This window comes from Janthinobacterium tructae, assembly GCF_006517255.1.
GTDB classification, from domain to species: domain Bacteria; phylum Pseudomonadota; class Gammaproteobacteria; order Burkholderiales; family Burkholderiaceae_D; genus Janthinobacterium; species Janthinobacterium tructae.
On record NZ_CP041185.1, the window covers coordinates 1,939,753 to 2,170,438 of the forward strand.

The 230,686-nt window shown below is 63.3% G+C and carries 189 protein-coding genes, 7 tRNA genes and 1 pseudogene (2 of these 197 running past the window's edge); 77 read left to right on the forward strand and 120 right to left on the reverse strand.

Annotated elements, in window-relative coordinates; all coding sequences use genetic code 11:
* Window positions 1-906, reverse strand: partial view of an acylase gene (locus tag FJQ89_RS08485; RefSeq protein ID WP_141169863.1) — the start only. The gene continues 1,314 nt to the left of window position 1, outside the view; only the first 906 of its 2,220 coding nucleotides appear in the window; it begins with the start codon at window positions 904-906; its stop codon lies off the left edge, out of view.
* 15 nt (window positions 907-921) lie between these two features.
* Window positions 922-1,761, reverse strand: a complete 840-nt coding sequence (locus FJQ89_RS08490; RefSeq protein ID WP_141169864.1) for a hypothetical protein — start codon at window positions 1,759-1,761, stop codon at window positions 922-924.
* Window positions 1,762-1,873: 112 nt separating this feature from the next.
* Here FJQ89_RS08490 and FJQ89_RS08495 point away from each other — a divergent pair, with 112 nt between their 5' ends.
* From FJQ89_RS08495 to FJQ89_RS28595, 4 genes are all read left to right on the forward strand, one after another.
* A complete protein-coding gene (locus FJQ89_RS08495) occupies window positions 1,874-2,320 on the forward strand; it encodes a DUF2939 domain-containing protein (protein WP_141169865.1) in 447 nt (148 codons plus the stop codon).
* 125 nt (window positions 2,321-2,445) lie between these two features.
* Window positions 2,446-2,949 carry a DUF2939 domain-containing protein gene (locus FJQ89_RS08500; protein ID WP_168208407.1) on the forward strand — a complete coding sequence of 168 codons (504 nt, stop codon included), beginning with the start codon at window positions 2,446-2,448 and terminating at the stop codon, window positions 2,947-2,949.
* A gap of 85 nt (window positions 2,950-3,034) precedes the next feature.
* The gene (locus FJQ89_RS08505; protein ID WP_099763360.1) at window positions 3,035-3,247 is read left to right on the forward strand and encodes a hypothetical protein; all 213 of its coding nucleotides are present in this window, start codon (window positions 3,035-3,037) and stop codon (window positions 3,245-3,247) included.
* 465 nt (window positions 3,248-3,712) lie between these two features.
* Window positions 3,713-5,437, forward strand: a complete 1,725-nt coding sequence (locus FJQ89_RS28595; RefSeq protein ID WP_141169867.1) for a methyl-accepting chemotaxis protein — start codon at window positions 3,713-3,715, stop codon at window positions 5,435-5,437.
* A 216-nt stretch (window positions 5,438-5,653) separates the two neighbouring features.
* Here FJQ89_RS28595 and FJQ89_RS08515 read toward each other — a convergent pair whose 3' ends face one another.
* Window positions 5,654-7,024, reverse strand: coding sequence for an HD-GYP domain-containing protein (locus FJQ89_RS08515; RefSeq protein ID WP_141169868.1), 1,371 nt, complete (start codon window positions 7,022-7,024; stop codon window positions 5,654-5,656).
* A 51-nt stretch (window positions 7,025-7,075) separates the two neighbouring features.
* Here FJQ89_RS08515 and FJQ89_RS28000 point away from each other — a divergent pair, with 51 nt between their 5' ends.
* A complete protein-coding gene (locus tag FJQ89_RS28000; protein ID WP_168208408.1) occupies window positions 7,076-7,246 on the forward strand; it encodes a hypothetical protein in 171 nt (56 codons plus the stop codon).
* A 73-nt stretch (window positions 7,247-7,319) separates the two neighbouring features.
* On the opposite strand, the gene FJQ89_RS08520 is transcribed toward FJQ89_RS28000, so the two are convergent.
* Together FJQ89_RS08520 and FJQ89_RS08525 are read right to left on the reverse strand one after the other, a co-directional pair.
* Window positions 7,320-8,672 (reverse strand): hypothetical protein, encoded by a 1,353-nt coding sequence (locus FJQ89_RS08520; RefSeq protein WP_141169869.1) that lies wholly within the window; start codon window positions 8,670-8,672, stop codon window positions 7,320-7,322.
* Window positions 8,672-9,523, reverse strand: coding sequence for a hypothetical protein (locus FJQ89_RS08525; RefSeq protein WP_141169870.1), 852 nt, complete (start codon window positions 9,521-9,523; stop codon window positions 8,672-8,674). Before FJQ89_RS08525 ends, FJQ89_RS08520 begins: the two co-directional genes overlap by 1 nt.
* Window positions 9,524-9,750: 227 nt before the next feature.
* On the opposite strand from FJQ89_RS08525, the gene FJQ89_RS08530 reads away from it, so the two are divergent.
* The 3 genes from FJQ89_RS08530 (at window position 9,751) to FJQ89_RS08540 (ending at window position 18,097) form a co-directional block, all read left to right on the forward strand.
* Complete coding sequence (locus tag FJQ89_RS08530) at window positions 9,751-12,522, forward strand: S8 family peptidase (RefSeq protein ID WP_168208409.1); 2,772 nt, start codon at window positions 9,751-9,753, stop codon at window positions 12,520-12,522.
* Between the two features lie 87 nt (window positions 12,523-12,609).
* A tRNA-Leu gene (locus FJQ89_RS08535) sits at window positions 12,610-12,696 on the forward strand.
* Window positions 12,697-13,054: 358 nt separating this feature from the next.
* Window positions 13,055-18,097, forward strand: coding sequence for a diguanylate cyclase domain-containing protein (locus FJQ89_RS08540; RefSeq protein ID WP_141169872.1), 5,043 nt, complete (start codon window positions 13,055-13,057; stop codon window positions 18,095-18,097).
* 43 nt (window positions 18,098-18,140) lie between these two features.
* Here FJQ89_RS08540 and FJQ89_RS08545 read toward each other — a convergent pair whose 3' ends face one another.
* From FJQ89_RS08545 to FJQ89_RS08555, 3 genes are all read right to left on the reverse strand, one after another.
* Entirely contained in the window at window positions 18,141-19,640 is a 1,500-nt protein-coding gene (locus tag FJQ89_RS08545) for a nucleobase:cation symporter-2 family protein (RefSeq protein WP_243136479.1), read from the reverse strand.
* Between the two features lie 276 nt (window positions 19,641-19,916).
* Window positions 19,917-20,345 (reverse strand): hypothetical protein, encoded by a 429-nt coding sequence (locus FJQ89_RS08550; protein ID WP_071076698.1) that lies wholly within the window; start codon window positions 20,343-20,345, stop codon window positions 19,917-19,919.
* Window positions 20,346-20,426: 81 nt separating this feature from the next.
* The gene (locus tag FJQ89_RS08555; protein ID WP_141169873.1) at window positions 20,427-20,837 is read right to left on the reverse strand and encodes a FeoC-like transcriptional regulator; all 411 of its coding nucleotides are present in this window, start codon (window positions 20,835-20,837) and stop codon (window positions 20,427-20,429) included.
* A 149-nt stretch (window positions 20,838-20,986) separates the two neighbouring features.
* Between FJQ89_RS08555 and FJQ89_RS08560 the strand changes: the two genes are divergently transcribed.
* Window positions 20,987-21,709, forward strand: coding sequence for a S24 family peptidase (locus FJQ89_RS08560; protein ID WP_141169874.1), 723 nt, complete (start codon window positions 20,987-20,989; stop codon window positions 21,707-21,709).
* A gap of 44 nt (window positions 21,710-21,753) precedes the next feature.
* On the opposite strand, the gene FJQ89_RS08565 is transcribed toward FJQ89_RS08560, so the two are convergent.
* The 7 genes from FJQ89_RS08565 to FJQ89_RS08595 form a co-directional block, all read right to left on the reverse strand.
* Window positions 21,754-23,640 carry a propionate--CoA ligase gene (locus FJQ89_RS08565; RefSeq protein WP_141169875.1) on the reverse strand — a complete coding sequence of 629 codons (1,887 nt, stop codon included), beginning with the start codon at window positions 23,638-23,640 and terminating at the stop codon, window positions 21,754-21,756.
* Window positions 23,641-23,742: 102 nt separating this feature from the next.
* Entirely contained in the window at window positions 23,743-24,933 is a 1,191-nt protein-coding gene (gene prpF, locus FJQ89_RS08570; protein WP_141169876.1) for a 2-methylaconitate cis-trans isomerase PrpF, read from the reverse strand.
* Window positions 24,934-25,052: 119 nt separating this feature from the next.
* Window positions 25,053-27,647, reverse strand: coding sequence for a Fe/S-dependent 2-methylisocitrate dehydratase AcnD (acnD, locus tag FJQ89_RS08575; RefSeq protein WP_141172700.1), 2,595 nt, complete (start codon window positions 27,645-27,647; stop codon window positions 25,053-25,055).
* 11 nt (window positions 27,648-27,658) lie between these two features.
* Window positions 27,659-28,813 carry a bifunctional 2-methylcitrate synthase/citrate synthase gene (gene prpC / locus FJQ89_RS08580; protein ID WP_141169877.1) on the reverse strand — a complete coding sequence of 385 codons (1,155 nt, stop codon included), beginning with the start codon at window positions 28,811-28,813 and terminating at the stop codon, window positions 27,659-27,661.
* Window positions 28,814-28,888: 75 nt separating this feature from the next.
* Complete coding sequence (gene prpB, locus FJQ89_RS08585) at window positions 28,889-29,776, reverse strand: methylisocitrate lyase (protein WP_096236075.1); 888 nt, start codon at window positions 29,774-29,776, stop codon at window positions 28,889-28,891.
* A 342-nt stretch (window positions 29,777-30,118) separates the two neighbouring features.
* Window positions 30,119-30,367 (reverse strand): hypothetical protein, encoded by a 249-nt coding sequence (locus tag FJQ89_RS08590; protein WP_096236077.1) that lies wholly within the window; start codon window positions 30,365-30,367, stop codon window positions 30,119-30,121.
* 125 nt (window positions 30,368-30,492) lie between these two features.
* The gene (locus FJQ89_RS08595) at window positions 30,493-30,729 is read right to left on the reverse strand and encodes a hypothetical protein (protein WP_141169878.1); all 237 of its coding nucleotides are present in this window, start codon (window positions 30,727-30,729) and stop codon (window positions 30,493-30,495) included.
* A 165-nt stretch (window positions 30,730-30,894) separates the two neighbouring features.
* On the opposite strand from FJQ89_RS08595, the gene FJQ89_RS08600 reads away from it, so the two are divergent.
* From FJQ89_RS08600 to FJQ89_RS08615, 4 genes are all read left to right on the forward strand, one after another.
* A complete protein-coding gene (locus tag FJQ89_RS08600; protein ID WP_141169879.1) occupies window positions 30,895-31,752 on the forward strand; it encodes an MBL fold metallo-hydrolase in 858 nt (285 codons plus the stop codon).
* Window positions 31,753-31,896: 144 nt separating this feature from the next.
* A complete protein-coding gene (locus FJQ89_RS08605; RefSeq protein WP_141169880.1) occupies window positions 31,897-33,804 on the forward strand; it encodes a T6SS effector phospholipase Tle3 domain-containing protein in 1,908 nt (635 codons plus the stop codon).
* 357 nt (window positions 33,805-34,161) lie between these two features.
* A complete protein-coding gene (locus FJQ89_RS08610) occupies window positions 34,162-35,490 on the forward strand; it encodes a hypothetical protein (protein WP_243136480.1) in 1,329 nt (442 codons plus the stop codon).
* Between the two features lie 122 nt (window positions 35,491-35,612).
* Window positions 35,613-37,058 (forward strand): MFS transporter, encoded by a 1,446-nt coding sequence (locus FJQ89_RS08615; RefSeq protein ID WP_141169882.1) that lies wholly within the window; start codon window positions 35,613-35,615, stop codon window positions 37,056-37,058.
* A gap of 72 nt (window positions 37,059-37,130) precedes the next feature.
* Here the strand turns inward: FJQ89_RS08615 and FJQ89_RS08620 are convergent, their stop codons facing one another.
* Both FJQ89_RS08620 and FJQ89_RS08625 read right to left on the reverse strand, forming a co-directional pair.
* Window positions 37,131-38,036 carry a LysR family transcriptional regulator gene (locus FJQ89_RS08620; RefSeq protein WP_141169883.1) on the reverse strand — a complete coding sequence of 302 codons (906 nt, stop codon included), beginning with the start codon at window positions 38,034-38,036 and terminating at the stop codon, window positions 37,131-37,133.
* A 56-nt stretch (window positions 38,037-38,092) separates the two neighbouring features.
* Window positions 38,093-39,553, reverse strand: a complete 1,461-nt coding sequence (locus tag FJQ89_RS08625) for a M20/M25/M40 family metallo-hydrolase (RefSeq protein ID WP_141169884.1) — start codon at window positions 39,551-39,553, stop codon at window positions 38,093-38,095.
* Between the two features lie 173 nt (window positions 39,554-39,726).
* On the opposite strand from FJQ89_RS08625, the gene FJQ89_RS08630 reads away from it, so the two are divergent.
* The 3 genes from FJQ89_RS08630 (at window position 39,727) to FJQ89_RS08640 (ending at window position 41,929) form a co-directional block, all read left to right on the forward strand.
* Window positions 39,727-40,257 carry a GNAT family N-acetyltransferase gene (locus FJQ89_RS08630; RefSeq protein WP_141169885.1) on the forward strand — a complete coding sequence of 177 codons (531 nt, stop codon included), beginning with the start codon at window positions 39,727-39,729 and terminating at the stop codon, window positions 40,255-40,257.
* Between the two features lie 120 nt (window positions 40,258-40,377).
* On the forward strand, window positions 40,378-40,830 hold the full coding sequence (locus tag FJQ89_RS08635; RefSeq protein WP_141169886.1) for a glycine zipper 2TM domain-containing protein: 453 nt from the start codon (window positions 40,378-40,380) through the stop codon (window positions 40,828-40,830).
* 148 nt (window positions 40,831-40,978) lie between these two features.
* On the forward strand, window positions 40,979-41,929 hold the full coding sequence (locus FJQ89_RS08640) for a PP2C family protein-serine/threonine phosphatase (RefSeq protein ID WP_141169887.1): 951 nt from the start codon (window positions 40,979-40,981) through the stop codon (window positions 41,927-41,929).
* Here FJQ89_RS08640 and FJQ89_RS08645 read toward each other — a convergent pair.
* Entirely contained in the window at window positions 41,910-42,329 is a 420-nt protein-coding gene (locus FJQ89_RS08645; protein WP_141169888.1) for a DUF2177 family protein, read from the reverse strand. The two genes, FJQ89_RS08640 and FJQ89_RS08645, sit on opposite strands and share 20 nt — an antisense overlap.
* Before the next feature lie 335 nt (window positions 42,330-42,664).
* On the opposite strand from FJQ89_RS08645, the gene FJQ89_RS08650 reads away from it, so the two are divergent.
* The 5 genes from FJQ89_RS08650 to FJQ89_RS08670 all read left to right on the forward strand — a co-directional run bounded on the left by FJQ89_RS08650 (window position 42,665) and on the right by FJQ89_RS08670 (window position 49,447).
* On the forward strand, window positions 42,665-44,263 hold the full coding sequence (locus FJQ89_RS08650) for an FHA domain-containing protein (RefSeq protein WP_243136481.1): 1,599 nt from the start codon (window positions 42,665-42,667) through the stop codon (window positions 44,261-44,263).
* Window positions 44,264-44,663: 400 nt separating this feature from the next.
* Entirely contained in the window at window positions 44,664-45,257 is a 594-nt protein-coding gene (locus tag FJQ89_RS08655) for a metal-dependent hydrolase (protein ID WP_141169889.1), read from the forward strand.
* A gap of 115 nt (window positions 45,258-45,372) precedes the next feature.
* A complete protein-coding gene (locus tag FJQ89_RS08660) occupies window positions 45,373-45,891 on the forward strand; it encodes a sigma-70 family RNA polymerase sigma factor (RefSeq protein WP_243136482.1) in 519 nt (172 codons plus the stop codon).
* On the forward strand, window positions 45,891-46,859 hold the full coding sequence (locus FJQ89_RS08665) for a FecR domain-containing protein (RefSeq protein ID WP_168208410.1): 969 nt from the start codon (window positions 45,891-45,893) through the stop codon (window positions 46,857-46,859). Before FJQ89_RS08660 ends, FJQ89_RS08665 begins: the two co-directional genes overlap by 1 nt.
* A gap of 113 nt (window positions 46,860-46,972) precedes the next feature.
* Window positions 46,973-49,447, forward strand: coding sequence for a TonB-dependent siderophore receptor (locus tag FJQ89_RS08670; RefSeq protein ID WP_141169892.1), 2,475 nt, complete (start codon window positions 46,973-46,975; stop codon window positions 49,445-49,447).
* Between the two features lie 9 nt (window positions 49,448-49,456).
* Here the strand turns inward: FJQ89_RS08670 and FJQ89_RS08675 are convergent, their stop codons facing one another.
* From FJQ89_RS08675 to FJQ89_RS08695, 5 genes are all read right to left on the reverse strand, one after another.
* Window positions 49,457-50,344 (reverse strand): pirin family protein, encoded by an 888-nt coding sequence (locus FJQ89_RS08675; protein ID WP_141169893.1) that lies wholly within the window; start codon window positions 50,342-50,344, stop codon window positions 49,457-49,459.
* Window positions 50,341-50,739, reverse strand: coding sequence for an OsmC family protein (locus FJQ89_RS08680; protein ID WP_116744894.1), 399 nt, complete (start codon window positions 50,737-50,739; stop codon window positions 50,341-50,343). The genes FJQ89_RS08675 and FJQ89_RS08680 overlap by 4 nt, the downstream gene beginning before the upstream one ends.
* Window positions 50,740-50,817: 78 nt before the next feature.
* Window positions 50,818-51,564 (reverse strand): SIMPL domain-containing protein, encoded by a 747-nt coding sequence (locus tag FJQ89_RS08685; RefSeq protein ID WP_141169894.1) that lies wholly within the window; start codon window positions 51,562-51,564, stop codon window positions 50,818-50,820.
* Window positions 51,565-51,599: 35 nt separating this feature from the next.
* Complete coding sequence (locus FJQ89_RS08690; RefSeq protein WP_168208411.1) at window positions 51,600-53,924, reverse strand: SUMF1/EgtB/PvdO family nonheme iron enzyme; 2,325 nt, start codon at window positions 53,922-53,924, stop codon at window positions 51,600-51,602.
* Window positions 53,925-53,943: 19 nt separating this feature from the next.
* Window positions 53,944-56,259: a coiled-coil domain-containing protein gene (locus tag FJQ89_RS08695; protein ID WP_141169896.1), complete on the reverse strand. Its 2,316-nt coding sequence runs from the start codon at window positions 56,257-56,259 to the stop codon at window positions 53,944-53,946.
* A 366-nt stretch (window positions 56,260-56,625) separates the two neighbouring features.
* On the opposite strand from FJQ89_RS08695, the gene FJQ89_RS08700 reads away from it, so the two are divergent.
* The 3 genes from FJQ89_RS08700 to FJQ89_RS08710 all read left to right on the forward strand — a co-directional run bounded on the left by FJQ89_RS08700 (window position 56,626) and on the right by FJQ89_RS08710 (window position 58,893).
* A complete protein-coding gene (locus tag FJQ89_RS08700) occupies window positions 56,626-56,862 on the forward strand; it encodes a hypothetical protein (RefSeq protein ID WP_141169897.1) in 237 nt (78 codons plus the stop codon).
* Between the two features lie 187 nt (window positions 56,863-57,049).
* Window positions 57,050-57,748, forward strand: a complete 699-nt coding sequence (locus FJQ89_RS28650) for a YXWGXW repeat-containing protein (protein WP_341474482.1) — start codon at window positions 57,050-57,052, stop codon at window positions 57,746-57,748.
* Between the two features lie 116 nt (window positions 57,749-57,864).
* Window positions 57,865-58,893, forward strand: coding sequence for a transporter (locus FJQ89_RS08710; protein ID WP_205704588.1), 1,029 nt, complete (start codon window positions 57,865-57,867; stop codon window positions 58,891-58,893).
* Window positions 58,894-58,949: 56 nt separating this feature from the next.
* Here FJQ89_RS08710 and rnk read toward each other — a convergent pair whose 3' ends face one another.
* Window positions 58,950-59,357: a nucleoside diphosphate kinase regulator gene (gene rnk, locus FJQ89_RS08715; protein ID WP_167389686.1), complete on the reverse strand. Its 408-nt coding sequence runs from the start codon at window positions 59,355-59,357 to the stop codon at window positions 58,950-58,952.
* Between the two features lie 580 nt (window positions 59,358-59,937).
* Between rnk and FJQ89_RS08720 the strand changes: the two genes are divergently transcribed.
* Window positions 59,938-61,830, forward strand: a complete 1,893-nt coding sequence (locus FJQ89_RS08720) for a putative bifunctional diguanylate cyclase/phosphodiesterase (protein WP_141169898.1) — start codon at window positions 59,938-59,940, stop codon at window positions 61,828-61,830.
* A 139-nt stretch (window positions 61,831-61,969) separates the two neighbouring features.
* Here the strand turns inward: FJQ89_RS08720 and FJQ89_RS08725 are convergent, their stop codons facing one another.
* A complete protein-coding gene (locus tag FJQ89_RS08725; protein WP_423245194.1) occupies window positions 61,970-63,658 on the reverse strand; it encodes a peptide chain release factor 3 in 1,689 nt (562 codons plus the stop codon).
* A gap of 162 nt (window positions 63,659-63,820) precedes the next feature.
* Between FJQ89_RS08725 and FJQ89_RS08730 the strand changes: the two genes are divergently transcribed.
* Both FJQ89_RS08730 and FJQ89_RS08735 read left to right on the forward strand, forming a co-directional pair.
* Window positions 63,821-65,878, forward strand: coding sequence for a methyl-accepting chemotaxis protein (locus FJQ89_RS08730; RefSeq protein ID WP_141169899.1), 2,058 nt, complete (start codon window positions 63,821-63,823; stop codon window positions 65,876-65,878).
* A 226-nt stretch (window positions 65,879-66,104) separates the two neighbouring features.
* Window positions 66,105-66,914 carry a Crp/Fnr family transcriptional regulator gene (locus FJQ89_RS08735; protein ID WP_099763284.1) on the forward strand — a complete coding sequence of 270 codons (810 nt, stop codon included), beginning with the start codon at window positions 66,105-66,107 and terminating at the stop codon, window positions 66,912-66,914.
* A 73-nt stretch (window positions 66,915-66,987) separates the two neighbouring features.
* Here FJQ89_RS08735 and FJQ89_RS08740 read toward each other — a convergent pair whose 3' ends face one another.
* From FJQ89_RS08740 to FJQ89_RS08795, 12 genes are all read right to left on the reverse strand, one after another.
* Entirely contained in the window at window positions 66,988-68,403 is a 1,416-nt protein-coding gene (locus tag FJQ89_RS08740; protein ID WP_141169900.1) for a sensor histidine kinase, read from the reverse strand.
* Window positions 68,404-68,547: 144 nt separating this feature from the next.
* Window positions 68,548-69,180 (reverse strand): response regulator, encoded by a 633-nt coding sequence (locus FJQ89_RS08745; protein WP_034783185.1) that lies wholly within the window; start codon window positions 69,178-69,180, stop codon window positions 68,548-68,550.
* Window positions 69,181-69,381: 201 nt separating this feature from the next.
* On the reverse strand, window positions 69,382-69,786 hold the full coding sequence (locus FJQ89_RS08750) for a MerR family transcriptional regulator (protein ID WP_141169901.1): 405 nt from the start codon (window positions 69,784-69,786) through the stop codon (window positions 69,382-69,384).
* 10 nt (window positions 69,787-69,796) lie between these two features.
* The gene (locus FJQ89_RS08755; protein WP_010399205.1) at window positions 69,797-70,144 is read right to left on the reverse strand and encodes an integration host factor subunit alpha; all 348 of its coding nucleotides are present in this window, start codon (window positions 70,142-70,144) and stop codon (window positions 69,797-69,799) included.
* A 169-nt stretch (window positions 70,145-70,313) separates the two neighbouring features.
* Complete coding sequence (gene pheT, locus FJQ89_RS08760; RefSeq protein ID WP_141169902.1) at window positions 70,314-72,740, reverse strand: phenylalanine--tRNA ligase subunit beta; 2,427 nt, start codon at window positions 72,738-72,740, stop codon at window positions 70,314-70,316.
* Between the two features lie 193 nt (window positions 72,741-72,933).
* Window positions 72,934-73,950 carry a phenylalanine--tRNA ligase subunit alpha gene (gene pheS / locus FJQ89_RS08765; RefSeq protein WP_034751917.1) on the reverse strand — a complete coding sequence of 339 codons (1,017 nt, stop codon included), beginning with the start codon at window positions 73,948-73,950 and terminating at the stop codon, window positions 72,934-72,936.
* A 147-nt stretch (window positions 73,951-74,097) separates the two neighbouring features.
* Complete coding sequence (rplT, locus tag FJQ89_RS08770; protein ID WP_010399214.1) at window positions 74,098-74,457, reverse strand: 50S ribosomal protein L20; 360 nt, start codon at window positions 74,455-74,457, stop codon at window positions 74,098-74,100.
* A 26-nt stretch (window positions 74,458-74,483) separates the two neighbouring features.
* Window positions 74,484-74,681 (reverse strand): 50S ribosomal protein L35, encoded by a 198-nt coding sequence (gene rpmI, locus FJQ89_RS08775; protein ID WP_010399216.1) that lies wholly within the window; start codon window positions 74,679-74,681, stop codon window positions 74,484-74,486.
* Between the two features lie 227 nt (window positions 74,682-74,908).
* A complete protein-coding gene (infC, locus tag FJQ89_RS08780; protein ID WP_071076662.1) occupies window positions 74,909-75,379 on the reverse strand; it encodes a translation initiation factor IF-3 in 471 nt (156 codons plus the stop codon).
* A 102-nt stretch (window positions 75,380-75,481) separates the two neighbouring features.
* Window positions 75,482-77,389: a threonine--tRNA ligase gene (gene thrS / locus FJQ89_RS08785; protein WP_096238553.1), complete on the reverse strand. Its 1,908-nt coding sequence runs from the start codon at window positions 77,387-77,389 to the stop codon at window positions 75,482-75,484.
* A 210-nt stretch (window positions 77,390-77,599) separates the two neighbouring features.
* A tRNA-Val gene (locus FJQ89_RS08790) sits at window positions 77,600-77,676 on the reverse strand.
* A gap of 80 nt (window positions 77,677-77,756) precedes the next feature.
* Window positions 77,757-77,833 (reverse strand) — tRNA-Val (locus FJQ89_RS08795).
* 147 nt (window positions 77,834-77,980) lie between these two features.
* On the opposite strand from FJQ89_RS08795, the gene FJQ89_RS08800 reads away from it, so the two are divergent.
* Entirely contained in the window at window positions 77,981-78,445 is a 465-nt protein-coding gene (locus FJQ89_RS08800) for a hypothetical protein (RefSeq protein WP_141169903.1), read from the forward strand.
* Window positions 78,446-78,460: 15 nt separating this feature from the next.
* On the opposite strand, the gene FJQ89_RS08805 is transcribed toward FJQ89_RS08800, so the two are convergent.
* Window positions 78,461-79,573 (reverse strand): acyltransferase family protein, encoded by a 1,113-nt coding sequence (locus FJQ89_RS08805; RefSeq protein ID WP_168208412.1) that lies wholly within the window; start codon window positions 79,571-79,573, stop codon window positions 78,461-78,463.
* Between the two features lie 138 nt (window positions 79,574-79,711).
* On the opposite strand from FJQ89_RS08805, the gene FJQ89_RS08810 reads away from it, so the two are divergent.
* Window positions 79,712-80,674, forward strand: a complete 963-nt coding sequence (locus tag FJQ89_RS08810) for a M14 family metallopeptidase (RefSeq protein WP_141169904.1) — start codon at window positions 79,712-79,714, stop codon at window positions 80,672-80,674.
* Here the strand turns inward: FJQ89_RS08810 and FJQ89_RS08815 are convergent, their stop codons facing one another.
* On the reverse strand, window positions 80,675-81,004 hold the full coding sequence (locus FJQ89_RS08815; RefSeq protein WP_141172706.1) for an SMR family transporter: 330 nt from the start codon (window positions 81,002-81,004) through the stop codon (window positions 80,675-80,677). It lies immediately after the preceding gene.
* A 23-nt stretch (window positions 81,005-81,027) separates the two neighbouring features.
* Window positions 81,028-81,348, reverse strand: coding sequence for a quaternary ammonium compound efflux SMR transporter SugE (gene sugE / locus FJQ89_RS08820; protein WP_070217981.1), 321 nt, complete (start codon window positions 81,346-81,348; stop codon window positions 81,028-81,030).
* Between the two features lie 195 nt (window positions 81,349-81,543).
* Between sugE and FJQ89_RS08825 the strand changes: the two genes are divergently transcribed.
* The 3 genes from FJQ89_RS08825 (at window position 81,544) to FJQ89_RS08835 (ending at window position 83,483) form a co-directional block, all read left to right on the forward strand.
* On the forward strand, window positions 81,544-81,906 hold the full coding sequence (locus FJQ89_RS08825; RefSeq protein WP_423245195.1) for a DUF1304 domain-containing protein: 363 nt from the start codon (window positions 81,544-81,546) through the stop codon (window positions 81,904-81,906).
* Between the two features lie 159 nt (window positions 81,907-82,065).
* Window positions 82,066-82,362, forward strand: a complete 297-nt coding sequence (locus FJQ89_RS08830) for an ArsR/SmtB family transcription factor (protein ID WP_141169906.1) — start codon at window positions 82,066-82,068, stop codon at window positions 82,360-82,362.
* Between the two features lie 56 nt (window positions 82,363-82,418).
* Window positions 82,419-83,483, forward strand: coding sequence for an alkene reductase (locus tag FJQ89_RS08835; RefSeq protein WP_141169907.1), 1,065 nt, complete (start codon window positions 82,419-82,421; stop codon window positions 83,481-83,483).
* 49 nt (window positions 83,484-83,532) lie between these two features.
* Here FJQ89_RS08835 and FJQ89_RS08840 read toward each other — a convergent pair whose 3' ends face one another.
* On the reverse strand, window positions 83,533-83,754 hold the full coding sequence (locus FJQ89_RS08840; RefSeq protein ID WP_141169908.1) for a hypothetical protein: 222 nt from the start codon (window positions 83,752-83,754) through the stop codon (window positions 83,533-83,535).
* Window positions 83,755-84,004: 250 nt separating this feature from the next.
* Here FJQ89_RS08840 and FJQ89_RS08845 point away from each other — a divergent pair, with 250 nt between their 5' ends.
* Window positions 84,005-84,616 (forward strand): 1-acyl-sn-glycerol-3-phosphate acyltransferase, encoded by a 612-nt coding sequence (locus FJQ89_RS08845; RefSeq protein WP_141169909.1) that lies wholly within the window; start codon window positions 84,005-84,007, stop codon window positions 84,614-84,616.
* On the opposite strand, the gene FJQ89_RS08850 is transcribed toward FJQ89_RS08845, so the two are convergent.
* From FJQ89_RS08850 to tssK, 12 genes are all read right to left on the reverse strand, one after another.
* Window positions 84,613-85,173: a HupE/UreJ family protein gene (locus tag FJQ89_RS08850; RefSeq protein WP_243136484.1), complete on the reverse strand. Its 561-nt coding sequence runs from the start codon at window positions 85,171-85,173 to the stop codon at window positions 84,613-84,615. The two genes, FJQ89_RS08845 and FJQ89_RS08850, sit on opposite strands and share 4 nt — an antisense overlap.
* Entirely contained in the window at window positions 85,170-85,808 is a 639-nt protein-coding gene (gene ureG, locus FJQ89_RS08855; RefSeq protein ID WP_092714505.1) for an urease accessory protein UreG, read from the reverse strand. The genes FJQ89_RS08850 and ureG overlap by 4 nt, the downstream gene beginning before the upstream one ends.
* A gap of 22 nt (window positions 85,809-85,830) precedes the next feature.
* Window positions 85,831-86,511, reverse strand: coding sequence for an urease accessory protein UreF (locus FJQ89_RS08860; RefSeq protein WP_141172708.1), 681 nt, complete (start codon window positions 86,509-86,511; stop codon window positions 85,831-85,833).
* The gene (gene ureE / locus FJQ89_RS08865) at window positions 86,511-87,035 is read right to left on the reverse strand and encodes an urease accessory protein UreE (protein ID WP_141169910.1); all 525 of its coding nucleotides are present in this window, start codon (window positions 87,033-87,035) and stop codon (window positions 86,511-86,513) included. Before ureE ends, FJQ89_RS08860 begins: the two co-directional genes overlap by 1 nt.
* A gap of 13 nt (window positions 87,036-87,048) precedes the next feature.
* The gene (ureC, locus tag FJQ89_RS08870; RefSeq protein WP_141169911.1) at window positions 87,049-88,749 is read right to left on the reverse strand and encodes an urease subunit alpha; all 1,701 of its coding nucleotides are present in this window, start codon (window positions 88,747-88,749) and stop codon (window positions 87,049-87,051) included.
* 1 nt (window position 88,750) lies between these two features.
* On the reverse strand, window positions 88,751-89,080 hold the full coding sequence (locus FJQ89_RS08875; RefSeq protein ID WP_071076649.1) for an urease subunit beta: 330 nt from the start codon (window positions 89,078-89,080) through the stop codon (window positions 88,751-88,753).
* Window positions 89,081-89,110: 30 nt separating this feature from the next.
* Entirely contained in the window at window positions 89,111-89,413 is a 303-nt protein-coding gene (locus tag FJQ89_RS08880; RefSeq protein ID WP_034751936.1) for an urease subunit gamma, read from the reverse strand.
* A gap of 21 nt (window positions 89,414-89,434) precedes the next feature.
* The gene (locus tag FJQ89_RS08885; protein ID WP_243136485.1) at window positions 89,435-90,277 is read right to left on the reverse strand and encodes an urease accessory protein UreD; all 843 of its coding nucleotides are present in this window, start codon (window positions 90,275-90,277) and stop codon (window positions 89,435-89,437) included.
* A gap of 158 nt (window positions 90,278-90,435) precedes the next feature.
* Window positions 90,436-92,640, reverse strand: a complete 2,205-nt coding sequence (locus FJQ89_RS08890) for an EAL domain-containing response regulator (protein ID WP_141169912.1) — start codon at window positions 92,638-92,640, stop codon at window positions 90,436-90,438.
* A 175-nt stretch (window positions 92,641-92,815) separates the two neighbouring features.
* Entirely contained in the window at window positions 92,816-94,981 is a 2,166-nt protein-coding gene (locus FJQ89_RS08895; protein ID WP_141169913.1) for a sensor histidine kinase, read from the reverse strand.
* Window positions 94,978-98,043 (reverse strand): sensor histidine kinase, encoded by a 3,066-nt coding sequence (locus FJQ89_RS08900; RefSeq protein ID WP_141169914.1) that lies wholly within the window; start codon window positions 98,041-98,043, stop codon window positions 94,978-94,980. The genes FJQ89_RS08895 and FJQ89_RS08900 overlap by 4 nt, the downstream gene beginning before the upstream one ends.
* 161 nt (window positions 98,044-98,204) lie before the next feature.
* Complete coding sequence (gene tssK, locus FJQ89_RS08905) at window positions 98,205-99,611, reverse strand: type VI secretion system baseplate subunit TssK (protein WP_341474483.1); 1,407 nt, start codon at window positions 99,609-99,611, stop codon at window positions 98,205-98,207.
* Window positions 99,612-99,725: 114 nt separating this feature from the next.
* Between tssK and tssF the strand changes: the two genes are divergently transcribed.
* The 7 genes from tssF (at window position 99,726) to FJQ89_RS08940 (ending at window position 108,943) form a co-directional block, all read left to right on the forward strand.
* The gene (gene tssF / locus FJQ89_RS08910; RefSeq protein ID WP_141169915.1) at window positions 99,726-101,531 is read left to right on the forward strand and encodes a type VI secretion system baseplate subunit TssF; all 1,806 of its coding nucleotides are present in this window, start codon (window positions 99,726-99,728) and stop codon (window positions 101,529-101,531) included.
* Window positions 101,531-102,520 carry a type VI secretion system baseplate subunit TssG gene (gene tssG / locus FJQ89_RS08915; RefSeq protein WP_243136560.1) on the forward strand — a complete coding sequence of 330 codons (990 nt, stop codon included), beginning with the start codon at window positions 101,531-101,533 and terminating at the stop codon, window positions 102,518-102,520. Before tssF ends, tssG begins: the two co-directional genes overlap by 1 nt.
* Window positions 102,521-102,548: 28 nt before the next feature.
* Complete coding sequence (locus FJQ89_RS08920) at window positions 102,549-102,803, forward strand: PAAR domain-containing protein (protein WP_141169917.1); 255 nt, start codon at window positions 102,549-102,551, stop codon at window positions 102,801-102,803.
* 12 nt (window positions 102,804-102,815) lie between these two features.
* A complete protein-coding gene (locus FJQ89_RS08925) occupies window positions 102,816-105,410 on the forward strand; it encodes a type VI secretion system Vgr family protein (RefSeq protein WP_141169918.1) in 2,595 nt (864 codons plus the stop codon).
* Entirely contained in the window at window positions 105,407-107,260 is a 1,854-nt protein-coding gene (locus tag FJQ89_RS08930; RefSeq protein WP_141169919.1) for an esterase/lipase family protein, read from the forward strand. Before FJQ89_RS08925 ends, FJQ89_RS08930 begins: the two co-directional genes overlap by 4 nt.
* A 3-nt stretch (window positions 107,261-107,263) precedes the next feature.
* Complete coding sequence (locus FJQ89_RS28005; protein ID WP_243136486.1) at window positions 107,264-108,391, forward strand: T6SS immunity protein Tli4 family protein; 1,128 nt, start codon at window positions 107,264-107,266, stop codon at window positions 108,389-108,391.
* Between the two features lie 72 nt (window positions 108,392-108,463).
* On the forward strand, window positions 108,464-108,943 hold the full coding sequence (locus FJQ89_RS08940; protein ID WP_141169920.1) for a GNAT family N-acetyltransferase: 480 nt from the start codon (window positions 108,464-108,466) through the stop codon (window positions 108,941-108,943).
* Between the two features lie 4 nt (window positions 108,944-108,947).
* Here the strand turns inward: FJQ89_RS08940 and FJQ89_RS28010 are convergent, their stop codons facing one another.
* The 5 genes from FJQ89_RS28010 to FJQ89_RS08960 form a co-directional block, all read right to left on the reverse strand.
* On the reverse strand, window positions 108,948-109,121 hold the full coding sequence (locus tag FJQ89_RS28010; RefSeq protein WP_168208416.1) for a hypothetical protein: 174 nt from the start codon (window positions 109,119-109,121) through the stop codon (window positions 108,948-108,950).
* Window positions 109,118-109,399, reverse strand: coding sequence for a hypothetical protein (locus FJQ89_RS08945; protein WP_141169921.1), 282 nt, complete (start codon window positions 109,397-109,399; stop codon window positions 109,118-109,120). Before FJQ89_RS08945 ends, FJQ89_RS28010 begins: the two co-directional genes overlap by 4 nt.
* A gap of 1 nt (window position 109,400) precedes the next feature.
* Window positions 109,401-109,790, reverse strand: a complete 390-nt coding sequence (locus tag FJQ89_RS08950) for an Imm1 family immunity protein (RefSeq protein WP_141169922.1) — start codon at window positions 109,788-109,790, stop codon at window positions 109,401-109,403.
* Complete coding sequence (locus FJQ89_RS08955; protein WP_141169923.1) at window positions 109,787-111,427, reverse strand: SulP family inorganic anion transporter; 1,641 nt, start codon at window positions 111,425-111,427, stop codon at window positions 109,787-109,789. Before FJQ89_RS08955 ends, FJQ89_RS08950 begins: the two co-directional genes overlap by 4 nt.
* Before the next feature lie 66 nt (window positions 111,428-111,493).
* Window positions 111,494-112,063 (reverse strand): TetR/AcrR family transcriptional regulator, encoded by a 570-nt coding sequence (locus tag FJQ89_RS08960; RefSeq protein ID WP_141169924.1) that lies wholly within the window; start codon window positions 112,061-112,063, stop codon window positions 111,494-111,496.
* Between the two features lie 125 nt (window positions 112,064-112,188).
* On the opposite strand from FJQ89_RS08960, the gene FJQ89_RS08965 reads away from it, so the two are divergent.
* The 3 genes from FJQ89_RS08965 to FJQ89_RS08975 all read left to right on the forward strand — a co-directional run bounded on the left by FJQ89_RS08965 (window position 112,189) and on the right by FJQ89_RS08975 (window position 116,488).
* Window positions 112,189-113,175: an SDR family oxidoreductase gene (locus FJQ89_RS08965; protein ID WP_141169925.1), complete on the forward strand. Its 987-nt coding sequence runs from the start codon at window positions 112,189-112,191 to the stop codon at window positions 113,173-113,175.
* Between the two features lie 3 nt (window positions 113,176-113,178).
* A complete protein-coding gene (gene ku, locus FJQ89_RS08970) occupies window positions 113,179-114,054 on the forward strand; it encodes a non-homologous end joining protein Ku (protein ID WP_141169926.1) in 876 nt (291 codons plus the stop codon).
* A 121-nt stretch (window positions 114,055-114,175) separates the two neighbouring features.
* Window positions 114,176-116,488, forward strand: coding sequence for a PAS domain S-box protein (locus FJQ89_RS08975; protein ID WP_168208417.1), 2,313 nt, complete (start codon window positions 114,176-114,178; stop codon window positions 116,486-116,488).
* On the opposite strand, the gene ligD is transcribed toward FJQ89_RS08975, so the two are convergent.
* Window positions 116,472-118,961 (reverse strand): DNA ligase D, encoded by a 2,490-nt coding sequence (ligD, locus tag FJQ89_RS08980; RefSeq protein WP_141169927.1) that lies wholly within the window; start codon window positions 118,959-118,961, stop codon window positions 116,472-116,474. The genes FJQ89_RS08975 and ligD overlap by 17 nt on opposite strands.
* A gap of 212 nt (window positions 118,962-119,173) precedes the next feature.
* Here ligD and FJQ89_RS08985 point away from each other — a divergent pair, with 212 nt between their 5' ends.
* The 6 genes from FJQ89_RS08985 to FJQ89_RS09010 all read left to right on the forward strand — a co-directional run bounded on the left by FJQ89_RS08985 (window position 119,174) and on the right by FJQ89_RS09010 (window position 121,900).
* Window positions 119,174-119,491: a hypothetical protein gene (locus tag FJQ89_RS08985; RefSeq protein WP_141169928.1), complete on the forward strand. Its 318-nt coding sequence runs from the start codon at window positions 119,174-119,176 to the stop codon at window positions 119,489-119,491.
* Window positions 119,492-119,713: 222 nt separating this feature from the next.
* Window positions 119,714-120,061, forward strand: coding sequence for a hypothetical protein (locus FJQ89_RS08990; RefSeq protein ID WP_141169929.1), 348 nt, complete (start codon window positions 119,714-119,716; stop codon window positions 120,059-120,061).
* Window positions 120,062-120,102: 41 nt separating this feature from the next.
* Complete coding sequence (locus FJQ89_RS08995) at window positions 120,103-120,435, forward strand: hypothetical protein (RefSeq protein WP_141169930.1); 333 nt, start codon at window positions 120,103-120,105, stop codon at window positions 120,433-120,435.
* A gap of 210 nt (window positions 120,436-120,645) precedes the next feature.
* Window positions 120,646-121,119 (forward strand): serine hydrolase, encoded by a 474-nt coding sequence (locus FJQ89_RS09000; RefSeq protein WP_141169931.1) that lies wholly within the window; start codon window positions 120,646-120,648, stop codon window positions 121,117-121,119.
* A 115-nt stretch (window positions 121,120-121,234) separates the two neighbouring features.
* Window positions 121,235-121,594 carry a hypothetical protein gene (locus tag FJQ89_RS09005; protein WP_141169932.1) on the forward strand — a complete coding sequence of 120 codons (360 nt, stop codon included), beginning with the start codon at window positions 121,235-121,237 and terminating at the stop codon, window positions 121,592-121,594.
* 42 nt (window positions 121,595-121,636) lie between these two features.
* On the forward strand, window positions 121,637-121,900 hold the full coding sequence (locus tag FJQ89_RS09010; RefSeq protein WP_046684064.1) for a hypothetical protein: 264 nt from the start codon (window positions 121,637-121,639) through the stop codon (window positions 121,898-121,900).
* Window positions 121,901-121,967: 67 nt separating this feature from the next.
* Here the strand turns inward: FJQ89_RS09010 and FJQ89_RS09015 are convergent, their stop codons facing one another.
* From FJQ89_RS09015 to FJQ89_RS28015, 6 genes are all read right to left on the reverse strand, one after another.
* The gene (locus FJQ89_RS09015; protein ID WP_205704589.1) at window positions 121,968-122,525 is read right to left on the reverse strand and encodes a fasciclin domain-containing protein; all 558 of its coding nucleotides are present in this window, start codon (window positions 122,523-122,525) and stop codon (window positions 121,968-121,970) included.
* A gap of 228 nt (window positions 122,526-122,753) precedes the next feature.
* Window positions 122,754-124,196 (reverse strand): efflux transporter outer membrane subunit, encoded by a 1,443-nt coding sequence (locus tag FJQ89_RS09020; protein ID WP_243136561.1) that lies wholly within the window; start codon window positions 124,194-124,196, stop codon window positions 122,754-122,756.
* 44 nt (window positions 124,197-124,240) lie between these two features.
* Window positions 124,241-127,441, reverse strand: a complete 3,201-nt coding sequence (locus FJQ89_RS09025; RefSeq protein WP_141169934.1) for an efflux RND transporter permease subunit — start codon at window positions 127,439-127,441, stop codon at window positions 124,241-124,243.
* 2 nt (window positions 127,442-127,443) lie between these two features.
* Window positions 127,444-128,688 carry an efflux RND transporter periplasmic adaptor subunit gene (locus tag FJQ89_RS09030; RefSeq protein ID WP_141169935.1) on the reverse strand — a complete coding sequence of 415 codons (1,245 nt, stop codon included), beginning with the start codon at window positions 128,686-128,688 and terminating at the stop codon, window positions 127,444-127,446.
* A gap of 280 nt (window positions 128,689-128,968) precedes the next feature.
* Window positions 128,969-129,829, reverse strand: a complete 861-nt coding sequence (locus FJQ89_RS09035; protein ID WP_141169936.1) for an alpha/beta hydrolase — start codon at window positions 129,827-129,829, stop codon at window positions 128,969-128,971.
* Window positions 129,826-129,996, reverse strand: a complete 171-nt coding sequence (locus FJQ89_RS28015) for a hypothetical protein (RefSeq protein WP_168208418.1) — start codon at window positions 129,994-129,996, stop codon at window positions 129,826-129,828. Before FJQ89_RS28015 ends, FJQ89_RS09035 begins: the two co-directional genes overlap by 4 nt.
* Window positions 129,997-130,186: 190 nt before the next feature.
* Between FJQ89_RS28015 and FJQ89_RS09040 the strand changes: the two genes are divergently transcribed.
* The 3 genes from FJQ89_RS09040 to FJQ89_RS09050 are packed head-to-tail and all read left to right on the forward strand — an operon-like array spanning window position 130,187 to window position 132,566.
* Window positions 130,187-131,146, forward strand: a complete 960-nt coding sequence (locus FJQ89_RS09040; protein WP_141169937.1) for a LysR family transcriptional regulator — start codon at window positions 130,187-130,189, stop codon at window positions 131,144-131,146.
* Window positions 131,143-132,114, forward strand: coding sequence for a D-2-hydroxyacid dehydrogenase (locus FJQ89_RS09045; RefSeq protein ID WP_141169938.1), 972 nt, complete (start codon window positions 131,143-131,145; stop codon window positions 132,112-132,114). The genes FJQ89_RS09040 and FJQ89_RS09045 overlap by 4 nt, the downstream gene beginning before the upstream one ends.
* Window positions 132,111-132,566, forward strand: coding sequence for a hypothetical protein (locus FJQ89_RS09050; RefSeq protein WP_141169939.1), 456 nt, complete (start codon window positions 132,111-132,113; stop codon window positions 132,564-132,566). The genes FJQ89_RS09045 and FJQ89_RS09050 overlap by 4 nt, the downstream gene beginning before the upstream one ends.
* 3 nt (window positions 132,567-132,569) lie before the next feature.
* Here the strand turns inward: FJQ89_RS09050 and FJQ89_RS09055 are convergent, their stop codons facing one another.
* The 4 genes from FJQ89_RS09055 to FJQ89_RS09070 form a co-directional block, all read right to left on the reverse strand.
* Window positions 132,570-133,082: a DUF1993 family protein gene (locus FJQ89_RS09055; protein ID WP_243136487.1), complete on the reverse strand. Its 513-nt coding sequence runs from the start codon at window positions 133,080-133,082 to the stop codon at window positions 132,570-132,572.
* Entirely contained in the window at window positions 133,079-133,891 is an 813-nt protein-coding gene (locus FJQ89_RS09060; RefSeq protein ID WP_141169940.1) for a hypothetical protein, read from the reverse strand. Before FJQ89_RS09060 ends, FJQ89_RS09055 begins: the two co-directional genes overlap by 4 nt.
* A 100-nt stretch (window positions 133,892-133,991) precedes the next feature.
* Complete coding sequence (locus FJQ89_RS09065; RefSeq protein ID WP_141169941.1) at window positions 133,992-134,528, reverse strand: GNAT family N-acetyltransferase; 537 nt, start codon at window positions 134,526-134,528, stop codon at window positions 133,992-133,994.
* A 20-nt stretch (window positions 134,529-134,548) separates the two neighbouring features.
* Entirely contained in the window at window positions 134,549-135,112 is a 564-nt protein-coding gene (locus tag FJQ89_RS09070) for a GNAT family N-acetyltransferase (protein ID WP_141169942.1), read from the reverse strand.
* A 178-nt stretch (window positions 135,113-135,290) separates the two neighbouring features.
* Between FJQ89_RS09070 and FJQ89_RS09075 the strand changes: the two genes are divergently transcribed.
* The 4 genes from FJQ89_RS09075 to FJQ89_RS09090 all read left to right on the forward strand — a co-directional run bounded on the left by FJQ89_RS09075 (window position 135,291) and on the right by FJQ89_RS09090 (window position 138,242).
* Window positions 135,291-136,058, forward strand: a complete 768-nt coding sequence (locus FJQ89_RS09075; protein WP_168208419.1) for a CPBP family intramembrane glutamic endopeptidase — start codon at window positions 135,291-135,293, stop codon at window positions 136,056-136,058.
* A gap of 9 nt (window positions 136,059-136,067) precedes the next feature.
* Complete coding sequence (locus tag FJQ89_RS09080; RefSeq protein ID WP_141169944.1) at window positions 136,068-136,724, forward strand: hypothetical protein; 657 nt, start codon at window positions 136,068-136,070, stop codon at window positions 136,722-136,724.
* 10 nt (window positions 136,725-136,734) lie between these two features.
* Window positions 136,735-137,541 (forward strand): DUF6624 domain-containing protein, encoded by an 807-nt coding sequence (locus FJQ89_RS09085; RefSeq protein ID WP_141169945.1) that lies wholly within the window; start codon window positions 136,735-136,737, stop codon window positions 137,539-137,541.
* Between the two features lie 194 nt (window positions 137,542-137,735).
* The gene (locus FJQ89_RS09090) at window positions 137,736-138,242 is read left to right on the forward strand and encodes a P-loop nucleotide/nucleoside kinase family protein (protein ID WP_141169946.1); all 507 of its coding nucleotides are present in this window, start codon (window positions 137,736-137,738) and stop codon (window positions 138,240-138,242) included.
* Here the strand turns inward: FJQ89_RS09090 and FJQ89_RS09095 are convergent.
* Window positions 138,239-139,384 carry an alpha-hydroxy acid oxidase gene (locus tag FJQ89_RS09095; protein ID WP_141169947.1) on the reverse strand — a complete coding sequence of 382 codons (1,146 nt, stop codon included), beginning with the start codon at window positions 139,382-139,384 and terminating at the stop codon, window positions 138,239-138,241. The genes FJQ89_RS09090 and FJQ89_RS09095 overlap by 4 nt on opposite strands.
* Window positions 139,385-139,476: 92 nt before the next feature.
* Window positions 139,477-140,433, reverse strand: a complete 957-nt coding sequence (locus FJQ89_RS09100) for a phytanoyl-CoA dioxygenase family protein (protein ID WP_141169948.1) — start codon at window positions 140,431-140,433, stop codon at window positions 139,477-139,479.
* A 115-nt stretch (window positions 140,434-140,548) separates the two neighbouring features.
* Here FJQ89_RS09100 and FJQ89_RS09105 point away from each other — a divergent pair, with 115 nt between their 5' ends.
* Entirely contained in the window at window positions 140,549-141,421 is an 873-nt protein-coding gene (locus FJQ89_RS09105; RefSeq protein ID WP_141169949.1) for a helix-turn-helix domain-containing protein, read from the forward strand.
* A 55-nt stretch (window positions 141,422-141,476) separates the two neighbouring features.
* Here FJQ89_RS09105 and FJQ89_RS09110 read toward each other — a convergent pair.
* From FJQ89_RS09110 to FJQ89_RS09125, 4 genes are all read right to left on the reverse strand, one after another.
* Window positions 141,477-141,553: transfer RNA gene (locus tag FJQ89_RS09110), tRNA-Arg, on the reverse strand.
* Window positions 141,554-141,714: 161 nt separating this feature from the next.
* Window positions 141,715-141,791: transfer RNA gene (locus FJQ89_RS09115), tRNA-Arg, on the reverse strand.
* A gap of 78 nt (window positions 141,792-141,869) precedes the next feature.
* Window positions 141,870-141,946, reverse strand: a tRNA-Arg gene (locus FJQ89_RS09120).
* A gap of 82 nt (window positions 141,947-142,028) precedes the next feature.
* Window positions 142,029-142,105 (reverse strand) — tRNA-Arg (locus tag FJQ89_RS09125).
* 425 nt (window positions 142,106-142,530) lie between these two features.
* On the opposite strand from FJQ89_RS09125, the gene FJQ89_RS09130 reads away from it, so the two are divergent.
* A complete protein-coding gene (locus FJQ89_RS09130; protein WP_141169950.1) occupies window positions 142,531-145,008 on the forward strand; it encodes a hybrid sensor histidine kinase/response regulator in 2,478 nt (825 codons plus the stop codon).
* Between the two features lie 308 nt (window positions 145,009-145,316).
* Entirely contained in the window at window positions 145,317-146,300 is a 984-nt protein-coding gene (locus FJQ89_RS09135; RefSeq protein WP_141169951.1) for a GGDEF domain-containing response regulator, read from the forward strand.
* Between the two features lie 75 nt (window positions 146,301-146,375).
* Here FJQ89_RS09135 and FJQ89_RS09140 read toward each other — a convergent pair whose 3' ends face one another.
* Entirely contained in the window at window positions 146,376-146,771 is a 396-nt protein-coding gene (locus tag FJQ89_RS09140) for a hypothetical protein (RefSeq protein ID WP_141169952.1), read from the reverse strand.
* A 309-nt stretch (window positions 146,772-147,080) separates the two neighbouring features.
* Here FJQ89_RS09140 and FJQ89_RS09145 point away from each other — a divergent pair, with 309 nt between their 5' ends.
* Both FJQ89_RS09145 and FJQ89_RS09150 read left to right on the forward strand, forming a co-directional pair.
* Window positions 147,081-147,794, forward strand: coding sequence for a sensor histidine kinase (locus FJQ89_RS09145; protein WP_141169953.1), 714 nt, complete (start codon window positions 147,081-147,083; stop codon window positions 147,792-147,794).
* 38 nt (window positions 147,795-147,832) lie between these two features.
* The gene (locus FJQ89_RS09150) at window positions 147,833-148,348 is read left to right on the forward strand and encodes a DUF6265 family protein (protein ID WP_141169954.1); all 516 of its coding nucleotides are present in this window, start codon (window positions 147,833-147,835) and stop codon (window positions 148,346-148,348) included.
* 42 nt (window positions 148,349-148,390) lie between these two features.
* Here FJQ89_RS09150 and FJQ89_RS09155 read toward each other — a convergent pair whose 3' ends face one another.
* The 17 genes from FJQ89_RS09155 to FJQ89_RS09225 all read right to left on the reverse strand — a co-directional run bounded on the left by FJQ89_RS09155 (window position 148,391) and on the right by FJQ89_RS09225 (window position 164,692).
* Window positions 148,391-149,689, reverse strand: coding sequence for an NAD(P)/FAD-dependent oxidoreductase (locus FJQ89_RS09155; protein WP_141169955.1), 1,299 nt, complete (start codon window positions 149,687-149,689; stop codon window positions 148,391-148,393).
* A gap of 20 nt (window positions 149,690-149,709) precedes the next feature.
* Window positions 149,710-150,210 carry a hypothetical protein gene (locus FJQ89_RS09160; protein WP_141169956.1) on the reverse strand — a complete coding sequence of 167 codons (501 nt, stop codon included), beginning with the start codon at window positions 150,208-150,210 and terminating at the stop codon, window positions 149,710-149,712.
* 93 nt (window positions 150,211-150,303) lie between these two features.
* Window positions 150,304-150,690, reverse strand: a complete 387-nt coding sequence (locus FJQ89_RS28395; protein ID WP_243136488.1) for a hypothetical protein — start codon at window positions 150,688-150,690, stop codon at window positions 150,304-150,306.
* A complete protein-coding gene (locus tag FJQ89_RS28400; RefSeq protein ID WP_243136489.1) occupies window positions 150,639-151,070 on the reverse strand; it encodes a hypothetical protein in 432 nt (143 codons plus the stop codon). The genes FJQ89_RS28395 and FJQ89_RS28400 overlap by 52 nt, the downstream gene beginning before the upstream one ends.
* Window positions 151,071-151,153: 83 nt before the next feature.
* On the reverse strand, window positions 151,154-152,809 hold the full coding sequence (locus tag FJQ89_RS28600; RefSeq protein ID WP_141169957.1) for a methyl-accepting chemotaxis protein: 1,656 nt from the start codon (window positions 152,807-152,809) through the stop codon (window positions 151,154-151,156).
* 192 nt (window positions 152,810-153,001) lie between these two features.
* Entirely contained in the window at window positions 153,002-154,381 is a 1,380-nt protein-coding gene (locus FJQ89_RS09175) for a multicopper oxidase family protein (RefSeq protein ID WP_141169958.1), read from the reverse strand.
* Window positions 154,382-154,383: 2 nt separating this feature from the next.
* Complete coding sequence (locus tag FJQ89_RS09180; RefSeq protein ID WP_243136490.1) at window positions 154,384-155,751, reverse strand: TolC family protein; 1,368 nt, start codon at window positions 155,749-155,751, stop codon at window positions 154,384-154,386.
* Between the two features lies 1 nt (window position 155,752).
* Complete coding sequence (locus tag FJQ89_RS09185) at window positions 155,753-156,082, reverse strand: hypothetical protein (RefSeq protein ID WP_141169960.1); 330 nt, start codon at window positions 156,080-156,082, stop codon at window positions 155,753-155,755.
* Window positions 156,083-156,197: 115 nt separating this feature from the next.
* Window positions 156,198-156,617 carry a hypothetical protein gene (locus FJQ89_RS09190; protein WP_141169961.1) on the reverse strand — a complete coding sequence of 140 codons (420 nt, stop codon included), beginning with the start codon at window positions 156,615-156,617 and terminating at the stop codon, window positions 156,198-156,200.
* Between the two features lie 41 nt (window positions 156,618-156,658).
* Window positions 156,659-157,198 carry a hypothetical protein gene (locus tag FJQ89_RS28020; RefSeq protein WP_168208420.1) on the reverse strand — a complete coding sequence of 180 codons (540 nt, stop codon included), beginning with the start codon at window positions 157,196-157,198 and terminating at the stop codon, window positions 156,659-156,661.
* Window positions 157,198-157,341, reverse strand: coding sequence for a DUF2474 domain-containing protein (locus tag FJQ89_RS09195; RefSeq protein ID WP_141169962.1), 144 nt, complete (start codon window positions 157,339-157,341; stop codon window positions 157,198-157,200). Before FJQ89_RS09195 ends, FJQ89_RS28020 begins: the two co-directional genes overlap by 1 nt.
* Window positions 157,341-158,348 (reverse strand): cytochrome d ubiquinol oxidase subunit II, encoded by a 1,008-nt coding sequence (cydB, locus tag FJQ89_RS09200; RefSeq protein ID WP_141169963.1) that lies wholly within the window; start codon window positions 158,346-158,348, stop codon window positions 157,341-157,343. Before cydB ends, FJQ89_RS09195 begins: the two co-directional genes overlap by 1 nt.
* Window positions 158,338-159,753 carry a cytochrome ubiquinol oxidase subunit I gene (locus FJQ89_RS09205; protein WP_141169964.1) on the reverse strand — a complete coding sequence of 472 codons (1,416 nt, stop codon included), beginning with the start codon at window positions 159,751-159,753 and terminating at the stop codon, window positions 158,338-158,340. The genes cydB and FJQ89_RS09205 overlap by 11 nt, the downstream gene beginning before the upstream one ends.
* Before the next feature lie 154 nt (window positions 159,754-159,907).
* The gene (locus tag FJQ89_RS09210; RefSeq protein WP_141169965.1) at window positions 159,908-161,500 is read right to left on the reverse strand and encodes a sensor domain-containing diguanylate cyclase; all 1,593 of its coding nucleotides are present in this window, start codon (window positions 161,498-161,500) and stop codon (window positions 159,908-159,910) included.
* A gap of 126 nt (window positions 161,501-161,626) precedes the next feature.
* Window positions 161,627-162,184, reverse strand: coding sequence for an NADPH-dependent FMN reductase (locus FJQ89_RS09215; protein ID WP_141169966.1), 558 nt, complete (start codon window positions 162,182-162,184; stop codon window positions 161,627-161,629).
* An 86-nt stretch (window positions 162,185-162,270) separates the two neighbouring features.
* On the reverse strand, window positions 162,271-163,401 hold the full coding sequence (gene alr, locus FJQ89_RS09220) for an alanine racemase (protein WP_141169967.1): 1,131 nt from the start codon (window positions 163,399-163,401) through the stop codon (window positions 162,271-162,273).
* Between the two features lies 1 nt (window position 163,402).
* On the reverse strand, window positions 163,403-164,692 hold the full coding sequence (locus FJQ89_RS09225) for a D-amino acid dehydrogenase (RefSeq protein ID WP_141169968.1): 1,290 nt from the start codon (window positions 164,690-164,692) through the stop codon (window positions 163,403-163,405).
* Window positions 164,693-164,797: 105 nt separating this feature from the next.
* Here FJQ89_RS09225 and FJQ89_RS09230 point away from each other — a divergent pair, with 105 nt between their 5' ends.
* Window positions 164,798-165,298: an Lrp/AsnC ligand binding domain-containing protein gene (locus tag FJQ89_RS09230; RefSeq protein ID WP_034754979.1), complete on the forward strand. Its 501-nt coding sequence runs from the start codon at window positions 164,798-164,800 to the stop codon at window positions 165,296-165,298.
* A 147-nt stretch (window positions 165,299-165,445) separates the two neighbouring features.
* Window positions 165,446-165,793 (forward strand): hypothetical protein, encoded by a 348-nt coding sequence (locus FJQ89_RS09235; RefSeq protein ID WP_141169969.1) that lies wholly within the window; start codon window positions 165,446-165,448, stop codon window positions 165,791-165,793.
* On the opposite strand, the gene FJQ89_RS09240 is transcribed toward FJQ89_RS09235, so the two are convergent.
* Both FJQ89_RS09240 and FJQ89_RS09245 read right to left on the reverse strand, forming a co-directional pair.
* A complete protein-coding gene (locus tag FJQ89_RS09240; protein ID WP_141169970.1) occupies window positions 165,759-166,703 on the reverse strand; it encodes a DMT family transporter in 945 nt (314 codons plus the stop codon). The two genes, FJQ89_RS09235 and FJQ89_RS09240, sit on opposite strands and share 35 nt — an antisense overlap.
* 58 nt (window positions 166,704-166,761) lie before the next feature.
* Complete coding sequence (locus FJQ89_RS09245; RefSeq protein ID WP_141169971.1) at window positions 166,762-167,526, reverse strand: AraC family transcriptional regulator; 765 nt, start codon at window positions 167,524-167,526, stop codon at window positions 166,762-166,764.
* A gap of 114 nt (window positions 167,527-167,640) precedes the next feature.
* Between FJQ89_RS09245 and FJQ89_RS09250 the strand changes: the two genes are divergently transcribed.
* The 3 genes from FJQ89_RS09250 to FJQ89_RS09260 all read left to right on the forward strand — a co-directional run bounded on the left by FJQ89_RS09250 (window position 167,641) and on the right by FJQ89_RS09260 (window position 171,947).
* Window positions 167,641-168,501, forward strand: a complete 861-nt coding sequence (locus FJQ89_RS09250; protein ID WP_141169972.1) for a tetratricopeptide repeat protein — start codon at window positions 167,641-167,643, stop codon at window positions 168,499-168,501.
* 330 nt (window positions 168,502-168,831) lie between these two features.
* Window positions 168,832-170,553 (forward strand): methyl-accepting chemotaxis protein, encoded by a 1,722-nt coding sequence (locus FJQ89_RS09255; protein WP_168208421.1) that lies wholly within the window; start codon window positions 168,832-168,834, stop codon window positions 170,551-170,553.
* Between the two features lie 2 nt (window positions 170,554-170,555).
* The gene (locus tag FJQ89_RS09260) at window positions 170,556-171,947 is read left to right on the forward strand and encodes a chemotaxis protein CheW (RefSeq protein WP_141169973.1); all 1,392 of its coding nucleotides are present in this window, start codon (window positions 170,556-170,558) and stop codon (window positions 171,945-171,947) included.
* Window positions 171,948-171,949: 2 nt separating this feature from the next.
* On the opposite strand, the gene FJQ89_RS09265 is transcribed toward FJQ89_RS09260, so the two are convergent.
* Window positions 171,950-172,915, reverse strand: a complete 966-nt coding sequence (locus FJQ89_RS09265; protein WP_141172715.1) for a GlxA family transcriptional regulator — start codon at window positions 172,913-172,915, stop codon at window positions 171,950-171,952.
* A 142-nt stretch (window positions 172,916-173,057) separates the two neighbouring features.
* Between FJQ89_RS09265 and FJQ89_RS09270 the strand changes: the two genes are divergently transcribed.
* Window positions 173,058-173,690 (forward strand): cysteine hydrolase family protein, encoded by a 633-nt coding sequence (locus FJQ89_RS09270; RefSeq protein ID WP_141169974.1) that lies wholly within the window; start codon window positions 173,058-173,060, stop codon window positions 173,688-173,690.
* Window positions 173,691-173,744: 54 nt separating this feature from the next.
* Complete coding sequence (locus FJQ89_RS09275) at window positions 173,745-174,305, forward strand: YdcF family protein (protein ID WP_243136491.1); 561 nt, start codon at window positions 173,745-173,747, stop codon at window positions 174,303-174,305.
* A gap of 19 nt (window positions 174,306-174,324) precedes the next feature.
* On the opposite strand, the gene glpK is transcribed toward FJQ89_RS09275, so the two are convergent.
* The 8 genes from glpK to glpD all read right to left on the reverse strand — a co-directional run bounded on the left by glpK (window position 174,325) and on the right by glpD (window position 183,546).
* Window positions 174,325-175,818 (reverse strand): glycerol kinase GlpK, encoded by a 1,494-nt coding sequence (gene glpK / locus FJQ89_RS09280; RefSeq protein WP_141169975.1) that lies wholly within the window; start codon window positions 175,816-175,818, stop codon window positions 174,325-174,327.
* Window positions 175,819-175,894: 76 nt separating this feature from the next.
* Window positions 175,895-177,622 carry an ABC transporter substrate-binding protein gene (locus FJQ89_RS09285; protein ID WP_099763197.1) on the reverse strand — a complete coding sequence of 576 codons (1,728 nt, stop codon included), beginning with the start codon at window positions 177,620-177,622 and terminating at the stop codon, window positions 175,895-175,897.
* Between the two features lie 72 nt (window positions 177,623-177,694).
* The gene (locus FJQ89_RS09290) at window positions 177,695-177,970 is read right to left on the reverse strand and encodes a DUF2160 domain-containing protein (protein WP_071076998.1); all 276 of its coding nucleotides are present in this window, start codon (window positions 177,968-177,970) and stop codon (window positions 177,695-177,697) included.
* Between the two features lie 31 nt (window positions 177,971-178,001).
* On the reverse strand, window positions 178,002-178,808 hold the full coding sequence (locus FJQ89_RS09295; protein WP_096236286.1) for a carbohydrate ABC transporter permease: 807 nt from the start codon (window positions 178,806-178,808) through the stop codon (window positions 178,002-178,004).
* Complete coding sequence (locus tag FJQ89_RS09300; RefSeq protein ID WP_071076566.1) at window positions 178,805-179,689, reverse strand: carbohydrate ABC transporter permease; 885 nt, start codon at window positions 179,687-179,689, stop codon at window positions 178,805-178,807. The genes FJQ89_RS09295 and FJQ89_RS09300 overlap by 4 nt, the downstream gene beginning before the upstream one ends.
* Window positions 179,689-180,798 (reverse strand): ABC transporter ATP-binding protein, encoded by a 1,110-nt coding sequence (locus tag FJQ89_RS09305; RefSeq protein ID WP_141169976.1) that lies wholly within the window; start codon window positions 180,796-180,798, stop codon window positions 179,689-179,691. The genes FJQ89_RS09300 and FJQ89_RS09305 overlap by 1 nt, the downstream gene beginning before the upstream one ends.
* Before the next feature lies 1 nt (window position 180,799).
* Complete coding sequence (locus FJQ89_RS09310) at window positions 180,800-181,894, reverse strand: ABC transporter ATP-binding protein (RefSeq protein WP_141169977.1); 1,095 nt, start codon at window positions 181,892-181,894, stop codon at window positions 180,800-180,802.
* 74 nt (window positions 181,895-181,968) lie between these two features.
* Window positions 181,969-183,546 carry a glycerol-3-phosphate dehydrogenase gene (gene glpD, locus FJQ89_RS09315; protein ID WP_243136492.1) on the reverse strand — a complete coding sequence of 526 codons (1,578 nt, stop codon included), beginning with the start codon at window positions 183,544-183,546 and terminating at the stop codon, window positions 181,969-181,971.
* A gap of 194 nt (window positions 183,547-183,740) precedes the next feature.
* Between glpD and FJQ89_RS09320 the strand changes: the two genes are divergently transcribed.
* Complete coding sequence (locus FJQ89_RS09320) at window positions 183,741-184,502, forward strand: DeoR/GlpR family DNA-binding transcription regulator (RefSeq protein WP_141169978.1); 762 nt, start codon at window positions 183,741-183,743, stop codon at window positions 184,500-184,502.
* A gap of 61 nt (window positions 184,503-184,563) precedes the next feature.
* On the opposite strand, the gene FJQ89_RS09325 is transcribed toward FJQ89_RS09320, so the two are convergent.
* A complete protein-coding gene (locus FJQ89_RS09325; RefSeq protein WP_141169979.1) occupies window positions 184,564-185,568 on the reverse strand; it encodes a zinc-dependent alcohol dehydrogenase family protein in 1,005 nt (334 codons plus the stop codon).
* Window positions 185,569-185,692: 124 nt separating this feature from the next.
* Between FJQ89_RS09325 and FJQ89_RS09330 the strand changes: the two genes are divergently transcribed.
* From FJQ89_RS09330 to FJQ89_RS09340, 3 genes are all read left to right on the forward strand, one after another.
* The gene (locus FJQ89_RS09330; RefSeq protein WP_141169980.1) at window positions 185,693-186,574 is read left to right on the forward strand and encodes a LysR family transcriptional regulator; all 882 of its coding nucleotides are present in this window, start codon (window positions 185,693-185,695) and stop codon (window positions 186,572-186,574) included.
* Between the two features lie 321 nt (window positions 186,575-186,895).
* Window positions 186,896-187,399 (forward strand): MarR family winged helix-turn-helix transcriptional regulator, encoded by a 504-nt coding sequence (locus FJQ89_RS09335; protein WP_141169981.1) that lies wholly within the window; start codon window positions 186,896-186,898, stop codon window positions 187,397-187,399.
* Window positions 187,400-187,478: 79 nt separating this feature from the next.
* On the forward strand, window positions 187,479-188,396 hold the full coding sequence (locus FJQ89_RS09340) for a pyridoxal-phosphate dependent enzyme (protein ID WP_141169982.1): 918 nt from the start codon (window positions 187,479-187,481) through the stop codon (window positions 188,394-188,396).
* A 3-nt stretch (window positions 188,397-188,399) separates the two neighbouring features.
* Here FJQ89_RS09340 and FJQ89_RS09345 read toward each other — a convergent pair whose 3' ends face one another.
* The 7 genes from FJQ89_RS09345 to FJQ89_RS09375 all read right to left on the reverse strand — a co-directional run bounded on the left by FJQ89_RS09345 (window position 188,400) and on the right by FJQ89_RS09375 (window position 199,165).
* On the reverse strand, window positions 188,400-190,400 hold the full coding sequence (locus tag FJQ89_RS09345; protein WP_168208423.1) for a diguanylate cyclase domain-containing protein: 2,001 nt from the start codon (window positions 190,398-190,400) through the stop codon (window positions 188,400-188,402).
* Window positions 190,401-190,419: 19 nt separating this feature from the next.
* Window positions 190,420-190,950 (reverse strand): adenylyl-sulfate kinase, encoded by a 531-nt coding sequence (gene cysC / locus FJQ89_RS09350; RefSeq protein WP_141169984.1) that lies wholly within the window; start codon window positions 190,948-190,950, stop codon window positions 190,420-190,422.
* A gap of 62 nt (window positions 190,951-191,012) precedes the next feature.
* On the reverse strand, window positions 191,013-193,682 hold the full coding sequence (locus FJQ89_RS09355) for a nitrate reductase (protein WP_141169985.1): 2,670 nt from the start codon (window positions 193,680-193,682) through the stop codon (window positions 191,013-191,015).
* Window positions 193,683-193,693: 11 nt separating this feature from the next.
* Window positions 193,694-194,920 carry an NAD(P)/FAD-dependent oxidoreductase gene (locus FJQ89_RS09360; RefSeq protein WP_141169986.1) on the reverse strand — a complete coding sequence of 409 codons (1,227 nt, stop codon included), beginning with the start codon at window positions 194,918-194,920 and terminating at the stop codon, window positions 193,694-193,696.
* Window positions 194,917-195,270 (reverse strand): nitrite reductase small subunit NirD, encoded by a 354-nt coding sequence (nirD, locus tag FJQ89_RS09365; RefSeq protein ID WP_141172718.1) that lies wholly within the window; start codon window positions 195,268-195,270, stop codon window positions 194,917-194,919. The genes FJQ89_RS09360 and nirD overlap by 4 nt, the downstream gene beginning before the upstream one ends.
* Before the next feature lie 12 nt (window positions 195,271-195,282).
* Complete coding sequence (gene nirB, locus FJQ89_RS09370; protein WP_141169987.1) at window positions 195,283-197,847, reverse strand: nitrite reductase large subunit NirB; 2,565 nt, start codon at window positions 197,845-197,847, stop codon at window positions 195,283-195,285.
* A 10-nt stretch (window positions 197,848-197,857) separates the two neighbouring features.
* Window positions 197,858-199,165, reverse strand: a complete 1,308-nt coding sequence (locus tag FJQ89_RS09375) for an MFS transporter (RefSeq protein WP_141169988.1) — start codon at window positions 199,163-199,165, stop codon at window positions 197,858-197,860.
* 336 nt (window positions 199,166-199,501) lie between these two features.
* Between FJQ89_RS09375 and FJQ89_RS09380 the strand changes: the two genes are divergently transcribed.
* On the forward strand, window positions 199,502-201,190 hold the full coding sequence (locus tag FJQ89_RS09380) for a CehA/McbA family metallohydrolase (RefSeq protein WP_141169989.1): 1,689 nt from the start codon (window positions 199,502-199,504) through the stop codon (window positions 201,188-201,190).
* 222 nt (window positions 201,191-201,412) lie between these two features.
* Window positions 201,413-203,524 carry a prolyl oligopeptidase family serine peptidase gene (locus FJQ89_RS09385; protein ID WP_141169990.1) on the forward strand — a complete coding sequence of 704 codons (2,112 nt, stop codon included), beginning with the start codon at window positions 201,413-201,415 and terminating at the stop codon, window positions 203,522-203,524.
* Between the two features lie 144 nt (window positions 203,525-203,668).
* Here FJQ89_RS09385 and FJQ89_RS09390 read toward each other — a convergent pair whose 3' ends face one another.
* Window positions 203,669-204,292, reverse strand: a complete 624-nt coding sequence (locus FJQ89_RS09390) for a glutathione S-transferase family protein (protein ID WP_141169991.1) — start codon at window positions 204,290-204,292, stop codon at window positions 203,669-203,671.
* 253 nt (window positions 204,293-204,545) lie between these two features.
* On the opposite strand from FJQ89_RS09390, the gene FJQ89_RS09395 reads away from it, so the two are divergent.
* Window positions 204,546-207,251 (forward strand): M1 family metallopeptidase, encoded by a 2,706-nt coding sequence (locus tag FJQ89_RS09395; RefSeq protein WP_141169992.1) that lies wholly within the window; start codon window positions 204,546-204,548, stop codon window positions 207,249-207,251.
* Window positions 207,252-207,702: 451 nt separating this feature from the next.
* On the opposite strand, the gene FJQ89_RS09400 is transcribed toward FJQ89_RS09395, so the two are convergent.
* The 4 genes and pseudogenes from FJQ89_RS09400 to FJQ89_RS28720 all read right to left on the reverse strand — a co-directional run.
* On the reverse strand, window positions 207,703-208,773 hold the full coding sequence (locus FJQ89_RS09400; protein WP_168208424.1) for an OmpA family protein: 1,071 nt from the start codon (window positions 208,771-208,773) through the stop codon (window positions 207,703-207,705).
* A gap of 26 nt (window positions 208,774-208,799) precedes the next feature.
* Entirely contained in the window at window positions 208,800-212,105 is a 3,306-nt protein-coding gene (locus tag FJQ89_RS09405) for a hypothetical protein (RefSeq protein WP_141169994.1), read from the reverse strand.
* A gap of 52 nt (window positions 212,106-212,157) precedes the next feature.
* Window positions 212,158-216,612 (reverse strand): hypothetical protein, encoded by a 4,455-nt coding sequence (locus FJQ89_RS28715; RefSeq protein ID WP_423245211.1) that lies wholly within the window; start codon window positions 216,610-216,612, stop codon window positions 212,158-212,160.
* A gap of 528 nt (window positions 216,613-217,140) precedes the next feature.
* Window positions 217,141-223,869: pseudogene (locus tag FJQ89_RS28720) on the reverse strand (hypothetical protein); the annotation flags it as partial.
* A gap of 464 nt (window positions 223,870-224,333) precedes the next feature.
* Here FJQ89_RS28720 and FJQ89_RS09415 point away from each other — a divergent pair.
* Window positions 224,334-225,068, forward strand: coding sequence for a YceI family protein (locus tag FJQ89_RS09415; RefSeq protein WP_243136493.1), 735 nt, complete (start codon window positions 224,334-224,336; stop codon window positions 225,066-225,068).
* On the opposite strand, the gene FJQ89_RS09420 is transcribed toward FJQ89_RS09415, so the two are convergent.
* Window positions 225,031-225,660 (reverse strand): LysE family translocator, encoded by a 630-nt coding sequence (locus FJQ89_RS09420; protein ID WP_141172719.1) that lies wholly within the window; start codon window positions 225,658-225,660, stop codon window positions 225,031-225,033. The two genes, FJQ89_RS09415 and FJQ89_RS09420, sit on opposite strands and share 38 nt — an antisense overlap.
* Before the next feature lie 156 nt (window positions 225,661-225,816).
* Here FJQ89_RS09420 and FJQ89_RS09425 point away from each other — a divergent pair, with 156 nt between their 5' ends.
* Window positions 225,817-228,708 carry a hybrid sensor histidine kinase/response regulator gene (locus tag FJQ89_RS09425; RefSeq protein WP_243136494.1) on the forward strand — a complete coding sequence of 964 codons (2,892 nt, stop codon included), beginning with the start codon at window positions 225,817-225,819 and terminating at the stop codon, window positions 228,706-228,708.
* Here the strand turns inward: FJQ89_RS09425 and FJQ89_RS09430 are convergent.
* Both FJQ89_RS09430 and FJQ89_RS09435 read right to left on the reverse strand, forming a co-directional pair.
* The gene (locus tag FJQ89_RS09430; RefSeq protein WP_141169996.1) at window positions 228,693-229,604 is read right to left on the reverse strand and encodes an alpha/beta hydrolase; all 912 of its coding nucleotides are present in this window, start codon (window positions 229,602-229,604) and stop codon (window positions 228,693-228,695) included. The genes FJQ89_RS09425 and FJQ89_RS09430 overlap by 16 nt on opposite strands.
* Window positions 229,601-230,686, reverse strand: partial view of an NAD(P)-binding protein gene (locus FJQ89_RS09435; RefSeq protein ID WP_243136495.1) — the 3' end only. It continues 2,070 nt past the right edge of the window; the window shows 1,086 of its 3,156 coding nt (coding positions 2,071-3,156); the start codon falls outside the window, past its right edge; its stop codon occupies window positions 229,601-229,603. The genes FJQ89_RS09430 and FJQ89_RS09435 overlap by 4 nt, the downstream gene beginning before the upstream one ends.

A 230,686-nucleotide genomic window follows, 5' to 3' on the forward strand; every position in this document is an offset into this window, starting at 1 on the left:
GTCATAGCGGTAGAACCATGCGCCATCACGGTCGACGATGCTTTCCAGGTATTCGTCGATGACGTCGCCGCCGCCCGAAGTATGCATCCAGCCCAGGCGCTCATTGAAACCCTGGTAGACGAAGAACTGGCCCCAGGTGACGGCGCCGTACGCGTTCAGGCCTTCGCCGCTGGTCATCTGCACTTCGGGGCGGAAATAGAACGAGGTGTGCGGATTGATCATCAAGAGCGCGTGGCCATTTTTCGTGATCGCGGGCGCGATGGCGAAGCCGTTCGAACCGCTAGGCTCGGGTTCCAATCCGGACGCCAACCCGGTCTCGATGCTGGCCAGCGCCACGGCGGCCGGCCTGGCCTGCTGGCCGTAAAACGCTTCGAGCTGCGCCAGGTTGATCGATTCGATATCGCCGCCGATGCTGCCTTCGCTGAAACTCAAGGCCATCCACGGCTCGAAATGCGTGATGAGCCGCGGTTTCACCTGCGGGTGCGTGGCCAGGTAAAAATTGAGGCCATCGGCAAACGCATCCATCAACTTGCGCAGCCACGCTGGGCTGGCGCGGTACTGCGCCTGCAGCTCCAGCGGGTCGATGAAGAGCTTCATGCGCAGGTCGCGGTACAGCTCCCGTTCGCCCTCCACTTCCGCCAGCCGCCCCATGGCATTGATATAGTTCAATTCCACACGGGGAAAATCATCCTCGGCTTGCGCATACATCAGGCCAAAGACGGCATCCGCATCCGTCTTGCCCGTCACGTGGGGAATGCCCCAGGTGTCGCGCGCGATGCTGACGTTGGCGGCCTGCGCCTGCCAGCGGGCCATGTCAGCAACAGAAGCGGCGGGCGCCGCCAGCACCGGGGGAACTGCAACGGCGCTGCAGACGATGGCGGCAAACAGGGTGCGGCGAGCCAGCATGAACTACTCCAGTAATCAGGATGCGTCGATCAGCGTGGCGATGCGCTGGTTGAGTTCCACATTTTCCGCCTGCAATTGCGCCACTTTCTGCTTCAAACTGGCGATCTCGCCACGCAGGCGCTCCGCTTCGGACGGCGCCTGCGCCGCGTTTTCCGCCCACGGCTCGTTGCCCGTTTCCGGCGTGTCCTGCGACACGTGGGGCGCTTTCGGCTCGCGCGGCGTGCGCGTGGCGGCGCGCTGTTCGCGGATTTCCTTGGCCGCCTGGCGTAATAATTTCTTGCCACCGGCGACGGCCGCCACCTGCTCTTCCGGCGGCAGCGACGCCACGGTGGCCGCCGCATTGATGGAAATCGTGCCCGAGCGGACCGCTTCCACCAGCTCCGGCGCGGCCGCCTTCTGGATTTTTTCGATCTGGCTGATCTGGTTGCTGCTCAGGCGCGCCGCCTTGGCCACCTCTTCGCGCGTGCTCATGGGGGGTTTCGGCGCGTTTTCGCCTTCCGGCGCGTCAGCCGCGCTGACGGGCGCCGGGCTGCGCGCGGCGACGATTTCCTTCTTGCGCAAGGCCAGCACGCCGCGCTGGAAGTCCGACACGCTGCGGCGCGCCAGATGATTGTCGATCATCCACAGCATGACGTCGTCGAGCGAAGTAAAGCTGGTGTTCTGGATGGTCTTGAATTCGATGCCGTGCTGGCGGCAGATGGCGTAGCGGTTATGCCCGTCGATCAGCACGTCGTTCCACAGCACCAGCGCGTCGCGGCAGCCTTCGGCCAGCAGGCTGCGCTCGAGCGCCGCGTATTCGCTGGCGGTGAGCGGGTCGATATACGACTGCAGCACCTGATTGATAGTGATATTCATGGTTGTCCTCAATATTGCGGCGCGATGGTCCGCGCCGGCACGAATGCTACACCATCCACCGCCCCTGGCCGGGTAAAATCACGGCGGCACAGCTCATACAAAAACACGGACCATGAAAAGAAAGTACGCCACCGCGATCATTTTTAGCGTTGCCGCCATCGGCTTCACCTGGGTCAGCCCCTATATCGCCATGTACCGCATCAGCATCGCGGCGAAATCCGTGCGTCTGGAAAACCTCGCGCAGCAGGCCGACCTGCCCGCCATACGCGCCAGCGTGGCGCACCAGTTGCGGGTGGCCGGCGAAAAGGCCAATGACGAGGATTTCAAGGAAATGCTCGACACCATCGTCTCGCCGCCCGGCATCACGCTGCTGATACTGCACGGCAAGCAAGGGGAGGATGGCAAGCGCCACGACTTCGGCATGGCGTACCGCTCGTGGAACGAAGTGGTGCTGCAGCGCAGCGGCGCCGGCCCCGCCGCCAGCCAGTTTTTGCTGCGCCGGCATGGCATCTGGGACTGGAAGCTGACGGATATTACTTTGCCGCCGGAATTACTCTGACGAAACTTGATCTAAAACAACACTTACCTAAACCACCATATTGATTTTGGGAAATATTATGTAGAATGCTAGTACTTCAGGCGCACCGGGTCGCCAGGCATCCGAGAGATTGCACGATGAAAAGAATGTTGCTTCTCGCTCTAGTGGCACTGGTCGCGCTGGCCGGCGCCTTCTATGGCAGCCCGTATTTCACCATGAACAAGATCCGCGCGGCAACCATGGACGAGGATACCCAGGCCTTGGCGGCACAAATCGACCTGGCGCAGCTGCGCGGCAGCCTGGGGCAGCAACTGCATGCCCTGTTCTCGGCGCCGGAAGTGGCCGACGACATCAGCGCCGACGTCATCGACCCCTTGCTCGATACCATGCTGATGCCTGAAGGCATAGTCGCCTTGATGAGGCTCAATGACCGTTACGAAAAACCGATCGCCAAGGTCAGCGACATCAGCGGCCGCAAGCGCAATGCCAAGCCTGACTACAAGCTGCGCTACACCTCCTGGGACAGCGTCGTGGTGCAGCGTGCCCACAGCAAGAGCCATATCGGCGAGCTGACCCTGACGCGCGACGGCCTGTGGCGCTGGAAACTGGTGTCGGTGGCGCTGCCCAAGAATCTGCTGGCCGACGCGTAAGGCGCGGGCCCGGCGTATCGGCAAACAGCGGCTATCCGACACCGTACACTGCTATCATCGGGTTTTGATTTCCATCGGAGGCAGCATGTCAGACCTGGTACAACACGCACTGGCCCACGCGGGCAAACCGGCCACCACGCCCTGGGTGGTGACCCTGGTCAGCGGCGAAAAACTCACCGGCCCCATTTCCCCGCTCAGCGACGGCTGCTACGCCATCGGCCTGGGACAAATCAAGTACTTTTCCAGCGACAAGGTCGCCTGCCTGAATGTATCGGGCGCGGGCGCATTTCCCATCTAAATACCTTGGCAAGGGACATGACACAGGTCCGCTAGCCGGCCGAGGATGTTGCCTTGCTGACCTGCCCGCCAGCGCCAGCTTGCGCAGTTCGCTGTGGAAATGCCGCAACGCGCGCTGGCACAGGTTTTTTCACCAGCGCCCGCCCAATCCCGCCAGATCCTCCCTCCCAGATGCTTTCCCGTGCCCGCTCCGGCGGCGCCGGAACAAGCCTTGCTCGCCAAAAAGTTGTTTTTGGGCACGAAAATTTCATTGATTTACTGAAATTTCTATGTAAAAATGAATTTACTAAATAAACCAAATAATTTATCAAAATCATTTTTTAAGTTAGCCGGTCCTCACACCACGAATCCGTGTTCTGGATAGAGAAGCACTGCACAAGGCGCGGCCCATTACCCGACCATATATGGCTACCGGCACCACGCGTGCCCCCTTTCTAATTTCATAACGTATTCTGGGAGAGGCATCATGGATAAATTGACTGTTCGCAAGCAACTGACCCTGGCCTTCGGCCTGCTGGTCTTTCTCCTTATCGGTATCTCGATCCTGTCCATACGGAGTTTTTCCAACTCCAACGCCAGCTTTGAGCAGTATGTCACCGGCATCACAGCGCGCGCCAATACGGCGCACCGCGTGCGTAACGCGATCGACATGCGCGCCGTGGCGGCCAGGAACCTGGTACTGCTCACCAAGCCGGAAGAGCTGGACATCGAACACAAACACATCTTGCAGGCGCATGCCAATGTTGCCAAGAACATGCAGCACCTGCTGCAGCTGGCACAGCAGCCGGGGGTATCGGACGAGGTGCGCGTCATCATCAACAAGATCGACAACATCGAAAAACGCTATGCTCCCGTGGCGCTGGGCATTGTGGACCTGGCGCTGCAAAAGAAAACCGAACTAGCCATCATCAAGATGAACGAGGAATGCCGTCCGCTGCTGGCCGCCCTCGTCGCCGCCACCGATGAATATTTCACGCTGACGGACCAACGCTCCGCCCTCATCCTGGAGGAAGACGACGCGCAGTACCTTCTCAACCGGAACATCCTCATCGGCGCCAGCGTGCTGTCCATCGTGCTGGCGGCCCTGGCAGGCTGGCTCATCACGCGCCACTTGCTCAGGGCACTCGGTGCCGAACCGCGCCAGCTGTGCGACGCCGTCAGCCTGCTTGCCGGCGGCGACCTGACAGGAAAACTCAGTGTCGCGGCGAACGATAGCGTCAGCGTGTTGTCGGCGCTGCAACGCATGCAAGTGTCGCTGACCTCGGTAGTCTCCTCCGTGCGCCAGGATTCCGACACGGTGGCCCTGGCTGCCGAGGAAATTTCCACTGGCAATAACGATCTGTCCACACGCACGGAACAACAAGCCAGTTCACTGGAAGAAACGGCTTCCTCGATGGAAGAGCTCACCAGCACCGTGCGCAAGAATGCGGACAATGCCCGCGAAGCCAATGTGCTGGCGACAACCGCATCGGATGTCGCCAGCAAGGGTGGCGCCGTGGTCGGGCAAGTGATGGGCACCATGGACCTGATCAGCGAATCGTCGCGCAAGATTGTCGACATCATCAGCGTCATCGACGGCATTGCCTTCCAGACCAATATCCTGGCCCTGAATGCCGCCGTGGAAGCGGCGCGGGCCGGCGAACAGGGCCGCGGCTTCGCCGTCGTGGCGAGCGAGGTGCGCGGCCTGGCCCAGCGCAGCGCCAGCGCGGCCAAGGAAATCAAGACGCTGATCGACGATTCCGTCAGCCGCGTCGATGCCGGCTCCAGGCTGGCGGCGCAGGCGGGCACGACGATGTCCGAGGTAGTCGCCAGTGTCGCCCGCGTCAGCAATATCATCGCCGAGATCACGATGGCCAGCCAGGAACAGTCCGCCGGCATCGAACAGATCAATCAGGCGGTGGCGCAGATGGATGGCGTCACGCAACAAAATGCGGCGCTGGTGGAAGAAGCGGCGGCGGCGGCCGAATCTCTGCGCAACCAGGCCAGCAACCTGGTGCAAACCGTGAGTATCTTCAAGACGCAAGACCGCCAGGTGGTGGCACCGGCACGCACGACGGCTGCAGCACGCGCCAGCGCAAAACCGCTGCGCATGGTGCCAGCCAGCAACACCGTCAAGCGCCAGGCCGCGCCGGCAAAACCCCGTGCGGTGCAAGCGCAAGCCGTGACGGCCGGCGATTGGGAAGAGTTTTAAGCAGCTCACAGGCACAGGGGGAAGGCCGCGACTGGCACCTCCCCTGTCACGTTGCAATAACACGCCAGCATGATTTTTCGTCCAGCGAACTTGCGCCTGCCTGGACCTTACGCACTACCCTGGCCGACGGGATGCATGTGTCGGGCGAAGGCGCGTTTCCCATCTGCGTCATGCTGCGCAAGCCCGCGCTCACGCCGCCAGGCACTCGCTCCCCGGCTACGCGAGGTCGGGCAAGCGCTCCAGCGCCACTTTCAAGGCGGCAAAACACTGCGCGTCGATGGCTGTGCCCACGGTCTCGGCCATGATCTCGAGCGCTTTTGGAATGGGAATTGGCCCCCGATATGGCCGGTCGGCCGTGATGGCGTCGAAAATATCGGCCGTGGTGATGATGCGCGTTTCCAGGCTGATGTCGTCGGCCGTCAAGCCGCGCGGATAGCCCTTGCCATCGAGCCGCTCATGGTGCGCAGCTGCCACGACAGCCAGTTCGGCAAACGCATCAATGCGTGACAAAATCGTTTGTGTATAGTGTGCGTGCTGCTGCACGGCCAACCACTCATCCGCGTCGAGTTTGCCGGCCTTGTCCAGCACGCTATTGCTGACGCCAAGTTTCCCGACGTCGTGCAGCAAAGCACCCCGCTTGAGCCAGCGACGCCGCTCCGGCGTCACGCCCAAGGTTTCGGCGATCATGTCAGCATACAAGGCTACCCGGGCGCTGTGCCCGCTCGTGTACGGGCTTTTCGAATCGACCACCTGACCGAACGCGGCAGCGATGTCGTCGAGATAGTCCTCATCCACCGGCAGGGAACGGTTGGCCGGCTCCAGCGCCGCCACGGCGGCCGTCAGATCCTGCGACCGCAACATGGACCAGAAGGCGGCCGACTGCGCCACCCGTTCGAACGCCAGCACCAGTTGCGGGTCAAACCAGCTGCCCGCGCGCTGGCGCACCTCGGCCTGGGCGGCGCGCGCGCCATCGGCCGTATGAAACACGTCGATCACCTGTGCCAGCAGGGCAATGCGCGAAAACAGGGGAATCGCCTGCCCTGCCAGTTTGTCCGGCTTGCCCTGGCCATTGTAGTGTTCGTCGAGGCTGTAGATGCCCTGTGCCACGGATTCCGGAAAGCGCAGCAGGCGCGCAATGTCGGCGCCGCGCTGGCAGCGCGTGGCGATCAGCTCCTGCGCGATGTGCGCGCCGTCGCGCAAGATCGTCATCACGGCGCGGAAGCGCTCGGCCAGGCCCGCCTTCAGGCCCGTGTGCTTGAGGACGAATTTCAGCACTTGCGGCAGGCTGTCGCCCACCGTCTTGAAGCCTTGTTTGAAAGACAGATCATCCGTCAGGTAGAGCTCGCAGATGCGCGCGGCATTGCTGCTGCAGCCCAGGTCCTTGAGCAGCAGGGTGTAATACAGATTCCACAGGTCTTCATCCACCATGCCCAGTTCGCGTCCCACGTGCATGCCGATCCAGCAACAGCGGATGCAATGGCCTTCTGGCTGTCCCTCCGTGATGTCCAGGGCCTGGCTCAGGGCGGCGATCAGTTCGGAAAGCCGGATGCCGTCAACGGGCGGCGCACTTGCGGATAAGATTAACATGGCATAAATACAAATTTCCAATTTGCAATAAATTATATTCTACGCGAGATCTTGCCTGTAGATACCTTATGGCGACATCCTTGTCCATGCAACCTCGACGGCACGGCCACTTTGTTCCACGCCAACATCCTGAAACAGGGCACCAACGTCGAGTTCAACAACCTGACGGGTAGCGTCAACGAGCCGCGCACGTATGGGGTGCCGTTCAAGGCGACGTTTTGATGGGTAAGCGCTGGCGAAGACTAAGCAAGGAGGATGCCGTTCGGTGCAAGCCGACCGGCATCTTTGCACCGGTTCACGGGCAGGGGTCGCTCATAGCCAGGCAGGCTGTAAGTGACTTGGCAAAAGGCGTTATCAACGAGACCTTTGTTTGTTGAAGTAAGCGTTCGCGACATAGCAGCGCTTTGCGCCCAACTGTGTTCAAGCCCAGTAGCCGATAAAAATCCTGACTGTGAGCCACCGGAAAAATGAGGCTGGCAAACACGCCTAGGCTCTCCCGCCCCACCGAAGCGCCAAGCGCGCGCGCCGAACAATCGGCCATCGCCTCCGAACTGATCTTCAGCATGCCATGGGAAAGTTCATGCGCCAACAAAAAGAAAGTTTCATCGGTCAGGCATTGCGCCATCCCGTCTGCGGATTTTTCCGCCGCCGCCACCGTTGCTGCGACATCACCTGCGGTCAACGCCCTTTTGAGCAGTTCCGGTCTCACGTTTTTTTTCAGGTTTTCATTCAAACTCAGCCGATAATGCCGGTTAACTGCACAAAAAATCAATACGGCACGTGGCACGGTCGGAGAAATGTACAGCGTACGTGCATTGGCCTGCACCTCGGCATTGAACCAGCCTCTGGGGTCGTGCTGCATCGATGCCGCGACAGTGGCAGTGGTGACATTACGGTCGAACAGAACGGTGAACGGACTCGCGTCTGGTCGCGTCTGCAAGATCAATCGTTGCACCGCCTGCACATTGCTCTGTACCTGCCGTTGCAAGTAAGCAGCCAGGGGAATCTTGTCGTCATCAACATTGCCGAAGCGAAAAGCCTGGCCCAGCATGACAAAGTGCCTTTCACCCTCGGTGACCTGGAAAGGCAAATTCATTGCCGCGTCAGCCGCCTTGTCGGATGCCGATTTCTGGGCCTTGGAGTTGCTGTCGGAAGGTGGCGAAGCACCGGCCGTATTGATGCCAAGGACAGTCGGCACGCAGCCGGTGATCTGTATACGGACAACCGCATCCAGATACGCGGCAGCCTCGCGCTGGAGCTCGCCAAATGTACGCGCCACGCTCTGCGCCTGGCTATCGCTCAACCGGCTGCAGCCGTAGCTGGGGGCGATTTCATTGCCTGAACCGACGTCTTCGAGCAAGGCAAAGAACGCCGCGCCCAGCGCGCTGTGGTCTACCGCAGGCATTTGTACCAGCAACTGCGACGGCAGTATCGGTTCGCCATGCTGGGCCAGTGCGTTCACGCGCAGCAAAACAGTGCGTTTGCGCAAAGTAGCACCGAGCGCAGCTTCGATCTCGTCCAGCCTGCTCACCACGGCATCAATGCGCGTCAGCATGCTGTGCGTGTCGGATGGCCCGGGCTCCACCGAGCGGCATGAGCATAGCGCGCAAGCCAGCACCAGCGACAGGCAGCGCGCGTAGATGCTCATCAATGGCCCACACCAGTAATCAGAATCGGCTGGTCGACGTCGACGAGTTCCAGGCGCTGGATACCCCCGGCACCGGATGACGCGATGCGTAACTCTTTTGATTTGACGCAGACATTCAAGGGCTCGGGAAACCTGGCGCTCAACATATAGGCGGTATTGGACTGGTTGTCGCCGAAGCTCAGTTTGCCTTTGACCATATCGCGCACCGATGCCTCGGCACCAATCTTGCTGAGATCGTCACGCTTGATTTCGTAAGCGGCATTGTCGGCGCGCAGCGCCTCGCGCACCAGGTAATATCGAACGCCGGGTTCAATACGATAGTGCTTGGTATTGGAAAACCAGTTGATAGCCTCGGCTTCAGGCTGTCCTTCGACCACCATCAGCGTGGGCGCCTCGTATTTGCTGCTCACCCACAGCTTTTTGGCGGCGTTGGCGCTCACTTGCGCATCCCAACCGGTGGACTTGGTCAGGGTCGCCAACGTCGACATTAACAGGCCAACATTGAAACTCGTGCTGGCCGTATATTGTGGAAATCCCGCCGGATGCGGACCGCTTGGTTTGATGGTGTCCACCATGCCGATCTGGAACGACGTGCCGGCCTGGTCGACAGAAAAGATACTGCCAGCGGCCATCCAGGTGCTGGGCACTGGCAGGCACTGAAAGCCGGTTTTTGGCGGCGTGATGACGACTGGCTCGACTGTCTTCGGTTCCGTGTTGCAACCGGCCGACAATATCGAGAACAGCAGCAGTGTAGCGATGCCGTATTGCTGATGGGTTGGACGCATGATGAAAACCTCCCGGTGGTGGATGGACCGTGGTGCTCCGGCGGCAGCGCTGCCGGCTTGATCCATGGTCAGCTATCCATGAACACCGAGTGTGATAAATATCAATCAAACGCTGGCATGACGCGCGAAGATGGAGGCTCCGACCTGCAGGAGGCTATATGTGGACATGGTGCTTGATGATATCCGCTTGCCTGGCTTGCATGACAGCCCTGCCGGTGCAAGCCGCCCCAGACGTGCCGCCATCGTGGGCTTTGCATAACGAGGGGGGCCTGATCCCGGTGGATCTGGATCAGATGCAGAGCTACCGCATTCAAGCTGTCGCCGGGCAGGATATCGGCCTGCCCGGGCCGACGCCGGCGACGGCGCGCAAGATCGTCACCATAGCAATCTTCGATACAGGCCTTGATGCCAGTCATCCCGCCTTTGCCAAACTGCTTGCCCGAACTGACACAAGCACACCACGCCTGGCCGCGTCCGGTGAGAATGCTGGCTACCGCGATACCGATGGCAGCGGCACGCATCTGGCCGGCATTGTCGCATCGATCTCGCAAGACATTGTCATCATCCCAATGCAGGTATTGCAGCGCGCAAGCAACGCGCCAGTCAAACCCCATCTTATCGATGCCGTGTCGGAACGGATGGGCGTCGATGCTGTGAGCATGCAAGAATTGTCTCAGCGCGTGGCTGCTGCTATTCGCAGCCTTGCGGACAGGTCGGTGCAGCTAATGCTGCTACCCTTCGGCTGGCCACGCACCGCCGACACCGACCCGGTCGCGGCGGCAATCGCCGAGGCGCAGGCCCGTGGCGTCCTGCTCGTCGCGGCGGCGGGAAATGATGCATCGACCACGCTGCCCGTCCCCTGCCAGTTAAGCGGCGTCATTTGTGTCGCCGCCAGCCGGCCCGATGGCGCCATCGCCAGTTTTTCGAATATCGGCCCTGGCGTCGATATCGCAGCGCCAGGTGTCGAGATACCGGGGCCGATACCAGTTGGCCGCCGATCAATCCGGCAACCGGGATATGCCTACGACAACAGATCGGGCACCTCCCAGGCCGCAGCCATGGTCGCCGGCGCCGCAGCCCTCTTGCTGTCGCGAGGCATTCCAGCGGCAGACGTTTATCCGCGCTTGGTACTGGGCGCCCGGTCCATGCTGCCTGAAACCCGAGTCATCGAAGGGCCCGTCAACACCAGCGGTCATGCCGTCGACAGCCTGGATCCGCATGACATACCGCTGCGATACGGCCAGCTGGATATCGCTGCCGCCTTGGCGTTGCCCGCGCGGACCTTGATACTGCCGGCGAACAAAGAGGTCAAGGCTATCGCCTGGGACGGCGTCGCAAAGACCGTCGCGCTGGAGCTGGCACTGAAAAACGTCTGGGAATCGAGCCCTGCTGCGCACTTCGCGATCACTATCCGGCCCGCCGGTGACGATACGGTGCTTCCATCGGCCACCATCGACCGCGCATCCTTCAATGGTAACTGGCCGGCACAACAGGAAAAACGCTTCGCTATCCACTTACAGCTGCCCGACCCGGCGCGTAGCGACCGTCCCATTCCGTCCGACCTCGCCTACACGGTAACAGTCAGCATCAATGGCGTTGCACAGTCTCCATTCGACATCGGCGCCACACTATACCGCTCTGTCGGCAAGACGATGGGCGGGCCGCACATCACAAGCTATCCGATCAGCGGTAGCCTAAAAGCAGGCATGCACTTGCGCAGGGTCGAGCAATCCGACCTTGATCGCAGGCCACACGACTACCTGGCCATGGGGCCCGATCCGGTCAATCCGCACGCAATCCGGCTTGCCCTGGCCACATCGAACAATGAAAAATTAGCGCTATCCGCACCGACCAGTATTGCAATCAATGGTTTGCTGGAGCACTGCCACGTACAACAACACAGCAAGCTCGATATCGACTTCGACGGCAAAAGCGAATATATCCTCCTGCTCGCCGAGGACCGGCCTGCCAGCCCCGCCGAATTACCACGCGATCCGCAAGCCGCCCATTTGCTGATCTTTGACGAGCAGATGCGTCTGCTAGTCTATCAAAAGATTCAGGATGAGCGTTTTAGCAGGCCCACGCAAGTTCGCTGGATGAGACTGGGAAATGTCATGCGACCCGCGTGGAGTGGCGAGGGAAAACAGTTGGTTCGGGTGTACGCCCCCCGCGACCTGCAGGGCCAGCCCCATCGTAGCGAGACGGCCAAAGGCCCCATCAGCCGCAATTTGTATTACCTCGACAACGGCTTTCGCGTCGCGCATCTGCCGCTGGATGCAACACTGCTCTTGTTCCCATTTTATTTTGAGGAAACTTATACAGGGCAAGTACCGTTATTGTTTGTGGAAAGGAAAACGCCATGCACATCCGGTTTTTGTTTAGACGTGATGCAGCTGGCTATGCTCGAGGAGGGGCAACTCCAGCGCGACAAGCGCATGAACAATAGCGAGTTTGGCTTTTTCTCGGACATGTTGAGCGGCCCTTTGCTCGATCCCGCGCCAGGTGGCCACTTTGCCGGCGTGCATTGGTATGCCAGGGATGCGCACCACCTGTTGAGAGTCAGCTTTTTCAACCGGCGTGCGCGCCATTTCGGCCAACATATGATCGCTCCCACGCGCGCAGCACTCGATATCCCCATCGCCGTCACCGGAGCATTTCAATCAGAGCGGCAGTCCGCTGCCTTTGTCAACACGGTACACGAGCTGCAATACCATGATTTCAAAACCGGCCAAATCGCGACAAGCAGGCTCAACGCGTACTCATTCCTGGGAGAGCACCGCTATATACCACAACAATTTCCCATCGTCATACGCGATGTATCAAAACACACAGAAGGCCGCCCCGCCTTGCTGATCGCTGCAAGGCAAGGCGAATATAGCATCTCCCTGCCCGCCATGAAGCAAGCTGGAAAAGGCAATCACATCATCAGCCCGGCTCGCTGGCACTTGCGCAGCAGTGCCGACTGCAAGGCGTTGGAAGAGCCTGTCTTCCTGCCGGCACAGTCCGTCTATGCACTGGATTTTTTCTGTGGCGATAGGATATTGAGGATCGCCTTCGCCGACTGAGCCGCCCCACTTGTCGCCATGCCTTGCAACGCCCGCCTGCATAAGGTGGTGTAACGCCTATCTCTTGTGCTAGAATCTCGCCGCGCTGCCCGGATGGTGAAACTGGTAGACACTGGAGACTTAAAATCTCCCGCCTGTAAGGGCGTGCCGGTTCGATTCCGGCTCCGGGCACCAGCGCACATGCCACTTCCAGAGATAGTACTTACTACCCTTCTGACGCTCTCCCGTTCCGCAAAACTGTCTTTATTCCGCAAAAAATCTCCAGCCGCTATATTTCAGGTTTCACAAGTTGGCCCGGCGATGCCGCACCTAGCGTCCCGTCATGGTCGTCATTGTCACGTTATAGGCACCGTCATCGCGCTCGTTTCCCGCATCCTGACTCGCCTGCCCCCGCCGACATTTTTGCAACAACACCCTTCGCTCCTCTCGCTTCGCCGCGACTTCCTACTGATATAATACTTACAATCAAGTAATACCACGAAATGTGCGCCTCAAGGCTCCCGCAACCGTTTGTGTACCGCTAGCCCAGCCCATGAGCTCCCTTTTCGACCACGAGATCATCAAACAGCTGCACAGCGGTGGCCGCTCGCGGGTATATCGCGCCAGGGCCGCTGATGGCACTGCGCTGATCGTCAAGAAGCCCAATCAGCAGTTCCCCTCCTTTCAGCAACTGGCACAATTCAAGCGCGAGTATGCGATCGCGCGTCGCTGCCGCCATCCTGGCGTAGTGCATCCGCTGGCGCTGCAGTTGCACGGCGGGTGCTGGACGATGCTGCAGGAAGATAGCGGTGGCCTGGCGCTCGACCAGGTGTTGCGCGCGCAGCTGGCGGCGCGCAGGACGCCGGCGCAGCCTGCGTTGGCGCTGGACGATTTTTTCGACATCGCGCTGCAACTGTGCGCGGCGCTGGAAGCGGTCCATCGTCATGGCGTGATCCACAAGGACATCAATCCCTCCAATCTGGTGTGGAACGCCGATCGGCGTCTGCTGCAGCTGACCGATTTCGGCATCGCCTGTGAACTGCCGTACGAAAGCCATGGCATCGTCAATCTCCAGGCCCTGGAAGGCACGTTGCGTTACATGGCGCCGGAACAGACGGGGCGCATGAATCGGCGCGTCGACTGGCGTGCCGATTTCTATGCGCTCGGCGCCACCTTCTACGAACTGCTGGCCGGCCAGGCGCCGTTCGAGGCGGGCGACGCGATGGAACTCGTGCATTGCCACATTGCCCGCAGTCCCGACTGGTCGCACCCGGCACTCGCAAACTTGCCGGGCCAGCTGCTGCCGATCATCCAGCGCCTGCTGGAAAAAAATGCCGATCAGCGCTATCAGAGCTTGCAAGGCCTGCGCAGCGACCTCGAAGCATGCCGCGCGGACAAGCCGGCGCAGGCGCTCAAGCTGTCCGACCACAATGGCCGCTTCCTTGTGCCGCAGACGCTGCATGGGCGCGAGGATGCCATCGCCGTGCTGCTGGCGGCGTTTGAACGCAGTGCCGCAGGTCGCTGCGAGATGCTGCTGCTGGCCGGCCATTCAGGCATCGGCAAATCGGCGGTCGTCAACGAAGTGCAGAAACCGATCGTCGCCCGGCGCGGCTGTTTCCTGTCCGGCAAGTTTGACCAGCTCCAGCGCGACGTCCCGTATGCCTCGCTGATCCAGGCCTTCCAGGGGCTGGTGCGCCAGTTGCTGGGCCAGCCCGAAGCAACGCTGCGGCAATGGTCCGGAAAACTGCACGGCGCCCTGGGCGATGGCATCGGCGTGCTGGTCGAACTGATTCCCCAACTGGCGTTGATCGTCGGCCCCACCGACGCGGTGCCCGCGTCGGCGCCGGCTCAGGCCCAGCTGCGCCTGGACCGCCTGTTCCCCCGCTTCGTCGAAGTCTTCGCCTGCGCCGGGCATCCGCTGGTGCTGTTCCTGGACGACCTGCAATGGGCCGATGCGGCCACGCTGCGGATGATCGAGCTGCTCATGCTCTCCTGCGACCAGTGCTGCCTGCTGTTCATCGGTGCGTACCGCGACAACGAAGTGAGCGCCGCGCACCCCCTCATCGCGCTGCGCGACAAGCTGCTCGCACGCGAGGTGCGACTGTCCACGCTGTTTTTGCGCCCCCTGAACGAAGCGCAAGTTGCGCAAATGGTCGCGGCCACCGTGCGCGTGGCGGCGCCAGACTGCGCGCCACTGACCCGCATTTGCTACACCAAGACGGCCGGCAATCCATTTTTCCTCAACCAGTTCCTCGCTTCGCTCAATGAGACGGGCCACCTGCGCTACCGCGCAGCCGACGATTGCTGGGACTGGGACCTGCGCGCGATACAACAGGTCAAATATACCGACAACGTGGTCGAGGTGCTGCTGGAGAAAATCCACCGCCTGCCCACGGCAACGCAGCACCTGCTGCAACTGGCCGCCTCCAGCGGCAACCGCTTCACGCTCGACACGCTTGCGCTGGCAGTGGACCGCTCGCCCCGGCACACGCAGCAAGCCTTGTGGCCGGCGCTGCATGCAGGACTGGTCCAGCCGCTCGACGAACGCTATAAATACGTCAATGGCGACACCCGCGCCGGCCACAGCGGCGTCCATTACCGCTTCCTGCACGACCGGGTGCAGCAGGCAGCCTACCTGGTCGCCGATGCCTCTACCCGCGCGGCCAACCATCTTCGCATCGGCCGCCTGCTGCTGCAACATGCCACGCCGGGGCACCAGGACGAGACACTGTTCGAGATCGTCGAACAGCTCAACGCCGGCCGTGCGCTGCTCGACGATGCGAACGAGCGCGTGCAGCTGGCGGCGCTCAATCTGCAGGCTGGCGTCAAGGCACGACGCTCGGCCGCGTTCCAGGCCACGCTGGAGCACATGCGAATTGGTCTCGGCCTGCTGCCGGCAGAGGCGTGGAGCGTCCACGCCGACCTCTGGCTCGACCTGCAGCTGGGCGCGGCCGAAGCGGCTTACCTGTGCGGGCAGTTCGATGCCGCCGAGGCGATCTATCCGCTGGTGCGCGCCCGCACCTTGCACCCGCTGCTGCAGGTACGCTGCATTGCCATCCAGGCGCACCAGTATCAATTGCAGGGCCGCCTGCTCGACGCCATCGAAGTGCAGCGCGAAGGCCTGGCGCAGTTGAACATCGCCATTGCGCACGATGTCGCGCACATGAAGGCGCGCTTCGACGACATCCTCGCCGATATCGGGAGGCTGCATGGCACGCAGGCGCCCGACACCTTGCTGGCGGCCGGCGACATGTGCGCGCCGGACGCGGTGGCCGCGATGCAGATGATGCAGGGCCTGTGGATGGCCAGCTATTACGCCGGCCAGCAGGATCTCAGCGCGCTGATGGTGGTTTCGATGACGCGGCTGTCCATGCAACGGGGGAACAGCGATTTCAGCGCCGTCGCCTATGTCGGCTACGCGCTGATACTGGCGCTGTACGACGGCGACGTGGCGCGCGGCTACGACTTCGGCGCGATGGCGATGGCGCTGGCCAGGCGGCGTGCCAATCTGCAGACGCGCACACTCACGGGCCTGATGTTCGGTGCGCTGATCAGCCACTGGACGCAGCCCCTGCGCAGCTCCGACGCCCTGTACGAAGAAGCCTTTGGCTGGGCGCTGGAAATCGCCGATTTCGTGCAGGTCGGCGTGGTGGCGGCCGTGCGCGCCACCGAACGGATGATCCTCGGCGACTATCTGCCGCACCTGATGCACGACATCGAGCATGACCTGGCGCTGATGCGCGCCAACGGCCAGCAGGCGATGGCCGATTGCTGCGTCGCCGCCGCGGTCCAGCCGATCAAATGCCTGATGGGCCGCCTGCCCCGGCACGACAGCTACGATGATGCGACGTTCAGCGAGGCGCGCTTCCTCGAACAGTATGGCGATTCGCAGCTGTATCGCGCCTACTATTTGCAAGGCAAGATCCGCAACGCCTACCTGTTCGACGGCGCCGACGCCGAGCTGCTGGCCGGCCAGCTCGGCATCGTCACCCAGATCATGCGCGGCCAGGCCAAGGTTGCCGAGTCGAGCTTCTACGCCGCGCTGATATGGCTGCGTGCCTTGCGGCGCGACCCGGCGCGACCCGATGCGGGCGATGTGCTGAGCGTGATCGATGCACTGCAGGCGAGCCTCACCGAGTGGGCCAGGCTAGGCTCGGACAATAGCGCTGCCAAACATCTGCTGGTGATGGCCGAGATGGCACGCTACCGCGACGATCTGCAGCTGGCCACGCGCCATTACCGGCAGGCGATCGACGCCGCCGGCCTGGCAGGCTACGTCAACGTACAAGCGCTGGGCAATGAGCTGTGCGGCGAATACTGGTCCGAGCAGGGCCAGGCGCGCGTGGCCGGCGTCTTCATCCAGGACGCCATCGCGCACTACGGCCAGTGGGGCGCAGAGGGCAAGGTGACGCAACTGCGGGCGCGCCACGCTGCGCTGCTGTCACGGATGGATGGCCGCGCCACGCTATCGCATGTAGGCCCCGACACGCACGGCAGTTCCACGCTCGACCTGGTGTCGCTGCTGAAGGCGGCACAGATCCTGTCGAACGAAGTCGGCCTGCGCAATGTGCTGACACGGCTCATTTCCATCGTGTGCGAAAACGCCGGTGCGCAGGTAGCGCGCTTGCTGCTGCTGTCCGAAGGCAGCTACCAGCTGGAGGCCAATATAGATGGCGACGGCGTCACCGTCCTGCAAGCGCGGCGGCTCGACCTGAACGCCGCCAGCGACCCGCAGTTCCCGCTGTCGCTGCTGCGCTACGTGATCCGCACTGGCGCGGAGGTGATCGAAGACAGCATCACCGGCGTCTCGCGCTTTGCCGCCGACCCGTACGTGCAGTTGCGGCGGCCGCGTGCCGTCATGTGCCTGCCGATCCGGCACGGCGGCCAGATCGACGGCATCCTGTACTTCGAGAACCGGCTTGCAGAAGCCTCGTTTACGCAGGAGCGCGTCGCCTTCCTGCGCATGCTCGGTGTACAGGCGATGATTTCGATCTCCAGCGCCAGGCTGCATGACAGCCTGGAGCGGCGCGTTGCCGAACGCACGGAACAGCTGGAAGACGCCAACCGCAAGCTGGCAACCCTGTCCATCACCGACGGCCTGACGGGCCTGTCGAACCGGCGCCATTTCGACGACGTGCTGCGCACCGAATGTGCGCGCGCCACGCGCGTCGGCCAGCCGCTGGCCGTCGTCATGCTCGATGTCGACTACTTCAAGCGCTTCAACGACCGTCACGGCCACCAGGCCGGCGACGCATGCCTGATCCGGGTCGCGCAGGCGCTGGCGGCCAGCATGCGGCGCGCAGGCGACCTGACGGCGCGCTACGGCGGCGAAGAGTTTTCAATGGTGCTGCCGAACACAGGCGCAGACGAGGCGCGCCAGATCGGCGAAGCGCTGCGGCGCGCCATCGAAGAGCTGGCCATCCCCCATGCGAGTGCCGATGCAGCACAGGTGACGATCAGCGTCGGCATCGCGGTCCAGCCGCCACCGGGCGCCGCCGATCCCGACGCCCTGCTGCGCCTGGCCGACGCCGCGCTCTACCACGCCAAGGATGCGGGGCGCAATTGCGTGGTGCTCAAGGTGCTGCCGCCGTGTTGATACGCATGCGGCGCGCGCCATTTTCACGGCGCTTGGCAGCGACTCAATCGCTGCCGTGACTATTTTCGCGCGCCTGCTCCCTCGCTTTTTCGCTTGAGGCCAGGCCGTTGAAGAACAGATTGAGCAGCACGGCAACGATGGCGGCCAGCAGGATGCCGCTGTGCAGCAAGGGCGACAGGGCCTTCGGCATGTGCTGCGCATACTGCTCGGCCACCAGCGGCAGCATGCCAAAGCCGATAGCCAGGGCCACGATGAACAGGTTGTTGCGGTTGCTCTTGTAGTCGACGCCGGCCAGGATGCGGATGCCGGTGGCGGCCACCATGCCGAACATCACCAGCCCCGCCCCGCCCAGCACGAACGCCGGCACGGACTCGGCCGTTTGCGCGATCTTCGGGATCACGCCCATGACCAGCAGGATGATGCCGGCCGCTACGCAGACCCAGCGGCTGCGCACGCCCGTCACCCCCACCAGGCCCACGTTTTGCGAGAACGAAGTGTACGGGAAGGTATTGAAGATGCCGCCGATCAGGGTGCCCAGGCCATCGACGCGCAAGCCGCGGCTGATGTCGTCCTGGGTGATGCGCTTGCCCGTCATCTCTCCCAGCGCGAGGAACATGCCCAAGGACTCAATCATGACGACGATCATCACCAGGCTCATGGTCACGATGGCAACCACGTCGAAGGTCGGCATGCCGAACTGGAACGGCGTGACGATGGCAAACGCCTTGGCGCTGGCCACCTTGGCGAAATCGGCCCTGCCCAAGGCAAACGACAGGGCCGTGCCGGCGATGATGCCGATCAATACCGCGATATTCGACAGGAAACCGCGGCCATACTTGGCCACCAGCAAGATGACGGCCAGCACGAAGAAGGCGATGCCCATGTTATCCAGCGCGCCGTAGCCGGGGTTGGCAATCAGCGGCACGGGGCCAAGCGGCGCAGGCAAGCCGGCCGCCGTGGCGGCAGCGGCCATCTTGAGGAAGGCGGGATCGGCAATTTGCGCCATGGCGGGCGGCCCGCCCATGGCCCAGTTCACGCCCACGCGCATCAGCGACACGCCGATCACGGCGATGATGCTGCCGGTGACCACGGGCGGAAACAGGGCCAGCAGGCGGCTGATGAAGGGCGCGATCAGCATGGAAACGACGCCGGCGCCGATCACGGCGCCAAAGATGCCGGTGATGCCCAGGGCCGGGTTGTTTGCCATGGCCAGCATGGGACTGACGGCGGCAAAGGTCACTCCCATCATCACGGGCAGGCGGATGCCGAAGTACTTGCCTATCCCCAGGGACTGGATCAGGGTCACCAGACCGCAGCAGAACAGGTCGGCACTGATCAGTGCCGCCACCTGCTCGGGCGGCAGCTTGAGGGCGCGTCCGACGATCAGCGGCACGGCGATGGCACCCGCATACATGACGAGCACATGTTGCAAGCCCAGGGTGAACAGCTTGCCGGCTGGCAGGATTTCATCGACGGGCGATGGCGCTGCAGGCGTGCTGCCCGGAGCGCTGCGGTGGATGGATTTCAAGCGGGGAGAGGCCATTTACGCTCCATTTCCTGGGTTACCGCGGCCCGGATGGGCGCAGGTGAAAGGGAAAAGCAAGAGAGAAACGGGACGACAGGAACACACTGGCGGTGGATGAGGCATGCGAAGCTCCTTGAATGGGATGACCAAGGTATGCCATGCACGCTTCGTGCCAGGTGAAATTGTATACAGTTTGTGGCGACAAACCAGCATGAGGCGCATGGCGCCCTCCCCCTTCGCACCGATTTCAGGCGCGCCGCCATGAGCATGCACTAAAAGGGGACGCCAGCGCGGTCAGCGTCGCGTCCGCACCTCCTTGACGGCAGCGGCTGCATCGGCCGCCAGTTCACCGATATCCTTGTCGCGGCGCCGGTCGAACCAGCGCACGCTGGCACTCACCAGCCACCACGCCGGCAAACCGACGAGCGCCATCAGCGGTGCGGCAATGAACAGGAAGCCCGTGGCCGGATCACAGCCATACAGCGCCGCCACCGTTTGCGCGCTGTCAAACAAGCCGGGCCACCACGCCAGCACCGCCGACACCAGAACGGGACCGGCAAACGTGGCAATGATGATGCTGGAGCAAATACGGATGAGCGCCTCCTTGCAGTTGCGTGGCCACATGACCATGAAGCTGAGCAAGGTGGCAAAGAAGGCGGCCAGCAAGGGGACGCCCAGCAGCTTGATCCAGGCAGCCCCTGCGGCGGTGATATCGATATGCATGATGTACTTTCCGTTGCGGCAAAAAAAGCTGCGCTTGGCAGCTTGCTTGCTGTCATTCATTTGAGAAGGCGGCTTGCTGCCCTACCCTTGCGCCGGTCCGAACAACGCCGCCACCAGCGGATCGCGGCGCGCCGCACCGCGTGGCCAGCACGCCGTGCGGCGCACCTGCGGCGGCAGTTCGGCCCAGCCGTCGACCTCATCGTCCGGTTCGCCCAGCGCGTACAGTGCGGGTCGCTGGCGCCCCGGTTCCGTGCAATGGCGCTGCGCCAGGTGAATCTGTCCCATGCCGCACATGTGGCGCAAATAGCGGCTCATGGTGCCCGCATCGAGTCCCAGCAAGGCGGACAATTGTGCCGCGCTGGCCTGACCCTGCTCGCGTATGTATTGCGCGATGCGGGCGATATGCAGCTGCGACTTCCTGCTGCGTCCCTGTAACTGGCGCCCCTGGCGCGGCGCCACCCTGCTTTCCACCAACTGACTGCTGTTCAACATCTGCCTGACCTCCCGTGGTGTCGTCCATCGGCAGACGCTGTAGTGCGTTTGCGACAGGCAACGAGTGGACTTTATCAATCGCTAATGTTAAAGTCAAGCATTTGGTAATTTATCAAACGGTAAATTTCGGGTTTAATGTGGAGATGAATATGTATCAATACAGACGCGACCGCCTGCTGGCCCTGATCCGCGAGCACTACGACAACACGCGCAAGAAAATTTCCGACGTCAGCGGCTGGAGCGAGGCGCGCATCTCGCAAATCCTCTCGCCCAGCTACCGCGAGGGACGCGCCTTCAGCGAAAAAATCGCGCGCAAACTGGAAGCGGACCTGCAACTCGACAGCATGTACTTCGACCAGGGTGCCGCGCCCGACCAGGCGGCGCTGGTGGCGCGTGCCTTGGGCGCGCCAGGTGAGGTACAGCCGGTGGTGGTGCTCGATGGCGAAGATGCGCGCTTCTACCCGATCCGCAAGGTCAAACTGCGCCTGTCGGCAGGTATCACGGGCTTTGCCATCGAACCGGAAACGCACGACGGCAGCACCATCAGCGTGCCGCGCAGCTGGGTCGAGCGCAATGGCTACCACCCTGAAAAACTGGTGGCCATCAAGGTCAAGGGCGAGAGCATGGAGCCGGCCCTGTACGAGGACGACGTGGTGATCATCAATACGGCCGACAAGCGGCCGGCCGATGGCATTGTGTTTGCCATCAATTACGAAGGCGAACCGGTGGTCAAGCGCATGACGCGCGATATCGGCGAATGGTGGCTGACCTCGGACAACCCGGACCAGCGCAAATACCACCGCAAGCTGTGCCGTGGCAATGAATGCCTGATCGTGGGCAGGGTCGTGCGCAAGGAAAGCGACCGGATTTGAGAACAAAGTTTATCAATTGATAAACATTGTTCTCATGTTGGCGTTTACACCAATGCTGCCTGGATCTGCTGCAGCGATGCCGGATCGTCCATCGACGTCAGGTCGCCAGGGCTGCGCCCTTCGCAGATGGCCTGGATCGAGCGGCGCAGCAGCTTGCCCGAACGTGTCTTCGGCAACTGTGGCACGAACAGCACGCGCGCGGGCCGCGCCACGGCGCCCAGCTGGCGGTCTACCACGGCCATCACTTCGCGCTCCAGCGCCGCTTTCGCTTCAACGCTGTCGAAACCCTGCGGGTTTTTCAGAATCACGAAGGCCATCGCCACCTGGCCTTTGAGCTTGTCTTCCACGCCCACCACCGCCACTTCCGACACATTCGGATGGCTGGTGATGCTTTCCTCGATTTCGCGCGTGCCCAGGCGGTGGCCGGCCACATTGATCACGTCATCGGTGCGTCCCAGGATGAAGTAATAGCCGTCCGCGTCGCGCACGCCCCAGTCGAAGGTGGAATACACTTGCCGGCCGCTGAAGGTGGACCAGTAGGTGTCGACGAAACGCTCGTCGTCGCCGTACACCGTCTGCATGCAGCCGGGCGGCAGCGGGCCTTCCAGCACCAGCACGCCCTTCTCGTTGGCGCCGCACTCCTCGCCCGTCGCTTCATTGAGCAGCTTGACCTGGTAGCCGTACATGGCCATGCCGGGGCTGCCCAGGCGCGTCGGCGTATCGGCCACGCCTTTTGCCACAGACAAGATCGGCCAGCCCGTCTCCGTCTGCCAATAGTTGTCGATGATGTCCACTTTGAGTTCATCGGCGATCCATTGCGAGGTGGTTTCATCGAGCGGCTCGCCCGCCAGGTACAGCGCCTTCAGAGAAGACAGGTCGTACTTGCGCATCAGTTCCACCGGATGCTTGCGCAGCACGCGGATGGCCGTCGGCGCCGAGAACATGCGCGTGACCTTGTATTTTTCGACGATGCTCCACCAGATGCCCGCATCGGGACAGATCGGCAAACCCTCGTACAGGATGGTGGCCATGCCGGCGATCAGCGGGCCATACACGATGTAGGAATGGCCCACCACCCAGCCGATATCCGAGGTGGCAAAGAAGGTTTCGCCGGGCTTGCCGCAGAAGTTGTACTGCATCGACGACGCCAGCGCCACTGCATAGCCGCCCACGTCGCGCTGCACGCCCTTCGGTTTGCCCGTCGTGCCCGAGGTGTACAGCACGTACGACGGCTCGTTCGATTCGAGCCAGGTGACGGGCACCTGCGCGTCCAGGTGCTGCTCGCGCAGGGTCGCGTAATCGACGTCGCGGCCAGGCGTCAGCTGCATCGGCACCAGATGGCGGTCAACCAGCAGTACCTGCTGCGGCTTGTGCGCGGCGATGCGGATGGCTTCGTCGAGCAGCGGCTTGTAGGCGATTGCCTTGCCATTGCGCGAACCGGCATCGGCGGAGAACACCAGTTTTGGCTGCGCATCGTCGATGCGGCTGGCCAGGCTGTTGGCGGCAAAACCGCCAAACACCACGGAATGCACGGCGCCGATGCGCGCGCACGCCAGCATGGCAAAGGCCGCCTCGGCGATCATCGGCATGTAAATCAGGACACGGTCGCCCTTGACCACGCCCAGCGACTGCAGGATGGCGGCGCAGCGTTCCACTTCGCGCTGCAGCTCGCGAAAGCTGTAAGTGCGCTCGGTATTCGTTTCGGTGGAAATGGCGATCAGCGCGGCGGCATCGCCCTGGCTGTCCACCCAGCGGTCGACGGCGTTGTGGCACAAATTGGTAGTGCCGCCGACGAACCATTTGGCAAACGGCGGGCGGGAATAATCAAGCACTTGCGAAAACGGGGTATGCCAATCGATCTTTTCCGCTTCCTCGCGCCAAAAAGCGTCAGGCGTGTCGATCGAGCGTTGATAAAATGCTGCGAAATTCATGTCTCCTCCGGTAGGCGTGCAATCTGTGTCGGGCCTGGGCCAACTGGCCTGGGCGCCGCATTATGTGTACGATCTGTGTAGCATCTGCCTGCGTATCTCTGCCTAAAACGCGTCGCCTGGAATGCGCACGACACCTTCCATCAGCACGCGTGCGCTGCGGCTCATGATGGCTTTGGTGACGCTCCATGCGCCATCGACCAGCGCCGCTTCCGCGCCCACCATCAGGGTGCCGGACGGGTGGCCGAAACGCACGCTGGTTTTTTCGCCGCCGCCCGCCGCCAGATTCACCAGGGTGCCGGGAATGGCAGCAGCCGTGCCGATGGCGACAGCGGCCGTGCCCATCATGGCGTGGTGCAGCTTGCCCATCGACATGGCGCGCACCAGCAGGTCGATCTCGCCCGCTGCCACCTGCTTGCCGCTGGACGAGACATAGCTGGCCGGTTTGGCGACAAAAGCCACTTTCGGCGTGTGCTGGCGCTTCGCCGCTTCATCCAGGTGGGCAATGAGACCCATGCGCAGGGCGCCATGCGCGCGGATGGTCTCGAAACGGGCCAGCGCGGCCGGATCGCCATTGATGGCGTCCTGCAGTTCCGTGCCCGTGTAACCGATGGCCTGCGCATCGACAAAAATCGTCGGGATGCCGGCATTGATCATCGTGACTTTCAAGGTGCCGATGCCGGGCACGTCGAGCTCATCGACCAGGTTGCCAGTGGGGAACATAGCGCCACCGCCACCCTCTTCCTCCGCGGCCGGATCGAGGAATTCCAGTTTCACTTCGGCGGCCGGGAAGGTCACGCCATCGAGCTCGAAGTCGCCCGTTTCCTGCACCTCGCCATGCGTCACGGGGACGTGGGCGATGATGGTCTTGCCGATATTGGCTTGCCAGATGCGCACCGTGGCGACACCATTTTCAGGCACGCGCGCGGCGTCCACCAGGCCGCTGGCAATGGCGAACGAGCCGACTGCCGCCGACAGGTTGCCGCAATTGCCGCTCCAGTCGACAAACGGCTTGTCGATGGAAACCTGGCCGAACAGATAATCGACATCGTGCTCCGGCTTGCTACTTTTTGCCAGGATCACCGTCTTGCTGGTGCTCGAGGTGGCGCCGCCCATGCCGTCGATCTGCTTGCCGTACGGGTCCGGGCTGCCGATCACGCGCAGCAGCAGCGCATCGCGCGCCGCGCCCGGCACTTGCGCGCTGGCGGGCAAATCCTGCAGGCGGAAAAACACGCCCTTGCTGGTGCCGCCACGCATGTAGGTGGCGGAAATTTTGATTTGGGGGGTGTGGCTCATGTCACTCCTGGAAAGAGGTAGGTCGGATTAGCGGGGCAGCGCCACGCGTAATCCGACACATTGTTGGCGGGTTTTTCGCAAATATTGTCGGATTACGCTACGCTAATCCGACCTACCCGTCAGGCTGCCTTGGACGACTCGAGGAAATCCTGGGCGAAGCGCTGAAGCACGCCGCCCGCCTCGTAGATCGACACCTCTTCCGCCGTATCGAGGCGGCAGGTGACGGGCACTTCGAGCGTTTCGCCGTTCTTGCGGTGAACGAGCAGGGTCAAAGTGGAGCGCGGCGTGCGCTCGCCCACGACGTCGTAGGTTTCACTGCCATCGAGGCCCAGGGTCTTGCGGTTCACGCCAGGCAGGAACTCCAGCGGCAGCACGCCCATGCCCACCAGATTGGTGCGGTGGATGCGCTCGAAGCCTTCGGCCACGATGGCTTCCACGCCAGCCAGGCGCACGCCCTTGGCGGCCCAGTCGCGCGAGGAACCCTGGCCGTAGTCGGCGCCGGCGATGATGATCAGGGGCTGCTTGCGCTCCATGTACACCTCGATGGCTTCCCACATGCGCGAAATCGTGCCTTCCGGCTCGATGCGCGTGAGCGAACCGGCTTTGACTTTGCCATCCTCGATGACCATTTCGTTCTTCAGGGTCGGATTGGCAAACGTGGCGCGCTGCGCCGTCAGATGGTCGCCCCGGTGCGTGGCGTAGGAATTGAAGTCTTCCTCCGGCAAACCCATCTTCGCCAGATACTCGCCCGCCGCGCTATCGAGCATGATGGCGTTCGATGGCGACAAATGATCGGTCGTGATGTTGTCGCCCAGGACGGCCAGCGGACGCATGCCTTTCAATGGGCGTGCGCCAGCCAGCGCGCCTTCCCAGTATGGCGGACGGCGGATATACGTCGTCTGCGGACGCCAGTCGTACAGGGGGCTGACCTTGATGCCGTCGTCCACCTGCGCGGCAAACATCGGGATGTACACCTTGCGGAACTGCTCCGGCTTGACGCTGGAAGCGACGATGGCGTCGATTTCCTCGTCGGATGGCCAGATATCCTTCAACTGGATGGCCTTGCCGTCCGGGGCGATGCCCAGCACGTCCTTCTCGATATCGAAGCGGATGGTGCCGGCGATCGCGTAGGCCACCACCAGCGGCGGCGAGGCGAGGAAAGCCTGTTTCGCGTACGGGTGGATGCGCCCGTCGAAATTGCGGTTGCCCGACAGGACAGCCGTGGCGTACAGGTCGCGCGACACCACTTCTTCCTGGATGACAGGATCGAGCGCGCCCGACATGCCGTTGCACGAGGTGCAGGCAAACGCCACGACGCCGAAGCCCAATGTTTCAAGCTCGGTCATCAGGCCCGCTTCCTGCAGGTACAGCTCCACCGTTTTCGAGCCCGGTGCCAGCGACGATTTGACCCAAGGTTTACGGGTCAGGCCCAGGCGGTTCGCATTGCGCGCGATCAGGCCGGCGGCGATCATGTTGCGCGGATTGTTCGTGTTGGTGCAGCTGGTGATGGCGGCGATGATGACGGCGCCGTCCGGCATCTTGCCCGGCTCGTTTTCCACCACCCCGGAAATGCCGCGCGCGGCCAGTTCCGACGTCGGCACGCGGTTGTGCGGATTCGACGGCCCGGCGATATTGCGCACCACGGACGACAGATCGAACGTCAGCACGCGCTCGTACTCGGCGTCGACCAGGCTGTCGGCCCACAGGCCGGTCTCTTTGGCGTACAGCTCCACCAGCTTCACCAGTTCGTCGTCGCGGCCCGTCAGTTTCAGATACTTGATGGTTTGTGCGTCGATGTAGAACATCGCGGCCGTGGCGCCGAATTCCGGCGCCATGTTGGAAATCGTGGCGCGGTCGCCCAAGGTCAGGTGCGAAGCGCCTTCGCCAAAGAATTCCAGGTAGGACGAGACGACCTTCTGCTTGCGCAAAAATTCCGTCAGCGCCAGCACGGTATCGGTGGCCGTGATGCCCGGCTGTGGTTTACCCGTCAGCTTGACGCCGATGATGTCGGGCAGGCGCATCCACGAAGCGCGGCCCAGCATCACGCTTTCCGCTTCCAGGCCACCGACGCCGATGGCGATCACGCCCAGCGCGTCGACCATGGGCGTGTGCGAATCCGTGCCGACCAGGGTGTCGGGATAGGCCACGCCATTTTGTACCTGGATCACGGGCGACATGCGCTCGAGGTTAATCTGGTGCAGGATGCCGTTGCCTGGCGGGATCACGTCGACATTTTTAAAGGCTTTCTTGGTCCAGTCGATGAAGTCAAAGCGGTCTTCATTGCGGCGGTCTTCGATGGCGCGGTTCTTGGCGAAGGCGTCGGGATCGAAGCCGCCGCATTCGACGGCCAGCGAATGGTCGACCACCAGCTGCGTCGGGACGACGGGGTTGACCAGGGCCGGGTCGCCGCCCTGGGCCGCGATGGCGTCGCGCAGGCCGGCCAGGTCGACCAGGGCCGTCTGGCCCAGGATGTCATGGCAGACGACGCGCGCGGGGAACCATGGAAAGTCCAGGTCGCGGCGGCGCTCGATGAACTGGCTCAGCGACGCGTTCAGGGTGGCAGGGTCGCAGCGGCGCACGAGGTTTTCGGCCAGCACGCGCGAGGTATACGGCAAGGTGGCGTAGGCGCCTGGCTGGATCGCATCGACGGCGGCGCGCGTGTCGAAGTAGTCTAGCTGGGTGCCCGGCAAGGATTTGCGGTGCAGCGTATTCATATTGGTGCTCATTATTTGCGGTCCTTGATCGGCACGAATTCCAGGTCTTCCGGGCCCACGTAGTTGGCGCTCGGGCGGATGATCTTGTTGTCGATGCGCTGTTCGATGATGTGGGCGGCCCAGCCCGAGGTGCGCGAAATGACGAACAGCGGCGTAAACATCGCCGTCGGCACGCCCATCATGTGGTACGACACGGCCGAGAACCAGTCCAGGTTCGGGAACATGTTCTTGATTTCCCACATGACCGATTCCAGGCGCTCGGCGATGTCGAACATCTTGGTGGAACCGGCTTCCAACGACAGATTGCGCGCCACTTCCTTGATGACCACATTGCGCGGGTCGGAAATCGTGTAGACGGGGTGGCCGAAGCCGATCACCACTTCCTTGTTGGCCACGCGTTCGCGGATGTCGGCTTCCGCTTCATCGGCGTTGTCGTAGCGTTTTTGAATGTCCAGCGCCACTTCGTTCGCGCCGCCGTGTTTCGGGCCGCGCAGCGCGCCGATGGCGCCTGTGATGGCCGAATGGATGTCGGAACCCGTGCCGGCGATGACGCGGCTGGTGAAGGTCGACGCATTGAATTCGTGTTCCGCGTACAGGATCAAGGACGTGTGCATGGCTTTTTCCCACGACGCCGACGGTTTTTCGCCGTGCAGCAGGTGCAGGAAGTGGCCGCCGATCGAGTCGTCGTCCGTTTCCACTTCGATGCGCTTGCCGTTATGGCTGTAGTGGTACCAGTACAGCAGCATGGAGCCGAACGACGCCATCAGGCGGTCGGCGATGTCGCGCGCGCCAGGCGCGTTATGGTCGTCTTTTTCCGGCAGGGTGCAGCCCAGCACGGACACGCCCGTGCGCATCACGTCCATCGGGTGGGCGGCGGCCGGCAGCGCTTCCAGGGCCGACTTGACAGCCGACGGCAAGCCGCGCAGGGATTTCAGCTTGGCTTTGTAGCCTTTCAATTCGGCGGCGGTCGGCAGCTTGCCATGCACCAGCAGGTAGGCGATTTCCTCGAACTCGCAGCTGTCGGCCACGTCCAGGATGTCATAGCCGCGATAGTGCAAATCGTTGCCGGTCTTGCCGACCGAGCACAGCGCCGTGTTGCCGGCAGTAACGCCGGACAGGGCGACGGATTTTTTAGGCTTGAAAGTAGCGACTTGCGGTGCGGTCATAGTGTTCTCCAGAAGATGATTGTCAGTCCAGTGCGGCGGGCCTGGGCCTCCCAAGGCCCGCTCTTGTATAGGTGCTTACTTCTTTTGCGCGGCGAACAGCGCATCGAGCTTTTGCTCGAAGTCGTGATAATTGATCGATTCGTACAGCTCCATGCGCGTCTGCATGGTGTCGACGACATTTTTTTGCGTGCCGTCGCGGCGCAGGGCGCGGTAGACGTTGTCGGCCGCCTTGTTCATGGCGCGGAAAGCCGACAGCGGATACAGGGCCAGACCCACATGGGCGCTGCGCAATTCGTCCAGCGTGAACAGCGGCGTGGAACCGAATTCCGTGATGTTGGCCAGGATAGGCACATTGACGGCCTTGGCGAACGTGGCATACATGTCCAGGTCCGTGATGGCTTCCGGGAAGATCATGTCGGCGCCCGCTTCGACGCAGGCGACGGCGCGTTCCAGTGCCGCTTCCAGGCCATCGACGGCCAGCGCATCGGTGCGCGCCATGATGACAAAGTTCGGGTCCGTGCGCGCATCGACGGCCGCCTTGATGCGGTCGACCATTTCTTCCTTGCTGACGATTTCCTTGCCCGGACGGTGGCCGCAGCGCTTGGCGCCCACCTGGTCTTCGATATGCAGGCCGGCAGCGCCGAACTTGATCATCGATTTCACGGTGCGCGCCACGTTGAAGGCGGACGAACCGAAGCCCGTGTCGGCATCGACCAGCAGCGGCAAGTCGCACACGTCGGTGATGCGGCGGATATCGGTCAGCACGTCGTCCAGGCTGGAAATGCCCAGATCGGGCAAGCCCAGCGAGCCGGCCGCGACACCGCCGCCGGACAAATAAATGGCTTTATAACCGGCACGCTTGGCCAGCAAGGCGTGGTTGGCGTTGATGGCGCCGACGACTTGCAACGGGGATTCTTCCTGGACGGCCTTGCGGAATGCGGCACCTGCGGAGTATTGAGTCATGTGTTCACCTTATGGGATTCGGGTCGTCCCGAATGTTTCATGGACTTGCTATGAGCATCACTATTGCAAATGCCGTGCCAGGGCCGCGCGTCCACCCGGAAAGTACGCCGGTACGCAGTGCCATACGGGGGAAACGGCCATATATCGGCGTGGCGTGCAGTGTCACGCACGGGAACAGCGATGTCACGATTGAGATCAACGATGTTTCAAATATGTTTCAATCATTCCATTTGAAACATTGAAACATGAAACAGGCCAAACTGCCACCGGGCGGGACGCCGGGCGCGCACATAAAAAAACAGCCGGCGGGCGCCGGCTGCAGATTTGCTGGAAATGCAGGATTCAAGCCAGCCGCACCAGCGGGTTGGCGATGATGTTGTCGATCTGGCGCACGGCTTCTTCGCAGGCGGCGGCAATGGCGCCATCCTCGTCGTCGCGCACGAACTGCATGGTCGAGCCTTCAAATACTTCCAGGCCTTCCGCAGTGGCGCGTTCGATGTCGCAGCTGGCCGACCATTTGCCATCGGTGGTGGGCACGGCCAGGGGAACGATTTCCCAGCCTTTATAGTGAATTTTAGAACTGTTTTCCATGGGGTGCCTCCTTCGTGACTGACTCAATAGTGGAAATCGTAGCATGAAGCGCGACCGCTAGCGACGTGTTTCACGCGCCAGCGGGCGCGTCAGGCTGACTTTCAGGCTAAACGATTTACGCTGGCTCAAGGACGCAGCAGATTATCCACTTCCGTCCTGGCCACTTCCAGGCCAGCCGTGCAAGCCGTCTCGGGCGCCGCATAGCCGCCCAGGGTGCGGCTGCGCGTGATCGCTTGCGCCGCGCTCTCGCCCTCGCGCTGCAGGCGGTAGGTAAAATCCCATAAATCGTCGTTGTCCTTTTGCGGGGTCACCGAAATCGTAAAACCGCGGTATTGTTCGCTGCGTGCAGTGGTATCGTTCATGAACTCCTCCTTGTAGGATGAGGTTACCACGCTGCACGCGCCAGGGTGCGCACGACTGCCGCGCACTCCATATCTGTTTTTCGCATATCAAATGTCAATTCTCACCATTTTTTTAGCGCACTCTGGCGATATAATGCCCTTCCCTGTCCGTACTTTGCCGCCGCGATGACCCCACAAATCCAAGCTTTCTTCGACCCCGCCACCGCCACCGTCACGTATGTCGTGTACGAGGCCGATGGCCAGGACTGCGCCATCATCGATTCCGTGCTCGACTACGACCCGAAGGCGGGCCGCACCTCGACCACCTCGGCCGACAAGGTGATCGCCTTCGTGCGCGAACACGGCTTGCAGTGCCGCTGGCTGCTGGAAACCCACGCGCATGCCGATCACCTGTCCGCCGCGCCCTACCTGCAACAGCAGCTGGGCGGCGACGTGGCCATCGGCGCGGCCATCCAGACGGTGCAGCAGGCGTTCGCCGCCGTCTACCACCAGGATGACGCCAGGGCCGACGGCTCGCAGTTCGACCAGCTGTTCGCGCCCGACCAGGTGTTTCATATCGGAAAATTGGAAGTGCGCGCGCTGCACGTGCCCGGCCACACGCCGGCCGACCTGGCTTACCAGATCGGCGATGCCGTCTTCGTCGGCGACACCCTGTTCATGCCGGACGTGGGTTCGGCCCGCTGCGACTTCCCCGGCGGCTCCGCATCCCTGCTGTATCGCTCCGTGCAGCGCCTGCTGTCACTGCCGCCGCAAACGCGGCTGTTTATGTGCCACGACTACCCGCCCAACGGCCGCGCGCCGCGCTGGGAAGTGACGGTGGCGGAACAGCGCGCCAGCAACATCCACTTGCGCGACGGCATCACGGAAGCACAGTTCGTGGCCATGCGCACGGGCCGCGACGCCACGCTGGACATGCCGACCCTGATCCTGCCCGCCATCCAGGTCAACATCAACGCGGGCAAGCTGCCCGAGCCGGAAGACAATGGCGTGCGCTACCTCAAAATACCGCTGAACGCGATCTGATTGCCTCGGGCACACCCCGCCCCTCGCACCGCCTTTCTTGACACCACGCAAGTTCCAGCTCAGGCAATCCGCATACAGTGCAGATTGCCTGAGCTTGCTTGGGCGCAGCTGTTTTTGCTTTCCTGTCCTGGATGGAGCGCCCACATGTCACCCGACCCTACGCTCGATACCAATTGCATCCTGCTCGCCGAAGCGGAAGGCACGACCTTGTTCAGCCATGCGCTGCTCGAGGCCGTCACGCGCCTGCCCCGTCCCGGCATCATCATCTTTGTGCACGGCGTCAATTCCGACGGTGAATGGTATGAGCAGGCGGAACAAGGCCTGTGCGACGGCCTGAATGCGCGTCTGAAGCGCCGTGACGAGGACCTGGCAATCCCCGGCCCGGCTGCCGGGAAGATGCAGGCTGCCACATACACACCTGAATTGACGGATGACGGTTTCCTCAACCCCAAGCGCAATGCCACCACCTTCCTGCAGGCGGACGACGCCAATTCGCCCGTGATCCGCTTCCGCTGGGGCTACAAGGCCAACGGCGAGGAATTGCAGGCATTCGGCGACGGCATCTATCTCAACGAAAAGAATTACTGGGGCGGCGGGCCGTTCGCCAACGGCTGCAGCGCCCTGCCCGATCTGTGGGGCCAGGGCTTGTCGGAGGAACTGTTCCTGTGGATGCATATCCAGCACATGAACCCGACGAATGACCGGCAAGTGTATGCCTGCCCGCCGCGCCCGTACTTCGTGTTTGCCGCCTGGCGCCTGGCGCGTCTCGTACAATCGATCAGGGCGTGCCAGCACGACGCACCCGTCACCATCGTCTGCCATAGCCAGGGCAATATGGTGGCCATGGCGGCCGCCTTTCTCGGTGAAACGCTGGGAGCTTCCGCCGTGGCTGACTGTTACGTGCTGTGCAACCCGCCCTACAGTCTGCTCGATAGCAATTTCACGGAAAACTGGGTCAGCGGCCATCTGAAGGATGAGCATGGCAATACGGGCCGGCAAAAGTATGAAGCCCGTACCCAAACCTTGAAAGCGTTTTTCAACATCCTACGCAACCGTTCGGCCATGCAGCAGGATGCCGCCTTTGTCGACGAGTGCAGCGCCAATCGCAAGCCTGAACGCAAGGACAGCTACACGGCCGCGTTCGACCGCGCAGACTACGGCTTGCATGGCTCTACCTATGGCCGGGTCACCCTGTATTTCAATCCGCACGATCAGGTGATTTCGGCCACCCCCGTGCAGGGCATAGGCTGGCGCGGCATGTCGGCGCAGGAAATTGCCGATACGGGCGGCGAAGGCGTCTTCACGCAACGCGTGTTTGCGCAAAACCACCTTGTCGGCCAGGAAAATGAAAAGGACTACGATATCTGGCAGCGCAATGGCCAGCCCTTGACGCCGGACAGCCTTGATTTCTGGCACCCGCGTTCACTGGTCGCCGAGTACTCGATCGAAAAGGGTATGCGGGCCAGCAAAGGTATCGGGCGCAAGATACTGACCTTTTTGTTCGCGCCCATCGTCATCATTCTCGCCAAGACTGCCGGCACGCGCATCAACGCCCTGCCACCCAAGTCCTGGCGGCTGCCGATGAAGGCGCCCAAGCTGCCCGAGGCATTCCTGCCGCACTCGAAGCGCTTTGCCGACATCAGCGATCAGTTTGACGAAGGCTGCGATGCCCCGGCCGACTCCCTGCACAAGGACCGCGCCGCCGAAGCCGATGAGGCATATGCGCCTTACCGTCCTCAGGGCAAGGGCGATGCGCAAACCGAGGCGGCGCTGCGCTATGAACAGAACGGCATGCTGCGCATGCAGGCAAGGCGCGACGGCTTGGTCGAAAAAGGCAAGCCTGTGACGGCGGTGGACAAGCCGGAGGAGGCTAGCAAGGAATTCAATGCCTGGCGCAAGAACGAAATTCAGAACTACCTGACCGCCAACATCGACACCCACGCCACCGATCACTCAACCATCATGACCAATCCCGAGCATGCGCAAAGGCGTTGGCGTATGACGTGGCGGTGGGGGTGTGCACGATCAGGCAGGAGGCGTTGCGCAAATTAAGGGTTGCGGCGGATTGGAGGTTGTTAGAGCCTCTCAATGCCACCGATGATAGCGCCGAATTTTTTGAGTATTACGATAGCGGAGAATTCAAAAAAACATCTTTATACAAATGGGCTAACGCCAAAGACAGCCCTGCCAGAAAACCGAAAAGCATCGTTGACGAGCGCCAGAATGCAAGGCCTGCCAACCCTTCAAGCGACTTTGCGCTGAGGACTGACGGTGCGTAAATTCATTGCCACGCCGCGCCAACGACTGGTCTGGGCGCTCACCACATTTCTCTTCGTCATTTTCCTGGCACTTTGGTCCATCTGGCCGGGCTATGCCGGCCACCAGCACGCCCATTCACCTGGAGACCTCATGAAACAGTTCCTTGCGCTGCCCATGCTCGCTGCGTTCACCATGTTTGCGCTATTGACGGCATGCGCCGTGAAACCTGCGCAGAAAGAAGACGATCCCCCAATAAGCACGGCCCACGTTCCCTTCCGGGCACAAGTGGTGGGCCTGCAGTGGCTCAATCCCCTGCAGCGGCTCGACTATCCGACCGAGTGGCAGCTGCTATGGACGTTGGGGCTGGCCAAACCCAACAAGAATGACGATATGGTCAGGACGGATCCCAGGGGCTTCAGCACCTTGCAGGCCGTCGCCCCCATTGCCCATGATATCAATGGCAGGGAAACGTTCAAGGGTTACCACCATAAGTATTTACAAGAACTGATGAGCAATTTCCACGATATTTATTTTTCCAGCCCCACTTACTTCTACCACGTCTATCCCAAGGATCAAAAACAGAACTGGCGCGAACTGGCAGGCATCCGCGTCGAGTATGCCCTGCCTGAAGGTAAATTCGATCCGGCAGAAGTTCATCAGACAATAAAAGATGAAATTATCAGCAACTTCGACATCGGCAACCCCCACTTCCCCACCCTCTGGACCCGCGCCACGCCACCCGACGTGCGCATCACCCTGGGTGGTAACAATGCGGGCTTCGTCTCCCTGCAAGCCGCGCTGGCCTACCTGGAAGCGCATCCGCAGCAAACCGTGTGGGTCATGAACTGGGATGCGCCGAGCCGGCCAAAAACCATGCAGATCAATGAAAACCTGGTGCTGCTGGTGCTGGCCGGCCCCGACTACAAGACGGAGCGGGCGGCGCTGGCGTGGATAGGCTATCCGGCCACGAAAAACGTGGCGGACTTTGAACTGGCCAAGGACCAGCCGCCGCGCGCCGTGCAGGCGTGGCAGGCCGTATTTGCCGAAGCGGCGCGCCAGGGTGGCAAGACGGAAGAAGACATCGGCTACGTCATCCACGACGCCAACAGGACGTTGCCCAGCTCCTCCGACCGGCTGGGACAGCTGGCGCAGGCGCTGACCCTGGAAGTGCCGGACTTCGACTTCCTGCCGCAGACCTTCAACACGCCGGCGCTGCTGGGCGAAATGGGTGCCGGCACGGCGCTGACCAACGTGGCCCTGGGCATCGCCCATGCGAACCACGTCGGCAAGCCGGTGCTGGTGGCGGGCACCAGCGATCCTGCCAGCGTCATGGGCGTGCTGGTGTCGCCGCCGGCCACAGTGCGGCCCATCAGTCACGACAAACCGTGGTTCCGCGCGCGCGGCGAACACCATGCGTATTTGCCGTGGTGGGGCATCCGCCACGATGCGGCGGACGCTATGCAGGGTTATTCAGATTGAAGTCTGAAGGCACCGCTCCTCACATGGCGTCAAACGCAACAACATAATGCAAATGATGCGTCTTCCGCCATGCCAGATCCCTCAGTACCATGTGGTGACCCTATTCGAGGATCAGCCACGCCATGCAACCACCGACAAAACCCGTACCGCCCGACCAGCAAGCCACCGAGACCGGTAGCATCACCACACCCGTGCGCGGCGCGCTTGCCAGCCTGTCCCTGGCGATGCTGCTGCCGGCGCTGGGCACCAGCATCGCCAACGTGGGCTTGCCCGACATGGCCAGGGCCCTGCAGGCACCGTTCCAGGATGTGCAATGGATCGTGCTGGCGTATCTGCTGGCCATCACCGCCCTGATCGTCAGCGTGGGGCGGCTCGGCGACATGCTCGGCCGGCGCCGCCTGCTGCTGGCCGGTATCGCGCTGTTTGCCATTGCCTCCATCCTGTGCGCCCTGGCGCCCACCTTGTGGCTGCTGGTTGCCCCGCGCGCCCTGCAGGGCCTGGGCGCTTCCGTCATGATGGCGCTGACCATGGCCTTTGTCGGCAGCACCGTGCCCAAGACCAGGACGGGCAGCGCCATGGGCCTGCTCGGCACCATGTCGGCGGTGGGCACCACGCTCGGCCCCGCGCTGGGCGGCCTGCTGATCGCGCACTTCGGCTGGCAAGCCATTTTCCTCGTCAATGTGCCGCTGGCCGGCATGGCGCTGCTGTTGGCCTGGCGCTACCTGCCGGCGGACCAGCGCGGCGCACACGCCAAACGCCCCGTGTTCGACCACCGCGGCACCGTGCTGCTGGCGCTGACCCTGGGCGCGTATGCGCTGGCCATGACCCTGGGCCGCGGCCATTTCGGCGCGCGCAATGGGGCGCTGTTGCTGGCCGCCTGCGTCGGCGCCATCGTGTTCGTCCGGGTCGAACTGAAGGCGCCGGCGCCGCTGATACGCCTGACCATGCTGCGCGCACCCGTGCTCGGCGCCGGCTTGGCGACCAGCATGCTGGTCTCGACGGTCATGATGTCCACCCTGGTGGTCGGCCCCTTCTACCTGGCGCGCGGCCTCGGCCTGGGCGCCGCCGTCACCGGCATGGTGCTGGCGGCCGGGCCGCTGGTGGCGGCGTTCTGCGGCGTGCCGTCCGGCTGGCTCGTGGACCGCTACGGCGCACAGCGCATGGGCGGCGCGGGCCTGTGCGGCGCGGCCGGCGCCTGCCTGGCGCTGGCCCTGCTGCCAGCCAGCCTGGGTATTCCCGGCTATGTCGCCCCGATCATGCTGCTCACGGCCAGCTACGCGCTGTTCCAGGCCGCCAACAATACCGCCGTGATGGGCGATATCGTTCCCGATCAGCGCGGCGTTATCTCGGGCATGCTCAATCTGTCGCGCAATCTGGGCCTCGTCACGGGCGCCTCCGTGATGGGCGCCGTCTTCGCTGCCGGCGCCGGCGATATCACCGGCGCCCAGCCAGCCGCCATGATCGGCGGCATGCACGCCACCTTTGCCGTGGCCAGCGCGCTGATACTCGCCGCGCTGGCCATTTTCGTGCTCGGCCGCGCCCTGAGCAAGCCTGGAGAACGCGCATGATGCGCGCCGTGCAATCGCGCTCCCGCCTGTCCCACTGGTGCTGCCGGTCCTGGCCTGCCGCTGCCGGCGGCATCAGCCGACGTTGATCCGGGCCGCGCAGGCGTCGACCACGCAGCCGCGCAGCCAGCGGTGGGCCGGGTCGGCATCCATGCGCGGATGCCACATCAGCGACACGGTCAGATCGGGCATGCCTAGCGGCAGCGCAAAACTGAACATGCCGGCGCGCAGATTGCCCGTATGCCGTTCCGGCACGGTGGCGATCAGGTCGGAGCCGGCGGCCAGCGCCAGCGCCGCCGTAAAGCCACCGACGATGCTGGCGATCGTGCGCTGCAGTCCCAGGGCGGCCAGGGCGTCGTCCATCGGTCCCGTATCCTGGTCGCGCCGCGCCACCAGCACGTGCTGGCCGGCCGCATAACGCTCGGCGCTGATCTCGCCTTGCGCCAGCGCATGGCCGCTGCGCACCACGCCCACGAAACGGTCGCTGAACAGCCTGCGCGTGCGCACTTCCGGGCTGGTGAGACTGCCGATCACGCCCGTTTCCAGGTCGATGCTGCCCTCGCGCAGCTGCACGCTTTCCCGGTCGACCTTTTGCACGAAACGCAGACGCACGCCAGGCGCTTGGGCGCCGATATGCGCGAGCAGCGCCGGGCCGAAATTTTCCACAAAGCCGTCGCTCGCACGCAGCGTAAATGTTTGCGCCAGCTGGCGCGGATCCAGCTGCTCCGTCGGGCCCAGTACGGCCAGCACTTCGCCTAACAGGGGCCGCACTCTTGCGCGCAGCTCCAGCGCGCGCGGCGTGGGTACCAGTTCACGGCCGGCGCGCACCAGCAACGGATCGCCGGTCGTCTCGCGCAGGCGCGCCAGGGCGCGGCTCATGGCCGATGGACTCAGACGCAAGCGCCGCGCCGCGCGCGTGACGCTGCCTTCGGCCAGCAGAACATCGAGCGTGATTAACAGGTTCAGATCGGGTAGCGACATGGTTTTTACCTTGGCATGCGTTGCTGGCGCCGAGTTGCTGGCGCCAGCAACGGCGCTTACTCGCCCTGCTCCGGCGCGCGCCCGATCTCGCCGTCGATATTGGCCAGGAACCAGGCCAGCGACGACATCAGCGCCACGTTGCGCTTGAGGTTATCCGGGTCGACCTTGTCCAGGGTGTCGGCCGGAGTGTGGTGGTAATGGAAATAGCTGTGGCTGTCGACCAGCGGCTCGAAGCTGGGCACGCCGCCCGTTTCCAGGCGGTGCAAGTCGCCCGTGCCCAGCGCGTCGCGGCGCGTGAACGCGTGCGCGCCCATCGGCTGCAGGGCGGCCAGCAACGGCGCAAACAGTTTTTCCGCCTTCGGCCCCACGCTGGCCTTGATGCCGAACGGGCGGCCGGCGCCGCTGTCCATCTCGATGGCCGCATATTGTTTGCCGAGCGCCTGCTTGTGGGCCTCGAAATAGGCCTGGCCGCCACGGCCGCCATTTTCCTCGTTCATCCAGGCGATCACGCGGATGGTGCGGCGCGGACGGTAGTCGAGCTTTTTCAGGGTTTCCACCACGCCCATGGCCGCCACCACGCCGGCGCCGTCGTCGTGCGCGCCCGTCGCCAGGTCCCAGGAATCGAGGTGGCCCGAGACCACCACCACTTCGTCGGCCTTGTCCGTACCCGGCCAGTCGGCAATGACGTTGTAGCTGTCCGCCTCGGGCAGGTTTTGCGGCGTCAGGGTCAGGCGCATTTTCATCGGGCCGCGTGCGGCCAGGCGGCCGATCAGCAAGGCATCTTCCACGGTGACGGCGGCGGCGGGAATGCGTTTGTTGTCATCGAGGCCCGTGGCGCCCGCATGCGGGATGCGGAAGTTCGCGCCGCCCACCGAACGTACCAGCGCGGCGGCTGCGCCCAGGTCAGCCGCCGCCTTCGGACCATTGAAACGGAAGCGCGAACCCTGGCCGTAAGTCACACCGGCCAGACCACGCTCGGCCATCTCCTGGTCGAACGGCGTGTCGATCAGCACGATGGCGCCCTTCACTTGCGCCGCGCGCGCCTTGAGTTCCTCAAAGCTTTTGACGATGATGAGGGGCGCCGTCAGGCCGGCGGCCGGCGTGGCGCCCGAACCGCCCAGGGCGGTGAGCACCACGCGCTGCGATACGCCCTGCGGACGGCCCGCATAATCGACGATGTCCGCCGTTTCCACACCGCGCACCCAGTGCGGCACTTTCACGGGCTGCAAGGTGACGGTGGCGCCCAGCTGGCGCATGGTGTCGGCCACCTGCTGCACGGCGGCGGCCGCGCCGGCGGAACCGGACAGGCGCGGGCCGATCAGATCCGTCATGTCGGCCAGACGGGCATACGCCCAGTCGCTGTGCAGCGCCGTGTCGCGCACCTGCGCCAGCGCTTGCGGCGCATTGCCTGGCGCGGCGGCAAAGGCGCCGGCGCTGACGGCGCAGCCGAGGGCAATGGCAATGGCGATGAACAAAGCGGAACGGCGCAGTGGCGCGCCAGTCAGGATGCTATGCATGTAATGTCAATTCCAGTCAACAAGGTCGAAGCGGGTACGCCGTGGCCAGGGGCAAGGCGCGGCTTTCTACGATAGCGTATTTGTTCTGTCATTGCAGCAACTTTTACGGGATCGATTGCCTCTCCCCCCGGAGTCGATTACCATCAAGATCGTGATCGCTACCGGATACCGCCATGCTCAAGGGAACCCTCTGTACCGTCCGGCATTTGCAGGCCGCCGACCTGAATGCCTATATTTCCCTCGTCAACGACCTGCCCTCGCGCGGCGAGTTTTTCTCGATGCAATTCAAGTCGCCCGAGGCCATGCGGCGCGACTTCCTGCAATCGGGCTTTGTCACCGAAGACAGCGAATTGTTCCTCATCGAAGACAAAGCCCAGCACATCATCGGCACGATCACGCACTTCAAGAGCCGCACGCCGGCCTCGCGCGAGATCGGTTACCGCCTGTTCGACCGGCAGCGGGACGGGCGCGGCTATATCAGCGAAGCGACGCGCCTGGTGGTCGATTACCTGTTCAACGCCTATACGTATCATCGGCTGGAGCTGCTGATGGACCCGCTGAACATCGGCTCCGAGCGCATCGCGCAAAAGAACGGCTTTACCGAGGAAGGCTTGATGCGCCAGGCGTTTTTTATCAATGGCGCGATGTGCGATGTCAAAATGTACAGCCTGCTGCGGCCCGAATGGCAGGCGCGCCTGCGCTGACTTGTTACCATCGGGGCAGGAGTGTAAGAAGTTGTATTAGACGTGGAACAAGCTGGTGACAGCAGATATAGTCCAGTCCATGCAGATCATTGTGATCTCGCCGGAATGGAAGGAAATGCCATGTTGAACAAGAAACTCCTGGGTGCGGTAATGGTAGCTGCGGTGGCTGTGTCTTCGGCCGCGGTCGCCGGTGACCGCGACTTCAATACCGTTGCAGGCGCCGTTGTCGGAGCGGCCATTGGCAACAGCACCGGCGGGCGCAATGGCGCGATCGTTGGTGGCGTGCTTGGCGCCGCCGTCGGCAACAGCATCAGCACGAATGACCGCTATTATGACCGTGGCGGCTATCGCGGCGGCTACCGCGAAACCTATTACGCGCCTGCGCCGCAACCGGTGTACTATGCGCCGGCACCGCAGCCCGTGTATTACGCACCGCCACCACGCTATTACGGCCCACCGGCTGTCGTCTACGTGCAACCGGGCCGCGGCTACTACCGCGACCATGACCGCCGCGACTACTATGACCGCGGCCACGGCCACGGTCACGGTCACGGCTGGGGCCATCGCCGCTAAGCAGCACCCTGCACCCGCCCCCTCTACAACCTGCGCCAGCCTGCTGCCGCAGGTTTTTTTGTTAGATAAGCAAGGTATCGCCCCTGCACAATTTCGGCTAAGCTGTATCCTATGATCAACATTGCTGGAAGCATGGACTGCTCAACCGATGCATTTAATCAAAGACGCGCTTGACTTCGGCCCCTGGCTCGATGCCGCCGCCGGCAGCAGCGTGGGCGCCGGCTCCCTGCCACGGCGCGAAAACCAGGACAACTTCCTGCTGATCGATGCCAGCGGCCACGCCGTCTGCCTGTCGCGGCAGGCGCCATTCCACTGCCAGGTGCCAGGCTGGCCGCGCGGCCATGTGCGCGCAGCCGTGCTCGACGGCATGGGCGGCCACGGCCAGGGGCGCGAGGCGGCGGAAGCGGCCGTGCAAGGCTTGCTGGCCATGCCCGCCTGCCTCGACCCGGCCAGCCTGGCAGCCAGGCTCGACGCTCTGCATACGCGCTTGCAGGACGGTTTCGCCAGGAGCGCGCCCGCCCAGGCGCGACCGCCCGGCACCACGCTGACCTTGCTGGAAGTGCCACCCGGCGAAGCGCCGCTGCTGTATCACGTGGGCGATTCGCGCCTGTATGAACTTGCCGATGGCGTGGCCAGCGTCCTCACCGTCGACCACGTGCCGGCCACCGTGTACGCCATGCGCGGCGCGCTCGACGAAACGCACTGGCGCGCCGCCGTGCACGGCGAGCACCATCCGCAAATCTCACAGGCATTTATTTTAGGCAACGCCCTGAGTGACAGCTTGCAGCTCGACAAGCCCCTGCGCGGCCTCGATGCATCCACCTTGCCGCCCTTCCTGGCGCATCTGGGCGACCGCCGCGTGCTGCGCGTGCGCCCCGGCGCCCACTATGTGCTGGCCAGCGACGGCTTCTGGGCCTGTGACGCTCCGCTGGCGCTCACGGCCCGCTGGCCCGCCTTGTGTGCCGGCAAGAGTGCAGCCCAGGCCGTCAGCGCCCTGTTCGACGACTTCCTCTCGCATCCGCCAAAAGGCTTGCATAGCGACAACATTACCATGGTGGCGCTGCGCTTCGAGGCGGCGTTCAGCGCCCCAGGCGGCTAGCTGCCAGATAACCAGCCGTCGCCGAGATGGCCGACAACACGGCGCCCCAGGCCATGTCGATCGCCGTCAGGCCCAGCGGCCAGTCACGCAAGGTGGCATAGTTGCTCAAATCATAGGTGCCATAGGCAAGCAGTCCAAGCAGCGCGCCCAGTGCCGCCGCCGTGCGACCGCGCCGCGCGCGCAAGCCCGGCAAAATGGCAAAGACCAGCAGCCCCGCCACGTACAGCAGATAAAACAGCACGGCCGGCGCCCAGCGCGGGGACTCCGCCAGCAGCGGCCCCAGCGCCGCCGCGTACACAGGCTTCATCAGCACCGCCAGCCACAGGGCGTCGATGGCCAGGAAGACGCACAAGGTGGCGCCATAGGCAATGGCAAGCTGGAGCGGGCGTTGGGCGGGCATGGTCATCTCTCGATTCAAGCGTTAGGGGAACGGCCAGCATAATGCAAAACGCCCCAGGCTCGCATCGCGGGCGTCAAAATGCCCGCCCGGCGCGCCCGCGCATTAACGGGACGCGACCCCATGCAATATCAAAATAACATATCCAGAAAGACATAATATGTGTTTTTGAGCAATAGTTTCCATGACATATATGTCGGGGTGTGAGCAGGGACATGAATTTGGGCAAAAAGTGCGCATTCCGGGGCCGCGAAAGTTGCCAAGCAGGCGCAAAAGCGCGTAAGCTCTCATGTAGAACAGAGGGCGAAATGTCCCCGCTCGATTCGAGTCAGAATGTCATGAAAAAATGCAGCAACCCGGAGCACCCGCACTGTACGTTCTGGGTCTTGCCTGGGGATACAGTCTGTGCGGGCAACCACCCGCAAGCGACGACTGCTCCCAGCAGCTACGACCTGTTGACCGCACTGCGCAGCGCCCGTTCCGAGCCATCGGCAACGGCGCTTTCGCACGCCCCTGCGCATGATTCTGATACCCGTGATGCTGTGATTCGCGATGCGGCCATTCAAACGGTAAGCCGTTCCTCACCGGCTGCGGCCGCCCCGGCATTCACGCCAGCGCCCGTTGCGCCTGCAACGGTGCCGCCCGCCTACCAGCCGGTGCAAGCCCACCTGCACATCAGCGGCTTCGATCCGCGTGCGGCAGGCGGACGACAAACCCTGAAGATGGAATTGCGCGGCATGAGCGCTGCCTGCGCACCGCAGCTGACCTTGCGCCTGCGCTCGGAGCTGATCCCGCGCGGTGCCGTGCAACATGATTTTGTGCGCACCACGCGCGGCGACTGGCGCCCCGTGTTTGTCGAGTTCTCCTCGCGCAACAAGGAACACGGGCAATACCAGATCGAAGTGGAAGTGCGCAGCCATGTCGATGGCGCCGTGGCGCAGAAATGGGTGTGCACCTTCGTCATCCTGGTGCCGCGCCGCGACGCCACGCTGACGGAAATCCACCAGATCTTCCTCAGCACGCACAAGAATGTGCGCGTGATGGCGGACGACGCCTCGATCGCCCGCGTGACGGGCGGCGACGGCTGCAACCTCGACGTGACGGCGCGCAATGCCGGCATCGCCCACGTGGATTTATCTGCGCCGCAAGGCAAGATCGACATGGGTTTTACCACCATCGCCTGGGATGAGGAGTTGATCGAAGTCGACCTGCCCGCCGCCAGCCACTGCCATCCGCACCCGAGCCAGGCCGCCTGCCTCGTCAATGCGGCGCCGGAAGCGGGCGAACAGCGCCAGATCCGCCTGTTCGCGCTGGAAGAATGCATGCTGGGCCGCTTCGAGCTGGTGGACCCGGAAGCCGATGTGCTGCTCAGCCATTTCAGTCCCGATGGCCAGGACAACAATGGCCTGACGCGCCGCCTGTCGGGCCGCCACGCCATCATCCGGCGCAGCGGGCAAGGTTTTGAAATCGAGGATGTATCGCGCTATGGCGTGCTGCTCGACGGCGTGTGGCCCGGCAAGCACAAACCGGTCGCCCTGCGCCTGGGCATGCGCATCGAATTGTCTGCCAGCATCAAAGGCATCGTCGTGCTCAGCGTCACTGCCATCCTGGCGCACGGCGTGATCCTGCACCGCATCGACCACGGCGCCCGCGCCGAATGTTTTTACCTGCTGCTGCCGGACACCCAGCCCACGCCGGCCAGCCATCTGGCCACGCCGCAGGCCAGCTGCCTGCCCGTGCTATTCCACCGCAACGGCGGTTTCTGGCACCTCGATAGCGCCAGCGGCAAGGAAACCGCGCTGGCCCCCGCCACTGCGCTGGATAAACTCAGCGGCTTCGCGCGGCACAACCGCTTCGCCAGCGAACCGTATCCGGAATGCTGGATCATCCGCACCGAAGGCGCGGCGCTGTACGATAGCACCATGCAAACTGCGTAGTAATACTGTTGTAAATCTGCAGTTATCCGCAAGGCACTAGCGGGGTACCAGCACGAGAAAAATCATCGACAAGCCCAGAATAAACACCGCTTCCAGCGTAAACACGATGGCGGGAATCTGCAATTCGCGCGGGATTTTCATGGCGAAACCTCTTCAAAACGTGGGACTACTTTCAGCATAGCGCGCCCTGCGCCAATTACATTATCAGCCGCACAACACACTTGAACACCCGGCATGACTTGCCGAGTCTGCTAGCCAGGCCCTGCCGACACATAATTTAACAAATTATCGTCAGATATTCTGCAAATAGCACCCGTCCACGCCCTTGCATACTGTATATTCATCCAGTTAATATCCCCCTGTATTTCACACAACGCCCGCATGGCGTTTTACATTTCCTATGGCTTCCAACAAAGCGCATCATGCGACCGGTTGGGCTGCCGGCGTGATCGCCGCGGCCCTGGTCGCGCACGCTGGCGCCGGTGGCCCCTACCAAGTGCTGAGCATGCTCGCCTTTGTGATGGGCGCACTGGGCGGCACGGCGCCGGACTGGCTGGAAGTGGCCTGGTGGGCGCGCACGCACCGCCTGTGGATCACGCACCGCACCTGGACGCACTGGGGCCTGGCCTGGATCGCCCTGCTCGTCTACACGTATCTGCAATTGCCGCACCACCTGTGGGCGCCGCCCCTGTTCGGCTTTGCCGCAGGCGGCATCATGCATCTGCTGGCCGACTGGCCCAATCCATTGGGAGTGCCGTGGATTTTCCGCCGCCACTCGCTGCGCTGGTGGAAAAGCGGCCGCCACGACATCATCGTCATCCTCGCCGCCTGGCTGGCCGCCACCGTCGTGGCCGACCACGTGTTTTTCGATGGCATCCACCTGCGCCGCACCGTGCTGGCGTTTGACAGCCTGCTGCACTGGTCCGCTGGCGCACTCCAGACGGCCTGGGCGGATCTGCAACAGTGGCAAGAGCGCTGGCGCCTCGGGGGCTGACGCCAATTGACGCCGGCGGCATGGGAATGTGATAATGAGTATCATTCTCAAACAGCCCAGCCAGCCGGCACCCCGCGTTCCGTCAGCCCAGCTCATCCCTTGCCTGGAGAACGCAGTGAGCACCGTCAGTCCCACCCATGCCATTCCCCTGACCACCCTGTACAGCGAGCACCACGGCTGGCTGTATGGCTGGCTGCGCGGCAAGCTGGGCAACCGCGCCGAGGCGGCCGACCTGGCGCAAGACACGTTTTTACGCCTGCTGGGCAAGCGCGAGGTGACGCCGCTGGCGCCCCTGCGCGAGCCGCGCGGCTACCTGGCAACCATCGCGCGCGGCTTGCTGATCGACCGCTACCGGCGCCAGGCGCTGGAACACGCCTATCTGGAAGCGCTGGCGCAGCAAACGGAGCCGACAACGATCTGCGCCGAAACGCATGCCATCATCATCGAAACCCTGCTCGCAGTCGACCGTCTGCTCGACCGCCTGGGGGCGCGTACGCGGACCATCTTCCTGCTGGCGCAAATCGAAGAGCTCAGCTATGTGGACATCAGCCGGCGCCTCGGTGTCTCCCTGCCCACCGTCAAGAAGCACCTGGTGCGCGCCTACACGGAATGCCTGCTGCTGGCGGCCGGCTGATGTTTGGCGCCACCACCGCCCCTTCCACGCCCATCGCCCGCAAGGTGCTGGCCGCCGCCGCCCGCTGGCATGTGGATCTCCAGTGCGGCAGCGCCGACCCGGCCGCCGTGCAGGCATGGCGCGAAGCCAGCGCCGAGCATGAACGGGCCTGGCAGCTGCTGCAGCGCCTGGACGGCCAGCTTGCCACGCTGCCGGCAGCGCTGGCGATCCCTGCCCTGCAGGCGGCACAGCAGCGCCGGCGCGCCGCCGCCAAAATACTCGCCGCGCTGGTGGCGGCCGGTGGCGGCATCGCGCTGGGCCAGGCGGGCTTGCAATCGGGCCCATGGCAAGCCCTGACGGCGTCCTTGCGCACGGCGCCGGGCCAGCGCCGCCACGTGACCCTGGCCGATGGCGGGCGCATGGAGATGAATACGGATAGCGCCGTGGATATCGACTACAGCGCCGCGCGCCGCCGCATCCGCCTGCACCAGGGCGAAATCATGATCACGACGGCATCCGATGCCCGCCCCTTCCTGGTCGACACCCCGCACGGCGTGATCCGCGCGCTGGGCACGCGCTTCGGCGTGCGCTGCGATACGGACGGCAGCGTCGTCAGCGTCTTCGAACACGCTGTGGAAGTGCGCTGCGCGGCGCGCCCGGACGCCGTGCGGCGCCTGGAAGCGGGCCAGCAGCTGCATTTCTCCGCCACGGGCCTGGCAGCCGTGCTGGCCATGCCCGCGCACCAGGACAGCTGGCTGCGTGGCATGCTGGTGGCCGCCGACTGGCCCCTGCAGCAGCTGGTAGCGGAGCTGGCGCGCTACCGGCGCGGGCGCCTCGTCTGCGACACCAGGGTGGCCCGGCGCCCCGTCACGGGCACCTACCGCCTCGACGATATCGACGCCGTGCTGGAAAGCCTGTGCGCCTCGCACGGGCTGCAAGTGACGTACTTCACGCGCTACTGGGCCACGGTCTCGGCCCGGCCGGCATAATTATTTTCAGTTTTTTTGCGCCAGAGGTTGGTGTTTCGCTGCGCTGCTTCGGCTTCATGGATAAGTAGCCGATTCATCCTCCATTGACCATACCCTGAACAGAAAGACCGAGCATGCAGCTGACCACCCCCGTCCTCCATCCCGCCGCGCGCGCCATCCACCTGGCCATCCTCGCCATGGCGTGCGCCGCCCCCGCCGCCTTCCTCGCCGCGCCCGCGCTGGCGCAAGGCCAGGCCGCTGCCGCGTCGCAAAGCTACGCCATCAGCGCCGGCCCGCTGGCCACCGCCCTCAACGATTTTGCCGTGGCCGCCGGCGTCAGCCTGTCGACCGATCCCGCGCAGACGCGCGGCCTGCGCTCGCCCGGCGTACGCGGCAGCTTCAACGTGACCCAGGGCTTTGCCCAGGTGCTGGCCGGCAGCGGCCTGGAAGCGCTGCAGTTGCCGAACGGCGCCTACGTGCTGCGCCAGGCGGCGCCCTCCTCCGCCTCGGCGGCTGGAGTGGAAAAGACCATGGCGCCCGTGACGGTCAGCGCCAGCATGGAGCGCGATCCCACCAGCGAACACAGCAACTCGTATGCGGCGCGCGCCGTCACCATCGGCAAGGGCGTGCAAACCCTGCGCGAAATTCCGCTATCCGTCAGCGTCGTCACGCGCCAGAAAATGGACGACCAGAACCTCAACACCATCGATGCCGTGCTGGCCAATACCACCGGCATCACCATGTACGACAGCCCCATGGGCGGACGCTATGTGTATTCGCGCGGCTTCATGGTCGAGACGTACCAGTTCGATGGCGTCAACCGCGCCATGTACTACCCGCAGGCAAACAGCTTTACCAGCAATACGGCCATGCTGGACCGCGTGGAAATCGTGCGCGGCGCCACGGGCCTGCTGCAGGGCACGGGATCGCCGGGTGCGGCCATCAACATGGTGCGCAAACGCCCGCTGGCGGAAAAGCAGGTACAGCTGGCGCTCGGCGCGGGCCGCTGGAACGACGTGCGCGGCGAAGTCGACGTCACCTGCCCCTTGAACGACTCGGGCAGCATCCGCGGCCGCGCCGTGGCCTCCATGGAGCAGCGCGATTATTTCTATGACGTGGCCGACAGCCGCACCGACGTGCTGTACGGCGTGCTGGAATTCGACCTGGCGCCAGGCAGCAAGCTGACAACGGGCGCCAGCCATGAAAAACTGAAGTCAACGCCATTTTTCTCGGGCATGCCCCGCTACCGCGATGGCAGCGACCCGAAACTGCCCCGCGAGACCTTCCTCGGCGCCGACTGGAACCGCTGGAACAGCAAGCAAACGGCCGTCTTCGCCGAATTCGAACACCGCTTCGACGCCGACTGGTCGCTGAAAGCCAGCGCCAACTACACGCGCGAGCGGCATGACGTGAAATACATGTTCAGCCAGGGTGCACTCGATCCCGCCACCCTGGCCGGCATGATGATGTACGGCGGCGTGTTCGACTACGGCAGCACCAACAAGGGCATCGACCTGTCGCTCGATGGCAAATTCAACGCCTTCGGCCGCCGCCACGGTTTCAGCGCCGGTGTCAACACGAACCGCCTGGAAAGCGATAGCGATTTCAGCCTGGCCCTGCTGCAGAAGCCGAACAAGCCGCTGCAACCGAACCACGGCGTGGCCGAACCGAGCGACGCCTGGTTCCGTGAAAACAGCTATCGGGGCGATCCCAGTGTGACGAAGATGACGCAGACGGGTGCGTATGGCGTGGCGCGCTTCAGCGTCAGCGATCCGCTCACCGTGGTGGCCGGCGCGCGCGTGTCAAACTACAAATGGAGCAGCGTGTACCGCGACACGGGCGAGGTGTATATCGATCCGTACCGCGAAAACGGCGTCGTCACGCCATATGGCGGTGTGATTTACGCATTCGACCAGCGCTGGTCCGGCTACGCCAGCGTCTCCGACATCTTCCAGCCGCAGAACCAGCGCACGGCCGAAGGCGCCCTGCTCGACCCGCTCAAGGGGCGCAACCTGGAAGTGGGCGTGAAAGGTGAACTATTCGATGGCAAGGTGAATGCCTCGCTGGCGCTGTTCCGCATCGAGCAGCGCAACCGCGCGGAGCTCGACCTGGTCAACACCTGTACCAGCGGCACGGAGTGCTATTTCTCGGCGGGCAAGGTGCGCAGCGAAGGCGTCGACGCGGAAATCAGCGGCGAAGTGGCGCCGGGCTGGCAGCTGTTCGCCGGCTACACCCTGAACAATTTTAAATATCTGGAGCAGACCTCGAATGCCGGCGTGATGTTCGCCAGCACCTACTCGCCGCGTCACATGCTGCGCGCGTGGAGCGACTACCGCCTGCCCGGCGCCTTGCAGAAGTGGAGCGTGGGCGGCGGCGTGAACTTCCAGACGGAAAGCTCGCGCGTGACGCGCGACGTGACCGTGGCGCAAGGCGCGTATGCACTGTGGAGCGCGCGCGCCGCCTGGCAGATCGACCGCAACTGGACGGCGGCACTGTCCGTGACGAACCTGCTCGACAAGCGCTACTACCAGACGGTGGGCGCGCCGGCGTGGGGCAATTTCTATGGCGAGCCGCGCAAGGCCGCATTGACCCTGCGCGCGCGCTTCTAAACCAAGCGCCTAGGTTGCCGGGCGCAGCGGCGCCTTCGGCAACGGGATGAATTCCGTCTCGCCCGGCACTTGTCCCATGCGCTGGGCGCTCCAGTCGTCAGCCGCCTGCGACAAACGCTGCTTGCTCGACGAGACGAAATTCCAGAACAGGAAGCGGTGGCCGTCCAGCGGCTCGCCGCCGATCACCACGAACTGCACCGGGCCGCTGCCTGCCGTCACCACGGGCACGGCGCCCGCATCGAGCAAGGCCATGGTATGCGGCAGCAGCGCCACGCCATCGAGCAGCACGTCTCCGCTGATCGGATACACCGCCGCTTCCGGCGGCAAGTCCTCCAGGCGCAGCTCGCGCCCCGCCTGCAGCGCCACGTCCAGGTACAAGGTCTGCATGTAGGTGCGCACGGGCGAGGTCTGGCCAAACGCCGCGCCGATCAAGACCTTGACGACGGCGCCATCGAGCGCCACGACGGGAATCTCGGCCTGCGGCGTATGCGTGAAACTCGGTTCATCTTCCTCGTGCGCCTTGGGCAGCGCGGCCCACAGCTGCAAGCCGTGCGTACGGTGCGGCTGGCCCGCCAGGTCGTGCGGCGTGCGCTCGGAATGCACGATGCCGCGCCCGGCCGTCATCCAGTTGATGGCACCCGGCTCGATGCGCTGGTACGAGCCGATGCTGTCGCGGTGGTCGATCGCACCTTCGAACAGATAGGTCACGGTGGCCAGGCCGATATGCGGATGGGGACGCACGTCGTGGTTGGCATCGGGCGCCACGTCGATGGGGCCGAAATGGTCAAAGAAAATGAAGGGGCCGACGGCCTGTTTGACGGCGGACGGCAGCAAACGCCGCACGACGAAGCCGCCGCCCAGGTCCTTTTCGTGGCTTTTCAGGATGGCCGCGCTCATGCCAGCACCGTCGTCACTTCGGTGGTCACGGCCGTCATCAGTTTATGCAGCGGGCATTTGCCGGCCGCGGCCAGCAATTCCTGGCGCTGCGCGTCGCTCAAATCACCGCTCAGGTGCAGGGTCGCGGCCAGGCGGTACACGCCCTTGCGCTCTTCGCTGGCATCGCGCTCGGTCGACACTTCCACATGCTCCAGGGGGATGCCCTTATGCTTGGCGTACCAGACCACCGTGAGCGCCTTGCAAGCCGACAGGGCCGCGTCATACAAGTCGTGCGGCGAAGGACCGGCATCGCCGCCGCCTTCAGCCACCGAGGCGTCGGCGGAAATGATGTGATCGCGCACGTGCACGATGTGGCGCATGGGTTGCGACTGATCGCGGATGGCTTTGATGGTCATGGCGTTCCTTGGTGCGTTTGGAAAGCCACAATTTACACCGTTTGTCCGCTTTGCGCAGCCCGCTCCCCGGGCGCCAGGCTATTTGATACGAAACACGGCGTCCACCGTCTGCCCCATCTTCATGACGGTGACCATCAGCATGTCGTCGGGATTTTGCCGCTGGCGGCTGTTCGCGCGCTGGAAACGGTCGGACGGCACCAGGCCCACCGCATTACCCAGGTTTTTCAGCTGGTCCGAGGAGATGCCGGCCACGGCGCCCACGCGCTTGCCGAAGCCGCGCGCCATGGCGTCGGCCTTGCGCTGTGCATCCTTGACGGCTTCGCCCATCAATTCCTCTTCCAGGCGGATGCGTTCGGTGGCGCCGAAGGTGACGGCAAACGCATCGAGGTTGGGCATGGCCAGCAGCGGACGCATGACGGCGGGCCATTTCGACAAATCGGCCACATTGATATGCACGCTCGCCTTGATCAGGTACTGCGGGTTGGCCGGGTCCTGTTCCGCGCCCTTGCGGATTTCCTTGCGCACGTCGCGCACCTCGATGCCGGCAGCCGCCTCGGGCAAGCCCTGCTCCACCAGCAGCGCCTTGACTTCCGTAATACGCGTCTGCACGAGGAGCGTGGCCGCTTCGGGCGAGGGGTCGAAGACGCTGACGTCGAAATCGATCTCGCCCAGGTCGGGCAAGACAAAGCTGAACGCCGTCCCCGTCGCATGGATGAAGGGATAGGAGGGCAAGCCGCTGGCCAGGGCGGAGACGGGCAGGCAGGCGAACACGATGGACAGCAGGCGGCGTTTGAACACGGACACTCCGGCACGGTTAGGATGCATGAAGTATCCGCCAAGGTGACAGATTTAACAATAAATTAATCGAGCGTGCGCGCCACCCTGAAACCGACGATGTCGTTCGACAGCACGGTGGAAAAACCGTTGCGCAGGGCCGAGCGCAGATAGCGCGGGTGATACAGCCAGGAGCCGCCGCGCAGGATGCGCCGGCTGCTGTCGCTGCCCTCTTCCCACGCGCTGCCATCGGTAGGCGCGCCTGCGTAATTGTCGTGCACCACGTCCTGCACCCATTCCCACACATTGCCATGCATGTCGAACAGGCCCCAGGAATTCGGCGCGAAGCTGCCCAGCGGCGTGGTGCCGCCCCGGTACACGCCGCGCGGGCCGCCGTTGTAGACATACAGGCCGTCGTAGTTGGCTTGCTCGGTGCTGATCGTGTCGCCCACGTTGAAGGCCGTGCGCGTGCCGGCGCGGCAGGCGTATTCCCATTCCGCTTCGCTGGGCAGGCGATACTGCCGCCCGGTGCGCTCGCTGAGCCAGGCCAGGTACAGCTGTGCGTCATTCCAGCTCACGCCCACCACCGGGTGCTGCTCGTTCTGCACGAAGCCGGGATTGTCCCAGTCCGTCTCGGAACCGCCCGCCCAGCCGGTCGCCTTGACGAAAGCGCGCCATTCGCCCACGCTGACGGGGTGGCGCGCCAGCGCGAACGGGCGCTCGATGCCGACCCAGTGCTGCGGCGTTTCGCGTTCCAGCCATGCCTGCAGCGAGCCGGCCTGGATGGCAGCCTTGTGCTCCGCCTCGTGCGCGCCCATCTGGAAGCGGCCGCTGGGAATGAGCACCAGTTCCGGACCCTGCCCCGCGCCATCGAGGAAATCGTCGCGTAAGATGCCTTCGGCATTGGCCACCGGTTGCACATGTTGGGGTTCCGATTCCGCTTCGGGCGCCGGCGCGGATGCCGGCGCAGGAACCGACGCGGCGGCGGCGCGGCTGGCCTCGGCGCGACGCGCGCGTTCCTGCTCGGCGCGATAGGCCGCCTCCGCCTTGGCGACGATGGCCTTGCGCTGCAATTCCTGATGCTCCTGCAAGGCCGTGGCGGCATCGGCTTCGCGGCGCGCGCGCAACTGGCCGCGCAGCGCTTCCTTGCGCAGCTTGCGCGCCTCTTCCGCTTCGAAATGGCGCTGCGCCTCCTGTTCGCGGCGCAGTTTGTCCTGCCGCTGCTTTTCCAGTGCGGCGGCATGGATTTCGGCCTTGCGCCGCTGGTCCAGTTCTTCCTGGCGTATCCGGGCCCGCTTGATCTCTTCTTCGCGCGCCTGTTCGGCGGCCAGCGCCGCCTGCTTTTGCTGCTGCGCCGTGCGCGCCTGCTGCTGGCGCGCCTGTTCCGCCAGTTCTTCGGGCGACGGCCCGGCAGCACGCTCCATATTTTCCAGCAGGGCTTGCACCGATAGGGGCCGCAATTCCGCCGTCAGCGAAAAACCGTTCTGCAGCACTTGCCACTGTGCCGCATTGAGCGCCTGCGGTGGCGAGGGCAGATGGCTGGCGCTGCGCGCATCGTCGAAAGGCATGCGCCCTTCGAGCATCTGGTAAATCATCACCGCCACCGCATACACGTCCAGGCGCGGGCTGGGCTGGCGCTGGTTGGCGCCGGCCTCGGGCGCCCGGTAGCCGTGCGTGCCCGCGTTCGGCATGTCCAGCGCCAGGCTGCTGTCCGCATTGCGCACGCGCGTAGCGATGCCGTAATCGAGCAATTTGATATCGCCTTTCGCCGTCAGGAAGACATTGCCCGGCTTGATGTCGCGGTGCACCAGCTTGTGCTTTTCCCATGCATACGACAGGGCCTCGGCCACCGGCTGCAGCAATTGCTGCACCCTGGAGAGCGGCAGCGCGCCCTGGCGTCCCAGGTAGTGCTCGAGGTCTTCGCCATCGAGGCATTCCATGATGATGAAATAGCTGGCCGTGGCAGGATCCTGCGCCCACTCGTAGACGCGCACGATGTTTTCATGCGCCAGTTTTCTCGCCTGGGTCGCTTCCTCGATCAGCAGCTTGGCGTGCGTGGCGCTTTGCGTCAGCTGCGGCGGCAAGATCTTCAGCGCCACCATTTCGCTGCTGCCCAGCTCCGCGTGCGTGGCCAGGTCGGTGGCTTGCCACACCTGCCCCATGCCGCCCGTGCCGATCAGCCGTTCGAGCCGGTAGCGGCGGTTTTGCGGGCCGATTTCCTGGCCCGTCATGAAGCCCAGCTCCGTGCCCTGGCGCACCGGCAGCGGCACGGCCACAGGTGCAGCGCCGGGCGGCGCGTACTCGGCGTCGAGGATGGCGTTTTTGCGGCGTTCAAATTCCTGCTCGCTGAGCAGCCCGTCGTCATGGAGGGCGCGCAGTTCCCGCAGTTTGTCTCGTGCTTTTTGCATCATCTGGGGTGAAACGCTTCCATCAAGGCTGCACGGCGACGCCACAGGCGGCGCAGAATTTATCTTCCGGATGGCCCGCGCGCTGCGCATGGCCGTTCTTGCAGCGGGCCGGCGCGGCAGAGGCAGCGCCTGGCTGCAGCGCCTGCGCCACGGCCACGCCCAGCTGCGCCTGCGCCGACAAGCCGTGCGCGTGCGCCGCGTTCTGCAAGTTGATCAGGTCGAGCTGCTGGCGCCGTTCGCGTTCAGCCTGGCCTTCCAGGTAGCTGCGCTCCTGCGCCACGCTGTCCTGCGCCATGCGCATGGCGTCCAGCGGCGCGACGCTGTTTTCGGCCGCCGCCAGCGCCGCCAGCGCGTGAATCTGCTCGGCGCTCATGCCCGCCTGCAGCTGCGTTTTCAGCACTTGCGCCAGCGCGGCCGCGTTCTGCCCGGCGGCCATGGCCAGCTTGCCCGTGTCGCTCAAGCTGCCGATTTTCTCGATGCGGTCGATGTCGATGCGCGCCAGTTCGGCCGCATGCGCCTGCTGCGCCAGCAGGGCTTCGTATTCGCCCTTCCAGCGCGCGTAATCGCTTTCGCGCTGCTGCGCCATGGCCAGCAAGTCGCGCTGCCATTGCGCTTCCTGTTCCAGCTGGCGCAGCTGCTGGCGCTGTTCCTCGATGGCCAGCGCGTCGAGCTGCGCCAGCTGCGTTTGCTGCTGCAGCTGGCGCGCGTGCACGCCGTCGGCCTCGATGGTGCGCAACAGCTTTTCCTGCTGCGCGATGGCGTCTTCGCGCGCGCCGCCGCGCCGCAGCGCCGCGACTTTTTCCGCGATCTCCGCCGCCTGCACCTGCGCCGCTTCATCCTTGTGCGCCTCGGCGCGCAGCAATTCGCGCTGGCGCGCCAGCTGCATCTGATCTTCCCACTCCTGCACCCGCTCCGCTTCGCGCTTGCGCGCCGCATTCGCCAGCATCAGGCCCTGCCAGGCGGCCTGGTGCTGCTCCGCCTCCAGCTGCGCCTCGCGCTGGGCCGCATCCGCCTCCGCCTGGCGCAGGCGCGCCAGCTGGGTGCGGCGGCCCGTCTCGTCGTCGATCAGCAGCGCGCTTTCCACTTGCTGCGCGATCGACTGCAAGTGCACCTGGTGGGTAAAGCGCTGCTGCGCCATCTGGATCTGCTCGCGCCCATGCAGTTGCGACAGTTCCAGCTCGCTGCGCATCTTGATGGCGGCCAGCGCGCGCACGTGCTCCCAGTTGGCCGTTTCATCGGCGCGCTGTGCGCCCTTCTGCGCCAGTTCCTGTTCCAGCTCGCCCAGCGCCAGCGCGGCGCCGTGGTCGAGCGCCTGGCGCCGCGATTTCGCTTCCAGGATGCGGCCATACAGGTCGATCTGGCGCCCGCGCAGCGCCTGCAGGCGCTCCGCTTCCTGGTGGCCCAGCTCCGCTTTTTCCAGCGTCGCATCCTGCCGCAGTTCGGCGCGCCGGTGCGCATGGCGCGCCGCCAGTTCTTCGCGGCGGATGCGCTGCCACTCTTCCTCGTCATACAGCTGGTCGAGCTGCTTCATGCGTTCCAGGCTGTGCTGTTCCAGTTCCTGCGCCGGCAAGCCGCCCAGCCACAGGGTGCCGATGGCGGCGTCGGCGTTGCCGTCGCGCTTGTCATGGCGTAGCGCCAGCGTCTCCACGCGCGCCACGGCCAGGCCGGATGGCGCCAGGCGCTGCGTCAGCGCCGATTGCAGGCGTTCGTTCAATTCGGGCCGCAGATCCGCATTCGCGTCCATCTCGCGCAGCGCGCGGCTGCCGATGAATTCCAGCGCAATCTGGCGCACGGACGGCAGCAGCAAGGCGTGCAGGTGGGCGCGTGTGACGGCACCCGGCGCGCGCATGAACTGGCGCGCGAACGCATCGGGCTGGCCCAGCGCGATATCGATACGCAAGGACGCGGCGACGTTGAGCAGTTCCGTGCTGGCCAGGCCGGGCAGGTCGAATTCGAGATGCACGGCGTCGGCGCGCGCGATCAGCACTTCGGCCGGACGGGCCGGCAGCAGCGCGGGCAGGCGCGCAAAGAAGGCGGCGCTGTCATAGTCGCCAGCCGGTATCAAGGTGAAAGCGTCCGATTGCACGATCCAGGCGCGTGACTCGGCCGGCACCTGCAGGCGGCGCGCCGCGCTGCCGAACAGCGAGGACAGCTCGCGCACGCCGAAGAACAGGGCCAGTTGCCCATCAGCAAGATGCCATTGGTTGGCATGCAGCACCGCGTCGCTGTCGGGGGCGCCCAGCGACAGGCCGCATTGCGCGCAATAGCCGGCGGCAGCGCCGTTCTTGTGCTCGCAGCGCGGGCAGCGGGCGCCGCCAAAACCAAACAATTGGAACATATGTGACTCCTGATGAGAATGATTGTGTGCGCAAGTGTGCGCAACACCGCTGCCATGCCGATTCTAGCAGGACAGCTGGCGCGGCACCTGCCGCGCGCCGCGCGTGCACAACACAGCTCACAACAGGCGCACAACACTGTGCAGTGTTAAATAATGCCATGCGGCAAGTGCATTCATATGCACGGATACAGGGCGAATTAGGCCTCAATTCAAGCGGTCGCCCGCCAGCCCCGTGCACAGGCATTTCAGCGCCGTTTTTTTGCAGGCCATCCCGCCAAAACCACGGCTGGTCGCATCTGCATGGCGCGCTGGGGCGCGCTTGGCTACAGTGCATGCATACCCACCCGCCACCCGAAAGGAACCATCATGAAAACCTTGAAAAACATGGAAGCCATCTTCACCGTCGCCGTCGCCATCGCTTGCGGCGCCAGCTACGTCAGCTTCATGCAGCCATCGGCAACCAGGACCGCCGCTGTGGCGCAAGCGAGCACCATCCCCGTCGTGGTGGTCAGCGCCAAGCGCCTGACGGAACAGGAAAAGAAAATCTCGCTGATCGAGGAACGCCAAGCCTTGCTGGGCAACGCCACCGCCAGCACCCTGTGAGCCATCCATGCTGACCGTATGCCGCCTGGCGCAGCGTAAATAGCCACGCGCCAGGCCGCCATTTGTATCGGCCACGGATACACGGACACACAGCATTGTGTCAATTGTAATAAGTTGAATCAAAGGCGAAAAAACGCCAGCAAGCGCCTATAGTCCATTTCACGCAATCACCGAAATGGAGCACACCATGAAACCCATCGCACTCTACGCAGCAGCCATGCTTGCCATCAGCACCGCAGCCTTTTTGCCGGCGCAGGCGATGGCACAGAATCAACTCGGCGTGAGCATTGTCGTCGGCAACGCCCCGCCTCCACCACGCTTTGAAAGCGCCCCCGCGCCGCGCGCCGGCTATGTCTGGGCACCGGGCTACTGGAACTGGGATGGCCAGCGCCATGTCTGGACCGGCGGCGAATGGCTGCGCGAACGCGGCGGCAACCAGTACCGCCGCGCCGCCTGGATACAAGAGAACAACCGCTGGCGCCTGGATCGTGGCGGCTGGGTCGCCGCGCAAGTTCAGCCCGTACGCTATGACGACATCCGCATCGCCCCGCCGCCACCGCGCCGCGAAGCCATCCCGCGCGCTCGCCACGGCTACACCTGGGCGCCCGGCCACTGGGAATGGCGCAGCCAGCGCTACGCCTGGACGCCCGGCGTGTGGATCGCCGAACGCCCCGGCTATGCATATGCGCCACCCGCCTGGAACCAGCGCGATGGCCGCTGGCAGATGGAGCAAGGCCGCTGGTCGCCACGCGGACCGAACGGCGACCGCGACCGCGACGGTATCCCCAACCGCCATGACCGCGACAATGGCAACCGCCACGACCGCGACGGCGATGGCGTACCGAACCGCGACGACCGGCGTCCGGACAATCCGAACCGCAGCTAACACGCGGTTGTAGTCCCCGCCAAGGCCACCCATCGCGGTGGCCTTGTCATTTTCCCGACACATCCGTGTATTAAAATCGCGCGACGATCAATCACACTGCGCGAGAAAGATTCACGATGGCGATGGAAACTGCCGGTTTTACCTACGGCTCGGACACCTCGGGCCTGGTCTGGGGCTTCCTGTTTGGCCGCGAGGCGCAGCCGCTGGCGCTCGACTCGACGGCCGCACTGGCCTGGCTGGCCGATGGCGCAGCCAGGCCGGCACAGGAATTTGTCTGGCTGCATTTCAATTTATCGCATGCGGCCAGCGAAAAATGGCTGATGACGCATACGCAGCTGGCCGACGAATTCTATGAAACGCTGCACCAGGGTTCCCGCTCGACGCGTATCGAACAGGCGGAAAACACCCTGATCGCCGTGGTCAACGATGTGGTGCACAATTTCTCGTTCGAAGCGTCCGACATTTCCACCATGTGGGCCAGCGTGGCGCAAGACCTCGTCATCACGGCGCGCCGCGCGCCGCTGCAGTCGATCGAGCGCTTGCGCCAGGCCGTCATCAAGAACCATGAGCCGATCCGCTCGTCGGTGGAACTGCTGATCCATCTGCTGCGCGATCAGGCTGACGTGCTGGTCAACATCGTGCGCGATGCCGTGGCGCGGGTTGACGATATCGAAGACCACTTGCTGGCCGGGCGCCTGGTGCCCAAGCGCGAAGACCTGGGCGCCATGCGGCGCGTGCTGGTACGGCTGCAGCGCCTGCTGGCGCCGGAACCGGCAGCCCTGTTCCGCCTGCTGCAACGCCCGCCGGCGTGGGTGTCGGAGCTGGACAGCCTGGAACTGCGCCAGTCGACGGAAGAATTTTCCGTGGTGCTCAGCGATATGTCGTCCTTGCAGGAACGCATCAAGCTCCTGCAGGAAGAGATTGCCGCCAGGGTCAACGAGGAAAACAGCCGCAGCCTGTTCGTGCTGACCATCGTCACCGTACTGGCCTTGCCGATCAATATCATCGCAGGCATGCTGGGCATGAATGTGGGGGGAATTCCGCTGGCCCAGCACCCGCAGGGCTTCTGGATCATCGTTGCCATCATCGTCACGTTTACCGTCGTGGCGGGATGGCTGGTGGTGCGCGTGCAGAGAAACAGTTAAATCCGGTCCCGGCACGGCCTGGCAGGCGAACGGCAGGCGCCGTCCGCCATCAGCGCTTAACGGTGGTATTCGCCAGCCCGTTCAGGCTGATACACGATTTCCTCGATCTTCACCTTCACCACGCCACCAGGCATGGGCCAGGCGATGCTGTCGCCGACAGACAAGCCCAGCAGCGCGCTGCCGACAGGCGCCAGCACGGAAATACGGTCGGCCTGGCCGTCCACATCCTTTGGATACACGAGCGTCAGGCAGAATTCTTCCTTGTTTTCCACCGTGAAGCGCACGGTGGAATTCATCGTTACGACGGTGGGCGGTATTTCTTGCGGCTCGAGCACCTCGGCACGGCCCAGCTCATCGAGCAAGGCGGCCTTGTCCGGCGACAGGTTATTTCCCAAGGCATACAACAACGCTTCCAGTCGTTCCAGGTCTTGTGATGACAAAATAATTTTTGGTTTTTTTTCCAAGATATCCTCACTATTGATCATTAGGGCGACGTCCGGTTTTGCTGGCGGCAGTTTACTTGGCCGCAGCAGACAAAATAAACAGCATCAGAACGTCCATCATCAGCGGATTATGGACGAACTCGCGGAGCAAGGCCATAGCGTTCTCGCATTCTTCATTAAAATTTATTAAAATCAATGACTTGCACTGGCCGATACAGACAAAAAGTTAATCCCTGCCGCGACGGCTGCAGGCATTCAAGTTACTCTGCATGCCATTTTGTTTACCTGCAGCATGTTTTTAGGAAAAAAAACCCGCCGGTAAAAAAAGGATTAAAATTCAGATTACATTATTATTAGAAAGACACGCCCCGCCTTTTCCGCCTGACTTGTCGCCTTGCATGCGGCTACCGGCCTGCGGCATGGCTACTAAATTGCCGCGTGCCCTGTACTTTCACGCCGCAAAATGACAATATGTCGGCCTTAACAACGCGTTGAGAGTTCCGGCTCACTTCGGTTTTCATCAGACTGGAACGTAAAGTATGGCAGGGCGAGGCGGGATCACACGGGGCGGCAGCAAGCGGGGCCGGCAGGAGAATGCATCATGATGGTGCCATTGATGCTGCCCTCGGTGCAGTTGCGCGGTGACCGGATAGCCAGGCTGAACTTGCTGGCCGCAGCGGCCATGCTGGCCACGGCCAGCCTGCTGCTGATCCTCTTCCAGTTGTTTTCCCTCCAGGCATCGCTCCAGCGCGAGCTGCGCATCCAGGCCGACATGCTGGCGCCAGCCGCTGCCCAGGCCATGCGCCAGGATGATCGCCTTGCGGCGCAACAGGTGCTCGCTCCCCTCGCCGCCGCGCCGCATGTCCGGCAAGCACTGCTCTACAGTCCGTATGGCACGCCATTCGCCCGCTACGCGCGCAGCGCCAGCGATGCCGCGCCCGCGGCGCCGCGCAGCGGCCTGCAGATCGATTACCTGGACGGCAGCGCCGCCCTCCTGCAAAACCTGCCCGGTGGCGGCGCACTGTATCTGCGCGCCAGCCTGGCGCCGCTATTCGGCAGCCTGGCGCAATTTGCCGCCTTCACCCTGCTGGTCTGCCTGTGTGCATTCGGCCTGACGGTCCTGATGGTGCGCCGCACGCGCACCGCCGCCCAGCATGCGGAAAGCCATTTGCACTACCTGGCCCACGTCGACCCTGTCACGCAACTGCCGAACCGCCATGAATTCAACGGCGCCCTGGCCTACGCGCTGGCGCGCGCCGACCGCCAGGACAGCAGCGTGGGACTGCTGCTGCTGGACCTGGACAACTTCAAGGTGGTCAACGATACGCTAGGCCACCACTGCGGCGACCAGCTGCTCAAACTCGTCGCCGAGCGCCTGGTGGCGATCCTGCGCGGCACCGACATCATCTGCCGCATCGGCGGCGACGAATTCGTCGTCATCGTCGAACCGGCCGACGACGCTTCGGAAATGGCCAGCGTGGCGCGCAAGATCCTTGCCGTGCTGGCCGCGCCGTTCGCGCTGGAAGGCCACCAGCTGTATGTCAGCGCCAGCATCGGCGTGAGCCTGTATCCGTTCGATGCGCAGGACGTGGCCACCCTGACGCGCAATGCCGACACGGCCATGTACCACGCCAAGCACCAGGGCAAGAACCGCTATGCCGTGTTCAAGGCCGAAATGGAATTGCGTGCCCAGCGCCGCCTGCGCATGGAGGCGAACCTGCGCCGCGCCCTGCAAAACGAGGAACTGTATCTGCACTACCAGCCGCAGATCGACTTGCGCAGCGGGCGCATCGTCGGCGTCGAAGCGCTGGTACGCTGGAACTGCCGCGAGATGGGCCAGCTCAGCCCCAGCGAATTCATCCCCGTGGCCGAGGAAAGCGGCATCATCGTCGAGCTGGGACGCTGGGTGCTGCAAAGCGCCTGCCGCCAGGCGGCCAGCTGGTGCAAGGCCGGCCTGCTCGATTCGCTCGAACACGTGGCCGTCAACCTGTCGGCCTGCCAGGCGCGCGACCCGGGCCTGATGGACGATATCCGCGCCATCCTGCACGAGACGCAGCTGCCGCATGGCTTGCTGGAGCTGGAAATCACGGAAGGGGTCTTGATGGACAATATCCACGCCAACGTGGAACTGATGCGGCGCCTGCAGGACACGGGCATCCACCTGTCGATCGACGATTTCGGCACCGGCTATTCCTCCATGTCGTACCTGAAGCGCCTGCCGATCGATCAATTGAAAATCGACCGCAGCTTCGTGCACGACCTGCCCGGCGAAGGCGAAGCCATCGTCACGGCCATCATCGCCATGGCGCACAGCCTGCATCTGAAAGTGGTGGCCGAAGGCGTGGAAACGCTGCAGCAGGTGGAGTTTTTGAGAAAAGCCGGCTGCGACAACGTGCAGGGCTTTTTCTTCGCGCGCCCGATGACGGCGGCGCAGCTGACGGCATTGCTGCTGGAGCGGCGCGACTGGAGTACGCGCACCGTCATGCCGGCTTGAATTGCACCAACGATGGTGTCGGATTACGCGGCGTGCCGCCGCTAATCCGACCTACACCATGGACAGACAGGTCGGCGTAGGTCGGATTAGCGGGGCCGCCGAGGCGCGCAGCGCGTAATCCGACATCACCAGCGCTACATCAAGCCAGCTTGGCCGAATGTTCGCGCGTCGCGTGGAAGGTCAGCTTCGGCCAGCGCTCTTCCGTCAAACGCAGGTTCACGCCCGACGTGGCCAGATAAGCCATGTTGCCGGCCGCATCGTAGGCCACATTGTGGCCCAGCGCGTTTTCGAAGTCCTGCAGGATGCGCTTGTCGTCGCAGCTGACCCAGCGCGCGCTGCTGATGCTGGTGCCCTCGAACACGGCGTCGACGCCATATTCATTGAGCAAGCGGCTCGCCACCACTTCGAACTGCAGCACGCCGACGGCGCCCAGTACCAGTTCGCCGCCCTGCACCGGTTTGAAGACCTGCACCGCGCCCTCTTCGCCCAGCTGCTGCAAGCCCTTGTGCAACTGCTTGATTTTCAAGGGATTACGGATGCGCACGGAGCGGAAGAAGTCTGGCGCAAAGTACGGAATGCCGGTAAAGGTCAGCATCTCGCCTTCGGAAAAACTGTCGCCGATCTGCATGTTGCCGTGGTTCGGCAAGCCGATGATGTCGCCCGCGTACGCTTCTTCCACCTGTTCGCGCGAGGAAGCCATGAAGGTCACCACGTTCGACACCTTGATCTCGCGCCCCAGGCGCAAGTGCTTGACCTTCATGCCGCGCTCGAAACGTCCCGAGCACACGCGCAAAAAGGCAATGCGGTCGCGGTGCGCCGGATCCATGTTCGCCTGGATCTTGAAGACGAAGCCCGTAAACGGCTGCTCGGACGGCGCCACCGACCGTACGGTCGCGTCGCGCTCGCGCGGTGCCGGCGCCCAGTCGACCAGTGCCGAGAGAATCTCGCGCACGCCGAAGTTGTTGATCGCCGAACCGAAGAACACGGGCGTCTGCACGCCGGAGAGGAATTCTTCCAGGTTGAACGGGTTCGACGCGCCGTGCACCAGCTCCACTTCCATGCGCAACTGGTCCATCTCCAGCGGGAACATCTCCTGCAGGCGCGGGTTGTCGATACCCTTGATGATTTCGAAGGCGCCGTCGGCTTTTTCTTCGCCGGCCTTGAACAGCATGATCTCGTCGTTCAGCAGGTGATACACGCCGCGGAAGTTCTTGCCCATGCCGATCGGCCAGGTGACGGGCGCGCACTGGATCTTCAGCACCGATTCAAGTTCGTCGAGCAGGTCCAGCGGATCGCGCGTCTCGCGGTCCATCTTGTTCATGAAGGTGACGATGGGCGTATTGCGCATGCGGCAGACAGCCAGCAGCTTGATCGTCTGCGCTTCCACGCCCTTGGCCGCATCGATGACCATCAGCGCCGAGTCGACTGCCGTCAGCACGCGGTAGGTATCTTCCGAGAAGTCCTGGTGGCCCGGCGTGTCGAGCAGGTTGACGACGTGGTCGCGGAATTCGAACTGCATCACCGAGGAGGCGACGGAAATGCCGCGCTGCTTCTCGATCTCCATCCAGTCCGACGTCGCATGGCGGCCCGATTTACGCGCCTTGACGGTACCGGCCATCTGGATCGCGCCCGAAAACAGCAGCAGTTTTTCCGTCAGCGTGGTCTTACCCGCATCCGGGTGGGAAATGATGCCGAAGGTGCGGCGGCGCGCCACTTCGCGCGCGATCACGGCAGGCGCCTTGCTGCTGGCTGACGCTGCGGCGTTGTCCGCATTGTCGCTGGAATCGGGGGTAGTGATGTCGTTCTCGTTGGCCATATTGGTGACCATAATATGGCCCTCGCAAAAAACCCTCGATTTTACAGAAGGATCGCACTTCCGTGTGAACTGCTTCACTCGGGCGGAAAGCAAAATTGCCCACTTCATCAAGAGGTCACAATCCGCAGGCAACATTGCTCTGCAGAAATGCTGCCACCCTTCCCTGGAAAACCGATGAAAATCCTCCTTACCCCCGCCATCCGACTCATGCAGCGCCTGCGCCTGCTGCCCAAATTCATGCTGGTCTGCCTGGTCTTCCTGCTGCCGCTGGCGCTGGCGACCACCCTGCTGATCTCGGAGCTGGGCAAGTCGCTGGCGCAGGCGCAGGATGCGCAGCGGGGCGTGGCCTATGTGCGCCAGTTGCAGGAAGGCACGCGACTGCTGCAGCAGCGGCGCGGCCTGGAACACTTGCGCCTGAGCGGCAAGGCGGGCATGGACAACTCGGCCCTGAATACGCGCATCACGGCCGCGCTGGCGTCCCTGGCGCGCTTGCCGGCCGGCGCCGGCCTGCCCCAGGCGGCCGAGCTGACGCAGCAGTGGCAAGCCCTGCTGGGCCGCCAGGCGGGCCTCGCGGCGCGCGACAGCTATGCGGCGCACACGGCACTGCTGCGCCAGGCGGCCAAACTGGGCCAGCTGGTGGCCGACCGTTCGCACCTGAGCCTCGACCCGGACGCAGGCGCCAACCACCTGAGCGCCGTCTTCACGGCCACCCTGCCCGACCTGGCCGAGAGCCTGTCCGACATCGCCGGGCGCGGCGCCGCCTACATCGACACGGGCCTGTTCGAAGCGAACGAAGATCAACTCGTCAACGCCAACGCCCTGATCGCGCGCCACGAACTGGAACGCCTGCCGGCCCGCTTCGACGAAATCCTCGCCGCCAAGCCAGCCTTGCGCGCCAGCCTGCAGCCGGCGCTGAAAGCCGTGCCGACGGCACTGGCCTTCCTCGAACGCACGAAAAATGAAGTGACCAATTCCTACGACCAGACCTCGGGCGCGCAATTCCACGCGGCCGGCATGCAAGCCATCGACGCCCTGCACGCGCTGTCCGGCGCCTCGGCAAGCGCCCTGGACGACTTGCTGGCGCAGCGCATCGCCCGCGACGAGGCGCGCCGCGGCCTGATCCTGGCCGCCATGTTGCTGGTACTGCTGGCCGCGGCCTACCTGTGCGCGGGTTTCTATGCCGCGTTCGCGCGCGACGTAACGCAATTGCGCGTGGCCGTCGGCGCGGCGGCGGCCGGCGACCTGTCGCAGCGCATCACCTCGCAGGCGCACGATGAAATCGGCGATCTGGTACGCGACTTCGGCGCCATGACGCACGGCCTGGCCACCCTGGTGCAGGAAATCCGCGGCGGCGCGGCCGTCATCGCGGCGGCCGGCGCCGATATCGCCCAGGGCAATGCGGCCCTGTCCGGCCACACGGCCACGCAAGCGGACGCGCTGGGCGCCACCGTGGACTCGATGCGCGAGCTGACGGCCACCGTGGGCCGCAACGAAGCCCATGTAGGACAGGGACGCACCCTGGTGGCGACGGCGGCCGACGTGGCACTGCGCGGCGGGCAAACGGTGGGCGCCGTGGTCGAGACCATGGCCTCGATCAAGGCCAGCTCGCACAAGATCGTCGACATCATCGGCGTCATCAACGGCATCGCCTTCCAGACGAATATCCTGGCCCTGAATGCAGCTGTGGAAGCGGCTAGAGCCGGCGAACAAGGACGCGGCTTTGCCGTCGTCGCCTCCGAAGTGCGCAGCCTGGCGCAGCGCTCGAACGAGGCGGCGCTGGAAATCAAGCGCCTGATCGGCGATTCCGTGGCCACCGTCGATGCGGGCGGCGAGCTCGTCAATGCCGCCGGCCACACCATGCGGCAAGTCGTCGATGCGGTGCAGCAGGTGGCCGTGGTGATCGGGCGCATCAGCAGCGCCGGCGCCGAGCAGAATGGCGAGATCGCCCGCATCAACCAGGCGCTGGCGCAAATCGACGACATGACGCGCCAGAACGCGGGCCTGGTCGACGAGGCGCGCGCCGGTTCGCAGCGCCTGCACCAGGAAGGCGAAGCGCTGACACAGGCCGTCAGCCGCTTCCGTCTGGGCGAACACGAGGCGCCAGGCACGCGTCAGACACCCGCCGCGCCCATGCGCGACGGCTTGCCCAGCGTGCGTCCGGCCGGCCTGTGGAGCGCCAATAAGCCGCGCGTCATATCACAAAATCGCGCAGAACGGCGCAAGGCTAGCTAGGCTAAAGTGTGCACGTAGGACAAGGACTACAATTTCACCTCAGAAGAGACTACAAAGTGGCGACTGCTAATCTTATGTTCGCCACTTACATAAGCTTTTAAAGTAGCTACATCGCGATCTGCACCGCGCGGTTGAAAAAAAACACCGTTATCCGATGGATGCGGCGCAGCTTTCGACCAGCAACGCGGCAGTCGCACTCCGATGCAAAAAGCCTGTGAGGAATACTATGAGCCATACTCAACTTATCACCCCGGTCCAGAAGAACCAGTTGCTGCCGCGCGCCATGCCGGCGGCTGGTCGGGAAATCAAGCTTGCGTCGCGGGTTAGCCTCAGCAGTGCCCAACAAAATGAATTGCTGGCCGCCCTGCCGCGCGCCGCGCTCGAATCGCTGTTCGAAGACCTGGAACTGGTGGAACTGCCTTTCGGCAAGGAACTGTATGCCTACGGTAACAACCTGGAATACAGCTATTTCCCCACCACCGCCATCATTTCGCTGCTGTACGTGATGGAAGATGGCGCCACGACGGAAATCGCCGTCGTCGGCCATGAAGGCGTGGCCGGTGCCTCGTTGCTGGCAGGCGAGCGCGCCATGTGCACGGCCGTCGTGCAAAGCGCCGGCTACGGTTATCGCCTGAAAACGCAAAGCTTGCGCGACGCCTTCAATCAAGGCGGTGCCCTGCCCCAGTTGCTGATGCGCTACACCAACGCCCTGTTTGCGCAAATGGCGCAGAACGCCGTCGGCGGCCGCCACAGTTCGATCGAGCAAAAGCTGTGCCGCTGGCTGCTGGACCGCCTGGACCGTTCGCCGTCGAACGAATTGAAAGTGACGCAGGAGCTGATCTCCATCATGCTGGGCGTGCGCCGCGAAAGCATCACGGCCGCCGCCGGCAAGCTGCAAGATGAAGGCTTGATCCACTATCGCCGCGGCAATATCACGGTGCTGGACCGCGCCGGCCTGGAATGCTATGCGGGCGAGTGCTACAAGGTCGCCAAGACGGAATACGACCGCTTGCTGCGCGACGTGTCACGCTGCTGAAGCGCTGCTGATCTGAACAGATAAAAAAATGGCCGGGCTGTATGCCCGGCCATTTTTTTGCATCCAGAAACACTTACACGCTGGCGTCCTCGTCGAGCTCTTCCCGCTCCGGCGTCAGCGGCAGTGGAATCACGGCTTCCACGCAAGTGCCCTTGCCTTCCGGCCCCTGGCGCACGGTGAGGGTGCCGCCCAGCAGCAAGGCGCGCTCGCGCATGCCCAGCAAGCCGTGCGACATGGGTTTTTGCAGCGCATCTTCGGTGATGCCGATGCCATCGTCGATCACGCGCAGCACCAGGCCGTGCTCATTGCGCTTCAATGTCACGCTGACCATGCCGGCCCGCGCATATTTGAGGATATTCGTCAGCGATTCCTGCACGATACGGAACAGGGCAATCGTCAGGGTGGCTTCGCGGTTGTCGATATTGATGGCCACGTCCGTTTCACAGCGAACCGAGCTCATGCGCGCAAAATCCTCGCAATAGCTTTCGATGGCGGCGCACAGGCCCAGGTTATCGAGCAGGCTGGGGCGCAAATCCTCGACGATGCGGCGCTTCAGTTCCACCGTTTCCAGCAGGGTCGCCTTGGCGCGGCGCAATTGCGCGGCCAGTTCAGGCTGCGTGTGTGCCAGCTGCTGCGTGACGGCGCCCAGGTCCATGCTGATCGACGTCAAATGGGCGCCCAGCTCATCGTGCAGCTCACGCGCCAGGCGCGCCTTCTCCACTTCATTGACGCTGATCAAATGGCGCGACAGCACAGATAACTGCTCCGTGCGCTTGCTGACCGTCGATTCCAGCGTGTCGTTGGCATTTTGCAGGGCATACTCGACGGCCGCGCGGTTCTGGAAGCTGCGCCGCACCAGCTGGTAAAACATGATCAGCACGAGGATGGCCAGAGCATTGATGCCGATGCCAAGCAGCACGGCTTTCTGGTACTCATGATAAAAAGCGGCGCTGCCGGAGGACAGCGCTTCATTCTGTTCGCGCGCCATGATCACCACCTGCAGACGGATTTCGTCCATGGTGGCGCGGTCATCGGTCACGCGCGAGATATTGACGATTTCAGCCAGCCCGCCCTGCTTGTAGACCTCGATCGACTCTTGCAGCATCGACATCTTGCGACGGATCAAGCTTTTTAATTGCGCCAGGTTTTTCAGCTGGGTGGGACTGCCCGCGAGCAAGGCTTGCAGCTCGTTCAATTCGTTGTCGATTTCGGTGGCAGCCGTCTTCGACGGGCCCAGATACGTTTCGGAGCCAGAAATGAAATAACCGCGCAAGCTGCTTTCCGCATCGAGCACGAGCACGTTCAGATACTGCAGGCGGTCCGCCACGCGGGCGCTCTGGCTGAGCAAGGCATTCGTGCCCTTCAGCGACTGCAAGTTATGATAGAGACTGAAACCATTGAGTACAAGCAGCAAGGCGCAAGTGACGCACAGGATCGTCTTGTACAGGGGCAGGCGGTGATTCGGGGCCGGTTCAACGGTGAAATACATCCTGATGTGCATCCTTAGCAAGGTTCGGCGCAAGAAGAAGCGCCGGCGCCGGCCAATTATAGTCCTCGCCACAAACTGCTGCACTGCACAAGTCGTGCTGGCTAGCTGGCTGAGCGATCATGTTTCCATGATCGCACTGCAGCGCTAGTCAAGCAAATTGTTTTTCATTGCGTAATAGGTCAAGTCGCTGTTCGATTGCAAGCCCATTTTTTCCATGATGCGCGTACGGTAAGTACTCACCGTTTTGATGCTCAGCGACAAGGCCACGCCGATATCGGACACGGTCGCGCCGCGCGCCAGGCGCAGGAAGACCTGGAACTCGCGGTCCGACAATTCCGTATGCAGGGCCGCATTCGTGTCGCGGTCGAACGACTGCGCCAGCAACTCGCCCACGGTGGAACTGACATAGCGGCGCCCCTGGAACACGGTGCGCACGGCCGTCATCAGCTCATCGGCTTCGCATTCCTTGTTCAGATAGCCATTCGCGCCCATCTTGAACAAGTTCAGCGCGTATTGCTGCGCGGGATAGCCGCTGAGTATGAGTACGGGCAATTCCGGCTGGCCCTGGCGGATCGTGCGCAAGGTATCGATGCCGCTCTGATCGGGCATGGCTATATCGAGCAGCAATACATCGCATATTTCGCGGCGGGCGATATCGAGCGCTTCGCGCCCCGTACCGGCTTCCGCCACCACACTGAAATCGCTTGACGACGAAAAAATCTGCTTGAATCCAGCTCGTACTATTTGGTGATCATCACAAATGGCAACGCGTATCATTGTTTCCCCTTAAATTTTCCTGGCCTGGGAAAGACTACCGGAACCTGCACGCTGCTCCGGCTTAGCGTCACTAACAAAAACGCAACATTAACATTATATTCAAAATATGGCGCGCCGCAGGCTAGCGGCAACGCCCGGGCGGCAAGCCCATGCAATCTAGTCGACCGCTATCGGACGACCCGACCTATATTGGTACAAATCTTATTTTAGCAAGTTTAAAATCGCAATTAATTCATTGCGTATCCACACGCGGTCCAGCGGTGCTTCCTGCGGCACGACAGGCATGGCCGGCAGCACAGGCAATTCGTCGACGATGGCATGCGATGCGCCACGGCTATCGAGCTTGTTGCGCGCGCCACTGATGGTAAAACCCTGTTCATACAGCAACTCGCGGATACGGCGTATCAGCAGCACCTCATGGTGCTGATAATAACGGCGGTTGCCACGTCGTTTGACCGGCTTGAGCTGGGAAAACTCCTGCTCCCAGTAGCGCAGTACGTGCGGTTTGACGCCGCACAACTCGCTCACCTCGCCGATCGTGAAATAGCGTTTCGCCGGAATGGGCGGCAAGGCGATCAACTCGGTTTTACTGATGCGCTCGTTCATCGCCACTCACTCAGGCAGCACGTGCCAGCGGACTGGTCTCTTCGACCATGCTTTTCAGCTTCTGGCTCGCATGAAAAGTCACGACACGGCGTGCCGTGATGGGAATCTCTTCGCCCGTCTTCGGATTGCGGCCCGGCCGTTGCGGCTTGTCGCGCAACTGAAAATTGCCGAAACCGGACAGCTTGACAGCCTCGCCACGCTCGAGCGCATTGCGAATCTCGTCGAAAAAGGTCTCGACCATATCCTTCGCTTCGCGCTTGTTCAGGCCCACTTGCTCGAACAACAGTTCGGCCAGTTCCGCCTTGGTCAAGGTGGGTAAATCTTTTTCCGCTTCCTGGCGCACCTTGGCAACCAGCATGGCCCGATGCAAATCGGCGGCCAGTGCGGATTGCAGTACGGCGGAATCAACGTCGCTGTTATTAATTTTCCTGCCCTGCCTTTTCTGTGCGCCCGAGCCCGCCACATGGCAAGCTCGTCTACGGTTGACGACGGAAAGGCCGTCACGCAAGGCGACGGCCAGTCCGGTATTACGAACGCAGTTTTGCGTCGTGGCCCTGCTTGGCAGCATCGATCAGGACAGCCATCAAGCCATCGACGACATCGTCTTGCAGGGTGTTTTGAGTATCTTGCAAGCTAATCCGGAAAGCAAGGCTTTTTTCATCCGTTTCCAGCCCTTTTCCACGATATTCATCAAATAAAACAATGGCTTGCACGATACGCGCTGCAGCGCTTGCCTTGGCGGCGGCGTGGAAGCTGTCGAGCAGATCCTGCACCGCCACTGATTGCTTGACGACCACGGCCAGGTCGCGGCTGGCGCCAGGGAATTTCGAGATTTCCTGGTACACGGGCACGACGCGTTGCGTCAGGGCAGCGGCATCCACTTCGAACAGCACGGGCGCCAGCGGCAAGTCGTACTTTTGCATCCAGCGCGGGTGCAATTCGCCGATGAAACCGATGACCTTGCCATCGAGTTCCACGTTGGCCGAACGGCCCGGATGCAGGGCCGGGTGCTCCGCCTTGGTGAAACGCAAGACCAGCGGCGCGAACAGCGCTTCCAGGTCCGCCTTCACGTCGAAGAAGTCGACCGTGCGGGCTGGCTGGCCCCACTGCTCGTCAGCAACCGCGCCGTAGGCCATGGCCGCCACACGCTTCGGCTGGGCGTAGCCAGCCACCGACAAGGGGCCGTTCTCCACGCTGTCGTCGCGCTGGTAGATGGCGCCCACTTCGAAGATGCGCACGCGGTTCGTCTTGCGGTTCAGGTTATAGCGCACATTGGCGATCAGGCTGCCGATCAGCGAGGAACGCATCACGCTCATCTGGCTGGCGATCGGGTTCTGCAATTTGATCGGATTGGTGTTGCCCGAGAAATCGCGCTCCCATGCCGTATCGACAAAGCTCATGTTAACCACTTCCTGGAAGCCCAGGTCGGCCAGCTCATGACGTACCGCAAACAGGGAGCGGGTATTTTCTGGTGCAATCTGCATCACGTTCGCGGCCACGGGCGGCAGGGTCGGGATGTTTTCAAAGCCGTACACGCGCGCCACTTCCTCGATCAGGTCTTCCTCGATCTCGATGTCGAAACGGTAGCTGGGCGACGTCACGGAAAACACGCCGTCCGCCAGGGTGAATGGCAGGGCCAGACGCGTGAAGATATCGGCGATCAGCTCGTCGTTGAGCGGCACGCCGATGACCTTTTGCGCGCGCGCCGTGCGCATCGATACTGGCTGGCGCTGCGGCAAGTTCACCACGTGGTCGTCGACGGGGCCGACGGTCGTTGCCGGCGTACCGCAGATTTCCACGATCAGGGCGGTGATGCGCTCGATGTGCTCGACGGTGGTGGCGAAATCGACGCCGCGCTCGAAGCGGTGCGCCGCATCGGTCGAGAAATTCAACCGGCGCGCGCGGCCTTGAATGGCGTTCGGCCACCAGAATGCCGCTTCCAGATAGATGCTGTCCGTATCGTCCGAAACCGAGCTGGCATCGCCGCCCATAATGCCGGCCAGCGATTCGATTTCCTGCTCATCGGCAATGACGCCGAGCCATTCGTCGACGGCGATGGTGTTGCCATTCAACAGCTTGACGGATTCGCCGGCCTTGCCCCAACGCACGTCGAGGCTGCCGTGGATCTTCGCCAGGTCAAACACGTGGCTGGGACGGCCCAGTTCCAGCATGACATAGTTGGAAATGTCGACCAGGGCCGACAACGGACGCTGGCCGCTGCGCTCGAGGCGCTGCTTCATCCAGTCCGGCGTGGCGGCACGGGCGTTCAAACCGCGGATGACGCGGCCCGTGAAACGGCCGCACAGGTCCGGCGCGCTGACTTTGACGGGCAGGATTTCGTCGCTGGACACCGGCACGGTGCGGAACTGCGGCACATTCAGGGTCACGCCCGTGAGCGCCGACACTTCGCGCGCCACGCCCAGCACGGACAGGCAGTCCGCCTTGTTTGGCGTCAACTTGATGGTGAATTTCAAGTCGTTCAAAGCAAAGTAATCGCGGAAATTCTGGCCGATCGGCGCGTCGTCCGGCAATTCCATCAAGCCGGCGTTTTCTTCCGACAATTTCAACTCGCGCGCGGAGCACAGCATGCCTTGCGACTCGACGCCGCGCAGCTGGCCCACCTTGATTTCAAACGGCTTGCCATCGGCGCCAGGCGGCAGCACGGCGCCCGCCATGGCGCAGACGACTTTCAAGCCCGGGCGCACGTTGGGCGCGCCGCAGACGATGTTGAGCATGGTGCCCGTGCCGACATCGACCTGGCACACATTCAGGCGGTCCGCATTCGGATGTTTTTCCATCTCCAGGACCAGGCCTACCACCACGTTCGAGAATGGCGGGGCGACGGGATCGACGTCCTCGACTTCGAGACCGGACATGGTCAGCAGATGGGCCAGTTCGTCCGAAGTCATCTTCGGATCGACCATGGTACGGAGCCAGTTTTCGGAAAATTGCATAATCAAGCCTTCAAAGGGTAAAAGCGCGAGCACGCCGCAGCAAGCTCCAGCGCCGTTTGGTGGCGCAACCGGGTATAAAAATAAACCGTTTGCAGTATCGAATAAAATGGTCAGGGCTAGGCGCCTTGCCGAAGGCAGTACGAATGTACGGCGAGGCAAGGCAACAACGCCATGAACTTTTTATTCGTTACTGCTAGTTGAATTGCTTCAAGAAACGCAAGTCGCCTTCATAAAACAGACGCAGGTCGTTGATGCCATAGCGCAGCATCGTCAAGCGTTCCAGGCCGGAGCCGAAAGCAAAACCGATGAATTTCTCGGGATCGAGGCCGAAGTTCTTCACAACGGTCGGATGCACCTGGCCGGCGCCCGACACTTCCAGCCAGCGGCCCTTCAGAGGGCCCGAGCCAAAGGCGATGTCGATCTCGGCCGACGGTTCCGTAAACGGGAAGTACGACGGGCGGAAGCGCACTTGCAAATCGTCCGTCTCGAAGAAGGCCTTGACGAAATTCAGGTACACGCCCTTCAGGTCGGCAAAGCTGATGTCTTCGGCAATCCACAGGCCTTCGACCTGGTGAAACATCGGCGAATGGGTGGCATCGCTGTCGACGCGGTAGGTGCGGCCCGGCGCGATGACCTTGATCGGCGGCGTATGCGTGCGCGCATAGCGCACCTGCATCGGGCTGGTGTGCGTGCGCAGCAGCAAGGGCTTGCCATCGGTGTCGTTGCCATCGATGTAGAACGTGTCTTGCATGGAACGGGCTGGATGGTTTTCCGGGCTGTTCAGCGCCGTGAAGTTGGTCCAGTCGTTCTCGATTTCGGGGCCGTCGGCCACGTCGAAGCCGATCGAGCGGAAGATTTCCTCGACCCGCTCCCACGTGCGCATCACGGGATGGATGCCGCCGGGCATGCGGCCACGGCCTGGCAGGGTCACGTCGATCGCTTCGGCGTTCAGACGGCCTTGCATCTGGGCATCGGCCAGTGCATCACGGCGCGCCGTCAGCGCGTCCTCGATCTGCACTTTAACGGCATTGATCAGGGCGCCCTGCGCCTTGCGCGCGTCCGGGTCCAGCTTGCCCAGGCCCTTCATCATTTCGGTAATCTGGCCAGTCTTGCCCAGGTAGCGGGCTTTGGCGTTTTCAAGTGCGGCAGCGTCTGCGGCGGCGATAAAGTCAGCCTGGGCCGAGACGACGAGTTCTTCTAGGGAGTTCATGCGGCATTTCCTGTTTTGGACATCAATTCTGGACTCGGTTATCAAAAGTCCAACAATCAAAAACGGAAACGGGGCATAAGGTGTTAAAACCCCTGCCCCGCTCTTTATGACGTCACCCTACGGATGACGTTCTGCAATGACCGATGCTTACGCAGCGATTTTTGCTTTAACTGCGTTGACAATCGCAGCGAATGCTGGCTTGTCCATCACAGCCATATCGGCCAGGACTTTACGGTCCAGTTCGATATTTGCTTTTTTCAAGCCGTTCATGAATACGCTGTACGTTACGCCATGCTCACGGGAAGCGGCGTTGATACGGGCGATCCACAGGCGGCGGAAAACGCGTTTCTTGTTGCGGCGATCGCGGTAAGCGTATTGGCCAGCGCGCATAACTGCTTGCTTGGCAACACGATATACACGGCTGCGGCGACCACGGTAGCCTTTAGCTTGTACAAGAATCTTTTTATGACGGGCACGAGCTGTAACCCCACGTTTTACTCTAGGCATAGTAACTCCTTATATTGAGTGTGAGATTAAGCAGTCGGCATCATGCGGTAGACGGATTTCACGTCAGACGCAGCGACATTGGTGGTACCGCGCAGAGCGCGTTTCAGCTTGGTGGTTTTCTTGGTCAAGATGTGGCGTTTGAACGCATGACCACATTTAACAGTACCACCCGGGCGCACGCGAAAACGTTTTTTCGCAGAGCTTTTGGTCTTCATTTTAGGCATAGCAATCTGTCCTCTTACGGACAGCTCCATTTATAACAGGATTGCAGGTGGCAACACGACGCTGCGCTTAGATGCCTGCTTTCACATGCTGTGCAGCGGATGCGAGTCCGCTACAGTTCGCGCGGCCCGGACATTGCTGTCAGGGCCGCGCAAATTCTGCCTGGAATCGTGTGTCGCACCAATGCTGGCACAAACCACGTCGACTCACAGTAAAACGCTATTGTAGCTTACTTCTTCTTCTTAGGCGAAAGAACCATGATCATTTGGCGGCCTTCCATCTTCGGGAACTGCTCGACCTGGCCATACGGCTCCAGATCGGCTTTCAGACGTTCCAGCATGCGGAAGCCAATATCCTGATGCGCCATCTCACGACCGCGGAAACGCAGCGTGATTTTGGTTTTATCACCTTCATCGAGGAACTTGATGAGATTACGCAACTTGATATTGTAGTCACCATCATCAGTCCCCGGACGGAATTTGACTTCCTTCACGAGGATGATCTTTTGCTTCAATTTGGCTTCGTGAGCTTTCTTCTGCTCCGAATACTTAAATTTGCCGTAGTCCATCAAACGGCACACCGGTGGCTGCGCGGTAGGCGCAATTTCCACCAGGTCGACGTTTGCCTCTTCCGCCAGGCGGAAGGCTTCAGCCAAACTTACGATACCGAGTGGCTCGTTATCGACCCCGCTTAAACGCATTTCAGGGGCAGTGATTTCGCCATTGATGCGATGTGACTTGTCAGTAGCTATTGTAGTTTCCTTTAAAAATCTTGTAAGACGGTCGTGCAGCGAGTTTCCTCGTCAGGCCTTGGTGTCGACTTCATGTTTGAGTCGCTCAATCAGGGCATCGACGGACATGACACCCAGATCGATATTGCCCCGCGCCCGCACGGCCACTGTATTTGCATCCCGCTCTTTGTCGCCAATTACTAAGATGTAAGGCAATTTTTGTACGGAATGTTCACGTATTTTATAGGTAATCTTCTCGTTACGCAAATCAGCCTGTACGCGCAGCCCCGCTTTGCGCAGTTTTGTTGTAACTTCCTGTACATAGTCGGCTTGAGCGTCGGAAATATTCAACACGGACACTTGCACTGGCGACAACCACAACGGCATGGCACCCGCATAGTGTTCGATCAGGATGCCGATGAAACGTTCCAGCGAACCGACGATCGCGCGGTGCAACATGATCGGCACCTGACGCGTGTTATCCACGGCCACGTATTCGGCACCCAGACGGCCCGGCATCGACGGGTCGATCTGCACGGTGCCCACTTGCCATGCGCGGCCCAGACTGTCTTTCAGGTGGTACTCGATCTTCGGACCGTAGAACGCACCCTCGCCCGGCAATTCCGTCCATTCCACGCCGCAGGCGCGCAAGGCCGAACGCAGGGATTCTTCGGCAAAATCCCACGACTCTTCCGTACCGATGCGGTTATCGGGGCGCAAGGCCAGCTTCACATCGATATTCGTGAAGCCGAAGGCCGTGTACACATCCATCGCCTGCTGGTGGAACGCCGTCACTTCGCCGGCGATCTGCTCTTCCAGGCAGAAGATGTGGCCGTCGTCCTGCGTGAAGCCGCGCACGCGCATCATGCCGTGCAAGGCGCCCGACGGCTCGTTGCGGTGGCATTGGCCGAATTCGCCGTAGCGCAATGGCAGGTCGCGGTAGCTGCGCATGCCATTGTTGAAAATCTGGATGTGGCCAGGGCAATTCATCGGCTTGAGCGCATACGCGCGATTTTCCGATTCCGTGATGAACATGTTTTCACGGTAATTATCCCAGTGACCGGTTTTTTCCCACAGGCCACGGTCGAGAATTTGCGGCGCCTTGACTTCCTGGTAGCCGTTGACCTGGTACACATTGCGCATGTATTGCTCGACTTGCTGCCAGATCGACCAGCCTTTCGGGTGCCAGAAGATCAGACCCGGCGCTTCTTCCTGGAAATGGAAGAAGTCGAGCTGCTTGCCCAGCTTGCGGTGATCGCGCTTTTCCGCCTCTTCCAGGTTGTGCAGATACAGTTCCTGATCTTCCTTCTTGGCCCAGGCCGTGCCATAGATACGCTGCAGCATCTCGTTTTTCGAGTCGCCGCGCCAGTAGGCGCCGGCTAGCTTCATCAGCTTGAAGACTTTCAGCTTGCCCGTCGATGGCACGTGGGGGCCGCGGCACAAGTCCGTGAACTTGCCTTCGGAATACAGCGACACTTCCTGGTCAGCCGGAATCGAACCGATCAGCTCTGCCTTGTAGGCTTCACCGATACCCTTGAAGTACTCGATGGCTTCGTCGCGCGCGACAACCTTGCGCGTGACTTGCTCATCCTTCTTGGCCAGTTCCGCCATTTTCTTTTCAATCGCCACCAGATCTTCCGGCGTAAACGGGCGCTTGTAGGCGAAGTCGTAGTAAAAACCGTTGTCGATCACGGGACCGATGGTCACTTGTGCATCCGGGAACAATTCCTTGACGGCATACGCCAGCAAGTGGGCCGTCGAGTGGCGGATCACTTCCAGACCATCGGCATCCTTGTCCGTGACAATCGCCAGTTCCGCGTCTTGCTCGATCAGGTAGGAAGTATCGACCAGCTTGCCGTCGACCTTGCCGGCCAGGGCAGCCTTGGCCAGGCCGGTACCAATATTGGCCGCAACCTGGGCCACGGTGACCGGGCCGTCAAATTGACGGGCGGAACCATCGGGAAGTCGGATTGTAAGCATATTGATCTCCATATCGGCGCTGGCGCCAGGTAAAACTGCGATGTGATGGGTAAAATACTGAAAGGAAAACGCAGACGCAAAAAAACGCGGACTAGCCGCGTTTTTCACTTTCTTGAGACAAAGGAAACCCGTTCGACTAGCGTCACTCCCAAAGCCTGGTAGTAGTTCGCGGTGTCATAACCGGTTTTACCTTTCTCTCTAACTGCATTCTGGTGGGCGGTGAGGAATTCGAATCCCCGACCCCTTGGATGTCGACCAAGTATTCTAACCAGCTGAACTAACCGCCCGTAAAACTTTTGTTGATCATTGTATTTCAAATGACCGCTTGCGGCTTGCGCCAGCTTAAAAACTATCTACTGCCAAATTCTGGTGGGCGGTGAGGAATTCGAATCCCCGACCCCTTGGATGTCGACCAAGTATTCTAACCAGCTGAACTAACCGCCCCGAAGACCAGCATTATAGAGAGGCTTTCCCAGAATGACAAGGGCTGTTTTACAGGAAACTTAATCTGTTTTTGATCCACTCCCCGGGCGTCAGCCCTCTTTATATAGAGTCGGCACGGCACACACGGAATGCCGCTAGAATCGCGGCATGAACTCCACCATATTAGCCTGGCTGAAAACCCTGAGCCGCATCTGCGGTTTTGAAACGGCCGACTCCTTCCCGCCCGGCCACCCGTATGCGCGCACGCGCTGGGACGCCGCGTATTTCGATATCGCCTCCGACGTGAAGCCCGACGAGATCGAACGGCGCATCTGCGCGGCCATCGCCAACACGCCGAGCGTCTTCGCCTATATCAGCAATCCCACGCCGCGCATGCAGCGCGCGCTGCTGAACGTGATCCACGACCGGCTGCGGCGCCAACCCGGCGCGGGCGCCACGGACCTGGTCTTGTTATTGATCAATGCCTACGCCAGCGACCACATCACGGAAGCCGTTCCCGGCCTGCGCACCCTGATCTTCAACACGGAACATGAAGACACGAATCTGCGCGTGCATGCGATCCTGGAATTGCTGGTAGGCACGCCACGGGGACTCGATGTGATCGATATGTAATGAACGAGATGTCAATCAGGCGTGATTGGCGGGAACATAGCGTGCCCGCAAACGCATGAACGGCGTTTCCACCAATGCATATAAAAGCCAGCCCGTGGCAATGCTGAGAATAATCATCACGAGGATCGCCGGCAGGCTGTCCGGCCCGTAACCGATATCCTGCAAGAGCGGGCGCAACAGGATGCACAGCTGCTTGTGCAGCAAATAAATCGCATACGACCACAGCGCCAGGCTGGCCGCGCCCGGCACGCGCAGTTGATAGAGTGCACTGCCAGGACTCAGCGCCGCGATCAGCAGCAAAGCAAAACTGGCAGCCAGGGCCGGATAGCCGAGCACGGTCACCCAATAACCATAGTGATCGGTGAGAAACACGTAAAACATCAGCGCCGTGCCAGCGATTCCCGCCAGCAAGGTGCGGTTGCCGTAGGACGTGAGGCGCGTCCAGGCGATGGGATGGTAATTTTTCAGCAGCGCCAGCGCCACGCCCGCCACCAGTTCGTCGAAGCGGCACCACGAGGCATAGTAAATGTACTTGTAATAGCCGAGCCCGCCGCGCGGCACTTGCACATACTCATTCCACAAATACGCGCGCAGCAGCATGCCGACGATCAAGCTGGCGGCCACGGCCAGCCAGGCCCACAGCTGCGACCGGCGGCAGGCGGCGATCGCCAGCGCCACGGCCGGCAGCAACACATAGAACTGCTCTTCCACGCACAAGGACCACGCATGCGAAAACGCCGTGCCCGGCGTCAGGTTGATGTTTTGCGTAAAGGTCAGGAATTTCCACAGGGGCAGCAGCGTACTCTCGCCGCGAAACGCGGGCCACAGATAGTACAGCGCCAGCACGGCATAGAAACTGGGCAAGGTGCGCAGGAAGCGCCGCGCATAGAAACGCGGCAGGGAAAAGCCGTGTTCGCTGCGCAAGGCCGCAAAAATCTGGTTGCCGATCAGATAGCCACTGAGGGCAAAGAACAGGTCCACGCCGACCCAGCCGATTTCCCCCCAGAAACCAAACGCCCCACCCTCGCTGACGAACAGCACATAATGGTTCATGAAAACGAGCACGATGGCCAGCGCGCGCAAGGTATCGAGGCCATACAGGCGGGAAGCATGGGAAGTGCTGGACATGAAATTGGCAAGAGAAAACAACGGTGGCGCCGATCATGCCATGCCGCACCTTGCCATGGCCAACTTTTTGCAGGCGTGCACGGCGAATCCCGCTAAAATATGCCGACCCCGCTTTCCCTTCCAGCAACAGCATAGGATATGTCCAGCATGAGCAGCGCACTCCACTTCAAATCCATCAACTACACGGGCCAGGGCAGCGGCCCGCGCCTGATCGTCACGGGCGCCGTGCACGGCAATGAAACCTGCGGCACCAAGGGCATCCACCGCGTGATGGCTGAACTCGACAGCGGCGCCCTATCCATCGTGGCCGGCAGCGTCACCTTCGTGCCCATCACCAATCCCCTGGCCTACGCCAAGGGCGTGCGCAGCGGCGACCGCAACCTGAACCGCAATCTATTTCCGAACGACAATCCACAGGATTTCGAAGACCGTATCGCCAACTGGCTGTGCCCGCTGCTGGGCCAACACGACGTGCTGCTGGACTTGCACTCGTTTAACGCCGACAGCCAGCCCTTCGTCATGGTGGGGCCACGCAACAACGATGGCCCGCTGCAACCTTTTCAACATGAAGACAAGGAACGCGCGCTGGCGCGCCGCCTGGGCGTGCGCCGCTTCGTCGACGGCTGGCTGCATGCGTATGGCCAGGGCGTGCAGCGCCGCCTGGGCAATAGCGACCAGGTGGGCCTGGTCTTGCGCTATGGCGTGGGCACCACCGAATACATGCGCTCGACGGGTGGCTATGCCCTGACCCTGGAATGCGGCCAGCACGCGGACCCGGCTGCGCCGGACGTGGCCTACCGCGCCATCATGAACACGCTGGCCTTCCTCGGCTTCATCGACGCGCCGCAGCCGGAACCGATCGCCGACGCGGACATGGAAGCGCTGAACATGGTTGTCGTGCACGACAAGCTGCACGCGGATGACCGCTTCATCAAGACCTGGTCCAGCTTTGACAAGGTCAAACAGGGTGATCAAATTGGCGTGCGCGCAGACGGCACGCCCGTGACGGCCGAATTCGACGCCTACATCCTCTTCCCGGACGTCAACGCGCAAGCCAATGCCGAGTGGTATTACCTGGCGCGGGTGGCCAGCAGCTTCTGATCAATGCCCGACGGACTTCGAAAACAAATTGATCACCAGCACGCCGGCAATGATCAGCCCCAGGCCGATCAAGGCCGGCGTATCGAGGCTTTGCTTGAACCAGAACCAGCCCACGGCGGAAATGAGCACGATGCCCACGCCCGACCAGATCGCATACACGATGCCGGTAGGAATGACCTTCAAGGTCAGGGACAAACACCAGAAAGCGATGCTGTAGCCAATCACGGTGACGATACTGGGCCACAAGCGGCTGAAGCCGTCGGACGCCTTCAAGGCGCTGGTGGCGATGACTTCGGCGATGATGGCGATGGCCAGGTAGAAATACGTCATGGCGAGGCTCATTCTTGTATCCTTTATTGTGGGCTGAGCAGTTTCAAGCCCAGGATGCCCGACACGATCAATGCGATGCAGGCGATGCGCGCGGCGCTGGCCGGCTCACCCAGCACCATGATGCCGAAGATGGCCGTGCCCACGGTGCCGATGCCCGTCCAGATCGCATACGCCGTGCCCAACGGCAAGGTGCGCAAGGCCAGGCCCAGCATCACCACGCTGCCCAGCATGGAAACAGCCGTCAGTACGGACGGCACCAGACGGGTAAACCCCGCGCTGTATTTGAGGCCGATGGCCCAGCCGATTTCCAGCAAACCGGCCAGTACCAGGATGATCCACGCCATACACACTCTCCTGAGGCGGCAGGGTCGTCCCCGCCATACAGCCCCCACATCGAGCGGGGTCGTCCCCACAGGAGCAAAAGGAAAAGTATACCATCGGGTGCAAGCTCTTGCCGCCAGCACATTTTTTTCCAGTGCTGCTGCCAAAAAAGATGCTGACGGCAGCATAATCGCTGCATCCACTCACTCTCGGGAACAATGATGCTGCTTCTGGCCCAAATCCTTACCGCCCTCATCCTGCTACTGCACATCTACATCGTGTTGCTGGAAACCGTGCTGTTCGATACGCGCGGACGCAAGGTGTTTGGCCTGCCCAGGGAAAAAGCGGAGATCGTGCGTCCCGCCATGTCGAACCAGGGTTGCTATAACGGCTTTCTCGTCGCCGCGCTGGCGCTGGGTTTTTTTCACCCTGACCCGGCTATCGCCCATGCGTTCACCGTCTTCGGCCTGGCCTGCATCGCCGTGGCCGGCGTGTGGGGCGCAGTGACCGTCATGACGCGCATCCTCTACCTGCAAACGGTGCCCGCCGTCATCGCCCTGCTGCTGTTCCACTTCGCCTGATCCCTGCCGGGCGGCCTTGGCGGCCGCCCAACGCCGCTCTCCTTGAAAAATCCACGCCGCCAGCAGGCTTTTTACTTATATCGTAAAATTACGATATTGAAATTCACAAAAGACGAACCATATATCGTCTACAGACGAACATCGATCAGGAGAAACACCATGGACATCGACGCCATCCACAAGGCGCTGGCCAATCCCGTGCGGCGACAGATCCTGCAATGGCTGAAGGAGCCGGAGCAGCATTTCGCCCAGCAAGAGCATCCGCTCGACTTCGGCGTCTGTGCCGGACTGATCGACCGCAAGCTGGGTCTGTCGCAATCGACGGTCTCGGCCCACCTGGCCACCTTGCAAAAGGCCGATTTGATTTCAGCCAGGAAAGTTGGCCAATGGAGCTTTTTTAAACGCAACAAAGCCACCCTCCAGGCTTTTCTGCAGCACATGCAGCAAGGTTTGTAACCGTAGCCCCATCCATATCGCCGCCCGCGGCACTCTCGACAAGAAAGATAGCAATCATGGCAACCTTATTCGACCCCATCACCATTGGCAGCCTGCAACTGAAAAACCGCATCATCATGGCGCCGCTGACGCGTTCGCGCGCCGGCAATCCGGGCCGCGTGCCGAACGCCCTGATGGCCGAGTACTACACGCAGCGCGCTTCGGCCGGCATGATCATCTCGGAAGCGACGGCCGTCACGCCGCAAGGCGTGGGCTATGCGGACACGCCGGGCATCTGGTCCGAGGAACAGGTGGAAGGCTGGAAACACATCACCAAGGCCGTGCATGACGCGGGCGGCCTGATCGTGCTGCAACTATGGCATGTGGGCCGCATTTCCGCGCCCGTCTTCCTCGATGGCGACTTGCCCGTGGCGCCCAGCGCCGTCAAGCCGGCCGGCCATGTCAGCCTGCTGCGCCCGAAACAGGAATTCGTCACGCCGCGCGCGCTTGATACGGAAGAAATTCCCGGCATCGTGGCGGCTTACCGCCTGGGCGCCGAGAATGCGAAAAAAGCGGGCTTCGACGGCGTGGAAATCCATGGCGCGAATGGCTATTTGCTCGACCAGTTCCTGCAAGACAGCACTAACTTGCGCACCGACAACTACGGCGGTTCGGTTGAAAACCGTGCCCGCCTGATGCTGGAAGTGACGGATGCGTGCATCGAGGTATGGGGTGCCGACAAGGTGGGCATGCATTTGGCGCCGCGCCGCGACGCGCACGACATGGGCGACTCCGACCCGCGCGCCACCTTCGGCTATGTGGCACGCGAGCTGGGCAAGCGCGGCATCGCCTTCATCTGCGCGCGCGAAGCGCTCGGTGAAGACCGCCTGGGTCCGTACCTGAAACAGGAGTTCGGCGGCGTGTACATTGCCAACGAGAAAATGGACAAGGCGGCCGCCGAAACCTTGCTGGCCAAGGGCGAAGCCGATGCCGTGGCCTTCGGCCTGTGGTTCATCGCCAACCCCGACCTGCCCATCCGCCTGCACAGCGACGCGCCCTTGAATCCCCTGAACCCGGATACGCTGTACGCACCCGATGCGGCCGGCTACACGGACTACCCGGCACTGGCGGCACTGGCTTGAACGGCACTCCGGGCGACAGCAGCGGCAGGTTGTCGCTGTTGCCTGCCCTTCAACGCCATCGGCGCCGTGCCGGCCGCGCCGGACGGCGCGCCTGCACGCTGCTGAAGACGCGGCGTATCACCTCGGCCGGCACAGCGTGCTCACGCAAATAGGCTGTCGCCACCGTCCGGCCCAGGGCGTGATGAAACGCCACGCCCCGCTCGACGAGCTCGGCCATCACCGTGTCCGTTCGGACATGCTCCCCACGTACATCCTCGATACTGTTTTTCATGCCATGGCTCCCTGTCGGATGGATCAATGCTGCATCAAGTTTTGACCACATTGTGTGCATTTAGTGCCCGCCACAGTGGCAAAGCATCGTTAAAATAGCAGCAACAGCCGGCCCGATACCGCATGAATAGCGGCCTCGGCTGCTTGTCGCCACCGCCAGCCCCGTATAGAATGCCTGCGCAGAATTTTTGCTTCAAGGAAAATGGCCAGCAGCGCCATCCGATCAAGAACAGTGTCACTGAAGGGTATCAATGGACGATTTATTTGTACAAGCGGGCGACTTGCCGACCTGGCACCAGCGCTGCGCGTTGCGCGTGCTGCGGCTGTTTGGCTGGCGCATGCGCTTCCGCCCCCTGCCGGGGCCGCGCGGCATCGTCGTCGTCTACCCGCACACGTCGAACTGGGATTTCATGGTGGGCCTGTTCGGCAAATGGGCGCTGTCGCTGCCGTTCCGCTGGCTGGCCAAGGATTCCCTGTTCCGCGGCCCGATGGGCAAGGTGCTGCGCTACCTGGGCGGCGAACCCGTCGACCGCAGCACCACCAGCGGCACGATTCAACGTCAGGCCGAGCGCATGCTGGCCGCCGACTGGTACTGGTTGGCCATCACGCCGGAAGCGACACGCAGCTACCGCCCGAACTGGAAAAGCGGCTTTTATCACCTGGCCCTGGCTGCCAAAGTGCCGCTGTTGCTGGTGTATATCGACTACCCGAACAAGGTGCTGGGCGTCGTCGACCATATCTACTTGACGGGCGACAAGGAGGCCGACATGGCCGCCATCGCCGCCGTGTATGCGGGCCATCAGGGCTTGCACCCGGAAAAGGCGGCGCCCATCGTCCTATCCGACAAGCGCCCCGCCCCTTAATTCACTCCCATCAGCACCACGCCGGCGGCCGTCAAGGCCACGCCGGCCACGCGCAGCACGCGCCCGGCCAGCACCTGGCCGGCGAAACGTCCCGCACACAGCAGCATGGCCGAAGCCAGCAGGAAGCCGCACGCGGCCGAGGCAGCCGGCAATTCCTGGCCATGCGCGTTGCCATGTGCCAGCGCAAACACCCCCACGAGCAGCATGCCGAGCCAGTTCGGCAGCGCCAGCGCCAGCGCGATGGCCAGCCCCACCAGGGCCACCGTGGCGGCGATGCCCGTTTCCAGACCGGGCACCGTCAAGCCCGCCATGCCGGCCAGCGCGCCGAGCAGCATCATGCCGAGAAAAGTGGCGGGCTGGGCCAGGCTGCGGCGCTGCTGCCCGCCCCAGAGGCCCACGCCCAGCATGGCCAGCAAGTGGTCGATGCCCGTGAACGGATGGGCGAAACCGGCCAGAAAACCCACGCTGTCGCCATGGCCGGGGTGGGCCATCGCTGGCAAGGCCAGCAGGCACAGCGCCGCCACGGCGGCCGTTTTTGTCATCAGTCTTGCGCTCATTGCAGCTCCTTGCCTGGTTGATCGAGCAAACCCTGCTCGCGGATAAAATCGATGACCACCTGCACGCCGTCGCCGCTGCGCAAGTTGGTAAACACGAAGGGGCGCTCGCCGCGCATGCGCTTGGCATCCTGCGCCATCACGTCGAGGTTGGCGCCCACATACGGCGCCAGGTCCGTCTTGTTGATAATGAGCAAATCGGAGCGCGTGATGCCGGGCCCGCCCTTGCGCGGGATTTTTTCGCCGCCTGCCACGTCGATCACGTAGATCGTCAGGTCCGACAGTTCCGGACTGAAGGTGGCGGCCAGGTTATCGCCGCCCGATTCGACCAGGATCAAGTCCAGGTTGGGAAAGTCTGCCTGCATGCGCGCGATCGCTTCCAGGTTGATCGATGCATCCTCGCGAATGGCCGTGTGCGGGCAGCCGCCCGTCTCCACGCCCATCAGGCGCTCGGCCGGCAAGGCATCGGCGCGCAGCAGGATTTCCATGTCTTCCTTGGTATAGATGTCATTCGTGATGACGGCCATGTCGTAGCGCTCGCGCATGCCCTTGCACAGCATTTCGCACAGGGCCGTCTTGCCCGATCCGACCGGGCCGCCGATGCCTACGCGCAGGGGATTGGAGGTAATCGATGTCATGTTTGCTCTCTCATTGAATAGTTCAGGAACGATACAGGCGGCTGTACTGCACTTCGTGCCGCATCGACAGCAGCGACAGGCCGGGTGCCCAGTTGCCCATCTCGTCGTCTTGCAAGGTTTGCGCCGTCAGCGCCGCCGCTTCCAGCTCCGGCCGCAGCGACAGCAGCAAACGCTGGCCCGCCACCTGCCCCAGCGGCACGGATTTCACGCAGACGAGCACCTGGTTTTCCGCCCAGGCGAACAGCATGGCCAGCAGCGCCTCTTCGCGCGGAATCGCCAGCGCCGCCACGGCGCAGGCATACGCCGTGGGCAGCGCCACTTCCGGCTGCCCCTGCAGCATGTCGATCAGCACGCCGTCGGCCACGCCCAGCTCGGCCAGCAATTTGGTCAAGGAGTACCCCATCTGGATGGTTTCAGCGCGAAATTCCGCCGTGTCGCGCGAGGCGATGAAGCGCTCGCTCCAGCGCTGCACGGCGCACAAATCCTGTTCTTCAAAGGCCTGCATCAAGCGCCAGCACAGCGGCGCTTCCCAGCGCGCCACCACGTGCGCCAGATGCTCGGCGATCCACGCGCGCGCCGTGGCCGCATCCGCTACCAGGCCGGATTCGAGCGCCGCTTCCAGCCCCTGCGAATAGCTGTAGGCGCCGATCGGCAAGGCCGGGCTGGCGAACTGCAGCAGATGCAGCAGGGCCGAGGCCTGCATCATGCGGCGCCTGGCACATCGCCGGGACGGTGTATCTTCTGCCGCAGCGGCACGGGCGCCAGCAAGTGCTGGCCCTGGCCGTCGTGGTGGCCATGGCCGCCGCCATACGCGCCCGCCTCCGGTTCGAACGGCGCGCTTTCCTCCGTCACGCTCGCCTGCAAGCCTTGCAGCATCTCTTTTAAAACGGGGTCTTTGCGGATGCGCAGAAAACCGTCGCCCACCTGCGCCTGCGTGTGGCGATTCCCCAGGTGGAAAGCGCAGCGCAGCAGGGTGTGCGCGTCCGCGCAATGCACCAGGTAGGTCGGCTCGCGCGCGGCGACGATCCGCACCACCTGGCCTTCCGGTCCCGTCATGCGCTCGCCGTCGCGCAGCACCGTACCGCGCACGGTGAACACGGCCACCTCGTCGCCATTCGACAGCACGGCGCGCAGCCGGCATTTTTCGCGCTGGTCGTAAGGCAGCACCAGTTGGGCGAACGGGATGCGGTCGTCGTCCGCTCCCAGCTTGGTATGCAATGTGAGCATGCTTGTCTCCCGCTTAAAATAGAAAATAGCGCTGCGCCATCGGCAGCACGGCCGCCGCCTCGCACACCAGCAACTGGCCGTCGGCGCGCACGGCATAGGTTTCCGGGTCCACTTCCATGTGCGGCGTGGCGCTGTTATGGATCATGTCGTGCTTGCGCAAGCCGCGCATGTTTTTCACGGCGATGACGGATTTGTTCAGCTTCAACTGATGGCCGATATCGAGGTCGTAGGCCGCCTGCGACACAAACGTGAACGACTTTTTCAGGCCGCCGCCGAAGGCGCCGAACATCATGCGGTAATGCACGGGCTGCGGCGTGGGAATCGAGGCGTTCGGGTCGCCCATCTGCGCGGCGGCAATCATGCCGCCCTTTAAAATCATCGACGGCTTGACGCCAAAAAAGGCCGGCTTCCACAGCACGATGTCGGCGATCTTGCCCGCCTCGATGGAACCGACCACGTGGGAAATCCCATGCGTGATGGCCGGGTTGATCGTGTACTTGGCGATGTAGCGCTTGGCGCGGAAGTTGTCGCTGCGCGCCGTGTCGGGCGCCAGCGGCCCCCGCTGCACCTTCATCTTGTGCGCCGTCTGCCAGGTGCGCATGATCACTTCGCCCACGCGGCCCATGGCTTGCGAGTCGGACGACATCATCGAGATGGCGCCGATGTCGTGCAAAATATCTTCGGCGGCGATGGTTTCGCGGCGGATGCGCGACTCGGCAAACGCCACGTCTTCGGCAATCGCCGGGTCCAGGTGGTGGCACACCATCAGCATGTCCAGGTGCTCGTCGAGCGTGTTGACGGTAAACGGGCGCGTGGGATTGGTCGACGAGGGCAGCACGTTCGACTGCCCCACGGCGGCGATAATGTCGGGTGCATGGCCGCCACCCGCCCCTTCCGTGTGGAAGGTGTGGATGGTGCGGTCCTTGAAGGCGGCCAGGGTGTGCTCGAGAAAGCCCCCTTCGTTGAGGGTGTCACTGTGCAGCGCCACCTGCACGTCCATGCGGTCGGCCACGGACAGGCAGTTGTCGATGGCGGCCGGCGTGCTGCCCCAGTCCTCGTGCAGTTTGAGGCCGATGGCGCCCGCGCGCACCTGCTCTTCCAGCGGCAGCGGCAGGCTGACATTACCTTTTCCCATGAAGCCCAGGTTCATCGGGAAGGCGTCGGCGGCCGCCAGCATGGCGTGCAAATGCCATGGCCCCGGCGTGCAGGTGGTGGCGGCCGTGCCCACGGCCGGTCCCGTGCCGCCGCCCAGCATGGTGGTCACGCCGCTCATCAGCGCTTCCTCGATCTGCTGCGGGCAGATGAAGTGGATGTGCGTGTCGACGCCGCCGGCCGTGACGATCAGGCCTTCGCCGGCGATGATCTCGGTGGCGCCGCCGATGGGCAAGGTCACGCCAGGCTGGATGTCCGGGTTGCCCGCCTTGCCGATACCGAAGATCAGGCCATTTTTCAGGCCGATGTCGGCTTTCACGATGCCCCAGTGGTCGAGGATGACGGCATTCGTGATGACGGTATCCATCACCTCGGCCGCGCAGCGCTGCGACTGACCCATGCCGTCGCGGATCACCTTGCCGCCGCCGAATTTCACCTCTTCGCCGTAGATCGCATAGTCATGCTCGATCTCGATGAACAATTCCGTGTCGGCCAGGCGGATGCGGTCGCCCTTGGTGGGGCCGAACATTTCGGCATACGCGCTGCGGGGAATGCTGGCCATCTCAATCCTTTCCCGGTGGAGTGTCTTGCAGGTCGCCCATCACTGCGCCATTGAAGCCGTAGACCTTGCGTTCGCCCGCCAGCGCCACCAGTTCCACCGTGCGCTGCTGGCCAGGTTCGAAGCGCACGGCCGTGCCGGCCGTGATATTGAGGCGCATGCCGTAGGCGCGCCAGCGCTCGAAAGCCAGCGCCGGATTGACTTCAAAAAAGTGAAAGTGCGAGCCCACCTGGATCGGTCGGTCGCCCCGGTTGGCCACCACCACGGTGGCCGTGGCGCGGCCAGCATTGAGGCTGATTTCGCCTTCTTCCAATTTGTATTCACCTGGGGTCATGACCGCCTCCTGTAAATGTCGTTTGTGTGCTTACGGTATCGGATGGTGTACGGTCACCAGCTTGCTGCCATCGGGGAAGGTCGCTTCCACCTGGATATCGGGGATCATCTCGGCGATGCCGTCCATGACGTCGGCGCGCGAGAGTATCTTGGTACCGTCCGACATCAGCTGCGCCACCGACTTGCCATCGCGCGCGCCTTCCATGATGGCCGCGCTGATCAGGGCCACCGCTTCCGGATAATTCAATTTCAAGCCGCGCGCCAGGCGCCGTTCGGCCAGCAGCGCGGCCGTAAAAATGAGCAGCTTGTCTTTTTCGCGGGGAGTCAGGTCCATGTTTTTCCTTGTCTTTCCTGTTCAAGTGTTCCAGATGCGGGGCACGATGGCGTCGCGCCCCAGCATGGCGGGGCGCAGCAGAAGCCAGGCGGCCAGCATGATCCGGCGCGCCGCCTCGCTGTCGCCGCACAGCAGCCGCACCACCACCAGCGCTTTCATGTGCGTGGCGCCAAACACGGCGCCGGCCGGCACGACAATCTCGCGCACGGCCGCCAGCACTGATGAAGAAACGGGTGTGCCGACGGCGATCAGGGTGGCGCATACCGTGTGGCCGGCCAGCCCCAGGGGACTGGCCATCAGCGCGCCGCCTCCCGCCAGCACGCCCTGCTCCCACCACAGCAGCTTGCCGCCACGGCGGATTTGCACCTGCTGGCTGATGCTGCCTGTGGTAAAACTTTCGCCCGAGGCGCTGCGGCCCAGGCAGACGATGTCGCAGCCGATGTAGCTGGCGTCGACCGCCAGTTCCACCTCGTGGCGCAGGCGCACGCACGCCTGGTCGAAGAAAATGCTTTCCTGCGGCAGCCACTCGATGGCGGCGCCGCTGCCCGCGCGCAGCACGATGTGCTGACCCGAAACGTGGCCATTCGCGCGGTACCACTTGGCGGCGCCCGGTGACGTGAGCAAGGCATGCGCGCCTGCGCCCACCGTGGCGTCGACGGCCAGCTGGTCACCGCCCACCACGCCACCGGGCGGATGGATGATGATGGCGTGGCAGACGGCATCGCCTTCCGGGTACAAGGGCTTTTGCACGCGCAAGGGGCCGCGGTGCGTGCGCTCGACCAGGCGGCTGACGCCATCGTGCAGCACAAAACCGAGGCGCAAATGCGCCTGCCAGGCGCCGTGCGCGCTGGGCTGTGAAGGCATGGCTGGATGGGTACTGTCTGGCATGCGGGGCAATCGCGTAAATAAGCGATTACCTAAGCAGGATATGTGCCAGCGTCAGGGGAAGGAAAAGTGAGCATCCTGCACCGCGCTGCTGCGAATGCACCGGCATGGTGCATCGGCCGCACCGGCGTGTATGCTCAGGCCACGTCCAGGGCGCGCCGTTCGCGCAGCAAGGCCGTGAATGGTGCGGCAGCCAGGGGCCGGCTGAAATAATAACCCTGCATTTCGTCGCAGCCGTGTTCCGTCAGGAAGTCCACCTGTTCGCGCGTTTCCACGCCTTCGGCGATGACGCGCATGTCCAGGTTGTGTGCCAGCGAGATGACGGAACGGGCGATGGCCGCGTCACTGCTGCTGGTGGTGACGTCGTCGACGAAGGATTTGTCGATCTTCAGCACGTCGATGGGAAAACGCTTCAGGTAGCCCAGGCTGGAATAGCCGGTGCCGAAGTCGTCGAGGGAAATGCCCACGCCGATATCCTTCAGGCGCGTCAGGGCCGCCACCGCCTTGTCCGGGTCGCCCATCACCGTGCTTTCCGTGATCTCGATACCCAGGCAGGCGGGTGCGATGCCGTATTTACGCAATACCGCCTCGACGAAAGGCACCGTGCGATCCTGCGCGAACTGTTTACCGGACAGGTTGACGGCCACCTTGATGCTGCCCAGGCCTGCGTCGTGCCAGGCGCTGATCTGGGCGCAGACGCTTTCCAGCACCCATTCTCCGATGGCCGTGATCAAGCCGTATTCCTCGGCCAGCGCGATGAACAGGCCGGGCGACACCTTGCCCAGCACCGGGTTCTCCCAGCGCAGCAGGGCTTCCGCGCCCAGCAAGGCGCCCGTGCGCAAGCACATCTGCGGCTGGTAGTGCACTTCGAATTCATCGCGGCAGATGGCCCCGCGCAGCTGCTGCTGCATGGCCAGGCGGGCGCGGATATCGCTGCCCATGCGCTCCGTGAAGAAGGCGTAATGGTCGCGCCCCATTTCCTTGGCGCGCACCAGGGCCGTGTCGGCGTGGCGCAGCACGTCGTCGAGGCTGTCGCCGTCGGCCGGGCACATGGCGATGCCGATGCTGGTGGTCAGCGCCAGGCGCTCGCCACCGACATTGAGCTCTTCGCGCAAGCCGGCCAGGATGGTTTGCGCCAGCGCCAGCGTGCGGCCCAACAGGGCATCGTCCTGCAGCAGGATCTGGAATTCGTCGCCGCCCTGGCGCACCACGGTGTCGCCCTCGCGCACGCAGCCGGAGAGGAAACGCGCCACCACTTGCAGCGCCTTGTCGCCCACGGCCTGGCCGTGCGAATCGTTGATGTTCTTGAAACGGTCCAGGTCCAGGCACATCAGCACCACTTGCTGGCTGTCGCGCAGGGCATTGGCGCGCGCCTGTTCGAAACGCTCGCGCAGCAGCACGCGGTTCGGCAAACCCGTCAGCGCGTCGTGGTAGGAAAGGAAATCGATCAGATGCTGCTCGGCCTTGCGCTCGCTGATATCGAGGAAGACGCCCACATAATTGACGACGGCGCCATCGGGCCCGTACACGGTGGACGCGCTGAGCAGACAGGGATAGGTGTCGCCGCTCTTGCGCCGCGTCTGCACCTCGCCCGACCAGCAGCCGCTGCTGCGCAAGCCCTGGCGCAGGGCCTGCAGCACCGCTTCGCCCGTGTGTCCGGCATGCAGGCGCATGATGTCGGTGCCCACCACTTCCTGCGCCGCGTAGCCGGTGATACGTGTAAAGGCGGGATTGGCCGTGACGATGGTGCCGGCCGGATCGGTGATCAGGATGGCGTCCTGGGTGGCTTCGAAGACCTGGCCGGACAGGCGCAGCAATTCTTCGTTGGCGCGGCGGATCTGCACTTCGCGCGCCAGGGTGCTGGCCACCTGTTCCAGTTCCGCCGTGCGTTCGGCCACGCGCCGCTCCAGGTTGGCGCGCTCCTGCGCCAGCTGCAGCTGCGCCCGCGCCAGGCGCACGTGCGCGTCGGTACGGGCGAGAATTTCCTCGGCCTGGAAGGGCTTGGCGATGAAATCGACGGCGCCCAGCGCAAAGCCGCGCACCTTGTCGTCCGTATCATACTGGGCCGACAGGAAGATCACCGGCACTTGGCGCAGGGACGGTATCTCCTTCAGGCGGCGGCAGACTTCAAAGCCGTCGAGGCCCGGCATGCGCACGTCGAGCAGGATCAGCTCCGGCGGGCGCGCCTGGGCCGTCCACAGGGCAAGTTCACCGTTCGGCGCCTGGCGCACCGCATAGCCGGCGCCGCCCAGCAGGTCGCTCAACAACTTCAGCGAAGCCGGTGTATCTTCAACGATCAGTACTTCGCCCTTAGCATTCACTTCGGAAAAATCGCGGTGCATGTAGCAGTTCTCTCAGCTTTGGATGAGGCGCGGCGCTCGATTGCCACGCTGGACAAGACGTTTCTTTGCGATGAACTACGTACTATCATCATAATCTTTATTGCAATTTGGCACCATCCATCCACGGCACTTAGTCCGTTTTTTCATCGAATCCGATGTTGTCAGTCCACACTATTCAAGCGCGCACCAGCACGCCCTCGCTCTCCAGCAGGACGCACAGCTGACGGTACTGGTGCTGCTCGAGCATGGCCTGCAGCGGCGCCAGCAACGGCGCCGCCGACGCCGGCAGGGCCGCCAGCAGCTGCGCCACCCTGGCCAGGTTCAATTCGCGCAGCGCCACCAGCAAGGCGGCGCGCTCTTCCCCGGCCAGCAGCAGCAAGTCTTGCGCCTGTAGTGCCGGTGGCCATGCCGCCTGCGCCGGGATGGCCACCGGCACGGATGCCTGCTCTGGCGCCTGCGCCGCCTGCGCGGGTATGCTGAAACGGAAGGTGGCACCCTGCCCCGGCATGGATTCCAGCGTCAGTTCGCCTCTCATCAACTGCACCAACTCGCGCGAGATGGCCAGGCCCAGGCCCGTGCCATCCTTCGGTCCCGCGCTGTCGGCCTGCACGAAGGGTTCGAAGATGCGCTGCTGGTCTTCCAGGGCGATGCCGATGCCCGTGTCGCTGACGGCGAACGACAGGCGCCACGTGGCGTCATCCAGCAGCTCGCCGCGCACGCGCAAGGTGACCTCGCCGCTGCCGGCGAACTTGACGGCATTCGACATCAGGTTCAACAGCACCTGGCGCAAGCGCGTCGCATCGAGCAGCACCGCCGCCGGCAGGTCCGCGCAATCGAGGCGCAGGGACAGCCCCTGCTGCTCGGCGCGCATGCCCAGCATGTCCATCACTTCCTGCAACAGAGGCGCCAGCGCCACCACGGTCGCCTGCGCCTGCAAGCGCCCCGCCTCGCCCTTGGAGAGTTCGAGGATTTCATTGATCAGGGTGAGCAAATGATTGCCGGAGCGGTGGATGATGGCCAGGTTGCGCTTTTCATCGTCCTGCATGTTGGGCGAGGCGGCCATCAGGCGCGAAAAGCCGATCACGGAATTCAAGGGCGTGCGCAGCTCATGGCTCATGTTCGCCAGGAAGGTGCTCTTGGCACGGTTCGCCGCCTGCGCCTGGCTGACGGCTACCGACAGGGCGCTCGTGCGCTCGGCCACCAGTTCTTCCAGGTGGTGGCGGTGGCGCAGCAGTTCGAGTTCGGCCTCGCGGTGCGCCGTGATATCGTAGTTGGAGCCCACCATGCGCATGGGCTGGCCCCGCCCGTCGCGAAAGATCACGGCGTCGGCCTTGATGTAGCGGATGGCGCCATCGGGCCACAGGATGCGGTACTCGTGCGTAAACGCCTGGCCGGCGCCCAGCGCGGCGCGCAGGGCCTGCTTGGCCGCCGGCACGTCGTCCGGCATCAGCGCCGCGCGCCAGATGACCGCCGGCGACATGCTGCTGGCCGCATCGGCCTTGAACTGCGCGTACATCTGTTCATCCCATTGCAAAGCGTCGCTGCTGACGTTCCAGTCCCAGATGCCGATACTCGCCGCGCCGGTGGCCATCTGCACGCGCTCTTCGCTGCGCTGCAGGGCGCGGTAGCGGCTGTCGAGCAGCGCCACCATGTCGCGGATGGAGCGGTACAGGGTGCGCAGCTCGCCCAGGAACCACGCTTTCGGCGGCGTGCCGAAGGCTTCGCCCTGCCCCGCCTTGACGCCTGCCGCGTACTGGCCGATCACCTTCAGGGGCTTGAGCATCAAACACCACAGGAGCAGCCAGATGCAGGCCACAAGGATCACGTCGAGGGCCACGATCATCGCACCGATGCCCAGCGCGCGCTGCCGCAGCTCCGCGTCCAGCAGGGCCGGCGTGGCATACACGGCAACGCTGCCGATGACTTGTCCGCCCACCGTCACGGGGCGCCGCTGCACCAGCCAGCCGGGTTCGGCGGACAGCGCGGCGAGGCTGTCGATGGCGCCGTCCGCAGTGCGGCGCAGGATCAGCGCCTCCTTGCCGATGCCCGGCGTGAGGGAGCTGGCCACCAGGTCGCGCTTGCCCAGCATGCTGCGCATGATGGCCTGCATCTGCTTTTCATCCAGGTTCCACAAGGGCAGTTCGATGGCCACGGCCAGCTGGTCCGCGCTGACTGCCAGGCTGCGATGCAGGTGCTGCCAGCGCTGCTCGCGTTCGGACTGGTAAAACAGCACGGCAAACACCAGCAGCAGCACGGTGACGACAAAGGTCAGCGCCACGCTGACAGCCAGCACGATGGACACGCCGCCCAGACGGGCGCCTTTGGGTGCGTGAAAAGTCATGCGTCTTCGCCCTGCGGTTCGCTGGCCAGCTGCGTCAGCAAGGCGCACAGCGCCTGGTACTGGTGCTGTTCCAGCATGGCGGCGATGTGCGCGGACAGCTGCGGCAGGCCGGTCGCCACGCCGGCCAGCACGATGGCGCTGCGCCGCAAATCGAGGGCTTGCACGGATTCGAGCAGCGCCTGCCGTTCGGCCGCGCCCAGCTGGCCCAGCGCCTGCCGCAAATCAAAGGCTGGCGCCGGCACGCGCGACGGCGCGGCGGTGGTGCGCTGGAAGCGCACGCCCAGTTGCTGCTCCAGCATGGCGAACAGGTGTTCCTGCTCGATCGGCTTGCGCAGGAAACCGTCGGCGCCGGCCGCCAGCGCCTCCTGCTTTTCTTCTTCGAAGGCGGAGGCGGTCATGATCACCAGGCGCGGCTGCACCAGCGCCGGCTGCGCGCGCAGCCAGCGCGTCAGCGCCAGGCCATCCATGTCCGGCATGCGCCAGTCGCTCAGCACCATGTCGTAGCGCTGCGCCGCCAGCATGGCTTGCGCCTGCGTGCCGCCCGCCGCTTCCTGCAGCTGGAAACCCAGCGGCGCCAGCAAGCCGGCCAGCAGCTTGCGGCAGTTGTCGTCATCGTCGACCAGCAGCACCATGCGCCCACGCTGGGCCGGCGGCAGGCGCGCCACGCGGCCCGGCGCCAGCGTCGCGATGGCCGGCTGCCGCAGCACCGGCGCGCGCAGATCGAAATGGAATACGGAGCCGGACCCCAAGGTGGAGTCGACGCGCAGCTCGCCGCCCATCAGGCGCACGAATTCGCGCGAAATGGTCAGCCCCAGTCCCGTGCCGGCCTGCGCCACGGCGCTGTCGGCCTGCACGAACGGTTCAAAGATGCGCTCCAGATCCGCTTGCGCGATGCCGCTGCCCGTATCGCGCACGGCAAAGGCCAGCGCCATCTGCCCACCTTCTGCCGTCTGGCAGGCCAGCGACAAGGTCACGCTGCCCTGCTCGATGAACTTGAGCGCGTTCGACAGCAAATTGAGCAGCACCTGGCGCAGCTTGGCGCCATCGAGGCGCACCAGCAGCGGCACGCCGGAACGTTCGAGCTGCAGCGCGATGCCCTGGTCGCTCGAACGCATGCGCACCATCTCGAGCACCTCGTCGAGCAAGCCATTCAAGTCCACGGGTCCCGTTTGCAGCTGCATGCGGCCCGCTTCGATTTTCGACAATTCGAGGATGTCGTTGATCAAGGTCAGCAAATGATGGCCGGCGCGGTTGATGATGGCCAGGTTATGCTTTTCTTCCTCGAACATGCTGCTCGAATCGGCCATCATCTGCGAAAAACCGATCACGGAATTCAAGGGCGTGCGCAATTCGTGGCTCATGTTGGCCAGGAAAACGCTTTTCGCGCGATTTGCCGATTCGGCCTCGGTGACGGCCACCGACAGGGCCGCCGTGCGCTGCTGCACCAGTTCTTCCAGGTGGTCGCGGTAGCCGAGCAATTCCTGCTCGCTGTGCTTGCGCTCGGAAATGTCGACGATGCCGCTGCGCACCAGGCGCCGCCCTTCCATGGGCAATTTGACCAGCCGCACCTCGCAGGGAAAAACGCTGCCGTCGGCACGCCGCACATTGCGTTCCACCAGGACAGGCTCGCCCAGCATGGCACGGCGCAGATGCTCTTCCATCATCAGGCCCAGCGGCAAGCCATCGGGCTGCTTGCCGGTATACAGGTCGAACGGCCCGCGTGCCAGCAGTGCCGCGCGCGACAGGCCCAGCATGCGCTGCGCGCTGCTGTTGGCGTCGACGAAGCGGTCCACGTCCAGGTCGTACACCAGGATGGCTTCCGGCGCATGCTCGACCAGGATGCGGAAGCGCTGCTCGCTCTCGCGCGCATCGCTCTCGGCGCGCCGCAGGCGCCGCCGCTGCAGCAGCAAGGCGCTCAGCAAGCCGGCCATCACGATAAAGACGCCGCCCACCAGCAGCACGGCAAGGCGGTGCTCGTGCCACAGTTCCGGCGGCCGGTTGAGGAACAGCGTGTGCGGCGGCAGCCGGCTGATGTCGGCATCCCAGCGCTGCAGCTGTTCCCAGTCATACATGGGTATTGGGCGGGCCGGCGGCAGCAAGGCTCCCGGCGCGGCGGGCGCCTTGCCATCCAGCACCGCCAGCGACATCTGCGCCACCTGCTGCGCGGCCTGTTCGATGTGCAGGATGGAGCCGCCCAGGATGCCCTTGCCGACCGTCGCGTTGTACATGCCAAAGGTGGGCACATTCGCCAGCCGCGCCAGCTGCACGGAAAACTGCACGGGCGTGGCGATGGCGCCGTCCACGTCGCGGTTGACATTGCCCGCCACCAGCACGCTATCAGCTGGCAAGTGTGCCACCGAAGAGCGCATCTGGTCCAGGGTCAGGTTATCGAGGTAGCGCATGGCCACCTTGCCCTGCCACGCCAGCGCCGCCTGCTGCATGTTGCGCTTCAAGACCTGGTCGGCCTCGCTGGTGCCGACGGCCATGACGATGGTCTTGGTGTCAGGGAACAGCGACATGGCTTGCGCCAGGGTACCGGGAAAATCGACATTCGCCTTTTGCTGCCAGATGGCAGCCGGGCTGCCGGTCGGCAAGGCCATGCCCGAGGTGTTAATCGCCAGCACGGGCACCTCGCGCGCCAGCGGCGCCAGGTCCGACAGCAAAAAATCGAGCGCTGGCTGCTGCATGGCGATGATCAGGTCCGCCTTGCGCCCCATCATCTCGGTGTATCTTAAAAGCAACAAATCGCGCATCTCATTGCGCAGCGCCGGGTCTGCCTGGGTATTCAGGTTGAGGTGCTCGACCATGATGTCTTCGCTGGCCAGGCCTGCGGCGGCCATGGCGGCCACATAGGTGCGCGTGTACGATTCCACGCCGGCGCGGCCATAGTCGTAAGCGTTAAGGAACAGCACGCGCTGGCCCTGGTGCGGCGGCGCGACGGTGGGTGCTGCTGCCGGCAAGGCGGCGCAGGGCGCGGCGACCCAGAACGCCAGCAGCAATGCGCGGCAGCAGCGGCGCACCGCTGCCCTGCCCTGCCCACCGCCCGGCACATCACGCATCATTCGCCATGCCCATGCTCACTCCGCCTGTCACCATGTTTCACCCATGCGCTGGCCGATCAGCCACCGACACTTACAAAAACATGATAACGTCAACTGCAGGGGCAAGTCTATTCCTTAGGGCAATCTTTTGACAATCCACCCGCTCGCCACACCAAACATCGTTACGCCGCGGTGCCGCTGATACCGAACAATTCCAGCTTCAGCCCTTTTATGCCGGACGGCACATAAATCGCAATCGCCTGGGCCTTGATCATGCTGTCATAAATACTGCCCTTGTTATCGATCGAAAAGTAGTACGTATTGGGCCGCACCGGCACTTCGGCAGGAACCTGGGCCATATGACGCAACTCGGCACCAGGAAGTGCCCGGCCCAGTAACAGGTCGATATTGTCCGGAGATGAAATCTTGAACTGCAACGGCACCGTGGCGACCAGTTCCAGCGCCGGCATATCGGCGTTCACCGCAAGACAGAGTTCGGTCTGACGGTCAATCCGCTTGGCATCGAGCAAGCCGTGATAGTGGGTGTTTTGTTGCGCGTCGTTGGACAGCGCAATCGGGAAGTAGCGCGACAGGAGTACCGTATCGATCAGGTCGCGAATGATGCCATCGAGCTTGCCGAAACCGGGCGCCGCGTCATCGTGAGAATAAGCCGGCAAATCGCTCAGTGTGTATTTTTTCGAAAACGTCATCAAGCCACCGGCCAATGCCATCAATTTTTCAAATAAATACACGGGATGGTGGCGCCGGTAACTGGCGCAATGACTGAGTGTGGCGCTGGCCGTGCTCAATGTTTTGAGCATCCAGAACGAGGAAACATCGCCGCCATGAAATTCCACCGCATGGTTACCGGGCTGGCGGTGGCAGCTGTACAGCGCTTCAATTTTCGCGCCCATGCGGTCGATCAGCGACTCGAGCATTTTCTGCAGCGAAGACTCGGCGCTGATGGTCAGGCCAGGTGGAATGAAGGAAGTATCGACTTCGAAGCCGCCGTTGCCGGCACGGTGCAGACGAATCACCGGGATGGCAAGGTAATCATTCAGGGGCTCCAGTTGCGACAGCAGGTACACGCGCTTCTTCAAATAAACCACCTCGATGCTGACTGCCTCGCTGTACAGATCCGGGGTTTCGATATCGGCCTGAACATAGCGCGCGCCTGCAGAGCTCACATTGCCGCCATGTGCCTGCAGCGCGGGTAGCGCGGCATAAAAAGTAAAGCTATGTTCGCTGGAAGGCAGCTTGGACAGGTCAACGGCACTGGGCAATACATCGCCAAGCGGCGCCTCAAACAGCTCGCCATCCTGAAAGACCAGCGACATGGCCTCCGCCCGCAGGCTATTGTTGGCCAGTGCATCCGCATTCCAGCTGACGCCATGCACGCCCCATAAATGGGGATTAATCAACGAGGCCAGTCGTTGCAGGCGCGCTTCATGGTAGCGGTCCAGTTGCTGGAAGTGCTGGGGCCCGATGGCCAGGCCTTCGGACCAAAGTAATTTGGATGGCAGTGTCATTGCGTTCTCCATGGTGACCGTTGGAATCTTGCTGCCTAGCCAGTCTGATGTTGCCAGCATGGAAGTCCTTGATGTTGCGCAGCACCCTGTTCAATTATTTGCGCAAACGCAATTTGCCTTTGAGAAAACGCTCGGATACTGGCCATTCCGCCGCAAAGACACAGGAAAAGAGAGATGGAGGATTTGCTGCCGTATTTCGAGCGCGAGTTGGTGATGCTGCGGCGACATTGCCGTGAGTTTGCCGAGCGCTATCCGAGAATCGCCGGCAAATTGCACATGTCCGGCGAGTCGTGCGAAGACCCGCACGTGGAACATTTGATCGAATCGGTGGCCATGCTGGCGGCACGCCTCTCAAAACGGCTCGATGACGACTATCCGCAATTTACCGAAGCCATGTTCGAAGCCCTGTTCCCGCATTATCTGCGTCCCTTTCCATCGTGCAGCATCGTGCGCCAGTGCGCCCCGGTGGCTGGCGCGGGCGTATCGCACCTGCCGGCCGGCAGTGAAATGGATGCAGCGCCCGTGCGCGGCGTGCGCTGCCGCTTCAAGACGGTTTACGACATGACGACAGGAGCATCGGTACTGGAAAGCGCGGCTTTCGATGCCATGATCAAGGCACCGCCAGGCGTACGCCTGCCAGCATCGGCGACTTCCTCGCTGAACATAGGCATCCGGCATCTCGACGCGGCGCCCGCATCGCTGCGCGTTTTCATCGATGGCGAAGCGTCTTTTTCCGCCGCATTGCGCGATGCCTTGTTCATGCATGCAGTCTGCGCTTTTGTGTCGATCGACGCGGCGCAATGGACGGCCTTGCCCGCCGTGCCTGTGACGCCCGTCGGCTTCGCCGACACGGATGCCTTGATACCTTTTGGTGCCCGTTCGCAGCCGGCCTACCGCGTGCTGAGCGAGTATTTTGCGTATCCGGAAAAATTCAATTTTTTTGATATCGATATCGCGGCGCTGAGTGCGGCCCTGCCGCCTGCTTGCCAGCGCTTTACCCTGCATCTGTGCATGGCCGGTTTGCGCCCCGATTCCGCTACGGCGCGCATGTTGTCCAGCATTTCCAGCGACAACTTGAGGCTCGGCTGCAGTCCGGCGGTCAATCTTTTTCGCCAGCAAGGCGTGCCGATTTCCGTCACCCGGCAGAAAACCGACTATTCCGTGCTGGCCCATGCTACCCATGCGCATGGCTATGAAGTGGTCTCCGTCGATGCGGTGCGTTTGTTGCGACAACGGGGAGGCGAAAGCACGCTGACAGAATTTCGCCCCCTGTACAGCCTGCGCCATGGCGAAGGTACGGCGCAACAGGGCCATTACTGGGTCATGCGTCACGATACGGCTTTGGCCATCAAAAGCCCTGGCCACGAAAAGAAAATCACGCTGGTCGATAGCGACTTCAATCCCTTGATCCATGAAAAGGCCAGCTTGTCGCTGTCGCTGACGTGCAGCAACCGCGATCTTCCCCTTGCGCTCAAATACGGCCAGCCGCAAGGAGACTTGCAACCGTGCGGCGGCGGACCCGCGCTGCACATGCTGCGGCGCCCCAGCCAGCCGCGCCGCTTTTCGCCGGGCGCGGGCCTGCACTGGCGCCTGATTTCGCACCTGGCGCTGAATCATCACGCGCTGGTCCAGGAGGGCCTGCCGGCGCTGCGCGAAATGCTGACGCTGTACGACCAGTCCCAATCGGCAAGCTCGCAACGCCAGATCGGCGGCATCGCCGCGCTGGCGCATTCGCCGGCCACGACATGGCTGCGGCACAAGCGGGGCACCTCGCTGGCACATGGCGTGGAGGTGCGCATCACGCTGGACGAGGAAGCGTTCGTCGGCAGCGGCATGCACTTGTTTGTGCAAGTGATCGATCACTTCCTTGGGCTGTATGTGCAAATCAACAGTTTCATCGAACTGGTGGTGCTGTCACTGCAAAGCGGAGAGGAGCTGATCCGATGCAAACCAAGAAGCGGACTGCAGAATCTGGTGTGATGCACCACTTGCTGGCCGAGCCATACCGCTACCAGTTCATCCAGGCGGTGCGTATTCTGCTGTGCTGGCTACGTCAGCAAAACGTGTCCCATGTGCAAGCTTTCGGCCAGGTATTGCGCTTCAAAAACAGCTTGTCCTTGAGTTTTCCCGCCAGTGAAATCGAACAGCTCTCGCTCGACGAGCATGAACAACTGGCCATGATACCGACGTTCATGCGTTTTCTGGGCGTCGGCGGCACCTTGCCCTTGCATCACTCGGAACGCATCGCCGCCAACCGCTTGTCGAGCAAGGATGCCGGCGTCTCGGCCTTTCTCGATATTTTTTCGCACCGCATGGTCGCGCTGTATTACCAGGCGTGGGAAAAGTATCGGCTGGAATCGACGCTGCAGACCCAGGCCAGGGATGTACAACTGCCTTTGCTGCTGGCACTGGGCGGCGTGCGGCGCACTTCGCTGCCGTCGAGGGCCGAACCGGATGCCGTGACACAGGACGTCGCGGCCTGGTACGCGGGTCTGCTGCGCTGCCGCCCCGTCTCCGCGCAAGCGGTTGGCCGCGTGCTGGCCGAATACTGCGGCGTCCCCGTCACCCTGCAACAATTTGTCGGCGGCTGGGACTATCTGGAAAAAAACCGGCGCAGCCTGCTAGGCAGCGTCAACTTTACGCTAGCGCGCGGCGCAACGCTGGGCCTGCGGCTGTGGCGCCACGACATGCGCGTCTGCCTGCATATCGGCCCGCTCGATCCCGCCAGCCTGCAACGCTTCCTGCCGCGCAGCACAGGTGCGGCGGCACTGGCAAAGATGCTGGCGCTGTTTGGCGTGCCGGACTTGCAATATGAAGTGCGGCTGATATTGAGTCCGCCATGCATTACCCCCCTGCTCCTGAGCGCCAGCCCTTCAGAAAGACGGCGCCTTGGCTGGACGACGTTCTTGCAAACCGCACAAGGCAAGGCAGGCGGCGCCGAAGTACGTTATTTGCTGCAACTGGCTTGAGCAGTCATCTCTGGAAAGCGAGGCAAGCATGAAACATGCGGGACGCGGCGTCATCCGACTCGGAGACGCAACCGATCACGGCGGCAAGGTCACCAGCGCATCATCCGGCACCACCGTGATGGGGAAGACGGCGGCGCTGGCCGATGACACCACCTTCTGCCCCAAGTGCAAGGGCAACTTCCCCATCACGCCGGACGGCGACGGCGCAAAACACATGGGCAAAGCGTACGCCTATGACGGCGATGTCACCGCCTGCGGCGCCCACCTGATCACATCGCTATAACGGAGGCAGGCCATGCATGCAAGCATCCAGACGGCGCTATCGGCCTTCGACCTCGCCGCGCAAGAGCGGCGCCTGCTGAAGATCGAGTTCCCCCATGAAGATGGGCCAGCCGGCGCCATCCTGCTGGTCAATTCGCTCACTGCCAGGGAAGAGGTATCGCGCGACTTCCGTTTCGAAGCCGAATTGCTGTCCGATGACGCGCACATCGCGCTCAAGGCCATGATGGGCCGCATGGTGAGCATTTCCATGCTGCGCGACGATGGCACGCTGCGCCACTTTAACGGCTATGTGGGCGAGTTTTGCCTGCTGCGCGCCGACGGCGGCTTTGCGTGGTACCGCATGGTGCTGCAACCGTGGCTGGCCTTTGCCCGGCTGCGCCAGGACAACGTCTCCTTTCATGGCCAAAGCGTGATGCAGCTGACAGAGACGACCTTTGCCCACTACGGGCAGCGCGACTGGCAAACCAGCATCCACGGCGACGATCCACAGCTCACCTGCGCCAACCAGCATAATGAAACCGACTACAACCACCTGCACCGGCGCTGGGAAGCGCTGGGCTGGCATTACTGGTACGAGCACCGCGCCGATGGCCATACCTTGTGGCTGGCAGACAACAGCACCCTGGCGGACATGATCGCCACGCTATCGGGCGACGGCGCCATGCGTTTCCACTCCGAGTCGGGTTCCATGGAAGACGATGGTCTGCAACAGTGGCAAGCAGTGCGCCGGATCGGCTCCGGACAGCTGACCTTGGCCAGTTTCGACTATAAAAATCCGCAGCCCCGCCTTGCCAGCGGTTACTCCCTGAACCGCCAGGGCGACGTATTTGCCCACGAGTTGTATGAAGATACGGGCGCCTATGGCTATAAGAATGTCGATGATGGGGAAGCTCTGGCACAACGCCGCATGGAAGAAAGCGACCATCTGCGCCAGTATTTCGAGGCGGCCGGCAATCACCGTGGCGCACAGCCCGGCCTTTGCTTCCGGCTCGATGGCCATTTCAGCGCCGAAGAAAAACGCTACCAGCCGGGCCAGGAGCGCCCTGACAGCATCGCCGAACGCGACTACCTGATCCTGTCAGTGCTGCATAGCGCCAGCAATAATTATCAAGTCGGCCCGAACGCCCCGTCCCACTATGTCAACAATATGCTGTGCGTGCGCAGGGACATCCGCTGGCGGCCGGGCCGTGGCTACAACAGCACGCCGTGCGTGGTTGCCGGCGTGCAGACGGCACTGGTGGTCGGGCCGGCCGGGGAAGAAATCCATACCGATGCCCTGGGACGCATCCGCCTGCAATTTCACTGGGACCGTCTGGGCAAATTCGATGAGCGCAGCTCGCCATGGATAAGGGTCATGATGCCGATGGCGGGCCTGCAAATGGGACAAATCGCCTTGCCCCGTGTGGGTCAGGAAGTCGTCGTGCAATTTCAGGACGGCAATATCGACTACCCTATCGTCATCGGCGTGGTCTACAACAGCGCCAATCCGCCGCCATGGCAATTGCCCCAGCAACGCGCCCTGTCCGGCGTGCGCAGCCGCGAACTGGGCGCCCGCAGCGCCAACCATCTCGTGCTCGACGATACCAAGGGGGCGATACAGGCACAGCTGCGCAGCGAGCACCAGGATAGCCGTCTGTCATTGGGCAACATCACCCGCATCGACGACAACGCCGGCCGCAAGGAGGCGCGCGGCGTGGGCTTTGAATTGGCCAGCAACGCCTGGGGCGCCCTGCGCGCCGCCAAAGGCATGCTGATCACCACAGAAACATCAACAGGAACGGGATCGGTCAAACAGCTCGACGAAACACAGTCCCGCCTGGCGCAGGCACGCCAACTGCATGAGGGACTGGCCGGCATGGCCGTCGATGCAGGCGCGCAGGACAGTACCGCACAGCAAGGCGCCGTGGCCGAGTCCATCCAACGGCAAAACGCCGCCATCAAGGGCAGCGGCGGCGATTTCCCGGAACTGTCCGAACCACATCTGGTGCTGGCCAGCCCGGCCGGCATCGAACTGAGCACGGCCCAGTCCATCCACCTGGCCGCCAGCGAGCATGTGGCGCTCAGCAGCAGCAAGCATATTTCACTCGCCAGCGGCGACAGCATGTTTGCCAGCATCGCCAGGAGCTTCAGCCTGTTCGTGCACAAGGCCGGCATGAAGCTGATTGCCGCCAGCGGCAAGGTGTCCATCCAGGCCCACAGCGACGAGGTCGAAGTCATTGCGCGGAAAGTGCTGTCGCTGATCAGCGAAGCGGACTGGGTCAACATCAAGGGCAAGAAAGGCATCCGCCTGCACGGCGCCAACCACATGCTGGAAATCAGCGACAAGGTGCAGTTCTTCACTTCATCCCCCGTGCTCTTCAACGGCAACCTGGAAACCCTGGCGCCGAAGAGCGTGTCGCAGGAATTTAATGAGAGGCCACACAGCAGTTTTGATCAGGAAGTCTTGCTAGTGAATGCCGACGATACACCAGCCGTTGGCGTTGCTTTTGAACTCCTGCGTGATGACGGCAACATCGCCGGAAAAAGCGCGGAAGACGGTTCCACGCAACTACAAAAATCCACCGGCATGGATAGTTACATCATTCGCTATAAGGGAGAACTGCCATGAGCAAATGTGATGACTTGAATAACCGCGGCAATCATCCTGCGAAGTTTGGTCAAGGCGTGGGAGGCTGGGCGGAACTCGCCGTTTCGATGACGGAAACAAAAGATACCGCGCGACATGACGTCACCCTACCCCCTGGCAAGGTAATTCCTGTCATTTTTCTGCCAGGCGTGATGGGTAGCAATCTACGGATGAGCAAAGTTCGCCAGGAAGAATTGCGCCGTCCAGACAATCGGGCCTGGCGGCCAGACGATATGATGGGGGCGGGAGGCAAGGCCGCTGTCCTCACAAACAATGGCTTGGGTGGCTGGTTCAAAGATGCGTCGCCACGGCAGCGTCAGTTGGTGTTTGATCCCACTGAAACCGAAGTCGAGTACTACCATTACACCGAAAGCAACAGTCGTTTTGACCCAGATGGCGCGGAAACCAAGGCTGCAGATGCACGGCATCAAAATGTGCCAGACAGTTTTACACCCATTCCTCCTTTAATGGGAACTAACAGGATCGCGACAACAACACGTCCGAATCAAGGTAAAGCCTGCTCCTACCAAAGCCCAGCACAAATAGCACGTTGGCGCGGATGGAGTGAAGTGTTATTTGCTGGTGCGTACGGAACAATGTTGCGGGCAGCCGAATTGCATCTCAATAATATGATTTCCGACGGTAAGCCACATCCTGTCTGGCGTCAAACAAGTGGCCTTGGCGCACTGCTTTTGCAAGATCCAGAAAATTTTGGCGCGTCATCTGGGAAAGCCATTAGCGTCAGCGATTTAAAGAAAATTTCTCCTTGCTGGTATCCAGTGCATGCGATGGGTTACAACTTTATCAAGAGCAATGGGGTATCCGCCGTCACTATTGCAGAGCGACTACGCGGCCTGGTCAAAGGCTACCAGAAACGCGGATTCAAATGTAACGAAGTCATCATCGTCACGCATAGCATGGGGGGCTTGCTGGCCCGTGCATTGATACACCCCAGCTTTGGAAAGATGCTTGATGATAAAGATGTGAAAATTCTGGGCATTTATCACAACGTGATGCCAACCATTGGAGCCGCAGGGGCATATAAACGCATGCGTTTTGGTTTTCAAGAAAGAGAAGGTTCTATAGCAGAAATAGAAGCCAAAATTCTGGGCATCGACGGTATGCATGCTACCGCCATTCTGGCTAACGCACCAGCGCCACTGGAAATGTTGCCAGGTGCGGCATATGGTCAGAATTGGCTGAAAATTGTGGATGCACAGGATAAAGTTTTATGGAGCTGGCCTCGCGATAAGGCTACTGCACTGGAAAGCATTTACCTTCAACCAGCCAATGCGTGGTGGAGGCTAATCAATCCGAAATGGGTAAACCCCGCAGACCTCCCTTATGAAAAAGGTGGGGGTATAGAAAGAACAATGGAGAGAATAACATACGCCTCAAAATTTCTATCGTCCATAGAGAAAATTTTCCACCCAAACACTTATGCAAGCTATTGCGCTTCCCGAAATTTTTTAAGTTACGGCGACGTCGTATTTAAATTAATTGACGGTCTTCACAGTGGATCTAACGATCCATGGAATAAATTTGAGCCGCTACCTGAAAAATGGAAATTACTTGAAGATGATAGCAAGGGGCAACTCCTCGTCCAGGCCGGAGGGAAAAACTTAAAATTAAAGCTACAGTCAGCCAGTGCACGCGGTGATGGGACGGTACCGTCAGACCGTTCTGCACGGCACATCACAGGCACACTGTTCATACATGGCATGGCGGAAGCGAACGGTTATGACCACCAGAACAGCTATGCCGATACAAATGTAATGGCATCCATGCTGTATTCCATCGTACAAATTGCCAAGACGGCAAAATGGGATTAAGCCATGAATAATAAGATAAAGAAAATAATTTTCCTCACGATCACAGTTATTGCGATGGCTTTCCTATCCGCCCACGCGAAAAAAAATGCAGACAAGGAGACCATAATGCTTGGGAATGTCAAACTTAGCAAACGTCTGGAAGTTCTCTTTTTAAAAACAAAAATTGTATGCTTCGGGCGCTATGCCCTAGAGGTTCCGCAAGAAGCACAACTCATATCAGGAGGAACAACAATTCTTTCGGAAATCAAGAGCATACCAGGCGGAATAACAGAAAAAAACGAACGCATAGCAGAAGAAATTGAAAAAATAAGAAAAAATGACCCAAACTCTGAAATTATATACAATGAAAAAGGTCCAGTAGAAAATAGCTGGCAACTTCAATATTATGATGGGAAATTTTCCAAGGAAGATGACCGTTTAATATTCAAGACATACATCATAAAAGGAAACTATATATTTATTCTTGATGGATCAACAAGAAAATGGGAAACAATAGCAGACTCAAAACGAAATCAAATGGTCCGCGCTAATAATTTACGTTTGCGTGATGAAAATGAAGTTCCCAAGGAACCTGGTTATTGCGTCAAAAATGGTTTCATGAGCGACAACAAATATGATAGTCAGGAAATGGCGGATGCAGGCTTGTATTTCCCCAGCTTTCCAGACGTGACTTTTTCCATCACTGCGAATAAAAATGCCTACGGTGACTATCCTCCTGCCGAATATGATGCAAAAGTACGTGGGAAATTATCATTACTTGCTCGTATCCAGGAAGCAAAAGACCAGCAAGGCAAGAACTACCCTCCTCGTACTCTGCTACGCGAGGGCAAGCGTGACGTGCAGCACTGGCATGGCGAGGAATCGTTGATACGGCGTACCGATGGCGTGCACGATTTCGAATGGACGCTGGTGGGTACGCCGCGCGATATCGCCTATCCAGCGGTATTGGAAGCATCCATGTACACCAAAGTCGCCCACAACATGGTCGGTGCCGCCGAAGCCGCGTCGTTGAGCGACGAAGAGGCCATCGCCTTGTGGGACAAGCTGTTGTCCGGTCTGAAGTTCCGGGTGAAGGTGCCGGGAGCGCCTCCCGGTTCCTACTATATCGATCCGGACAAGCCGGCGCAGTGACGGCTGGATTAGCTCATGCTGGCGCCATGCCAGCCATTGCGCTAGCATGCTCCTTTTGCCTGGGAAGCTTCCATGCCCATCACCCTGCGCCCCGCCCTGCCCCTTGACATCGACGCCCTGTGGGCCCTGCGCACGGTGGCCGTGCGCGTCGGTTGTGCCACGCACTATGCACCGGATCAGATCGCCGTGTGGACGGCCTCTCCCGTGCCGGACGCGTATGCCGCCATGCTGGTTGCCGGCGGCGGCATCGTGGCGATGCAGGGCGAGTCCATTGCCGGCTACGCCATGCTGGATGTAGATAAGCACGAAGTCGATGCCGTGTTTGTCGATCCGGCGCGCGCGGGTCTGGGCATCGGCAAGCGCTTGCTGGCGGCGCTGGAGCCGCTGGCGCGCGGGCGCGGTATAGTCCGCCTGCACCTGTCCGCGTCGCTCAACGCCGTGCCGTTTTACCGCGCCGCCGGTTTTGTTGCCTTGCGCGAGGAAGCGTATGCGCATCCGAGCGGCATCAGCCTGGCCAGCGTGGCGATGGAAAAGGTGCTGGCGGCCGCCTGAGCCGTCAGTCGTCTGTCGCAGCAGCTTCGGATTCGGCCAGACATTGCTGCAGCTTCGCGATCAGCGCGCGCACTTCGTCGTCGCCCAGATCCAGCGGGTCGCCGTGCGCGCCGACGGCGATCAGGCAGATGGCCGAGCCGTCGTACCAGGCGTCGAGGCGTTCGTCCTGATGATTCATATGACTTGTTCGTCCCACACCCGCAGCTGCGGCGAGCACCAGCCCGTCACCATGTCGAGGGCGTCCAGTATCACGTCTTCCAGCGGCCCCTCCTGCGCGCCGTCCTGCATAGACGGGCGCAGTTCCTGCAGCAAGGCTGCCACCTGCGCCGCCGTCACGCCGCTGGCGTGGTAGCGCAGCAAGATAGCGCGCAGCGTCAATAAACCTGCCCTGGCGTCCAGCGCGGCCAGCAATTCATTGTCGATATCGGCGATGACGGTTTGCGTGGTTTGCAGCATATCAATCCGCCTCCCACGCGATGCCGGCCGGCCGCGCGCCGCCTGACCTGAAAAACGCGATGCAAGCCCGCTGGCATTGTTCCACCTCCACGCACCACGCTTCCGGATACTCGTCCACCTGGCCATTCGCCAGCAGGTAACTGCAAACGCCGTCTGCCTCCTCGTCGCCCAGCGAGTGAAAACTCAGGTCGTCCTGCCCCGACAGATACATCAGCCAGGCGTTGCCGCCATTGCGCAGCATGCACAGGGCCGGACCCTGCTCCGCATCAGTCGCCAGGGTCAGCCACAGTTCGCACTGCGCCAGCGCGCGCGCCTCGGTCAGCGCCTGTTCCAGCGCAAGGAGGCTATCCATCACATGCGGCTCGCCATGCAGATTCAGTTCCATCCTCATGCATGTTCTCCACTTAAATCAGCCGTCGCCAGCGCCGTACTCAGGTACAGCTTGCCGCTCAGGTCTTTCAATAAACTGCTCTGGCGCAGGCGGTCCATCACGGGGCCCTTCACTTCGGCCAGGTTCAGGCTGATGCCGCGCTTGCTCAGCGCGCTGTTGAGTTCGATCAAGCCCAGCAAGGCCGTGCTGTCGATCTGGTTGACGGCCGACAGCACCAGCACCAGGTGGCGCGCCGTCGGATGGCCGCGCAGTTCGTCTTCCACGCGCTCCGTGACGGCTTCCACATTGCCAAAGAACAGGCCTGCATCTATGCGCAACAGCAAGACGTCGGGCAGGGTTTGCGCCTCGTAGCGCTCCACGTTGCGGAAGTGCTCGCTATTCGGAATGCGCCCCAGCACGGCGATGTGCGGGCGGCTGGCGCGCCAGATCAGGGTGCCCATCGACAGCAGCACGCCGATCACCACGCCCGCTTCCACGCCCAGCACCAGCACGCCGGCCGTGGTCGCCAGCAGGGCCAGCGCATCGCTGCGGTCGTAGCGCCACGACAGTTTCAAGGTATCCCAGTCCAGCAGGCTGGCCACGGCAAAGATGATGGTGGCCGCCAGGACCGGCAGCGGCAGCAGGGCCAGCCAGCCCGTGGGTGCCACCAGCGCCAGCGCCAGCAAGCCCGCCGTGATGATGCTGGCCAGCGGCGTGTTGGCGCCCGCCTGGAAATTGACGGCCGAGCGGGAAATCGAACCGGTGACGGGAAAGCCGCCCGACAGCGCGCTGGCCACGTTGGCCGCGCCCAGGCCCAGCAGTTCGCGGTTCGTATGCAATTTTTCACCGCGCTTTTGCGCCAGGGTCTGGGCGGCGGACATGCTCATCAAAAAGATGATGAAGGCGATCAAGAGCGCCGGCGATAGCAAGGTGCGCCAATGGGCGCCGGAGGTGGCCAGGTTCAGGCCCGGCAAGCCGCTGGGCACGTGGCCCGTCGTCTGCACGCCCATCGCTTCCAGGCCGCCATAGGCGACAAGCGCGATGCCGGCCAGCACCAGCGCCATCGGCGCCAGGCGCGCGCCCACGTCGGCCGCCACCGGGTTCAAGCCGCAGCGCTGCAGCAGGCGCGACGCGTAACGCCTGGCCAGCCACAGGAACAGCAGGCCGGACAGCCCGAGGACCAGGCTGGGCGTGTGCCAGTGGGGAAGGCTGGCGCCCAGCAAGGGCGTGATCTGGCCCCAGATGATCAGGATCGCCGCGCCATTGCTGAAGCCGCTGATCACGGGGCGCGACAAAAAGCTGGCCATGAAGCCCAGGCGCAGCACGCCGCACAGCAGCAGGACCAGGCCGCTGATGAAGGCCAGCTGGGCGGCCAGGACGATATACAGGGAGGAGCCGGGGTCGGCCAGCGGCGCCAGGGCGGCGGCCGTCATCAGCGAGACGATGGCCATGGGGCCCACCGATTGGGTCATGCTGCTGCCGAACAAGGCGTACAGCACGGGCGGCAAGATGCTGGCATAAATGCCCACCACGGGCGGCAAGCCCGCCACCAGCGCGTAGGCCATACCCTGCGGCACCATCATCATGGCGACAACGATACCGGCCGTAATGTCTCCGGCCAACAGAGGACGCCGGTATTGCCTGAGCCAGAGCAGCATGAATGATCCCGAAATCTGAAAACCGAAGCCTATCATGCGACGCGGCCGGCTGACAGGGGGACGTACTTACTCTTGCAGCAATTGTGCCTTCACGGCGTCGAGGATTTCCGCCGACAGGGCCTCTTCATCGACGGAACGGGCCAGCACCATGGCGCCCACCATGGCCGCAAACGTGGCGATCGCCTGCTGGCGCCGTGCTTCCGGTGCGCCGTCGGGCAGCAAATCTTGCAGCAAGGCGAACTGCTGCTGGGTGGCTTGCGTAAACGCGGGACGCGCGCCGGGCGACATGCGCGCCGCATCGACGCCCATGGCCGTCGCCGGACAGCCACTGCCCGGCTGGTCGCGATGCCTGGTGGTCAGATAGTTCTTGATAATGGCCGGCAGCGCCCGCTGCGGGTCGCTGGCGACCTTCGCCCGCCAGCCTTCCAGCGACTTGTTCAAGGCATGCTGGCACGCTTCGATCATCAAGTCTTCCTTGGACGCGAAATGGCCATAGAAGCCGCCATGCGTGAGACCCGCGCTCTTCATCAGGTCGGCCACGCCGATGCCGTCGTAGCCTTTTTCGCGGAACAATCTGGCCGCCACGTCCACGATGCGCTCGCGGTTCAGCACTGCCTGTTCCCTGCTCACTTTCATGCTGCCTCCACTATGATGTTAATCATCATATAATTTTACACCCGTTTACGCCACTCTGTTAGCAAGCGCACCGTTCGATGCCAGTGCCGCGCCGATACTGGAGTTTCGTTTCCACGGAGGCCAGCATGAACGAGAACAAGGACCAGTCCGCCGGTCACTTGCAGCGCACGATACAGCAGGAGCAGGATCAGGACGACAAGCTGCACGATGCCGCCAAAGCCGGCAAGGAAAGCAAGCAGCCCGTGCAGACGGGCCACCGCAGCCAGCCTGTCCCGCCCCTGCCCGCCCAGCACCTGACCAAGCCCGGCAGCGAAGCGCAGATGTCGTTGAAACCCCGCTTCCTGGCGCCCGATTACTGCGGCAGCGGCAAGCTGGCCGGCATGGTGGCCATCATCACGGGCGGCGATTCGGGCATCGGCCGCGCCGTGGCCGTGCTGTATGCGCGCGAAGGGGCCGATGTCGTCATCATTTACCTGAACGAGCACGCAGACGCCAGCGAAACGAAGCGCTATGTGGAAGCGGAAGGCCAGAGCTGCCTGTTGATACCCGGCGACGTGCGCGAGCAGGGCTTTTGCCAGCAAGCCGTCAACCAGGTGCTGGAAAGGTTCACGCACATCGACATACTGGTCAACAACGCCGCCTTCCAGGAACACGCGGAGTCCTTGCTGGACCTGAGCGAGGAACGCTTCGACCTCACCATGAAAACCAATGTCTACGGTTACTTTCACATGGCCAAGGCCGTGTTGCCCCATTTGCAGCGCGGTGCATCCATCATCAACACGGGGTCTGTGACGGGTTTGCACGGTTCCAGGCACTTGCTCGATTATTCCACCACCAAGGGCGCCATCCATGCGTTCACCATGGCGCTGGCCGGCAATCTGCTCGACAAGGGCATCCGCGTCAACGCCATCGCACCGGGGCCCGTCTGGACGCCGCTCAACCCGGCCGACAAGTCGCCCGAGGACATCGCGAAATTCGGCGCCGACACGGACATGCGCCGCCCGGCCCAGCCCGAGGAACTATCGCCCGCCTACGTCTTCCTGGCCTCGCCCGCCTGTTCCAGCTACATCACGGGCATCATCCTGCCCGTCACCGGCAGCGTGGGGAACTAGGCCATGGCGCGCGCACTATGGAGAGGCGCCATCAGCTTTGGCCTCGTGCACATCCCCGTCGAGCTGATTTCAGCCAGCCTCGACCATGAATTGGACCTGTCCATGCTGGACCGGCGCGACTTCGCGCCCATCGGCTACAAGCGCTACAACAAGCGCACGGGCAAGGAAGTCGAGTGGGACGACATCATCAAGGGCTATGAATACAAGGCGGATGAGTACGTGGTGCTGTCCGAAGAAGACTTGAAACAGGCGAATGTGAAGGCCACGCAAACCATCGCCATCGACACCTTTGTCGATGCGGTCGAGGTGCCGCTGACCTTTTATGCACACCCGTATTACCTGCTGCCCGCCAAGGGCGGCGAGAAAGTCTATGCGCTGCTGCGCGAAACCTTGCGCAAGGTCGATAAAGTGGCTATCGCCAGCATAGTCATGCGCACCAAGCAGCATTTGTGCGCGCTCGTCTGCGTCGGCGACGCCATCGTGCTCAACACCCTGCGCTACGCCGATGAGCTGCGCCCCACGGAGGACCTGGACTTGCCCGGCAGTACCCTGAAGGCGGCGGGCATTACCGACAAGGAACTCAAGATGGCCCTGTCGCTGGTGGAAGGCATGAGCGAAACGTGGCACCCCGGGCAATACCACGACAGCTACCGCGAGGACGTGCTGGCGCTGGTCAAGAAGAAAATCAAGGCGAAACAGACCAAGACCATCACCGCGCCCGCGCCGGAACCGCAAGAAGAGCACGGCAGCAACGTGATCGACCTGGTCGCCCTGCTGCAGCAAAGTCTGGGCAAGAAGGCGCCCGCCGTGCCCGCCCGCAAGCGCGCGGCCTCGTCCACCTCCCGGAATCCGCCGCCAGCCAGACGCAAGACGGCCTGATGCCCATCCCGGCCAGCGAAAATAGTCAACCATATAAATGCATTGACTTTGATCAGGCTTCTCGCTAGCGTATGTACACAGCCTGCCGTCCGGCAAGCCCTGTCATGCGTGCGGGAAAACAATGGATGCCGAGTTAGATCAGCTTATCCTCAGTGGCGCCCCTGGCGGCGTTGTCATCACCAATGAAGAGCATGTCGTCGTGCGCTGGACCATCGGCGCGCAGCGCATCTTCGGCTATGCCAGCGATGAGGCGCTGGGCCGCACGCTGTGGGAACTGATCTCGCTGCCGGGACAGGCCGAAGCGGCTCCGCTGATCGACGAGCAGCTGGCGCTGCATGGCAGCTATGACCGTGAATCGCTGCGGCGGCGCAAGGATGGCGAACTCATCTACGTCGATGTGGCCTGCCAGACCGCCCGCGCCACGCCGGATGCCCCCTGCTACCTGATTTCCACCATGAAGGACACGACCTTGCTGAAGGCGGCGCGCGACGCCCAGTTCGTCGACGTGCGCTACCGGGTGCTGTTCGAATCGACGCCGGACAGCGTCATCATGGTCAATGCCACCGGCGCCATCGTGCTGGCCAACCAACAGGCGCAGCGCCTGTTCGGCTATGCGGAAGGCGAATTGAGCGGCAGGCAAATCGATACCCTGTTGCCACAACGCCTGCGCCACGCGCACGTGGGACACCGCGCGCGCTATTTCGACCAGCCCCGTACGCGCACCATGGGCGCCGACCTGGAATTGCTGGGTTTACGCAAGGACAACGTCGAATTCCCCGTCGAAATCAGCCTCTCGCCCATCCAGACCGAGATCGGCACCTTCGTCATCAGCGCCATCCGCGACGTCAGCGACCGGCGCCGGGCCGAGCAGAAGTTTCGCGGCTTGCTCGAATCGGCGCCGGACGCCATCGTCATCGTCAATGGCGATGGCGAGATCGTGCTCGTCAACTCGCAAACGGAACGCCTGTTCGGCTATTCGCGCGCGGAGCTGCTGGGACGCAATGTGGAAGTGCTGATCCCGGCCCGCTACGCGATTGACCATCCGCAACACCGGCAAGCCTTTTCCACGGCGCCGCGCGCCCGCTCCATGGGCGCGGGCCTGGAACTGTACGGCTTGCGCCGCGACGGCACCGAATTTCCCGTCGAAATCAGCCTGTCGCCGCTGGAAACGGACGAAGGCGTGCTGGTGTCGTCGGCCATCCGCGACATCACGGAACGCAAGCGCATCGAACACACGCTCAATGAACAGAAAATCGAACTGCAGCGGGCCAGCCAGGCAAAGGACCGCTTTCTCACCAGCATGTCGCACGAATTGCGCACGCCACTCAATGCCATCCTCGGTTTTGCCCAGCTGCTGGCCAACGAATCGCTGCCCGCGACGGTGCAGCAAAAACGCGCCTTCGTGCAAAACATCGTCACCTCGGGCCGCCACCTGCTCACCTTGATCAATGAAATCCTCGACCTGGCGAAAATCGAGTCAGGCAGCCTGAGCCTGTCGATCGAAGCGGTCGCGCTGCCCGCGCTGATCGAGGAAGTGCGCGTGATGGTGGAAGAGCAGGCGCAGCAGCGCCAGCTCGAGATGGTCTTTTCGGTCTGCGCGCCACTGACCGTCAGGGCCGACCATACGCGCCTCAAGCAAGTGCTGCTGAACCTGCTATCGAACGCCATCAAGTACAACCGCCCGGCCGGCAAGGTGGAGCTGGAAATCTCGCAACCCGCTGCGCAGCGCGTGCGCATCGCCATCCGCGACACGGGCAAGGGCCTGGACGACGCGCAGATGGCCGAACTATTCCAGCCGTTTAACCGGCTGGGCCAGGAGGCGGGCAGTGAGGAAGGCACGGGCATCGGCCTGGTCGTCACCAAGCGCCTGATCGAGCTGATGGGTGGCGCCATGGGCGTGCACAGCTGCGTCGGCGTGGGCAGCGTCTTCTGGATCGAACTCGACACCATGGCCGCGCCGCCCGCCAGGATGCCACTGGACACGCAGGGGCTGGCCGAACCTGCTGGCGACGCCGCCGACGATGCCGGCGACCAGGCCCTGCTGCTGTACGTGGAAGACAATCCGGCCAGCCTGCGGCTGGTGGAAGACATCATCAGCTTCCTGCCCCATCTGCGCATGATCTCGGCCACCGACGCGCGCCATGGCATCGCGCTGGCGCTGGAGCGCCGCCCCGATGTGATCTTGATGGATATCAACCTGCCCGGCATGAATGGCAACCAGGCGCAGCGCATCCTGCGCAACGATCCGCGCACGGCGCACATCCCCGTCATCGCGCTGACGGCCAATGCCATGAAGGGCGACATCCGCCACGGCCTGGCTGCGGGCTTTTTCCGCTACCTGACCAAACCCGTCGAGATTCCCCAGCTCAACGCTGCCATCGACGAAGCCCTGCAACTGGCGCGCGCCAGCCTGCCGCTCAGGCCGCCACAGTGAAACCCAGTTTCTGCATGGCCCCATCGATGCCCCTGGCGCTGCGCGCATAGCCGGCCCAGGGCGCATTGCCCACGTCGAGGCGGCTGTGGACGTTGCTCACCGTCCATTGATCGCCCGCCTTCAGTTTGTCGAGCTCTTCCCAGGCCAGCGGCACGGAAATGCCCAGCCCGGAGCGCGTGCGGGCCGACCATGCGCACACGGTGGTGGCGCCCCGTCCGTTGCGCAAATAGTCGATGAAGATCTTGCCGACGCGGTTGGCGGGACCGCTCTTGACGACAAAACGCGCCGGTATCTGCTGCGCCATGTGCGCCACGATGGCTTGCGAAAACGCCTTGACCGTGTCCCAGTCGTATTTCGGGCGGATCGGCACGACCACATGCAAGCCCTTGCCGCCGCTGGTTTTCAGCCAGGCGGGCAGCCCCAGCTCCGTCAGGAAGGCGCGCAACAGCATGGCCGCTTCGCGGATGGCGGGCCAGGCCACGCCCTTGCCCGGATCCAGGTCGAACACCATACGGTTCGGCGTGTCGTAGGCGCTGGCCAGCGCGTTTTGCGTGTGAAACTCCACCACATTCCACTGCGCCGCCGACAACAGACCCTGTACGCTGGCAACTTCCAGCATGGCGGCATGCTCGGGATCGAGGCCGGGATCGAGTTGTTTGACACCCGGCATGGTCGCGGTATCGGCATGCTTCTGGAAAAACAGCTCACCGCCCACGCCGGCCGGCGCGCGCACCAGCGACACGGGCCGGCCCCGCAAGTGCACGAGCATCAGCTTGCCCACCAACGCGTAATAGCGCACCAGATCGATCTTGCGCGCGCCGCTGTCCTTGTCGATCACCCGGTCTGCATGGCTGACCTTGAAACTGGCCGGCAAGACGCTGTCCGGCGTGGCTTGCTTCTGCATCGTCGTCTCCCTGTCGATCCGCTGTGCCCGCTCGCGCACGATGGCGGCCGGTTTTTTATCTTCGCGCAAACCGTGAAACACGGCATGGCGCACGGCACCGCTACTGGTCCATTGCGCAAAGCCGACCTCGGCCACCAGTTGCGGCTTGACCCAGATGGGCCGGCGCAAGCCGCCCGCCTTGCCCGCAAACGGACTCGTATCAATGGTGAGTGCGTCGAGGCGGCGGCGCAAGTCGCGCAAGGCGGCATCATCAAAGCCGCTGCCCACATTGCCCGCGTAGCGCAGCTTGCCCTGCGCATCGTGCACGCCCAGCAGCAGCGAACCGATGCCTTCACGCGCGCCCTGCGGCGCCGTATAGCCGCCGATGACGAATTCCTGGCGCAGCCCGCATTTAAGCTTGATCCAGTCGCCGGAACGCCGCGTAACGTAGGGCGAGCCGCGCCGCTTGCCGATCACCCCTTCCAGCCCCAGGCGGCAAGCATGGGCCAGCAACTGCTGCGGCGCAGCATCGAGCGCCTCGCTGAAACGCACCAGCGGCGAGGCGGGCGATTGTTCCAGCAGCCCCTGCAGCAGAGCCCTGCGCGCCTCGACGCTCTGGCTCCGCACATCGTGGCCATCGAAATATGCCACGTCGAACAGGTAATACACGATGGCGCTGGTCGTTTGCGCATCGAACGCGCGCTGCAAGGCACCGAAGTCAGGGTGACCGCTGGCATCGTTGACGACGATTTCACCGTCATACCAGCCTGGCGGCAAGCCCATCTGTTCCAGCGCCTGCCGCAGCTTCGGCAGTTTCGCCGTCCAGTCATTGCCATTGCGCGTCATCAGGCTGACCTGTTCGCCATCGCAACGTGCAAGGATGCGATAGCCGTCAAATTTCGCCTCGAAGATCCAGTCTTGCGCATCTGGCGGCGGCGTATCGACGAGGGTGGCCAGCTGGGGCGACAGGGTGGCGGGTAAATCGGCATCCGGCGGCGCGGCAGCCACCTTGCGCCTGGGCAGGGCCTTGTTCCTGACGCTGTCGGGGAATTCGTCCACGACAGAAAATTCCAGTGCCGGCCGGGCAAACGCGTCTTTTTCCTTGATCAGCAGCCAGGCCGGCTGCTTTTCGCTGCGCTTATCTCCTTTGCCCTTCATGCGCACCAGCACCCAGTTGCCCTGCATCTTGTGGCCATGCAGGGTGAATTTCAGTTCGCCGGCCGCCAGCGCGGCGCGTGCGTCCGGCGTGGCCGCCTGCGCTTGCCATCTGCCCTTGTCCCAGATGATGACCTTGCCCGCGCCATACTGTTTTTCCGGGATCGTGCCTTCAAAACTGGCGTAGGCCAGGGGATGGTCTTCCACCTGCACCGCCATGCGCTTGTCGCGCGGGTCGTAGCTGGGCCCTTTCGGCACGGCCCAGCTTTTCAGCGTGCCATCGAGTTCCAGGCGAAAATCATAGTGCAAACGGCTGGCCCAGTGCTTCTGGATGACGAAGGTGAGCACCTCGCCCGCGTCCTCGCCGCCACCTGCCGGCTCGGGCGTGACGGCGAAATTGCGCTTGGCTTGATAGGTTTTCAAGGCGGCTTTCATGGCGGACCCATGCGGTGAGGATGGCATCGAGTCTAGGCCGCCGCTTGGCGTAGCGCGGTACGCCAGCTAACAGAGTGCCTGCCCGGGCAAATGTAAGTGTTTGTAATTACCCAAAAAACCTGTCAACGGTATTGCCGCACGGCGCGTTTTTGGCTCAGTGACAGGGGAAATGCATCTCCTGAACTACAACCCACTTCTCGAGGAACTGCACCATGAAAAAAGTAATCGCTACTCTGATCGCCGGCTTGTTCGCTACCGCAGCCTTTGCTCAAACCCCAGCACCAGCAGCGCCGGCCAAGGCCGAAGCCAAGCACACCAAGGAAGTGGCCAAAGCAGAAGCAAAAGAAACCAAGGCCGTCGTGAAAGCCGATGCGAAAGAAGCCGTCGTCGCTGCAGACGCCAAAGCCGATGTCGCCAGCGCCAAGGCTGACGCGAAAGCCACCAAGGCCAAAGCCCATCACAAAGCGAAAAAAGCCAAGGCCAAGGCTGACGAAGCCAAAACTGAAGCGACCGCAGCAGCAGCCAAATAATCAGTTCCGCGCGTTTTCCACGCCACTCAAAAAGACAGCTTCGGCTGTCTTTTTTCATTTTCACCACCACATCATGCAGCAACGTCTTTTAAAACACCTGATTGTAAGAAAGTGTAAACAAGGTCAACGGCAACCTTCCGGGGCGCGTTTTATGCTCAGTGAGACGGGAATCATCCCGCCACCAACAGACATACCAGACAAACCACCACTGAGGACTGCACCATGAAAAAAGCAATTGTTACCCTGATCGCCGGCCTGTTCGCTACCGCTGCCTTTGCCCAAACGCCTGCAGCCCCAGCAGCGCCCGCCAAAGTGGAAGCGGCCCACACCAAGGCTGTCGTGAAAGCCGACGCCAAGGAAGCGCAAGCCGTCGTGAAAGCCGATGCCAAAGAAGCGAAAGCCGTCGTCGCCGCCAAGACGGAAGTGGCCAGCGCCAAAACGGAAGCAACGGTCACCAAAGCCAAGGCGCATCACAAAGCCAAGCACACCAAGGCCAAGGCCGATGCAAAACTGGCTTCGGCCACCGCTGCAGCACCTACACCTGTTCCAGCACCAGCAGTAGCCAAGTAATCATCGACACACCATCACTTACCACTCGCCAGGAAAATAAAATGAAAAAAGTTATCGCCACCCTCGTCGCCAGCCTGTTCGCTACCGCAGCCTTCGCCCAAACCCCTGCCGCCCCGGCAGCCTCGGCTCCGGCCAAGGCGGAAGCGGCCCACACGAAAGCCGTGGCCAAGGCAGAAGCCAAGGAAACCAAGGCAGTCGTGAAAGCCGACGCGAAAGAAGCGGTTGTCGCCGCCGATGCGAAAGCCGATGTCGCCAGCGCCAAGGCCGATGCCAAAGCCACCAAGGCCAAGGCCCACCACAAGGCCAGCAAAGCCAAAGTGAAAGCGGATGCCACCAAAGCAGACGCAGCAGTTGCTGCCACACCGGCAAAGTAAGCACGAACATCGTCACGGGAGCGCGTCCGCCGGGTCTGCGCTAACGTGGCCACTTCGCCTGCACTACCAGGGACAGCTTCGGCTGTCCTTTTTGCATGTGGCCTCTTGCACTGCGCCTTCATGCAAACCTCATCGAACAGGCCAGCTTGCGCGCGACAAAGCAACGCACATGAGGGACACCGCTCCGACTATTGCCACGAAGCCCAGCCCATGCGCCACCTGCCCTTGCTCCTGATTGCCGCCCTGTGCCTGTCTTGCGCCGCCAGCACGCAAGACACCCCCGCCACTCTGGAGCAAGCCCTGCAAGCCCAGGACGGCGACAGCCATGGCGACTTGCGCGCCGTCGTCGTGCTGCGCGAGGGCGCCATCGTCGCCGAACGCTATTACAACGGCGAGACGGCCGACGCCCTGCACGACATCCGTTCGGCAGGCAAGAGCATCACCGCGCTGCTGCTGGGCGCGGCAATGGCGCGGGGCCAGTTGTCGACAACAAAAACGGTGGGCGAGTATTGGCCCGAAGTGGCTGGCAGCCCTGCGGGCAATGGCGGCAACAAGATCTATGTGATACCGGCGCGCCGCATGGTGATCAGCATCGCATCGAGCGCGTATGGCAAGGGTTATGGGCAGCGCCGTTCGGAAGACATCCTCAAAGCCATCCTGAAGGCGGATGCAACGCAGATGTAAGCGTTTGTAATGACCGTCAACGCAAGCGTCCGGGGGCGCGTTTTATGCTCAGTGACACGGGAATCATCCCGGCACCAACAGACATACCAGACAAACCACCACCGAGGACTGCACCATGAAAAAAGTAATTGCTACCCTGATCGCCGGCCTGTTCGCAACCGCTGCCTTCGCTCAAACGCCCGCAGCTCCGGCAGCGCATGCTACCGCAGCAGCCTCGGTTCCCGCCAAAGTGGAAGCGGCCCATACCAAGGCTGTCGTGAAAGCGGACGCCAAGGAAGCGCAAACGGTCGTCAAAGCGGATGCAAAAGAAGCGAAAGCAGTCGTCGCCGCCAAAACGGACGTTGCCAGCGCCAAAGCGGAAGCAGCCACCACGAAAGCCAAGGCCCATCACAAAGCCAAGAAAACCAAAGCCCAGGCTGACGAAAAGCTGGCATCGGCCACCGCCGCTGCACCAGCTCCGGCTCCTGCCAAGTAATTCCGACACACCTGACTGACCACATATACCAAGGATCTTAAAATGAAAAAAGTTATCGCCACCCTGATCGCCAGCCTGTTCGCCACCGCCGCTTTCGCCCAGACGCCAGCCGTCGCGCCAGTCGCGCCAGTAGCACCGATTCCTGTCGTCGCCCCAGTCGTCAAGGCCGAAGCACCGGCAGCAGCCGTCAAGCCGGCTGCGCACAAGAAAGCCAAGCATCACAAGGCAAAGAAAGCCGCGCCGGCCGACAAGGCAGCGCCTGCGGAACCAGCAGTACCGGCAACGCCAGCTGCGCCAGCCAAGTAATCGCGGCTGTACCAGCCAAAAAGACAGGGGTTACCCTGTCTTTTTTTTCGTCTGCTTTTTTGTTCGCTTATTTCGGCATCAGCACCGTGTCAATGACATTGATCACGCCATTCGACTGGTACACATCATAGGTGCTGATGTTGGCGCTGTTGCCGCCCTCGTCCATCACGACGATATTGTGCATGCCGTTCATGGCGAACATCAGCTTGCCCCCGCTGGCCGTGGGCAAAGTGGCTTTCCCGTCGTGCATCTTGATTTCCCTGGCCAGCGCCTTGAAGTCGTATTTGCCGGGCACAACGTGGTAGGTGAGGATTTTCGTCAGGGTCGCCTTGTTTTCCGGCTTGACCAGGGTCTCGACGGTGCCGGCCGGCAGTTTGCCAAACGCCGCATTCGTCGGCGCGAACACGGTAAACGGCCCCTTGCCTTTCAGGGTATCGACCAGGCCTGCCGCCTTGACGGCGGCGACCAGGGTCGTGTGGTCGGCCGAATTGACGGCGTTATCGACGATATCCTTGGACGGATACATGCTCTGCCCCCCCACCATGGTGCTCATGTCGGCGGCAAAAGGGGCGCTGGCGGCCAGCATGGAAGTGAGGAACAATGCTGCAGGGATGAAGGTGCGCATGATGATATCTCCTGGTTGACTGCGTTTGCATGATTGCAGGAGTACTTACGCGGTCTGTCGGCAAACGGATTCAACTGATTGTCGGCTTACGCGCTGCGCGCCAAGCCGACCTACGCTGCGTCAACGTCCCCGCATATAAAAAAACGGCGCCGTGCAAGCGCACGACGCCGTTCCCGATAGGCATCCCTTGCCGCGGGCCGGATTGATCCAGCCCGCGGTGCCGGGAAACTAGTTGGCCGCCACCTGCGGCTCCGTCTCGCCCCAGCCGCCGCCCAGGGCGCGGATCAGCGCCACCGTGGTGACGGCGCGGTTACCGCGCAGCTGCACGGCATTGCGTTCGATGGCCGCCAGGTTGCGCTGCGCATCGAGCAGATCGAGGTAGCTGGAACGGCCCGCGTCGTACAGCTTTTGCGCCAGGTCGGCCGAGCGGCGCGCCGAGACGACGGCTTCGTCGATCTGCTGCGTCTGGCCCGACAGGATGCGCAGGCCGGCAAGGTTGTCTTCCACCTCGGCGAAGGCCACCAGCACGCTCTGGCGATACGTCGCCACCGACTCTTCCAGCTGCGCTTCGCTGCGGCTCACGGCCGCCTTGTTGCGGCCACCGTCGATGATCGGCATCGACATCAGGGCGCCCAGCAGCCAGGAGCGGCTGCTCCACTTGAAGATATCCGAAAAGGTATCGGACGCGCCGCCACCGGACGCGTTCAGGCTCAAGGCCGGGAACATGGCCGATTTCGCCACGCCGATGCGCGCATTCGACGCTTCCATGGTGCGCTGCGCCGATGCGATGTCGGGACGGCGCTCCAGCAGGGACGACGGCATGCCGGCCGGGATCACGGGCAGGAAGCCGCTGTCCTGCAAGGGGTTGACGCCCGCCGTGAAGCTGGCGGCCGGTTTGCCCAGCAGGACGGCCAGCGCATGCTCGCCGGTGGCGCGCTGGCGCTGCAGGCCGATGGCTTCGGCGCGCACCGTCGACAGCTCCGTGCGGGCACGCGACAGATCGAATTCGCCGATGTCGCCCAGGTCATAGCGGCGCTGGTTCACATGCACGCTTTCTTCACGCAGGCGCACCGTCTGTTCGAGGGTCGCCAGTTCGGCGTCCGTGGCGCGCAACTGGAAATACGTCTGCGCCACGTCAGCCTGCAGCGACAACAGCACGGAACGGTAGGTCGCTTCCACGGCCAGCGCATCGCTGCGCGAGGCGCTGACGTTGGCCGCCACCCTGCCGAACAGATCGACTTCGTAGCTTGCCGTCAGGTTCGCCTGGTAGACATTGGTCGCCGCCACCGGTGCGCCGTTCGGCAAGCCGAGCGACACGGCGGAGGCGCGGTTGCGCTGGCCGCCCACGTTGACGCCCACTTGCGGGATGCGGTCCGCTTCGGCGATACCGGCAATCGCCCTCGCCTGCTTGACGCGGGCGGCGGCCACCGCCAGGTTGGCATTCGCCTGCGTGGCTTCGCTGATCAGGCCAGTCAAGGCCGGATCATTGAAGGCCAGCCACCATTCGCCGCGCGCCTGGCGCTCGGCTGGCACGCCCTGCTTCCAGCGCGTGCCATCGGCCGCCGTCTGCACGGCAGGCGCTTGCGCTTCCTTGAACGCCGTGGGCGTCTCGATCTGCGGCTGCTTGAACTCCGGCGCCGCGCAGGCGGCCAGCAGGACTGCGGCGGCCATGGCGCTCAAGACGGGTGCTGCGCGCCGGATGATTGCATTGGTTTTCAATATATATCTCCTTCCAGGTCCAGCGCTGGCGCGGCGACAGGCTTGGCGACAGCGACGGCTGGTTTTTTCTCAAAACGCTGCGCCAGGGTGCGCAGCAGTACGTAGAACACGGGCGTCAGGAACAGGCCGAAGAAGGTCACGCCCAGCATGCCGGCAAATACCGCCACGCCCATCGCATGGCGCATTTCCGAACCGGCGCCGTGCGAGAACACCAGGGGCACCACGCCCATGATGAAGGCGATCGACGTCATCAGGATCGGACGCAGACGCAGACGGCACGCTTCCAGCGCCGCTTGCACGACGCTGCGGCCATGCTCTTCCAGTTCGCGGGCAAATTCCACGATCAGGATCGCATTCTTCGACGCCAGCCCCACCAGCACGAACAGCGCGATCTGGGTGAACACATTGTTGTCGCCACCGGTCAGTTTCACGCCAAGGAGCGCGCAGAGGATCGACATCGGCACGATCAGGATCACGGCCAGCGGCAGGGTCCAGCTTTCGTACTGGGCGGCCAGCACCAGGAACACCAGCAGCACGCACAGCGGGAAGACATAGATCATCGTATTGCCGGACAAGATGTCCTGGTAGGTCAGCTCCGTCCATTCATACGAAATCCCTTGCGGCAGCACTTCCTTGGCGATGCGTTCCAGCGCGGCTTGCGCCTGGCCACTCGATACGCCAGGGGCGGCGCCGCCATTGAAATCGGCTGCGGCGTAGGCGTTGTAGCGCTGCACGCGGTCCGGACCATAGCTGTCCTTGACACGCATCAACGACGACAGCGGGATCATTTCGCCTTTGTTACTACGCACCTTCAGCTGCGCGATATCCTGCGCATGCGAACGGAACGCGGCATCGGCCTGCACGCGCACCTGGTAGGTGCGGCCAAACTGGTTGAAGTCATTCACGTACAGCGAACCGAGGTTGATCTGCAAGGTCTGGTAGATGGTCGCCAGCGGCACGCCCATCTGCTTGGCCTTCACGCGGTCGACATCGGCGAACAGCTGCGGCACGTTGATCTGGTAGCCCGAGAACACGCCCGCCAGTTCCGGCGTCTGGTAGGCCTTGGCGGCCAGCGCCTGGGTGGCGTTGTACAGCGCGTCGTAACCGAGGTTGCCGCGGTCTTCGATCATCATCTTGAAGCCGCCGATGGTACCGAGGCCGTTGACCGGCGGTGGCGGGAAGACCATGATGAAGGCGTCCTGGATACCGCCCAGGCGCTTGTTGATCTCGGCCGCGATGGCGCCGCCGGACAGCTCCTTGGTAGTGCGTTCGTCGAACGGCTTCAGGGTGGCGAAGACGATACCGGCGTTCGGCGCATTGGTAAAGTCGTTGATCGACAGGCCGGGGAAGGCGATGGTCGATTCGACGCCGGGCACCGATTTGATGACGTCGGACATGCGGCGCACGACATCTTCCGTGCGGTCCAGCGAAGCGGCGTCGGGCAATTGCGCAAAGCCCACCAGGTATTGCTTGTCCTGCGCTGGCACGAAGCCGGCCGGCACGGACTTGAAGGTGAAGATGGCGGCAACGACCAGCAGCGCATACACGCCCAGCGAGGCGCTCTTGCGGCCCAATACACCCTTCACGCCCGCTTCATAACGGTGCGAAGCGCGGCCAAAGAAGCGGTTGAACCAGGCGAAGAAGCGGCCGAAGACCATGTCCATGCCGCGCGTCAGCGCATCCTTCGGCGCATCGTGCGGTTTCAGCAGCGCGGCCGACAGGGCCGGCGCCAGGGTCAGCGAGCTGAAAGCGGAGATCACCGTCGAAATGGCGATGGTCAGCGCGAACTGGCGATAGAACTCGCCCGACAGGCCGGGCACGAAGGCGATCGGCACGAACACGGCGCACAGCACCAGGGCGATGGCGACGATAGGACCGCTGACCTCTTTCATGGCCTGGATGGTGGCGTCGCGCGGCGAGAGGCCTTCCTCGATGTTGCGCTCGACGTTTTCCACCACCACGATGGCGTCATCGACAACAATACCGATGGCCAGCACGAGGCCGAACAGCGACAAGGTGTTGATCGAGAAGCCAAAGCCCAGCATCACGGCAAAGGTACCGACGATCGACACGGGAACGGCCAAGAGCGGAATGATCGAGGCGCGCCAGGTTTGCAGGAAGATGATCACCACCAGCACCACCAGGGCGATGGCTTCCAGCAGGGTATGGATCACGGCTTCGATGGACGAGCGCACGAACTGCGTCGGGTCGTACTCGATGCGGTATTCCACGCCTTGCGGGAAGTCTTTTTTCAGTTCGTCCATCTTGGCGCGCACGTCGGACGACAATTGCAGCGCGTTGGCATTCGGGGCTTCGAAAATACCCATGCCGACGGCCGGATTATTGTTCAGCAGCGAACGCAGCGAGTAGCTGTTGGCGCCCATTTCCACGCGCGCCACGTCTTTCAGGTGCGTGATGGCGCCGTCGGCATTCGTGCGCACGATGATCGCGCCGAATTCCTCGGGCGTCTGCAGACGGCCCTGGGTATTGACGGTCAGCTGGAACGGCGAATTTTTCGCCGGCGATGCGCCGATCACGCCGGCGGCCACCTGCACGTTCTGCTCGCGAATCGCGTCGACGACATCATTGGCCGTCATGCCGCGCGCCGCCACCTTTTGCGGGTCGAGCCAGATGCGCATGGCATAGTCGCCCGCGCCGAAGATCTGGATATCGCCCATGCCGGGCAGACGGGCCAATTGATCCTTGACGTTCAGCACCGCGTAGTTACGCAAGTACATGTCGTCATAGCGCTTGTTGGGCGAGACCAGGTGCACCACCATGGTCAGATTCGGCGACGATTTCACCGTCGTCACGCCGATCTGGCGCACTTCCTCTGGCAGGCGCGGCAAGGCGCGCTGCACGCGGTTCTGCACCTGCGTCTCGGCCTGCTCGACGTTGGTGCCGATCTTGAAGGTCACGGTCAGCATCATCGAACCATCGGAGGTGTTTTGCGAGGACATGTAGAGCATGTTCTCGACGCCGTTGATCTGCTCTTCGAGCGGCGCGGCCACGGTTTCGGCGATCACTTTCGGGTTGGCGCCCGGGTATTGCGCGCGCACCACCACCGATGGCGGCACGACGTCGGGATATTCGGAGATGGGCAGGCCGAATATCGACAGCAGCCCGGCCACGAATATGACGATCGACAGCACCGCCGCGAAAATCGGCTTGTCGATGAAAAAGCGGGAAAAATTCATGTTTATTCCTTGGAAGTCGATGCGGCTTTCGCGGCGATCTTGGCGTCTTTTGCTTCAGGTTTTGCGGGGGCGACGGGCGCGGTCGGATCGAAATCCATGGCCACCATCTGCGGCGTCACGGGCGCGCCGGGGCGCACGCGCTGCAAGCCGTTGACGACGATCTTTTCGCCCGCTTTCAAGCCTTCGCGCACCACGCGCAAGCCGTCCGAGTTCGGACCCAGCTTGACGGCGCGGTACTCGGCCTTGTTGTCGGCACCCACCACGTACACATATTTGCGGCTTTGATCCGTGCCGACGGCGCGGTCGCTGATCAACAGCGCCGTGCTTTGCGCCTGCGGGCCATTGCCGCCGTCGAGCAAGATGCGCGCGAACAGGCCGGGCACCAGCTGGCGGTCCGTGTTGGCGAAGGTGGCGCGCATGCGCACGCTGCCCGTGGCCGGGTCGAGCTGATTGTCGACGAATTCCAACTTGCCTTCATGCGGGAAGCCAGTTTCGTTGGCCAGGCCCACCTTGACGGTGACGGGCGTGCCCTTTTGCGCCGTGCCGGCCACGCGCAGATACGTATCTTCATCGCCGTCGAAGCTGGCGTAGATGCGGTCCGTCGACACCACGGAAGTGAGGATGGCGGAAGCGTCGATCAGGTTGCCGACGGTGATTTCGGCCTTGCTGACGCGGCCGCTGATCGGCGCCTGCACCTGCGTGTACGACAGGTTCAGCTTGGCCGCTTCATACGCGGCTTGCGCCGAGCGGGCATTCGCGTCCAGCTCTTTCAGGCCCGATGCCTTTTCATCGAATTCGCGCTGGGCGATGGCTTTTTCGGCCAGCAGTTTTTCTGCGCGCGACAGTTCCAGCTTTGCCAGTTCCGCCTTGGCGCGGGCGGAAGCTGCCGTGCCTTCGGCGCGCGACACTTCAGCCTGGAATGGACGTGGATCGATGACGAACAACACCTCGCCTTTTTTCACTTCGCTGCCCGGCTTGAAATTGACGGCGGTAATGAAGCCGCCAACGCGCGAGCGGATTTCCACGCGCTCGATCGCTTCCAGGCGGCCCGAAAATTCCTGCGTTTCCGTGATCTGTTTTTCAATGACGGCGGCGGCCGAGACGGGCGGGCCGCCGGCCGCTGGCGCGTCGGGCACCTTGCTGTTGGCCGAATCGCAGCCGGCCAGGCTCACCGCGACCAGTCCTGCCAGCGCAAGCGCGGCAGCCAGGGGTTTGAGCAGAGTGGAAAATTGTTGAACGTTTTTCATTTTATTTCCCTGTTTTATGAAAATTTCTAATGGTATGGGCGGCAGGAAGCAACCCAGCTAAAAGTGGAAACTGCAGCGTATGGTGGTGCCATGGCGCCCGACGGCGCTCGATCAAAGGTAAACAGGCCGCCAGCGGGTTAAAAGCGGACGGGGACGACGAAGCTGGCTGTGCGAGCGCACAACGCAGACAAGATGGGAACTACACTGCATAGTGTAGCAACCGAAACTCAAAAAGTAAACTAGTTAGTGTAATTTTTTTGCGGTGCCGCGGATGGCGGCCTCATGACTCGGGCTCCTGCCCCAGTCCAGCGACAAAGCTGGCGATCTCACTCAATACCTGCACCTTGCAGGCGCATTCATTACGGGCGGTCGCGTCTTGCAGCGGCGCGGCGGCCATGCGGCGCACCGTGGTCTTGATGCCGCAGGCGATCAGTTTGCTGCCGTATTGTTCAGCCTCGTCGCGCAATGGATCATCTTCGCTGGACAAGATCAAGGCTGGCGGCAGGTTCTTCAGGCGGCTCGACTGCAATGGCGACGCGTACGGATGGGTACGGTCAGCGGCATTCGGCAGGTAGCCACGGTAGGCGGCGGCGCATTGATCGGCCACTTCCGCCAGGTCAGGACAACTGGGCAAGCTGCGCATCGAGCAGGTCGACAGGCCGGGGTCGAGCATGGGCATGATCAGCACCTGGCCCGCGAGGGGCGGTCCGCCCCGGTCGCGCGACATCATGGCGCATACGGCGGCCAGGTTGGCGCCCGCTTCGATGCCCGACACCACCATCTGCTTGCCCGTCCAGCCCAGCTTGGACTTGTTCTTTTTCGCCCACAACAGCACGGCATGCGCGTCTTCCACGGCGGCGGGGAATGGCCGCACCTTCGCCAGCGTGTAGTTCGCGGCCAGCACCACGTGGTCCGGGTTGCTCAGCACAAGGCAGCGCAGGAAGTCGTCCGCGTCCTCCAGGTCGCCGGCGACGAAGCCGCCACCGTGGAAGAAGACGATCAGGCTCGATTGCCTGGCGCCCGGCACGCCGGCCGTGTAGACGCGCGCGGCGAGCGCATCCTGCGCGCCCTGCACCTCGATGTCGCGTATCTTCAGCGCCTGGCCAGGTGCCAGCTCGGCCGCGGTGTCGGCAACGCTCATTGCGCCACCACCGGCTGCACCGCCACATCGCGCACCGTGTCGTTCAGGCACAACAGGGCGACGCCGCCCACTTCATGGGTCAGGGCGCTATACGCACTGGCTTCGCTTTGCGCCGCCAACGAGTAGGCATCCGTCGATACCATCGCGGCCAGAGCGAGCGAGCTCATAGCGAGAGCAAGCACTGCAAAGATTCCATTCCGGTGACCCATGATCTTTCTCCTGTTGTACTTCCTGCGGCATCACATTTATGCTGCAGTACAACAACTATAGACTTGATCTACAATCTGATAAAGAGTGCAATGACGAATTGATTGTTCAGGATTGCGAACAATCACGCATAACATGCTAAGGAATCAAGTGAACAAGCTGCAAGCCATGGAAGTTTTTATCCAAGTCGTCGATGCGGGCGGCTTTACGCGCGCGGCGGAAAACATGCAGTTGCCGAAAGCCACCGTGTCGACCCTGATCCAGTCGCTGGAAGCGAGCCTGTCGGTTAAATTGCTCAACCGCACCACGCGCCACGTCAGCATCACCTCCGACGGCGCCGCGTATTACGAACGCTGCGTGCGCATCCTGTCCGACGTGCGCGAAGCCGAGGAATCGCTGTCGCGCACGCGCTTGAGTCCCAGCGGGCGGCTGCGCGTGGATGCGCCCACGGCCCTGGCCAGCGAACTGATCATCCCCGCCCTGCCCGATTTCTTCGCCCGCTACCCGGACATCTCGCTGGAACTCGGTTGCAGCGACCGGCCCGTCGACCTGATCGAGGAAGGCGTCGACTGCGCCGTGCGGGGCGGCGAACTGGGCGACCTGAACCTGATCGCGCGCCGTGTCGGCGTGCTGCATTTCATCACCTGCGCGGCGCCCGGCTACCTGGCGCGCTATGGCACGCCGCAGCACCCGAACGACCTGGCGCAGCACCGGGGCGTGAATTTTTTCTCCGCCAAGACAGGTAAAACGTTTGACTGGGATTTCACGCGCGCCGGCGAACGCATCCAGATGTCCATGCCCAGCCATATCGCCCTGAACGACTCGAACGCCTACGCGGCGGCCGGCCTGGCGGGCCTGGGCATCGTGCAAATGACGCATTTCATGCTTGCGCCGCTGATGGAACAGGGCAAAATGGTGGAATTGCTGGGCGATTGGGAATCCGACCCGCTGCCCATCCACGTGATCTATCCGCCCAACCGCCATCTGTCCGCCAAGGTGCGCGTGTTTGTCGAATGGGTCGCCGACATGTTTACCAACCACCCGGCCACGCAACTGAAGGGCAAGAGCAATCTTCCCGCGCGTGCCGCCCAGACCGAGGCCCAGCCATGACCGCAGCAAGCACATCGTCCCACCGCATCGTCTTCCTCGACCGCGACAGCCTGATCGCCACTGTGCGTCCACCCGCCTTCGCGCACAGCTGGGAAGAATATCCGCACACCAGGGGCAGCGAACAGACTGTGTCCCGTCTGCAAGGCGCCAGCATCGCCATCACGAACAAGGTGCCGTTGCGCGCAGCCGAGCTGGCCCAGCTGCCGGATTTAAAAATGATCGCCGTGGCCGCCACCGGCACGGATATCCTCGACCTGGCCGCCTGCCGCGAGCGGGGCATCGTGGTGGCGAATATCCGCGACTATGCGCGCGCCACCGTGCCCGAGCATACGCTGGCCCTGATGCTGGCCCTGCGCCGCCAGCTGGTCGCCTACCGCGCGGACGTGGAAGCGGGCCTGTGGCAGGCGTCGGAGCGCTTCTGCCTGTTCGGCCACCCGATCCGCGACCTGGCTGGCAGCCGCCTGGGTTTGCTCGGCTATGGCGCGCTGGGCAAGTCCGTGGCCCAGCTGGGACGCGCCTTCGGCATGCAAGTGCAGGTGCACAACCGCTCGCCCATAGCCGAAGACGGCGTGACGCAGGTGAGTTTCGACGAGCTGCTGGCCACTTCCGACGTGCTGAGCCTGCACCTGCCGCTGACGGACAAGACGCGCAACATCATCGGCGCGCAAGAACTGGCGCGCATGCAGCCGACGTCCCTCTTGATCAACACGGCGCGGGGCGGCCTGGTCGATGAAGCGGCGCTGGCCACAGCATTGACGAACGGCGTGATCGCCGGTGCCGGCTTCGACGTGCTCTCCAAGGAACCACCGCTGCCGGACAACCCACTTTTAAGTTTGCGCCTGCCCAACTTCATCCTCACGCCGCACACGGCCTGGGCCAGCGGCGAGGCCATGCAAAAGCTGGCAGACATCTTGATCGGCAACGTGGAAGCGTTCGAGCGGGGCGCGCCGACGAACGTGGTGGCATGAGCGTCTTGCGAGAACTCGACGAGCTGCTGCGCAGCGACGACGATGAATACGAGCGCCTCGACCTGTTTCTCGAGGCGGACGCGCTGATCGGGCAACTGCAGTCCGCCGACGTGCCCGCGCTGCTGGCCCTGTGGCAGGCGCGCAGCCTGTGCTGGCAACAACGGCTCACGCAAGCGAGCGGTTCCATCGACGGCGCCGTGCTGCGCGCCCTGCTGGCGGGTTTGCTGCAGATCAAGGAGGCGACCCACGGCGTGTTCGAACTGATGGCGCGCCTGCCGCCCGTGGCCGACACGTCTCCCCTCAGCGAGGCCCTGCTCGACTATGCCGAGCAAGCCTGGCATGCGCACCAGGCGCGGCAGCGGCAAATCCAGATCAGTTGCTGGAGCTGCGGGCTGTCGGGCCGGCTGCTGAAGCGGCTCGGTTTGTCCTCATGGAAAGACGCGGGCTTGTAGCAACTACGGCGTGGCCGGATGTTCAAAGCTGAACCCCGGCGCATACGCGTGATAGCCGTCGAAATCGCCCTTGCCGATGGCCGCGCCGGCGCTGCGCGCGATCGCATACGCCATGCCGAAGTGAAAATAGAAATTCGGCAAAATATACAAATTCAAGTATTCGTCGGCCGGCAGCGCGATGTCGGCGAAGCCGGCGCGGTCGCGGCAGAGGCGCTCAAGCGGTCCGTCAAAACGTTCAGCAGGAATCGCCATGAGGTAGCGCATGGTCTGCGCGATCTGTTCCTGCAGGCTGGCGGCGGCGCTGAAATCGGCCACATCCAGCCCCGCCAGCGGGCAGCAGCCGCGCAGGGAAAAGCTCACGGCCGCGCGCACCTGCTGGGCGAACGGCAGCATGTCCGGGTGCAGGCGCGCCGCCAGCAGTTGCGGTGTCGTGCCCGTCTTGTCGAGCATGGCGGACAGCTGCGCCAGCGAGCGGCAAAAGATGGCGGCGGGGTTGATACGCATCAGCTCCGTCATGACTTGCCCTCCTGTGCGGCCACCTGCTTCAGCACGCGGATCAGCCGGCGTTCATGGCGGCCCACGGCATCCCAGTCCCAGTCCTCGGTCGGGCCGAATGCCGGATAATGGCGCTGCCATTTTTCCGCGCGCTGCTGCGAATTGGCACCCACGTTCGAGTCCAGGCCCTTGCCGCTGGACAAGCGCAGGTAGACGCGGATGACGCCCCAGCCTTCGCACACGTAGCGGTAGCTGAGGCCATCGCACTTGGCCGGATCGAGCGCGATACGGGTCGGGGCAAAGTGTCCGCCCATGTCCGGGTAATGCACGGCCAGCAGCACCTCGCTGGCCCCTTCGGCCTCCAGCCTGGCTGCATACGCGCACAGCTCGGCAGGCGAGTGAAAATGCAGCGTTTCCTGTTCCGGTGCCGAATACGCTTCTGCCACGGCCGCGCCGGGCTTGGCGAAGATCGCCTCGGCCATGGCCGCGATACCTGCCTCTGACATTGCCACCGTGCTCCCCCTCCCCTGATTTGCCGCATAGCACTGCAGCGATGGCCGCCATCCTAGCATGGCGTCAACGGCGATGGCGGGGCCGACATGGAACAGCGCATTCGCCAGGCAACTATTGATGAGCAACATCATCAGCTGCGCATGGGCCAGCGCCAGGGTGTTGTGCATCAGGGGCAGCGGCGTGCGCAGTTCGTGGCTGGCGTCGCGCGCGAAGGCCTGTTCGCGCCGCAACACCGCCTGCAGTTCGGCAAAGGTGGTTTCCAAGCCGCGCGCCAGGAAACCGATCTCGTCGGGACGCTCACGTTCGCTGCAGCCCAACGTGCTGCCAGGCTCAAATTGCCTGGCTTCCTGCACCAGTCAGTTCGCCATCCAGGGTGCCGTGCCACGTCATAGCTGCGCTGCGTTGCCAGCGGGATGCTCAGCCTGCCACTGGCGGAACGTCGGCGATGCGCGCATACAGCCAGAAGTTGCCGGATCTTCCACGAATTTGCCGGTAGCAGCGCAGATAAGCTTCCCGCTCGAAAGCGCAGCGTTCGAGCACGCGGATCGAACGTGCATTGCTCTCCAGCACGGTCGCCTGGATGCGCAGCAAGCCCAGACGCTGGAAGCCCCAGTCCACGACAGCGTTCACGATGGCCGTGGCCACACCCTGGCCCCAGACGGCAGGCGACAGGTCGTAGGCGATTTCCGCCGTGCGGTGCTGCGGGGAAATGGCATTCAAGCCGATGCTGCCCACCAGCCGGCCACCATCGCGCAGCACCACGGCCAGGCGCATGGGCGAGGCCGGGTCGCCTGCTTCGTAGGCGTCGAAATTGGACTGCAGGTCGTCGATGCCGCGCAAGTCCCAGCTCGTGTGCTCGACAACGACAGGGTCGGCCAGATACGCATACCAGGCGGGCGCGTCGCTACGTTCCAGCTGGCGCAAGGTCACGAGGGGATGATCGGTGAGCGGCAATCGCGGCTTCCCGCGGTGGCTCACGCGGCGCCCTTGCGGCGCGCTTCCCACTCGCGCCGCAGCAAGCCGTACAGGGCCGAATCGCTGACCTGCCCGCCCACGATCCAGCGTTCTGGCAGGAAGCCTTCCTTGTTGAAACCCTGGCGTTCCAGCGCGCTGGCCGAAGCGGCGTTGTGCGGATCGATGTCGGCTTCCAGTCGGTTCAGGTCGCGCTCGACGAAGGCGAATTCCAGCAACGCCGCCAAGGCTTCGTGCATATAGCCACGGCCCCAGTACGGACGGCCCAGCGCGTAGCCGATTTCGGCGCGGCGGTTCTGGCGGTGTTCGGAAAACAGGCTGCAGCTGCCCAGGTATTCGCCCGTCGCCTTCAGCTCGACGGCGAAGCGGAAGTATTCCTCTTTCTCGAATGCGGCGATGTCTTCGGCAATCTGGCGCGTGGCACGGCTGGCATCGGTCCAAGGCGGTTCGCTGAAATAGCGCATCACTTCGGGGTCGGCATGCATGGCGAATTGGGGCGCTTCATCGGATGGCTGCGGCTTGCGCAGGATCAGGCGTTCAGTGGTGAGGATTGTCGTGTAGGCCATACAACTCCAAACAAAGGTTGAGACGGGCAATGCTTATTATTCCATGCAACTGTAATGATGTGGCAACTTTACAGCGCAGCTTTTAATGTACTATGGCAATGTTTCTCCATATCATAGATGCAACTTCATGATCCGCTCATGCACGCAGTAAACGATGCAGCACACACCGAAGCCGACCATGTCCATCCCTAGAATCCACCTCACCTTGCCGCTCGCCATCGGCGCACTGGCCATCTGGCTGGGCCTGAGCCTCGCAGGCCGCTGGCTGGAAGCGGCCGGCTACGCCTTGCCGGGCACAGCCGTCACCGGCCGTATCGGCCTGTCGTGGGCGCTGGCCGCCGTGTTCGCGCTGGCGCTGCTGCTGGTGTCAAGCGGGCGCCGCGAAGCAGGCCTGGGTGCGCCGCAGCCATGGAAAACGCTGTGGCTGGTCTGGCCGCCGCTGCTGTATGCCTTGCTGATGCTGCTGCTGGCCTGGGCGGGCGGCTGGCCGCAGCCGCGCGTGCTGCTGATCGTGGCGTGCAATGCGGCGCTGGTGGCCATTTCGGAAGAGCTGATGTTCCGCGCCATCTTGCTGCAGGGCATGCTGAACCGCTACGCCGTCTGGCCCGCCGTCCTGATGTCATCGGCGCTGTTCGGCCTGGCCCACTTGGCCAACGGCCTGGCCACGGGCGACGTCAGCGGCGCCCTGTGGCAAGCCGTCGCCGCCGCCCTGCAGGGCGTCGGCTATGCGGCCATCCGCCTGCGCACCCGCTCGGTATGGCCCATGGTCCTCGTGCATGGACTGTGGGACTACGCGCTGGTGACGGCCACCTTGCCGAACCCGGCCGAAGACGGCGCGTCCATCCTGCCGACTATCGCCCTGCTGGCCGTGCTGCCCCTGTGCCTGTATGGCGTCTACCTGCTGCGCCCCAGCCAGAGGGCGGCCATATCTCAACTGCAACGATAAGGAAGGTGCATGGCGTTTTTTTCCCGTGAGTACGAAGTGTTCCTGCTGCTGGCCGCGCCCGATGCCGCGCCGCTGTGGCAGGCGGCGCAATGGGCGCCGTTTGCCGCCAGCCTCGATGGCCTCATGGCGCAAGCGCGGGGCAAGGCCGGCGTGCGCAGCCATCAATACAATCCCAAGGGCAAGCCGATTCCCTTTGGCCGCCTGGGCTGGGACGCCAAATCGCACGCGAAGTGGACGCACACGGCGGCCACGACGCAAGCGCGCTTCATGACTGTGGAAGCGTGGGCGCCCACCTGGAGCCTCTGCGAAAAAGACGACCAGGCACCCGATGTATTCCTCGCGCTGGCCAACGAATCGCTGCTGGGCCGGGCCGGCAAGCCCCTGCAATTCGGCCAGCGCCTGGTGTGCGCCATCGCCACGGACATGGGGCCGGAGGCGGCCGCCACCTTGCGGCAAGCCCTGGTGCAACTGGCCGCGCAGCAAGATGCCGTCTTCTTCGCCCACACGCGGCGCCAGTGGGGCCGCGCCGCGTACGGCGGCTTCACGGGCGCCATTCAGGATATGCTGATCGGCGGCCTGTTCCAGCCCGACGACCCGCATGCGCGGCCGCTCGATGCGGACACGTTCCGTGAAACCTGGTCCTTGCTCGACATCCCCCATTCCTGAACGGACTCCCATGCTACGCCTGACCTTCGCCATCCTGCTGTGCTGGAGCGTCCATGCGGGCGCCTTCGAACTGAGCGGCACCATCCGCAGCAACGGCCCACCGCTGCCGCCAGCCATCAGCATCGTTGCCGAGCGCATGCACGGCGAGCCGCGGATACATGGCACGGTCGAGAATGGCCGCTACCGTATTGATGTACCAGAAGGCGCCACACTGGCACTGTTCCTGCAATCACCCGGCTGGGAAGCGGAACCCAAGCTCATCTTCAGCGCGGCCACGGCGGGCGCGCTGGACTTCCTGCTGTATCCGGCGGCAGTGCCAGAAGCGTCGCTGGCAGCCGAATTGCGGACCATGGAACAGGAAGACCAGGCCATGCGCGCGGGATTCCCGCCAACGGGGCCGGACCTGGCCACACGCCAGCGCATGCTGGCCACGGATGGTGCACGCGAGCAACGCTTGCGGCAAATCATCGCCAGTAAGGGCTGGCCCACGCAAACGATGGTGGGCTACAAGGCGGCGGGCAGCGCCTGGCTGATTGCCCAGCACGGCTCGGAACATTTTCTGAAAAGCAGCCTGCCGCTGATGCGCGCAGCAGCGGCACGGGGGGAGATCACGCCATCGAAGCTGGCACTGGCGATCGACCGCGACCTGTGTAACGACAATCAGCCGCAGCTGTACGGCAGCCAGTTCCGCACGGACAGCACCGGCAAGACGCTGCCCTTCCCCATCGACGATCCGCAGCGGCTGGAGCAGCGCCGCGCCAGCATGGGCATGGAACCGTATGCGCAATACCGGCAGTTACTCGAACAGGACAATTGACAACGCCATCGGTCGCATGGCATCGTTATCCCATGCAATCGCCATTCCCGCCCCTGCCATCGATTATTGCCGCCACTCCAACGATGGTGGCTTAGCAGGAGTGTGATTGCCAAAGCCGCCTGCAAGGCGGCTTTGATTTGCAGCAACTGGTCAAGACGTCTCGCAGGTTTTATTTTTCACTTCAGCGAGCGACCATGCACACCACTTCCAGCACCCCGGTTACCCCCACCCTGCACCTCGTGTGCGGCAAGATTGCATCCGGAAAATCCACGTTGACGGCCCGGCTGGCCTGCGCGCCGCAAACCGTGCGCATCAGCGAAGACAGCTTGCTGGCGCAGCTGTATCCGGGCCAAATCGCCAGCCTGGCCGACTATGTGGCCTGCACGGCGCGACTGCGCGCGGCCATCGCCCCTTTGGCCCTGCAGCTGCTGCAGGCGGGCGTATCCGTCGTGCTCGATTTTCCCGCGAATACACCGGCCAGCCGCGCCTGGATGCGCGAACTGTTCCAGCAGGCGGGCACGCCGCACGTGCTGCATTACCTGGATGTAACGGATGAGGAATGCAAGGCGCGCTTGCGCCAGCGCAATGCCAGCGGATTGCACCCGTTCTCCACCAGCGACGCTGATTTTGACGCCATCACGCGCCTCTTCTTGCCACCCCAGGCGTCGGAAGGCTTTGATATTGTGCGGATTGCCGCTTAAAACGTTCCCGGCAGCAGGATTTTTTTATCTACATGCTGCAGGTCGCGCAAGCCGCAAAAGGCCATCGTCAAATCGAGTTCATTGCGGATGATGTCCAGGCACTTGGTCACGCCCGGACCGCCCATGGCGCCCAGGCCGTATAAAAACGGGCGGCCGATGTACACGCCTTTAGCGCCCAGCGCCACGGCTTTGAGCACGTCCTGGCCCGAGCGGATGCCGCCGTCCATGTGCACTTCGATCTGGCTGCCGACAGCATCGACGATGGCGGGCAAGGCTTCGATCGACGATTGCGCGCCGTCGAGCTGGCGCCCGCCGTGGTTCGAGACGATCAGCGCGTCGGCGCCACTGTTGACGGCCAGACGCGCGTCTTCCGGGTCCATGATGCCCTTGATGATGAGTTTGCCGCCCCAGCGCTGCTTGATCCATTCCACGTCCGCCCACGACAGGCTCAGGTCGAACTGCTGCTGCGTCCAGGCCGACAGCGACGACATGTCGGAGACGGAGGTGGCATGGCCGACGATGTTGCCGAAGCCCCGGCGTTGCGTGCCCAGCATGCCCGCCACCCAGCGCGGCTTGGTGGCCATGTTGATGATATTGGCGATGGTCAGTTTCGGCGGCGCCGACAGGCCGTTGCGCAAGTCCTTGTGGCGCTGGCCCAGCACCTGCAAGTCGAGCGTCAATACCAGCGCGCCGCACTTGGCCGCCTTGGCGCGGTCGATCAGGCGGTTGATGAATTCGCGGTCCTTCATCACATACAGCTGGAACCAGAACGGTTTTGTCGTGTTCGCCGCCACGTCTTCGATCGAGCAAATGCTCATGGTCGACAGGGTGAACGGCACGCCGAATTTTTCAGCGGCCTGGGCGGCGAGAATTTCGCCATCCGCATGCTGCATGCCCGTCAAGCCCGTGGGCGACAGGGCCACCGGCATGGAAACCGCCTGTCCGACCATGGTCGAGGCCAGGCTGCGGTTTTCCAGGTTGACGGCTACGCGCTGGCGGAACTTGATTTTGGCGAAATCGCTGTTGTTGGCGCGGTACGTCGATTCCGTCCAGGAACCGGAATCGGCGTAGTCGTAAAACATGCGCGGCACCCGTTTCTGGGCCAGCACGCGCAAGTCTTCGATGCAGGTGATGATACTCATGCGTTTCCTCGGTCGATGGCAAGTCGAACCATGATCGTGCATTTACCCGCAATTGTCTATCCGGCAGGCAAGACTGGCGGATAGAACGTGGCTTACCAGTCGCGCGCGCCGAGGATCTGCTCGCCCAGCGCAGTCAAACGCGCCTGCGGATAGCGCAGCTTTTCCTTTTCCTCGGGGTCGCCGGGAAACGCGTAGCCCTGCGGCGCGCTGCGCTCGCGCCAGCTTTGCACGCGCCAGTCGCGCAAGGCCTGATTGTCTTCCTGGGCTGGCGTGAAGGAAATATATTGCGCCAGGCGCACCTGGTCCGTGGACGTGTTCGGGCGGATGCCGTGCGCCAGCAGGCTGTTGAAGATCAACAGTTCCCCCTTCTTCATGGCGATGAATTGCATCGGGTACGGCACCGTCGCCAGATCCGGTTGCCACGGGTTGCGATCCGCAGGGACGCTCTTGCGCCACGCCAGCAAGTTGTTGAACAGCTCCGGATAGCACTGGAAACCGCCGCTCTCGGGCGAGGTGTCGGACAGGGCCAGCACGCCCTGCACGTTGACGGGCAGCGGGTCGAGCGTGGTGTCCGCATCCCAGTGGATGAAGCCGCCAAACTTGCGCTTGCCATGGTTCGGCGTGTTCAGGTTGGCGCGGTCGATGGTCACCCACAAATCCTCACGGTCCCAGATATCGACGAAGGCGTCATATACCCGTTGGGTCTGGCGGTTATCCCACAGGGTCTGGTTGTGATAGGCCTCGACCATGCCGGAACCGTTAAGTTCCTTCATCGCATGGTCGCGCAACTGGTCCCGGTTCCAGGTGGAGGCATCATGCTGGTCAAGCCCCTGGAATTCCCACAGGAAATCCGTTGTGCGCCGCACTTGCTCGGGCGACACGGCATCCTTGACGATGACATAACCATAGGTTTGCCAGTGCAAGAAGTCGCTGTCGGACAGCACGCGCAGGGGCAGCTGTTTCTCGATGTCGCGCAACTGGGTTTGTTCCGAGTAGGCCACGGACGGGTTGCCGGGACGGTCTTCGCCGTATTGATATTTGTCTTGCATCGCTGTCTCCTGTGTTGGTGTGAGACAGATTGTGCGATGGCACGGCGCCATGAAATGCGCGCTGAGCGGCCAATACTGATACTATCCTGACCATTCATACGCTTCAAACGTCACAATGACGCCTTTATTCGAACAAGTCACGATACCGACAGGCCACTCCTGGGGCTTGCTGTGGCGCGAACTCGACACCATTCCCTTCATCTGGCATTACCACCCGCAATTCGAGCTGACCCTGACCGTCAATGCGCGGGGACAACGCTACATCGGCGACCACCTGGGCGACTTCGAGCCGGGCGACCTGGTGCTGCTGGGGCCGAATTTGCCGCACACCTGGTCGGCCAGCGAGCGCATCGACGGCGCGCAGCCGATGCTGGCCGTTGTCGTCTGGTTTTCATTGGAATGGGTGGAGCAGCTGGCGGCCTGTTTTCCCGAGTTGCACAGTTTGCGGCAACTGGCGGCCCGCGCCGGCCCTGCCCTGCATTTTTCAGCGGACACGAGCGCGCGCAGCGCAGATAAACTGCTGCAACTGAACGCCCTGCCCGTGCCGCAGCGCTTGCCGCTGCTGCTCGACGTGCTGCTGGATCTGGCCAGTGATGGCGGCGCGCGGCCGCTGGCCTCGATGGCGCAGGCGCCGCTGCCCGATGGGCAGCACAAGCGCATGGCCAGCGTGTTCGATTTCATGCACGCGCATTTCCGGGAAGAGATCGCACTGGAAACCCTGGCGCAGCGGGCGGCCCTGTCGCTGGGCGCCTTCCACCGCTGTTTCAAGCGCCACGCGCATTGCACGCCGGGCGAGTATCTGGCGCGGCTGCGCATCGGCCGCGCCTGCCAACAGCTGATCGAGAGCAATCTCGCCATCGCCGTCATCGCGCAAGAGGCGGGCTACCGCAACCTCGCGCATTTCAACCGCCAGTTCCGTGCCGCCAGGCACGTCACGCCGCGCGCGTTTCGCCTGCAATACCGGCGCGGCGCCACAGGCGCAGCGTAAAATCATTCGGAAACGAAAAAGGGGATCAGATTTTACAATCTGATCCCCAATATTCTGGTGCGGCTGGCAGGAATTGAACCCACGACCCCTTGGTTCGTAGCCAAGTACTCTATCCAGCTGAGCTACAGCCGCCTAAGACAAGATTATAGCAGGGCTTTGTAGAATGGCAAAGGGGGCCGTGCGAAAATTTCACAATTGCCCAGACCGCCAGCATGACTGCTGTCTGCCCGCCGCGAGGACGAAAAAAAAACCCGAAAAGTTACCTTTCCGGGTTTTTTCTTTACTGCTGATACTGGTGCGGCTGGCAGGAATTGAACCCACGACCCCTTGGTTCGTAGCCAAGTACTCTATCCAGCTGAGCTACAGCCGCAAACTCTGACACACTTCGCCAGACGGCGCGAAGCTTGAAACTTTCATCAAAACGTAGCAAACTCCGTTCTGGCAATACTGGTGCGGCTGGCAGGAATTGAACCCACGACCCCTTGGTTCGTAGCCAAGTACTCTATCCAGCTGAGCTACAGCCGCAAAACTTCTACAACATTCCATTAACAACATGGAGGTGAAACTTGTTACAACAAAACCAGGCAAAGTCTGATTTTCAGTATTCTGGTGCGGCTGGCAGGAATTGAACCCACGACCCCTTGGTTCGTAGCCAAGTACTCTATCCAGCTGAGCTACAGCCGCGCAGGCAAACATTATAGCGTATTCATTTCGCTTTGAAAAGTTCGATTTTTCAATCGCTTAGCTGATTTTGCAGAATACCGCCCCGCACCATCCACCACCTTTTCACTGCCGAAAAGCGCACGCCTTGCATCGATGGACACAGCTGCTTTCACAGTGGCATCCAGCGCATCGAGAAGTTGCTGTCTCGAAAGAAGCGGGATTATAGGGACTGCCTTCCCGCCTGTCCAGTGCTATCTGCAGGCGGCACGCAAGCGTGCGGTGGCGGCGCGCCGCTTGGGGCTACAATACCAGCCAGACAGGGGTGCTTGTGTTTCCTCTCATGCATGACGGCAGGCAATTCCATCATGACCCACTAACTAAGCTTGGCGACGGCGGCCCGGCGGGGCAACAGCCCGTGCGGCAGTCTCACCGTTGCAGGATTTCCGATGGCTAAGCATGACCACAAGCAATATTTGCTCGCTCCATCAGCGCCGCTGAGCCTGTCAGACGAGCGCCTGGCCAACTTGTTGGAGAGTATTACCGACGGTTTCTGCCTACTCGACCACGACTGGACCATCCGCTACGTCAATACGCGCGGCGCCGACATGCTCGCGCCGCAGCGTCCGCCCGGCAGCCAACTGGCTGGCAGCAGCCTGTGGCAAGCCTGCCCCCACTTGCAGGGTACGGAACTGGAAGTGCAATACCGGCGCAGCATGACGCAGCAGCAAAGCTGCAGTTTCGAGCTGCTGTATCGGCCGCTGGGACGCTGGCTGGAAGTGCGCATCTTCCCGTCCAGCGACGGCTTGACCACATATATCCAGGACATCAGCCAACGCAAGGCGGCCGAGGAAAGCTTGCGCCACAGCGAAGAAGACTTGCGCGCGCTAGCCAACTCCATCCCGCAACTGGCCTGGATCGCCAGCTTCGACGGCACCATCGCCTGGTACAACCAGCGCTGGCACGACTACACGGGCACCAGCGCCGAACAGATGGCGGGCGACGGCTGGAGCATCGCCTATGACGCGCGGTACCTGCCGCCCATGCTGCAAGGCTGGAAGGCCGCCTTGCGCGATGGCACGCCGTTCGAAATGGAGTTCCCCATCCGCGGCGCCGACGGCCAGTACCGCTGGTTCCTGACGCGCGCCAATCCCGTGCGCGACCGGGGCGGCCAGCTGCTGCGCTGGTTTGGCACGAGCACCGACGTCGACCAGGTCAAGCGCGCGCAGGAAGCCTTGCGCGACGAGACGCGCGTGCTGGAATTGCTCAATAACACGGGCGCGGCCCTGGCCGGCACGCTCGACTTGCCGGCCCTGCTGCAGGAAACCGTCGATGCGGCCACGCGCATCAGCGGCGCGCGCTTCGGCGCCTTGTATTATGACGATGCGGGCGATGTCCACGACAGCCCCGGCGCCCTGCCGGCGGCACGCGCCGTCAACGGCATCAGCCTGCGCCAGGCCGACACCATCGCCGCGGAACTGCGCCAGGGACCGGCCATGCGCCAGAACGACTTGCTGGCCGCACCCGACGCCAGCGCCGATGGCACGCCGCCGTTGCGCAGTTGCCTGAGCCTGCCAGTCAGCTCGCGCTCGGGCCTGTTGCTGGGGCGCTTGCTGCTCGGCCATACGCAGGCCGGCATGTTCAGCGCGCGCAGCGAACGCATCGTCTCGGCCATCGCGGCGCAGGCCGCCGTCGCGCTCGACAATACGCGCCTGTACGCGGCCGCCACGCGCGCCGCCGAAGAGCGCAAAGTGCTGCTCGACAGCGAACGCGAGGCGCGCGCCGAGGCCGAGCGCACGAATCAGCTGAAAGATGATTTTCTCGCCACCCTGTCGCATGAACTGCGCACGCCGCTGTCGGCCATCCTGGGCTGGGCCCAGGTGCTGCGGCGCGGCACCCGCGACCAGGCCGACCTGCACCGCGGCCTGCAAAGCATCGAACGCAATGCGCGCGCACAGGCGCAACTGATCGAAGACTTGCTCGACATGAACCGCATCACCTCCGACAAGGTGCTGCTCGACCTGCAGCCCCTTGCGCCCGCCAGCATCATCGCCTCGGCCATCGAAACCCTGCGCCCGGCGGCCGACGCCAAGCACATCGCCATCCACAGCAGCATCGCCAGCGATGCGGGCACGATCATGGGCGACCCCGGCCGTATCCAGCAAGTGATCTGGAACCTGCTGTCGAATGCCCTGAAGTTCACGCCGCAGGGGGGACGGGTCGATATCGGCGTGCGCCGCGAGGCGAGCCGCCTGGCCATCACGGTGGCCGACAACGGCGTGGGCATCAAGAAAGATTTCCTGCCCCACGTATTCGACCGCTTCCGCCAGGCAGACGCCTCCACCACGCGACGGCATGGCGGCCTGGGGCTGGGACTGGCAATCGTCAAGCACCTGGTGGAACAGCATGGCGGCACGGTCACGGCCAGCAGCGCCGGCGACATGCAGGGCGCCAGCTTTACCGTGTGCCTGCCCCTGGGTACGTCCAGCGCCGCCGCGCGCCAGGAGGGCGGCGCCCCGTCCGCCAGCCCTGACTTGCGCGGCGTCAGGGTGCTGCTGGTCGATGACGAAGCCGATGCGCGCGAACTGACGGAACGCATCCTGCGCGACAATCACGCCGAAGTACACAACGCCGGCAGTGTGGCACAAGCGCTGCAACTGCTGGAGCAGGTGCGCCCGCATGTCCTGGTCAGCGACATCGGCATGCCCGATGCCGACGGCTTCGACTTGCTGGCGCAAATCCGCGCGCGCGCGTCCCCTGACGCCGCCCATCTGCCCGCGCTGGCGCTGACGGCATTCGCGCAACCGCAGGATCGCCAGCGGGCGCTGGCCAGCGGCTTCCAGGCCTGGGTCTCGAAACCGCTGGACCCGGCAGAACTGCTGGCGGCCGTGGCGCAACTGGCGGCGGCGCGCATCACGCCCCCTTAACAAGATGATGCAAAGAAATACATACTGCAGAACAAAATGACTATTTCTGTGGGTTGGCCTTCCTACTTCCAGACGCGGCACTGTCCTACAAGCAACTTAGCTGAAGTTTGCTACACTAAAATGCACAAGCAAACCTGCGCGGAAGGCAGGAGACAGGCAGCCTTGGCTGCCATCAGTGGCAGAAGCGAGGTCAAGCGCTGTTGTGCGCCGTATCTTGTTGCAAGGCGCTACTATCCTCCCCACCGCCGTCAGCCGATCATCAGCGGTACAAGCCAGCGTTGCATAGACCGTATTAACCGAGACCCTACATGCCCAGCCAAGATGAGATTTTGAAAGCCAAAATTTTGGTCGTCGACGATTCGCCCGACAATGTCGACCTGATGCTGGAAATCCTGCGCGATGCCGGCTATACCAATGTCACGGCCACCATGCGTCCGGCTCAGGTCTGCCCCCTGCACCGGGAGCATTGCTACGATCTGATCTTGCTGGACCTGCAAATGCCGGAGCTGAATGGTTTCCAGGTCATGAAAGGCTTGAAGGAAATCGAGCATGGCGGCTACCTGCCCGTGCTGGCCCTGACCGCACAACCGAGTTTCAAGATCGCCGCCCTGGAAGCGGGGGCGCGCGACTTCATCAGCAAACCGTTCGACCTGATGGAAGTACACAAGCGCATCCACAACATGCTGGAAGTGCGCCTGCTGTACAAGGAACTGGCGCAATACAGCAAGCAGCAGCAGGAACTGGCGCTGCACGACCCGCTGACGGGCCTGCCGAACCGGCGCCTGCTGGAAGACCGCATCGAACACACGCTGCTGCAATCGGCCCGCCAGCGCGGCAAATCGGCCATCCTGTACCTGGACCTGGACGGTTTCAAGGCCGTCAACGACAGTTACGGCCACGGCTATGGCGACGAGATCCTGAAAATGGTGGCGACCCGCCTGGTGAGCGCGTCACGCAAGGAAGACACAGTGGCGCGCATCGGCGGCGACGAGTTCGTCATCGTGCTGGGCAACCTGGCCGGCAAGGGCGATGCGCGCGAACCGGCCGCCAAGCTGATTGAAGTCATTTCGGAGCCGTATTTCATCAACGACCTGACCTTGCGCCTGTCGACCAGCATCGGCATCGCCATCTACCCGGACGACGCCAGCACCGTCGAATCCCTGCTGGGCGCGGCCGACACGGCCCTGTATGAAGCCAAGCGCGCCGGCAAGAACCGCTTTTGCTGCTCGCCCCACGAAGTGATCACGTCGCAGGTCAACATGCAGAAAAGCAGCATCGCCTCGATCGCCTGAAATTAATTTCGCGCGGCACATAAAAAAACCGGCTGGCCATCATCGGCCAGCCGGTTTTTTTCTGCCTGGGAGGCGTTATTTCTTGCCAGCCGTCACTTCATGCTGGCCCGCATGCTGGTGGTCCGTTTGCGCATTCACGGTGTCCGGCGCCACTTCGATGCGCGTGATGCCGGCATCGACGGAAATCGGGTCGCTGGCGGGGAACGTCATTTCGACGGCATCGTCGAGCAACTCTTCCTTGGCCCGCTCTTCGCCGCTCATGCCCTCTTCATCGGCCAGGATGGCCAGCGCGCTGGCCCATTTGACGAAATTGAGGTTGGACAGTTCGCGCACGGTGGTCACGCCGAACGCCTGCTGCAAGGCCTTGGCATCCTTGGCGCTGACGCCGCGCAGGGCGCTGATGGGCGCATTGACGATGTCGCGGAAGCTTTTGTCGGCATATTCCTGGTCGACGATGGTATCGATATTCATGGCATGTCCTTTCGTTTCAATAAGCGGGCCGGTGCTGCGCCCTGTGCCGCGGAGCGGCTATGCTGCATGGGGAGAATGCATGCCCCACTATGGCAGCGCGCGGCGCCCCGGTATGTGCGCAGCCGTACGCAACGACGGGAACAGTTCCACCTGGCGCAAACGATAATCTTGCCTATCATATAAAAATGATGGGTAGAGATAAAAATTGCCGAAAAGACAGAAATTTTTCATCCATGCGCCCTGCGATGAAATCCTCATGTATGATCCACCACTTGAATTTGGTCCACCTTTCACCATTCACGGGGCGCTATGTCCGCACAAACAGATCCGAACAAGGAAGCGGCCCAGGCCGATGCGGAACGCGCCGCCGATCTCAGCGAGTTGCTCGGTCATGTCAACACCAGCTGGGACAATGAACGGCGCGCCCTGTCGCGCCAGCTGCACGACAACCTCGGTTCCTCGCTGACGGCGCTGACCATGCACCTGTCGCTGCTGACGCAAAAGATGCCGCAGGAAGCGGCCTTGCTCGACCGTGCGGCGACCATGAAGCAATTGCTGCTGAATGTGATCGAAACCAACCGGCAAATGCAGATGAAACTGTGGAACGACAAGCTGGAGTTTCTCGGCGTCAATGTCGCGCTGGGCGAGCTGGCAGCACAATTTGCCGACCAGCACAAAATTACCGTGCGCTGCAGCCTGCCCGAGGATGAACTGATCTGCCCGCGCAACGTGGGCGTGGCCCTGCTGCGCACGCTGGAAGAAGCGCTCAGCAACATCGCCACGCACGCCAACGCCACAGAGGTGGACATCATCATCGACGACAACGACGAAGCACTGATGATGACCGTCAAGGATAACGGCACGGGGCTGCCGACCAGCGAACCCGTCGAAATGAGCAAGCACGGCCTGCGCTCCGTGCGCGAACGCGTGCATTATCTGGGCGGCAACCTGAGCCTGGAGGCCAACCCGCAAGGCGGCACGGCCCTGACCGTCGTCTTGCCGCGCATTAATCCGAAAGAATAGTACTTGCCAGGCGCCCTCATACGCTGAACGCTTCGACCATGCAACGACTCATCCCCACCCTGCTGGCAGCGCTGCTGGCCATGAGTACCGCCCAGGCGGCAGAAAAAACCGCGCCACCGCCGGAAACGGTGGACAAGCTGGCCTGGCTGGCCGGCTGCTGGAACGTCGACGGCGCCGAACCGGGCTCCGGGGAACAATGGAGCACGGCCGCCGGCGGCACCCTCCTGGGCACCAGCCGCACCGTCAAGGGCGGCAAGACGACGGCCTTTGAATTCGTGCAAATCCGCCTGACGGAACCGGGCCAGCTGGCTTACATCGTGCAGCCGTCAGGCCAGCCGCCCGTGATCTTCAACTTGCTACGCCAGGACAAGCCGAATGAATTCATCTTCGCCAACCTGGACAATGACTTCCCCAGCCGCATCATCTACCGCCACGACAGCGAGCGCATCTTGCACGCCAGCATCACCGGCAGCTTGAAAGGCAAGCTCACCACCATCGATTTCCCCATGACGCGGGGCCGCTGCGAAGCGGCGCCGATGACGCGCAGCAAATAAAAAGGGGCCGCAAGGCCCCTTTCTGCTCTGACATCCACTCAATTAATGCAGCTTGACCTGCGGCGTGCTGCGCTTGATCAGGAAGCGGCCCATGGCCATGACGGCCGTGCGCACACCGCCCAGCACGGCGTTGTGGTGCATCAGGTGCAGGCTGACGTACATCATGCGCGCCACAAAGCCTTCGACGAACCAGCTCAGGCCCTTCAGCGAACCCATCAGGGTACCCACCGAGGTGGTGCGTCCGAACGACACGAGCGAACCGTAGTCGAGGTACTCGTACGGCCTGGTTTGCGGCGGCTTGCCCTTCGCTTGCAGCAGGAAAGTTTTCAGCAGGTAATCGGCTTGCTGGTGGGCGGCCTGGGCGCGTGGCGGCACCAGCTTGCCGTCCGGCCCCATGCAGGCGGCGCAATCGCCGAGCGAGAAGATATTCGCATGGCCCTGCACATTGAGCATGCCCGTCACTTCCAGCTGGCCGGCGCGGTTGGTCGGCAAGCCCAAAGTGGCCAGGAATTCCGGCGCGCGGATACCGGCGGCCCACACGCAGATGTCGGCCGCATAGCTGGTGCCGCTGGCCACCGTTACCTTGTCGGCTTCGATCGTGGTGACACGCGTATCGGTCACCACGCTGATGCCATGTTGATGCAGCAGTTTCGAGGCGGCGATGGAGACGCGCTCGGGCAGCGGCGCAAGGATGCGCGGCGCCCCTTCGAGCAGGGTGATGCGCACATCCTTGATGGCGTTGAGATTCTGGAAACCATACGCGGCATACACGCCGCTCGCTTCGCGCAACTCGGCCGCCAGCTCCACGCCCGTGGCGCCGCCGCCGATGATGACGATATCGACACCGGGATGGCCCGCGTCACCCTGGCGCTGCTCGGCCATGGCCAGCAGTTTCAGCAGGGTCAGACGGAAACGTTCGGCGTCTTCCGTGGCATTCAGGGAAATCGTGTTTTCCTTGGCGCCGGGCACGCCGAAGTAATTCGAGGTGCTGCCCACGGCCAGCACCAGCTGGTCATAGTGGACCGTGCGCTGCGGCAAGAGCTGTTCATGCTTGTCGGTGGCGATGGCGCCTACGGTGAGGCTGTTCGACGCGGCGTCGAGCGCGATCAGGGGGCCATAGACGTAGGTAAAACCATTGTCATGCGCCAGCATCTGATATGACAGGCCCTCCTGGTGTATATCCAGGGTGCCGGCCGCCACCTCATGCAGCGACGGTTTCCAGATATGGTACAGGCGGCTGTCGACCAGGGTCACCTGGCCGGTGCCGAGCTTGCGGCTGAGTTTGCAGGCCAGCTCCAGGCCGCCTGCGCCGCCACCTACGATGACGATTTTACTATGCAAAGATCCTCCGGTTTGCTGAATTAATTGTCGTTGCCCCGGTTGCCGTGACCTTTGTCGTTGCCGTGACCTTTGTCGTTGCCGTGACCATTGCCGTGGCCTTTGCCCGGCTTGTCGTCATGGTGATCGCGGTCCTTGTAATCGGGGCGTCCATGCTGCTGTTGCGGCGGACGTCCACCGGGACGGCCATGGTCGCCATGCTGCTGGCGATAGCGGGGCGCATATTGGTTGTTATACCAACTATCTTGGACGAAATAGACCTCTTGGTTACAGGCATTATACTTGCGGCAGTGCTTGGACCAGTTTTTCGCATGGCCGGGCGGCACGCGCAGATAGATGGGGCGGGCCGAATAGTATTGCGGGCGCTGCACGATGACGGGCTGGGCGTAGATCAATTGCGGCGCGGGATAGTCGCCTATGTCGATGCGTCCGTAAAAACCGGGCTGGCCGACGGTGACGGAGACTTGGGCAACAGCGGCGGTGGCGGCCGACAGCAAGACGGCGGCAAGAATCAGGCTTTTCATGGGGACATTCCTTTTATCAGTTATGCCTCAATTCTAGACCTCATGCGCCACGTTGTTTGTTCGCAAGGACACATAAGGACCAGCGTTACCATTTCACCACAGTTTGCCCAAAGGCACGACCAGCCCGCTGAACAGCGACCAGTCCGGCGACGCCGCCGTCAAGCCGCGCGCCATGCCGATATCGATGGCCAGCCGTGGCGTGGGACTCCAGGTGGCCGCCAGCAGCAACTGCGCCGTGGCCGGCGCGCCGCGCAGACGCGTGCCCGACACTTCCGCCGTGGCGCCCCAGCGCGCGCTGACGGGCGTGGAAAAGGAGGCCGCCCAGCCCGTTTGCATCCGGCCCGTGCCGGGGTCGGATGCACCCAGGCGCGTGGCGTTCAGATTGGCGTCCATGTGCACGACGCCCAGGTCGCGGCTGACAATGCCATTCAGCGACACGTCGCTCTTGCCGCTGCCGATGCTGTCCTTGGCCGTGGGCAACTTCCAGCCCAGTTCCAGGCCCAGCGCCGTGGCGTCGCGAGCAAAAAGGCGCGCTTGAGCACGACAGTCGTGTCGCCCACCCCCGTCTCGCGCCGGCCCGCGTCATCGCGCGCGCGCACGAATCCCTCGCCTTCGAGCAGCACGCCCCATTCGGGCGTGAACGCCAGTTTGAAGGTATAGGGCTGGCTGGCGCGGCGCGTATCGTCCGTTTTGGACAGCAAGCCACCGGCCTCGAATTCCAGCTGGCCCGGCACGGGCAGCTGGGCGGGACTGGCCACGGAAGGCCGGTAAGGCAGGATGGGATCGCCCTCCTGCGCCTGCGCCAATGGTGCCAGGGACAGCAGGGAGAAACACAGCAACGGCAAGCAGAGAGAAGACATGGAAGACCCGGAAGTGGCAAATACGCAATAGCGACAGCCTCCCACCAAGCCCAGCTGTGCGTGTTGCGCCGATCCTGCCGGGTTCAGGCCAGGCGCCGCACGCCCTGCCTGGCGGCGGGCGCCAGCCGGCGCAGCGGCGAGACATTGCTGGCCGGCGCCACGGCGATGCGCTCGGCCTGGGCATGCAGGCGGAACACGCCCACCAGGTCCGTCAGGATCTGCGCCTGGTCTTGCAGCGATTCGGCGGCCGCCGCGGCCTCTTCCACCAGGGCCGCGTTCTGCTGCGTCACCTGGTCCATCTGCAGCACGGCCTGGTTGACTTGCTCGATGCCGGCGCTCTGTTCGGCGCTGGCGGCCGTGATTTCCTGCATGATGTCGGCCACCTGGCGCACGCTGGTGACGACTTCATCCATCGTCTTGCCCGCGTCATGCACGAGCCTGGAACCGATTTCCACCTTCTCGACGGAGTCGCCGATCAGGGTCTTGATTTCCTTGGCGGCTTGGCTTGATCGCTGCGCCAGGTTGCGCACTTCGGACGCCACGACGGCGAAACCGCGCCCCTCCTCGCCCGCCCTGGCCGCTTCCACTGCCGCATTCAGGGCGAGGATGTTGGTCTGGAAAGCGATGCCGTCGATGACGCTGATGATGTCGACGATCTTGCGCGAGGAGGCATTGATCGATTCCATCGTCTGCACCACTTGCCCCACCACGGCGCCACCCTTGCCGGCCACGTCGGAAGCGGCGCCGGCCAGTGCATTGGCCTGACGCGCGTTATCCGCATTCTGCCGCACGGCCGAGGTCAGCTGCTCCATCGAGGATGCCGTCTCTTCCAGCGAACTGGCCTGTTCTTCCGTGCGCGACGACAGGTCGAGATTGCCCTGGGCGATTTCGCTGGAGGCCGTATGGATGGTGTCCGTGCCCGAACGCACCTGGCTGACGATACCCACCAGCTTGTCGCGCATGGCTTTCATGGCAAACAGCAGGCTGGCGTTGTCATGGCTGGCCGTGCGGATATCGACGGTCAGGTCACCCTCGGCGATGGCGCCGGCGATCTTGACTGCATACGCCGGTTCGCCGCCCAGCTGGCGCGTCAGTCCGCGCGTGATCAGCACGCCCAGCGCCAGTCCTGCCGCCATGCTGCCCAGCACCAGCGCGATCATGAAGCTGCGGCTGGCCTGATACACGCCGGACGCCTGTGCCGCCGCCGCCGCTGCCCGCGCCTCTTTCTGCAACGATAATTTTTCCAGCATGCCGTCGAGTTCGTCCGCATGCTGGCGCGTCTGGTTCAGCAAGCCGACAAGCTCGGCGCTGCGCTGGGCCAGCGGCTCGGTCGCCGCCAGGGACAGCGCCTGCGTCATGACGGTGATGTATTGCGCCTCGACGGCCGCGAAGCGGGCGAACAGCTCCTTGGCGGCCGGCGTGACAAACAGCGGCTGCGCCTTGGTCAGGCTGTCCTTGCTGGCGGCGATGAATCTGGCGATGTCGGCCTGGCGCGTGGCGCGCTCCTCGGTCGTGGTGGCCAGCAAGAAATTACTGCGCGCGCGGCCCACCTTGATCAGCGCGATATTGGCTTCCTTGATGTGGGACAGCCCCAGCAACTCATTGTGGTACATCTGTCCGGCCATGGCGTCGATCTTGCCCATGTTGAAGATGCCGATGCCGGCCACGCTGGCCCCCATCAGTGCCACGCAAAAAAACGCCGCGATCAGGCGCGTGCCCACCTTCATTTGACTCAACATGATTTCCCCATAGTCCGGCCACCAGTGCTCGAAGAAGCAGCGGAATGTCTTGAATATAAAGAAAATAGCGGGGTAGAAATACGCGCATTGTCACTAAACGACAATAGCTTGATCTATAACAACAAGCACCAGGGCTTGCCGTGCTAGGCAAGCCCTTGATATTAATTTAAAATTAATAATATTATTGAGACATCAATGATCGTGCCTGAGCGGCTTGCGCACCGTCATCTCGACGCCGCCCTTCGCCGCCGCCTTGCCTGTACCCTGGCTGCGCACCGGTTCCGGCAAGGCGCCCGTCCATTCATACGCCACGCTGCCGGCCGGGTGCTTGTACCAGCCCGGATCGCGGTAGTCGCCCGGCTTCTGGTCCTTGCGCACCTTCACCGTGGTAAACATGCCGCCCATGCCGATGGCGCCGAACGGGCCGTCACCGGCCATCATCGGCAAGGTGTTGTCGGGAATCGGCATCTGCATCTCGCCCATGTCGGCCATGCCCCGTTCGCCCATTACCATGTAGCCGGGCACGAGCTGGTTGATCTTCGCCGCCACACCCTGGTGGTCGACGCCGATCATGGTGGGCACGTCATGCCCCATGGCATTCATCGTGTGGTGCGACTTGTGGCAGTGGAAAGCCCAGTCGCCCAGGTCGGTGGCCGTAAATTCCACGGCGCGCATCTGCCCCACGGCCACGTCCGTGGTGACCTCGGGCCAGCGCGACTCGGGGCGGGTCCAGCCGCCATCCGTGCCCGTCACCTCGAATTCATGGCCATGCATGTGAATCGGGTGATTGGTCATGGTCAGATTACCCACGCGCACGCGCACCTTGTCGCCCTGGCGCACCACCATGGGATCGATGCCGGGGAAGACGCGGCTGTTGAAGGTGAACAGATTAAAATCCGTCATGGTCATGATCTTCGGCGTGTAGCTGCCCGGATCGATATCGTAGTTGCTGAGCAAGAAGACGAAATCGCGGTCCACCTTCATGAAGTTCGGGTCTTTCGGATGCGTCACCCAGAATCCCATCATGCCCATGGCCATCTGCGTCATTTCATCGGCATGCGGGTGGTACATGAAGGTGCCGGGCCGCTTGGCGACGAATTCATACACGAAGGTCTTGCCAGGAGGAATGCCTGGCTGGGTCAAGCCCGTGACGCCATCCATGCCGTTGGGCAAGCGCTGGCCATGCCAGTGCACGCTCGTGTGTTCCGGCAACTTGTTGGTGACAAAGATGCGCACGCGGTCGCCCTCCACCACTTCGATGGTAGGCCCCGGTGACTGGCCGTTATAGCCCCACAGGTTGGCCTGCATGCCGGGCGCCAGTTCGCGCACGACAGGTTCGGCCACCAGGTGGAATTCCTTGACGTTGTTGTTCATGCGCCAGGGCAAGGACCAGCCATTCAGGGTGACGACGGGGTTGTATGGCCGCCCGTTCGGCGGCGGTGGCGGCGCTTTCGTTTCCGCACCGGCCATGCTGACGGCTTCCGGCAACGAGGCCGCACCGACTCGGCTGACGGCCGCGGCGCTGAGGGCGACGGCGCCCGCATTCATGAAAAAGTTTCTACGTGTAATCATCATTATTCCTTTGCCGCAGTTGCCACGGGGCCGCTGCCATTGATGGCCGATTGCAATTCAGTTTGGGCGATCCAGAAATCGCGCTGGGTTTCGATGGCGCTGTTCACGCTGGCGACCTGCTCGCGCGCGTCGGCCAGCAGCTCGAACACGCTGGCCAGCATGCCGTTGTAACGCAGCAATACTTCATGCGAGATCGTCTTGCGCAGCGGCACGACTTCATCGCGGTAGTGGCGCGCCAGGTCGTAGGCCGTGCGGTAGCTGGAATACGCCTCGCGCACTTCCGAGCGGGCCCGCACAGCCGTGCCCGCCGTACGCTGCAGCGACTGCTCGTACAGCGCTTGTGCCTTGGCATTGCGCGCTGAACCCCAGTCGAACAGGGGCAATTCGAGAGAGACTTCGTAGCCGTTTTCGCGCGGCGCCTCGCTGCTGCTCTTGTTGGTATAGCCCACCTCGAGCACGTTAATAAAACCCGTCACCTTGGACAGGCCCAGCGCGCCGGCCGTGGCATGCGCGTCGAGTTTCGCTCTTTGCACGTCGAGGCGCTGTTCCATCGCCTGCGCCTCGATATTGCCCGCCTCAGCCGCCTGGGCCGGCAAGTCGGGCAGGCGCGACGGCAAAGTAAAGCTGGCCTGCTTGCCCCACAGGCCCAGCAGCCGCGTCAGGTGCTCGCGCGTCACCAATGCCTGGTGGCGCGCGCGGGCCAGGTCGCCGACGGCATCCGCATAAAACACTTGCTGGCGCGCCTGGTCGAGACGGCTCCAGTTGCCCGCCTGCCGCAAGCGCGTGGCCAGTTCGGCGCCCGCTTCGGCCGACAGCAGCGCGCGCTGCATGAACGCTTCCGTCTGCACGGCAGCGACCGCATTGAAGTAGGCGCGACGCGTGTCGGCCGCCAGTTGCACGGCGCTGCTGGCCGCCTGCAGCTTGGCTTGCTCGAAACGGCCCCGCTCGATGTTCACGCGTAGCGGCATGGTCAGCAAGCCGGCCAGGTCGAAGCTGACGCCGCGGTCGATCTCATTGCCGTGGCTGCCGTGCGAGCGGCCGAACGACAGGCCCGGGTTGCGCAAGCGTCCCGCCTGCACCAGGTCGGCCTCGGACGCGCCCAGCTGGGCCAGCGCCACCTTCATGCCGTGGTTGTTCATCAGGGCGATGCGCACGGCGCTGTCGGCATCCAGGGGCTGGGCCAGCAGGGCAGCCAGTTTTTCCTCGCCACCCTCGCCGGCCAGCGCCGCGGGGGCGCCCGTGCGGACGTCGGCCAGCGTGGACACCGTCCGCATGCCGCCGTCCGGGCTGAAGCTGGCGCAGCCACTGAGCAGCAGGACGGCCGCCAGCGCCAGCGGCGTGAGGCAAGTTGATTGTGTGAAACGTGCCATCTCAATGTCCTTCATGCTGGTGTTGCGGAGCGGGTTGGGCGGCCGGCTTCGCCTCCGGCGTGGGCATGGCATGCTTCATCGGCATCGTGTGGCCGTCCATTTTCATCATGCCCATGTGGCCGCCCGCCTTGCCAACTTTCTCGTTGACGGCGCGCCAGGTCTGGTCGGGCGTGGCGTCTTCCTCGGCGGCGGGACGGTAGCCGGTGAAGGCGGAGCGGTAGGTGGTGGCCGGTACGGAGGCTTGTGCCTCTTGCGGGGCGGGCTTGGGCTGGGACTGAGCGGCGGCGGCCAGCGGCAGCGCGGCAAGCGCGAGGCTGAACAGGTATTTCATGGTATTCCTTGAATGACAGGGTATGGCGCGGCGGGCGCGCAGGTGGAACGGGAAGGCGCGGCGAGCACGGCCGCGATGGACGTGCAAGGACCGCACCGCCAGGTTCAACGGGCGGTCAGGCGGAGTGCGTGCTTCTCGGGGGGCGTTCGGGACCAGGCGGAATATGCCCGGCGAACAGGGAATCGGGCGCCAGCGCCGGTGGTGGCGCGCGCAGGATCAAGGCGTGCAAGGCGGGCATGCCGGGTGGCGCCGTGGCGCCCACGGTACACGCGCCATGGTTGCTGCAATCGTGGCCATGCTGCATGGCGCCGCCATCGTCCATGGACATTGTCATTGGCTGGTGCGCCATTTGCATGTCGGCCGCATCGTTCATAGCATGGCACTGCGGCGCCTGCGCTGCCACAACAGTGACCGCTGCCGTCAGCTCGTCCACGCAGCAGCTGCGCATGGCCGACGCAAAGCCCTGCAAGGGCAAAGTGACGGCCAGCAGCCAGAGCAGCGAGCGGGCGAGTGAGCGGAAAAAGGCACGGTTCATGGCACAACTATAAACCTTCCCACGCGAGGAAGGTCAAGTCCCTATTTGCGCACGTAGCCGTGGGTCAGCCAGATGACGTACTCGCCGTAATATCCCTGCCCTTCGAATACGGCCTGGCCATCGGCAAAAGTCACTTTCTGCACTTCATTGATGGTGAAATACGCGCGGCCATCGGCCGCCTCGACGTCGCCCCAATGGCGCGCGCGCGGTGGCCGGTAGCCGCTGGCGCGCCCGATGGCTGCCAGCAAGTCGCCGATCATGAAGTCAAGCAACATGTCGGCCAGCAGCGGCCGGTGGCCCGCCAGCATGGCCGTGATGTCCGGGTAGCCCGCCTGCTTGAGTTCGGGCAAGTCGCTTTCCTCGTACTGCTGGTCGTCTTCGCGGCAAGTCTGGATAAAACTGTTGAACGGCTCGTCGAGCAGGCCCGCCAGCGCCGCTTCCGGCACGCTCAGGCGGAACGGCTGCAGCGGCAGCGCGCTGTGCTGGCCATAGTTGAGTTCGCGGCAGCCGAGGAAGGCCAGCGGGTGCAGCTGAGCACCGACCTCGCAGCGGATGCCCGAAACCTGCGCTACCTGCGCCATCAGCTGCCCATCCCCGCCGCCCGCATCAGCAGGCGCATCGCCCAGGCGGCCAGGCCCAGGGTGGTCACGCTGGCCAGCCAGATACCGGCCAGCCACGCCAGTCGTTTGCACCATGATTGTTGTCCCTGTTTAAATCGTGTCATCAGTGATAGCCATCTTCCGGGTGGACTTTGCCACGAAACACATAATATGACCACACCGTATACATCAGGATAACGGGGATGATGAACAGCGCCCCCACCAGGGTAAAACCCTGGCTTTGCGGCGGTGACGACGCCTCCCATATCGATACCGACGGCGGGATAATGTTGGGCCACACGCTGACGCCCAGGCCGCTGTAGCCGAGAAAGACCAGCGCCAGGGTCAGCAGGAACGGCGCCGTCTGCCGCCCGCGCCGCAGGGAGCGCAGCAGCAGCCAGCCCGCACCCAGTACCAGCAGCGGCACGGGCAGGAACCAGAACAGCTGCGGCAGCGAAAACCAGCGCGCGGCGATGGCCGGATCGACCAGCGGCGTCCAGGCGCTGATGATGGCGATCACGCCCAGCAGCAGCCACACCAGCGTGCGCGTGATGCGGCCCGCGCGCGCCTGCAGGCTGCCCTGCGTCTTCATGATCAGCCAGGTGCTGCCCAGCAAGGCATACGCCACCACCAGTCCCACACCCGTGAACAGCGAGAACGGCGTCAGCCAGTCCAGCGCGCCGCCCGCATAGCTGCGCTTGACTACCGGCATGCCCTGGATGGTGGCGCCCAGGGTCACGCCCTGGAAAAAGGCGGCCGCCACCGAGCCGCCGATGAACGCCTTGTCCCACACATGGCGCTCATGCTCGCGCGCCTTGAAGCGGAACTCGAAGGCCACGCCGCGGAAGATCAGGCCCATCAGCATGAAGCTGAGCGGCAGGCAGCAGGCGCTGAGCACCACGGAATAGGCGAGCGGAAAGGCCGCCAGCATGCCCGCGCCGCCCAGTACCAGCCAGGTTTCATTGCCATCCCAGACGGGCGCGACCGTATTCATCATCACGTCGCGCTCGCTCTTCTCCTGGAAAAACGGATACAGGATGCCGATGCCCAGGTCAAAGCCATCCATCACCACATACATCATGATGCTGAACAAGATAATAATGGCCCACAGTAGTGGCAGATCAATGCCCATGCGAATTTCCTCCTTGTGCTGCAGACAGTGGCCGCGCGGGTGTACGTTGTTGGCCCGGTCCGCCGTGCTCGACGCGCTCGCCCTCATGCGGCTGCGGCCCCACGCGGATCAGGCGCAGCAGGTAGCCGATGCCCGTGCCGAAGACGGCAAAATAAATGACGATGAACAGCGCCAGGGTGATGCCCAGCTGCGTGGCGCCGTGCGCCGAGACGGCGTCTTGCGTGCGCAGCAAGCCGTACACGGTCCACGGCTGGCGGCCGATCTCGGTCGTGTACCAGCCGGCCAGCATGGCCACCAGGCCGCTGGGCCCCATCCACAGGGCGCAGCGCAGGAACAGGCGCGAGCGCCACAGGGTGCCGCGCCAGCGCAGCCACGCACTCCAGATGCCCAGCGCGATCATCAGCATGCCCAGCCCAGCCATGATGCGGAAAGACCAGAAGACGACGGCGGAAGGCGGCCGGTCGCGCGGCGCGAATTCTTTCAAGGCGGGAATCGTGCCATTCCAGTCATGCGCGAGGATCAGGCCGCCCAGGCGGGGAATCTCGACCTTGTACAGGGTTTCCTCGCGCTCCATGTCCGGCCAGCCGAACAGGATCAGCGGCGTGCCCTCGCCGCCCGTGTTTTCCCAGTGGCCTTCCATGGCGGCCAGCTTGGCCGGCTGGTGCTCCAGCGTGTTCAAGCCATGCAGGTCGCCGATCACGGCCTGGATGGGCGCGACGATCAGCAGCATCGACAGGCCCATCGTCATCATCTTGCGGATGGCCGCGTTATCATTGCCGCGCAGCAAATGCCAGGCGGCCGACGCCACCACCAGCAAGGCCGTGGCGAGGAAGGCGGCCACGCTCATGTGCAGCAGCCGGTACGGGAACGAGGGATTGAAGATGACGGCCAGCCAGTCCACGGGCACGACCCGGCCGTCGATGATTTCATGGCCTTGCGGCGTCTGCATCCAGCTGTTCGAGGCGATGATCCAGGTGGCGGAAATCAAAGTGCCCAGCGCCACCATGGCCGTGGCGAACATGTGCAGGCCTGGCCCCACGCGGTGCCAGCCGAACAGCATCACGCCGAGGAAGCCCGCTTCCAGGAAAAAGGCCGTCAGCACTTCATAGGCCAGCAGCGGACCCGTGATGCTGCCCGCATAATCGGAAAAGAAACTCCAGTTGGTGCCGAACTGGTAAGCCATGACGAGGCCGGAAACGACGCCCATGCCGAAATTGACGGCGAAAATCTTCGACCAGAAGTGGTACAGGTCGCGATACACGCCATCCTGCGTGCGCAGCCACGCCGCCTCCAGTACCGTCAGGTAACTGGCCAGGCCGATGGTGATGGCAGGAAAAATGATGTGAAATGAGATGGTGAAGCCGAACTGGACGCGCGCCAGTTCCAATGCAGTGAGCCCTGACATGTGTTGCCTTCCCGACGTATGACGTCTGTTTTACCCAGGCCTCCACTCTAGGCTTTTCGAGTAAAACATAACAGACTCAGAAGTCGGAGAAAACATAGGATCAGTTTGACGTTTGCCGAATGACAAGGTCAATCTGATCCAGCGCAACAACGCCTCAGGCAGGCTCGGCGAGGCCCACGCGGTTGCGTCCATTTTCCTTGGCCACATACAGGGCCGCGTCGGCCGCCAGCAGCACGGCGTCCGCACCGAGCACCTTGCCCGCCCCCTGTTCCGACGACACGACGCCCAGCGACACCGTGACGGGACCGGCGCCGGGGATCGAGGCGGCGGCCACCCGGGCGCGCAGGCGCTCGGCCACCTGCAGCGCCACGTCGAGGTCGGCCTCGGGCAGCAGCATGATGAATTCATCGCCGCCATTGCGGCACAGCACGTCGGCATCGCGCGAGCAGGTGCGCATCAGCTGCGCCAGGTGCAGGATGACTTCATCGCCCACCGCATGTCCCCAGCGGTCGTTGACTTGCTTGAAATGGTCGATATCGATGGCGATGACGGAAAACGGCCGCGCCTGGGCCTGCCAGGCATCCAGCGCCGCCGCCATGCCGCGCCGGTTCGACAGGCCCGTCAGCGGGTCCGTCTGCACGTCGAATTTCAGCTTGCCGATCTTTTTCTGCAGCAAGGACATTCCCACCAGCAAGGCGCGCTTGATCTGCGCCGCTTCCAGATACCAGGCGCGGATGCCGCCGATGCGCTCGGACATGCCGGGCGCGTCCATGCGGCTGGCGCTTTCGGCCAGTTGTACCAGGGGCCGTGAAATGAGGCGCGCCAGCCACCAGATGAACGGCAGGCTGAGCAAGGCAATGGGCAAGGAATACCACAGGGTGTTGAGCATCAGCTGGTTCAGCGGCGCCAAAGTGGCAGCCGTGGGCCGCTGGGCCACGATGCCCCAGCCCGTTGACGGCAGCACGGCATAGCCGGCCAGCATGTCCGTGCCCCGGCTGTTGACGATGCTCGCGCTGCCGCTTTCCTGGCGCAGGATGGCGTCGATCACGGCATTCTTGCCGGCCACTTCGCCGACCCGCAAAGGATCGGGGTGGTACAGCAGGCGCCGGCTCTGGTCGACCACATATAAATACGAAGCATCGCGGTAGTAATGCTGTCCCAGCAAGGTGAACAGGATGTTTTTCTGCTTCAGGTAAATCGAACCGCCCACATAGCCCAGATAGCGTCCGCCGCGATCGAAGACGGGATGGGAAATGAAGACCACCAGGTTGCCCACCGACGACATATACGGCCGGGTGATCAGCGGGCGGCGTTCGCGCAGCGCCAGGCGCGCGCCTTCCGAGGCCAGCTGGCTGTTCTGCAGGCCCAGCGTCTCGGGCGACACGCCCAGCACCTTGCCCTGCGCGTTGACGATCAGGACGGAATTGAAGGTGTTGGTCTGCCCGCGCAAGCGTTCGGCTTCCGTCTTGAGGGCGGCAGGGTCGGCAAAATGCCGGGGCAGCTGGCCGGCGCTGTAGGCCAGCTGCTGGCGCGCCGCCAGCAGGAAGTTCTCCGTGCTGCTGGCCAGCTTCAGCGCATACGCGTAGTTCGCCTCCAGGGTCGTATCGATCAGCAACTGGCGCTGCACCTGATACGTGGCATAAAAGCTGTTAGCCAGGGAGATGACGGCGCTGGCAAACGCCACCAGCACGATCAGACGGCGCAGATTGATGCGCAACAGAGGTTGCGCCACAGGTTGAAGCGGCATGGAAGGGACGGGGCAGCGTAGGATTGCGCCTGAAAAAAAGCCCATTATACATGTCCATACAGCAACAAAGTGCCATGGACAACGGTTTATTGCCCCATTTCTCCCCGCCCGACAAGCCTACGCCATTCAGGCATGCACGGCGTGCTTGCGTACCCAGTCCGCGTAGCGCTGCATCCAGCTCTGGAAGAAACCCAGACTGGCCGGACCGATGCCGCCATGCTCGTCGAACAGGCCTTCCTTGGCCTGGATAAACATCTCCGGCTGGCCCAGCAGCGGCACGTCCAGGTAAGCGAGCACATTGCGCAAATGCTGCTGCGCCAGGGCCGTGCCCGTGGCGCCCACGGAGACGCCCAGCACGGCGCCCGGCTTGCCGCCCCACACGCTCTGGCCATACGGGCGCGAGCCGTGGTCGAGGGCGTTTTTCAGCACGCCGGGGATCGAGCGGTTGTATTCGGGGGTGAGAAAGAGCAAGGCTTGCGATGCGGAAATGTCGGATTTGAGGCGTAACACCTGTTCGGCTTGCGCGCCATCGTCATCCTGGTTGTACAGCGGCAAGTCACCGATCTCGATATGTTTGAAGGAAAACTCGGGCGGCGCCAGCTTGATGATGGCGTCGGCCAGCTTGCGGTTGAAGGAATCCTTGCGCAGGCTGCCGACGATGATTGCGACTTGATATTGGCTCATGAAAATCCCCGATGATGGTTAAAAAAAAGCCCTGAGGTGCGATGCACGTCAGGGCTATCTTGCCACACAATTATCGGTTTTGCGCGCTAGCGTGCGGATTGCGCCAGGCCTTGATATTCGCGGTAATAACGCCCGCCAAGATTAGTCAGCACTTCATAGCCGATGGTATTGGCCATGGCCGCCACGGCATCGACCGGGTGTTCGGCGCAGATCAGGTCGACCAGGCTGCCCGGCACGACACGTTCCTGCGCGATGGCGCTGACGTCCAGGGTGATCGAATCCATGGAAATGGCGCCGATCTGCGGCACTTTCACGCCATCGACGATGGCCAGGCCCTGATTGCTCATGCTGCGCAGCCAGCCATCGGCATAGCCGACGGAAATCGTCGCCACCTGGCGCGGCTCGCTGGCCGTGTAGCGGCGGCTGTAGCCCACGTGGTCGCCGGCGGCAATCGTGCGCGTCTGCATGACCTTGCCTTGCAGCCGGACCACGGAGCGCAGCGGGTTGGGCTCGCCGCCCTGCGGCGCGATGCCGTACAGGGCCGCACCCGGACGCACCAGGTCGAAGTGATAGTCGGGCGACAAAAAGATGCCCGAGGAATTGGCCAGGCTGGCGCGGTACTGCGGCAAACGGGCGCGGATAGCGATGAAACGGGCCAGCTGCTCGCCATTCATGGGGTTGCTACGCTCGTCGGCGCACGCCAGGTGGCTCATGATGTAGCGCACCTTGATGCCGTCAAGAAAGTGGGCATCCTGCAGCCAGGCGTCGATTTCCTGCGGTGACAGGCCCATGCGCGACATGCCCGTGTCCACCTGCACGATGGCGTCCAGGGTTTTCCCCAATGCCTTGGCGTGCGCGCGCCAGCCCGCCACCTGCGGCTCGCTGTTGAGCACTGGCGTCAGGCCGTGGGCCGTGAATTCGCCTTCTGTATCGACGGGCGGGCCGTGCAGCACGAAGATGGCCGCATCCGGCGCCACGTGCGGGCGCAGGCTGATGCCCTCTTCCAGATGCGCCACAAAAAAGTGCCGGCAACCCTCTTCATACAGGGCCGCGCCCACTTGCGCGGCGCCCAGGCCATAGGCGTCGGATTTGACGACGGCCGAGCAGGCGGCCGGGTGCGCCTTGTCGCGCAGCAAGCGGTAATTGGCGCGCACGGCATCGAGGTCCACCGTCAGGATGGCGCCGCTACGTTCCTTGGCAGGCATGCTGGCCGCCATCTCAGGCTCCCGCGTATTGCAGTTTGCCGCCGCGCTGCGCACCGCTGTAGCGGCTGACGGACAGGTCGTCGGCCAGAATCGCCGGCTGTTTCGACGACATCAGGTCGGCCAGCAATTGCGCCGAACCGCAGGACATGGTCCAGCCCAGGGTGCCATGGCCCGTGTTCAGGAACAGGTTGCGCAGCGGCGTGCGGCCGACGATCGGCGTGCCGTCCGGCGTCATCGGGCGCAAACCCGTCCAGAACGTGGCTTCCGCCGTGTTGCCGCCGCCGGGGAACAAGTCGTTGACGACCATTTCCAGGGTTTCGCGGCGGCGCGGGTTCAGGTCCAGGTTGTAGCCGGCGATTTCCGCCATGCCGCCCACGCGGATGCGGTCGTCGAAACGCGTCACGGCAATCTTGTAGGTTTCATCGAGAATGGTCGACACGGGCGCCTTGGCCGCATTGACGATAGGCACGGTGATCGAATAGCCCTTCAATGGATACACGGGAATGTCGAGCAGCGGCTGCATGAAGCCCGTCGAGTAGGAACCGAGGGCCACGACGTAGGAATCGGCCTTGACGATTTCCGCGCCGCATTGCACGCCAGCGATTTCATCACCTTGGGTCAGCAGCGCGTCGATGGACACGCCATAGCGGAACTTCACGCCCAGCGCCACGGCCATTTCCGACAGGCGCGTAGTAAACAGCTGGCAATCGCCCGTTTCGTCGTTGGGCAAACGCAAGCCGCCGAACAGTTTATCCTTGACCGCTTCGAGGGCCGGCTCGGCGCGCGACAGCTCGTTACGCTGCAGCACTTCATACGGCACGCCCGCGTCTTTCAACACTTCGATATCCTTGGCGGCATCGTTGTATTGCTTTTCCGTGCGGAACAATTGCATCGTGCCTTGCTGGCGGCCTTCATACGTGATACCCGCTTCGGCGCGCAACACCTTGAAGCAGTCACGGCTGTACTCGGCCAGGCGCACCATGCGTTCCTTGTTCACCGCATACGCTTCCGGTGTGCAATTACGCAACATCTGCCACATCCATTTGAGCTGGGCGGCGCTGCCGTCGAGCGAGATGGCCAGGGGCGCGTGGCGCTGCATCATCCACTTCACGGCTTTCAGGGGAATGCCGGGCGCGGCCCATGGCGAAGCGTAGCCGGGCGAGATTTGCCCCGCATTCGCGAAGCTGGTTTCCAGTGCCGGGCCCGGCTGGCGGTCGATGACGGTCACCTCATGTCCTGCCTTGGCCAGATAGTAAGCACTGGTGACGCCGATGACGCCGCTACCCAGAATCACGATACGCATAGTTTCCTCATTATATTTTTTAGGCTATTGCCAGATTAACCGCTATCATATTGGGAAAGAGCCAGTATTTGTTCACGTATAAATCGAGATATTCAGCAATAAATCATGAGAATCCTTAAAGAATCAGCACGTGGTCTCGACAAGCTGGACCGCCACATCCTGCGCATCCTGCAGCAGGATGGCCGCATCTCGATGAAAGACCTGGGCGAACAGGTGGGCCTGTCGATCACGCCCTGCATCGAGCGGGTCAAGCGCATGGAACGCGACGGCGTCATCACGGGCTACCATGCCAAGGTGAACCCGGCCGCGCTCGGTGCCAAGCTGCTCGTCTTTGTGGAGATTACTCTCAATCAAAAGTCGGCGTCCGCCTTCGAACAATTCCGCCGCGAAGTGTTGCAAATTCCCGAAGTGCAAGAATGCCATCTGGTGTCGGGCGACTTCGATTACCTGATCAAGGCGCGCATCCATGAAATGGCCGAGTACCGCAAACTGCTGGGCGACATGCTGCTGCAGCTGCCGGGCGCCGCGCAATCGAAAAGCTATGTGGTGATGGAAGAAATCAAGGAAACCCTGGCGCTCTCGACCGACGTGCTGCAGAGCCGCTAAAGGTAGCACCAGCCGGCACCAAAGGCATCATTTTGTGCGCCTTTGTATAATCTTGTAGCACATTCGGCGCGACCCAAGCACACTCCCTCCTGACATCACGCCCGTCCCCTCTGAGATTGGAAGCAGTGATGCACACTGGGAGTCCCTATGAACACATTGATAAAACTGGCAGCTTCCTGCCTCGCGGGCCTGGCCGTGGCCATGTGCACCGCCAGTGAATACAAGGTCAACCGCGCACCGGACAATGGCGCCATCTATCAGAACATCAAGGTCGGCAAGACCACCCGCCTCGACCTCGACGCGGCCCTGGGCAACGCCACCGTGGTCAGCTTCGATCCCGGCTATGAAGTCTGGGTCTACAAGAACCAGTTGCAAACCCCCAAGGTGACGCGGCTGCTCCCCATGCTGGGCGAAAAAGGCACACGCGAAGTGGCCGTCATGTTCGACCAGGCGGGTGTCGTCAGGAAATTCCGGATACACGAGCCGCGCAAGTAGGCGGCCGGTGCGCCGCGGCGCATGCCAGCACGCCCGCCAGCAACAGCATGGTGGCCGCAGCCTCGGCCAGCGTAGGCCAGCGCTGCTCCCACAAGTAGCCGTACAGCAAGGCAAACAGGAATTCAAAGACAATCATCTGCCCCATCAGGGTCAGCGGCAAGACGCGGCTGGCATGGTTCCACAAGCCATTGCCAACGACGGAACACAGCAGCGCGACACCCGTGACGACAGCGGCAAACTGCAGCCAGGCCGTGCCGCCATGCGCGGCGGGAGCGGCAAGCGCCACGGGGATGGCCAGCAGCAGCGCGGCAGCACCCGTGACCACGCCCGTCAGTAGATTCCACTCGTGCGCCGAGACCGAACGCAACTGCCCCAGCCAGCGGCTGTTGCCGACCGCGTACACCGTCCACGACAGCAGCGCCGCCAGCGCGCACAGCAAACCCGGCAGCGATGCATGACGGGGACTGGCCAGCGACTGCCAACTGATGCACAGCAAGCCGGCAATGCTGAGCAGCAGCGAGGGAAGCAGGCGCCGCAACGGCACGGCATGCCGGTCGCGGCTGGCCACAAGCGTGACGACCAGCGGCAGCAAGCCGATCACCATCGACGTCATGGCCACGCCCCCCATCTGCACGGCGCTGGCCAGCAGCACGTAATACGCGATATTGCCTGTCAGGCTGAGCCAGATCAGTCCGCGCCATTCGCGCCAGCTCAGTGTGCGCAGCAGGCGCCGCCACGACGGCGCGACCAGCACGGCCGCGATCAGGCCATACGCCAGGTAGCGGCCCACGGACAGTTCCAGCGGCTGGAATGCGGGGATCAGCGCCGGCGCCAGGAACACCAGCCCCCATAGCGCGCCCGCGGCTATGCCGGCCAACATGCCCAGCCGGCTCTTGTTTTCTTGATGCATGCTCAATCTCCTGAAAAGGAGATTGTGGCAAGTCTGCCGCGTCCATTCTTGGCGCCAGCTACTGCCTTATTGACCGTTTCTCGCGACATGCGCGCCGGTAGGCGGCAGGCGTGACATCCATGCTGTCGCGCATGGCCCGCGTCAGCGCGCTCTGCTCGGAAAAACCGGTCGCCAGCGCGATCCCGGCGAGGCTGGCGTCGCTGGCGGCAAGCAGTTCGCAAGCCCGCGCTATGCGCTGCTGCAGCAGCCAGGCATGTGGACTGGCATCCATTTCCTCGCGGAACAGCGCATGCAGGCGGCTGACGCTCAGGCTGGCGAAGCGCGCCATCGACACCGTCGACCACGGCAAGCCAGGCTCGGCTTGCACACGGGCAACCAGCGCGCCCAGGCGCGAACGGGGCTGCGGCTCTCCCGGCAGCAAGGTATCGAGCAATAGCGGCGTCCAGCCCCTGACGATGGCCGGCGTCAGCGCCTGCTGCTGCGCCATGACGCCCAGGTATTCGATCAGCTTGCGGGCACCCGGCCCGATCGCCGTATAAGGACGCTCCAGCAGCTGCTGCCAGCAGCCCCTGGCCACGGTGGCCGCATCCACGTCGAGGATGATGGAATGGTTGGCCACCTGGCTATGCTGGGCATGCCAGGTGTGCGCCGGGATCACCACGGCCTGCTGCGCATCCGCCTTTCCCTGCCTGCCGTCGATGTCCAGCAATAGCTGGCCGTGCAGGGGCAGCACCAGTTGCACGAAATCATGCCGGTTCGGCGCACCGATTTCCGCATAGCTGCGAAAGCTGAGGTCGATGGCAGGCTGTGGTGTGCTGGACATGGCGAGGCCGCCCGGGTGAACAAGCCCCTATTTTATCAGCAGGCAGGTGCACCGAGACGCGCGCCTGGCGCTGCCAGCTTGCCCTACACTGGCGTTTTTTATTCCGGTGCCTCCATGCAACAACCTGCGAACTTCGCCCACATTTCGGCGGAACAAGACTGGCAACACACGACAGCGTACCCACCGCTCGGCTTCACGCCCTTCGCCGAAGGCGCGCTGGGCAATGGCGACACCTTCGGCCTGTACTGGCCCATCGGGCGCGAAGCGTCCGAACCGATCGTGGTCGAGACCTGGCACGACGAGTGGCGCCTCCAGCCGCACTTTTCCAGCCTGGCGGCATTTCTGCAAGCCCATGCGGCAGCGGAGGACGAGTATGTCGGCACGCCATCGCTGACCGATGATCCCGCCTCGCCGCGCGCCGCCTTTCTGGAAGCCAAGGAGTTGATTGCGCAGCGCAACCCGGAGGCGGCCATCGCGCTGCTGGAAGCGGCGCTGGCCCTCGTTCCCGAATATACGGACGCCCTGGTGCTGCTGCATGGCCAGTACGTGCGCGCGGGAAGAATCGGGGAAGCCGTCAAGGTGGCCATCGAGGCCATCATCTCGCCACCGTCCTTTGGCGGCCCGCCCTTCAAGGCCTTGCAATGGCTGCGCACGCAGCCGGTGCCGGACGGGGAACCCGACCCCATCTGGCGCGCCTGCGGGCAGTTGTCGTTCAACTTTGGCGGCAGCAAGGAAAATGCCGATTATCCCGTGCTGCTGGGCGCCATAGCCACCTATGTGGAGCAGCGCAACTACCTTCGCGCATCGACCCTGATGCAGACGTATGCCGAACTGATGAGTGCGGAAACCATCTCGTTCCAGCAGCGCTACGGCTTCGAGCCGGCCGCCTTCATCGCACGCCAGATCGCCGTCAGTGCGCGGCTCCCGCACGGCAGCCGCGACCCGGCAGCGCCATGCCTGCCCGGCAGGGATTAAGTCCCCCTGGCTGACGACATCAGTGCCACATTATTTGGCATATTTGTCATATTTGTTTCTTCCATACGGCCAGCCGCACTTGTATCCATAAAGAAACATATTCAGCCATCCACCCATCCGGCGTTCACAGGTGTAAGAACAGGAAAACTCGGCATCCTGCAGAGAAAAAATCTCAAATACTATTTGACTAATTTGTTGAATATTTGTTTAATTAGGCATATTTAATTTATTTGTTTTTTCAGATGCCAAGGCAAGCCAGACTGCCACGTGACGCAAACACTCACGCACCGTTGTGCCGGCGCGCGCCGGCCTGAGAACATGGAGATCGCAATGAACTACCCGATGATGAAAGCTGAGCAGGCAAAGCAAGGCATCGATGGTGCTGGCCTGGCAGCCGCGCTGGGCAAGATGCAAGGCCTGCTGCAATTCGATTTGCACGGCTGCGTGAGCAACGCCAACCAGATCGCGCTGGATCTGTTCGGCTATCAGCGCGATGAATTGCTGGGCCAGCCCCACCAGTTGCTATGCCCGGTCACGCGCGAACGGCAGCAGGAGGAGCGGGAGTTCTGGCGCCTGCTGGCCGGGGGCCAGTCACAGTGCGGCGATTTTCGTCGCGTGGACAGGCAAGGACGGGAACTCTGGATACAGGCCCGCTATGTCACGCTGTCGCACGACGGCGGACAAGCCGACCACGTCATCGCGCTCATCGACGACATCACGGCCGAGATGCGCGCGCGCCTGGATTTTTCGGGCAAGATCGAGGCCATTGAACGTGTCCAGGCCGTGATTGAATTTGATTTGCAGGGCCGCGTGTTGCGCGCCAACGACAACTTTCTGCGCACATTCGGCTATCAGGAGCAGGAACTGCTCGGCCAGCACCATCGCATGTTCTGCACTGCGGAAGATGTGCAGGCGAGCAGCTACCGGCACTTATGGGAAGGCCTGGAACGCGGTCAATTCCAGTCCGGCGAGTTCCGCAGGATTGACAAGCTGGGACGCGAAGTCTGGATACAGGCGTCCTATAACCCCATCCTCGATATCGATGGCCGGCCGCTCAAAGTGATCAAGTTTGCCACCGATATTACTGCCGCCAAGCGCCTCAGCTCCGAGACAGCCGGCAAGATCGAGGCCATCGCCCGCTCGCAAGCGGTGATCGAATTCGACATGCGGGGCAATATCCTGACGGCCAACAGCAATTTCCTGCGGGCCGTCGGCTACACGCTGGAAGAAGTACAGGGACAGCACCACAGCATGTTTTGCGATGACATACTGGTGCGCAGCGAGGCATACCGTAACTTCTGGGCCGATCTCGGCGAAGGCAAATTCAAGAGCGCCCGTTTTCACCGGCTTGCCAAGCATGGCGCCGCCATCTGGCTGCAAGCCACCTACAATCCGATTCTCGACACCAACGGCCGTGCCTTCAAGGTCGTCAAATTCGCCATGGACATCACGCAGCAGGTCGAGCGCGAACAGACCGTCAGCAGCCGCGTCGCCGGCATCGGCGATGCCATGCAGGAGCTCGCCGGCGCCATCAACAGCATCGGCCAGGGCGCCGCGCATGCGAACACCATCGCACAACAAACGGAACAGCATGCCCGGCAGGGACGCGTACTGCTGGGCCAATCCATCGATTCCATCCTGGAGATCCAGAAATCGTCGCAGGACGTCCATGAAATCGTCAGCACGATCAGCGATATTGCGATCCAGACCAATCTGCTGGCCTTCAATGCCGCCGTCGAGGCGGCCCGCGCCGGAGAGCACGGTCGCGGTTTTGCCGTCGTGGCAGATGAAGTGCGCAAACTGGCCGAGAAATCCGGCGATGCGGCGCGCAACATCGCGCGCCTGATCGATACCACCATCAGCCGCGTCGATCAAAGCGGCACCCTGTCAGAACAGGTGCGCCAATCGTTCGAACAGATCAGTGATTCCGTCCATAACACGACACAATCAATCGGCCAGATCGACCAGGCCACGGCGGCCCAGGTCGACTCCAGCAGGCACGTGGCGCAACTGCTGACCGAGCTGCAAGCGACCACCGCTGCGGAGCACTGAGCATGACGGCCCCGGTAGCGGCGGCACACGATTACGTGCGGGTCAGGATAGGCTCGCTGCAGGTGGGCATTGCCTCTTCCTGTGTGGGCCAGGCGCAGGCGCGTCCCGCCGGTGTGCTTCCCGTGCCGGGCACAACAGGCGCCCTGGCCGGGGTTTTCTCATATCAGGGCCGGGTGATTCCCCTGATCGACTTGCGCCCCTGGCTCCACATGGCGGCCGATACGCCCTGCGCTTACGTGCTGGTGCTGGCGACGGACGGCCTCCTGGCCGGCCTCGCCGTCGATGCCGTCTCCAGCGCGCAGAAGATTCATCCTGAGCACATTGAGCAGGTATACCACGACGATGAGCCTGACCACTTCTTCCGTTACGTCGCGCGATCCGCTGGCGATGATGAACTGCTGAACTTGCTGGAGCCGCAGCGCCTGATGCTGCGGGCGCAAGCCTGGACCCGTACGGCGGGTATGCAAGCAGGAGTCGATGCACCGCCCGACCGGGTCCAGGCCGGCCCTGCCGTATCGCTGGCCATGTTCGAACTGGCAGGGCGCGTACTGGCAGTGCCCGCGACGCTGGTAGCCGAAGTCCTGCCCTGCCCGCCAATGGACACGGCATTCGGCTGGAATGGCCCCTTGGCCGGTGTGGCCGGCTGGCGCGGTCGCCAGGTCTACGTCCTCAATGGCGCCGTTTTTAACGGTGCCTTGCCGGCACCGCCAGCGCCGCCGCCCCTGCTGGCCGTGCTGGAACGCGACGGCCTCTGCCTGGGGCTACGCATCGACAAGACACTGGCCGTGCGCGATATCGCCTGCAGCCAGCTCCTGCACGCGACGGACGGGCCTTGCAGCCACCCACTGGTGGCCGCCACCATCACGGCCGAATCGGGCCCGCCACAACTGCTGCTCGATGACGCGGCCTTGCTGGCCCTATGTCCGCAAACATCGCGGGAAACGCGCGCGCAAGGACAGGCGCTGGCGCAGGACAGGCGCAGCAGCGATGCCTACATCGTCTGCGATGCGGGCGAAGAACTGGCATTGCCGATGGCCGCCATCGTCACCATCCTGCCCCTGCCTGCCGACATGCAAGCACCCTCGCCCGACGACCCGGCCGCGCCGCCTGGCAGCTTTACCTGGCAAGGACGCACGCTGCCATTGATCGCGCTCGGTCCCCAGGGTGCGCCAACGGCGCGCATCGTCGTCATCGAGCACGCGGCACGACATGTTGGCTTGCTGGTGCGTAATCTCGTCACCCTGGTACCCGCCTACGCGGCGACAAAAACCAGCTTCAGCCAGTTCGGCGGGCAAGCGCAGACGATGATCACACTCGATTCACCGGAAGGAAAAGCCAGCTACCGCGTATGGGAACCAAAGGAACTGGCTGGTGTCACAAGCCATGCGCATTGATCTCAGCGCCCCGCGCACGCCAGGTTCGCGCGGAACAGCTTGCGGTACGCCGACGGCGACGTCTGCAAGTTCGCCCGGAAATGCTGGCGCAGCGACAACGCCGTGCCGAAGCCGGCCTCTTGCGCCACGACATCGATCGAGGCCGCGCTTTTTTCCAGCAGGCCTTGCGCATGCGCAAGACGCTGGTTCAGCAGCCATTGCTTGAAGGACGTGCCCGTGGCCTGGCGGAAATGGCGCGTGAAGTTGCGCCGGCTCATGGCGGCCCGTTCGGCCAGCGCGTCGATACTGTGCGCCTGGCCCAGGTTGGCGGCCACGCCAGCGAGCACCTCGGCAAAGCGCCCTTCGCTGCCGGACACGGGTAGCGGGCGCTCGATGAATTGCGCCTGCCCGCCCTGGCGGTGCGGCGCCACCAGCAGCCGGCGCGCCACGCGGTTCGCCACCTCGGCACCGGCCAGCTGGCGCAGCAGATACAAACAGCAATCGAGGCCGGCCGCCACGCCGGCCGACGTCAGCACGGCGCCATCGTCCACGTACAGCACTTCCCGGTCTACCCTGACCTTGGGATAGCGGGCCGCCAGCTGCTGCGCCATGCCCCAGTGCGTGGCAGCGCTCTTGCCATCCAACAAGCCCGCCTGCGCCAGCGGAAACGCGCCCAGGCACAGGCCCACCAAGCGCGCGCCGCGCCCGCTGGCCGCCTGCAGCGCCGCGACCAGCGACGGTGCGGCATCGCGGCAATCGTCGTGCCAGGCCGGCATGATGACGATATCGGCGCCCTCCAGCCCTTCCAGTCCGCACTCCGGCGTGATGGAAAAGCCGGCAGCCGTGCGCAAGGGCGCGGGATCGGCGGCACACACGCGCACCTGAAAAGGCGGCAGATCGGCCTCGTCCGTCTGGGCGCCAAACACGAGGCAAGGCACGGACAAGTGAAATGGCGTCATGCCGTCGAAGGCGATCACGGCGATGCGCAAGGGAGCGGAAGTAACGGAAATTGTAGGCATGGCCCGATTTTATCGCATTGAGGCCTTTGGGCCACTTTCTATTTCAATCACGCGGCCCGAGAATGGCGTTATCGAGGAGCCGTTTCCTCTTTCAACCATCTCAGGAGAACCCATGTCCACCACCCCGCGCCGCGCCCTGCTCGTCATCGATGTACAAAATGAATACTTCACGGGCGACATGCCCATCGAGTATCCGTCCGTCGACATCTCGCTGCCGAATATCGTCACGGCCATGGCCGCCGCCCGCGCCGCCGGCGTGCCCGTGATCGTCGTCCAGCACGATGCGCCGGAAGCTTCCCCCATCTTCGCCAGGGGCAGCGACGGCTGGCAGCTGCATCCGCAAGTGGCCGCCTTTGCCGCCGACCACCACATCAACAAGAGCATGGGCAGCGCCTTTGCAGGCACGGACTTGCGCGCCTGGCTGGAAAACCACAACATCGACACCCTGACGGTGACCGGCTACATGACGCACAACTGCGACGCCGCCACCATCTACCACGCCGCACACGACGGCTTGCAAGTCGAATTCCTGCAGGACGCTACCGGCACCCTGCCCTACGCGAATGCGGGCGGCACGGCCAGCGCGGAGGAAATCCACCGCGTCTTCAGCAGCGTATTTCATTCGAATTTCGCCGCCGTGGCCAGCACGCAGGACTGGCTGGCTGCCGTGCGCGAAGGCAAGCCGCTGGAAAAGGACAATATTTATCTGTCGAACCAGCGTGCGCGCAAGGCGCTGGCGAACTGACGCGGGCAGGAATGGACGGGTATCATGCGTCCATTCCCTACTTGATGATGAACGATGCGAAAAATAACTGTGCTGGGCTTAACGACTGCGGGTGTTTTCCTGCTGGCCACCGCCGCCCTGGTGCTGGCGGGCCTGCACGACAAACTGGCACCCGCCGACGTGATCGTCGTGCCCGGCAACACCATCCTGCCCGACGGCACGCCCAGCCCCCGCCTGCAGGCGCGGCTCGACGTGGCGCTCAAGCAATTCCAGGAACACAGGGCGCCGCGCATCCTCGTCAGTGGGGCCACGGGCAAGGAAGGTTTTGACGAGGCCGCAGCGATGGCCCGCTATCTGCTCAGGCGCGGCGTGCCGGCCAGCGCCATCATCGAAGATAGTCAAGGCTGGACCACGGACGCCACGGCGCGCAATGCGGCGCTTCTCATGCGCCAGCATGGCTGGCAGACAGCCATGGTCGCCACGCAATATTTTCATGTGCCCCGCTTCCGGCTGGCACTGGAGCGGGCCGGCATCACCGTCAGCGGCCAGGTGCACGCGCCCTATGTTGAACTGCGCGACCTGTATTCCGTGCCGCGCGAAACGGTGGGCTACGCCGTGTATTTCGCACGGCCCTGATCCCCGCTTATTGCCCGGCTCACTCGCTCCAGTCGCGCGAGCGCTCCACGGCGCGCTGCCACTTGTGCAGCCGCGTCAGGCGCTCGTCGGCCGCCATGGCCGGTTCGAAACGGCGCCCCACCTGCCACTGGGCGGTGATTTCTTCCTGCGATGCCCAGAAACCCACGGCCAGGCCCGCCAGGTAGGCGGCGCCCAGGGCCGTCGTTTCCGTCACCACGGGACGCACCACGGGCACATTTAATATGTCGGCCTGGAACTGCATCAGCATGTCGTTGCGCGCCGCGCCGCCATCGACGCGCAACTCGGATAGCGCGATGCCAGCGTCATCCTGCATGGCGGACAGCACATCGACGTTCTGGTAAGCCACGCCCTCCAATGCGGCGCGCGCGATGTGCGCCTTGCCCGTGCCGCGCGTGATACCGATCAGGGTGCCGCGTGCATACGGGTCCCAGTACGGCGCGCCGAGACCGGCGAACGCGGGCACGAAGACCAGGCCGCCCGAATCGGGCACGCTGGTGGCCAGTGCTTCCACTTCGGACGAGTCGCGGATGATGCCCAGCCCATCGCGCATCCACTGCACGGCCGCGCCAGCGATGAAGGCGCTGCCTTCGAGCAAGTAATCGGTTTGATTGGCATCCGCACCCAGGCTCCAGCCCACCGTCGTCAACAGCCGGTTTTTCGATGGCAAGGGGCGCTTGCCCACGTTCATCAGCATGAAACAGCCCGTGCCGTAGGTATTTTTCGCCATGCCCGGCTTCAGACACACCTGGCCGAACGTCGCGGCCTGCTGGTCGCCCGCGATGCCGGCGATCGGCACGGAGATACCCAGTAAGTCAACGTGCGTGTGCGCGGCCACGCCGCTCGATGGCACGACGTCGGGCAGCAGCGAGGCGGGAATGTCGAGCAGCGCCAGCAGATCCGTGTCCCACTGCAAAGTATGAATGTTGAACAGCATGGTGCGCGCCGCGTTGCTCGTGTCCGTCAAGTGGGCGCCGCTCATCTTGTAGATCAGCCAGCTGTCGATGGTGCCGAAGGCCAGTTCTCCCCGCTCGGCGCGCGCACGGGCGCCGGGAACGTTGTCGAGCAGCCATTTCAATTTAGTCGCGGAAAAATAGGCGTCCAGCACGAGTCCCGTCTTTTGCTGGATCAGGTCCGCCTTGCCCTGCCCGACCAGTTGCTCGCAATAGGCGGCATTTCTCCGGTCTTGCCAGACGATGGCGTTGGCGACAGGTTCGCCCGTGGCGCGGTCCCACAGCACCGTCGTTTCACGCTGGTTGGTCACGCCGATGGCGGCCACGTCGGATGCCGCCACGCCGCTGTCGCGCAGCACCTGCTGCAGCACGCCTTCTTGCGAGGCCCAGATTTCGTTCGCGTCATGCTCGACCCAGCCCGGCTGGGGGAAAATCTGGCGAAATTCGCGCTGTGCGCTGGCGTGCGGCCGGCCCGCATGGTCAAACAGGATGGCGCGCGAACTGGTGGTGCCTTGGTCTAAAGCGAGTATGTATTTAGTCATCTTCTGGCAATACAAAAACGGGGAAAAACGGGCACGGAACGGATTGACTCCGTGCCCTCAGGACATCGGCGGCAGTTTACCTTACCTTGCCTTCTTTCCAAGCCTGCAATAATTTATCGTAGGCAATCGTTTCACCCTTCGGCTTTTCATTCGCCAGCTTTTTCCATGGGGCGTGCTGATCCGACAGATACTGGTTCGGATCACCCTTGGCATTGAGCTTGGGTGCGCACGCCTTCATGCCCGCCCGCTGCAGGCGCGCCATGACCTGGTCCATTTCCTCGGCCAGGTTATCCATGGCCGCTTGCGGCGTTTTTTCCGCCGTAATCGCCGTGGCCACGTTTTTCCACCACAGCTGGGCCAGCTTAGGATAGTCGGGCACGTTGTTGCCCGTTGGCGTCCACGCCACGCGTGCGGGGCTGCGGTAAAACTCGATCAAGCCGCCGTATTCGTTCGCATGTTTCGTGAAGTAATCGTGGCGGATGTCGGAATCGCGGATGAAGGTCAGGCCGACGATGGATTTCTTCAGCGACACGGTTTTCGAGGTGACGAATTGCGCGTACAGCCAGGCGGCGGCCTTGCGGTCATCCGGCGTGGACTTGAACAGGAACCAGGAACCGACATCCTGATAGCCGTTCTGCATGCCCTCTTTCCAGTACGGGCCGTGCGGCGACGGCGCCATGCGCCATTTCGGCGTGCCGTCCTTGTTGACCACTGGCAAGCCCGGTTTCGTCATGCCCGCCGTAAACGCCGTGTACCAGAAGATTTGCTGGGCGATTTCACCCTGCGCCGGCACGGGACCCGCTTCCGAGAAATTCATGCCGTTCGCCTGCGGCGGCGCGTATTTCTTCATCCAGTCGATGTATTTCGTCAGCGCATACACGGCCGCCGGCGAATTGGTGGCGCCGCCGCGTGAAACGGACGCGCCCACAGGCGTGCACTTGTCGGCCGCTACCTTGATGCCCCACTCGTCGACGGGCAAGCCGTTCGGGATGCCCTTGTCGGCCGCGCCGGCCATCGACAGCCACGCATCGGTGAAGCGCCAGCCCAGTGACGGATCTTTCTTGCCGTAATCCATGTGGCCATACACTTTCTTGCCGTCCAGTTCCTTCACGTCATTGGTAAAAAAGTCGGCGATGTCTTCATACGCGGACCAGTTTTGCGGCACGCCCAGCTCGTAGCCATACTTGGCCTTGAACTTGGCTTGCAAATCCTTGCGCGCGAACCAGTCGGCGCGGAACCAGTACAGGTTGGCAAATTGCTGGTCGGGCAGCTGGTACACCTTGCCATCGGGCGCCGTGGTAAAGCTGATGCCGATGAAATCTTTCAAGTCCAGGCCGGGATTGGTGAATTCCTTGCCCTTGGCAGCCATGTAGTCGGACAGCGGTTCGACGGCGCCATAGCGGTAATGCGTGCCAATCAGGTCGGAATCGGAAATCCAGCCGTCATAGATGCTCTTGCCTGACTGCATCGACGTTTGCAGCTTTTCCACCACGTCGCCTTCCTGGATGATGTCGTGGCGCACCTTGATGCCCGTGATTTCCTCGAAAGCCTTGGCCAGAGTCTTCGATTCGTAGACGTGGGTGTCGATGGTTTCCGAGACCACGGAAATTTCCTTGATGCCCTTGGCTTTCAGCTTGGCCGCCGCATCGATGAACCACTGCATTTCAGCAAGCTGTTGCTGCTTGCTCAGGCTGGATGGCTGGAATTCCTTGTCGATCCAGGTTTGCGCCTGTTTGGCGTCGGCCAGGGCCGCATTCGACACGAGCATGGCCACCGCCGCGAAGACCGTGAACTTCAATTTCATCGTGAATCTCCTTTTATTGTATTGCCGGCCGCCTGCTGACGGTCCGGCCTCCATCAACACCGGCAAGCCGGCTCACCCCCAACGCATTACCACTAATAAAAGTACAAAACTGATGGCAGCCCCGATGGCCTGCTGCATTTCCGTAAACCCCGCCCAGGCCAGATTCACATATGCCGCCGTGAGCAAGCCGATGAACAAACGGTCGCCACGCGTGGTCGGCATGGGCAGGAAGCCCTTGCGCGCGATGCTGGGCGAGCGGATTTGCCACACCGTCATGCCAGCGAGCATCAAGCCGATGCAGATGAAGAAGATGGCCACTTCCGGCGTCCAGGCCATCCAGCCGAACAGGCTGGCTGTGCTATCACTCGTATTTTCCATGTCACACCCTCCCCATCGCGAAACCCTTGGCGATGTAATGCCGCACGAACCAGATCACCAGCGCGCCGGGCACGATGGTCAGCACGCCCGCCGCCGCCAGCACGCCCCAGTCCATGCCGGCCGCCGACACGGTGCGCGTCATGGTGGCGGCAATCGGCTTGGCGTTGACGGACGTCAAGGTGCGCGCCAATAACAGTTCCACCCAGCTGAACATGAAACAGAAGAAGGCCGTCACGCCCACGCCCGACTTAATCATCGGCAAGAAGATGCGGATGAAGAAACGGGGGAAGCTGTAGCCGTCGATATACGCCGTCTCGTCGATTTCCTTCGGCACGCCGGACATGAAGCCTTCCAAAATCCACACGGCCAGCGGCACGTTGAAGACCATGTGCGCCAGCGCCACGGCCAGATGCGTATCCATCAGGCCCACCGTCGAATACAGCTGGAAGAAGGGCACGAGAAAGACGGCGGGCGGCGTCATGCGGTTGGTCAGCAGCCAGAAGAACAGATGCTTGTCGCCGACAAAGTTATAGCGCGAAAAGGCATACGCGGCCGGCAAGGCGACGGTGACCGACATCACCATGTTCAAGGCCACGTAAATCATGGAATTGATGTAGCCGCTGTACCACGATGGGTCCGTAAAGATGGTCTTGTAGTTGGCGAACGTCAGGTGTTCGGGCCACAGGCTCAGCACGCCGACGATTTCCTCGTTGGTCTTGAGCGACATGTTGAGCATCCAGTAGATGGGCAATAGTGAGCCCAGCAGGAAGACGATCAGGATGGTGGCGCTGATTTTCTTGTGCATCATTTCTGGTCTCCCGTGCCAACGCGCTGCATCCACGTGTACAGCACAAAGCAGAACAGCAGGATGATCAGGAAGTAAATCAATGAGAACGCCGAGGCCGGCCCCAGGTCGAACTGGCCCACGGCCTTTTGCGTCAGGTATTGCGACAAAAAGGTGGTGGCATTGCCCGGTCCGCCGCCGGTCAGCACGAACGGTTCCGTGTAGATCATGAAACTGTCCATGAAGCGCAGCAAGACGGCGATCATCAGCACATTGCGCAGTTTCGGCAGCTGGATGTAGCGGAACACGGCCAGGCGCGAAGCGCCGTCGATGCGCGCCGCCTGGTAATACGCATCGGGAATGGCGCGCAGACCCGCATAGCACAGCAGCACGACCAATGGCGTCCAGTGCCAGATATCCATCACCATCACCGTCAGCCAGGCATCGAGCGAGTTGCCGTTGTAGTTGTAGTCAAAACCCAATTGATTCAAGGTGTAGCCCATCAGGCCGATGTCGCCACGGCCAAAGATTTGCCAGATGGTGCCCACCACGTTCCACGGTATCAGCAGGGGCAGCGCGATCAGCACCAGCGCCAGCGACGCCTTCCAGCCCTCGGCCGGCATGCACAGGGCAATCAAAATACCGAGCGGTATCTGGATCGCCAGCACGGAGCCGGAAAACAGCAACTGGCGCAGCAAGGCGCTGTGCAAGTCGCCGTCCAGCATGACCATGCGGAACCATTCGGTGCCCACAAACACCTTTTGCGTGGGACTCAGGATATCTTGCACGGAATAATTGACCACCGTCATCAGCGGCAGGATGGCGGAAAAGGCCACGCACAGCAGCACGGGCAGGATCAGTAGCCAGGCGCGGCGGTTGTTATCGGTTTTACCGTTATGTATCATCAGGCCACCCGCTTATCGTTGATATAGAACAAGGTGCGTTGCTGGGGAAAGCGCAGCCGTACAGCCTGCCCCGCCACGGCATCGATGGCGCGCAGCTTGGCCGCCACCGTGGCGCTGCCCAGGCGAAACTCGGCCAGGTAATGCGTGCCCATGTTGCGTACGGCAGTCACCGTGGCGTCCAGGCAGAGGTCACCCCGTTCGCCCCCCGCGCCGCCCTCGCCCGCTGGCAGGCATTCGACGAATTCCGGCCGCACGCCGAGCGTGATCTTGCCTTGCGCGCCAGCCAGGGCCGCGCGGGCGGCGGCGGACACGGCCAGCGGCTGGCCCGCCACCCTCGCCCCGCCATCGTCCAGGATGCAATCGAGCAAGTTCATGCCCGGATTGCCGATGAAATAGCCGACAAACGTGTGCTCGGGTTCCTCGAACAGCGCTTGCGCGCTGCCCGTCTGCACCACCTCGCCCTGCGTCATGACGACCACCTGGTCGGCAAAGGTCAGCGCTTCCACCTGGTCGTGCGTGACGTAGATCAAGGATAATTTCAGTTCGTGGTGGATTTCCTTGAGTTTCCTGCGCAACAGCCATTTCAGGTGCGGATCGATCACCGTCAGCGGTTCATCGAACAGCACGGCCGCCACGTCGGGACGCACGAGACCGCGTCCCAGTGAAATCTTTTGCTTCGCGTCCACGGACAAGCCGCTGGCGCGCAATTTCAGGTCGCCCGTCAGCTCCAGCATCTGCGCCACCTGCTGCACGCGCTTTTTCACCTCGATCTCTTTCCAGCCGCGATTGCGCAGCGGAAACGCCAGGTTGTCGTGCACGGTCATGGTGTCGTAGATCACGGGAAACTGGAATACTTGCGCGATATTGCGCGCCTCGGTCGGCAGTTGCGTCACATCCTTGCCGTCGAACAGCACCTTGCCATGCGACGGCTTCACCAGGCCGGAGATGATATTGAGCAAAGTCGTCTTGCCGCAGCCGGACGGCCCCAGCAAGGCATACGCGCCGCCGTCATGCCACGCCATGCTCATGGGCCGCAGCGCATAGTCGGCGGGTGCCGCCGGGTTCGGTTTGTAGGCGTGGGCCAGGTCGACCAGTTCGATGCGCGCCATATCACACTCCTCCTTGCACAGGGGCAAACAGCAGCCCGCCATCGTCCGCAAAGATCAGCAAGGCATGCGGCTGGCAATACACGGTGCAGGCGCTGCCGATCTCCAGGTTGTGCACGCCGCCCAGTTGCGCCACCAGGGCCAGTTCGCCACGGCGCGCATGCACATAGGTTTCCGAGCCGCTGATTTCCGCCAGGTCCACCGAAGCTGCGATGGCCACGTCGCCATCGGACTGGGGAGATAAATGCAGGCTGTGCGCGCGTACGCCGAGAATCACCTCCGTGCTGTCGCCCAGGCGGGCGCGCTGCTCACCGCTCAGGTGTATCGCCAGGCCGTCCGCCATCCGCGCCACGCCATTCGCATCCACGCGCGCGGAAATCAGGTTGATGGGCGGATCGCTGAAGGTGCGCGCCACGGCGATGGAATTGGGCGCGTTGAAGACGTCCAGGGTCGGCCCCTGCTGCAGCAAGCGTCCCTCGTGCAGCACGGCCACGTGGCCGCCCAGCTGCAACGCTTCCAGCGGTTCCGTGGTCGCGTACACGACCGTCGTGCTGCCGCTGGAAAACAGTTCCGTCAATTCGCGGCGCAACTCCTCGCGCAGTTTGTAGTCGAGGTTCACCAATGGCTCGTCGAGCAGCAGCAGCGAGGCATCCTTGATCAGCGCGCGCCCCAGCGCCGTGCGCTGCTGCTGGCCGCCCGACAGTTCGCCGGGCGTGCGTTGCAGATACGGCGTAATATGCAGGCGCTCGGCCAGCGCCAGCACTTTTGCGCGGATCTGTTCCTCGGGCACCTTGCGCAAGCGCAAGGGCGAGGCGATATTGTCGTACACGGTAAAGGCCGGATAGTTGATGAATTGCTGGTACACCATGGCCAGATTACGCTTGCTGACGGGCACGCCCGTCACATCGACGCCATCGGCCGTGACGGTGCCCCCGCTGGGCTTGTCCAGGCCCGCCATCACGCGCATCAGGGTGGTCTTGCCGGCACGCGTGGTGCCCAGCAAGACGTTGATGGCGCCCGGCACCAGCGCCAGCGACATCGGATATAAATAATCGTCAGCCCCCTGCTTCCTGCTGATCTTGTCCAGTACCAGTTGCACGCGCGTCTCCTCCAGTGATGGTTTCTTATTCTTCGCGGCACCCTCTGCGGGGCGTGGTCGCCAACGTGTGCTGCTTACAACGACAACGGGTGCTGCAACAGCCAGGCGTCGAGCCTGCCCACTGTCTCGCGCGGCAGGTGCAGACCCAGCTTGGAGCGCCGCCACAGGATGTCGGCCGCGCTGACGGCCCATTCATGGCGCCGCAAATAGTCGACTTCCGCCGCGTACAGGCCAGCGGCGATTTCCTCGCCCATGGCCGCCACATCCTTACGCCCATCGAGCAGCACATGGATGCGCGTACCGTAGGCGCGCGCATAGCGCGCCACCAGCGCCGCCGGCAGCCACGCATAGTCGCGCTGCAAGCCCTGCACGAACTGGCCGAATTCGCGCACGGACCGGTTCTGCGGCACGCTGCCGAACACGTCGCCACCGGGCAGGCAGGCGTTGGCCGTCCAGGCCGGCCGTGTATTGCCCAGCAAGGGCGCCAGTATATCGAGCGCTTCCTCGGCCAGCTTGCGAAAGGTGGTGATCTTGCCGCCGAAGATACTCAGCAGCGGCGCGCCTTCCTGGTCCAGTTCGAAGCGGTAATCGCGCGTGACGGCCTTGGCGTCGGCGGACGCGTCTTCCACCAGCGGGCGCACGCCCGCATACGTCCAGACCACGTCAGCAGGATTGATGGGCTTGCTGAAATAGTAACTGGAAAGCTCGCACAAGTAACGAATTTCCGCGTCATCGATTTCCACCTTGCCGCGCTCGCCCTGGTAGTCGAGATCGGTAGTGCCGATCAGGGTGAAATCGTGCTCGTACGGAATGGCAAACACGATGCGTCCGTCCGGATGCTGGAAGATATACGCATGATCATGCGCGAACAAGCGCTTGACGACGATATGGCTGCCCTTGATCAAACGCAAATGCCGGCCCTGTCCGCCGGGCGCCGCCTGCTGCAGAAATTCCGCCGTCCACGGCCCGGCCGCATTGACGACGCTGCGCGCGCGCACGGCCAACTCACGTCCATCGCCTTGCTGCAGGATCGCCTGCCAGCAAGCGTCCGCACCCGCGCCATCGCGCCGCAGGGCCGTGCAGCGCGTCTGCGTCAGCACGTGCGCGCCCTTGTCCGCCGCGTCGATGGCGTTCAGCACCACCAGGCGCGCATCGTCGACCCAGCCGTCGGAGTACACGAAACCGCGCTTGAACTCAGGTTTTAACGGTTGTCCGGCCGCGTGGCGCTCAAGGTCGATGCCGCTGGAGGCAGGCAGGATTTCCCGCTTCGCCAGCATGTCGTAGAGAATCAGGCCGGCGCGTATCAGCCAGGCGGGGCGCTGGCCCTTGGCGTGCGGCATGACGAAGCGCAGCGGCCACATGATGTGCGGCGCCGAGCGCAGCAGCACTTCGCGCTCGATCAGCGCCTTGCGCACGAGGCCGAACTCATAGTATTCGAGGTAGCGCAGGCCGCCGTGTATCAGCTTGGTGGATGCGGACGAGGTGTGCGCGGCCAGGTCGTCTTTTTCGCACAACACCACGGACAAGCCCCGCCCGGCCGCGTCGCGCGCGATGCCGGCGCCGTTGATGCCGCCGCCTACCACCAGTACGTCGCATGCCATCACCGGCTGCGGCTGCGGCACTGCGTCGATTCCCTGCTGCATTGAGGCCATCGGGACTCCATCGTTATCAAGGACAAGCGACCAAGAAAGACTAGGCACACCCGGCGACTGTGGTTAAGATCAATACGGATGTCATACGAATGCAATATGGATAAGATTACGCCATAAATCGAACTCATAGCAACATATTTTCACCCACATTTGTTCGATTTTGTTCGCTTATGCAATTTTAAAGAGACACGCCCATGAATTTGAATCCCCGCCAGCGCCGCTTGCTTGAAGTGGTGCGCCAGAAAGTCACCATGTCGGTCGAGGAGTTGGCCCAGCAACTCGACGTCACGCCGCAAACCGTGCGGCGCGACGTCAAGCAGATGGAAGAAGCGCGCCTGCTGGCGCGCTATCACGGCGGCGTGGGCTTGCCCTCGTCCGTGGAGAACATCGATTACAGCCAGCGCCAGGTATTCAACAGCGACGCCAAGCGGCGCATCGCCACCGCCGTGGCGGCGCAAGTGCCGCATGGCTGTTCGCTCCTGATCAATATCGGCACCACCACCGAAGAAGTGGCGCGTGCGCTGGGACAGCACACGGGCTTGCACGTGGTGACGAACAACCTGAACGTGGCCGCCATCCTGGCCGACAACGCCGCCTGCGAAGTCATCGTGGCCGGCGGCGTGGTGCGCGGACGCGACCGTGGCATCGTGGGTGAAGCCACCATCGACTTCATCCGCCAGTTCAAGGTCGACATCGGCATCATCGGCATTTCCAGCATCGACGAAGACGGCAGCCTGCGCGACTTCGATGCGCGCGAAGTGAAGGTGGCGCAAGCCATCATCGAGCAGTCGCGCGAAGTGTGGCTGGTGGCTGACCAGCATAAATTCGGCCGCAAGGCGCTGGTGCGCCTGGCCGATCTGGCGCAAATCGATATCCTGTTTACGGATGCGCCGCCGCCGGCCCGCTTTGCCCAGGTCTTGCGCGATGCCAACGTAAAAGTGCACGTGGCCACCTGACGACGACTCGTCCACTGGCCGTGCCAGGCAGCATCACCGGGCAAGGCTTCACCTCCCCGGCTCAGTGCGCGATGGCAAGCTTGCCGAAGTGGCGTCCGCCGGCAGCGAGCTCCGCATACGCTTCGGCCGTGTCGTCGATGCTGAACACACGGTCGATGACGGGCACGATGCCATGTGCGGCGATGGCCTGCGCCGCCTGGGCCAGGTCCGCCACGCAACCGGTATTGTTGCCGACGATGCGCAAAGCCTTGACGATGACGGGCAGCAAGTCGATGCTGGCGGCCGTGCCGCCGACAAAGCCCACGGTGAAGACCGTGCCGCCCACCGCCGCCGCATTGAGCGAGCGCACGATGGTGGCGCCACCCACCGTCTCGACCACCAGGTCGGCGCCGCGCCCACCGGTCAGTTTCAGCACTTCCCCGTCCCAGGCGGGCGTGGCCCGGTAGTTGATCAGGTGATCGGCCCCCAACCGGCGCGCACGTTCCAGCTTTTCATCGCTGGACGAAGCCAGGATCACTGTGGCGCCCGACGCCTTGGCGAACTGCAAGGCAAAGAGGCTGACGCCACCCGTTCCCAACAACAACACCACCGATCCGGGGCGCACTGGCGCCGAACGCACGGCGTTCCAGGCCGTCGTCGCCGCGATGGGCAGCGCCGCGCCCTGGACAAAATCAAGGTGGGCCGGCAAGGCGACCAGGCTGGCAGCGGGGACGACCACGTACTCGGCCAGCGAGCCGGGCAAGGTGACGCCGCGCATCGCACCCACGTTGTGCGGCGTGATGGCCCCGCCCTGCCAGCGCGGCATGAAATGGGGGATGACGCGGTCGCCGACGGCCAGGCCGCTGACGCCGTCGCCCAGCGCCGCCACTTCACCCGCGCCGTCGGCGACGGGGATCAGCGGAAAGGCCGCGCCGGCAAAATTGCCCGTTGCAATGGCCACATCCAGGAAGTTCAGCGTGGCGGCGCGCAGGCGCAGCAGCACCTCGCCCCGGCCGGCCTGCGGCTGGGGCAGCTCGGTCGGGCGAAACGCGGTGAGGGAAGGAGCGGTCAGTTGGATGGCTTGCATGGTCTGTTCTCGGGCGATGTGTGTCAGGGTGGCCGCACGCTGGCGGGAAAAACATCAGTGTCATTTAAAATCATTAATAGATAAACTATGGTTTGATTCAATGATTTAACACCAGGGATTGCCAATGGATTTGCTCGACAGCATGAAGGTGTACGTACTCGCCGTTGAGAAAGGCAGCCTGAGCGCTGCTGCGGCCGCCTGCGGGATCTCCGCGACGATGGCCGGCAACCACCTGCGGACGCTGGAAAAACGCCTGGGCATGCAACTGCTCCAGCGCACCACCCGACGCCAGCACCTGACCGCCTTCGGCGAGGATTACTACGCGCGCTGCAAGGAAATCCTCAGGCTGGTGGCAGAAACCGATGTCCAGGCGCAAAACCTGCAACTTGCGCCCGCCGGCAAGCTGCGCATCACGGCGCCCCTCACCTTCGGCGCGGAAGCGCTGATGCCCGCCATGGCCGCGTACCTGGAGCGCTATCCCGAGGTGAACATCGATGTGGTCCTGAGCGACCGGGTGGTCGACCTGATGGAGGAAGGTTTCGAAGCCGCCATCCGTATCGGTCAGCTGCCCGATTCGTCGCTGATCGCCAGGCCGCTGGCACCCTACCGGCTGATGATCTGCGCCTCGCCCGACTACCTGGCGCGCAAGGGAACGCCGCGCCAGCCGGCCGACCTGAGCCAGCACGAATGCCTGTCCTTTTCTCCCGCCGCCCTGGCGCACTGGCGCCTGACGAGTCACCAGGACGACGTCTGCAGCGTGCCCGTCTCGGGTCGCCTGCAAGTCAACCACGGCCAGGCGCTGCGCGTTGCCGCATTGCATGGCATGGGCATCGTGCTGCAACCGGCCTTCCTGCTGGAAACGGACGTGCGGGCGGGTCGCCTGGTCCAGCTGTTTCCCACGCATGCGCTGCCCAGCCGCCCCTTGAGCGTGGTCTACCTGCCGGACCGCTACCGCTCGCCCAAGTTGCGCAGTTTCGTCGATTTTCTGGTGGAACGGTTCAGCTGAATGGCGGCAGTAACAAGCCGCTGTCATTCGACATCCATTGCAGTTGAAATATTTATCAATTCGGCAAAAAAGCTGTTACCATTGATGCAACATGCGTTATTTTTTTAATCTTCCTCTCCGGCAATACGATTACTCGCTTGATATTGCTTTTTATCTATCCAGAGCAAGGAAATAAGGAAAAACTCTTTGTCGCTCAGTGATTTCCTGTGAAAACAGTGTTAAAACGACCTCAAGCACGATGATTATTCCCAAACAAACCACTCGACAGCCAGCGTCAAGGCCCTGACCATGCCGACAACGCCGCCCAGTGAAGGAAAAGAAATGAGCCATAATTTTGAAACGGCCGGCATGCCGCAAACCGCCCATCCCAACAGCGTTCCCGTCAGCGAGCTGGAAGCCCATCTCGGCTACTGGCTGCGTTTCGTCTCCAACCACGTTTCCCACAGCTTCCAGAAAAAAGCCGAAGCCAACGGCGTGACGGTGTCCGAATGGGTGGTGCTGCGCGAAATGTTCCGCCTGGGCTGCACCTCGCCCACGGTGCTGGCGCAAGTGTCCGGCATGAGCAAGGGCGCCGTGTCGAAGCTGATCGACCGCCTGGAAAGCAAGGGCATGGTCAGCAAGTCCATCCTGCTGGCGGACCGCCGCCAGCATTCGATCGAACTGACCACGGAAGGCGAAGCGCTGGTGCCGGTGCTGGCCGAGATGGCCGACCAGAACGACGAGGAATTCTTCGGCAAGCTGCCGCGCCAGCTGCGCGACGACCTGCTCGAGGCGATGAAGGAAGTGGCGCGCACGCATCAGCTCAAGAACGCGCCCCTGAATTAAGGCCGCTTGCGGCAAGGGTGGGACGGTGGCACGGGCGCTTCGGCTATGATGCTGGCCTGACCGTTTACCAGGAACACGCATGGCCCTGCACATCGAAACCCCTCTGCTCAACTCGCGCGCCCTGAGCCTGCACAGCGACCGCGCCATCTGGCTCAAGCTCGAAGCCTTGCAGCCGCCCGGCTCCTTCAAGATCCGCGGCATCGGCATCGCCTGCGAAGAATACGCGCGGCGCGGCGCCAGCCGTTTCATCTCTTCTTCCGGCGGCAATGCCGGCATCGCAGTGGCCTATGCGGGACGCCAGCTGGGCATTCCCGTCATCGTCGTGGTGCCGGAAACGACCAGCGCGCGGGCCAGGGCCCTGATCGCCCAGGAAGGTGCCGAAGTCATCGTGCACGGCGCCGCCTGGCAAGAAGCCAACGCGCTGGCGCAAGCGATGCTCACGCCGCAAGACGCTTTCCTGCATCCGTTCGACGACCCGCTGCTGTGGCAGGGCCACGCGGGCATGATCGATGAAGTGGCCAGCGCTGGCCTGAAACCGGACGCGGTGGTGCTGTCGGTGGGCGGCGGCGGCCTGCTGGCCGGCGTGGCCGAAGGCTTGCAGCGCAATGGCTGGGATGACGTGGCCCTGGTGGCCGTGGAAACCGAAGGCGCGGCCTCGCTGGCCGCCGCCGTGGCCGCGCGCGACCGCGTGGCCCTGCCCGCCGTGAGCAGCATCGCCACCTCGCTGGCCGCGCGCCAGGTGTGTGCGCAAGCCTACGCCATCAGCCAGACGCGCCTGCTGCACAGCGTGGTGGTCTCGGACAAGGCCGCCGTCGATGCCTGCCAGCGCTTCATTGACGACCAGCGCCTGGTGGTGGAGCCGGCCTGCGGCGCGGCGCTGGCCGCCGTCTACGGCAAGGTGCCGCAACTGGCGCCCTACCGCAATGTGCTGGTCATCGTCTGCGGCGGCGTCACGGCCACCACGCAGCAGCTCGACCACTGGACTGCCACTCTGTAAAACCTACGGCGCCGCCTCAAGCAGCGCCACGCCGTCGCGGCCCTGCCCTTTGGCGGCATACAGGGCCTGGTCCGCCAGGTCCAGCAACTGCGCCGGCGTCAGCGCGCCTTCGCGGAAGATGGCGATACCGACGCTGGTCGTCACCGGCAGCGGGCCGCTGGCCAGCTCAAACGGCTGGCGGATGGCGTCGACGATCTTCGCGCCGATCTGGCGCACTTCCGCCGCGCCGTTCACGCCTTCGAGAATGATCACGAATTCATCGCCGGCCAGACGCGCCACCAAATCGCTGGCGCGCACGCTGCGCATCAGGCGCGCGGCAAATTCCTTCAGCACCTCGTCGCCCGTTTTGTGTCCCAGGCTGTCGTTGATGGCCTTGAAACGGTCGATATCGAGATACGCCAGCGCCATCGGCGCGCGCGCCACGCGCGTACGCTGCATGCTTTGCACCAGCTGTTCGTCGAAGCGGCGCCGGTTGGCGATGCCCGTCAGGGTGTCGGTGGCGGCGGCAAACTGCAGCGCCGTATGTACCGCCTTGGTCTTGGTGATTTCGTGGATCAGGCCATACACGCCTTCCACCGCGCCGCTCTCGCCGACATCGGGCACATAGCTGGTCTGGAAGGCACGCCGGCCCGCCTCCCCCTCGCCGTCGATGGTGAATTCATATTCCACCTCCTCGCCCGAGAAGGCGCGCCGCAGGTAGGCTTCGCGCAATTGATACGCTTCTTCGCCCAGCACCTCGCGTATCGACTGCATCATGCTTTCCTTGTGCGACCGGCCGAACCATTTTTCAAACGTGGCGTTGATGAACTGGTAGCGGTGCTCGCGGTCGATGTAGACGATCACCACGGGAACATGGTCCGTCAGCAGCTTCAAGCGCCGTTCGCTGTCGCGCGTCTGCGCCTCGGCAATTTCGCGCTCGGCCACCAGCGAGTAAAAATCGCGGCTCAAGTCGCCGATTTCGTCGCGCCGCTCGATTTGCAGCGCCTCGATGCCCAGGCGCTGGCGGCGAATCTGGTGCACCTGTCGGCGCAGGCGCTCCAAAGGCTGTAACAGGCGCAGCACCACGCGCCAGCCGGCCAGTCCCGCCAGCGCCGCCAGCAGCACGGCGGCCAGCAGGATCTTGCTGCGGATGGCGTGCAGCGGAGCGAACGCGTCACGCATGGGATACACGGACGCCAGTATCCAGCCCGTGGCGGCGATGCGGTGATAGGCGAACAAGGCATCGACGCCTTGCGTGGTGGTGCCCGTCAGCCAGCCCTCGAAGCCCTGCATGGCGCGCCGCGTCGGTTCGCTGATGGGGCCATGCGCGTCGATATGCTGCATGATGCGCGACTTGTCGGGATGCTCGACGATGACGCCTTCGCTGGTCATGATGTACAGATAACCACCCGTGCCCGGCTTGAGCGCGCCGAGGCGCCCCAGGAAGTCGGGCTGGCGCAGGTTCACGCTGGCCGCCAGCACATGGCGCACGGCGCCCTGCGCGTCGAACACGGGCTGCGTCACCACCACGATGGGCATGCCCGAAATGCTGCCGTTGAGCGGCGCGGAAATCACCGAACGCCGGGTCGCCAGCGTCTGGTCGAAATACGGGCGGCCTTTCAGGTTCATCCCCGCCTGCGGCTTGACGGGGCCCATGCTGGCCAGCAGGGAGCCATCGGCGGCGGCCAAGCCGGCCGTGTAAAACTCCTTGCCCAGCACCGTTTGCGCGTCCAGGAAGCGCTGCAGGCCGGCGCCATCGTGCGCGCCGCTGGCCGCCAGGCTGTCCGCTATCGCGCGCAGCACATTGCGCTTCGTGTCAAGTTCTTCATCGATGAAGACAGCGGCGCTGGCCAGCGATACATACTGCTGGCGTCCCGTCACATCGCGCATGCCGCGCTCGGCCACGCTCAGGGTGGCCAGCGCCAGCGAGGCCACGGCCGCCAGCACGAGCAGGAAGACGACCACGCTCATGCGCGCCTTCAGGCTGGCGGGCAGGCGTCGGCGCAGCAATTTGCGCAATCTCATACGCATCGTCACCACGCCGTCACAGTCGCTGCTGCAAATGCCGGCACAGGCGCTCAACCGACTCGTCCAGCGCCAGCGTGCCCGTTTCCAGGGTCAGCGCGGCAGCCAGCGGCGCCTCATACGGGGCGGAAATGCCCGTGAATTGCGCCAGCTGCCCCGCGCGCGCGCGCGCATACAGGCCCTTGGGATCGCGCGCCTCGCACACGGCCAGCGGCGTGCTGACGTGGACTTCGATGAAATGCGCTGCGCCGATGATGTCGGCCGCCATGGCCCGGTCGGCGCGATACGGCGAAATGAAGGCGGCGATGACGGTCAATCCCGCCGCGTTCATCAGGCGCGCCACTTCGGCCGTGCGGCGGATGTTTTCATGCCGGTCTTGCGGCGTAAAACCGAGGTCGCGGTTCAGGCCATGGCGCAGCTGGTCGCCGTCGAGCAGCGCCACGGCGCATCCCTGCGCCTTCAGCGCTTGCGCCAGCGCCAGCGCAATGCTGGTCTTGCCGGCGCCGCTCAAGCCCGTCAGCCAGACCGTGGGGTGTTGTGCTGCTGTCATCACACTGCCTCTCTGTTATAGAGCTGGCAATATAACAAAGCCGTGCCGGAAAGGACAGATTTTCAGGCCGCGCTGCGCGCCTCAAGCAGCAACTGTCGTATCTCGGGCACGCAGGAACCGCAATTGCCGCCCGCCTTGACGCAGGCCGTCACCTGCGCCGTCGTCGTCAGCTTTTGCTCCACGATGGCGGCGCAAATGGTGTTGCGGCCCACGCCAAAGCACGAGCACACGGTGGGACCGGCGTCGACGCCCTTGCCGATGGGCTGGCCCAGCAGCACGCCGGCGCGGTCCGCCGCATCCATTTGCGCGTGTGCAAACAGGCCCGCCAACCAGCTGCGCGACGGCAGGTCGGGACGGGGCGAGACATACACGCATTGCGCGATGCGCCCTTCGTCCAGGTGCACGGCGCGGTACACGCCGGCGCTGGCGTCTGCATAATCGAGCCAGTCGGCCTTGTCGTCCGTGACGCCGAGCAGCGCGCGCGCCCAAGCACCCAGGTCCTCGATGCGCTGGCGGCCCGCCAGTTCATAGCGCAGGAATTGCTCGCCCTGGATGCGCGTCCAGTGCGCGACGCCGTCCAGGTTCAAGGGCGTGCGGCTCAACACGAAAGCATGCCAGTGCACGCGGAACTGCTCGATGCGCACAGGCGTGTGCTTGAATTCGGGCTCGCCCGAGACGGGATCGACGACCGGGTTGACGACGGCGCCCACGCGCGCATCGGAGGCATTCGCGTCGCTCCAGTGGATCGGCACGAAGACCTGGCCGCGCGCGATGCCGCCGCCATGCACGACGCGCGCCACCATCGCGCCCCAGGCGCTGGAGATGCGCGCCAGTTCTCCCTCGCGCACGCTGTACAGCAGCGCGTCCTGCGGGTGGAGGTCGATGAACGCCTCGGCGACATGCCCCGACAGTTTGGCCGCCTTGCCCGTGCGCGTCATCGTATGCCACTGGTCGCGCACCCGGCCCGTATTGAGGATCAGCGGATACTCTGCGTCGGGCGCATTGCGCGGTGCGCGCGGCGGCGTAGGCACGAAGCGCGCGCGCCCGTCCGCATGCGCGAAGCGGCCGTCGCCGAACAGCCGTACCCTGCCCTGCGGCCACTGCTGCGGCGCCAGGGCGTCGTATTGCGCCGCATCCAGCTTGTCCAGGCCCGCCAGGTTGAACAGGCGCGCCGTTTCTGCCGCGTTGCGGAAGGTGGACAGGCGCGCGTGCTCGTCGAAGATGGCCTGCGGCGAGGTGAAATCGAAGCCCGCATAGCCCATGCGCGTGGCCACCTCGCACAGCACCTGCCAGTCGGCGCGCGCCGCGCCGGGCGCCGGCAAGAAAGCGCGCTGGCGCGAGATGCGCCGCTCGGAATTGGTCACGGTGCCATCCTTCTCGCCCCAGCCCAGCGCTGGCAGCAGCACGTCGGCATGCGCATTCGTGTCCGACCCGGCGCTGATGTCCGACACCACCACCAGTTCGCACTTGGCCAGCGCGCGGCGCACCTGGTCGGCGTCCGGCATGCTGACCAGCGGATTGGTGGCGATGATCCACACGGCTTTCACCTTGCCCGCTTCGATCGCGTGGAACAGTTCAACGGCTTTCAGACCAGGCTTGTGCGCCATGCGGGGCGAGTCCCAGAACGTCTGCACGGTGTCGCGGTGCAGCGGATTATCCAGTTCCAGGTGCGCCGCCAGCATATTGGCTAGCCCCCCCACTTCACGCCCGCCCATGGCGTTCGGCTGACCCGTCAGCGAAAACGGCCCCATGCCGGGCTGGCCGATGCGTCCCGTCGCCAGATGGCAGTTGATGATGCTGTTGACCTTGTCCGTGCCACTCGATGACTGGTTCACGCCCTGCGAAAACGCCGTGACGACCTTGCGCGTGGCGGCAAACGCCCGGTAAAACGCCAGCAAGGCTTGCGGGTCGACCTTGCAGATTTTCGCCACCTGCACAGGATCTGAACAGTCGACATGCGCCGCGGCCAGCGCTGCGTCGAGTCCCGCACTGTGCTGCGTGACGAATGCATCGTCGATCACGCCTTCCCTCGCCAGATGACACAGCAAGCCGTTGAACAGCCACACGTCGGTACCCGGCTTCACGGGCAAATGGACATCGGCCAGCTCGCAGGTGGCCGTGCGGCGCGGGTCGATCACCACCAGTTTCATCTCCGGCCGGGTTTCGCGGATGCGGGCGATGCGCTGGAACAGGATCGGGTGGCACCAGGCCGTGTTCGACCCCACCAGCACCACCATGTCGGCCAGCTCCAGGTCTTCATAGCAGCCCGGCACGATATCTTCGCCGAACGCGCGCTTGTGTCCGGCCACGGCCGACGACATGCACAGGCGCGAATTGGTGTCGATATTCGCGCTGCCCACATAGCCTTTCATGAACTTGTTGGCCACGTAATAATCTTCCGTCAGCAGCTGGCCCGAGACATACAGGGCCACGGCGTCGGGGCCGTGTTCAGCTATGATGGCGCGCAAGCCGCCAGCCACTTTGTCCAGCGCCACGTCCCAGGAGGCCCGCTGCAAGACGCCATCGACGCGCACCTGCGGCTGCAGCAAACGGTTGTCCAGATCCAGGGTATCGCCCAGCGCCGAGCCTTTCACGCACAGGCGCCCCAGGTTGGCGGGGTGCGCGGCGTCGCCGGCGATGCGGATGGCGCCATCGGGCAGGCGTGTCGCTTCCACGCCGCAGCCGACGCCGCAGTACGGGCAAGTGGTTTTTACGGGCGTGCAGCTTGTCATGAGATGTCCTGTCAGGCGGCCTGGCCGCACAGGGCCTGGCCAAACAATAAATGGGAACGCAGCTGGCTGATGTCGCGGCGCTGCTGGATCAGGTCGAAATACCAGGGACCGTCCTGCACCTCGCCATACAGCACGGCACCCACCAGGCGGCTGCCCTGCACCACCAGGCGCTTGTAGACACCGCGGCGCGGATCGCGCAGCACCAGGTCTTCGCTGCCCTCGCCGCCGATGATGTCGCCGGCCGAATACAGGTCGATGCCCGTCACTTTCAATTTGGTGGCGCTGGCCTGCTGCACGTAGCGCCGGTGTCCCGCACCGGCCAGGTGCGCGCCGCACACGCGCGCCTGCTCCCAGATGGGCGCCACCAGGCCGAAGGTGGCGCGGCGGTGCTGCACGCATTCGCCCACCGCGTACACGCGCGGGTCATAGCTTTGCAGGCAGTCGTCGACGACGATGGCCCGCTCGCAGTGCAGGCCGGCCGCCTGCGCCAGCGCGATGTTGGGGCGCACGCCGGCCGTCATCACCACCAGGTCGGCCGGGATCGACGTACCATCGGCAAAGCGAACTGCCTGCACCCGGTCGGTACCGAGGATTTCCGCCGTTTGCGCCTGCATCAAAAACCGCAGGCCGCGCGCTTCCAGCGCCGATTTCAGCAGCATCGATGCGGGTGCGTCCAGCTGCTGGTTCATCAGGGCGCCGCTCATGTGCACCACCGTCACGTCCATGCCCTGGCGCTGCAAGCCATTGGCCGCTTCCAGCCCCAGCAAGCCACCGCCGATGACCACCGCGTGGCGGTGCGTGCGCGCCGCCTGCAGCATGGTGTCGACGTCGCTGATGTCGCGAAAACCGATCACGCCGGGCAGCGCGTGGCCCGGCACGGGCACGATGAACGGCGTGGAACCGGTGGCCAGCAGCAAGCGGTCGTAGGCTACCGTGATGCCGGACAGTGATTGCACGGTGCGCGCCTGGCGGTCGATGCGCACCACGGGGTCTCCCGCGTGCAGGGTGATGCCGTTTTGCGCATACCAGTGGCGCGTGTGCAGCATGATGTCGTCCACCGTCTTTTCGCCGGCCAGCACGGGAGACAGCAAAATGCGGTTGTAATTGCCATGCGGTTCGGCACCGAACACGGTGATGTCGTACAGGTCGGGGGCCAGTTTCAGCAACTCCTCGACCGTGCGCATGCCGGCCATGCCGTTGCCGACCACGACTAAAGACGGCCGTGCGGCGGTGTTCATATGGCCACCCACACCATGCCGCCGAACACGCGCGCGGGCCAGGCGGCGACCGAATGCTCGGGCGCTTCCAGGCACTCGCCGCTGGCCAGGTCGAAATGCTGCTTGTAGATGGGCGAGGCGACGACGACGCGCTCGCCGATGCTGCCCACCAGGCCCCGCGAGAGCACGGAAGCGCCCGCGTTCGGGTCGACATTGTCGATCGCGTACACGCGCGGCGCGGCATCGCCGATGCGGAACACGGCCACGTGGCGCCCGTTCAACAATGCGCACACGCCCGTGTCGGGCACGATGTCGCTCAAGGGGCAGATGGCCACCCAGTTGTCGGCGCTGGCGCCGGACAGTTCATTCATCGCATTCATGGCTCAAGCCTCCACGGCAAGGATGGGGATCACGCTGCTGCGGCGTTCAATCGGCGTGGCGGGCCGGATCTGGCCCCGCTCTTCGACGAACACCACGTTTTCATCGTTCTTCTCGCTGTTGACGAAATGGCGGAAACGCTGGCGCACGGCGGGGTCGGTGACGGCCGCTTTCCATTCGCAGGCGTAGGTGTCGACCACGTGCTGCATGTCTGCTTCCAGCTCGTGGGCGATGCCCAGGCGGTCGGCCACGACGACGGCTTTCAGGTAATCGAGCCCCCCTTCGAGGTTGTCGCGCCACACGCTGGTGCGCTGCAGGCGGTCGGCCGTGCGCACGTAAAACATCAGGAAGCGGTCGACATAGCGCACCAGGGTGGCTTCATCGAGGTCCGACGCCAGCAGTTCCGCGTGGCGCGGCTTCATGCCGCCATTGCCGCACACGTACAGGTTCCAGCCCTTCTCCGTGGCGATCAGGCCGATATCCTTGCCCTGCGCCTCGGCGCATTCGCGCGTGCAGCCGGAGACGCCGAACTTGATCTTGTGCGGCGTGCGCAAGCCCTTGTAGCGGTTTTCCAGCTGAATCGCAAAGCCCACGCTGTCAGCCACGCCGTAGCGGCACCAGGTGGAACCGACGCATGATTTCACCGTGCGCAAGGATTTGCCGTAGGCGTGGCCCGATTCGAAGCCTGCCGCGATCAGCTCTTCCCAGATGGCCGGCAACTGGTCCACGCGCGCGCCGAACAGGTCGACCCGCTGGCCGCCCGTGATCTTGGTATATAGCCCGTATTTTTTTGCCACCGTACCGACGGCGATCAGGCCGTCGGCCGTCACTTCGCCGCCCGGCATGCGCGGCACCACGGAGTACGTGCCATCCTTCTGGATATTACCGAGGAAATAATCGTTACTGTCCTGCAGGCTGGCGTGCACGGGCGACAGCACGAAATCGTTCCAGCACGAGGCCAGGATATTCGCCGCCACGGGCTTGCACACATCGCAGCCCAGGCCCTGGCCATGCGCGCCCAGGAGTTCTCCGAAGCTGCGAAGCTTGCCCACGCGGACCAGGTGGTGCAATTCCTGGCGCGAGTAGGCAAAATGCTCGCACAAGTGATTGTTGACGGCCAGGCCCTGCTTCTGCATTTCCGCCTTCATGATCTGCGTCACCAGCGGCACGCAGCCGCCGCAGGCCGTGCCGGCTTTCGTGCAGGATTTTAATGCGCCGATGGTAGTGGCGCCGTCGGCAACGGCGGCGCACAGCGCGCCTTTCGAGACGTCGTTGCAGGAGCAGATTTGCGCCGCATCGGGCAAGGCGTCCACGCCCAGGCCCACCTTTTGCTGGCCGTCGGCCTGCGGCAGGATCAGGAATTCGGGGGATGCAGGCAGCTCGATTTTATTGAGCATCATCTGCAAGAGCGTGCCGTATTCGCTGGCGTCGCCCACCATCACGCCGCCCAGCAGGTATTTGCCGCAATCGGAGACCACGATCTTCTTGTAGATCTGCTTGCGCTCGTCCATGAACTGGTAGGAGCGGCTGCCCGGCGCATTGCCGTGCGGGTCGCCCAGGCTGGCCACGTCCACGCCCATCAACTTGAGCTTGGTGCTCATGTCGGCGCCCTTGAACGACGCTTCGCCCGCTTCTCCTTCCTCTTCCTGCAGCACATGGCGCGCCGCGATGCGCGCCATTTCGTAGCCGGGCGCCACCAGGCCGAACACCAGGCCGCCCCACAGCGCGCATTCGCCGATCGCATAAATATCGGGGTCGGAGGTGACGCAGCGGTCGTCGATGGCGATGCCGCCGCGCGGCCCCACATCCAGGCCGCAGGCGCGCGCCAGTTCGTCGCGCGGACGGATACCGGCCGAGAAGACGATCATGTCCGCTTCCAGGTGGCTGCCGTCGGCAAACTGCATGCGGTGCGTGGCCGATTCGCCGTCGACAATGGCCAGCGTGTTCTTTTGCGTGTGTACGGTCACGCCCAGTTCCTCGATCTTGCGGCGCAGGACGCGCGCGCCCCCTTCATCGACTTGCACGGCCATCAGGCGCGGCGCAAATTCCACCACGTGGGTGTCGAGCTTCAAATCGCGCAAGGCCTTCGCGCATTCGAGGCCCAGCAGTCCGCCGCCGATCACCACGCCAGTGGTGGACTTGGCGCCCCAGGCCAGCATGGCTTCCAGGTCTTCGATGGTGCGGTAGACGAAACAGCCATCGCGCTCCTTGCCCGGCAGCGGCGGCACGAACGGCGTGGAACCGGTGGCGAACACCAGCTTGTCGTAGGCCAGCACTTCGCCCGTGCTGACGGTGACGGTTTTCGCCACGCGGTCGATGGACACGGCCCGCGCATTGAGCTTCAGCACGACGTTGCCCTTGTCGAAGAAACCGGGTGCCACCAAGGAGAGGTCCTCGGCCGATTTTCCATTAAAAAATTCGGACAGGTGCACCCTGTCATAGGCGGGGCGCGGCTCTTCGCACAAGACCGTCACGCACAAGTGCGGCGCGTTTTCCAGGGCCAGGCGTTCGAGGAATTTGTGTCCGACCATGCCATGGCCGAGGACGACGATCTTCACGGGGTGGTTCATTCTGCTCTCCTCAGGCCGCGGCCATGTTCGGTTCGGCCGCCAGACCCGTGAAACGGGCGGCGATGGCGCACAGGGCTGAGATCACCACCAGCGCGCTCAAGATGATCAGGGTCTGGCGGATGTCGCCCGTGCCCTTCATCAGGAAACCGGCCGCGACGGCGCCCACGTTGCCGCCCGCGCCGATGATGCCGGCCACGCCGCCGAGCGCGCGGCTGTCGATGAAGGGCACCAGCGCATAGGTGGCGCCGCAAGCCATGTGGGTGAACAGGCCGAAGACCAGCATGGCGATGACGGCATACGTGACGCTGTCGACTTTGGCAAACCACAGCAAGCCCACGCCTTCGCCTATCATCAGCATGAACAGCAGGGTCACGCGGCTGTTCAGGTTGCCGCGCAGGGCCAGCTTGTCGGACATCCAGCCGCCCAGGGCGCGGGCAAACAGGGCCAGCAAGCCGAAGCTGCCGGCGGCCAGACCCGCCGATTTCAGCGACAGGCCGAAATGGTCGACGTAATACACGGCGGCGATGTTGTGGATGAAAATCTCGATGCCGAAGCAGGCGCCGTAGGTGACGAACAGCAGCCACACGCGGTAGTTGGAACTGGCTGCCTTGAAGCTGGCCCAGCCACCGCTTTTGCCACCACCTTTGCCGCCTTCGATGGCGGTGCCGGCGGCGCGCAAGTCCGAGTAATTGCCTTCAGGGCAATCCTGCGTATAGCGCCAGTACAGCACGGCCATCACCAGCATCAGCACGCCCGGCACCAGCAGGGCGATGCGCCAGCCCAGCGATTCGGACACACCCAGCATCAGCACGGCACCGAGCAACAGCGGCATCAGCGCCTGTGCCGCACCGCCGCCCGCATTGCCCCAGCCGGCGGCGGCGGCATTCGCCGTGCCCACCACGCGGGGCGCGAACATCACGGAGGTGTGATATTGCGTGATGACAAAGCTGGCGCCGACGGCGCCGATGCCCAGGCGAAAGAACAGAAAGCTTTCATAGCTTTGCGAGGCGGCCACGCCCAGCACGGGAATGGCGCCCAGCAGCAGCAAGCCCGTGTACGTCTTGCGTGGGCCGTAGCGGTCGCACAAGGGGCCGACGATCAGGCGCACGAGGATGGTGATGGCGACGGCCGCGATATTGATATTCGCCACTTGCGCCAAGGAAAGACCAAACTCGCCCTTGATGACCGGCATCAGCGGTGCACAGGCGAACCAGGCGAAGAAACACACGAAAAATGCCATCCACGTCAGGTGGAATGCCCGCATGGGCGGCGTGGCGAGGGAGAAGAGCGCGATGCGCGTTGCTTTTTGGCTGGCCATGATAGGTTCCCGAAGTATCCCGAAAATAACAAAAATGCAAACAAAAACGGCGCCCGCCCCCGCCGATGAAAAAAATCAGCCAGAGCGGACGCCGTTGTCCAGGTGGTCCGTCGTTGGACCGTTGTGCGTTTATTCAGGGGATCGCCGTTGATCCGTACCTTCTGTTTAGCAAGCGCCGTGCCAGCTTGCCGCACGGGCAAATAGCCTTATCGATACGAGGTTTGCGCCAGATCATGGCCAATCACGGTGCAAGCACGCCACTTGCTGGTGCATGCGGGAACCAGCAAGTGGCAACTTTTGTCTAAATACCATTCGAAGTAGTCGCAGGAGGCCACGATGGTCAAGATACTGCGCCGCTGGCGGCCACCGTGGCTCGCTTGCGCGTGCGCTGGCGTACTGCTCATTACGTGGAGCAACACCGCCGCCGCGCAAGAACCGAAGGAACACAGCGAACTCGATGCCACTGTCGTTGCGCCCTTCCGCGCCGCAGCCGCTGCGCGGACAACGCAGGCGCGCACCTTTATTGTTCGCCTCGCCTATCCCGACGAGGCCCGCACCCATGCGGTGCGCTGGAGCTTGATCTTGTCCGGCCCCGGCCCGCAAGGTGCCGTGCTGCGGCGCTGGTCGGGCACGCAACAGGTGGGCGTCGGTGGCAAGAGCGTGAACTTGCCCTGGGATGGCCGCGCCGACGCCGATGCGCGCGAACGGCGCATGCTGGCGCCCGATGGCTTGTACCAGCTGCGCCTGCTGGCCGTGGCGGACGCCGGCACGCCGCAAGAGGCGCAGGTGGAACAGCAATGGCACATCCAGGTGCAGCGGGGCGCCAGCACGGCGCCCAAGGTACCCGCCTTCCAGGCCGGCCTGCAACAGCTGTCCCGCCTGGATGGGCAGCTGGACTACCGCATCGTCTACGCCAACCTGCACAGCCAGACGCGCCACAGCGACGGCGGCGCAGCGCTCGATGCCTGCCGTGGCGCACAGGAGCCGCAAACGGCGCCCTACGGCCCCATCGACGCGTATGTCTACGCGCAGCAACACGGGCTGGACGCGCTGCTGACATCCGAGCACAACCATATGTACGACGGTTCGGACGGAACAAACCCCGCAGCCACTCCTGCCGAAGCCAAGGCCCTGTACCAGACGGGCCTGGCCGAAGCGGCCGCGTATACGGCCGCCCATCCCGGTTTCCTGGCCCTGTACGGCATGGAATGGGGCGTCATCAACAAGGGCGGCCATTTAAATATCTTCAATAGCGAGCAGTTGCTGGGATGGGAAAGAAATGCCGGCGGCGAACTGCTGGCCGACCTGGAAACGCCGAAGGGTGATTATGCGGGCCTGTACGCACTAATGCGCGAACGGGGCTGGCTGGGCCAGTTCAACCACCCGGCGCAAACGGGCCAGTTTCTCGTCAACGGCCAGCCGCTCGGCTACACACAAGATGGTGACGCGGCCATGGTGCTGTGCGAAGTGATGAACACCTCCGCCTTTTCCACCAACGACGCGGAAACGGAGACGCGGCGCAGCAATTACGAGGCGGCTTGCAACCGGGTCCTGGCCGCCGGCTACCACGTGGCCTTCAGCAGCAACCAGGACAACCACTGCGCCAACTGGGGCGCGTCCTACGGCAACCGCACGGCCGTGCTGGTGGCCAACCCGGCTGCCGGCATGCCCGTGACACGCGACAGCTTCATCGACGCGTTGCGCGCGCGCCGCGTCTTTGCCACCATGGACAAGCATGCGCAACTGCTGTTTACGGCGAATGGCAAGCTGATGGGCGAAAACTTCGAGAACCGGGGACCGCTGCACCTGGCCACCCATTTCAGCAACAGCGCGGGACGGCAAGCGGCGGCCATCGCCATCTTGCACGGTGTGCCGGGCGGCAACGGCTCCGTCACCGCCATATCGGATCAGGCCGAGACCACCCTCACGCCCGCGCCCGGCCCCCATTTCTATTACGCGCGCCTGACGCAGGATGATGGCAATATCGTCTGGTCGGCACCCGTGTGGGTCGATCAGTTGCCGTGAACGCCGCAGATCAGGGAACGGCGGCACGGACTGGCGCCCCCTGAAGAGCCAACACGCCGCAGATTCTACGGCCTCGCCCTTTTCCAGCAAACAATATTGGAAAAGTAATTATTTTTTTAAGTAGTCGTCCATAGACACTGGTTCCTCACAGCAATCCATGGCACCATGGCTGCGCCGTTTTGCCTGCAACGCGGCCTCCATCGGACCAACCAGGAACCCTACATGTCGTCATATCGCAATCTCGCCGGCAGCATGCTGCTCGGCCTGGCCGCAGCGGGCATCGCCCATGCACAAGCACCCACGCCCTCCGCTGCCACTGCTCCGGCTGATCCCCACCTGTGGCTGGAAGAAGTCCTCGGCGACAAGCCGCTGGCCTGGGTCAAACAGCACAATGCCGTCACCACCAAAGAACTGGAAGCCCGGCCCGGCTTCTCCGCCCTGCAGGCGCGCCTGAAAACCATCCTCAACTCGAAGGAACGCATTCCCTACGTCAGCAAGGAAGGCGAGTATTACTACAATTTCTGGCGCGACGCCCAGCATGTGCGCGGCATCTGGCGCCGCACCACGCTGGCGCAGTACCAGCTGGCGGAACCCGCCTGGGAAACCGTGATCGACCTCGACCAGCTGGCCGCCGGCGAGCATGAAAACTGGGTCTGGGGCGGCGCGTCCTGCCTGTATCCAAAGGGCGAACGCTGCCTCATTTCCCTGTCGCGCGGCGGCGGCGACGCCAAGGTGGTGCGCGAATACGACGTGGCCAAACGCGCCTTTGTCGACGGCGGTTTTACCCTGCCCGAGGCGAAGGGCAGCGCCAGCTGGATCGACCAGGACACCCTGTTCGTCTCCACCGATTTCGGCCCCGGCACGATGACCAGCTCCGGCTACCCGCGCATCATTAAAGAGTGGCAGCGCGGCACGCCGCTGACGCAGGCACACACGCTGTATGAAGCCAAGGCCGACGACTTGAGCGCCGGCGCCTACAAGGACTTCACGCCCGGCTACGAACACCAGTTCATCGAGCGGCAAATCGATTTCTACAGCGGCGAAATGTTCCTGCGCGACGGCGCCGACTTGAAGAAAGTGCCGAAGCCGGACGACGCGACGGCCTTCACCGTGCGCGACCAATTGATCATCACCCTGCGCTCGGACTGGAAAGTGAACGGCAAAACCTACCTGCAAGGCTCATTGCTGGCGACCGACTTCAAGGCCTTCATGCAGGGCAAGCAGGACCTGGAAGTGCTGTACGCGCCCACGGCCACGTCTTCGCTGGACAATGTCACGCCAACGAAATCAACCATCCTCGTGACGACCCTGGACAAGGTCAAGAACCGCCTGACGGAACTGCGCCACGTGAACGGCAAGTGGCAGCGCCGCGCAGTCGACGCGCCGAAGCTGGGCACCCTGGCCGTCAGCGCGCTCGATCCCGTCGACTCGGACCAGTACTTCCTGACGGTGACGGACTTCCTCAACCCGACCACCCTGTACCTGGCCACGGCGCAGAGCGACAAGCGCACGAAAATCAAGTCCCTGCCCGCCTACTACGACGCGGCGCCGTACAAGGTGGAGCAGTTCGAATCGACGTCGAAGGACGGCACGAAGGTGCCGTATTTCGCCATCATGAACAAGAAGACGAAGTTAGACGGCAGCAACCCCACCGTACTGTATGGCTACGGCGGCTTCGAAGTGTCGCTCAAACCTAGCTACAGCGGCACCACCGGTGTGGCGTGGCTGGAAAAGGGCGGCGTGTATGTGCTGGCAAATATCCGCGGCGGCGGCGAATTCGGCCCCCGCTGGCACCAGGCGGCGCTGAAAGAAAATCGCCAGCGCGCGTATGACGATTTCATCTCCGTGGCGCAGGACCTGATCAAGCGCAAGGTCACCAGTCCGCGCCACCTGGGCATCATGGGTGGCAGCAATGGCGGCCTGCTGACGGGCGCCGTGCTGGTGCAGCGTCCCGACCTGTTCAACGCCGTCGTCAGCCAGGTGCCGCTGCTCGACATGCGCCGCTACAACAAGATGCTGGCGGGCGCCTCATGGATGGGAGAGTACGGCGACCCGGATGTGGCGGAACAATGGGCCTACATCAGCAAGTACTCGCCATACCAGAACGTCTTCAAGGACAAGAAATATCCGCGCGTGCTGTTTACCACCTCCACGCGCGACGACCGGGTCCATCCCGGCCATGCGCGCAAGATGGTGGCAAAGATGGAAGAGCAAGGCCACGACGTGCTGTACTGGGAAAACACGGAAGGCGGCCATGCGGGCGCCGCCAACAACGACCAGCAGGCGCTGATGTGGGCGCTGACCTACACCTTCCTGCTGGAGCAGCTGAAGTAATGTGGTGGTGTCGGATTACGCGCTCACGCGCTAATCCGACCTGCCGGACTGTCGGTAGACGTAGGCCGGCGTAGGTCGGCGTAGGTCGGCTTAGCCCAACGGGCGTAAGCCGACAACATTGTCGACGCGGGCCGCAGACATTGCTTATTTCGCCTGCGCGCTGGGGCGCTCGGCGATGCGGTCGCGGTAGGCTTGCAGGTTCTGTAATCCTTCCGCGCCCGGCCGGTATTTCATCAGGCCGCGCGCAAATTCCAGCGCGCAGAAGGCCGTGATATCGGCAATCGTAAACCGTTCGCCGGCGATGTACGGCTGGCTGGCCAGCACCTGGTCCAGCCATTGCGCCGTTTCGCGCAGCTTGCCCGCCTGCGCCGCGGCGAAATCGGGAAACTGCGGGTTTTCCAGCGCCACCAGGGCCGGATGGCCGTGGCGCACCCAGTTGGCAGCGGCGCTGAACAGGTGCAGTTCCACGCGGCGGTCGGCCATTTCAATGAAGGCGCGCTCCTCGAAGCCTTCGCCCATCAGGTTGGGCTGCGGCTGCAAGCCTTCCAGGTAGGTGCAGATGGCGCGCGTCTCGGTCAGCACGCGCCCGTCCGCCAGCTCCAGCACGGGCACGCGGCCCAGCGGGTTTTTCGCCAGGAAGGCGGGGTCGCGGTGCTGGCCCGCCATCAGGTCGAGCGCCACTTCCTCGATACCGGTGATGCCCTTCTCGGCGATGAACATGGTGACGCGGCGCGGATTGGGCGTGCGGGGGCTGATAGTCAGTTTCATGTGGTGGGTCTCGTCTCGTTATGGTGGTAGCCAATCAGCTGCGGGACTGGCCTGTGGCAGTACAGTCAGGCGTCCATCATACCAGCGTGCGGCAGGCATACGCCGCCCCTGGCGCGTTGACTTTGCCCCCGTTTCGCCTTAGATTGCTGCAGGGGAACGCTGACCACCAGTTCCAGCGATGTCCCCAACACGTCATCAACGCTCGCAGCCTATCCGGCTGGCAAGCGTTTTATCCATGAAACTAGGGCATACCATGCATCGCACACCGACTCCGCGCTTCCGGCGCAGCCAACTGGCAGCCGCCGTCCTGGCACTGGCTACCATCACCGCAGCCCATGCGAGCCACGCCACCACGGCACCCAAATACGCCTCGGCCAGCCATGCCGCCACGACCACCACGCAGCTGCCGCGCGGCGTCACGCCCTTGCACTATATCGTGTCGATCACGCCGGACGCCGCCGCCGCCACCTTCAAGGGTGAAGCCGCCATCAAGGTGGCCGTCGACACGCCGACGGCAAGCATCACCTTCAATGCACTGAACCTGGCGTTTGCGGCCGCCGCCATCGAAGGCCAGGGCGGCAGCAAGCAGGTGACGCGCAAGATCGAGTTCGATGCGGACAAGCAGACGGCCACCGTGCACTTTGCCGTGCCACTGGCCAAGGGCGAGTACCTGTTGCGCATCGATTACAGCGGCAAGATCGGCACGCAGGCCACGGGCCTGTTCTCGCTCGACTACGACACGCCGCAAGGGCGCCAGCGCGCGCTGTACACGCAGTTCGAAAATTCCGATGCGCGCAGCATGCTGCCGTCGTGGGACGAGCCGGACTACAAGGCCACCTTCGATCTCAGTGTGGTCGTGCCGAGCAGCCAGATGGCCGTCAGCAACATGCCGATCGCCCGCAGCGAGGAGATGGGCTATGGCAAGAAGCACGTGTACTTCGCCACCACGCCGCGCATGTCGACGTATCTGCTGTTCTTCGGCCTGGGCGACTTCGAGCGGGCGACAAAGATGGCCGACGGCACGGAGATCGGCGTCATCACCAAGCGCGGCGCGCTGGCGCAAAGCCGCTTCGCGCTGGAAGAATCGGCCACCCTGCTGCGCGAATACAACGATTATTTCGGCGTGCGCTACCCGCTGCCCAAGCTCGACAACATCGCCGCGCCGGGCCGCAGCCAGTTCTTCGGCGCCATGGAAAACTGGGGCGCCGTCTTCACCTTCGAGTACGGCCTGCTGCTCGACCCGGCCATCTCGACCCAGTCGGACAAGGAAAACATCTACACCACGCTGTCGCATGAAATGGCGCACCAGTGGTTCGGCGACCTGGTCACCATGCGCTGGTGGGACGACCTGTGGCTCAATGAAGGTTTTGCGTCGTGGATGGAAAGCCGCACCACGGAGCGTCTGCACCCGGAATGGAACACGGCCCTGTCCAGCGTGGGCGGGCGCGAATCGGCCATGAGCCAGGACGCGCTGCGCACCACGCACCCCGTGGTGCAACGCATCGCCACCGTGGAGCAAGCCAGCCAGGCCTTCGACGGCATCACCTACCAGAAGGGCGAAGCGGTGATCCGCATGCTCGAAGCGTACGTGGGGGCCGACACCTGGCGCACGGCCGTACGCAGCTACATGCGCAAGCATGCATATGGCAATACGGTGTCCGACGACCTGTGGCGCGAAGTCGATGCGGCCGCGGGCAAGCCCGTCAGCGCCATCGCCCATGATTTCACGCTGCAGCCGGGCGTGCCGATGATCACGGTGGGCGACGCCGTGTGCAGGAAGGGCAGCACGCGCGTGACCCTCACGCAGACGGAGTTCAGCAAGGACCAGCCGGAGAAGAAAGCGCTGTCGTGGAAAGTGCCGGTGATCGCCTCGACGGTCGGCAACGGCAAGCTGGCCCGCGTGCTGGTCAAGAATGGCAAGGCAACCTTGAACGTGCCCGGTTGCGGCGCCCTGCTGGTGAACGCGGGCCAGAGCGGCTACTACCGCACCGTGTACGCGCCCGCCAACGCGCGCGCGCTGGCGGGCAGCTTTGCGCGCCTGGCGCCGATCGATCAACTGGGCTTGCTGGCGGACAGCCAGTCGCTGGGCCTGGCCGGTGCGCAAAACCTGGCTGATTTCCTGGAACTGGTGAAGGCGACGCCGCTGTCGGCCGACCCGCAGGTGCTGGGCAAGGTGGCCGGCGCCCTGGGCGGCCTGTACGAACAGTATGCCGGTGATAGCACGGAGAGCAAAGCGCGCCAGCAGGCCTTCGGCCGCTTTGCCATGGCGCGCCTGGCGCCCATGATGGCGCAGACGGGCTGGGAAGCGCGCGCGGGCGAAGCGTCGAGCGTGGCGACCCTGCGCGGCCGCCTGATTGCCATCCTCGGCGACATGGGTGAACCGGGCGTGATCGCGGAAGCGCGCCGCCGCTATGCGGCCAGCGAACAGGATCCCTCCGCCATGCCCGCACCGCTGCGCCGCACCATCCTGGGCGTGGTGGCGCAGCATGCGGACGCCGCCACCTGGGAGCAGCTGCACGCCAGGGCGCAGCAGGAAAAGACGCCGCTGATCAAGAACCAGCTGTACGACCTGCTGGCGTCGAGCGACGACACGGCCCTGGCGCAGCGCGCGCTGGCGCTGGCGCTGACGGATGAACCGGGCGTGACCAACAGCCCGGCCATGATCTCGCGCGTCTCGCGCACGCATCCGGAACTGGCCTTCGACTTCGCGCTGGCGCACCTGGAGCAAGTCAATGCGCGCATCGACGCCAGTTCGCGCAGCCGCTACTTCCCGCGCCTGGCCGCCGGCTCGGCGCAGCCGCAGATGATCGCCAAGCTGGAAGCGTATGCGCAGGCCAACCTGCCGGCCGGCGCGCGCGGCGATGCCGACAGTTCCGTGGCCGGCATCAAGTACCGCATCAAGGTGCGCGCCGAACGCCTGCCGGCCGTCGATGCGTGGCTGGCCAGGCAAACGGGCTAAGTGGAATTGCCGGCGCTGCGGCGCCGGGCGGAAGAAAGCGCAGGCAAAAAAAAACCGGCTTCGCAAAGTGCGGTAGCCGGTTGAAACGCTGTTTCAGAGCGCAGGGATAAACTGGGAAAAAAGCGGAAATCGTGCCGGTCATTGAGGTGTCCGGCAACCCTGCGCCCGGGGTTTCCGTGCGCCATGTATCCACTATGCCAGCCCTGCGTTGAGACAGGCTTAGGACTTCATTAAATCCCCGCACCATCCCTGCATTTCCCCTGCCCCACCCTGCAATCATTACTACAAAAACAAGCTTCACGTGTCTGGTGCCGATGGTTGAGCTCACCGGCTAAGCTGTTGAGTCATGCCTGCATCCTATCGCTCCCGGAACGTAGTGATGTGCGCAACGCATGCTGTGTGCCAACAAAAGCATCATAGCAGCGCCATATGACCGCCTTATGACTTAGCGCTAGGGTGCGCCGCCCTCCTTCGCGGAACTTTTGATACCCGTCAACTCAATTTCCACGCGGCGGTTCGGCTGCAAACAGGCGATCAGGGCAGCGCGAGGCATCACCTTTTCGCAAGCGGCGACGGGTTCGGCCTTGCCCTTGCCATAGGCGCTGATGACATTGGCGATGCCTTGCTCGCGCAGCAACTGCTTCACCGTCAAGGCGCGCCGCTCGGACAGCGCCTGATTGTAGCTGTCCGTGCCCAGGCGGTCCGTATGGCCCGTCACGGAGAGCATATCGATCTGCACGTAGCCCTGCTTCAGGCGCGCCGCCAGTGCGCGGATTTTCTCGACGCCCTGCGGCAGCATGTCGGCCGCGCCCGCCTTGTCGAAGCGGAACAAGGCATCCATGTCGAGCGTGATGCGTTCGCGCTCGATGCGCGGCGGCAGGATTTCCGGCTGCGGTTCCCGCTTCGGCTTGTCGGCCGGGCATGCTGCAGCGGCGGACTGGGCTGCCGCCTGCGCATCCTCGGCCAGCTGCACATACGGGTTCGCATGGCGCCAGCCCTGCTGCTTGTATTCATTGCCCGCATGCACCAGTTCCACTTCACCGCACGCCACCTTCTGTGCCGCACAGGCGAAGCCGGGCGACGCGCGCAACGTTCCAAAGCTGGACCACAGATCGTCGCGCAAGCGCGTGGCATCGTTCACTAGCGGCGTGGCGTCGCCAGGATTGGGTGTGCTGCCATCTTCCAGCGCGGCGACGATCTTTGCCGATTCCTGCAAGGCTTGCAGGGGAAAGGCCGAGCGGTCGTTGCGCGTGTATTCGTGGAAAGACACGTCGAGCCAGCATTGCGCCTTGGACAAGTAATAATCGCCCACACGCACACCGCCGTCGTTAAGCTTCTTGATGCGTTCCTGCAGCACACGATAAGCCTGCTGGTCGGCAGAGACGGCCTGGTCGCTGATGCGCAGCTGGGGCATGGCCAGCGGCGCCGTTGGCAGGGGCGGCGTGGCCGCCTGGGCCAGGCCCATGGCCAGCAGGCTGGCGAGCGGCAGCAATACCTTCATCGTGGTCGGGGTCAGTTTCATATTGGATAGTTTTCGCATGGTAATAGTCATGGCCGGGCCAGAGTACGGTTGATGGTGGCGTCTTTGCCTTTGAACAGGTTTTCATCGAACTTGAAGCGCAGGCGCAGGTAGGGCCCGCGCGCCGTGTAGTCGGCACCCGTCAGGTCGCGGTCGGAGAATCCCGACCAGTTATGTCCGGCCGAGAGCCACAGGTTTTGTGCCAGCAGATAGCCCACTTCAACGCCATTGGCCCACTGGCGGCTGCCCCCTTGCGGGCTGCCCATCACGGCCGCCAGCACGCCGATGTCCCAGTTCTTGCTGATGTCGTACACGGTGCGCCCGGAAAACAGCCACGCCGTGTACTTTTCCTGCCCGGCAGGCAAGTTTTTGTCGTTGTTGTGCTTGGCGGCGATCCTGCCCGTGAACCACCAGGGACGGCTTGGGTGGTAATCGAGGTGCGTGGAAACGATGTGCGCACGGTAATTGTCGCCATCGATCTGCGACTGGTCGCGCACGGTCTTGTATTCGTAGCGGGCAAGGCCATTGAAACGGTTGTCGTCCACCGGACGCCAGGCAAAGCCCAGCTGCGCCCGGTCCTGCAGCACGTTGCCGACGGGCGCGCCGCTGGCGTCGTCGTTGTTGCGCGTGTACAGCAGGTAATTGCGCGCAAGCAAGGTCCAGTCGCGGCTCAGCTTGCGCGCCCAGGCGATGGTATTGAGCCACTGGTCCTGGCGCTGGTTGCCGGGCGCAATCTCGCTGTCGAACAATCGCCGATACTCGAGCTTGACGGAACCGCGCCACAGGGGATTGGCCGAATAGTCGAGTCCTGCCGCCACTGCCACGGCTTGCTGTTGCTGGCCGTTCATGACTTTCAGGTATTCGATATTCGTGTTCGCCGCCAGGCCTTCGCCCAGCTTCCACGTGTTGCGCAAGCCGGACGCCAGCTGCAAGTCGCGCTGGTTGCTCAGGCTGTAATCCATGGCGTCGCGCATGCGGTACTCGCCAAACACGGTGCCGCCCGGCATGTAGCCCGTATCCGCGCCGGCGACGAAACTGGTGCTGCGGTCGGCCGGATTGAGCGAGTAGGCGGATGCCAGCCCCGTCTGGTTTTCATAACGCGCGTACAGCCGGCTGCGTTCAGCCAGCTGGTACTGCGCGCCCAGGCCGTAGCGGTGCTGGTCCGCGTCGGAGACGCTTTTTTCCACGTCGCCATTCAGCGTCCAGCGCTGCGTAGCCTTGTATTGCGCCCCGAGGCGCACGGTGGTGGCGTCCAGCGGCGCCGTCGTGCCCGCGCCAGCACCGGGATTGATCGGCGCAAACGTGGTGATGCTGCCGCCCGTGACGGGGTCGATGGCCGTATTGGCCGTGCCGTTGCCAAAGAAGCCGCCGGTAGGATTCAAGCCCGTGCCCAGCGGCGAGGTATTCGGCGCGATGCCGGCCGTCGACGGCATGCCGCCGCTCTCCTTCATGTGCTGGATGGACACGTCGAGCAACCAGCGTTCGCTGGCATTCCACGCCACGCCCAGGCGCTGCGCATCGCGGCGCGCATCCGTGCTGCGCTCGTCGCTACGGATGGCCTCGCCATACACGGTGACGGCGGGACTGAGCTTGTAGCCGGCCTTCACGCCCGCCTCGCCCCGTCCGCCCGTGATGCCGGCCGCCGTGTTATTGAAATCCCTGTCGGAACGGTTCCAGAAGGCTTTCGCTTCCAGCTTGTCATCCTTGTGCTGCAGCTCGACCCGGGCCGCATTGCCGCTGACTTCATCGCGCAGCTCGCCCGCCTGGCCGGACGGCGTCGTGTAGAGGCTGCCGCCCGCGCTGTAACTGGTGGACGTGGTGCGCGCCACTTCAAGAACCAGCAAGCTGTGCTCGCCGAAGCGCAAGCCCGCATTGACGCTGTGCAATTTATACGGCGACAAGGGATTCTTGTCTTCCACAGCCGAGCCACCCAGCGAAACCATTTTGCCCAGTTGCACTTGCCCATCCACGCCCAGGGTCCAGAATTTTTCGCCGCCTTGATCTACCTCATAGCTGATGCGGATCGATTGCGGGTCGCCATTCGGCGTCAGCGCGGGGATCGCCTGCTTGAACAGGATACGCCCGCTGAACGGCTCGAAACTGTAATCATCGAAACGGCGCAGCTGCGTCACTTGTACGATATTGCCGTTCTGGTTCTTGTCGCGCACCACGATCTCGATCTTTTCCGAGTTTTCAATCGCGTTATTGTTGCGCACGGCAAACGGCCCCGACGTGCCATTCGCACGGTATTCCTCGACCACTTGCTTGAGGCTATCGTTGATGGCGAAGGCATTGGCGACGATGCCATCCTGCTCGTAATGGCCGCGCCCGCCCGTGGCCGTGCGGTTGTACTGACCCAGCTTTCTCTGCTGCAAGTTGGCCACGGCGCCGCCGCCCGTCATCTGGCTGAAGCCGTCGCCGGTGGCGAAGTCGCCATACAGCACATAACTTTTTTGCTGGTCGATGCGCACGTACAGGCGGTCGCTGGAGCGGGCGTCGAAGTTGCGCACGGAACTGTCGCCGTACACGGGGTAAAATTCTTCCGGATTGACATCGCGCAAGAGACGCGCACGCGTATCCTTGTCCGAGTCGTAGGCGGCCGTCAGCAAGGCATCGCCACGGATCGTTCCTTTCAAAAACATGGCCGCGCGGCCGGCCACGTTGGCCTTGCCATTGTTAAACGCCCGGCTCCAGCGCTGAATGTCCCGTTCAAAGCCATCATTGAAGCGCGACGGCGAAATCGAGCTGCTCGACAGGCTGCGCTTGCTGATGATACCGTCAATCAAGCCTACGGCCAACATGTCGCGCAGTTCTGGCAGGAAACTGATCGTACCCTGGGCTGCCACACTGCCGGCCGACACGCGCAGCAACACGTCCTGCGGCGTGGCCGGGGCCAGCAGTCTGAAGCTCGCTTCTCCGTGCTCCACCGTCAACTGCGTGCCGGGCGTAACCTTGTCGACGTCGCGCCGCTCGGGGCCCAACTCGTCCGTGCGGGCGTCGGGCAGCAGGATGCGCCCGCCGCTGGCTTCAATGGTGAGCAAGGCCGTGCCCGTCAACGGTTTGCCCTGCTCGTCAAACAATTTCACCATCACCTTGACAGAGCTCTGGCCATCGGCCGGCATGTCGTTCCCATCCGTTTCGACGGCAATGCGCGCCACGCCGCGATTGATGGCGTAGTCGATGCCGCCGACCTTGCCGGCGAGGAGGGACGGCGCCGCCACGGCAGAGCCTGCCGCGTTATCCGACAAGGGCAGTTGCGCCATGCTAGCCGCCGGGAGCGCCAGCAGGGCCAGCGCGGCGGCCAAGCGGCGCGGCGCGGGGAGAGTTCTCTTCATAACCTGTTTCTCTTTAACAGCATAAGCTGGCGGCAAGTGAGGTGAAAGATGCTTATTGCGCATGGCTGCCTCCTGCGGCTGGCACATGGGCTGGCAAGGGCGTGGGCAAGCGGGGCGCCACGACAGGCTGGTTGGCGCTGTCCGTCGCTTGCGCGGGCGCGCTAGCGGGCTGGCTGCTGAAACTCAGTCCCGGCCCCGCCCTGCCCTCCCTTTCCACGCTGCGCACCTCGCCCTGCGCGCGGCGCGCCTTGACTTGCTCGAGCACGGGGTTCGAGCACGAGCCTTCGATGAAGTCGGCGCGCAGCAGCTCGCCGTTCTTGGTATCGAGGAACAGGCTGTGCGGGTCGCCCAGGTTACGGTTCGACGCTTCCATCATGCGGCTGGCACGCGGCAAGGTGGCGCCATCGACCTTGATGACGTGGCTGTTCGGCGTAATGCCGCAATAGCTGTACTTGCCTTCCACGTCGGTGGTGAAGTTCGTGCCATCCTCCATGTACAGGCGCACGCCCGGGATGCCCAGTTCCTCGGCGTCCTGCACGTGGTTGTTGTTGCAATCGACAAACACCTTGCCGGCGATGCAGGCATCCGTCGTGAACACGCCGCCCGTCACTTTCACCTTCGCGCGCGCCTCGTTCGATGGCGGCCCGTTAGTGGTCGATGCCTGAGCGCGGTTGATGCCGTCGCCCTGCAGCGAACCGACACCCACCCGCAGGCGGTAGCGGAAGCTGGCGCTGGCGTTCGGCGCCAGGGATTCCAGCTTGAAGCGCAGTTGGGGTCCCGGCTTACCGGACGGATCAGGCTGCACCACATTGTTGCGCGTGGTGGTGCCGTCGATGTAGCGGAATCCTGCCGGCAGTTTATCGAGCACGCTGACGCCAAACGCCGTCGCCACACCCGTGTTCTTCACTTCGATCGTGTACTGCAGGCTGTCGCCGATCTCTGCCTGAGTCTTGTTGACACTCTTGCTGATCACTAACATCGGCTTGTCCGTCGTATTGAACACCACGGGCGTAAAGCTCGGTGGCGTAGCGCCTGGCGTGGCCGGCAGCAGCAAGGTATCTGCCGAGCTGGCCAGGGCCAGCACGCTGGCGGGCGCCACCGGCGTCCCCGTGCCGGTGTAGCTATGGCCAATGTTCATGCCGCCACCGTCCGTGCCCAGCATGGTGCTGGCATACACCTGGTTCAGCTGCGGCACGGCGGGAATCGCCGCCACGCTGCCAAAGTCGACCAGCACCGTGAAAACGATGTTGCAGCTTTCCTGCGGCTGCAAGTCGCCCTTGCCATTCAACAAGCCAAACACGGTGGTGCCGTTGAAGTCGGCGTTCGCAACGCAGGCCGTGGCGCTGGCGGGCCGCGCCGTGACGGCCAGGCTGCCCGGCTTGAGGGTGACGCTGGTCGCCGTGGGGAAGACGGCCTTCAGGTTTTCCGCCACCTGCACCATGGTCGAGGTCGGATAACCGGCAGGATAGCGGTTGGCCGCCTGCACCGTGTAGCTGATCTCGAACTTGCTGGCGTCGACTTGCTGCTGGGCCGACACTGCCTTGATGACATCGACCACCTGGCGCAGCAACACCACGGGCGTGGGCGTGTCTTCACCCGTGAACGGCACGCCGCCGACGGTTTCCGACGCATTGCCGTTGCGATTGGGATCGACTTTTCCCGCCAGTACGGCCACGTCCGCTGCCGTGGCCACGGCGCCCGCATGGCTGCCGCCATTGTTGGAAGCGTCAAACACCAGGCTGCCCACTGGCGGCGTGTAGGCCGGGTTGGCAGCGATGACGCCTACGGCCGGGGCTGGTGGCACGCTGATGCTGCCGCCCGCATTGGCGACATTACCGCCCAGCGCGCTGGCAAACACACTGTTGTTGTATTGCGGCAAGGTCGCATCCTGCACCGTAATTTCCACGGTGAAAGTGATGACGCTCAATTCGCCCTCGCCCAGGGCCGCGTCGCCGCTGAGCAAACGCAGGTCGCTGCCGCCGCAACCGCCGGTAAAGCCCGGGTTGACGGCCAGCAGCTTGCTGCCGCCGATAGCGGGTGCGGCAGGTGGCGCAACGATGCGGCAGGTGACCGGTTCGGGGAAGGCGGCGCGCAGACTGTCGAGCGCCTGCACATTCTGCGCCGCGCCCTTGCCCACATTCCGGATCACCACCGTGTACGGCACATTGAAGACTTTGGCCGACAGCTGTGTCACCTTGCCCACGCCCAGCGCCACGCCGACGGCCGGATTGGCCACGTCCGTGACGGCCGTGCAATCGGATGCCTGCGCGCACCGTGGCAAATCGGGACCGGCGGGCACGATGGTATTGCTCAAGGTGCCGCTGGCGGCCACTTTGGCACTCACCGTGACGGCGGCCACGGCGTTCGGCGCCAGGCCGGACGGCACCGTGCACACCAGCTTGTTCGCGGCTAGCGGCGCGCAAGTGGTGGGTGCGGCGGGCGTGACGACGATCTCGGCCAGGCTGGTGGCCAGATCATCCGTGAGCGTGATGGCGGCCGTGGTGGCGCCACTGCCGCTGTTGGTGGCCGTGATGGTCCAGCTGACGCTGTCGCCGATGCTGGCGTTGACCTTGTCCACTACTTTTTTGACCATCACGCTGGGGCTGGTGACGTTGGTGGTGGTCAGGCAATCGGCTGGCGCCAGGCACAGCGGCGCATCGGGACCCGATGGCAAGACGCTATTGCGCGCCGCCCCAGGCTGCGTGACGGTGGCCGACACTTCCACGCTGGCTTCGCCGCCATTGCCGATCAGGCCGGCAGGCACGCTGCAGGTCAGCACATTGCCGGCCACGGGTGCGCAGGTGGCACGCAGCGGCGTCACCACCACATTCGCCAGGCCGGCCGGCAAGGTATCGACCAGTGTCATGACGGCGCGCGTGGGACCGCTGCCCGTATTGCTGGCTGTGATGGTCCACACGACGGTATCGCCCACATTGGCAGCGGCGCGGTTGGCAATTTTCTTCACGGCGACTTTCGGCCCCGTCAGCACCACGCTCGATTCGCAGCTGCTGGCCTGCGCGCAGGCCGGATTGTCCGGACCGCTAGGCATCACGCGGTTTGACAGCACGCCTTCCAGCGTGCCCGTGGCCGTCACACGCACGCTGCGCGTGCCATTGCCGATAGCCAATTGACCAGCAGCAATGCTGCAGCTTTGCACGCTGTTCGCCACCCAGTTCGCCAGCGGCGGGCAGCTCACGCCAGCATCGGCGTTGACCGCCAGCACCGTCAGGTTCGGCGGCAGGATGTCTGCCAGGGTCACCACGCCCAGATTGGCCACGCCGCCGCTGTTGACGGCGGTAATGGTCCAGATGATGCTGTCGCCCACGTTGGCATTGCTGCGGTTGGCCGTCTTGCTGACGCGAATCACGGGGCCAGGCATGGTCACCGTAGCCGTGTTCGGCAAGTCATACTGCACTTCTGTCGAGCTGGTGGCGATAAGGCTGACGATGGTCGAGACGTTGCTGGCCGGCTGGATATACGACAGGCCGAAGCTGTGCAGCTCGTTGGGCGCCAGGCTGGGGGGCAAGCCCGTCACCGTTAGCATGCCGCTAATGGCGTCATAGCTGCCAGCCGCGCCGTTCAGGGTCACACCCACCAGGCCCTGCGCCAGTTTCAAGCTGTACGTCACGTTTTCGGCCGTGCCGGGACCAACGTTGCTGTAGCTGACGATGCCGTTGATCTGGTCGCCGGCACTGGTGGTGCCGGGGAAACCGTTCAGGGTGGTGGTCACGTCGACCAGCAGCTTGATGGCCGTGGTGCTGGTGCTGCAGTCCGCCGCCTGCGCGCAAACAGGATTGTCCGGCCCGCTTGGCAACACCGTGTTCTGCAGCACTCCGGCGGCGCTGGCCGTGGCGCGCAGCACCACTTGCGCCTGTCCGCCCGGCGCCAGGCCGGCCGTCACGCTGCATGTGACGATATTGCCGGCCACGGGCGCGCAGGTCGCCAACTGCGTGGACAGCACTTGCACGCCGCTGACGCCGGCTGGCAGGTTATCGGTCAGCACGATGGCGGACCTGGTCGCACCCGTGCCGCCATTGCTGGCAGTAATAGTCCAGGTCAGCACGTCGCCCACGCTGACATTGCTCTTGTCGACGCTCTTGCGCACCGTCACTTGCGGCGCCACCAGGGTCGTCGTGGCTTGGCAGGCGCTGGCCGTATCGCAGGCGGGATTGTCGCCACCGCTGGGCAAGACACGATTCGACAGGGAGCCACCCAGGGTGCCGCGTCCCGTGACGACGACCTTGCGGCTGCCGTTAGCAGCGGCCAATTGACCTGCCGCAACCGTGCATGCCTGCACGCTGCCAGCCGTCCAGCTTGCTACCGGCGGGCAGCTCACGCCTGCGTCGGGCGTCACGCTGAGCACGACGATGTTGGCCGGCAGCACATCGGCAATGACGACGGCCTGTTGATTCGGCAAGTTGCCCGTGTTCGTCGCCGTGATGCTCCAGGTCAGGATATCGCCCACGGCCGCGTTCACCTTGTCGACCGTCTTGCTGGCGCGGATCACGGGGCCGGGCAAGTTCGTCGTCGCCGTGTTCGGCAAGTCGTTCACGATTTCCGTCGAACTGGTGCCCACCACGCTGCTGATGCGCGAACTGTTGCTGGCAGGTTGGGTATAGAACAGATTGAAGCTGGCGCTCTGGCCGGCGATCAGGGTGGCCGGCAAGCCGCTCAGCACATACAGACCCGTGCCGCTGTTGTAGACGCCGCTGATACCGGGCGCGCCACTGAGGGGACTGACGGAAACGCCGCTCAGGCCCGCTTCCAGCTGCAGACTGTAAGTCATCGTTTCCGCCACGCCAGGGCCCACGTTGGCAAACGTCACCACGCCACGGATGGCGTCGCCCGCATTGCTGCTGGAGGGGAAGCCGTTCAGGGTGGTCGTCACATCGACCAGCAGTTTCGACACCACCGTGGTGGTCTGGCAGTCGCCGGGGACGGCGCAGACGGGGTTGTCCCCTCCGCCCGGCAGCAGCGCATTGACGAGGCTGCCAGACAGGGTAGCCGTGGCGCTCAGCTTGACGCTGGCGCTGGCGCCGGCGGCCAGGCCGGCCGGCACGCTGCAGCTCACAACATCGCCGGCCGGCGCAGCGCAGGTGACGGGCGCCGTCGGCGTGACCAGCACATTCGCCAGGCCTGCAGGCAAGGTATCGGTCAGGCTGGCGATGGCTGTGCTGGGACCGCTGCCACTATTGCGCAAGGTCAAGGTCCACGTCAGGGTATCGCCCACATTGGCCGCCGTCTTGTCGACGCTCTTGCTGGCGTTCAGCAAGGGCGCACTGACGGTGCTGGTGGTGCTGCAATCGCCCGCCTGCAGGCAAGTCGGGTTATCCGTGCCGCTGGCGCTGACGCCATTGACGAGACTGCCGGCCACGGCGGCGCGCGCGGTCACTTGCAGCGTGGCGTTGCCGCCTGCGGCCAGGCCAGCGGGCAAGGTGCACGTGAGGACATTGCCGGCCAGCGGCGCGCAGGTGACGGGCGCGGCGGGCGTGACGACGATATTTGCCAGGCCGGCCGGCAAGGTATCGGTGATGGTGGCGATGGCCGTGCTGGGCCCCGTGCCGCTATTGGCCAAGGTGACCGTCCACGTCAGGCTGTCGCCGATATTCAGCGCCAGCTTGTCGACACTCTTGCTCAGCGCCAGGCTGGGACTGGTAATGGTGGTCTGCGTCTGGCAGCTGCTGGCCTGGAAGCAGGCTGGATTGTCCGGGCCGCTCGGCATGACCTGGTTGGCCAAGGTGCCGCCCGCGCTGGCCTTGCCGGTCAGCACGATCTTGCGCTGGCCATTGCCGGCCGCCAACTGGCCGATGGCCACACTACAGCTCTGGCTGCTGTTGGCCACCCAGCTGGCCAGCGGCGGACAGTTGACGCCACCGTCTGGTGCCACATTCGTCACGACGATATTGGGTGGCAGCAAGTCCGTCAAAATGACGGCGCCCTGGTTGGCCAAACTGCCCGTGTTGTTGGCCGTGATCGTCCAGATGATTTCCTCGCCGACATTCGCCACGGCCTTGTTGGCCGTCTTGCTGACGCGAATAATCGAGCCGGGCATGGTGACGGTCGCCACGTTGGGCTGGTCGTTCGGCACTTCCGCCGACGTCGTGGCAATGCGGCTGACCACGGTTGACAGGTTGCTGGCCGGCTGGATGTAGCTGAGCTGGAAGCTGAAACCCTGCCCCTGTGCCAGGGTGGCCGGCACGCCGCTGAGCGTCAGCAGGCCGGAGCCGGCGTTGTAGCTGCCCGCCACGCCGTTGACGCTCACGCCAGCCAGGCCCGGCGCCAGTTGCAGGCTGTAGGTCACGCCTTCGGCCGGGCCGGGGCCGATATTGCTGAAATTGACCGTTCCGGCGATCGTATCGCCCGCATGCGTGCTGCCAGGAAAACCGTTCAGGGTGGTGGTCACGTCGACCAGCAGTTTCACGACCGTGCTGGTGGTGCTGCAATCGGCGGGCCGCAGGCAGAGCGGATTATCGGGGCCGCTTGGCACGACGGTATTGACGTAGGCGCCGGCCGCATTGGCCACGCCCTTGACGACGATATTCAGCGTGCTGCCTGCCGCCATGCCGGCGGGAATGGAACACAGCAGTTGGTTGCCGCTTGGCACCGCGCACGTGGCTGGCGACGCGGGCAACACTTGCCCCAGGCTCAGGTTGGCCGGCAAGGTGTCGGTCAGGGTGATGATGCCCGTGGTTGCGCCCGTGCCCGTATTGGCCACGGCAAGCGTCCACGTCAACGCGTCGCCCACGTTGATACTGCTCTTGTCGACGCTTTTATGCACGGCTACTTGCGGGCTGAAGATGGTGGTGCTGGTCTGACAGGAAGCGGCCTGGGCGCAGGCGGGATTGTCGGGTCCGCTCGGCAGCACTTTATTGCCCAGGCTGCCGCCGGCCGAGCCCCTGGCCGTGATGATGATGCTGCGGCTGCCATTCACGGCGGCCAACTGGCCGGCCGCGACGGTACACGCTTGCGCGCTGTTGGCCAGCCAGCTGGCCAGCGGCGGACAGCTGACGCCGGCGCCCGGCGTGACCGACAGCACCGCCACATTGGCGGGCAGGATATCGGTCAGAGTCACCGCGCCCAGGTTGGCCAGGCTGCCCGTGTTCGTGGCCGTGATGGTCCAGGTAATCGTCTCGCCCACGTTGGCCGTCGTCTTGTCGGCCAGTTTCGTCACGCGGATGATGGGGCCAGGCACCGTCGCCATGGCCGTATTCGGCAAGTCGTTCGCCACTTCCACCGAGGTGGTGGCGACGCTCGACGTCACCGTCGACAGGTTGTCGGCCGGCTGCGTGTAGCTGACATTGAAACTGGTGCTCTGGCCATACGCCAGACCTGCGGGCAAGCCGCTGAGGATCACGACGCCCGTGGCGGAATTGTAGCTGCCCACGGCGCCCGTCAACGCGACGTTGCTCAGACCCGGCGTCAGCTGCAAGGTGTATGTCACGCCTTCGGCCGGGCCTGGCCCCACGTTGGCGTAGGTGACGGTACCGGAAATCATGTCGCCCGCCCCGGTATTCGGCGGGAAATTGTTCAGGGTGGTGGTGACATCGACCAGCAGCTTGACCACCGTGGTGGTGGTGCCGCAATCGCCCGGCAGCACGCAGGCGGGATTGTCGGGCCCCGATGGCAGCACGCTGTTGACGGCGGCGCCAGCCAAGGTGGCCGTGGCGCTCACGAACACCTTGACGGAAGCGCCAGCGGCCAGGCCGGCCGGTACGCTGCACGTCAGGTTCTGGCCCGCCACAGGCGCGCAAGTGGCCGGTGCCTGCGGGCTGACGACAACGTTTGCCAGGCCGGCCGGCAAGGTGTCGGCCAGCGTGACGATGCCCGTGCTGGCACCCGTCCCGCTATTGCTCACCGTCAAAGTCCACGTAAGCGTGTCGCCCACGTTGATGCTGGCCTTGTCGACGGTCTTCTTCACCGCCAGGTTCGGGCTGGTGACGGTGGTGGTAGTCTGGCAAACGGCCGGCGTGGCGCACGCGGGATTGTCGACGCCACTCGGCACGAGGCTGTTGGCCACCGTGCCGGGCGCATTCGCCACGGCCTTGAGGAGCACTGTTGCCTGCATGCCGCTGCCCAGTCCTGGCGGCACGGTGCACGTCAGCGTCGTGCCCACAGGCACGCCGCAACTGGTGGGCGCCACGGGCAGGATCTGCAGCGCGCCCACGTTGGCGGGCAAGCTGTCCGTCAGGGTAATCGGGCCATTCGTCGGGCCGCTGCCGCTGTTGATGGCTTTCAGTGTCCATGTGATGGTGTCGCCGAGGTTGACGGTGGTTCTGTCGACGCCTTTCGTTACAGCCACGCTGGGGCTGGTCACCGTGCTGGTGGTAGCGCAGCCTGCAGGCGTGACGCAGGCAGGGTTGTCGGCGCCGGATGGCACGACGCTATTGGCATACGTGCCCGCCGCGGAAGGCTGGGCCGTGACGGTGAAGCCGGCGACGCCGCCGTTCGCGGCCAGGCCGGCCGGCACCGTGCAGGTGAGGATATTGCCTACCGGTACGGCACAGGTGGCGCTGCCGACCAGCGCCACGTTCAGGCCTGCCAGGTTGGCCGGCAAGGTATCGGTCAGGGTGATGGGCGCAGTGCTCACGCCATCGCCACTGTTCGTCGCCGTGACGCTCCAGGTCAGGCTGGCGCCGATATTGATGCTGGCATGGTCAACGGTTTTCGTCACCGCCACCTTGGGGCTGGTGATCGAGCTGACCGTGCGGCAATCTTCCGCCGTGGCGCAGGACGGATTATCGGGTCCGCTCGGCATGATGCGGTTCGCCAGGCTGCCGCCCGCCGTGGCGTGCGCCGTGATGACAATGGTGCGGCTGCCGTTGATGGCGGCCAGCTGGCCGGCGGCGATGGTGCAGGTCTGGGTGCTCGACGCCACCCAGCTGGCCAGCGGCGGGCACGTCACGCCGGGTGCGGCCACCACGTTCGTCACCACCAGGTTGGGCGGCAGCAAATCGGCCAGGCTCACGAGACCCTGGTTGGCGATATTGCCCGTATTGCTGACTGTGATGGTCCACGTAATGTTCTCGCCCACGTTGGCCGTCAGCTTGTCGGCCACCTTGGTGACGCGCACGTTCGGCCCCGGCACCATCACGGTGGCCGTATTCGGCAAGTCATTGGCAACTTCGACGGAGGAAGTGCCAACCACGCTGGTGACAAACGAGCTGTTCGAGGCGGGCTGCGTGTAGCTGAGATTAAAGGTGACGCCCTGCCCTGCCGCCAGATTCGGCGGCAGGCCAGACAGCGTGATGACGCCTGTGCCCGCGTTGTACACGCCCGTCACGCCGCCCACGGAGACGCCCGTCAAGCCTGGCGGCAACTGCAGCGTGTACGTCACGTTTTCGGCTGTGCCCGGTCCCAAGTTGCGGTAGGTGACCGTGCCGCTGATGGCATCGCCCGCATTCGTCGAACCGGGAAAGCCGTTCAGGGTGGTGGTGACGTCCACCAGCGCCTTGCTGACCACGGTGGTGGTCTGGCAGGAGGCCGGCGTGGCGCAGCTGGCGCCATTGCCGCCCGACGGTGCCACGCTGTTGACGAAATTGCCGGCTGCCGTCGGCACGCCAGTGATGCTGACCTGGGCACTGGCGCCCGGCGCCAGGCCGGCGCCTACCGTGCAGGTGAGCGTATTGCCGGCCAGCGGCGCGCAGATGGCGGGCGCCGTGGGCGTGACGACGATGCTGGCCAGGTTGGCCGGCAAGGTATCGGCGAGGGTCAGCGCCGCCGCCGTGGCACCCGTGCCGGTATTGTTCGCCGTCAAGGTCCATTGCACGGTGTCGCCAACGAAGGCACTGCTCTTGTCGACGCTCTTTTGCACGCGCACCAGCGGGCTGACGATGCCCAGCGTATCGCTGTCGACGTTATTCGCGGGGATGGGATCGAGCGTGGTCGAGCCGGCCGTGGTGGTGATCGTCACGCTGCCGCTGGCGGGAAGGTTGAAGGTGGAAGTGCAATTGATGCGCGAGCCTGGAATGAAAGGAGACACGGGGACGCTGCAGCTGGCCGTGGCGCCGGCTGGCAAGCCGCTCATCAAGCAGGTGGGCGCGGCCGCGTTGTCCGGGCCATTGTTCGTGCACACGCCCGTCACCGTCACGGGGGAGCCAGCATTGTAGGGGCCGGCCGGCACCGTGGTGACGGCTTGCATGTCGGCCTGCAGGCGACGGTTGCTGATGGTACACGTGACGGGCGCCTCGGGCATCGTGAAGTTGCCTGCGTTGCCCGCGCCGGATCCGATGACGGCGGCCGTATCCGTACGCACACAACTGTAACTGCTCTGGTATTGCACCAGGTTAGTGCCCGTGCCCGCGTTTTCCGCTAACGTTGCAAGGTTGCCCACGCGCACCACCGCGCTGGCCGTGGCGCCGTTGCCACCCTGCGCGCCGGCCGTGCCGTTGGCATTCATGATGAACAGGCCGCTGTCGCTGACGGGCGCCAGCGCCTTGAGCACCGTCAAGGTATTCGTCCTGACCGTGGCCGTGGTGCTGCTGCTGTTGTTGCTGAGATCGCTGTCCGTTTCGTTGGGCGAGACGGTCACATTGGCCGTATTCACGATGCTGGCGGCGTCGCCCGGCGTGGCCGTGATCGTCACCGTCAGATAAGAACCCGTGGTGGGGTTGCTGACGGCCGCATTCACGGGAAGGTTGCCCATGGTAATGCCGACGCTGTTGCTGCCCGAGCCCGAGGTTTTCGTGCCGCAGGAAGCGCTGCCGCTGGCGGCGCAAGTCCAGCTGACGTTACTCAAGCTGGCAGGCAACACATCGTTGAAGGTAGCGCCCGTGCTGAGGGCCGGGCCGCGGTTCCACACTTTCAGGGTATAGCTCAATGGCTTGCCGACGGAAAACTGCGCCGGGCCCACCTTGCCGACGGCCAGGTCGGTCTTGCTATTCGTGCAATCGGCATAGGAACTGGCCAGGCTGGGGTCGCGCAACTGCGCAGCGGGAATAATTTCCGTCACATTGTCAGGACGCGTCCAGCGCATGTGCAAATAATTGATGCCACCCACGTTGTTCCACAAGACGCGGGCAAGATAACAGCCGCCAGGCGTGGCGCTATTGAAATTGCCGGCCAAATTCTGGAAATCCGTTTCATTATTCGAATACTCGGCCACGCTGCCCACGGCCACGTTGTACACGGTATTGCGGTAATTGGTCGAATACTGGGTCGAGAAATCGACCTTCACGTCGTCATCGTGCGAGACGCTGAATTTGTAATTGCCCGCCTGCGGAAACACCACCAGCGTGTACATCACGCGGCCCATGATCCAGGCCCGGCAGGCAGCCGACGTTTGCTGCGTATCGAAGTTACATAACTGCCCCGGATTGGCGGCCGTGCCATTGGCCCAGTCCAGCTGCGCCGAGGTACCCGTGCGCGCCGCGTTGGCGGCGGGGTTGGCGGCCAGTGCCGCCAGACTGCCGAGCCGGGCCGTGCTGCCCGCGTTGAAGCTGTTGTCGTAATTGGGCGCGGCGGGGCTGGCCGGCACCCGCGAAATGCCGCGGTAATCCTCCCACAGCACCTGTGCAGTAGCCGGTGCGGCAGCGCCCAGCAGCAAGGCAGCCAGCGCCAGCGGCACAATATGGGACTTGGAAAGACGGGGCCGGCGGGTGCTCCAGGCCATCGAGGTCAGCATCCTGATGTAGCGCCCGGCGGACGAAAAAGCTGCATGACGGCCGGAACGGCCTGCCGTTTCCTGTAGTGTTTTTATCATATTGTTCGCTATGAAATGTTCTGCTGCATGAAGCAGATGCATGTAAAAATGACATTTGATTGTCATGATTATATGAACAAGTAACAGTTCAAGCGTACGACAACGGTGATTTTTTTTGTTTCCAACAAAAAAATTAAATTATCTTGTTGATATTTCGCAACACATTCATCAAATTAATCAGGTATCCAAGGCGACATTCTATTTTCTGCAGCATACTTATCAATTCGACACAGCATTTAAATTATCATTTATATAAACATACATAACTATCAAATGCGTAGTTTGTTTTTCAAAAGAAACTATTAATGAAAATTTTCACTAATTATTTCAATATGCATTTTCTTTCCACGGTCGGCAGCCCTGCAATTGAGTTCTGCGCCGCCCCCCATTCACTCTCAAGCGCCTGCTGTTAATACCAAGCACTGCCTTCGCGCGTACCGTCTATCGCGCCGATGGCAGGATCGCTTACTATCTCCCCATTGCGCCCTGCACCACGACCGTTGCCATCCCTTTGCCAGGAGTCCTCATTGATGCCACATGCCCATCGCCGCGCGCTGCTGGCCTGCGCCTGCGCCGTGCTCGCGGCCTGCACCCCGTTCGCCCCGCCGCCGGCCGCCTCGCAGCCAGCCGCGCCAGTAGCGGCGCAAGCCATGCAGCTGCCGCTGTGGCAACAGCCGGGCATGCGCGTGCTGGACATCGTCGCGCAGGAATCCCTGCTGACGATCACCGTGCGGCGCGGCGGCGCGCTGGCCCGCCTGGGACATGACCACGTGATCGCCAGCCGTACCTTGCAGGGCGTGGTGACGCCCGCGCCGGGACGCGCGCAATTCCAGTTCCGGCTCGACCAGATGAGTGTGGATGAAGAGGGCTTGCGCCAGGCGGCCGGCCTGACGACGACGCCGTCGGCCGACGCCATCGCCGGCACGCGCCACAACATGCTGGTGCGCGTGCTCGACGCCGAGCGTTATCCGTGGGTCAGCATCGAGGCCCGGCGCACGAGCGACAACGAGGTGTTTGAGGCCGACATCACGCTGCATGGCGTGACGCGCACAGTGCAGCTGCCGGTGCGGGTCGAGCAAGCGGCCGATGGGCGCGGCCTGCAGGCCAGCGGCAGCCTGCTGCTGAAACAGAGCGACTTCGGCATCGTGCCGTTCGCCATCCTGGGCGGCGCCATGGCCGTGCAGGACCAGATGGAACTGGCGTTTCGCATTACCGCCCGGCAAGAACTCAGCGCGCCAGGATCAGGCGCAAGCCCAGGCCGATGAAGATGGTGCCGGCCACGCGGTCCAGCCACAGGCCGGCGCGCGGGCGGCGATTGAGCCACAGGCCGACGGCGCCGGAAAAATAACCGAGCAGGCCGAACAGCACGCAAGCCTGGGCCGTAAAGACCAGGCCAAGCTGCGCCGTCTGCCAGCTGGCATTGCCCTGGCCAGCGACGATAAACTGCGGCAAGAACGAGAGAAAAAACAGTACGACTTTCGGATTGATACTGTTGGCAAACAGTCCTTTGCCGAACAGGCGCAGCAAGGACTCGTCGGGCAAGGCGCCCGCGCCATCGACTCTGGCGCCGCCACGGCTGCGCAAGGCGCCGATGCCCAGCCACACCAGATACAGGCCGCCAGCCACTTTCAGCGCCGTAAATGCCGTGGGCGAGGCGGCCAGCAGGGCCGACACGCCGATGGTCGCCAGCACCGTGTGCGTGAGGCAGCCAAGGGCGCAGCCCAGGCCGAATGCCATGCCCTGGCGGCGCCCGCGCGACATGCCCACACCCAGCACCATCAGGTTGTCGGGGCCGGGACTGGCGGTGATCAAAACGGCGGCGGCCAGGAAGGCCAGGAACTGGTCGGGACTGAGCATGAATATCTCGCGGACAAAAGGCGCCATGATACCGGAGCGGGCGCCATGCCGGCAGGACATGAAATTGTCCTTATGCCACCGAGAGTCGATTAAAATGAGCCATCCATAGCCAAGGGCGTTGCCACCAGTCCCGCGCAACCATCACCACACTCATTGATGCCAGTCCACCCGCCCCCGTCCCGCCACCGCGCTTCCAGCTCCCGCGTCAGCGCCTGGCTATGCGGCTGGCCGCTCCTGTTCGGCCTGCTGTTCGGTCTGCTGGGCCTGGCGGGCGCGGCGCAGGCGGCTCCCTTGTCGCTGAGCAAGCAAGGCATCGCGCACCTGGGCAGCGGCGGGCAACTGTTTTTCGCCGGAAATGAAGCCGCGCCTGCCGATGCGGCCGCCCTGCCCGCCTGGCTGGCGCGCCAGCGCCCGGCCGAACGGGTCGACCTGTTCGGCGGCGCCTACTGGCTGCATGCGCAGGTGCGCAACGACAGCAGCGTCGCGGCCTGGGTCATCGACCCGAACGACACCCTGATCGACCTGGTCGACCTGCACGTGTATGGCCCCGCACCGCAAGCGGCGCCGCACACCTTGCTGACGGGCTACCAGCGTCCGCACGAGTATTTGCTGCACTACGGCAGGAACGTACAGCTGGCGCCGGGCGCCACGTATGACATCCTGATCCGCTTTTCCAGCCCCTACTACGCGCGCGCGCCCCAGTTCGGCGTGAGGACGCAGCAAGACTACCGCAAGCTGGTGGGCAAGGAAAACTTCCTGATGGTGGCGTCCATCGGCGCCCTGCTGGCGCTGGGCCTGTTCAATTTCTTCATCTTTTCCATCACCCGGGACAAAGCCTCGGCCTATTACGCGCTGTACGTGCTGACGTATGGCCTGGCCTGGGCCATGACTTTCCACGTCTTTGCCGACCTGTTCGACTGGCACCAGCTGCAGCTACATTACGTGCCGTTCTTCCTGCTGCCCGTCTTCAGCACCCTGTTTTACATGCATTTCCTGCGCCTGCGCGACTACTCGCCCTTGCTGTACCACCTCAGCAAAGTCAACCTGGTGCTGCCCCTGCTGCTCTTGCCCAGCTGCTTCGTCGCCCTGTCGTATGCGCACACCCTGGCCACCATCGTCATCAGCATCTGGATGCTGCTGGCACTGATCTGCGGCATCGTCGTCTGGAGCCGCGGCTACCAGCCGGCGCGCTTCTTCGTACTGGCCTTCGTCGCTCTGATGCTGCCCGGCTTCCTGATCCTGCCGGCCAATCTGGGCCTGATGCCGGCCATGGTGGCCAACGCCCAGCTGGTGACCCTGCTCGGCGGCACGCTCGACGGCTTGCTGCTGGCCTTTGCCCTGGCTGACCAGATCCGCCTGCTGCGCAACAACCTGGAACAGCGCGTGCAGGAGCGTACCCTGGCCCTGACCCTCAGCAACGACGCCCTGCTGAAGGCCAAGGAGCACGCGGAAGTGGTCAGCCGCCACCGCATCGATTTTCTGTCCGCCATGAGCCACGACATCCGCACGCCGCTGGCCGGCGTGATCGGCATGCTGAAATTCGCCCTGCGCGACCAGTCCGTCAAGGGCCGCACGCAGGAATACCTGCGCATCGGCCTGCACAATGGCGTGTCGCTCTTGACCATTCTCAACGACATCCTCGATTTCTCGAAGATCGACGCGGGCAAGCTGACCCTGGAAACGGTGGACTTCGACCTGCTGGCGCTGATCGGCGACGCGGCCGGCATCGTGCAGGGCCAGGCCGACGCCAAGAGCCTGCTGCTGCGCCGCGAACTGGCGCTGGACCTGCCGCGCTACGTGCGCGCCGATCCCACGCGCCTGCGGCAAATCCTCATCAACCTGCTGGGCAACGCACTGAAATTCACGGCCAATGGCGAAGTGCTGCTGGAAGTGCGGCGCGCCCGCACGCCGCCGCGCCGCGATGGCAGCAGCGAGATCGACTTCATCATCAGCGACACGGGCCCCGGCATCGACGCGGACACCTTGCCGCGTTTGTTCCAGAAATTCGAGCAAGCCGACCACTCCACCACGCGCCGCTATGGCGGCACGGGACTGGGCCTGGCCATCTGCAAGGAATTGGTCGAACTGATGCAAGGCAGCATCGGCGTGGAAAGCCGGGTCGGCATCGGTTCGCGCTTCCATTTCACCCTGCCGCTGCATGACGGCAGCGCGCCGGCGGCCGACGCGCGCCGGCCCACGCACCAGGCGCGCCATGCCTGCCGCCTGCGTATCCTGTGCGCCGAAGACGTGCGCACCAACCAGATCATCATCGGCACCCTGCTCGAAAGCATGGGCCATGAGGTGACCATCGTGGAAAACGGCGAACAGGCGCTGCGCGCGCTGGGCACGGGCGCCTACGACTGCGTGCTGATGGATGGCCGCATGCCGCTGATGGATGGCGAACAGGCCGCGCGCCTGATCCGCGACGGCGGCAACGCGCAATTCCCCATTTCCGACGCGCACATCCCCATCCTCGCGCTGACGGCCAACGCCAGCGAACATGACCGGCAACGCTACCTGGCTGCCGGCATGGACGACTTCCTCAGCAAACCCGTCGACGAAGCGCTGCTATTTGAAAAAATCGACGCCATCATCGATCTGCTGCTGGCGCGCGGCCACGCCCTGCCGCCGGCTGTGCCCTCCGGGGACGAGCCCCTGGCGCGCCAGTTCGGCCTGGACGACGCCGAAGACGAGCCATCCGCGCCGGCCGATCCCATGACGGCGCCCGTGCACATTGTGCCGCTGGCAGGCCTGTCGCCGCAGCACTTGCAGCGCATCGCGCAAGCGTTCCTGATGGAAGCGCCGCGGCGCCTGGACCTGGCCTGCCACGCCGTGCGCGATGGCAACGCCAGCGCGGCCGCGGCCGCCTTCCACGCCTTGAAAGGCAGCGCCGGCTACCTGAGCCGCCCCACCCTGCACGGCCTATGCCACCAGATGGAAACCCTGGCCTCGAACGGCCAGCTGGAGAACGTCGAACAGTTCCTGCCGCAGCTGAAAGACGCGCTGGACGTGGCGCGGCGCGACCTGGAAACTCAGCCCGGAGCTTGAACCATCCAGCCATGCGATCGCAGCCAAGCCAGCAACAGTTGCGGCCACGCAGCCGGCTCGCTGCCCGGTTTGCCGAGGCCCCAGCCATGGCCGCCGCTCCGGAACTGGTGCAGCTCGACGGGCACGCCCGCGCGGCGCAGGGCCGCGGCCATCAATAGACTGTTCTCGGGCGGCGCAACCGGGTCATCGAGTGCCTGCGCGATGAACATGGCCGGCGTGCGCGCATCGACCTGCAATTCCACCGACAGCGCATCGCGCGCCGCCTGCGTGGGGTGGATTCCCAGCAGCTGCTGCTTCGCATGCGTCGTGTCGAATGGCCGCTGCATGGTCAGCACGGGGTACAGCAGCACGGCAAAGTCGGGCCGCGCGGATGCCCCATCGATCGCATCGACGGGCGCATAACGCGCGGCGTCCGGCTGGACAGCCGTCATGCCGGCCAGGTGCGCGCCGGCGGAAAAACCCAGCATGCCGATGCGCGCCGGGTCGATGCCCCACTCGGTCGCGCGCGCACGGATCACGCGCATGGCGCGCTGGCCATCCTGGAAAGGTGCGGCCACCCCGCCGCCCTCCTGCGGCAGGCGGTACACGAGTTCAAACGCGGTAATGCCCTGCGCCTGCAACCAGGCGGCGGCCGGGCCGCTTTCCTTGCCCGCCTCGATATGCGCATAGCCGCCGCCACTGATCAACAGGATGGCCGTGCCGTTCGGACGCGCAGGGAGGTGCACGAGCAGGTAAGGCTGATCGACTTGCGTGATGGAACCCCTGGCGCTGTCGCGCTGCGGGCCAGGCGCCGCGCCGCCGGGCGGCGCACCGGACCATAGCAGAAGCGCGCCGGCCGGCGCGGCAACCGCGTGCAGGTGGAGCAGGACAAGACACAGCAGTATCAGGCGTTTCATGCCTGGAAATCCGTCTCGCCCTGGATCACGGCCGGATAGCCCGTCATGGCGCGCGAGGTCTGCATGCCCGCCATCACGGCCGCTTCCACGCAGCCCGCGTTGAGGCCCGTCCTGATCCAGTCGCCCGTCAGGAACAGGTTACTGAAGCCCGACTGGTCGGTGGCCAGCCGGTACTGCGTGCTGTTCACCACCGACATCACGTAGCGCTCCGACGGGTCGACGTTGGCGCGCCAGTACTGGCTGTCGAAGCGCGCCGGCCCCGTGCCGGCTTTCGCGTCGACCAGCCATTGCCACGGAAACGCGCCGGGCGCGCCCGCCTCTGGCCACAGTGCGCCGATCTCGCGTTCCAGCTGGTGCAGCGCGCCCTGTTTCGCCCTGGCCGCGCAGCGGGCGGGAAAGCCCGTGTCGGTGACGGGCGGGTAGCTGTCGATGGGGAAGGCGCTGCAAAAATACGAGACGTTTTTCGGCTCCAGCCCCGCCGGCCAGTCTTCGTGCGCCAGCAACTGCTCCATCGGCGCCCACGTGTCGTACGGTTCCGTGAAGGCCGACAGCACCGGTTGCTGCCCTTTCGGCTGCGTGGTCCAGCCCATCTGCGCCAGGTTTTTGTTCAGCCACACCTGATAGGCCTGCGTGGCCACGGTTTGCACCTTCTCGGCCGCCAGCTGCAGGGCCGGGCTTTGCGCCAGCAGTTGCGGGCACAGGGCGGGCAGCGAGCCGATGGAAATGCCGAACACCACCTTGTCAAAGTCGACGCCCTTCTTCAAGACCGTGGCGGGGAGCTGGCGGCCGAACGCCTGCTGGTACTGCTGCGGCCAGTCGCTCCAGTACGATTCCAGGTTGACGTCCTGCGCTTGCAGCAGCGCTGCCTGGGCCGGCTCGATCTGTGCGTAATCGGGCGTGCTGGGCCAGCAAGCCAGGCCTTTCACATCCACCAGCGGCGCGTAGCCGGCGGCAGGGTCCTTCAATTGCACCTGCTGCGTGATGCGGATGCTGTCGATGTCGCCCGCGCCCGGCACCAGCTCTTCCACGCGCTGGAAGAATTTGAATTCCACGCCCCTTTTTTTCAGCACCTCGTACAGCGG

Excerpts from the sequence above, each read along its gene's own strand:
- FJQ89_RS08985 (WP_141169928.1), top strand. The coding sequence starts at position 119,174 with ATGAAAAAAGTAATCGCTACTCTGATCGCCGGCTTGTTCGCTACCGCA.
- FJQ89_RS09045 (WP_141169938.1), top strand. The coding sequence starts at position 131,143 with ATGACCGCAGCAAGCACATCGTCCCACCGCATCGTCTTCCTCGACCGC.
- FJQ89_RS09230 (WP_034754979.1), top strand. The coding sequence starts at position 164,798 with ATGAGAATCCTTAAAGAATCAGCACGTGGTCTCGACAAGCTGGACCGC.
- FJQ89_RS09275 (WP_243136491.1), top strand. The coding sequence starts at position 173,745 with ATGCGAAAAATAACTGTGCTGGGCTTAACGACTGCGGGTGTTTTCCTG.
- FJQ89_RS08495 (WP_141169865.1), top strand. The coding sequence starts at position 1,874 with ATGAAAAGAAAGTACGCCACCGCGATCATTTTTAGCGTTGCCGCCATC.
- FJQ89_RS09055 (WP_243136487.1), bottom strand. The coding sequence starts at position 133,082 with ATGACGGAGCTGATGCGTATCAACCCCGCCGCCATCTTTTGCCGCTCG.
- nirB (WP_141169987.1), bottom strand. The coding sequence starts at position 197,847 with ATGAACCACCCCGTGAAGATCGTCGTCCTCGGCCATGGCATGGTCGGA.
- FJQ89_RS09325 (WP_141169979.1), bottom strand. The coding sequence starts at position 185,568 with ATGCAAGCCATCCAACTGACCGCTCCTTCCCTCACCGCGTTTCGCCCG.
- FJQ89_RS09330 (WP_141169980.1), top strand. The coding sequence starts at position 185,693 with ATGGATTTGCTCGACAGCATGAAGGTGTACGTACTCGCCGTTGAGAAA.
- glpK (WP_141169975.1), bottom strand. The coding sequence starts at position 175,818 with ATGACTAAATACATACTCGCTTTAGACCAAGGCACCACCAGTTCGCGC.
- FJQ89_RS28400 (WP_243136489.1), bottom strand. The coding sequence starts at position 151,070 with ATGTCTTCTCTCTGCTTGCCGTTGCTGTGTTTCTCCCTGCTGTCCCTG.
- sugE (WP_070217981.1), bottom strand. The coding sequence starts at position 81,348 with ATGGCGTGGATCATCCTGGTACTGGCCGGTTTGCTGGAAATCGGCTGG.
- FJQ89_RS09080 (WP_141169944.1), top strand. The coding sequence starts at position 136,068 with ATGGCGTTTTTTTCCCGTGAGTACGAAGTGTTCCTGCTGCTGGCCGCG.
- FJQ89_RS09235 (WP_141169969.1), top strand. The coding sequence starts at position 165,446 with ATGAACACATTGATAAAACTGGCAGCTTCCTGCCTCGCGGGCCTGGCC.
- FJQ89_RS08605 (WP_141169880.1), top strand. The coding sequence starts at position 31,897 with ATGTCACCCGACCCTACGCTCGATACCAATTGCATCCTGCTCGCCGAA.
- FJQ89_RS09135 (WP_141169951.1), top strand. The coding sequence starts at position 145,317 with ATGCCCAGCCAAGATGAGATTTTGAAAGCCAAAATTTTGGTCGTCGAC.
- FJQ89_RS09335 (WP_141169981.1), top strand. The coding sequence starts at position 186,896 with ATGAGCCATAATTTTGAAACGGCCGGCATGCCGCAAACCGCCCATCCC.
- FJQ89_RS08920 (WP_141169917.1), top strand. The coding sequence starts at position 102,549 with ATGAAACATGCGGGACGCGGCGTCATCCGACTCGGAGACGCAACCGAT.
- FJQ89_RS08505 (WP_099763360.1), top strand. The coding sequence starts at position 3,035 with ATGTCAGACCTGGTACAACACGCACTGGCCCACGCGGGCAAACCGGCC.
- FJQ89_RS09145 (WP_141169953.1), top strand. The coding sequence starts at position 147,081 with ATGTCCGCACAAACAGATCCGAACAAGGAAGCGGCCCAGGCCGATGCG.
- FJQ89_RS08600 (WP_141169879.1), top strand. The coding sequence starts at position 30,895 with ATGACCCCACAAATCCAAGCTTTCTTCGACCCCGCCACCGCCACCGTC.
- FJQ89_RS09270 (WP_141169974.1), top strand. The coding sequence starts at position 173,058 with ATGTCCACCACCCCGCGCCGCGCCCTGCTCGTCATCGATGTACAAAAT.
- FJQ89_RS08890 (WP_141169912.1), bottom strand. The coding sequence starts at position 92,640 with ATGCACCGCGATTTTTCCGAAGTGAATGCTAAGGGCGAAGTACTGATC.
- FJQ89_RS09425 (WP_243136494.1), top strand. The coding sequence starts at position 225,817 with ATGCCAGTCCACCCGCCCCCGTCCCGCCACCGCGCTTCCAGCTCCCGC.
- FJQ89_RS08595 (WP_141169878.1), bottom strand. The coding sequence starts at position 30,729 with ATGAACGATACCACTGCACGCAGCGAACAATACCGCGGTTTTACGATT.
- pheT (WP_141169902.1), bottom strand. The coding sequence starts at position 72,740 with ATGCAATTTTCCGAAAACTGGCTCCGTACCATGGTCGATCCGAAGATG.
- FJQ89_RS08725 (WP_423245194.1), bottom strand. The coding sequence starts at position 63,658 with ATGGTCACCAATATGGCCAACGAGAACGACATCACTACCCCCGATTCC.
- FJQ89_RS09150 (WP_141169954.1), top strand. The coding sequence starts at position 147,833 with ATGCAACGACTCATCCCCACCCTGCTGGCAGCGCTGCTGGCCATGAGT.
- ureE (WP_141169910.1), bottom strand. The coding sequence starts at position 87,035 with ATGCTCACATTGCATACCAAGCTGGGAGCGGACGACGACCGCATCCCG.
- FJQ89_RS09285 (WP_099763197.1), bottom strand. The coding sequence starts at position 177,622 with ATGAAATTGAAGTTCACGGTCTTCGCGGCGGTGGCCATGCTCGTGTCG.
- tssF (WP_141169915.1), top strand. The coding sequence starts at position 99,726 with ATGGAGGATTTGCTGCCGTATTTCGAGCGCGAGTTGGTGATGCTGCGG.
- FJQ89_RS08730 (WP_141169899.1), top strand. The coding sequence starts at position 63,821 with ATGAAAATCCTCCTTACCCCCGCCATCCGACTCATGCAGCGCCTGCGC.
- FJQ89_RS08630 (WP_141169885.1), top strand. The coding sequence starts at position 39,727 with ATGCTCAAGGGAACCCTCTGTACCGTCCGGCATTTGCAGGCCGCCGAC.
- FJQ89_RS08560 (WP_141169874.1), top strand. The coding sequence starts at position 20,987 with ATGTATCAATACAGACGCGACCGCCTGCTGGCCCTGATCCGCGAGCAC.
- FJQ89_RS09355 (WP_141169985.1), bottom strand. The coding sequence starts at position 193,682 with ATGACAAGCTGCACGCCCGTAAAAACCACTTGCCCGTACTGCGGCGTC.
- FJQ89_RS09205 (WP_141169964.1), bottom strand. The coding sequence starts at position 159,753 with ATGTCAGGGCTCACTGCATTGGAACTGGCGCGCGTCCAGTTCGGCTTC.
- FJQ89_RS09175 (WP_141169958.1), bottom strand. The coding sequence starts at position 154,381 with ATGATTACACGTAGAAACTTTTTCATGAATGCGGGCGCCGTCGCCCTC.
- thrS (WP_096238553.1), bottom strand. The coding sequence starts at position 77,389 with ATGCTTACAATCCGACTTCCCGATGGTTCCGCCCGTCAATTTGACGGC.
- FJQ89_RS09225 (WP_141169968.1), bottom strand. The coding sequence starts at position 164,692 with ATGCGTATCGTGATTCTGGGTAGCGGCGTCATCGGCGTCACCAGTGCT.
- FJQ89_RS09095 (WP_141169947.1), bottom strand. The coding sequence starts at position 139,384 with ATGAGTATCATCACCTGCATCGAAGACTTGCGCGTGCTGGCCCAGAAA.
- FJQ89_RS08990 (WP_141169929.1), top strand. The coding sequence starts at position 119,714 with ATGAAAAAAGCAATTGTTACCCTGATCGCCGGCCTGTTCGCTACCGCT.
- FJQ89_RS09190 (WP_141169961.1), bottom strand. The coding sequence starts at position 156,617 with ATGAACCGTGCCTTTTTCCGCTCACTCGCCCGCTCGCTGCTCTGGCTG.
- FJQ89_RS08720 (WP_141169898.1), top strand. The coding sequence starts at position 59,938 with ATGATGGTGCCATTGATGCTGCCCTCGGTGCAGTTGCGCGGTGACCGG.
- FJQ89_RS09250 (WP_141169972.1), top strand. The coding sequence starts at position 167,641 with ATGCAACAACCTGCGAACTTCGCCCACATTTCGGCGGAACAAGACTGG.
- FJQ89_RS08930 (WP_141169919.1), top strand. The coding sequence starts at position 105,407 with ATGAGCAAATGTGATGACTTGAATAACCGCGGCAATCATCCTGCGAAG.
- FJQ89_RS09160 (WP_141169956.1), bottom strand. The coding sequence starts at position 150,210 with ATGAAAAGCCTGATTCTTGCCGCCGTCTTGCTGTCGGCCGCCACCGCC.
- FJQ89_RS08955 (WP_141169923.1), bottom strand. The coding sequence starts at position 111,427 with ATGCTGCTCTGGCTCAGGCAATACCGGCGTCCTCTGTTGGCCGGAGAC.
- FJQ89_RS28005 (WP_243136486.1), top strand. The coding sequence starts at position 107,264 with ATGAATAATAAGATAAAGAAAATAATTTTCCTCACGATCACAGTTATT.
- FJQ89_RS08610 (WP_243136480.1), top strand. The coding sequence starts at position 34,162 with ATGAAACAGTTCCTTGCGCTGCCCATGCTCGCTGCGTTCACCATGTTT.
- FJQ89_RS09255 (WP_168208421.1), top strand. The coding sequence starts at position 168,832 with ATGAACTACCCGATGATGAAAGCTGAGCAGGCAAAGCAAGGCATCGAT.
- FJQ89_RS08650 (WP_243136481.1), top strand. The coding sequence starts at position 42,665 with ATGAAAAAATGCAGCAACCCGGAGCACCCGCACTGTACGTTCTGGGTC.
- FJQ89_RS09300 (WP_071076566.1), bottom strand. The coding sequence starts at position 179,689 with ATGATACATAACGGTAAAACCGATAACAACCGCCGCGCCTGGCTACTG.
- FJQ89_RS08750 (WP_141169901.1), bottom strand. The coding sequence starts at position 69,786 with ATGAACGAGCGCATCAGTAAAACCGAGTTGATCGCCTTGCCGCCCATT.
- acnD (WP_141172700.1), bottom strand. The coding sequence starts at position 27,647 with ATGAATACGCTGCACCGCAAATCCTTGCCGGGCACCCAGCTAGACTAC.
- nirD (WP_141172718.1), bottom strand. The coding sequence starts at position 195,270 with ATGAATGAACTGTCCGGCGCCAGCGCCGACAACTGGGTGGCCATCTGC.
- FJQ89_RS28010 (WP_168208416.1), bottom strand. The coding sequence starts at position 109,121 with ATGAATCATCAGGACGAACGCCTCGACGCCTGGTACGACGGCTCGGCC.
- FJQ89_RS28650 (WP_341474482.1), top strand. The coding sequence starts at position 57,050 with ATGAAACCCATCGCACTCTACGCAGCAGCCATGCTTGCCATCAGCACC.
- FJQ89_RS08550 (WP_071076698.1), bottom strand. The coding sequence starts at position 20,345 with ATGCATATCGATATCACCGCCGCAGGGGCTGCCTGGATCAAGCTGCTG.
- glpD (WP_243136492.1), bottom strand. The coding sequence starts at position 183,546 with ATGGCCTCAATGCAGCAGGGAATCGACGCAGTGCCGCAGCCGCAGCCG.
- FJQ89_RS09105 (WP_141169949.1), top strand. The coding sequence starts at position 140,549 with ATGACGCCTTTATTCGAACAAGTCACGATACCGACAGGCCACTCCTGG.
- FJQ89_RS08945 (WP_141169921.1), bottom strand. The coding sequence starts at position 109,399 with ATGCTGCAAACCACGCAAACCGTCATCGCCGATATCGACAATGAATTG.
- FJQ89_RS08525 (WP_141169870.1), bottom strand. The coding sequence starts at position 9,523 with ATGGATCAAGCCGGCAGCGCTGCCGCCGGAGCACCACGGTCCATCCAC.
- FJQ89_RS08670 (WP_141169892.1), top strand. The coding sequence starts at position 46,973 with ATGCAGCTGACCACCCCCGTCCTCCATCCCGCCGCGCGCGCCATCCAC.
- FJQ89_RS08740 (WP_141169900.1), bottom strand. The coding sequence starts at position 68,403 with ATGTATTTCACCGTTGAACCGGCCCCGAATCACCGCCTGCCCCTGTAC.
- FJQ89_RS08640 (WP_141169887.1), top strand. The coding sequence starts at position 40,979 with ATGCATTTAATCAAAGACGCGCTTGACTTCGGCCCCTGGCTCGATGCC.
- FJQ89_RS08940 (WP_141169920.1), top strand. The coding sequence starts at position 108,464 with ATGCCCATCACCCTGCGCCCCGCCCTGCCCCTTGACATCGACGCCCTG.
- FJQ89_RS08965 (WP_141169925.1), top strand. The coding sequence starts at position 112,189 with ATGAACGAGAACAAGGACCAGTCCGCCGGTCACTTGCAGCGCACGATA.
- FJQ89_RS28595 (WP_141169867.1), top strand. The coding sequence starts at position 3,713 with ATGGATAAATTGACTGTTCGCAAGCAACTGACCCTGGCCTTCGGCCTG.
- FJQ89_RS09075 (WP_168208419.1), top strand. The coding sequence starts at position 135,291 with ATGTCCATCCCTAGAATCCACCTCACCTTGCCGCTCGCCATCGGCGCA.
- FJQ89_RS09245 (WP_141169971.1), bottom strand. The coding sequence starts at position 167,526 with ATGTCCAGCACACCACAGCCTGCCATCGACCTCAGCTTTCGCAGCTAT.
- FJQ89_RS09260 (WP_141169973.1), top strand. The coding sequence starts at position 170,556 with ATGACGGCCCCGGTAGCGGCGGCACACGATTACGTGCGGGTCAGGATA.
- FJQ89_RS08625 (WP_141169884.1), bottom strand. The coding sequence starts at position 39,553 with ATGCATAGCATCCTGACTGGCGCGCCACTGCGCCGTTCCGCTTTGTTC.
- FJQ89_RS09085 (WP_141169945.1), top strand. The coding sequence starts at position 136,735 with ATGCTACGCCTGACCTTCGCCATCCTGCTGTGCTGGAGCGTCCATGCG.
- FJQ89_RS08655 (WP_141169889.1), top strand. The coding sequence starts at position 44,664 with ATGGCTTCCAACAAAGCGCATCATGCGACCGGTTGGGCTGCCGGCGTG.
- FJQ89_RS08850 (WP_243136484.1), bottom strand. The coding sequence starts at position 85,173 with ATGAGCGCAAGACTGATGACAAAAACGGCCGCCGTGGCGGCGCTGTGC.
- ureC (WP_141169911.1), bottom strand. The coding sequence starts at position 88,749 with ATGGCCAGCATTCCCCGCAGCGCGTATGCCGAAATGTTCGGCCCCACC.
- FJQ89_RS08845 (WP_141169909.1), top strand. The coding sequence starts at position 84,005 with ATGGACGATTTATTTGTACAAGCGGGCGACTTGCCGACCTGGCACCAG.
- FJQ89_RS08520 (WP_141169869.1), bottom strand. The coding sequence starts at position 8,672 with ATGAGCATCTACGCGCGCTGCCTGTCGCTGGTGCTGGCTTGCGCGCTA.
- FJQ89_RS08810 (WP_141169904.1), top strand. The coding sequence starts at position 79,712 with ATGTCCAGCATGAGCAGCGCACTCCACTTCAAATCCATCAACTACACG.
- ligD (WP_141169927.1), bottom strand. The coding sequence starts at position 118,961 with ATGAAAGCCGCCTTGAAAACCTATCAAGCCAAGCGCAATTTCGCCGTC.
- FJQ89_RS28015 (WP_168208418.1), bottom strand. The coding sequence starts at position 129,996 with ATGAGCTCGCTCGCTCTGGCCGCGATGGTATCGACGGATGCCTACTCG.
- FJQ89_RS08620 (WP_141169883.1), bottom strand. The coding sequence starts at position 38,036 with ATGTCGCTACCCGATCTGAACCTGTTAATCACGCTCGATGTTCTGCTG.
- FJQ89_RS09140 (WP_141169952.1), bottom strand. The coding sequence starts at position 146,771 with ATGAATATCGATACCATCGTCGACCAGGAATATGCCGACAAAAGCTTC.
- FJQ89_RS09430 (WP_141169996.1), bottom strand. The coding sequence starts at position 229,604 with ATGAAACGCCTGATACTGCTGTGTCTTGTCCTGCTCCACCTGCACGCG.
- FJQ89_RS09100 (WP_141169948.1), bottom strand. The coding sequence starts at position 140,433 with ATGCAAGACAAATATCAATACGGCGAAGACCGTCCCGGCAACCCGTCC.
- FJQ89_RS09360 (WP_141169986.1), bottom strand. The coding sequence starts at position 194,920 with ATGAACACCGCCGCACGGCCGTCTTTAGTCGTGGTCGGCAACGGCATG.
- FJQ89_RS09345 (WP_168208423.1), bottom strand. The coding sequence starts at position 190,400 with ATGAGATTGCGCAAATTGCTGCGCCGACGCCTGCCCGCCAGCCTGAAG.
- FJQ89_RS09050 (WP_141169939.1), top strand. The coding sequence starts at position 132,111 with ATGAGCGTCTTGCGAGAACTCGACGAGCTGCTGCGCAGCGACGACGAT.
- FJQ89_RS08555 (WP_141169873.1), bottom strand. The coding sequence starts at position 20,837 with ATGTTGAACAGCAGTCAGTTGGTGGAAAGCAGGGTGGCGCCGCGCCAG.
- tssG (WP_243136560.1), top strand. The coding sequence starts at position 101,531 with ATGCACCACTTGCTGGCCGAGCCATACCGCTACCAGTTCATCCAGGCG.
- FJQ89_RS09295 (WP_096236286.1), bottom strand. The coding sequence starts at position 178,808 with ATGATGCACAAGAAAATCAGCGCCACCATCCTGATCGTCTTCCTGCTG.
- FJQ89_RS09000 (WP_141169931.1), top strand. The coding sequence starts at position 120,646 with ATGCGCCACCTGCCCTTGCTCCTGATTGCCGCCCTGTGCCTGTCTTGC.
- FJQ89_RS09420 (WP_141172719.1), bottom strand. The coding sequence starts at position 225,660 with ATGCTCAGTCCCGACCAGTTCCTGGCCTTCCTGGCCGCCGCCGTTTTG.
- FJQ89_RS09130 (WP_141169950.1), top strand. The coding sequence starts at position 142,531 with ATGGCTAAGCATGACCACAAGCAATATTTGCTCGCTCCATCAGCGCCG.
- FJQ89_RS08825 (WP_423245195.1), top strand. The coding sequence starts at position 81,544 with ATGATGCTGCTTCTGGCCCAAATCCTTACCGCCCTCATCCTGCTACTG.
- FJQ89_RS08665 (WP_168208410.1), top strand. The coding sequence starts at position 45,891 with ATGTTTGGCGCCACCACCGCCCCTTCCACGCCCATCGCCCGCAAGGTG.
- FJQ89_RS09035 (WP_141169936.1), bottom strand. The coding sequence starts at position 129,829 with ATGAGCGTTGCCGACACCGCGGCCGAGCTGGCACCTGGCCAGGCGCTG.
- FJQ89_RS09385 (WP_141169990.1), top strand. The coding sequence starts at position 201,413 with ATGTCGTCATATCGCAATCTCGCCGGCAGCATGCTGCTCGGCCTGGCC.
- FJQ89_RS09380 (WP_141169989.1), top strand. The coding sequence starts at position 199,502 with ATGGTCAAGATACTGCGCCGCTGGCGGCCACCGTGGCTCGCTTGCGCG.
- FJQ89_RS08960 (WP_141169924.1), bottom strand. The coding sequence starts at position 112,063 with ATGAAAGTGAGCAGGGAACAGGCAGTGCTGAACCGCGAGCGCATCGTG.
- FJQ89_RS09010 (WP_046684064.1), top strand. The coding sequence starts at position 121,637 with ATGAAAAAAGTTATCGCCACCCTGATCGCCAGCCTGTTCGCCACCGCC.
- FJQ89_RS08840 (WP_141169908.1), bottom strand. The coding sequence starts at position 83,754 with ATGAAAAACAGTATCGAGGATGTACGTGGGGAGCATGTCCGAACGGAC.
- FJQ89_RS08545 (WP_243136479.1), bottom strand. The coding sequence starts at position 19,640 with ATGGCCTCTCCCCGCTTGAAATCCATCCACCGCAGCGCTCCGGGCAGC.
- FJQ89_RS09025 (WP_141169934.1), bottom strand. The coding sequence starts at position 127,441 with ATGAATTTTTCCCGCTTTTTCATCGACAAGCCGATTTTCGCGGCGGTG.
- FJQ89_RS08500 (WP_168208407.1), top strand. The coding sequence starts at position 2,446 with ATGTTGCTTCTCGCTCTAGTGGCACTGGTCGCGCTGGCCGGCGCCTTC.
- FJQ89_RS08530 (WP_168208409.1), top strand. The coding sequence starts at position 9,751 with ATGCAGAGCTACCGCATTCAAGCTGTCGCCGGGCAGGATATCGGCCTG.
- FJQ89_RS09400 (WP_168208424.1), bottom strand. The coding sequence starts at position 208,773 with ATGAAACTGACCCCGACCACGATGAAGGTATTGCTGCCGCTCGCCAGC.
- FJQ89_RS09215 (WP_141169966.1), bottom strand. The coding sequence starts at position 162,184 with ATGAGCCAATATCAAGTCGCAATCATCGTCGGCAGCCTGCGCAAGGAT.
- FJQ89_RS08645 (WP_141169888.1), bottom strand. The coding sequence starts at position 42,329 with ATGCCCGCCCAACGCCCGCTCCAGCTTGCCATTGCCTATGGCGCCACC.
- prpB (WP_096236075.1), bottom strand. The coding sequence starts at position 29,776 with ATGACTCAATACTCCGCAGGTGCCGCATTCCGCAAGGCCGTCCAGGAA.
- prpC (WP_141169877.1), bottom strand. The coding sequence starts at position 28,813 with ATGACCGCACCGCAAGTCGCTACTTTCAAGCCTAAAAAATCCGTCGCC.
- FJQ89_RS09405 (WP_141169994.1), bottom strand. The coding sequence starts at position 212,105 with ATGAAGAGAACTCTCCCCGCGCCGCGCCGCTTGGCCGCCGCGCTGGCC.
- FJQ89_RS08885 (WP_243136485.1), bottom strand. The coding sequence starts at position 90,277 with ATGCCTTCACAGCCCAGCGCGCACGGCGCCTGGCAGGCGCATTTGCGC.
- rplT (WP_010399214.1), bottom strand. The coding sequence starts at position 74,457 with ATGCCTAGAGTAAAACGTGGGGTTACAGCTCGTGCCCGTCATAAAAAG.
- FJQ89_RS08755 (WP_010399205.1), bottom strand. The coding sequence starts at position 70,144 with ATGCTGGTTGCCAAGGTGCGCCAGGAAGCGGAAAAAGATTTACCCACC.
- FJQ89_RS08515 (WP_141169868.1), bottom strand. The coding sequence starts at position 7,024 with ATGTTAATCTTATCCGCAAGTGCGCCGCCCGTTGACGGCATCCGGCTT.
- FJQ89_RS09090 (WP_141169946.1), top strand. The coding sequence starts at position 137,736 with ATGCACACCACTTCCAGCACCCCGGTTACCCCCACCCTGCACCTCGTG.
- FJQ89_RS08900 (WP_141169914.1), bottom strand. The coding sequence starts at position 98,043 with ATGATGCGTGATGTGCCGGGCGGTGGGCAGGGCAGGGCAGCGGTGCGC.
- alr (WP_141169967.1), bottom strand. The coding sequence starts at position 163,401 with ATGGCGGCCAGCATGCCTGCCAAGGAACGTAGCGGCGCCATCCTGACG.
- FJQ89_RS09395 (WP_141169992.1), top strand. The coding sequence starts at position 204,546 with ATGCATCGCACACCGACTCCGCGCTTCCGGCGCAGCCAACTGGCAGCC.
- cysC (WP_141169984.1), bottom strand. The coding sequence starts at position 190,950 with ATGACAGCAGCACAACACCCCACGGTCTGGCTGACGGGCTTGAGCGGC.
- FJQ89_RS08690 (WP_168208411.1), bottom strand. The coding sequence starts at position 53,924 with ATGATGCAAAAAGCACGAGACAAACTGCGGGAACTGCGCGCCCTCCAT.
- FJQ89_RS28600 (WP_141169957.1), bottom strand. The coding sequence starts at position 152,809 with ATGTTGAGTCAAATGAAGGTGGGCACGCGCCTGATCGCGGCGTTTTTT.
- FJQ89_RS09070 (WP_141169942.1), bottom strand. The coding sequence starts at position 135,112 with ATGGCCTACACGACAATCCTCACCACTGAACGCCTGATCCTGCGCAAG.
- FJQ89_RS09415 (WP_243136493.1), top strand. The coding sequence starts at position 224,334 with ATGCCACATGCCCATCGCCGCGCGCTGCTGGCCTGCGCCTGCGCCGTG.
- FJQ89_RS08875 (WP_071076649.1), bottom strand. The coding sequence starts at position 89,080 with ATGACCCCAGGTGAATACAAATTGGAAGAAGGCGAAATCAGCCTCAAT.
- FJQ89_RS08540 (WP_141169872.1), top strand. The coding sequence starts at position 13,055 with ATGAGCTCCCTTTTCGACCACGAGATCATCAAACAGCTGCACAGCGGT.
- FJQ89_RS08685 (WP_141169894.1), bottom strand. The coding sequence starts at position 51,564 with ATGCATCCTAACCGTGCCGGAGTGTCCGTGTTCAAACGCCGCCTGCTG.
- FJQ89_RS09305 (WP_141169976.1), bottom strand. The coding sequence starts at position 180,798 with ATGGCGCGCATCGAACTGGTCGACCTGGCCCACGCCTACAAACCGAAC.
- cydB (WP_141169963.1), bottom strand. The coding sequence starts at position 158,348 with ATGGGCATTGATCTGCCACTACTGTGGGCCATTATTATCTTGTTCAGC.
- FJQ89_RS09030 (WP_141169935.1), bottom strand. The coding sequence starts at position 128,688 with ATGAAAAACGTTCAACAATTTTCCACTCTGCTCAAACCCCTGGCTGCC.
- FJQ89_RS08995 (WP_141169930.1), top strand. The coding sequence starts at position 120,103 with ATGAAAAAAGTTATCGCCACCCTCGTCGCCAGCCTGTTCGCTACCGCA.
- FJQ89_RS08735 (WP_099763284.1), top strand. The coding sequence starts at position 66,105 with ATGAGCCATACTCAACTTATCACCCCGGTCCAGAAGAACCAGTTGCTG.
- FJQ89_RS08590 (WP_096236077.1), bottom strand. The coding sequence starts at position 30,367 with ATGGAAAACAGTTCTAAAATTCACTATAAAGGCTGGGAAATCGTTCCC.
- FJQ89_RS08880 (WP_034751936.1), bottom strand. The coding sequence starts at position 89,413 with ATGGACCTGACTCCCCGCGAAAAAGACAAGCTGCTCATTTTTACGGCC.
- FJQ89_RS08975 (WP_168208417.1), top strand. The coding sequence starts at position 114,176 with ATGGATGCCGAGTTAGATCAGCTTATCCTCAGTGGCGCCCCTGGCGGC.
- FJQ89_RS08675 (WP_141169893.1), bottom strand. The coding sequence starts at position 50,344 with ATGAGCGCGGCCATCCTGAAAAGCCACGAAAAGGACCTGGGCGGCGGC.
- FJQ89_RS08700 (WP_141169897.1), top strand. The coding sequence starts at position 56,626 with ATGAAAACCTTGAAAAACATGGAAGCCATCTTCACCGTCGCCGTCGCC.
- FJQ89_RS09180 (WP_243136490.1), bottom strand. The coding sequence starts at position 155,751 with ATGGCACGTTTCACACAATCAACTTGCCTCACGCCGCTGGCGCTGGCG.
- ku (WP_141169926.1), top strand. The coding sequence starts at position 113,179 with ATGGCGCGCGCACTATGGAGAGGCGCCATCAGCTTTGGCCTCGTGCAC.
- prpF (WP_141169876.1), bottom strand. The coding sequence starts at position 24,933 with ATGAGCCACACCCCCCAAATCAAAATTTCCGCCACCTACATGCGTGGC.
- FJQ89_RS08800 (WP_141169903.1), top strand. The coding sequence starts at position 77,981 with ATGAACTCCACCATATTAGCCTGGCTGAAAACCCTGAGCCGCATCTGC.
- FJQ89_RS09320 (WP_141169978.1), top strand. The coding sequence starts at position 183,741 with ATGAATTTGAATCCCCGCCAGCGCCGCTTGCTTGAAGTGGTGCGCCAG.
- FJQ89_RS09195 (WP_141169962.1), bottom strand. The coding sequence starts at position 157,341 with ATGACACGATTTAAACAGGGACAACAATCATGGTGCAAACGACTGGCG.
- FJQ89_RS08950 (WP_141169922.1), bottom strand. The coding sequence starts at position 109,790 with ATGAGGATGGAACTGAATCTGCATGGCGAGCCGCATGTGATGGATAGC.
- FJQ89_RS28020 (WP_168208420.1), bottom strand. The coding sequence starts at position 157,198 with ATGGCGCAGGTAGCGCAGGTTTCGGGCATCCGCTGCGAGGTCGGTGCT.
- FJQ89_RS09340 (WP_141169982.1), top strand. The coding sequence starts at position 187,479 with ATGGCCCTGCACATCGAAACCCCTCTGCTCAACTCGCGCGCCCTGAGC.
- FJQ89_RS08835 (WP_141169907.1), top strand. The coding sequence starts at position 82,419 with ATGGCAACCTTATTCGACCCCATCACCATTGGCAGCCTGCAACTGAAA.
- rpmI (WP_010399216.1), bottom strand. The coding sequence starts at position 74,681 with ATGCCTAAAATGAAGACCAAAAGCTCTGCGAAAAAACGTTTTCGCGTG.
- FJQ89_RS08565 (WP_141169875.1), bottom strand. The coding sequence starts at position 23,640 with ATGAATTTCGCAGCATTTTATCAACGCTCGATCGACACGCCTGACGCT.
- FJQ89_RS08805 (WP_168208412.1), bottom strand. The coding sequence starts at position 79,573 with ATGTCCAGCACTTCCCATGCTTCCCGCCTGTATGGCCTCGATACCTTG.
- FJQ89_RS08860 (WP_141172708.1), bottom strand. The coding sequence starts at position 86,511 with ATGCAGGCCTCGGCCCTGCTGCATCTGCTGCAGTTCGCCAGCCCGGCC.
- pheS (WP_034751917.1), bottom strand. The coding sequence starts at position 73,950 with ATGAACTCCCTAGAAGAACTCGTCGTCTCGGCCCAGGCTGACTTTATC.
- FJQ89_RS08490 (WP_141169864.1), bottom strand. The coding sequence starts at position 1,761 with ATGAATATCACTATCAATCAGGTGCTGCAGTCGTATATCGACCCGCTC.
- ureG (WP_092714505.1), bottom strand. The coding sequence starts at position 85,808 with ATGACATCGATTACCTCCAATCCCCTGCGCGTAGGCATCGGCGGCCCG.
- FJQ89_RS08695 (WP_141169896.1), bottom strand. The coding sequence starts at position 56,259 with ATGTTCCAATTGTTTGGTTTTGGCGGCGCCCGCTGCCCGCGCTGCGAG.
- FJQ89_RS09015 (WP_205704589.1), bottom strand. The coding sequence starts at position 122,525 with ATGCGCACCTTCATCCCTGCAGCATTGTTCCTCACTTCCATGCTGGCC.
- FJQ89_RS09240 (WP_141169970.1), bottom strand. The coding sequence starts at position 166,703 with ATGCATCAAGAAAACAAGAGCCGGCTGGGCATGTTGGCCGGCATAGCC.
- FJQ89_RS08680 (WP_116744894.1), bottom strand. The coding sequence starts at position 50,739 with ATGACCATCAAAGCCATCCGCGATCAGTCGCAACCCATGCGCCACATC.
- FJQ89_RS08745 (WP_034783185.1), bottom strand. The coding sequence starts at position 69,180 with ATGATACGCGTTGCCATTTGTGATGATCACCAAATAGTACGAGCTGGA.
- FJQ89_RS09210 (WP_141169965.1), bottom strand. The coding sequence starts at position 161,500 with ATGCCGCTTCAACCTGTGGCGCAACCTCTGTTGCGCATCAATCTGCGC.
- FJQ89_RS09005 (WP_141169932.1), top strand. The coding sequence starts at position 121,235 with ATGAAAAAAGTAATTGCTACCCTGATCGCCGGCCTGTTCGCAACCGCT.
- FJQ89_RS08830 (WP_141169906.1), top strand. The coding sequence starts at position 82,066 with ATGGACATCGACGCCATCCACAAGGCGCTGGCCAATCCCGTGCGGCGA.
- FJQ89_RS08615 (WP_141169882.1), top strand. The coding sequence starts at position 35,613 with ATGCAACCACCGACAAAACCCGTACCGCCCGACCAGCAAGCCACCGAG.
- tssK (WP_341474483.1), bottom strand. The coding sequence starts at position 99,611 with ATGCTGGCAACATCAGACTGGCTAGGCAGCAAGATTCCAACGGTCACC.
- FJQ89_RS08925 (WP_141169918.1), top strand. The coding sequence starts at position 102,816 with ATGCATGCAAGCATCCAGACGGCGCTATCGGCCTTCGACCTCGCCGCG.
- FJQ89_RS08895 (WP_141169913.1), bottom strand. The coding sequence starts at position 94,981 with ATGACTTTTCACGCACCCAAAGGCGCCCGTCTGGGCGGCGTGTCCATC.
- FJQ89_RS09020 (WP_243136561.1), bottom strand. The coding sequence starts at position 124,196 with ATGGCCGCCGCAGTCCTGCTGGCCGCCTGCGCGGCGCCGGAGTTCAAG.
- infC (WP_071076662.1), bottom strand. The coding sequence starts at position 75,379 with ATGCGTTTAAGCGGGGTCGATAACGAGCCACTCGGTATCGTAAGTTTG.
- FJQ89_RS09390 (WP_141169991.1), bottom strand. The coding sequence starts at position 204,292 with ATGAAACTGACTATCAGCCCCCGCACGCCCAATCCGCGCCGCGTCACC.
- FJQ89_RS08815 (WP_141172706.1), bottom strand. The coding sequence starts at position 81,004 with ATGACGTATTTCTACCTGGCCATCGCCATCATCGCCGAAGTCATCGCC.
- FJQ89_RS09185 (WP_141169960.1), bottom strand. The coding sequence starts at position 156,082 with ATGAAATACCTGTTCAGCCTCGCGCTTGCCGCGCTGCCGCTGGCCGCC.
- FJQ89_RS08710 (WP_205704588.1), top strand. The coding sequence starts at position 57,865 with ATGGCGATGGAAACTGCCGGTTTTACCTACGGCTCGGACACCTCGGGC.
- FJQ89_RS08635 (WP_141169886.1), top strand. The coding sequence starts at position 40,378 with ATGTTGAACAAGAAACTCCTGGGTGCGGTAATGGTAGCTGCGGTGGCT.
- FJQ89_RS09375 (WP_141169988.1), bottom strand. The coding sequence starts at position 199,165 with ATGGCCAGCCAAAAAGCAACGCGCATCGCGCTCTTCTCCCTCGCCACG.